We start from the raw sequence: 230686 nt of genomic DNA on the forward strand, positions 1-230686 counted from the left end.
GGTGTCGCGTGCGGAAGCCGTGGACACCGCCGTGCTCGAACTATACAAAAAGCCCGGTCCGGTCGCGGCGAGTTTCGCGCTGAGCCTTCTGGGCTGGATCGTGGGCACCGGTGAGGTGTGGCTGGCGTTGCATTTGATGGGCTCGCCGGTCGGCTGGGCCGAAGCGCTGATGCTGGAAAGTCTCGGGCAGGCCATTCGGGGAGCGGCGTTTGCCATTCCCGGTTCTCTCGGCGTGCAAGAGGGCGGCTACTTGCTGCTCGCGCGCCTGATCGGTCTGCCGCCGGAAGCCGCGCTCGCGCTTTCGTTAGCGAAGCGCGCGCGGGAATTACTGCTCGGCTTGCCGGGTATCGTTTATCTGCATTTCGCTGAAAAGGGCTGGCAGCGCCGTCGTCTCGCGCGCGTGCCGGATATCGAATAAAGCATCACCGATAGGATCAACATGCGCGCAATTATTCTTGCCGCCGGGATGGGTTTGCGCCTGGTTCAGCCGGAAGGACAGCAAAAGCCGAAGTGCCTGCTGCGTTTCGGCGAGTCGTCGCTGCTCGAACGCCATCTTCAACTACTGAAGACAGCCGGCGTTGACGAAATCGTCTTTGTGCTCGGCTTCAAGCATGAACAGGTGGAAGCGGAACTTGCCGCGATCGACTGGAAACCGCATACGGAAGTGGTCGTGAATCGCGAGTTTTCGCTCGGCAGCGCGCTGTCCGTGCACACGGCGGCCGAAGCGCTGACGCGTGGCGGAGACGTGCTGCTGATGGACGCCGACGTGCTCTACGACGAGCGCATTCTCGAGCCGCTGGTGGCGGGCGCAGGACCGGTGAATCGCTTGCTGATCGACCGTGATTTCGAAGCCGGCGATGAACCCGTGAAACTGTGCGTCGCGAATGGCGTGCCGGTGGAACTGCGCAAGCAAGTGCTGGCGGACCTGAAGTTTGACGTGATCGGCGAGTCGGTGGGTTTTTTTCGCTTCGACGAAACGGCGGCGCGGCGTCTGGCCGAACTCGTTGCGGGGTATGTCGCGACGGGCCGTGCCAACTTGCCGCACGAGGAAGCTGTGCGCGATCTGCTGCTGGAACGTAGTCAGGTATTCGATGTGGCCGACGTAACCGGCGCGCCTTGGATAGAAATCGATTTTCAGAACGACGTTAAACGCGCGGCCGACGAAGTCTTGCCGCAACTGCGTCAGCTTGCAGGAGCCCTACGATGAACGCACCGTATCAACTACCCGCTGCCTATGCCCGCAGCCTTCGCCTGCGCGAGATGCTGCAAAGTAACCAGCTCGAATTCCTGATGGAAGCGCATAACGGCCTGTCCGCGCGCATTGTGAAGGAAGCCGGTTTCAAGGCGATCTGGGGCTCGGGTCTCACGATCTCCGCACAGTTCGGCGTACGCGACAACAACGAAGCGAGCTGGACCCAGGTGGTCGACACGCTCGAGTTCATGGCGGATGCGAGCGACCTGCCTATTCTGCTGGATGGCGACACCGGCTACGGCAACTTCAATAACGTGCGCCGGCTGGTGAAAAAGCTGGAGCAGCGCGGCATTGCTGGCGTATGTATCGAAGACAAGCAGTTTCCGAAGACCAATAGCTTCCTGAACGGCGAGCGTCAGCCGCTCGCCGAAATGGACGAGTTCTGCGGCAAGATCAAGGCCGGCAAGGACTCGCAAAGCGATCCGAATTTCTCCATCGTTGCACGCGTGGAAGCGTTGATCGCGGGCTGGGGTATGGAAGAAGCGCTGAAGCGCGCGGAGGCTTATCGTCAGGCCGGTGCGGACGCCATCCTGATTCACAGCAAGCTCTCGAAGCCCGACGAAATCCTCACGTTCGCGCGCGAATGGGCGGGTCGTGGACCGCTTGTGATCGTGCCGACCAAGTACTACAGCACGCCCACCGATGTGTTCCGTCAAGCCGGCATCAGCACGGTGATCTGGGCGAACCATTTGCTGCGCGGCGCGGCGTCGACCATGCAGGCGATCGCGAAGGAAATCCACAGCAGCGAGACGCTCGTGAACGTGGAAGACCGCGTGGCGACGGTGAACGAAATCTTCCGTCTTCAGGACGCCGAGGAATATTCGACCGCTGAAAGCGTGTATCTGTCGTCGGCGAGTGCATCGCGCAATGCCGTCGTGCTCGCGGCAAGCCGGGGCGCAGGGCTGGAAGCCGTTACCGCCGATAAACCCAAGGTCATGCTGCCGATCGCGGGCAAGCCGCTGCTGCGCCGTCTGGTTGAAGCATTCAAGAAAGAAGGTATCAACGACATTACCGTGGTGGGCGGTTATCGCGCCGATGCCATCGATACATCGGGGATCCGGCTGGTTGTGAACGAGAAGCACGAGCAAACGGGCGAACTGGCGTCGCTGGCATGCGCGGCGAAGTCGTTCACCGCCGACACCGTGATCTCCTACGGCGATCTCTTGTTCCGCAGCTACATTCTTCGCGATCTGGTGGAGTCGGACAGCGACTTCTGCGTGGTCGTGGATTCGTCGCAGACGCCGGCAGCCGGCGGGGCATCGACGGACTTTGCGTATTGCTCGACCGCTGACGATCGCGCGTTGTTCGGACAGAAAGTCTGGCTCGAAAGCGTGACGAGCTCGGCGGGTCCTGCGAATGCCAAGACGCCGCAAGGCCGCTGGATGGGTCTGCTCAACGTGCGCGGTGCTGGCCGTGAACGTCTGGTCACCATGCTCGAAAAGCTGCAGCAACGCGATGACTTCGCCAAGCTCGACATGGCCGCGCTGCTCAACGCGCTGGTGGCCGCGGATGAAAAGATCGAAGTGCAGTACGTGCACGGCCACTGGCGCGGTGTGAACGACCTGGACGAGTTGCGGCAAGCCGGCGATTTCGCGCACGGACAAGCGCCGTACGGATCGAACGGCTCGGGCTCCTCGGAGGCCGGCGCGTGATCGAAGCCGCACAATTCGTCGAAGCCGCGCGCGAGCGCGGTTTCGACTGGTACGCGGGCGTGCCGTGCTCGTATCTGACGCCGTTCATCAATTACGTGCTGCAGGATGAGTCGCTGAATTACGTGTCGGCGGCGAATGAAGGTGATGCGGTTGCGTTGATCGCGGGCGTGGCGCTTGGCGCGTCGGGCGTGCATAAGGCGCGTCGCGGCATTTCAATGATGCAGAACTCCGGGCTCGGCAACGCGGTGAGCCCGCTCACATCGCTCACGTGGACGTTCAGGCTGCCGCAATTGTTGATCGTCACGTGGCGCGGTCAGCCGGGTGTCGCCGACGAGCCGCAACACGCGCTGATGGGACCCGTCACGCCGGCCATGCTCGAGACCATGGAAATTCCATGGGAACTGTTCCCGACGGAAGCCGATGCAATCGGACCCGCGCTCGATCGTGCAACTGCGCATATGGACAGCACCGGACGTCCTTATGCGTTGGTGATGCAGAAGGGCAGCGTCGCGCCTTACAAGTTGAACAAGAAAGGCTTGAGCGGTGTGCGTCAGCGCTCATTGAACGAGCGCGCCGAGGTCGAGTCGTTTGAAGTCACTGGCGAACGCGTGTCACGTCATGACGCGTTGCAGCGCGTGATTGCGCGCACGCCGAAAGAGTCGACGGTTGTGCTGGCGTCGACGGGATTTTGCGGGCGGGAACTCTACGCTATCGATGACCGCGAGAACCAGGTGTATCTCGTCGGATCAATGGGTTGTGTGACGCCTATGGCGCTCGGCCTGGCGTTGTCGCGGCCTGACCTGAACGTGGTTGCGCTCGACGGCGACGGCGCCGCGCTGATGCGCATGGGCGTGTTCGCGACCCTCGGCGCTTATGGGCCGGCCAACCTCACCCACTTGCTGCTGGACAACGGCGCGCATGAGTCGACCGGCGGTCAGGCGACGGTGTCGCAGGGCGTAGAGTTCGCGCGGATCGCTTCAGCGTGCGGGTACGCGATGGCGCTCGACGGCGATGACCTTTCGATCATCGACCGGTTGTTCGACGCGAAGGACGTCGATGGCGTGCGTTTCGCGCGGCTGTCGATCAACACCGGTACGCCGAGCGACCTGCCGCGGCCGTCGATCACGCCGGAAGATGTGCGTCGCCGGTTGCAAGCGCATATTGGACGTTAGGCGGGCGCGCGGTTCGATCGCTAAATCTAGCGCCGTTCTTGCTTCAAACGTCTGCTGTTCACCCAAAGGCCGCACCAACCAATGTTGGCGCGGCCTTTTGACGCGTGCTAGTCGTCGATCGAGTGGACCGAGTGGATCACTTGGCTTGCTCGCGACTAATCGCGGTTGCAGAAGATCGCGGTAATAAAGGGCGCGACGTGATGAATAACAGCGTCGCTGCCGGCCGCGCGGACCTTTTCCTTGACTGAGTCTTCCCCGCCAATCACGACAGCGCCATAAGCCGAGTCGGCGATCGGTTCGCCGCTGCCCTGCTTGAAAATCGCGTCATTCTTCTGATACCCAACCACCGCGAATACGCCGAAATCGAACGCCGTGAGGTGGCTGCCGTGCGTCGGTTTGAATGCGTTGATTGAATTGGTTTCCACACGCATAGGCGTGGTTTCTATCGTGTGGTTTTCCTGAAGCGGCGCGATGAACGCGTGCGCGGTCGATTTGCAGTCGAGCTGGGAGTCCAGCGCATAAGCCGAAGCCTGCGTCGACAATGCTCCAATAAATATGAATAAGCCGATGCGGACGGCTTGTACAAGTGGCTTCATGTTTGTTTGTTTCTGTCCACGTGCCCGTGAAGGACGCGACGTGAGTACGCACACGGCGTTGCCAAAAGCCTAGACTTTAGCGGGAAGCGGAAAAGTGTGCTGAAACAAGTGCTTGATGCCCGTCTGGCGGGGCGCTGCGGGGAGCAGGGGCCGTTCGGTTTGCAGAGGATTGCGCAAGTACGCAATCCTCTGCGGAATTAAGGTGAGCTGTGCGAATGGATTCGAAACGTGCCTGAACCCACTCCTTCGATAAAGATAGTTAAGCGAAATTAAGGCGCCCGAGCAGGTTTCAGCGCCGAATTTGCTCGGCACGCTCAACTTGGCATTTAACTAATCAAGGCCGCGTTCGGCGAGCGACCTCATGCTCGGGTTCGCGCGTCAGTGAATAACCCCGACTTCAAGCCGCGGCCAACTCCGGCACAGTCGCGCGCCGCGTCTCTCTCCCATGCACGCATTTCCCCGCCGCGTAGGTTTCGAACACGGCGCGGTCGTCGCCGAGCATCGCGAACGCGAACAGCAGTTCTTCCAGCGATTCCGCGCGCGTCGTCCGGCGCGCGAGCAAAGGCGTGCCGGCGGGGTCCAGCACGACGAAATCCGCCTCGGAACCGGGCTTCAGCGTCCCGACGCGGTCCGCCATGTCGAGCACTTGAGCCGCGCCCGTGGTCGCCAGCCAGAACATACGCGCCGCGGTCAGGTGATGGCCCGTCAGTCGCGCGATCTTGTGCGCTTCGCCCATGGTTTGCAGCATCGAAAACGTCGTGCCGCCGCCTACGTCGGTTGCAAGCGCCACCGGCATCTTCGCGGCGCCGGCCTTTTCAATATCGAACAAACCACTGCCGAGGAACAAATTCGATGTCGGGCAATGCGACGCCACCGCGCCTGTTTCAGCCATGCGCTGGCGGTCGGCATCGTCGAGATAGATGCAATGGCCGTAGACCGCGCGCTGACGCAGCAAGTCATAGTGATCGTAGATATCCAGATAGCTCCGATGCCCCGGAAACAAGCTTTCGACCCACTTGATCTCATCGGTGTTTTCGGCAACGTGGCTCTGGATATACACGTCCTGGTGCTTGCGCGCGATCACCGCGCAGGCTTCGAGTTGTGCCTCCGTCGAGGTTGGCGCAAAACGCGGCGTCAGCGCGTATTCCTGGCGCCCGCGACCATGCCAGCGTGCGATGAGTTCGGCGCTGTCGTCATAGCCCGATTGCGCTGTGTCGCGCAGATACTCCGGGCAGTTGCGATCCATCAGCACCTTGCCCGCGATCATGCGCAGGTTGCGTGATTCGCTCTCGCTAAAGAAGGCATCGGCGGATTGCTTGTGGACCGTGCAATAAACGAGGGCCGTGGTCGTGCCGCAAGCCAGCAGTTCATCGATGAAAAAGGCCGCCGTCTCGCGCGCGTACGCCGGGTCTTCGAATTTGCGTTCGGTCGGAAACGTGTACGTGTTCAACCATGGCAACAGACCCGGCGCAGGCGAGGCGATCATGTCGGTCTGCGGATAGTGAATGTGCGAGTCGATGAAACCCGGCACGATCAATTTGTCCCGCAGATCCTTCACGATTGCATCGGGCGCTATCTCGGCGCGCAACGCCGCATACGCGCCCGCTGCAACCACGCGGCCATCTTCCACCAGCAACAGGCCGTCGGTTTCATACACGGCGTTGTCATCGGAAAAAGCAGGGTCGTCGCGGAAAGTAAGTAGCTGTGCGCGGTAAGCGGTCTGAGTCATGGGTGAAACGTCTCCAGTAAAGCGGGTCAACGCCCTTATAGCTGTGTCAACAACAGCAACGACAGCGCGGCGACAATCCACATCGCCGGCTTGATTTCTTTTCTGCGACCAGTGAACGACTTGATCACGACAAACGCGAGGAAGCCGTACGCGATGCCATCGGTGATCGAATAGGTCAGCGGGATCAGGATCATCGCGAGGAAAGCGGGAATGGCTTCGTCGAAACGGCTCCATTCAATCTTGGTGATCGACTCCATCATGAACACGCCGACCAGCACCAGCGCGGGCGCGGTCGCAATGGCGGGCACCAGCGAGAGCAGCGGCGAGAGGAACAGGAAGGGCAGGAAACACAAGCCGGCGACGACCGCGACGAGCCCCGTGCGACCGCCCGCGGAAATGCCCGCCGCCGATTCTATATACGCATTCGCCGGGCTCGTGCCGAGCGGCGCGGAGACCAGCGCGGCGAATGAATCGACGATCATCGACTGGCGGATGTTGCGCGGGTTGCCGTCTTCATCGTAGAGCTTGCCGGCTTCCGAGATCGCCATGAACGTGGAGAGCGCGTCGAAGAAAGACGTGAACAGCATCACGAAAATAAACGGCCAGTAGATCACCTTCAGTGAGCCGAGCAGGTCCAGTTGGCCGATCGCCGAAAAGTCCGGCGCCGAGAACAGACCGTTCCAGTTCACGAGCGTCTTGGTGGCAATCGCTGCCGGCCAGTAAGCGGTGCCGTCGCCCCAAAAGCGGCCGATGGGAATCGCAATCACGGTCGTGAAAATAATGCCGATCATCAACGCGCCGGTCACCTTTCGTGCAACCAGAATCGTAGTCACCGCGAGGCCGACCAGGAACGTGATCACCACCGGATTCAGCGATGCCGAATGCACGATCGTCACGGGATCGCTGATAACAAACTTCGCGTTGACCAGTCCGATCAGGCTGATAAACAGTCCGATACCGCACGACACCGCATGACGCAGGTTCGCCGGAATAGCATCGACGACCAGCTTGCGCGCGTTGAACGCCGCAAGCACCGCGAAGATCACGCCGGCCCAGAACACGCAGCCGAGCGCGGTCTGCCACGACATCTTGCCGCTGTGAACCATCACGAACGCGAACAGCGCGTTCATGCCCATGCCGGGCGCGACGAGCACCGGGTTGCGCGCGTAGAGGCCCATCGCGCAACTGCCGAGGAAACTGACAACCACGGTGGCTGTCAGCGCTGCGGGAAAGGGGACGCCTGCCTGCGACAAGATTCCGGGATTGACGACGATGATGTACATCGCCGTGAGGAAGGTCGTGATGCCCGCAACAATCTCGGTCTTGGTGCGCGAACCCGCCGCGCGGATGCCGAAGAAACGCTCGAGCGTGGTGGTGTCGTTGGTAATCGTAGCCATGATGTTCTCGCTCAAGCCGCCGCGTACCCGTCGTGCCCGTCGTACCAGTAGGCATCGAGTTTGGCGACCATCGCGAGGCGTTCGGCGTCCGTCACGAATGACGCTTCCAGGCTGTTTTTCAACAGTGTGTAACACTCGGCGTCATTGAGTTTCAATGCGTCGAGGATCGCGAAGTAATTGGCGTTCACGTAGCCGCCGAAATACGCGGGGTCGTCGGAGTTAATCATCACGGCCACACCCTGATCCAGCAGCGCCTTGAGCGTGTGTTTCGCCATGTCGTCGAACAAGCGTAGCTTCAGGTTCGACAGCGGGCAGACGGTGAGTGCAATGCGGGCATCGGCGAGACGGGCGACCAGCGCCGGGTCTTCCATGCTGCGCACGCCGTGATCCACGCGGTCTACTTTCAGCACGTCGAGCGCTTCGTACACGTAGGCGGGCGGCCCTTCCTCGCCTGCGTGCGCCACGAGCTTCAATCCCTTCTCACGCGCCTTCGCGAACACGCGCGCGAACTTCGACGGCGGATGACCGCGTTCGGAAGAATCCAGCCCGACACCAATTAGCCGATGCGCATATTGATCGAACAAGGGCAACGCTTCATCGAAGGTCTTGAGCGCATCTTCTTCCGGCAAATGGCGCAGGAAACACAGGATCAGCTTGCTCGTCAAACCGCGCCGCTCACCTTCAGCCAGCGCGCTTTCGATACCCGCGACCGCCGTGGCGATCGATACGCCACGTTCTGTGTGCGTCTGTGGATCGAAGAAAATTTCGGTGTGCGTGACATGATCGGCGAGCGCGCGTTCAACATACGCGAGGGTCATGTCGTGGAAATCGCGCTCGTGCAGCAGCACGCTCGCGCCCGCGTAGTAGATGTCGAGGAACGATTGCAGGTCGGTGAACGCGTAGGCCGCGCGCAATGTGTCGATAGAGTCGTACGCGAGCGTCACACCGTTGCGCTTCGCGAGTTCGAAGATCAACTCGGGCTCGAGCGAACCTTCAATGTGAATGTGGAGTTCGGCCTTGGGCGCGCGGGCGATCTTGTCAGCGAGAGTGGGATTCATGCTTGTTTTGTGCTTTAAAAGGTCTGGGATCACGCGGTTTGCGGATGCTGCGCGGAATTGTAGCTGTGCGCGGCGCGTTCCTCGACCTTCTGCAGCAACTGAGCTGCCACCGATACTGCAATCATTTCCGGCGCTTTATCAACAATGCCGGGTACGCCGATTGGGCACGTCATGCGGCTGATCAACACGGGATCCAGGCCTCGCGACTCGAGTCGGCGCTCGAACAGCATTTTCTTCGTATGCGAGCCAATCATGCCGAAAAACGCAAAATCTCCGCGCCGGAGAATACGCTCGGCGAGTTCGAGATCGAGCGCGTGGTTGTGCGTCATCACCAGAAAGTAGCTATTGGCAGGCGCTTCGTCCACGGCGGCTTCGGGGATTCCGCTGGCGTCCAGCGTGACATTTGGGGGGATGCCGTCCATGGGCGGGAATGTTTCATCGCGTTCGTCCACCCACACCACCCGGCATGGCAAATTCGCGAGCACCCTGACCAGCGCCGCACCCACGTGGCCCGCACCGAACAGCACCACGGGAAAGTCGCGCACTGCAATGGTTTCGGTGAGCAACGAGCCGCTTTCGTCGAAACCCGCGCCGTCCCAGAGCAGGCAATCCGGGCCAGTCACGCCCGGTTCCGGGTCCGAGATCATCACGCCGTCTGGAATCGGGCCGAACCCGACGCTGCGCACGGTGGACAGTCCCTGCGCCATGCGTTTGTTCAACGACGTGACCCAGGCAAGATCGCCAATATCCAGCCGTTCGAACGCCACCACGACCGCGCCGCCGCAGCATTGACCCAGGCTTGGGCCGAGCGCGAAACGCTCGAGCCGGCGCATGTGAGGACTGCGGGCGCCGTCTTTCAGCACCTGCCGCGCTGTCTCAATCGCCTTCCATTCCAGATGACCGCCGCCGATGGTATGGCGTGCATCGTCGCGCGTGACGATCATCTTCGTGCCTGCTTCGCGCGGCGCCGAGCCTTCCACGCGCGCGACCGTCACCAGCACGACGGCGTCGCCGTGCGCGAGGAGGTGTTGCAGATCGTGTAGCCAGGCTTGCATCGAATGGGCTCCGGGTTAGTTAGTTGACCGGCACAGGCTGGGCGACGTCCTGAGTCGTCGCGGCGAGCATTTTCAATGCCTGCGCGTCCAGTGCATTCAGGATCGATTCGGGTGTGGCCGGCGCGCGCAGTACGGGCGCATCGGTTGAATCGGGTGCGACCGACGCCACCGCGGCGCGGATCGCCAGCAACACCGAGAAACCGAGCAGCAACGGCGGTTCGCCCACGGCTTTCGATCGAAACACGGTCGGCTCGACGTTCTGGTTATCGTAGAGCGCGACGTTCATGGCGGCCGGAATGTCGCTCACCGATGGTATCTTGTACGTCGACGGTGCGTGCGTCATCAGCCTGCCGTCGCGATTCCACCAGAGTTCTTCCGTCGTGAGCCAACCCATGCCCTGGACAAAACCGCCTTCTACCTGGCCGATATCGAGCGCGGGATTGATCGACTGTCCCGCGTCGTGGAGGATGTCCGTGCGCAACAGCCGCCACTCGCCGGTGAGCGTGTCCACGACCACTTCCGAGATCGCCGCGCCATACGCGAAGTAGTAGAAGGGCTGCCCGGTCAGCGTTTTCGAATCCCAGTTGACCTTGGGCGTGGCGTAAAAACCATCCGACCACAACTGCACGCGCGAGAGATAGGCGGCCCCGACCAGTTGATCGAAAGGCATCTGGCCGCCGTTCGACTCGACCACGCCATCGTGAAAACGCACGTCTTCCGCGCGTCCGCCGAGCTGCTTCGCGGCGAGTTCCGCAAGGCGGCCGCGAATGGTGAGCGCGGCGGCTTCGGCCGCCTTGCCGTTCAGGTCGCTGCCGGTGGACGCGGCGGTGGCCGATGTATTCGCGATCTTCGAGGTATCGGTGGCGGTCACGCGCACGCGCGACAACGGCACGCCCAGCGCATTCGCCACGACCTGCGCGACCTTGGTGTTCAGGCCTTGGCCCATCTCGGTGCCGCCGTGATTGACGAGGGCGGAGCCGTCTTTATAGACATGCACGAGCGCACCAGCCTGGTTCAGGAACGGCACGTTGAACGAGATGCCGAACTTGACCGGCGTGAACGCGATGCCGCGCTTGAGCACGGGACTCGTTGCATTGAACGCGGCGATAGCCTTACGCCGCTGCACATACGCACTCGATGCCAACAGTTCGTCGGTCAGCGGCGCGATGATGTTGTCTTCCACGGTCTGGCCGTACGGCGTCACGTTGCGCTCGGTGATGCCGTAGTAGTTCACGCGACGGATATCGACGGGATCGCGTTTTAGCCGGTGCGCGATTTCATCCATCATGATTTCCATCACCAGCGCGCCTTGCGGACCGCCGAAACCGCGAAACGCCGTATTCGACTGCGTGTTGGTACGGCAGCAGAGCGCGGTGATATCGACGTCCTGCAGGTAGTACGCGTTGTCGAAGTGACAGACGGCGCGCGTGGCCACCGCACCCGACAAATCCGCCGAATAACCCGCGCGCAACGCGATTTCTACACGTGCGCCTTGCAAGCGGCCGTCGTCATCGAAGCCGGCTTCGTAGGTGTAGACGGCGTCGTGGCGCTTGCCGGTGATCATGAAGTCGTCGTCACGATCCGCGCGCAATTTCACCGGCCGATGCAGCAAATGCGCCGCCAGCGACGCGATGCACGCAAAGATTCCCGACTGCGATTCCTTGCCGCCGAACCCGCCGCCCATCCGGCGGCATTCGCAGATGACGTTATGCGTCGGCCAGTCGAGCATATGCGCGACCAGGTGCTGCATTTCGCTCGGATGCTGCGTGGAACTGTAGACGAGCATGCCGTCGAGTTCCTTCGGAATGGCATACGCGATCTGCCCTTCGAGATAGAACTGCTCCTGCCCGCCAACCTCGAATTCACCCTGCAGCCGATGCGCTGCCGACGCGATTTTTCCGTCCGGATCGCCGCGTTTCAGATGCAGCGGCGGCAGCACGAACTGCTGTTTCGCTTTTGCGTCGCGCGGCGTCAGGATGGCTTCGAGCGGTTCGTATCGGATCACTTCTTCGCTCTTCGCCAGCGCTGCGGCACGGCGCGCGAGATCGTGCGTTTCCGCGATAACCACGAACACGGGTTGTCCCAGATACAGCACTTCATCTTTCGCGAGGATCGGGTCGTCGTGGAGCACGGGACCGCAATTGTTCTCGCCGGGGATATCGTCGGCAGTGAACACGGCGATCACACCGGGCGCGGCCAGAACCAAGTCGAGATTGATCGACACGATGCGCGCATGTGCATGCCGCGACAGGGCGAGCGCCGCGTGCAGCGTGCCGCGCAGTTCGCCGATGTCATCAACGTAAGTCGCTTCGCCGCTCACATGCAGGGCCGCCGATTCGTGCGGCAAGCCGACGCCAATCGCCGCGCGCTCCGGCTTTTTCGCGTCGATGTGCAGCGTGAGTGCGTCAGCGGCGGCACGGTCGATATGATGTGGATCGGTACGCTTGTTCATGGCGTGGTCCTTGGGGCTTGGTGTGACGCGGCGTGACGTTACGCTGCTCATTGCACGTCAAACGCGAACGCGTTGACGTCGTGGAGTGCGAGCGGCGAGTCCTCACGGGTTTCGAGGAAGAAACGCCACAGCACGTTGCGCGCCACTTTGCTGCGGTACGCGCTCGACGCCCGCATGTCGGTGAGCGGCTGGAAGTCGACGTCCAGCGCGCACATGGCGGCTTTCACGTTGGCCTCGTTCCACTCTTCGTTCACCAACACGGCTTCCGCATTCGATGCCCGTTTGGGCGTGGCGGCCATGCCGCCAAACGCGAACCGCGCGGCTGCCACGCGAGTGCCGTCGAGCGTCACGGCGAACGCGGCGCACACCGCCGAAATGTCCTGGTCGTAGCGCTTGGAGATTTTGTAAGTCCGAAAGCGCAGGTTCGCCGATGGCAAGGGCACGCGAATTCCCGCGACGAATTCGCCAGTTTCCAGCGCGGATTTTTGATAGCCGAGATAGAAGGCATCGAGCGGCATCGTGCGGACTTTAGCGGCTTTTTGCAGCACGATTTGAGCATCGAGCGCGATCAGTGCCGGCATGGAATCGCCGATAGGCGAGCCGTTCGCCACGTTGCCACCGAGCGTGCCGGCGTTGCGAATGGGCAGCGAAGCAAAGCGCGTCCACAATTCCGCGAGTTCCGGATAAACGGCCGAGAGCGCGCCGTATGAATCTTCCAGCGAGGCCGCAGCACCGATAGTCAACCATTGCCCGTCGCGGGTAATCGCCTTGAGTTCGGCCACATTGGCGATATACAGGACGTCGCCCAGATCGCGGAATTGCTTGGTGACCCACAGGCCGACGTCCGTGCTGCCGGCGAGGATGCGCGCGTCCGGATGGTCGGCACGCAAGCGCGCGAATTCGGCGAGCGAGACGGGCGCGAAAAACGTCGGGTGGCCGAATGCAGCGCCGCGCGCGTCGGGCGCCGCGTATTCGAGCGTTTCCTTGCGCCGGATGGTTTCGAGCCGGCGCTTGAGCGTGTCACGATCAAGCAGTGCGCGAGGGTACTCGAACATTTTCTGCGACGCATCCACGATCGGCCGATAGCCCGTACAGCGGCAGAGATTGCCGGAGAGGGCGGCGTTGATTTCGTCGCGGGTGGGCAGGCCGGCGTCGGCGGGCTGATTCTGATAAAGCGCCCACATCGACATCACGAAACCGGGCGTGCAGAAGCCGCATTGCGAGCCGTGGCAATCGACCATGGCTTGCTGGACCGGATGCAGCGTGCCGTCCTTGGCGCGCAGGTCTTCAACTGTAAAGAGCGCTCGACCGTCGAGCGTCGGCATGAACTGGATGCAGGCGTTGACGGCCTTGAGGACGGGTTGGCCTTCCGCATCGAGTTCACCGATCACCACCGTACACGCACCGCAATCGCCTTCCGCGCATCCCTCTTTCGTGCCGGTGCATTGGTCGTGCTCGCGCAAATGCTGGAGCACCGTACGCGAAGCGGGTACGTCGCGCACTTCGCGCAGGGCGTTGTGCTGGAAGAACCGGATGGTTTGCGTTGTCATAAAGAAGTCCGAGACATTGCGGATCGGGCGCGCGTTACGCGAAAATCGGCGTCAGTTTCCAAAGAAAACAGGCCGAAAGAGCGCACGTGGATCGCCATCCAAAGATAACGATATCACCGCAATATCTCAAAAAGATTCCGGCAAACGTATCAAGACTATGCGAACAGCTGGATGAGGGCGGCGAAAAAAACGCCAAGAACGCACACGGAGGGATATTGAGGGGACAGGAGGGGTGCGACGAAACGAGAGAGCGAGGTTTTGGCCGTTGGTGCCCAAGCGCGGCGGCGGGCGGACAACGGCATTGGACATTCATGCGCGGCGACGCCGCAAAACGCATGGCTGGGTAACTGCGTCTTTGGCAAGGCTGAGGCCCGCCACGCATCGCGCCCTCAGCTTTTGCGGAAAGCGGGGCCAGTTCGGCAAAGGTCCGAAGCGCCCGCCACCCGCACTCAACTAGCGCGCAACCTGCGCTTGCCCCACAAGCTGCCGGCGACGGACAGGAAGATCACCCCAAACGCGATAAGACCCCATTGCGGCAACGAGAGTCCAAGAATGGGCGGATAGGGCGTCTCGCAAAGCCCCGCGACCTTGAAGACCTGAGGCAGCCACTGCGCGGGCGGAAGAGAATCCACAACAGGCTGGAGGGCGTCGAACCCGCAGCTGAATCCCGGGTGTGCCTGCACATAAACGTGCCGTGCGGCTGCTACCACGCCCCCGAGAGCGGACAGCGCAACCAGCATTTCGAGCAATGCAATCCCGCGCCATCCGCGGAACGAAGCGCCGAGCAAGGCAAAGACCGCGATCAGCACGAAAAAGTAGCGTTGAATGATGCAAAGCGGGCAGGGATCTTCACCTTTGACGAACTGAAGATAGAGCGCGCCGCCAACGAGCCCCAGACAGATCACAGCGAGCAGAACCAACAATCGGCGTTCGCGGCGAATCCCGCGTTCGTCGTGGTGCATGGTGAAATGATTCAAGGAGTTGTTCATATTTTCCGAATTGTTCGAGAAAAAGGCACCTGAAAGGGCACATCCGCCGACGGAATTCTATCGTGATCGCGGGCGCCAGACGGTTTCAGGCGCGGCGTGAGCGGCTCAGCGCGTGGTTTCGAGTACCGCTTCCACGGCACGGCCGATGGAGAGCAGCGCGTCGTCGCCGAACGGCGCCCCGGCCAGCATGAGGCCGACCGGCGCTTCGCCCCGTGGATGGCATGGCAGCGACAACGCGCAACTATCCAGGAAATTGAAAACGGAGGGGTTGCGCAGGATCAGCGCGTTGGTTCGGCCGAACGCTTCGTCGTCGTGTTCGAGGTCGGCCACGCGCGGCGGCACGACCGGCACGGTCGGGCACACAATGGCGTCGAACCGCTGCCACAGCGCCCGCGCCTGCTCGATCATTGTGGCGCGCGCCTGCAACAAGTCGATGTAATCAGCCGCGCTCGCGGGCTGGCCTTTCAGTATCCGCACGCGGACGCGGGGATCGTATTCATCGGCGTGGGCCTGGAGTAGCGGCCGATGCCATGCGTAAGCCTCGATTGGCGCGAAGCCGAAGCGGTTGATCTCGGCAAGCCGTTCGAGCGGTGCGAAACGCACGTCTTCCACCAGCGCACCGGCTGCCGATAGATGTCCGATCGCCGCGGCGTAGGCACTGGCGACCGTTTCATCGACACCGTCCATGACGTAGTTGGCCAGCACGCCCAGACGCACGCCGTCCAGTGGCCGGGGCCGAGTCGTGGGTACGCCGGAGTCCCGGCCGGAGAGAATGCGGTCTACAAGCGCGCAGCACGCCACAGACAACCCGATAGGCCCGAACGAGTCGAGCGTGGTGGAAAGCGGCACGCCGCCTTGCGTAGGCACGCGGGCAGCGGTCGGCTTGAAGCCGGTGAGCCCGCAGAGCGCCGCCGGGATGCGAATGGAGCCACCGGTGTCTGTGCCGAGCGCGATGGCCGCCATGCCGTCCGCCACCGACGCCGCGGCGCCCGATGACGAGCCTCCGGCAATCCGTTCGTCGCCCGCCACATCGCTTCGATACGGCGAGTGCGGCGTTCCGTAGTGCGGGTTCAGCCCGAGCCCGGAGAACGCGAATTCGCTCATGTTGGTGCGCCCGACGATCACGCCGCCCGCCCGCCGCAGCCGGGCAACGGCGACAGCGTCGGCCTTGGCGGGCAGTGAGTCGGCCAGTACACGCGAGCCGGCGCGTGTCACCTGGCCTTCGATATCGAAGAGATCCTTGATCGACACAGGAATGCCCGCCAACGGTGAGAGGACGGTGCTCGCACGGCGCAATGCGTCATGGGCGTCGGCGGCGGCGCGGGCGCGCTCTGCATCGACGTGCAGGAACGAAACCGCTCCCTGCCCCGAAGGGTTTGCAATGCGTTCGAGCGCCTGCTCCACCAACTCGCGGCTGGTCGTTTTACCGTCACGAAGCGCGGCGGCGAGTTGTGCGAGAGGCGCGAACTGAGGCGAAGTGGTGGGCATGATGTCGAGAGAAACCGGTGGCTTGACGGGCTACAAAACGGAGCTACAAACGGAGCTACAAACAGGCAAGGTCGGGCGTGCTGCGCAGAGCACGAATGCGGCGCGGTAAGCGATCCGTTCGCACCGTGGCGTTGCGGCGTTGCTGTGCTCAAGGCCGCAATGCAACACCTGATGCAACTTGCCCAAAAGTGGCTGTCATTCTAAGCCAGCCCAGTAATAAATACTCGCCGCCGCACACTTGATGCTTGATAAACCGGGCTCCTCTGCCATTCGGCTGATAGCGCCGGTTCCGCTTCCTGCCTAAGCTTGACTGGTCCCCGCACACGGTCTTTTGCGGGGTAAAACAACAGTTCCAAGTAAACCCAAGCGTTTGGGTTTACTTGCCCGCAGCTAACGGATAGAGTGACTGCATGCCAACAATTTTCCGCATCGGCGCTGCCCGCGTCGTGATTTATTTGAACGATCATCAACCTGCTCACGTGCATGTTCTTGACGGCAAGCAACACGCCATCTTCAACTTGCACTGTCCGGTTGGACCGCCGACCTTGCAAAAGAATCACGGCTTTTCGCACGTTGACGCAACTACCTTCGCTCGCCGGATGCAAAACGTGGTCGGCTCGCTATGCACTGAATGGAAGACACTACATGACTGCTTTTGTTGATATCACCGAACACCAGATGCGCGAAGCCGAAGAGCGGATGAACAAACACGTTGCCGCACATCCGATCGCCATGTCCGCCTCGTTTAATCCAGTGGACGGCAGGGTGGCTATCGAACTGTCGAATGGCGCGTTGTTCGCGATTCCCGCGCGGATTATCCAGGGTTTGGAAAATGCTTCGGACAGCGACCTGAAAACAATCGAAATCACGGCATCCGGCACGGGTTTGTATTTCCCCACCGTCGACGCCGACATTCTCGTGGCACCGTTACTTGCCGGTGTACTGGGGTCGCGATCGTTCATGGCCAGACGACTGGGTAAGGCGGGAGGGGCCAGTCGCAGCGAATCCAAAGCGGCCGCGGCGCGCGCGAACGGCGCGCGTGGCGGCCGGCCCCGCAAGGTCAATGTGGAAAGCGAGGAGTATGAGGGAGGTGCTGCGCTCGAGAAAAAGTAGCCGGCGGCTAATGAGGCAACTTCGAACGCAACCTCGTGCGTAAAGCGAGCTTTCGCGCGCCGCGATGCATTCAAGGCACGCGGTCCACCTCGGCGGGAATGTCTCGGGAGCGTTCGGAAGATGCAATAAGCGTCTTTCCCTTTGCACCGCGCCGCCATTTCCTCGTCACCCATGCGCCGAAATCATCAAGGACCGTATAAGCCACTGGCACGACCACCAGCGTTAACAAAGACGAGGTGATCACGCCGCCAATGACCGTCTGGCCGAGCGGCCCCCGTTGCTCGCCGCCTTCGCCCAAGCCCAGCGCGAGCGGCAGCATGCCGAAGATCATCGCGAGCGTGGTCATCAGGATCGGGCGCAGCCTGACGCGTGCCGCTTCCAGCAACGCGTCGGTGCGGGTCATCGGGTGGCCTTTACCCGTCGCGTCGAGCAGGGTGCCGCGCCGTGCCTGATTCGCGAAGTCGACGAGCAGGATCGCGTTCTTCGTGACGAGGCCCATCAGCATGATGAAACCGATGATCGAGAACATGTTCAGCGTGCTGCCGAACAGCAGCAACGCGAGCAGCACGCCCACCAGCGTGAGCGGGAGGGACGTCATGATCGCGAGCGGTTGCAGGAAGCTGCCGAATTGCGACGCGAGGATCATGTAGATGAAGATCACGGCGAGCACCAGCGCCTGGACCGCATAGATGAACGACTCGTTCATGCTTTTTGTGGAGCCGCCGAAACGGTATCGGTAGCCTGCGGGAAGGTGCATCTCGTCGAGGGTTTTCTTCACATCGGCGGCGACTTCGCCCGGCGATCGTCCTATGACGTTTGCCGAAATCTCGACCTCGCGCGACAAATCCCGCCGGCCGATCACATCCGGTCCGGTCGTCTCGGTAATAGCGGCGACCTGTCGCAAGGGCACGAGTACGGGCGCGCCGTTTGCGTCGGTGCGGCTGGTGGCAATCATGAGCTTTGACAGGTCGTCTACGTTGCGGCGTTGTGCCGAGGGCAAACGCACGCTCACGTCGTAATCCTGATCGTCGGGCGCGCGCCACGTGCTGATGGCGTCACCCGACAGCAGCGGGCGCAGCGCCTGACCGACCTCCGCTACGCCTACGCCCAGGTCAGACGCGAGTTCGCGACGGACGTCAATGGCCACAATGGGTTTGTCGTCCTTCAGGCTCGCGTCCAGATCCACGAGGCCGGGAATCTTTCGCAAGCGCTGTTGTGCTTCGGCGGACAGACGCCGGAGCTCGTCCAGGTTGTCGCCTTGCAGGCTGAACTGCACCGCCTTGCTGGAGCCGGCGCCGTCCGGCATGCCGATCTCGGTCACCACGATCCCGGCAATCCTCTGCAGCCGCGTACGGAACACCTGGTTCAATTCCAGCACGCCGCGCGTGCGTTCGCGCCGCTCCTTCAGGCGTACGGTAATCAGCGCGTTGTTCTTGCCCTGCGCGTTACCGGAGTTGATCGTGGCATAGCTATAACGCACCTCAGGGTATGACGCGAGTGCCGCTTCGACCTGGCGGACTTTGTCGGCGGTTGCTTCCAGCGACGTTCCCACGGGCGTGTTCAAGCCAATCTGCGTGGTGGAAAAATCGGCATTCGGGACGAACTCGGTGCCGATCAGCGGCACGAGGAACAGGCTGCCGAAAAAAGTCGCGGCCGCAACCGACAGCGTCGTGATGCGGTGCCTGAGCGACCAGCCGAGCAGCCGCCGATAGAACTGCGCGAGCCGTTCCACGCCGCGCTCGAAGAAGGCGAGCAAACGGGCGAGATGGCGTGTGCCGCGCACGTGCAGCGCGGGATCGGGCCAGATCGACGAGAGCATGGGGTCGAGCGTAAACGAGACGAACATCGAGATCAGCACGGCGGCCGCGACTGTCACGCCGAACTGGTGAAAGAACCGGCCGATGATGCCGCTCATGAATCCCACTGGCAGGAACACGGCGACAATCGAAAACGTTGTGGCGAGCACGGCGAGGGCGATTTCCTTCGTGCCATCGAGTGCGGCCGTGCGGTGGTCCGCGCCAAGCTGAACATGCCGGACAATGTTTTCACGCACCACGATCGCGTCGTCGATCAACAAGCCCACGCATAGCGACAACGCCATCAGCGTGATGACGTTGATCGTGAAACCGGCCGCGAACATGAACGCAAACGTGCCGATCAACGCGATCGGCAGCGTGAGCCCGGTGATCACGGTGCTGCGCCACGAGCCGAGGAACAGGAACACGATCGCGATGGTCAGCAGCGCGCCCTCGAGCAATGTGCCCTTGACTTCGTTCACGCTGTTTTCGATATCGAGTGACGAGTCGTCGGTGATGTCTAGCTTGACGCCCGGCGGCAGCGCCTTTCGCAGTGCTTCGACTTCGGCCCGGATGCCATGCGCCACGTCAACCGTGTTCTCGCCCTGCGCCTTGACCACCGATAAAAACAGCGCGCGATTACCGTTGAGCAGCGCCATGCTGTCCGGCTCTTCCTGCCCGTCGACCACTTGCGCCACCTGATCCAGCGTGACGGCATGCCCAGCATTCGATGCGCCGCGACGCGCGACAATGATGCGTTTGAAGTCATCGGGCGTCTGGAAACGGCCCTTCACCTGCACGGTCTGTTCAATACCCGCCGACGTCAGCGGCCCGGCTGGGATCTCCTGATTCTCGTTCTGCACGGCGCGAATCACCTGATCAACGCCAACGGACAATGCTTGCAGGCGATCCGGACTGACATCAATCCGAACCTGCCGCTTTACGCCGCCCACAATGCTCACCGAGCCCACGCCGCGCACGGTTTCCAGACGCTTGCGCACGATCTGGTCGGCGGTGGTCGTGAGGTCACGCGTGCTCAACGCTGAGCCTGGCGCGTTGGACACGGCAACCGTGACGATCGGCATGTCGGACGGGTCATAGCGCAAAACGCGCGGTTCCTTCACGCCGTCGCGCAGATCGGGCCTGATCAGCGCCACCTTGTCGCGGACGTCCTGCGCGGCCTGCATGACGTTGACCGAGAGATCGAACTGGACGATCACGACCGACAACGCGTCGTAGGAGTGCGATGAAATTTCGTCGATGCCGCTAATCGTGTTGACCGCTTCCTCTATCTTGCGAGTGACGTCGGATTCCACCGATTCCGGCGATGCCCCTGGATACGCCGTCTGGACAACGACCACGGGAAACGTGATATCGGGAAACTGATCGACCTTCAGGCGCTCGTATGAGAACAGGCCGATCACGAGAAACGCCGCCATCATCATGGCGGCGAACACGGGGTTATTGATGCTGACGCGCGTGAACCACATGGCTTGCGGCTCCGCTATTGAACAGCTGGCATGGACGCCGCCGTGGCCGCCGTTGGCAAAGCGGCGGCGGCTAGTCCGACCATGCGCACGGTGCTGCCGATGCGCAGCGCGCCGAGGTTATTCTTCACGACCTGCTGGCCTTCCTTGAGCGGTGGATCGACGAGCTGGGTCCAGCTCGCGCCCTCGGCGGCACCGGTTGCTGCCGTGGTGACAGGAACTTCGACGAGTTTGCCGCCCGAGAGCGCGTAGACGCTTTGGCTCGCGCCATCCGTGCGCACCGCGGATGCTGGCACCACCAGCGCGTTCGGGGTGCTGCCCACCGTCACGCTGCCCGTGCCAAACATGCCGACGCGCAGTGTGGCAGTCGGATTGGGCACCTGGATATAAACCATGATCGAGCGCGAGCCCGGCTGCGCTGCGGGATTGATGCGCGTGACAGTGGACACGACGGGCGGTTCGATGCCATCGAACCGGATGGAAACGGGCTGGCCGATTCGAACGCGGCCGATTTCCCCCACGGGCACGGGGGCTTCGAGTTCAAGCTGGGTCAGGTCGACGACATCGAACAATTTGCTGTCGACGGCCACACGCTCCCCGGGTTCAATGCTTCGCGACGCAATCTGACCGCTGAACGGCGCGCGCACGATGGTGTCCGCCACCGACAAATTCGACGATGCCAGCGCAGCGCGGGCAGCCGCGAGATTGGCGGCAGCGATGGTGTACTGGCTTTGGGCCGTATCGAAGGCATTTTTTGAGATGAAGCCCTTTTCGACGAGCACGCGATTGTTCTCGAGCGTTTGTTTCGCGATATCCAACTGACCGGCCATGGCGGCCATTTGCCCACGCGATTGCTCGGCGCGAGCGGCGTAGTCGCGGGCGTCGATGGAGGCGAGTATTTGTCCTGCCTTGACGGTATCGCCTTCACGCGCCCGCACGTCGAGAGCCGAGCCCGCCACTTTCGCCTTGACGGCAGCTTGCGTGACGGCGCGAAGTGAACCGGTGAGCGGCAGCGTTTCGGACAGCGTGTGACGCGTGAGCGCGGCGAGGTCACCGGGCGTGAATTCGATGACAGACTCGTCGGCGGAGGACGAAGCCGATGTTGCCGGTGCGCCGGCGCTCGCGCGTTTTCTGAGCGTGTGTGTGATGCCGAGCGTCAGTACGATGATGACAACAATTGCCGCGATGAGGATGTTTCGTTTTCTTGATAGATGCATTGCGTGTCTGTGGAGCGTGAAGCACGCCGCACGATAGCGCATTTACGGCTGGCGAGCGTCAAAGTTGCGAAAGGCCGTGGGGAGGGTCGCCCAGACTTTGACGCCAGCGATCAAATCGTCCGTGAAAACCGCTGCGTTGTGTTCCCGGCGAGATACCGATCGAAGATCATGGCCACGTTACGTACGAGCAGGCGCCCGGCGGGAAGCACTTCGATGCCATCGTGGTTCACCTTGACCAGCCCATCGGCCTCAAGCGGTTTCAACCGCTCCAGCTCACTGGCAAAAGCAGTCTCGAACCGAATCCCATAAACCGCTTCCAACGCATCAAAGCGCAGTGAAAACTGACACATGATTTCACTGATGATGTCGCGCCGCAGCCGATCATCGGCGCTTAGCCGCACGCCTCGTGCAATAGCGAGTTCGCCGCGATCGATCGCAGCGGCGTAACCGGCCATGTCCTTGGCGTTCTGCGCGTAGACATCGCCGACCTTGCCAATGGAAGACACCCCCAATCCGATCAGATCGCAATCCGCCTGGGTGCTGTAACCCTGAAAATTTCGATGCAGCGTACCCGCTCGCTGCGCCACGGCTAGTTCATCGTTTGGCAAAGCGAAATGATCCATCCCGATGTACACATAACCTGCGTCAGTCAGTTTCTCGATAACCCGTTCGAGAAGCGCCAGACGCACAGCCGGCGAGGGCAATGTGGCTTCATCCATCTGCCGCTGCATCTTGAAAACAGACGGCATATGCGCATAGCCGAACACCGAAAGCCGGTCGGGCGCGAGCGTGATCATCGTGTCGAGCGTACGGCTGAAGCTCTCCACGCTCTGATGCGGCAAGCCATAGATCAGATCAACGCTGACCGATTTAAACCCTTCGGCCCGTGCCGCCGACATCACCCTTTGCGTCATCTCGAGCGGTTGAACGCGATTGACCGCTTGCTGCACACGCAGATCAAAGTCTTGCACCCCGAAGCTCAGCCGGTTGAAACCCAGCTCGCGCAATACGTTGATTGTTTCTGGCGATGCCTCGCGCGGATCGACTTCGATCGAATATTCGGCCTGCGCGTCGGGCAGAAGGCGAAAAGACTCAGCGGTCGCGATCATCAATTCGGCCATTTCATCGTGCGACAAAAACGTCGGTGTACCGCCGCCCCAATGCAACTGCGACACCGGGCGGGAGGTGTCGAAACATGCCGCCTGCAACAACAGTTCACGTTTCAACAGATCGAGATAGGGACGCGCGTGCGCACGATTTTTTGTAGCGATCTTGTTGCAGCCGCAATAGAAACAGACGGTGTCGCAGAATGGAATATGGAAGTACAGCGAAAGATCCGTCGATGCCGCTCCCGGGTCCGCCGCCGCCCGATGGTAATGGCCGGGATCGAAGGTATCGGTGAATTGAACGGCGGGGGGATACGACGTGTAGCGCGGACCGGCCGCGTCGTATTTCGTGAGCAGATCGGGGCGGAAGAGGGACATTGCGGACGGACTTGAAGAGGGTGCTTCGAGTCTAGCCGACACGTTGTCCCAATTCTTGCGTGATAACGCCGCAGCCGCACGGTGGCACAATGTCGGGTTGCCTCATTTGCCCAAACAGTACGAACCGATGTCTGCCGCCCTCCGTCCGAACTCTGCACACGCGTGCCGCGAAAGCTGCGGCGCATGCTGTATTGCGCCGTCGATTTCGAGCGCGATTCCCGGCATGCCCGACGGCAAGCCGGCCGGCGTGCGCTGCGTCCAGCTCGGGGCGGATCTTCGCTGCGCGATTTTTGGCGATCCGCGCAGACCGGCCTGCTGCTCGGGCCTGCAGCCATCGGAGTCCATGTGCGGCGACACGCGTGCTTACGCGCTGGCGTGGCTCACGCAACTCGAAATCGATACGCAACCTGAGCGCGCGTAACCGGTCGAACGCTCATCCTGCAAGTTCAGATCACGTTCAAGCTCAGGTTCAAGTTCAAGTCACTGGAGAATTTCGCATGACTCAAGCCGTTGCGCCGAAGCGGCGCCGGTTCCTGCTCGCAGCCCTTGGCGGCGCGGGCGCGGTGGCGCTGGGAACCCAGGGATGCGCCGCATCGATATTTCCGTTCATCCCCGATCACTACACGTTCAGCCAGGCGCAGGTCCAGGACGCGTTGCAGCGCAAGTTTCCCTTGGAACGCACGGCCTCGCAGATTTTCGATGTCACGCTGAGCAATCCGCTGGTCGGCCTCGCGCCCGATCGCAACCGGATTACGGTACGGCTGGACGCGCGGCTTGCCACGCCGTTCATCCCGAATCCGGTCACGGGAATATTTACACTTTCCAGTCAGCTTGCTTACGACGCACCCAGTCATTCGGTGATCCTGATGTCGCCGACCGTCGACAACGCCCAGGTCTCCGGCGAGGCTGCGCAATACAACCAGCAGATCAACGCGGTCGGCGCGGTCATGGCAACGCAGTTCCTGGACCGTTACCCCATCTACACATTCAAGCCAGAACAATTGCAGTTTGCCGGTGTTAATTACGAACCCGGTACAATCACCGTCCTTACAAACGGCATACGTGTGCAGATCGTCGAGAAGTAGTTTTTCTGGCGCAATCCAGTACGCGCATGCCTGAACGATTGGCTGGCGACGGCCAAACTATGCCAAAAGGGCGGAGCGATGGACTGGATTCTGTTTTGCAAAGCGCTGATTCTGGGTGTGGTGGAGGGTTTGACTGAGTTTTTGCCGGTATCGAGCACGGGACACTTGATCGTTGCCGGCAGTCTGCTGAATTTCACTGATGCCCAGGCCAAGACGTTCGACGTCGTGATCCAGTTCGGCGCGATTCTCGCGATTGTCTGGGAATACCGGCGCAAGATCGGCTCGGTCGTTGCCGGGTTGCCCACGCAGCCCAAGGCGCGAAGGTTTGCGCTGAACGTGATCATCGCGACCATTCCGGCGGTCGTGCTCGGCCTGCTGTTCGAAAAGCACATCAAGGCCGTTTTGTTCGCGCCGGTGCCGGTGTCCGTGGCGCTGATCGTGGGCGGCATCGTGATCTTGTGGGCGGAAGCGCGGCACCGCGAGCGCAACATCGCGCCGCGGGTGACGTCGGTGGACGATCTCTCTTACGCCGATGCCTTCAAAGTCGGGCTCGCCCAATGCTTCGCGCTGATTCCGGGCACGTCGCGCTCGGGGTCGACGATTATCGGTGGGATGTTGTTCGGGCTGGAACGCAAAGTCGCCACCGAGTTTTCATTCTTTCTCGCGATTCCCATTATTTTCGGCGCCACGCTTTATGAACTCGCGAAGGAGTGGCGCACGCTGTCGGTCGATTCAGTGGGCTTGTTTATCGTCGGGATGGTGGCCGCGTTTGTCAGCGCATTCGTGTGTATTCGATGGCTGTTGCGTTACGTCGCCACACACGATTTCACGGCGTTCGCGTGGTATCGGATCGGCTTCGGGCTGCTGATCCTGATTGTTGGGTATAGCGGTGGGCTGAGTTGGGCGGAATGATGATTCAACGCCGCTTTGCCCTTGGCGAGCAGGCCTGAAAATCTGCAAGCACAGTCGAAACAGGCCGTTCCAACTCACGTTGGAACGGCCTGTTTTTGCGTTGATTTGACGATTATTGAGCCGTGCTTCAGCGGCGCTTGAACACCAGATCCCACACGCCGTGGCCGAGCTTCAATCCGCGGCGCTCGAACTTGGTCACGGGCCGGTAATCGGGACGCTGCGCGTAGTCCGAGCCGGCTGTGTTTTCCAGTGCCGGTTCCGCTGATAACACTTCGAGCATCTGTTCGGCATAGTTCTGCCAGTCAGTGGCGAGATGCAGATACCCGCCCGGCTTGAGCCGTGAAACAAGCAGCGCAACGAACTTCGGCTGGATGAGCCGGCGTTTATGGTGACGCGCCTTGTGCCACGGATCGGGGAAATAGATGTGGACGCCATCTAGGCTGTCCGGCGCAATCATGTGCTCCAGCACTTCCACGGCGTCATGCTGAACGACGCGAATATTAGTCAGTTCCTGTTCGCCGATCAGCTTCAGCAACGCGCCCACGCCCGGTTCATGGACCTCGATACCGAGAAAATCGTCGGCGGGACGTGCCGACGCGATTTCCGCCGTCGTCGCGCCCATGCCGAAGCCGATCTCCAGCACGCGCGGCGCTTTGCGCCCGAACGCGGCGTCCCAGTCGAGCGGCTGCGCTGCGTATGGCACGACAAAACGCGGGCCGAATTCATCGAGTGCGCGGCGCTGTCCCGTGGATACCCGTCCCGCACGCGTGACAAAGCTGCGAATCCGCCGATGACGAAGCGTGCCAGTCACGTCCGCCGCTTTGCTGTCTTTGGCTTCGTCGCGTTCGTCGCTATCGTTGGTTTCGTCTTGGTCGGGGGTGGAATCGTGGATCATCGAAAAAGAATGCGGCTTCTGGGGTTGAGCGGAGCTTGGCGGCAAAGCGAGGCAAACCTGGCGCTGCTGTAAATCAAAAAAGCCGCCTTCGAAGGCGGCTTTTTGTGAACGAAAACTGGAGCGGGCGATGGGAATCGAACCCACGGCTCTAGCTTGGGAAGCTAGGGTATTACCATTATACGACGCCCGCAGAGACCGCGATTTTACGCGGAATACCCCGTCTACCGCAACTTTACCCGGATCGACGAGAATTGAACCCTGAAATCACACGCCGAACATGGTCATGGTAACGGCTAGCCGCGTGACGACCATCAGCAGTACCTGAACGATCACGAACAGCAGGATAGGCGACAAATCGATACCGCCCATGCGCGGCAACACGCGCCGCAGCGGCTCGAGAAACGGCGCCGTGAGCTGATACAGCAGCGGCATGGCGGGGGATTGCGGGTTCAGCCACGACAGCAACGCCATCAGGATCGTCATCCAGATGATGAGATTCAGCGCCCATTTGATGACGGTGATCACCGCGACCAACAGCAATGTAGGCAGCATGGGCACAAGGCCGGCGGGATCGACGCCCGCGACCAGGACCAGCAGGATCACGAATACCACTGCCGCAAGGAACGCCGCGACAATGCTCGCCCAGTCGATGGTCTTTGCCGCCGGCAGGATCTTGCGCAACGGCAAGACGAGCCAGTTCGTGGCTTGCATCACCGCGTTGGACACGGGGTTGTACGGCGGCATGCGGACGACCTGCATCCACGCGCGCAGCAGCAGCGCAGCGCCGAACAGCGTGAAGATTGTGTTGAGTAGAAAACGGGCGATCTCGCCGAACATCTCAAATCCTTTTCAAGGCAAAAGCGCGGCGCACATGGCCGCGCGGGGTGATACGAGGGCAAGTAAAGCCGCAGCGGAAAACCGCCCGGCTTCATCAATCAGCTACCGTCAGTCTTCAGCCAGCCGCCAGTCAGCTACTGGCGCGGATATCGCTGATCTGCACGACCGGCGGAACACCGTCGGGGTAGTAGTTAACGATGTCCGCCGAGAAGGCTTTCGCATGCGGCGAGACCGCGGCCGTGAAGTCATCGACGGAATCGAACAGCAGGTGGCCCGCTGCAATATACGTGGGCGTTGAACCTGGCGCGCCGCCCGCGAGGCCCGCTTCAGCCGACCAGCCCTTCAGTGCGCTGCCAAGCAAGCCGGCCACCCAGGGCATATGGCTCGCGCAGTAGTAGTCGATGTCGAAGGGCGCATTCTCGCGATACGGATAAAAAAAGCTCACCTTGATCATTGTTCGTTCTCGTAGCTGGAATGGGTTGGCGTCGAGGGTGGCGGCCGAAGCTGGAACTTCGCGTGGGTTCAACGCACGCTCCGGGTTCTCAATCAGACCACGAACCGCCGATCAGAGCGCTTGTTCCTCCGCTTCTTCCTCGCCTGCTGCCGGCGTCCGGCTTGGTGGCCGAACCCCTCGGCGGCTTTGCCACACTGGCGTGCCGGGCATCACGATAGCATGGCTTGATGACGCCTTGTGCCGCTTGCCGCACGCCGGTGCACGGGTGCCCCCAAACGGCCGGTCAAGCGTCTCGGATCGGGTAATCAATCGTCGCTCGGCCCGGTCCCGTTCAACACGAGTTCAATGGCGTGTGACATCGCGTCGAGTGCTTCCGCTGGCGGTGGCGAGGCCCGCCGTTTCGCCAGCGCGACCGCGCGGCGCGAGAGCAGTGCATATAGGGCGGCGTGATCTCCGCCGAGGTCTTGCAGCAGGGCCAGCTGCTTGATGACGATACTCGCGTCGCCGCGCGACACCGGGCCGGCAAGCGCACCCGGCAAACCCTTTTCACGCGCGGTTTCGATGGTGCCGGCGAGCATCGGCAAGACTGCGCGCAATGCGTCGTCCTCGGCGAACCCCAACTCTTTCCAGAGCGTCACCGTTTCCGACAGCGAGCACAGCGCAAAGCTGGCCGCGTAGTGCGCGGCGGCGTGGTACAGCAGGCGTCCACCTGGCGGGATGGAAAGCGGATGGCAGCCCAGCGCCTGGACCAACGCGGTCAGTGTGTCGTGCAACGGCCCGCTCGCTTCGATCGTGACTGAACAGCCTGCAATGCGCGTCTGGTCGCTCGGCAGGCCGCCGAACAGGAACAATGGATGGAATCCGCCGATAGCTGCACCCTGCGCCTGGGCCGCAGCGAGGACATCGACGGGCGTGGCGCCACTGCAATGCACGACCGCCTTTGCGTTGCCGAGAGGTTGATCCAGTCGCAAAGCGTTCGCCGTCGCACCAATGGAGTCGTCGGGAACGGTTAAAAATACGATATCGGCGTGCTGCGCGACCGCGCTGGCGTCATCGGCGACCAGACACTCCGGCAATTCACTGGCGAATTCGTATGCCGATGCCGCCGATCGGCTCGCTATCGCGGTGACCGGGTAGCCCGCGCGCGACCAGATTGCTGCCAGACAGCGCGCAAGACGGCCTGCGCCGACGAAGCCCAAACGGGGCGTCGTTGAAAAAGGCATGGTTGTTGCTCCATAGTATTTGTTGCGATGTGCGGATTCGCGTTCGCGGCGCAAAGTGAAGTATCGCGCAACGGCGCTGGCGCCATAAAAACGGTGAGGGGCGCTGCCGCCAACGGTTTTGCGAGGCTCGAGCAACTTGCGTTTCGGGCCTGGACAGTCAGGGTTGGTCTTTTGGCCGATGTGCGCCAGTGCTTGTTTTGCAACGTTTGGGGGTCGCCATGAGTATTTTTGCGTATCGGAAACACCTGCGTTTTCTCAGCCAGACACATCGACGCCAGTGGTGGGATCAGCGCAAGCGGCTGACGCCGAGGGTCAGGATCAGCGGGGCATATGTGCCACCCAGCGTTACCCGCGAATTCGCCTACGTGAAGGTGGGCTGAACCGGTAGGCTGAATCGGCGGATTGAGTGCCGTTGCCTGAAAAAAGCAGCATCGTTTGAAGATGCCCCGTTCGACGCTTCCCGGTCGGCGGGGTTTTCCATTTCTCGGCCACTAAAAGCAAAGTGTAATGAATCATTACTTTGGTGACATTCGGAATAATGCTCGGACAACGTCGGCCAAGCGACGGCTTTCTCAGCAAACCCTTAATCCGCCTCGATAAGTCCTTGCGGCAAGGCCAGCGCGGCTGTGCGCCTGCTTGAAATTCGACAGACAAAACCCACTTTTAGGACTGTAGATATTGCAATTTGCAACAAATGCTTAAGGTGGGATTCAGGGTTTTTAGCTACATTGAATGCATGTCGTTGCGGTGACCGGTCATGTGTACAGGACCGCGGCGGGGAGAATAAAAGTGAAAAAGATAGTACAGGTTCTGGCTGCTGCTGCGCTTGGGGTCGGCCTTGTGAGCGCCGCGCAGGCGCACGTTTCGGTGGGTATCGGCATTGGGGTGCCGGTTGCGCCGGCTTATCCGGTGTACGCAGCTCCGCCGCCGCCCGTGTATTACGCGCCGGGCCCGGTTGTCTATGCGCCGCCGCCTGTGGTCTACGCACCGCCCGTTGTGGTTGGCGGCTATTACGGCGGTCCGTACTGGCGCGGTCATTATCGTGGCGGTTACGGGTACGGATACCATGGCGGATATCGCGGCTACCACGGTGGTTATGGCGGCTGGCGTCATTGAGATTCCAGGCATGACCGGGTCAGCTAACTGACTGTTCGAATATTGGATTTGCTGCAAAACAGCGCAACGCTGGCGTCGAGTCAGGTTGCGCTGTTTCTTTTTGCGTTGGCGCCTCGTTGCGCCTGTTAACCTCGGCGCGGACCAAGCAGGCCGTGTTGGCCATTTGGCCAGCTTTCCAAACGCTCCACGATGCTGGGACAATGGAGGTTCCTCAACCGCCGCCCTTGAGTCTCGATGTCAATCCTTCCCGCACCCACCTACGCCGACGTCGCTGACGCCGCACAACGTATTGCCGGCGCTGCGCATCGCACGCCCGTGATGACTTCCAGCACCGCCGACGCGCTCACTGGCGCAAGCCTGTTCTTCAAGTGCGAGAACTTCCAGCGCATGGGCGCTTTCAAGTTTCGGGGTGCGTTCAACGCAATCTCGCATTTCTCCGAGTCCCAACGCCAGGCCGGCGTTCTGACTTATTCATCGGGTAATCACGCGCAGGCAATCGCGCTGTCAGCGCGCATTGCCGGTATCAAGGCAACAATCATCATGCCGGAGGACGCGCCGGCCGCGAAGATGGAAGCCACGCGTGGTTACGGCGGCGAAGTGATCACGTACGACCGGTACACAGAAAATCGCGAGGAGATTGGTGCGAGGCTCGCGCAAGAGCGCGGCATGACGCTGATTCCGCCTTACGACCATCCGCATGTGATCGCGGGGCAGGGGACGTCGGCGAAAGAGCTCATCGAAGAAACCGGGCCTCTGGATTATCTGTTCGTGTGCCTGGGTGGCGGCGGCTTGCTTGCCGGGTGCGCGCTGGCGGCGGCCGAACTGAGCCCGTCATGTACTGTGATCGGCGTGGAGCCGGAGGCGGGCAACGACGCGCAGCAATCGCTCGAACGCGGCGAGATTGTCCATATAGACGTGCCGCGCACGATAGCCGACGGCGCCGCATCCACGCACGTGGGTGAATACAACTTCCCGATCCTGAAGCGCTACGTGGACCGGGTGGTCACGGTCAGCGACGACCAGCTCGTGCAGACCATGAAGTTCTTTGCGCAGCGCATGAAAATGGTGGTTGAGCCAACGGGTTGTCTGGCTGCGGCCGCCGTGCTGCAGAAGATCGTGGCCGTGAAGGGTAAGCGAGTGGGTGTGCTGATCAGCGGCGGCAATGTCGACCTGGCGCGCTTCGCTCAATTCCTCGCTGGATAGCGCGGCGTCATGGCGTCACAACTGAACGTCATAAGGTCTGCACGTCCTTCAGGATCAGATCGTGATAACCGTTGACGATCACGCTGTACGCGAAGTACGCGAACAGTATCGCCGATAAAACGTGGCAAGCGCGCAGCAACGCTGTCCCTGCGCGTTTGCGGCCGTGGCTGGCGAGCGAGCAGATGAAGAGCGTCCAGCCAAGGCTGCCGCAAAAGAAGCCGATGAGAAACACCGACGCGCTTGCCGGGCCTGTCGCGCCGGCTTTCGCGATCAGCGCGCCCCCCACGGCGGCGAACCAGAGAATCGCGCTTGGTGAAGACACCGCGAGCAAGCTGCCGCGCATGAAGCTGCGCAGGTGCGAGGGCCGCGGCTTGGCGATGAGATCCGGTTCCCCCTCTACCGGCGGCGCGGACGCCGGAATAAGCGCTTCACGTGCCATTTTGAAGGTCAGGAAGAGCAGCACTATTGCGCCGCCTATCCATACGACCCAGCGCACGGCATCGAACTGGAGCAGCGCCGCCATGCCCGCCAGTGCAAGCGCTGCATAGACGAGATCGCCGAAACAGGTGCCAAGCCCTAGCATCATGCCCGGCTTGAAGCCATGGGAAAGCGTCAGTGAGATGATCGCGACGTTTGCGATACCAATATCCAGACACAGCGACAACGACAGAAAAAATCCATCAGACAGCAATGGCAACACGTGCATCCCGGCTTTCCTTTTTGATCTTTTTGTATTGAGCGAAGCGGGTTGTCCGGCTTCGCGTGTTCATTGCTCCTGCGTGTGGGGCAACCGGGCGAACGCCCGCGTACTAAACGCGCTCGAGCGGCACGGTCACCACCAGCCGTCCCGTCTCGATACCCATCGTGTTGCGCATCGGCGGGTTTCCATAAGTGGCGAGTTTTGCGCGCTGCGTTTCGTTGCCAATGTCGAGTTGCGCCAGAACATGAGCCACGATTGCGTAAAGCACGGCCGTGTTACCGTCTTCCACCTTGACCGCGATGCCCAGCGACCCGCGCGTACCGGTAGCACGCACACCAATCGCATAACTCGCATCGGCGCCCACTTTGCCGACCAGACTGCCGTCGAAGGCTTGCATCAACGCGGTACAGAATCGGCCGTCGCCCGCGACGAGTTCCGGATACGTCGTCATCGCGCGATAGATGCGGGCGAGCGCTTTCGAACGAGGCGTGGTTTCGATCTCGACATCAACCTCGGCATTCGCATCCGCCATCTTCATGAACAGCCGGGCGAGCCTATCCAGCGGGAACGCCGGAGTAGGCAGATTGCAGCCATCAATAGCCCATTGCACGCCGTCGTCCGGCAGATCGCAGAGCTCGGCAACGGTGTGTTTCACACGAACCTGCAGCGGATGCTCAGGCAGGTGATAGTCAACAACCGCCGCGCCCAGCGCCTGCGCGCCCGCCAACATGCCCGCATGTTTGCCCGAGCAATTGCTGCATACGCCGCTTGGCGTGAAATCACGCCTGATCCATTCTTTCCAGACCGCGTCCGACAAAGGCGTGTGGCCGCCGCATCGAAGCTCAGCTTCGGTGACGTGCGCCTTCGCCAGCATGGCGCGCGTGCGTTCGATATGGCGCGGCTCGCTGTTGTGCGATGCGCACATGAGCGCGAGATCTGCGTCGTCGAAACCGAAACGATCCAGCGCGCCCGTTTCCAGCACCGCGAGCGCTTGCGCCGGTTTCGCCGCGGAACGAGCAAGCGTCATGCGTGACGGATCGCCGAACGCGTAGATCAACCGGCCTTCGGCATCGACGACCGCCACATGCGCGGCATGCGTGTTTTCAACCAGATTCCCTCGATAAACCGTCGCAGCAACGTTCATGAGCGCGTTCCCCCAGAAAAGCCGATTTCGTCCCACAACGCGTCGACGCGCCGTTTCACCGCGTCGTCCATCGTGATCGGCCGGCCCCATTCGCGGTCCGTTTCGCCTGGCCATTTGTTGGTGGCGTCGAGCCCCATCTTCGATCCCAGCCCCGCCTTCGGCGACGCGAAATCGAGATAGTCGATCGGGGTGTTATCGACCAGCACCGTATCGCGCGACGGATCAATACGCGTGGTGATCGCCCAGATCACTTCCTTCCAGTCGCGGATGTTCACATCGTCGTCCACGACCACGATGAACTTCGTATACATGAACTGCCGCAGGAAGCTCCAGACGCCGAACATCACGCGTTTCGCGTGGCCCGGATAGCTCTTCTTGATCTGCACGATCGCCATTCGATAACTGCAGCCTTCGGGCGGCAGATAGAAGTCGGTGATCTCGGTGAACTGCTTTTGCAGCAGCGGCACGAACACTTCGTTGAGTGCGACCCCGAGCACGGCCGGTTCATCGGGTGGTTTGCCTGTATACGTAGAGTGATAGAGCGCGTCGCGGCGCATGGTGATCTTCTCGACCGTGAAGACCGGAAACCACTCTTGTTCGTTGTAATAGCCGGTGTGGTCGCCGTACGGGCCTTCGAGCGCATGCTCGTATTTCGCCGACGATGAGTTTGTTGGCCGCGGCGGCGCGCCAGCGGGCAGAGCAGGAACAGGACCGTCCTGCGGATAGATGAAACCTTCGAGCACGATTTCCGCGCGTGCCGGTACCTGCAACTTATCGACACCGGGCGTAAGGCATTTCGCCAACTCGGTCCTCGCGCCGCGCAACAAGCCGGCAAATTGATACTCGGAAAGCGAGTCCGGTACCGGCGTCACGGCGCCGAGAATAGTGGCCGGATCGGCACCGAGCACCACCGCCACCGGATACGGTTTGCCCGGATTGGCGAGCGCGAACTCGCGAAAATCCAGCGCGCCGCCCCGGTGGGCGAGCCAGCGCATGATCAATTTATTGCGCCCGATCAGCTGCTGCCGATAGATACCAAGGTTCTGCCGCGTCTTGTTCGGGCCGCGCGTGACCGTGAGTCCCCACGTGATGAGCGGACCGGCGTCGCCCGGCCAGCACGTCTGAATGGGCAAGCGCGCCAGATCAACATCTTGTCCCTCCCACACGATCTCCTGGCAGGGCGGCGAGCTGACGGTTTTCGGCGCCATGTCCCAGACGGCTTTCGCCAGCGACAGCAACTTGCCCGCGTCCTTCAGGCCTTTCGGCGGCTCGGGTTCCTTGAGCGCAGACAACAACCGGCCAACGTCGCGCAACGACTCGAGCGCGGCTTTATCGCTGAGAAGACTGGGATTGGCCGCCTGCGCTTCTGTTTCAGCTTCCGTCTCGATACCCATGCCGAGCGCCACGCGCCTTGGTGTGCCGAACAGGTTGGCCAACACGGGCATGGAGTGTCCGGTCGGTGCCTGGAACAGCAAAGCCGGACCACCCGAACGCAGCACGCGATCCGAGAGTTCAGTCATTTCAAGGACGGGCGAAACCGGCTGGCTGATGCGGCGCAATTCGCCGAGTGTTTCGAGGCGGGCGGTGAAGTCGCGCAGGTCTTTGTATTTCATCGGCTAAGGAAAAGGGGCCTGCGGGAAGCGCGGTCTGCGTAGGGGCACGAGGGCCACGGATAGCAGGCGCGACGGTTGAAATTGCGGCTCAAGCGGCGGTCCAAGTTCTGGCGAGGAACTTTCACGCGCGGGCGATTGTCGATTTTACCTGTGTTGATGTCGGTACGTCAGAGCACACAACGGCACAATTCAGCCGTTTCCGCTGGAAAGTGGCTTGGCAGGCCGCTCTCACCGCCCTGAACAGTGTTCATCATTACTGAAAGTAATAGCTTTTACATTTACCAGCATTGACGGATCATTTGAGCCTGCTAGAATCCTTTGGCATTGACAACACCAATTGAAACTTTTTACCACTGCCTCAGGTCTTTTGAAACGACGCGACGCGTCACCTGCACCGGATTAGTACGGTGAATCAAGGTTTTGGTTTTCTTGCCGGCGCTCTTCTTCGCCGGTTTTTCGCGTGGTGACCTGTGTGCGCGCCCTGGCATGTCGTTCGTGCTGCGCGTACCCGGAAACGAAATGTTCCGGTCAGGTTTCCCCAACGGTTTGTGCCGTTTTCCCGATACCGCTCGTGGCTAACCCAGAGCTGGCGGTGTCGATTTCTGCGTGGTGGACCAGTTTTCCGGTTTTTCATCTGCAGAAATCATGCAATTTGGGAGATCCATCCAATGAATGCTTGGTTGTCGTGGCGTCCCGACGCTCGCCTGGCGCTTCATCTACGCGCTATGCTGCGTCGCGCCAAACACATGAGTCTGACGGTTTTTAGCCTGGTTGGTTGTGTCGCGGTGGTGACTGCGCTGGCGCTCTGGCTGCTTCCAGCCTGGCGCGGCTCCTTCGCCGCCAAACTTATGCCCCTCGTTTCGGCCGCGGTACAAGCCGGTCCGGCCCGGTTGCTCTCCGGACAACCTTTCCCTCCGTTCGCACTCGGTCATCAGCGCGAAGAGGCGCTGCGAAACGGCGAGGGCGAGTCGACATCACTCGGCGCCGCAGCCAGCGACGACGACAGCACTCGTAAGCTTACGGGCGGCCTGAGTCTCGCCGTGTCGCCGAACGGGCTCGATCCGCGCACATTGCCGACTGTTTCGACGCTAGCCAGCGCGATTTCCTCGCAACGTGTTGTCGCCGATGCCCGCGACGACCGTGTGCTTGTGTCGGATCGTGAGCAAAACCTGGTGGCTAACTTCATTGCACGGCGTTATCACGTAGCGCAGGAGCCGGTCGGTGAGCTCGTGAAAGCAGCCTTCGATACCGGCCGCGAGGTTGGTCTCGATCCGCTGTTGCTCCTGTCCGTCATGGCGATCGAATCGGGTTTCAATCCGTATGCTGAAAGCGGCGTGGGCGCGCAAGGGTTGATGCAGGTGATGGCGAAGGTTCATTCCGACAAATTCCAGTACTTTGGCGGCTCGCACGCGGCGCTCGAACCGCTCGCGAACATCAAGGTAGGCGCGCTGGTGCTGAAGGATTGCATCGCGCGCGGTGGTTCGGTGGCGGGTGGATTGCGCTTCTATGTTGGTTCGACGGCACCGGACGACGGCGGTTACGGCGCGAAGGTGCTGGCCGAACGTGCACGCTTGCGCGATGTGGCGCGTGGCCGCAATGTGCCGATCATTACGCCGCAAGCGCCGGTGCAGCCTGCGCCGAAGCAAGTGGTGGCGTCGGCTTCGCCCACCAGCTCGGGAACAGGCGAAAAGCGCGTGCACGTGACGCTCGACGGTGCTCCAGCGATCACGGCGCCCTCCGCCAAGTTGGCCGCTCCGCAAGCCAGCGACCACGAGAATACCGACGACGCAGACGCGCAAACGAAGCACGTAGCTTCGGCAGAGTTCGGCGCCTAAGGCGCTGGGTTAGTAGCAGAAGCAGGCTGTTAATCGCAGTCCAGGCAGCACAAAAAAGCCGTTCCAACTCGCGTTGGAACGGCTTTTTTGCTTCTGCTTTCCTGACTCCGGGCCCGACTCGAATTTGTGGTTTAAACCCGAAACAGCGTTCCCAGCCGTTGCACGGCCTCTTCAAGCTGTGAGTATGCGGTCGCATAAGACAGCCGGATATAGTCCTGCGGCGCATGGAAGCCGAAATCGGTGCCGGGTACCAGCACCACACCTGCGTCATGCAGCATGGAACGCGTCAGCGCGTTGCTATCGCCGGCAGCGGGATGTGCGACGTGCCGGGTATTGGCATAAACGTAAAACGCGCCGTCCGGCACAACAGGCACTTCGAAACCAAGCGAACGCAACGCCGGCACGATGAAATCCCGCCTGCGCCCAAATTCCAGGCGTCGCGACTCGTAAATCGCTAGCGTGGCCGGCTCGAAACACGCCAGCGCCGCATGTTGCGCGAGCGCCGACGCGCAGATAAACAGGTTCTGCGAGAGCTTTTCCATGGTGGCGACCATTGCTGGCGGCACCACGAGCCAGCCCAGCCGCCAGCCTGTCATGTTGAAGTATTTCGAAAAGCTGTTCACCGTGACCACGTCGTCGCCTAGCGAGAGCGCTGACACGGGCTTCGCGTCGTAGCTCAGGCCCTGATAAATCTCGTCGACGATCGTAAAACCGCCGTGCGCACGCACTACGTCGACAATTTTCGCCAATTCGTCGGGTTCAATGGACGTGCCGGTCGGGTTGGACGGCGAGGCGAGCAGGACGCCTCGCGTGGCGGGCGTCCAATGCGCTTCGACCTGAGCGGCCGTCAATTGGAACCGCTCGGCCGGACCGCTTGGGATCAGGACCGGACGGCCTTCGGTGGCGGCCACGAAATGGCGATTGCACGGGTAGCACGGATCGGGCATCAGCACTTCGTTGTCACGATCGACCAGCGCGGTGCACGCCAGCAGCAATGCGGCAGACGCGCCAGCGGTCACCACGATGCGCGCCGGATCGATATGGAGCCCGAACGTGTCGCGATAGTGACCGGAAATGGCCTCGCGCAACGAAGCCAGTCCGAGCGCATTCGTATATTGCGTGACGCCGCGACGCAAGGCGTCGGTGGCCGCCGCTATCACCGGTTCCGGCGCCGTGAAATCCGGTTCGCCAATACCCATGTGAATGATGTTGCGGCCCGCGCGTTCCAGCGCCTGTGCTTCTTTCGCCAGTTCCATTACATAGAACGGCTCGATGGCGTCAACGCGCGCGGCGTACCGGATAGCGTCGCGCGGAATAGCTGCGTTCAACGGCTCTTTTGCGAAGTTCATTAATTGGAACGGCCGCTCGTTCAACTGCGCTGCCCGCGGCCTTGCGCTTCCGTCGGGCGCAATTGAACCGCGAGCTTGTCCAGGACGCCATTCACGTATTTATAACCATCGGAGCCGCCGAACGTCTTCGTCAGTTCGACTGCTTCGTTGATCACCACGCGATACGGAATGTCCAGGTGATGCTTGAACTCAAACGCAGCAACCATCAGCACGGCACGTTCGACCGGCGAAAGCTGCTCGAGCGGACGGTCGAGGCACGGCTGCAATTCAGCGGAAATAGTGTCCGCTTCCTTGATGACCCCGTGCAGAATGGCGTCCAGATGTTCCTGATCGGCCTTGTCGAAGCCTTGCGCGCCGCGCAACTGCGCGTCGATCTCGCCGCCGGGCGCGCCCGACAGCAACCATTGGTAAAGCCCTTGTGTCGCGAGTTCGCGCGAACGGCGTCGAGCGCTTTTCATGCGCGGTCCTCGTCGTCTTCGTCTTCATCGTCACCGCCGAGTTGTTCCAGCGCGACCGACAGATTCGCCATTTCTACCGCCACGCGTGCTGCGTCGCGGCCTTTTTCCGTCATACGGGCAACGGCTTGCTCGTCGTTTTCGGTTGTCAGGACCGCATTGGCAACCGGCGTGCCGAAGTCGAGCGCGATACGGGAAATGCCGGCGCCGCTTTCATTCGACACCAGCTCGAAGTGGTAGGTTTCGCCGCGAATCACCGCGCCGAGTGCGATCAAGGCATCGAACTGACCCGATTCAGCCAGCTTTTGCAGGGCCAGCGGAATTTCGAGTGCGCCCGGCACGGTGACGAGGAGCACGTCTTCACCGATCACGCCGAGTCGTTCGAGTTCTTCCGTGCAGGCGTCCACGAGGCCGTTGCAGACCGGTTCGTTGAAGCGCGATTGCACGATGCCGATACGCAGTCCGTCGCCGTCGAGGTTCGGTTGATATTGTCCGATTTCCATTATTTATCCGTTTTCAGTGTGATGCGGTGTGGTGGTGGGCGCTGGTCAGACCGAGCGTAAATGGGCGATGGAAGCAGGGTCGGCCGAATCTGCCGGGGGCGTGGCGGGACAGCCCGGCATGGGAATGAACCCGGTCACTTCGAGACCATAACCCGACATGCTGCCGAGCTTGCGAGGATTCGACAGCACCTGCATCTTGCCCACGCCCAGTTCGCGCAAGATCTGCGCGCCGATGCCGTAGGTCTTGAAATCGATCGGGCGGCGTTTGAGCTCGGCCGCTTTGTCCTCGCGCTCGAACGCCTGGAATACATCGACGAGATGTTCTTTCGTGTCGCCGCAATTGAGCAGCACGATAGCGCCCAGGTCGCGCGCGGCGATTTCCTTCATCGCGGCGTCGAGGGTCCAGGAGTGCGTGGACAAGTCCACTTCAAGCAGATCAAGCACCGATAGCGGCTCATGCACGCGCACCGGCGTCTCGCGTTCCGGCGACGGCTGGCCGCGCACCAGCGCAATATGCGGCGAACCGCTGGGTTGATCGCGATACAGCACCGCGCGAAAGGCCCCATGCGCCGTCTGCATGGTGCGTTCGGCGACGCGTTCGACAATTGATTCCGTGCGCGAGCGGTAGTGAATCAGGTCGGCGATCGTGCCAATCCGGATGCCGTGCAGCTCGGCGAATTCGATCAGATCGGGCAACCGGGCCATTTCGCCGTCATCGCGGATCACTTCGCAGATCACCGATGCCGGCGTCAGGCCCGCCATTGCCGTCAGGTCGCAGCCCGCTTCCGTATGTCCTGCGCGGACCAGCACGCCGCCCGGTTGCGCCATGATCGGAAACACGTGTCCCGGCTGGACGATGTGCTCGGCTTTCGCGTCGTGCGCGACCGCTGCCTGAATGGTCCGCGACCGATCCGCGGCGGAGATGCCGGTGGTCACACCTTCGGCCGCCTCAATGCTCACCGTGAACGCCGTCCCGTATTGGGTGCCGTTTCGCTGCGTCATGAGGGGCAGGTTCAACTGGCGGCAGCGGTCCTGCGTGAGTGTCAGGCAGATCAGTCCACGGCCGTAGCGCGCCATGAAATTGATCGCTTCCGGCGTCACGAAATCGGCGGCGATGACGAGATCGCCTTCGTTTTCGCGGTCTTCTTCGTCAACGAGGATCACCATCCGGCCAGCCTTCAGCTCGGCGATGATCTCTGGGGTGGAGGCGAGCGTCATTGCGGTGGTCGTCCGGTGCGAGAAAGGGCGTATTTTACGCCACCGCCGATGGCAACGCGGGGGTTTTGCCGGTTTTGGGCTGGCGTTGGCCATCTGGCTGGGTAATAGCAGCACCCAAAGGCGCTGGGCCGCGCCCAGGTCGGGAGGAAAACGAATCCGCGGGAAATACGTTCCCTCCGTAGTTATTGAGTCCTCCGGCTTCGTGGCGAACGCTTGTCCCGTCACAGTATCGTCGGGGCATCAGTGGCTTCTGTTTCCAGATCTCGCGCCTATCAGGGGCTCACGTAGGTATCGCCGACCATCAGGTGCACGATTTCATCGCCATTGGTTTGCTGGACCTGCCGTTCGCCGGCCACCTCGCCGCGCCGCAGCACAACAATGCGATCGGCGATTGCAAAGATGTCGTGCAGATTGTGCGAGATCAGGAGCACGGAGACGCCCTGGGCCTTCAACGCTGTGATCAACTCCATTACCTTGCGCTGCTCGGGCACGCCCAGCGCGGCGGTGGGCTCGTCCATGATGAGCACCCGGGCGTTCCAGTAAATGGCCCGGCCGATTGCGATGGCCTGCCGCTGTCCGCCTGAGAGCATCTTCACCGGACCGCCGAGCTTGCGCTCGGGAATCACGATGTCGAGGCGCTTCAGCACCTCGCGTGCGACTTGCGCCATGCGGGGCCGGTCGATCACCTGGAAGCCTAGCTGCCGACGTGTCGGTTCTCGTCCGAGAAAAATATTGCTGCCAACGTCCAGGTTGTCCGCCAGCGCGAGGTCCTGGTAGATCGTCTCGATCCCTTGGGCGCGTGCGTCTTGCGGATCGCGCAATTGCAACGGCGCGCCGTCGAACAGCAGTTCGCCCTGGTCGGCCCGATAGACGCCTGAAATGATCTTGATCAACGTCGACTTGCCCGCACCGTTGTCGCCGGCAAGCGCCAGCACTTCGCCCGGCAGCAACTGCAACGAAACGTGCTTGAGCGCCTCCACGCCGCCAAAGCGGATCGACACATCGCGCACCTCCAGGATCGGCGTGGTCATTGGGCACCTCCGAGACGGTCCTTGTATTGATCGATCAGTACCGACAGGATGATGACGATGCCCACCACGATGAATTGCCAGAACGCATTGACGTCGACGAACACCAGTCCAAACTGGATCACCGCGATGATCAGCGCGCCGATCAGCGTCCCGATCACATTACCAGTCCCACCGAACAGGCTAGCGCCGCCGATCACCACCGCGGCGATCGAATCTAGCAGCATCGGCTCACCGGCGTTGGCGGCGCCTGCGGCAAACCGCGCGGTATAGATGATCCCGCCGACCGCGGCGAACGCGGCGGCGATCAGGTACACCATCAGCAGGTGCCGTTTGACGTTGATGCCGGCACGCACCGCGGACTGCGGGTTACCGCCGATCGCATAGGTGTACTGGCCGAATCGCGTCTTCGAGAGCAGCAGATGCATGATCACCAGGAGCACCCCGGTCAGCACCACCGGCGTCCAGCCGGCGCCCAGCCAGGCTAGGGCGGCGTTATCCACCGAGACAGTCATGCCGCTGCCGGCCGCGAGAAAGCCCGCACCGCGCGCAACACCGTACATGCCGAGCGTGCCGATAAAGGCTGGCACGCCAAGCCACGCGATCAGCACGCCGTTGACCAAGCCGGGGATCAGGCACACCACGATGGTAAGCGGGATGGACACGATCAGGATCCACGGCGAGCCGCTGCCGAACAGCGTGAACTGCGCGACGCAGACGGCCGCTAGTCCCATCACGAAGCCCGCCGACAGATCGATGCCGGCCGTGATGATCACGAAAGTCTGGCCTATAGCCAGCAGCAGCGGAGCGGCGGCAGCAAGACCAATCGATTGCAGGTTGTAGGCGTTAAAAAGAAACGACCGGTGAGCCGAAATCTGCGCATACACCTCGAAAAAGGCGAGCAGGGCGGCCAGGAACAGCCACGGCCATAGCTTGGTAATCAGCGCGATCTTGTCGAGACGCGAGTTATCCATGGAGTTATCCGCGTTGTCATGAGCAGAGCCCGCGTGCGCGGCGGCGCACGCGGTGGAGGCAATCTATGACTTCAGCCAGACTGCTTTGGCTAGTTCGAATAGATGTATTTCTGCATGTCGGGCCGGTCGATATTGTTTTTATCGAGAACCTCGAAACCCGTGCTCTTGAGGGTGGGAATCTTCTTGCCGTGAATGACGTCAGCGGCGAACTTGACGCCGTAGTAGCCGATTTCGTCGGGGCGCTGCGCAATCGCGATATCGACGAGGCCGCTCTTGATTTGCTTGTCGATGCCCGGCACCGCGTCGAATACGACCACCTTGACGACGCCTTGTTTGCCCGCCGCCTTGACGCCCTGGGCCGCACCGCTGCCGGAGAAGGTGTTGGCGCCGAACACGCCAGCGAGATTCGGATTGCGCGCCAATACCGCAGCTACGTGGGCAGCGGCCTGGTTAGCGTCGTCCTCGTTGTACAGCGTTTGCAGCACGGTGATGTTCGGGTGCTTCTTCATCTCCTCCGCGAAGCCTTCAGCACGCGCGTCCGTGCTCGATATACCCGGCTTGTTGTTCTCGCAATAGACCGTGCCCTTGTCACCTATAGCTTTGGCGAGCGCGCGTGCTGCGACCCGGCCGCCTTCGAGGTTGTCTGAAGCGATATAAGAAAGAGGGAAATCCGCGTCGCCCTTGCCCGTCTGATAATGTCCATCGCCAATATAAGTGTCGACGGTAATGACCTTGATGCCGGCGTCGGCGGCTTCCTTCAGTGGTCCAATGAGTTGTTGCTTGTCGACTGGTGAAATCAGCAGTACGTCAGGATGTTTGGCGATAAACGCCTTGAGGATCGGCACTTGCTCACTGGTGTTCCACTCTTTGGGAACCTGGAACAGCAACTCGACGTGCTCTTCCTTGGCGGCCCTTTCCGCGCCGCGATGCATTGTGAAGTAGAACGGATCAACCACACCGGGAAGGAGTGCGACCACCGGATGGGCGGTATCCGCCTGCGCGAGTCCCGACAGCGAAAAAGCCATGATCGTTGAGGCTGCAACCATACAGCGGGAAACGAAACGCTTCATTTTGTCTTCCTCCAGTTGAGTCCGACTTGCGACGCCCGACTTGTTCTACACGCTCCATGGCGACTGCTATCGGCTGTTGGGCAGTATAGGCGTGAGCGGTGGCACTGACCATTGGAATGACAACGCTGGTTACGGTGCAGCTGATAGCCCGTCGACGGGCCACGTGTTTAGTGATTTCGCGAAAAATTCAGGCTATGCCTACGGCGATCATCGACAACAGTTTTTTGCTGGCCGCGATGAACTGCATAAGGTGATGGCGCATCACGACGGTCACTTGCGTGGTCCGTGTATCGCCCGACAAACAAGGTCGGCTGACGGACGCCATGCTGGAGCGGTCATCCGGCAATACTATGTTCGGCGACCTTGCTCTGCACGCGCCACGAATACACGTCTTCGATCAGCGTGCGGCCTGATGGCTATCCTGAGATGTCGACAAGATCCGCTCCACGTACCGCGCGATCAGATCGATCTCCAGATTGACCTTCGCGCCGGCCTTCAAATGCCGCAGCGTCGTCACTTCCACCGTATGTGGGATAAGGTTGATCGAGAATTCGCAGCCATCCGGTTGGTCGTTCACGGTATTCACCGTCAGGCTCACGCCGTTCACTGTCACCGAGCCCTTATAGGCCAGATACTTGCCGATATCGCTCGACGCGAGAATCCGCAGCTCATGCGACTCGCCAACGGGTGCGAAATGCGTCACTTCGCCCAGCCCATCCACATGTCCCGATACCAGGTGCCCGCCCAGCCGGTCGTGCGCACGCAGCGCCTTCTCCAGGTTTACATCGCCGGGTTCGGACAAGCCTGCCGTCTTGCTAAGGCTTTCGCGCGATACATCCACGGCAAACGACCCAGCCGATTTCTCGATCACCGTCATGCACGCGCCCTGGATCGAGATGCTGTCGCCGAGCTCGACATCCGCGAGATCCAGGCCGCCGGACGCAACCGTGAGGCGCACGCCGGTATCGGCATCGGTGGCTGAACCCAACGGCGTAACGGCTTCAATGCGGCCGACCGCCGCGACAATTCCTGTGAACATCGTCGAGCTTCCTTAGGTTGTGCTTGTTGCGTTGTGCGTTAAATAATCGGTTTCGCGTCCGTGGGCGCGTCGGTCTTCACCACGGCGAAGCGCGCCAGAATGCGCAGGTCATCACCCATCCGGTCAATGCGATGAAACCGCAGATGCGGCCGGGCGTCGAGTGTATCGGGCGGGGTGAAATCGAACATGCCCGGCGCGTTGCCCAGCAAACTCGGTGCGAGATAGATCAGCAATTCATCGACGCATCCCTCGCGCAGCAGCGAGCCATTGAGCTTGTGGCCCGCTTCCACGTGCAGTTCGTTGATGCCACGATCGGCGAGGATGCCCAGCATGGCGGGCAGATCGACCTTGCCTTGCTCGTTCGTCAAAGGCGTGAATTCGATACCGCGTTCACGCAGCGCATCGGCTTTCGCGGGGTCGGGCTCAGCGCCGCAAAACACCCACGGCGGCGCGCCTTCCAGAATCCGGGCCGTGAGCGGCACATCCAGCCGGCTGTCGATCAACACGCGTTGCGGCTGACGCGGCGTCTCGATCGCACGCACGGTGAGTTGCGGATCGTCCTCGCGCACCGTACCAATGCCCGTCAGGATGGCGCATGCGCGAGCACGCCATGCGTGACCATCGGCCCGCGCCGCTTCGCCGGTGATCCACTGGCTTTCGCCGCTCGGCAAACCGGTGCGGCCATCCAGCGTGGCCGCAACCTTCATGCGTACCCATGGCCGGCGGCGCGTCATGCGCGACACAAAGCCGATGTTCATCTCGTACGCTTCATTGGCCAGCAGGCCGCAGCGCACATCAATACCCGCGTCGCGGAGAATCGCCAGTCCGCGTCCGGAGACAGCCGGATTCGGATCTTCCATTGCTGCAATCACCTTGGCGACGCGCGCGTCGATCAGCGCGTGCACGCACGGCGGCGTGCGGCCGAAATGGCTGCACGGCTCCAGCGTGACGTAAGCGGTGGCGCCGCGCGGATCATGCCCGCGCGCCCGCGCGTCCTTCAACGCGCGAATTTCGGCGTGGTCTTGACCGGCGGGCTGCGTGAAACCTTCGCCGATCACATCGCCATCTTTCACCAGCACGCAGCCGACGCGCGGATTCGGCGTCGTCGTGTACATGCCGCGTGCGGCCAGCGCCAGCGCGCGCTCCATGTGCGAAAAATCGGTCTGCGAGAACATGGCGGCGGCTCTTAAGCGGCGAGACGGGCGAAGGCGCCGCGAGCGGCGTCGAGCGTCGCGTCGATCACGGCGTCGTCATGGGCAATCGATACAAACCCCGCTTCATACGCCGAGGGCGCGAAGTACACACCAGCGTCGAGCATTTCGTGGAAAAACGCGTTGAAGCGCTTCGTGTCGCCCTGCGTGACTTCAGCGAAGCTTCCCGGAACGCGCTCGGCGAAATACAGGCCGAACATGCCGCCGATAGCGTCCGCCGAGAAGGGCACCTTCGCTTCCTTTGCAACGGCCGCGAGGCCATCGGCGAGACGACGCGTTTGCTTGGTGAGCGTGTCGTAGAACCCCGGCGCCTGGATCAGTTGCAGCGTTTTCAACCCGGCCGCGACCGCGATCGGATTCCCCGACAACGTGCCCGCCTGATAAACACCGCCGAGCGGCGCGAGATGCGCCATGATGTCCCGGCGTCCGCCGAACGCCGCCGCCGGCATGCCGCCGCCGATCACCTTGCCGAGACACGTCAGGTCTGCCGTGATGCCGTAGACCTGCTGCGCGCCGCCCAGCGCCACGCGAAAACCGCACATTACCTCATCGAAAATCAGCACCGAGCCGTACTCGTCGCAGCGATCACGCAGCGCTTGCAGGAACTCGGGCGTGGCTTTCACGAGGTTCATGTTGCCGGCCACCGGCTCAACAATAATCGACGCGATTTCCGCACCGAACGCGGCAAACGCCTCGTTGAGTTGTTCGACGTTGTTGTATTCGAGCACGGTCGTGTGCTTGGCGATATCGGCGGGAACGCCTGCCGACGTAGGGTTGCCGAACGTAAGCAGACCTGAGCCCGCTTTCACGAGCAGGCTGTCCGCGTGACCGTGATAACACCCTTCAAACTTCACGATCCGGTCCCGCTTCGTGAATCCACGCGCCAGGCGCAACGCGCTCATGGTCGCTTCCGTGCCGCTCGACACCATGCGCACTTGTTCTATCGACGGCACCAGTTTGCAGATCTCTTCCGCGATCTCGATCTCGGATTCGGTCGGCGCGCCGAACGAAAACCCGTTCGCGAGCACGCGTTGCACCGCCTCAAGCACTTCAGGATGGACGTGACCAAGAATCATCGGCCCCCAGGAACCGATGTAGTCGATGTACTGCTTGCCATCGGCGTCCCAGAAATGCGGACCTTGCGCGCGTTCGATGAACCGCGGCGTGCCGCCGACCGAGCGAAACGCGCGCACCGGCGAGTTCACGCCGCCTGGAATGGTTTTCTGGGCGCGTTCAAAGAGAGCTTCATTTCTGGACATGACGGGGCCTGCGCTGAATGACGGGTTCGGCTGGAGAGGGCTGCGGCCGCTGGCTTCGATCAAGCCTGGATCACTGCTGGAATGGCCGCTTGGATCTGATTCGGCGGGGTCCGGCGCGTCGCTCGCGGCTGCAGGAAATCAAGATGAAATTGTACCGGAGTCGCCTGGCTTCAGCCCGCGACGCTCCGTCATGGTGCTGCCTTCAAAACGACGATCGTGAGGCCTTTGAAAGCGGGGCGCGTACAATGCACACTGTTTTAAGGCTCTGTTTAAGCCGTTCGCTTGCACGCCGGACGTGGCCTTTGCGAGGTTTTTCGCACTCGTATCGTGTTTGTTTCGCTACTCGTCAGTTGTTATTTGCCAGTTCCGAAACCCATGCCTTTTCCTCAAGCTCCCCTTCGTCTCTCATGCCCGAAATCATCAAGCGCCGTGCCGATCGCCGACTGATCCTGTTGCTCGGCGCGCTGGCGGCGTGCGGTCCGCTTTCCATCGATATGTATCTGCCGAGCCTGCCGGCGCTCGCCGTCTCGTTCGGCACGACCGCTGCCGCCGCGCAGATCACGCTGACCAGTTTCATGCTGGGTTTCTCGCTCGGCATGCTCGTGTACGGCCCGCTCTCCGACGCCTACGGTCGCCGGCCGGTGCTGCTCGGCGGCATCGTGTTGTACACGCTTGCGAGCGTGGGGTGCGCGCTGTCGTTTTCCATCGATTCACTGGTTTTGCTGCGTTTTCTTCAAGCGCTCGGAGCGGGCTCGGTCTCGGTGCTGGCGCGGGCGATTGCACGCGACGCCCACGCACCGTCGGACGCGGCCCGCGTGCTGTCCATGCTCGCTATTGTCACGTCGATCGGACCGCTGCTCGCGCCGCTGATAGGTGGCCAGTTGCTGCTGCTGGGCGGCTGGCGTGCGGTGTTCGTCACGCTGACGCTGTTCGGCACGGTATGCGCGGTGACCACGTATTTGCGGGTGCCGGAAACCTGGCCACGCGAGAAACGCGCGACATCGGCGCTTGGGCGCTCGTTCGCCGCCTACGGCCGTCTTCTCACCGATCCCGTCACGTGGGGCCACACGTTATGCGGCGGCATGGCGTTCGCTTCGATGTTCGCGTACATCACTGCCACGCCGTTTGTGTATATCGACTACTTTCATGTGAAGCCGCAGCACTACGGGTTTTTCTTCGGGCTGAACATTATCGGGATCATCGGCTGGAATGTGGTGAACACGCGGCTGGTCGGGGCGCTGGGATCGCTGAAACTGATCTCGATCGCGTCGTTCGTCAGCGTGATCGCGGCGTTGGCGACGGCGTTCGTATGCATCACCGGGTTCGGCGGATTGTGGTCAATTGTCGGTTGCCTGTTCTTCGTGGTCGGCGTCGTGGGTTTGTTGTCGGCCAATTGCACGACGGATTTGATGCATCGATATCCGCACAACGCGGGCGCTGCAGCGGCGGTGTTCGGTGCGGTGCAGTTGGCGCTTGGCGCGCTGGCGAGCGTTGCCGTCGGGATGTTCCACGACGGCACGCCGCAAGGGATGGGGATCGTGATCGGGGTGACGGGCGTGCTGACGTTTGTCGGCCGAACGCTGGTGCTGCGCTGGCATGGCACGCCGGTGCGGGCGAGTAGGGCGGGGTGATGTCCTGAAACTTGTTCGGTTGCTGCGGTATATCGCGCTGGGGATTCTGAATAACCCCGTTGAACAACCCCGCTGAACAACCCGGCGTGGACAAAGATATCCGCGCCGGGTTGACGCAAAGGCCCGCTCACAGGCCGAGAACGCGAGCGTATTGCAATCTCGCTTCGCACCCTCGATCAGCAATCAAGCGCCGCCTACCATCTGCTGCAAGAAGGTGAACGCAGTCGCTTCCACCCGCGCGATGCTTTCCGCCTCCACGCCCGCCCCGTGACCGCCGTCGCGGTTCTCCAAATACCACACACGATAATGCCCAAGCGCCTGCATCCGCGCGGCCATCTTGCGGGCGTGACCGGGATGCACGCGGTCATCAGTCGCCGATGACGTGAACAGCGCCGGCGGATAAACCGCATCGGCTTTGACGTTTCGATACGGCGAGTACGTCATCAGGAAGCGCAGGTCGTCTGCCTCCTCGGGGTCGCCGTATTCATCGATCCACGATGCGCCTTGCAGCAGCAAGTGAAACCGCGCCATGTCGAGCAATGGCACTTCGGACAACACCGCGCCGAACAGTTCCGGACGCTGGACGAGCATGACGCCGGTCAGCAAGCCGCCGTTGCTGCCGCCACGAATGGCAAGTTGTTTCGATGTCGTCACGCCCGACGCCACCAGCGCTTCTGCAATGGCGATGAAGTCATCGAAGGCGACTTGGCGCTTTTCACGCTGCGCCGCTTGGTGCCACTCCGGCCCGAACTCGCCGCCGCCCCGAATGTTCGCGACTGCGTACAACCCACCGCTCTCGAGCCATGCAATGCCCGTGGTCGCGTCGTAGTGCGGGTCGAGCGCGACTTCGAAACCGCCGTAGCCGTAGAGCAGGCAGGGCGCGGTTTCATGACCCTTGACGTTCGCCTCACGACCGATCAGCCAATAGGGGATAGCAACGCCATCGGTTGATATTGCATGCCGACGTTCAGCAACGAGTCCGGTCGCATCGAATTGAGCGGGAAGGCGTGCAAGCAGTTGCCATTCGCTTTCCGGCTGTGCGAAATCGGCGTAGTAAAGCGATGGCGGCGTGAGGAAATGTTCGACGTGAACGAGCACGGTGTCGTCGCGTTCGCTGTCGATGGAATCCACGTAAGACTGGCTCGCGGACGGCAGCGCGAAATGGCGGCGGGTCCATTCGCCTTCGTGATCGGCCGGGGGAGCAAGCAATTCCACGCGCGGCGAACCATCGTCCATCTGAGACACCACCAGCCAGTGTTTCGTGAAATCGATATCGGCGAGAACGGTTCGGCCCGACGGCGTGAACAGCACGGTGAAATTGCGTGCGCCTTTCAGGAATGCGTCGCGGCGAATAACGAGCAGCGAACCGCTCGCGTAGGTCGTGGCGCCCGCTTCGTAGGACTCGCGTGGCGTGACGAACAACCAGCCATTCCAATGCTCCAGTTCTGCGTGCAGCGGGACATCGTATTGCTGCCACTCGCCGGTGGTTTCATCGAGCCAGTATTGCAGTGTCTCGAAGAATGAGGTCGCGCGCGAAGCAAGATGCAGCTTTTCGAGTTGATCGTAATCCACGCCCGCCGAGACATCGCGACGCTTGCCTTCGAAGACCACGGGGGCATCGGCCAGCTTGGTGCCGCGCTTCCATTTGCGCGCCTGGCGCGGGAAACCGGACGTGGTCAGTGCGGGCTTTTTGCTGTGCGCGCTATCGTCCCACCCGACATACACCGTGTCGCGATCGATCCACGAGATGCCGTGCTTGCCAACATCGGGAAGCGTGAATCCGTCCTCTACAAAGCGCTGCGTTTCGATGTCGAATTCGCGCACCATGCATGCGTCGGAGCCGCCCGGCGACAGGCTGACCAACGCCCGGTCCCAGGTGGGGTAGAGCATGTCGAAATCGTGCAGCGCCCAGCGGATATCGTCTTTGGCGGCGGTCGTGTTCAAGTCGATCTGGTCGACGTCCAAAATGGTTTGCCATTCGGGCGTGCCTGCGAGCCACGATGACCAGAGGGTTCGTCTGACAATACCGAGCGGATGAACCTCGTCCTGCCATGTGTTGTAACCCCAGTCGTTATAACGAGAGCACGAAACGATTCGTTCCTGCGAGGTATAGGCGGTTTTCAAACGCGCGGTCAGCGCATCGGTTTCCGGCGTTTTACCGAAAGCGGCCGTCGTACGGGCGTTTTGCGCGTCGACCCACGTGTCGACGCGGGCATCGTCGAGAGCTTCGAGTTCGATGAACGGGTCGTCGGAGCTGGGCTTTTTCGGCGCAGATGTCCACGCAAGGTCAGGATGGTCAGCGAGGAAGGTTTGGGTCATGTCGGGAGCGTCTGCTGAGCGGCAAGCGCAGCATGGCGCCGCCGATATTGTCGGTGAACGTGGATTGTGCCTGTTCGACGCACGGGATGTGCGGCGATGTCGGTGACCCGAAGCTGCAACCTGAGCTTTGGCCGACGTCGAGTGCACAGTTTTTCGAGATGAATTTTTCGGCTAGGATGCCGTTCCCACTCGCTCGGTCGCGTAACAAATGGATCGGGATCCGGCGCATGAAGGCCCGGCACGCAGGGCCAACTATTTCACCGTTTCCGGAGCACCCTTGACTACCAACGTAAAAATCCCCGCCAACGTATTTGTGGCCACACCCAGCTACGGAGGGGTAGTGACGACGAGCTATGTCCGCGGGCTGCTTGATCTGTACGACACGGCTGACCAGCACGGGTTTGGGCTCAAGATCAATTTCAATAGTTTTGACAGTCTGATCACGCGCGCCCGCAATACGATGGTGGCGGAGTATCTCGCGGACGACCGCTTCACGCACTTGATGTGGATCGATGGCGATATCGGATTCCAGGGTTCGGACGTCGTTCGTCTTCTTCTGGCTGATCGTCCACTGGTGGCGGGCGTCTATCCGCTGAAAACCGATGGCTGGCCATTGGACGGCTTGCCGGAAGCTTTGCCGGCCGGCACGACGAAAGCCGATTTTCAGGCGAGCTTCGCCCGTTATCCGGCCACCGCGGTCTTGGGCAAACTGGAGCCGGACGAGAACGGGTTTCTAGATGTCATCGACGCGCCGACGGGATTCATGCTGATCAAACGCGAGGTCTTCCTGAAACTCGCGAGCAGTTTTCCCGAACTCCAATATCGCCCCGACCTGGTCGGAAGGCCGGACCACAGCGTCGGGAAAATGGCTGCGTCCCACTATGCGTTCTTCGACACCATGATCGATCCGCAATCCGGGACCTACCTCTCCGAGGACTATGCATTCTGCCGACGGATCGCGGCAATTGGTATTACGCCAGCAATCGATACTCGGTCGAACCTTACCCACCAAGGCTCAGCCATGTTCGAGGGCGATCTGGGCCGGAGCCTTGCGCGCCAACGCGCCGTAGATCATGCACGCGGGTCAGGGCAGTAAGCAATCGGCACGCGCCCACGCTAAGCGCCCAAAAACGAAAAGCCGCGCACCCATTCGGTTGCGCGGCTTTTTAGACTCCGAGCGCTAGCGTTCAAGCCAACCGTTCTTCCGTCTTCGAATCGAACAACACGGCTTTCGATACATCGAACAACAGCGTCATGTTCGTCAGCGGTTGCGGGTTGCTCGCCGGGTGCACGCGGCTCACCACGCGCTTGCCGTTCACTTGCGTGAACACCAGCGTATCCGGGCCCGTAGGTTCGATCACATCGATCTTCACCTCAATCGGCTGCAGCCGAGCATCTTCCACGTTATGCGCGCTACGAGCATCCGTGATCCGCTCCGGACGCAAGCCAAGAATCACGTTCTGGCCGACCTTGCCGCGGACCGCAGCAGCATCGAACGGCAGGTTCAGCACGTTGCGCGCTACGCCCGTATCAATCTCCAGCCCGATGCCCGACCCGTTCTCGACCAGCTTTCCATCGATAAAATTCATCGGCGGCGCGCCAATAAAACCCGCCACGAACAAGTTCGCCGGCGAATCGTAAATATCCTGCGGAGCGCCAAACTGCTGCACCACGCCATCCTTCATCACCGCGATCCGGTCGCCGAGCGTCATGGCTTCAATCTGATCGTGCGTCACATACACAATCGTCGTGCCAAGGCGCTGATGCAGCAGCTTGATCTCAGAGCGCATTTCGATCCGCAGCTTCGCGTCCAGGTTCGACAACGGCTCGTCGAACAGGAACATCACCGGATCGCGCGCCAGCGCACGGCCCATTGCCACTCGCTGACGCTGACCGCCCGACAACTGGCCCGGCTTGCGATCGAGCAAATGCTGGATCTGCAGCGTGTCCGACACGCGCGTCACAATCGCCTTCTGCTCATCCTTCGGCACCTTGCGAATGTTCAGCCCGAACGAGATGTTCTCGCGCACGGTCATGGACGGATACAGCGCATACGACTGGAATACCATCGCAATGTCGCGATCCTTCGGCGAGAGGTTGTTCACCGTCTTGCCGTCGATCATGATGTCGCCCTTGGTGACTGTTTCCAGTCCGGCGATCATATTGAGCAACGTGGACTTGCCGCAGCCCGAACCGCCAACGAGGATCAGGAACTGACCGTCCTCGATGTCGATGTTCACGCCCTTCAGAACGGGGACGCCGTTCGCATAAGTCTTGTATACGTCACGGATTGAAAGGCTTGCCATGCTATGAATCCTTTAATGTCTCTGCGCTGAGTATCTTCGCGCACATTAGTTGATCTTCTACCGGGAGCGCCATTCAGCACCTGAAGGCGCCCCGCCGGAATCAGCCTTCACTGCATCAGCCCTTCACCGCGCCCGCTGTCAGGCCGCGCACGAAGAACCGGCCGGCGACCATGTAGACGAGGAGGGTAGGCAGGGCGGCAATGATCGCAGCAGCCATGTCGACGTTGTATTCCTTCACGCCCGTCGATGTATTCACCAGGTTGTTCAAGGCGACGGTGATCGGCATTGAATCAACGCCGGAGAACACGATACCGAACAGGAAGTCGTTCCAGATCTGCGTGAATTGCCAAATCAGGCACACCATGAAAATAGGCAGCGATACCGGCAGCAGGATCTTCGTGAAGATAGTGAAGAAACCCGCACCGTCAATGCGCGCCGCCTTCACCAGCTCCGCCGGAATGCTCACGTAGAAGTTGCGGAAGAACATGGTGGTGAACGCAATACCGTAGACCACGTGCACAAGCACAAGACCGGTCGTGGTGTTAGCCAGTCCCAACATGCCTTGCAAACGCGCCATCGGCAAAAGGATGGCCTGGAACGGGATGAAACAGCCGACCAGCAACATGGTGAACACGGCATCGGCGCCGCGGAAGCGCCAGTGCGTGAGCACGTAACCGTTGAACGCGCCGACTATCGACGAGATCAGCACGGCCGGGATCACCATGCGCACGGAGTTCATGAAGAAGGGTTCCATGCCGTCGCAACGCACGCCGGTGCACGATTGCGACCACGCCTTGACCCACGGTGCAAACGTGAAGTGGGTCGGAGGAGTAAGCAGGTTGCCAGTGCGCAACTGGTCGAGGTCCTTGAAGGACGTCGAGAGCATCACGTAGATCGGGAACAGGAAGTACAGGGCAAACAGGATCAGCGCCGCATAGATGACGGCGCGGCTGATCGTCATCTTAGATTCCATTGCGCGTGCTCCTCGATTCCAGATACATGAGAGGCACCAGCACGGCGACGACGGTGGCGAGCATCATCATCGACGAAGCGGCGCCCAGGCCCAGTTGCCCGCGATTGAACGAAAACGTGTACATGAACATGGCCGGCAGCGACGACGACGTGCCCGGACCGCCCGCGGTCAACGCAACCACGAGGTCGAAGGTCTTGATGGTGATGTGGCAGAGAATCAGCAGCACGGAGAAGAACACCGGCCGCATGCTCGGGATCACGATACTGCGATAAATCCGCGGCAACGAAGCGCCGTCCATCTGCGCGGCCTTGAAGATTTCTGCATCCACGCCGCGCAAACCGGCGAGGAACAATGCCATGACAAACCCGGTGGATTGCCACACCGCCGCGATCACCACGCAGAAGATCGCCTTGTCGGGGTTACCGAGCCAGTCGAATGAAAAGCTTGTCCAGCCCCAGTCGTGAAAAATCTTTTCCAGCCCAAGGCCCGGATTCAGAATCCACTGCCACGCGGTACCCGTCACGATGAATGACAGCGCCATCGGATAGAGAAAGATCGCGCGCAATGCGCCTTCGTTACGAATTTTCTGGTCAAGCAGGATGGCCAGGAACAGTCCGAGCCCGACACAGATCGCAATGAACGGGATGCCGAACCAGCCGAGATTCGCAGCGGACGTCCACCAGACGTCGTTTGAGAACAGTTCGGTGTAGCGCTGGAAACCAGTGAATTCATAGCGTGGCATCAATCGCGAATTAGTCAGCGAAAGCCAGCCGGTGATAAGGATAAAACCGTACACGAACACCAACGCAATCAGCACGCTTGGCGCGAGTACCAGCTTCGGAATATATGTGTCGGCAAGCGCCGCCAGAGGCGACGTGCGGCGAGGCGGGGTGCGCGAAGTCTTGCTCGCGATACCGCTAGGGGAAGCAGCCACTTCTCGACTCCTGAAAATTTGCCGGCAAGAGTCTCAGGCCGGAACAGGGATACAACAGTTTTTAAGCCAACTCATGCTTGGGGTTTGCCCGGGCGCGCGGCCGGTTAAAAAGCCGCGCGCCCGGTATTACCGAACCAAACGCTTACTTCGCGTTTTACTTCGTCTTGGCGGCATTCGCGAGCGCTTGCACTGCGCTCTTCGAATCTTGCGTCGAGTTCATGAACTTCGTCACGACGTCGGTGATCGCGCCTGCTGTTGCGTCACCTTGAGCCATGCCGTGAGCCAGCGACGGCACATACCCGCCTGCCTTGATGGCTGTTTGTTCATCAGCATACGACTGCTTGCCGCAGGCGTCGAACTTGGCCATCGAGACACCCAAACGAACCGGGATCGAACCCTTGTACAGGCTGAACTGCTCCTGGAACGCAGGTGACATGATGGTCTTGGCGAGCGCCAGTTGTCCCGGCGTTGCTTCCTTCGAACCCTTCTGCTGGAAGAACACGAACGAGTCGACGTTGAACGTGTACTGCTTGGAGGTGCCCGGCACCGGTGCGCAGACATAGTCCGTGCCGGCGGTCTTGTTCGCGCCTGCGAACTCGCCCTTGGCCCAGTCGCCCATGAACTGCATGCCGGCCTTGCCGTTGATGACCATGGCAGTAGCCAGGTTCCAGTCGCGGCCGGTGCGGCCGTTATCGAAATACGTTTCGATCTTGCGCACCGTGTCGAACACGCCAACCATCTGGTCCGACGTCAGCGTCTTCTGGTCCAGATCGACAATCGCCTTCTTGTAGAAGTCCGCGCCCTGCGACAGCACGACGTCTTCCCACAAGGTCAGGTCTTGCCACGGCTGGCCGCCTGCTGCCACCGGAATGATGCCCTGGGCCTTCATCTTGTCAGCCAGTTCGAAGAACTCCGGCCACGTGGTCGGAACCTTGCCGCCTGCCTTGTCTAGTGCTGCCTTGTTGATCCACAGCCAGTTTACGCGGTGCACCGAGAACGGTGCTGCGACGTAGTGGCCATCGGCGTGCATGATCTTGTCGATTTCGGGCGGCAGATTCTTCTTCCAGTCGCCGGCAACCGAATCGATCGGCACGAGCACGCCTTGTTCAGCCCATTCCTGGATCAGCGGACCCTTGATCTGTGCTGCCGACGGTGCGTTGCCCGAGATGACCTGGGTCTTGAGCGCCGTCATGGCCGCTGCACCCGCGCCGCCTGCAACGGCGAAGTCCTTCCAGGTGTAGCCTTGTTTGGTCATGTCGTCTTTCAACACGCCAACGGCCTTCGACTCACCACCGGAAGTCCACCAGTGCAGTACCGACAGGGATTCAGCTGCCTGAACCGCTTGCGCCGACACGCCGCACAACAGACCTGCGGCGCCGAGCGCGCCGATGAGCTTGCGAAATTTCATTGTTTATCTCCTCCGAACACCTGAACAAAAAACGATTGGCCCCTGATGCCGCCAGGAAGCGATGGCTGGAACATGAACAAACTGAAGTGGCCGGTTATCGGCGGTGTCGGCGGGAAAAAGCCAAGCAATGTCCAGGGCAAGGAGCCTTGGGCACGCCAGCCTGGCCGGCAGACCGAACCACGGCCGCACGGCTCTCAAGAGATGAGTGTGTCGAATCGCAACTGTGTCTCCTCTTTTGATTTTTGCCCGTTCACACTGGCGTCGACCAGCGCGGCGTGCGTCCGGGGTTTTGCATCAACGCGGTTTTTGCCCCTTGCCGCGCCGTTGCCTATCTGGCAAAAGCGTCATCGGCTAAGGTCAATTACCATGCAACTAGACGTGAAACTCCGGGAAAACACGCATGTTCTGGTTGACTAAGTGTTTTTTTCCGGGATCACGTTACCCCTTGATTTGAATTGTAGTTAAACTACAATTCAGTGTCAAAAAAAATTTTATCGGACTACGGTCCTCTTGAACCCAAGCGGAGACACATGCAAAACGACTCGAATTTCACCTTTGTTCTGTTCGGCGGAACAGGCGATCTTTCGATGCGCAAGATCCTGCCGGCGCTGTTCGAAGCGCACCGGGGCGGAATGCTCGCTGAAGGCGGCAAGATCGTCGCGGTGGCGCGCGCCGCCGAAGATCGCGAGGCGTATTTGAAATGGGTCGATGAACACGTCAAGCCGCACGTGTCGAAGAATGGCGTCGACGAAACCGTGTGGAAGGGTTTCCTTGCGCGCTTCGTCTACGTTCGTCTCGACCTCGGCAAGCCGGAAGATTTCAAGCTGCTGCGCGACGCGGTGAACGAGCACGGCGGCACACGCGTGTTCTATCTGGCGACGGGACCGTCGCTGTTCGTGCCCATTTGCCGTGCGCTTGCCGATGTCGGCCTGAACGAAAACGCACGCATCGTGCTGGAAAAGCCGCTGGGCTACGACCTGAAGTCGTCGCAGGCCATCAATGACGCGGTTGGCGAAATTTTCGCGGAAGAGCAGATCTACCGGATCGACCACTATCTGGGCAAAGAGCCGGTGCAAAACCTGCTCGCGCTGCGTTTCGGCAATGCGCTGTTCGAACCGCTGTGGCGTCGCGAGTGGGTGGAAAGCATCCAGATCACGATTGCGGAGGAACTCGGCGTAGAAGCGCGCGGCGATTTCTACGACAACACCGGCGCATTGCGTGACATGGTGCAGAACCATCTGCTGCAGTTGCTTTCCATCGTGACGATGGAACCGCCGCATTCCATGGATTCCGATTCCGTACGCGACGAAAAGCTGCGCGTGCTGCGCGCGCTCAAGCCCGTCGATCCGCGCGACATCAGCAAGGTTGCCGTGCGTGGGCAATATCATGCGGGCGTGATCAAGGGAACGTCAGTACCGGCGTACGCTACCGAAAAGGGCGTGCGGCCTGACAGTCATACGGAAACGTTTGTCGCGTTGAAGGTGGAAATCGAAAACTGGCGCTGGGCTGGCGTGCCGTTTTTCCTGCGCACTGGCAAGCGGCTGGCGGACCGGACGGCGGAGATCGTCGTGAATTTCCGCCCCGTGCCGCATTCGGCGCTGGGTGCGAACGCGTTGCGCGCGGGCGCGAACCGGTTGGTGATCCGCTTGCAGCCGAATGAAACCATTCGCCTGTATTGCCTCGCGAAACAGCCGGGCGAAGGGATGAATCTTGCGAGCGTCCATCTCGATCTCGCCTTCGACAAGTTTTTCAAGGAAGGGCAGATGGAGGCATATCAGCGCCTGCTGCTCGACGTGATCAACGGACGTCTTGCGTTGTTCGTGCGGCGTGACGAGCAGGAAGCGGCGTGGCGTTACGTGGAACCGATCCTGGATGAATGGGCGGCGTCGCCGAAGCCGCCGAAGCCTTATGCATCGGGCACCTGGGGACCGGCGGCTGCAAGCGCAATGCTGGCGCAGCACGGCACGTGCTGGCTGGAAGAAGAGAATTAAGATTAGTAGTGAGACTGATGGTGAGACCGTTGTAATGGGTCGGTGGAACGTGTTCTAAGACGTACGTGCTGTAGACATGTTGCAATTAAAGCCGAGACAAATCCCGTTGCGCGACGCGAGAACCGGTTCAAGCAGTGGTTCAAGCGTTGTCGCGACGGGCGAAATGAAACCAAAACAAGGCAGCATGGAGGAGCAGTGATCGAGCTTCATACTTTTGATGAGCCAAGCGCCCAATCCGACGCATTGGCAGAAGCGGTAGGCGACGCGCTTACCGCAACGCTCGCGGCTCGCGGAGCAGCGTCGGCGGATGCCGCTGTGGCTGGCAATTCCACCCAACACGCCACGCTCGCCGTATCCGGCGGCACGAGCCCGAAGCCGTTCTTGCAAACCCTTTCGTCCTATGCGCTCGACTGGGCGCATATCGACGTCACCCTGGTCGATGACCGCTGGGTGCCGGAGACGGACGGCGCAAGCAATGCGCGCCTGGTGCGTGAGACGTTGCTGCAGAACGCCGCGAGCGGCGCATATTTCCTGCCGTTGGTGGATACGGCACGACCGCTGGACGCGCACATTGCGGATCTGAATGCCGATGCACAGCGCCGGGTGCCTGACGTTGCCGTGCTTGGCATGGGTGAGGACGGTCATACGGCGTCCATTTTCGCCGATGCGCCCGAGTGGGACTTCGCTATATCCACGGCTGACCGGTTCATCTCGGTTCATCCGGGCAGCGCACCGCACGCGCGCGTGTCGTTGTCCATGTCCGCGCTGAAGGACGTCAAGCAGCTCTTTCTGTTCATTAGTGGGCAGAAGAAACTGGATGTACTAACTGCCGCGCTTGCCGCACCGCAAAAAAACGCCATCTCCACGTTGGCACATGCTCAGGGAGTCAGGCTCGATGTCTACTGGTGTGCAAAGTAAGGCCGTAACGGTAACGGCCGGAAGTCAGCACGCCGACGGACCCAGGCTTTTGGCCGATGTTGGCGGCACGAACGCGCGATTCGCGCTCGAAAGCGCGCCGGGCGTGATTGGCGAAATCCGCGTGTATCCCGGCCGGGACTATCCGGGCATTGCTGAGGCGATGCAGCAGTATCTGAAGGACATCAAGGTGAGCCGCGTGAACCATGCGGCCGTCGCAATCGCGAATCCGGTGGACGGCGATCACGTCTCCATGACGAATCACGACTGGAGCTTCTCGATCGAGGCCACGCGCCGCGCGCTGGGCTTCGACACGCTTTTGGTCGTCAACGACTTCACCGCTTTGGCGATGGCGTTGCCGGGCCTGACCGATGCCCAGCGAGTGCAAGTGGGCGGTGGTTCGCGTCGGCAGAACAGTGTGATTGGCTTGCTTGGGCCGGGTACGGGCCTGGGCGTGTCCGGCCTGATTCCCGCCGATGACCGCTGGATCGCGCTTGGCAGCGAAGGCGGCCATGCGAGCTTCGCGCCGTCGAATGAACGTGAAGACCTGGTAATGCGTTTTGCGCGCAAGAAATGGCCGCATGTGTCGTTCGAGCGCGTGGCGGCGGGACCGGGTTTGCTGCTGATTTATCAGGCGCTTGCCGAACGCGATGGCGTTAGCGTGGCGGACGATCTCGAGTCGGCCAGCATTACGCAGCGCGCGCATGATGGCGAGGCGATTGCGCTTGAAGCCGTGAACTGTTTCTGCGGCATTCTCGGCACGTTTGCCGGCAACATTGCGGTGACGTTGGGCGCGCTGGGCGGGATATTTATCGGCGGCGGGGTGGTGCTGAAGTTGGGCGAGTTGTTCACGAAGTCGCCGTTTCGCGAGCGGTTCGAAGCGAAGGGGCGGTTTCAACAGTATTTGTCGAGCGTGCCCACGTTCATCATCACGGCGGAATATCCGGCGTTTCTGGGGGTATCGGCCATTCTGTCGGAGCAGTTGTCGAACCGCGCGAATGGAGGGTCGTCCGCGGTGTTCGAGCGGATCCGCCAGATGCGCGATGCGTTGACGCCTGCCGAGCGGCGTGTGGCTGATCTTGCGTTGAACCATCCGCGTTCGATCATCAATGATCCGATCATCGATATTGCGCGCAAGGCCGACGTGAGCCAGCCTACCGTGATTCGCTTCTGCCGGTCGCTGGGTTGCCAGGGCTTGTCTGATTTCAAGCTGAAGCTGGCGACGGGCCTGACCGGTACGATTCCGGTGAGCCACAGCCAGGTGCATCTGGGCGACACTGCCACGGATTTTGGCGCGAAGGTGCTGGACAACACGGTGTCCGCAATCTTGCAACTGCGTGAGCATTTGAACTTCGATCATGTGGAACGCGCGATCGATATCCTCAACGGTGCGCGACGGATCGAGTTCTACGGGTTGGGCAATTCGAACATCGTGGCGCAGGACGCGCACTACAAGTTCTTCCGTTTCGGCATCCCGACCATTGCGTATGGCGACCTGTACATGCAGGCGGCGTCGGCGGCGTTGTTGGGCAAGGGCGATGTGATTGTGGCGGTATCGAAGTCGGGGCGTGCGCCGGAGTTGTTGCGCGTGCTTGAGATTGCGATGCAGCAGGGCGCGACGGTGGTTGCCATCACGTCTAGCAACACGCCGTTGGCCAAGCGCGCGACGGTGGCGTTGGAGACGGATCACATTGAGATTCGTGAATCACAGATGTCGATGATTTCGCGCATTTTGCATCTTGTGATGATCGACATTCTGGCGGTTGGTGTGGCGATCCGTCGTGCGGTGCCGAACGCGGGCGCTGACGTGAGTGAAGCGATGACGAAGGTGAGGGAAGCGGGTGATGACGAGACGGGTGCGGTTCTTGACTGGCTGAGCCACGGCGCGGCGGGCATAGCACGCGATTGAAGGTGCTTGCGATGTGACGCGCCAGATTGACCGCTGCAGTTAAAAGCCGCCGATGCGAGGTTCGCATCGGCGGCTTTTTTGCGTTGTGGGGGATCGCGGCGCCACGCGCGATGTGCCAGGTGCGATACGCCATGAGGGAAGCTGAGCGCCGTGCGGATCTGGGTGCAAACTAGCTTGCCCGAGAGCACTGGTGGCGAAGCGTGTTCGTGTCAGGATTCGCGAGAAGGAGGGGTTCAAACATCTGTGGCTCTGGCGAGCACCGTGCTTTTGGGGCACCTATGAATAGAAACTGCACGCTGTGGACACTTAGGGTAGGGTGGTTTGAAAGCGTTTTCTTTGCTTCGTTTCTTTGTCGCTTTGGACAAAGAAATGACGTGCCGCCACGCACAGTGGCTAATAGTGATAAAGAAATTAGCTAACCTAAATAGACCACCAACCTTGAAAGCAGCAACCCGGCATAGACTCAGACCGCTGGCCCAAGAACCTGGCGACTGGGCACTAAACTCCCCGACCGCTAAGCCCGATCGTTAGCGCCCAGGCAATTGCCTCAATACCCGCCAGTCGAAACCTGCCCAAAGGAGACCTGACGCCCGCCGAGCACGGCCACTAAAAACCTAAAATAATCGGCGTACCTAAGGAATAAACCGACGGCAGAAGCACCAAACAAAACCCGTCCACCGGTGCCAACGAACAAATAAAAAACGGTGCGATGCCCTTTCGGACACCGCACCGATACGCGCCTCTCGCAGCAGCGTGAAAACCTTATGACTCTCTCTCTGTCGTACTTGCTCCGGCTGATTCGTTCGGCTTAGAACGAGTGCTGGATGCCTGCGTACACGCCCGTCTGGCTGTGACCCGGCAGTGGGTTGTCGGTCGAAACCGTGTTACCCGCAGCGTTCGCGTTCAAACCAAAGTTAGCGTTCTTGCTGTTACGTGCCGATGCGACCTGGATGTCCAGCAACGTACGCTTCGACAGGTTGTACGAACCGCCGACCGTGTAGATGTTGCCGTTGCCGCCACCATTGTTCGCATTGACGTGATACACCGCTGCGATCAACGCTGCAGCCGGTGTAGCTTGCCACGTCACACCGCCCCATTCCTGGTCCGTCGTCGTCGGCGTGCCGATCGGTACATTGGTTTCACCCGACGTACGCGAGGCTTGGTACACGGCCTGAAGCTTGAACTGACCGAGGAACACGTTGACGCCGGCGAAGTATTCGCGGCCGTAGCTGAACGGACCGTTCGGCGAACCCGGTTGCGGGTCGCCCAGACCACCGTTCACGTTGTTGCGGATTTCGTCGTACAAGCCGCGCACCTGGAACAGCGAGTTCGTGTAGGTGACCTGCAGGCCGCCTTCACGACCCAGCCCCGGGTTTGCCGCGCTGCCGCCGCTACCGTTGAAGCCTGTCGTGTTCGAGAAAGCGTACTGGCCGTACACGTCAAAGCCAGCAATCTTCGGCGACTGATACGACACGTTGTTGCTTGATTGCGGCCAGTTGCGGCCACGTACCAGCGACGCCGACGACCAGTTCGACTGACCGAACGGATCAAAGTCCCACACGCCGTTCGAGATGAACAGTTCACGACCCAGCAAGAGGGTACCGAACTGGTCGTTGGCGATACCGACTGTCGCCCAACGATTGAAGATGCCGTTGTTGCCCGGGCCTTGACCTGTCATGGTGTTGAAGCTGCCTTCCAACTGGAATACGGCCTTGTTGCCGCCACCCAGATCTTCGACACCCTTCATGCCCCACAGGCTCGTACCCCAGTCGCCGCTTTCCGCACGGAAGCGATTTGCGCTGCCGGTAGACACGCCAGCAGCGTTATTACTTGTAGGATTGCCTGACGTATATTCGAGACCGGCATCAAGCCGGCCGTAGAGCGTCACGCTACTTTGAGCGTGTGCTGCAACGCCGACCGTCAGCAGCGAAGCCGCGAGCAAAGCTTTCTTCATCATCTCCTCCAACCCTGTCAAAAAATAGAAGCCCAAGTGCGGCGGTAGTGGTTCGGCGCCAGCGCACCGAACCGGAAACTATTTAGAGGGGTGACACGCAAAGGGGTGGTCTCCTTGACATCCGGCGGCCCGTTGACTGAGCTCCAATGTCACAACCAACCCTTGGGATTGGTGTCTCCTCAGTTCTTTTTGAAGTAAAACTACTTTTAATGAACTTCGTTTCCGTACTTTGATTACTAATTTAGCAAAATACCTTTGTGCCGCCAAGAAAATTGTTATCAACCCATTTTCTGTCTCGAAAATGCAATGATTGATGTGTTGCGGGTTTGCACGAAGCGTGTAAAAAACAGTGAAAACCCTTTTGGGATAAGGGCTCTGGCGATTTTTACCCTTAACGCTATGGATTGACTCTATTGACGGACGATGCGCGTGGGGTTAATGCACCAAGGGCTTAAAAACGTTTGCTTGTTTAGATATAGAAACTAAAAAAGCGCCCTTCAGGGCGCTTTTGGCTGCGGAACATGGCCGATCTGTAGTTTTACTTCAGGCTGCCCGACAGAAATTGCCGAAGTCGTTCGCTGCGAGCATTGCCGAAAACGTCGTCGGGATGTCCTTCTTCTTCTATCCGGCCCTGATGCAGGAAAACCACGTGATTCGACACATTGCGGGCGAATGCCATTTCGTGCGTTACCACGATCATCGTGCGGCCTTCTTCGGCAAGCGTCTGCATCACCTTCAGCACCTCACCGACCAATTCGGGGTCGAGCGCCGAGGTGGGTTCATCGAAGAGCATGACGTCCGGGTGCATGGCCAGCGCCCGCGCGATAGCCACGCGCTGCTGCTGGCCGCCCGACAGATGCGACGGATACTGCTGTTCCAGCCGCGGCGCGAGTCCCACTTTCTCGAGATAGGTGCGCGCACGGTCCAGCGCTTCCCGTTTCGATAACCCCAGCACTTTCAGCGGCGCCTCCATTACGTTTTCCAGCACGCTCAGGTGCGACCAGAGGTTGAAGTGCTGGAACACCATGGAAAGACGCGTGCGCATGCGCTGCAATTGTTTGGGTTCGACCGCCTTCAGCGCGCCGTACTTATCCCTGAGCGTGCGGATTTCCTCGCCATCGACAAAAATCCGGCCCTGATTCGGCTGCTCCAGGAAGTTGATGCAGCGGAGCATCGTGCTCTTGCCGGACCCGGACGAGCCGATCACGCTGATCACATCGCCGGCTTTCGCCTTTAGCGAGACGCCCTTGAGGACTTCGTTGTCGCCGTACTGTTTATGCAGGTTATCGACGAAAAGCTTGGTTGCCGCTGTGTTCATGAGGTGCCGTTCCTTGAGGCTTATTTACCTTGGGGCCGCAAGTAGGCGAGCCAGCGGTACTCGGCACGGCGAAACAACCACACGAGCGCGAACGAGATGCAGAGATAGAGCAGGGCGGCAATGCCGAACGCCTGGAACGACTGATAGGTAGCGGAATTCACGTCGCGGGCAATCTTGAGAATGTCCGGCACCGTGGCGGTGAACGCGACGGTGGTCGCATGCAGCATCAGGATCACTTCGTTGCTGTAGTAGGGGAGCGCCCGGCGCAGTGCCGACGGCAGGATCACGCGCCGGTAGAGCGTAAACGACGACATCCCGTACGCGCGCGCCGCTTCAATCTCACCGTAAGGCGTCGCCCGGATCGCGCCGGCGAAGATTTCCGTGGTGTACGCGCAGGTATTCAGCGTGAACGCGAGCAGCGTGCAATGCATGCCGTCGCGGAAAAACTCGTTCAGCAGCACGTGGTCGCGGACCACTTGCAGGCTGTAGAGGCCCGTGTAGCAGAGCAACAGTTGCACGTAGAGCGGCGTGCCGCGAAAGATATACGTATAGACCCAGACGCCGCGCGACAGGAACTTGTTCTTCGATACCCGGGCGACCGACAACGGGATCGACAGGCAGAAGCCGAGCCCGATCGATACAACCAGCAGCCACATGGTGATGGCGAGGCCGGTGATGCGATAACCGTCGGTGAACAAATAGTTGCGCCAGTATTCCTGGATGATTTCGAGCATGGATTCCGCCGCGTGGGGTTACCGGGGTTGCTGTGATTTTCTTCAAGCGAGGGCGCTTGGCGCAGATGCGCCGCGTGCCGGCTGCGATTGCCTTCGGCTTCTCATGTTTCTCATGGCTACAGGTCGGCCTTGCGTACGCCCGACGAGTAGCGCCGTTCAAGCCACATCAACACAAGATTCGATATCGTGGTGATCACGAGATAAACCGCGCCCGCGAGCAGCGTGAAAAAGAAGAACCGCAACGTGCCCTTGCCGGCATCTTGCGCGGCCTTGACCACGTCCGCCAAACCGATGATCGATACCAGCGCTGTTGCTTTCACCATCACCTGCCAGTTGTTGCCAATGCCCGGCAGCGCGAAACGCATCATCTGCGGGAACATGATTCGCGAGAAGGTTTGCCACGGTGTCATGCCGTAAGCCGCGCCCGCTTCAAGCTGGCCGCGCGGCACCGAGAGGAATGCGCCGCGGAAAGTCTCGGTGAAATACGCGCCATAGATGAACCCAAGCACGATGACGCCAGCCACGAACGGATCGATATCAATCTGTTCCCAGCCCAGGAAGTCGGTGAGGTGATTCAGCCAGATCTGGATGCTGTAGAAGAGGAGCAGCATCAGCACGAGATCGGGAACGCCACGCACGAGCGTGGTGTAGATCGTGCCGACGCCCGACGAAACGCGGTTTCTTGACAGTTTCGCCGCCGCGCCGAGGAGGCCGATCACGAATGCGAACACGAGCGACAAGACCGCCAGCTTGACGGTTTGCCATGTGCCCGAGAGGATAAGCGGCCCGTAGCCTTGCAGAAACATGGTGAGTCCTTGATGACGTGCGCGTGTGTCGTGGCCTTCGCTGTTTTCGGTGTGGCCAGATTAGCCGCGCTTTTTTTGCCTGAATTTGCCTGAATTTGCGCAATCGCTCGTAACCGCTTTCTGGCGGCGTGCTTCGGGTGTTCGGTGAACCTGGGCCTCCCGCCTTGCGTGTTCCTGGTTTATCGCCACCCGCCGTCAGAAGCCGCGCTGCCGGTGTACTTTTATCTGCTACTCCGCTACTCAATAAACCGCTGGTCGGGCCCGTCCACCGCCTTTCCTGTCGTACCCTGGCGCACTGCTGCCAACCGACCGTCTTCGGCGGTGCTTATTCTAGGTGTCCAAAATTGGTGCGTTTTGTCGACAAACGCCTTTCACCCGAAAAATCGCCCCCGACTGAAGTCCGCGGACGAACTATGCGGCTTTCCCCGAGCGGCTTTCCAGCGAAGCGTCAATATCACCCGCGCCGTTGACCCTTGAAAAGGCCGGTATTCTACCCGAAGCCGACCGGTGCGCCCGGGGACCGGTCGAGGCTTTCCGTTGCCCTGATGCTTCGGCCAAATCTCCCGGTACACCCCGTGCATTGGCGCGATTGCATGCATTTTCAGGACGGTGTGGTGCCCGCGCGGGCGATTGTTTAGCGTGGTGCGTGCCCTTACATTCTCTCCATCGCAATATCACCGGGAGTTCGATATGTTCGAAATTCGACGCGCCAATGAACGCGGCCACGCTAACCACGGCTGGCTCGATTCGTATCACAGCTTTTCTTTCGCCGGCTATGACGACCCGAGGCACGTGCATTTCGGTGCACTGCGGGTGATCAACGAGGATCGCGTTGCGGGCGGGCAGGGTTTCGGGACGCACGGCCATCGCGACATGGAAATCATCAGTTACGTGCTGGAAGGCGCACTGTCGCACAAGGACAGCATGGGCAACGGCTCGACCATCCGTCCCGGCGATGTCCAGCGCATGAGCGCCGGCACGGGCGTGCGGCACAGCGAGTTCAATGGCTCGGCCACTGAAACCGCGCATTTCCTGCAGATCTGGATCATTCCGGACGCAGCGGGCAATGCGCCGGGCTACGAGGAAAAGCGTTTCGACGACGCTGAAAAGCGTGGTCGGCTGCGGGTGATCGCGTCGCCGCAGGGACGGGACGGCGCGGTGAAGCTGGGTGCCGATGCAGAGGTCTACGCGGGTCTTTTCGATGGCGATGAACGCGCGGAATTCGACGTGCCGGCGGGGCGCCGCGTGTATGTTCATGTGGCGCGGGGCACGATTTCGGTAAACGGTGAAGCACTGCTGGCCGGCGATGCCGCGAAGCTGGAAGGGGTGTCGAAGGTCACGCTGGATGAAGGCGCCAGAGCTGAAGTGATCCTGTTCGACCTGGCGTAAATTGGCGTGCATTGGCGTTGAGCCGTTGCAGACTGGTTTTTTCCGGCTTTGAACTGAAGAACGTCAAAAGGCCGCGGAAGCATTTTCCGCGGCCTTTTGTGTTCTCTAGTGCGCTTCGGATTTCCCGGGGAGCCGGGATGACATCGCGTCGCGTGTCTGCTGGATTGCCACGAAACCGTCCGTATCGAACGCCGTTTCAGCCCCCAAACACAATGTGGCATTGACAGTGTTGCATTGAGTCGACGCAAAAAAAGCCGCTCCAATGTTGATTGGAACGGCTTGGCCTTAGCCGCGCGACTGAACCGGCGGGCCTCGCCGATTCAGTCGCGCGGCCCGGATGCCCACCTCAAACAGTGCTCATACGACGCTCAAGGATTAGCGGCGGATGCTCCAGCCGGCGCACCCTGCATGCCGCGATGCTGACCCCAGCGCTCATGCATCTTTTCCCGGCGCGCTTCCATTCTTGCAAAGCGCTGCTTGAGTGCCGTGCTGACCGTGGTCTTCTGCTGGTCGTTCAGCGTGTTATAGAAGTTCAGCCACGCGGCGCTCGTCTGGTCGCGCAACTGGGCATTTTGCTGCTCGATCTTCTGATGCGCCGCGTACATGGCGTTCAGGTCGAGAATGGGCTGCTGCTTCATTGACTCCATTTGTGCATGCATCTGCTTGTGGCTTGCACGCATGGCCTCATGATTCTGCTTCATGGTGCCAAGCGCGGCCTGCCAAGCTTTTTCCTGGTCTGCGTTGAGATTCAGTTGGCTGTGCAACTTGTCCATCTCTTTCTTCATCCGCATTTCCCCATGATGCCCGCCCGGGGCGCCCATCATGCCCGGGCCCCCTGGCGGCGGCGTATCGGGCGCGGCGGCGCTGGCGGCGTTGACCCCGCCGATCGACAGGGCGAGCGCAGCGGCGGTGATGGCGAGGAATCGGGACTGCTTCAACATGGTCTACTCCTTTTTTGATTTCCAAAGCCGATCTGGCGGCGCCGTTTTGATGGTCGCGCCTTCGGTAAGTCACAGCGTAGACAGTCGCCGCAAACCGCGTGTTACGAGCAGGGGCCTCGTTATTACGCCGGTTTACTTTCGCCTTTCGCGGTAACACCCAGTAAACGTTTCTGGTGTGTTTGCAACGTGGAGGCCACGCGCAGGCGTTAAACTGCGTCGCATGGCTACTCAAATACTTGTCGTCGACGACGACGCTGAACTGCGCGACCTTCTGCGCGACTATCTGGTCCGGCAAGGCATCGAGGTATCGGTGCTGCATGACGCGGGCACCCTTGAACGGCGCCTCGAACGCGAGCGCCCGGATCTGATCGTGCTCGACCTGATGATGCCGGGCGTGGACGGACTGACCGCGTTGCGCAAGCTTCGTGCTTCGGGTGACGACATTCCGGTGATCATGCTGACGGCGCGCGCGGACGACGTGGATCGCATTGTCGGATTGGAACTCGGTGCTGACGACTATCTCGGCAAGCCTTTTAATCCGCGCGAGTTGCTGGCGCGCGTGCAGGCTGTGTTGCGCCGGCGCCGCACAATACCGTCGGCGGCCCCCGAGCAACGCGAACCGTTTTCATTCGGGCGTTTCCGGCTCGACTTCCAGTCACGCACGCTTCATCAGGACGAAACGCCGCTTACGCTGTCGGGCAGCGAGTTCGCATTGCTGAAGATTTTCGTCAATCACCCCATGCGCACGCTGACGCGCGAGCGCCTGCTCGAACTGCTGCACGGTCCGGAATACGACGGCACCGACCGCGGTATCGACGTGCAGGTGTGGCGTCTGCGCCGGATCCTCGAAACCGATCCGTCTACGCCGCGGTTTATCCAGACTGTGCGCGGACGCGGTTATGTGTTCGTGCCGGACGGCGAGCAAAATGCGTCGGCCCATTGATTCACTGTTCGGCCGGCTGGTTGTCCTGGTCATTGGCGTGCTCGTGTTGTCGCACGTCGCATGGTTCACGGTCATCCGGCTCGAGCGGGATCAAACGCAAACTCGCTACGCGGTAGAAGAGGCCGCGTTCCTGGTCGACGCCGTGCGCCAGCACATCGCGAATTCGCCGGATCAGCCGCTGCCATCGAGCGTGCGCGTGGTCGACCCCAACAGTCCTGACGTTCCCAAACCCTTCACCGACGCCGATACCAGCCACGCGCCGCCGCAGTTCGGTCGGTTTATCGACGACTTGCGGGATCGTCTGCCGGACGGCACCGACGTTCGCATGGGCGAGCCGGGCGGCCCGCCGCGCCTGTGGGTGCGAGGCGCGAAGGACGCCAACTGGATCGTTGTGCCTGTGCAACCTTTGCGTCCGCCGCGTTCGCGCGACCGGATGCTGCTCTGGCTGGCGATTATATTTTCCACGGCGGTAATGGCTGCGCTCTTTGCCGCGTGGCAATTGCAGACACCGTTGCGTTCGCTGGCGCAGGCTGTCGGGCGCTTTGGCCGGGGAGAACCTACTCCGCCGGTACCGGAACGTGGTCCGCGCGAGCTGCGGCAGTTGACCCACGGGTTCAACCAGATGGTGCGCGAAGTGGAGCAGACGGAAAGCGATCGCGCGGTCATGCTGGCGGGGGTCGCCCATGATCTGAAGACGCCGCTTGCGCGTTTGCGCCTGCGTGCTGAAATGATGGACGAAGCGAAACTGCGGGATGGCGTGGTGCGCGACGTGGATTCCATGGCGCATATCGTCGATCAGTTCCTTGTGTTCGCGCACGACGGCGCCGATCGCAGCGAGCCAGCCGAAGTCGATCAACAATGCGAGCGCATTGCGCGCAGTTATCGCGCGGTCACGGTGGGAGCGCCATCTGTCCAGACCCGGCTCACGGCCGGGCGGGATTTCGCATTGCCCGCTGCCACGCTTGACCGCTTGTTGTCGAACCTGCTCGACAACGCTCACGCGTACGGTGCGCCACCGGTTGTGATCGAAACGTTGCGCGGGACGAATGGCTGGATTTTGCGGGTCATGGACAGCGGCAGCGGGATCGCGGCACATGATCTAGTGAAGGCGAGCCGACCGTTCGTCAGGCTCGATCCGGCGCGCGGCGGCAGTGGCCACAGCGGGCTGGGGCTTGCGATTGTTGAGCGGCTGGTACGGCGGGCGGGCGGTGAATGCGAAATTGGCAATCGCCCCGAAGGCGGCCTGCAGGTCGTAATGACCTTTCCTTTTGATGTGGTGGCGCGCTCGGCCGAGATGTTGCATGGCGACGTGCTGCACGAAGCGCGCATGATGTGATTGACCATCCCGGGGCCTAGGGTGCCCGAGCGGCGGGGTTCGGGCGCGGTGAAAACCCCGCGGCGAAAATCCCACCGCCAGAACCCCGCAGCGCCAGCAAACCCGAGCCTGGCGCCAGGCGACCTCCTAGTCGAACAAGGTATTGAGCGCAGAAGCCGCTTCGCTGTCGACCGTGTTGTACGTCACGGTCGCGGCCTCGAAAATATAGTGTGTGGTGTATTTGCCGAACCGCGCCAGGATTTCCTCCTGGATCACTTCAGGCGCGACATCGAGGCGCAAATACCAGGTAGTCGAAGAGAGCTTCGTCTGGAACGCACCATACTCGGCCAGCAAGTGATCAAACGCTTCAGCGTCCTGATCGCGGCAGACAATGACCAGATTTCCCCTCATGCACCCCTCCTGATAACGGCAGATATCGAACTCGAAGATCGATAATACCTGCTGTCGTGCCGGTGCCGCACCACGCCTTTCAGCCAACGTCTCGCTAAATTGCCGTTTTATCTTCGCTTCTATCTTCGCGTCAGGCCGTTTCGGGGTGCCGCGGCATGGGTGGCCGGGAGTCGGCCGGGCGCACTTCACTGCGATCGCGCCCTCCCGATTTCGCCGCATACAACGCCAGATCTGCGCGCTTGAGCAGGTTCTCAGCGGTGTCGCCGTCGCTCAGTTCCGTGATGCCAATGCTCACGCTCAGCGTGGTGTCGTCGGGGAGATAGGCGCAATGCTCCTGGTTGAAGCGCTTGCGCAGGCGTTCGAGAACCGTGTGGGCATCGGCGAGCGCGGTATGTGGCAGCAGCAGACCAAATTCCTCACCACCCAACCGCCCGACGCCGTCGCTCGCGCGCAGTTGCTCCTCGCACATCCGCACGAAATGTTCGAGCGCGCGGTCGCCGGTTGCATGGCCGAAGCGGTCGTTCACCTGCTTGAAATAGTCAAGATCGGCGATTGCAACTGACAGCGGCCCGCCCGCCGAGCGGGCCAGCTCGACTTCGCGGCGCAGCGTGTCCAGGAAATAACGCCGTGACAGCGCGCCGGTCAACGCGTCGTGCCGGGCTTCGGCGGACAGCAGCGTGTTGGCCGACTGCAACTGGTTGGCCAGATGGCGAGTGGCGCGGTGCAGCCGCCGTTCGCGCAGATATGACACAGTGATCACAATGGCCAGCAGGCTCACGCCGAGCGCCGTCAGGAACACCAGCAGCCGGTCACGACGTTGATTGCTCACAATTTCCGCCCAGTTCGGCAGCGGATGGACAATGTGCGCGGCAAGCCCTGAGTTCAGACCGGTGCGTTCGTCGTAGAGAGAGGGCGTGTTGCTGTCGCCGGAGGAGAAAAAAGAGCGCGCGAGCGAAGGGGGCAGCCAAGGCGCGTCCGCCCGCACGCGTTCGCCGATGTTGGTCAGCTGCAGCGCACGGAAATCGACCCGCCGATACGCGTCCAGCCGCTCCGATCGAGACATCCGCAGCACGGGCGAATCGGGCATGACACGGTTCTCGAGTTGGCTTTCGTGCGCCATGACGATCACGCCGTTGCTGTCGGTAACAAATGTGCCCTCGCGCGCCACCCAGTGGCGCAAGCGGTCGACGCTCACTTTCGCGATCACCGCGCCTACCAGGAGGCCGTCGTGATACACCGGCGTGGCGATGAAAATGCCGGGATCGCCGCTCATCCGGCCGACGCCGTACGTTTCGTTGAACGCGCCGAGCAGCGCTTTCTGGATATAAGCGCGCATGCGCATGTCGGTGCCAACGAAGCTGTTCGAGTCGATGCCATTGCTCGATGCCACGCAAAATCCGTCGCTATTGACGACCCACACATAGTCGAGGCCCGTGAAGCCGCGGGCGTTGCGCAGGAAGTTGTCGAGTTTGGCGAGCGCCGGCACGGCGAGCCACTTTGCTCGCCGCTCAGGCTCGGTTTGCCTGATTTCTTCAGGGGAACTGTGGGATTGGGCGAGCGCCAGCTGGATCATGTCCATTTCGGCGATAGTGGCCGGAATCGCCCGGGACATGGCGAGGTCGCTGGCAATGATCTGCGCGGTGTTGTCGACGATCGACGCAGCCATTTGCTGCTCCACGCGTACCGACGTGGCCAGTTCTTGCTGTACCATTCGGTCCGACACCATCCCGGCGGCAACCCAGCACACGCATGCGAGCAACGCGAAGGCGAGCGTCGCTATGGCGCGGTGAAAGGTTGTCTTGTTCATCGATCCTCTGGCCTGTCTGACTGTGGCGCGAGATTGTGACAACCCGCGCAACGAGCATGTTATGAGTGTTTTACCGGCATGTGAGCATCTTACCGGGCGCAGCCGCGCGCACATCGGTAGTTCGCCCAAGTGCCATTGCTGAAGGCCGGAACCGGCGTCAGCGGCACCTCATGCTTTGCTCGTTCGCGTTGGGGTTGTCCTGCAGTCCTTTTTTGCTCAGGCTCGCTCCGGTTCACTCACTCGGCCCGCGCCCCTGCGCCTTGATTGGACGACGTTTTCTCCCGGCCATCAAGTTCTTATCGGCACGAGTGCGAGTTTCTGAACCGCGTGTTTTCGTTCGCCAGGGTTAGCCGTTTAGGCCGTAGGCGACATTGGGCGTGATGGCTCCAGAAAACAAGCAACAGACACGCTGGCCGAGGTTGTGCGTGAAACAAAGGTTGGTGTAGTGTCGTGCGTTTCTGAAATGGTCAAGTTGTATGGCGGCCGGGGCAATCGAGTGCGCAATGGCACCGGACCATGCGCCGGTGCTTGCCCGAAACGCGCAGAATTCCGCCGCTTGGTGTTGAGAGGGAAGGGAGGCGTGGTCAGGCCGCACCGACGCTTGGCAGGCTTGGCAGAAGCGGACAGAGGGAAGAGCGGCGTAGCCGCTTGAAAATAAGAACACAGGCAAGAACACAGGCGCCGGACGTTGCCTCGCGCGACGAAACGCTTGCTGCAACGAGCCTCAACGGGAAGGGCGTGGAATGGATTTTGGCTTTAACCTGACTCGAACGGCGAACGCTTCGGCGTTGCGTTTGTTGCCTAATCGATGGGACTTCGTCGCGTTCCCGCTGATTATCTGCGTGCTCGCGCTCACCGTGGTCGGCTTTCACGAGACGCTCGCGCCCATCTCGACACTGCAAACCCAGGCTATCTCGCTCGATCCGGCGAACCTTCCCGAATACGCGCTGCGCACCACCTTGCGCATGCTCGCGGCCATGGTCGCCTCACTGGTCTTCACACTGATCTACGGCACGCTTGCGGCGAAGAGCCGGCGGGCGTCCGTCGTGCTCGTGCCGATCCTGGATATTCTCCAGTCGGTGCCCGTGCTCGGTTATATCTCGTTCACGGTCACGTTCTTTCTCGCGTTGTTTCCGGGTCGCGTGTTCGGCGCCGAGCTGGCGGCGATCTTCGCCATTTTTACGAGCCAGGCGTGGAACATGACGTTCAGCTTCTATCAGTCGCTGCGCACCGTGCCGCGCGATCTCGATGAAGTCTCGCGCGGTTTCCACCTGACCAACTGGCAGCGCTTCTGGAAGCTCGAAGTGCCGTTCTCCATGCCCGGCCTCATCTGGAACATGATGATGTCGATGTCAGGCGGCTGGTTCTTCGTGGTCGCCTCCGAAGCTATCGTGGTCGGTAACCGCACCATCGTGCTGCCGGGTATTGGCGCCTATCTGGCAACTGCTATTGGCGAGCGCAATCTTGGCGCGATCGGCTGGGTGATCCTGGCAATGACTGTTGTGATCCTCGCCTACGATCAGCTCATGTTCCGTCCGCTGGTCGCCTGGGCCGACAAATTCCGCATGGAAAACACGAGTTCGGGCAACGTGCCGGAGTCGTGGCTGCTCGACCTGATTCGCCGCACTCGCCTGATTCACCAGTTGCTCGTGCCGGCGGGATGGATGATCGGCAAGATGGCGCGGGTGCCGTTGAAGCTGCCCTCGCTGCAAGGCCGCCTGCCGAAATTCCCGGCATTCCCGATAGGCGCGTTGGGCGGGTCGACGTCCAGGGCGCGCACCCAGTCCCGCAATCCGTCCCGTGTCGGCGATATCGCGTGGGCGATCATCGTTCTCGCGCTGACGGTGTTCCTGGTGTGGAAAGTGACGGTTTTCGTGAGCACCGGCGTGACGTGGGGCGAAGTCTGGCACGTCTTCTGGCTCGGCTTGATCACGTTGTTTCGCGTGATGCTGCTGATCGCGCTTGCTTCGGTGATCTGGGTTCCGGTCGGGGTGTTGATCGGGCTGCGACCCGCATTGGCCAGCAAGATCCAGCCGCTCGCGCAGTTCCTGGCCGCGTTCCCGGCGAACCTGCTGTTCCCGGTGTTTGTCGTGGTGATCGTGAAGTTCAACCTGAACCCGGATATCTGGCTCTCGCCGCTGATCGTGCTCGGCACGCAGTGGTATATCCTCTTCAACGTGATTGCCGGGGCGACGTCGTATCCGAACGATTACCGTGAAGCGGCCACCAATTTCCAGATCAAAGGCTGGCAGTGGTGGCGCCAGGCCATCCTGCCGGGCATTTTCCCGTACTACGTCACTGGTGCGATCACCGCATCGGGCGGGGCGTGGAATGCGAGCATCGTGGCGGAAGCGGTGTCGTGGGGGAATACGAAGATCGTGGCGCACGGGCTTGGCGCGTATATAGCGGAAAGCACGACCAACGGCGACTATCCGAAAATCATTCTCGGTATTGCCGTAATGTCGCTGTTCGTCACACTCTTTAACCGGCTCTTGTGGCGCCCGTTGTTCGCTTATGCCGAAGCGCGGCTGAGGCTGGACTGAGTTTGAAGCCTGAATATGCAGCCGGTCATCGGACCGGCAATTTGCCGCACACCGCCCCTGACTGAACTGCCGCCTCCAGCGGCCGTACTATTAAATTCCTGTAATCAGCAACGCGCGAGCGCCTATGTCAACGCAGACCAATACGACTACCCAAACGCCGCCGATCCCACCGCGTCTCGGCGAGGAAATCCTGCGCGTCGACAACATCAGTCGCGGCTTCAACAAGACGCAGGGTGAACTACTTGTTCTCGAAGACGTGAACCTGACGCTCAACGCAGGCGAGATCGTCGGGTTGCTGGGCCGTTCCGGTTCCGGCAAGTCGACGCTGCTGCGGATCATCGCCGGGCTGATCGAGCCAACAGGCGGTCAGGTCACTTATCTGAACGAGCCGTTGCACGGCCCGGCGAAAGGCGTGGCCATGGTCTTCCAGACCTTCGCGCTGTTTCCATGGCTGACTGTGCTGCAGAACGTGGAAGCGGGACTCGAGGCGCAGGGCGTGCCGGCAAAGGTGCGGCGCGAGCGGGCGCTGGCAGCCATCGATCTGATCGGCCTGGACGGTTTCGAGAACGCGTATCCGCGTGAGTTGTCGGGCGGGATGCGCCAGCGCGTGGGGTTTGCGCGCGCTTTGGTTGTCGACCCCACGCTCTTGCTGATGGACGAGCCCTTCTCCGCGCTCGACGTGCTGACGGCCGAGAACTTGCGTACCGACCTGCTCGATCTCTGGACGCAGGGCAAGATGCCGATCAAGTCCGTGCTGATCGTGACGCACAATATTGAGGAAGCGGTGTTCATGTGCGACCGGATCCTGGTGCTGTCGTCCAATCCGGGGCGAGTGATCGCAGAAATCAAGGTTCCGTTCAAACATCCGCGCAATCGGCTCGACCCCGCGTTCCGCCGCTTGGTCGACGATATCTACGCCAAGATGACCGCGCGTCAACTTGACGAAGGAAAGAAGAAGGGCCTGGAACTGAGCAGCTGGCTGCCGCAGGTCTCGACCAACCTGATGGCCGGTCTGATCGAAACGTTGGCCGCCGATCCATACCACGGCCGCGCCGATATGCCGGAGATCGCGCGTTCGCTGCATCTGGAAGTGGATGATCTGTTTCCGGTGGCCGAAGTGCTGCAGCATCTGGGTTTCGCCGATGTGCGCGAGGGCGACATCTTCCTGACTCCGCCGGCCCGCGTGTTCGCCGAGTTCGGAACGCAGGAACGCAAGATGATGTTCGCGGAGCATTTGCTGCGGCACGTGCCGCTCGCCGCACGGATCAAGAAGGTGCTGAACGAGCGGCCGGGGCATCGTGCGCCGCGCGTGCGCTTCGAGCAGGAGCTGGAGGATTTTCTCTCCGATAAAGCCGCCGAGGAAACACTGGACGCGGTGATCAACTGGGGCCGTTACGGCGAGATTTTCTCGTACAACGACCAGACCGAGATTTTCAGCCTGGAAGACGTCGAGTCCTGATGCGCGGAGAGTGAAGAAAGTGTGAAGGGCGCTGACCGGCGCAAAAAAAACGCGGCTGATCCGGAAACGGACGCCGCGTTTTTTGCATTATGTGCGTGATGTTTTACTCATCGATCGGCGGCTTGATTTTGCTTATCGAGCGTTTTCGAAGCGGAAAGAACTTGATTGCCAACGACCTTGAAAACGTCTGGCGCGGTTATTTCAGGGAAAGCTGAAAGCCCCGCCCATTAAGGCTCCCAGCGATTCAATGAGCCCTTTCCGGAACACTTTTCGCAAGATTGCATCTGCGTAAATCGTGCATTACCCTTCGAGTCCCTCGCCTGGCCACTCGCGTGCAGATAGTTTTGCATGCAGTAAGCGCGACCGGGCAAACGCTTCAGTCAACCTGAAACGTGGAGACAAGAAGATGCGCCGAACGCGCCTGTCGTTGCCGTCCATGCTGGCGTCTCGAACATGTGTGCTATCGCGGCTGTCGATTGGCATGGCGTGCCTGTTGCGCGCTCCGTCCACACTCGCCGTTTGCGACAACCTCGCGCCTGCGAGCGGAGAAACCGCCACGTGCAACGCCAATGCGCCCAATCCTTCTACGCTGCCCGTCGTGGCCGTCGCGGGCAGTACCGGTGTCACGGTCCTCATGCTGCCAGGCGCCGGCATCAGCGTGAACAACAGCAGTGGCATCGTTATCCGCGATTCGAGCACTGTACAGAACTTCGGCACGATCCAAAACACCGCCGACTCATTCGATGGCATCACCTCCGCGGGCAGCGCATCCGGCTTCGGGCATAACTCCGTGACCAATGGAGGTTCGATTCATACGGCCGGCGCGGCGTCGGAAGGCATATACAACGGCTCGGCAGCGGTCACGATGGTGAATACGGCGAGCGGCGTTATTGGCACGAGCGGGACGGGGTCGGCGGCCATGCTCGACTTGTCCGCAGCCGGCGGCGGCAAGCTGACCAACCATGGCTCGCTTACCACGTCCGGAGACGACTCTTATGGCATGGCCGCCGAAACTTCTGGCGACGCGCTCGTCAACGGCGGCACGATTACAACCACAGGCGTTCGGTCGTATGGTCTGTTCGCGAACGGGGGGGCGGCCGGACCAGGCAACACAACGCTGACAAATAACGGTTTCATCGATGTCTCCGGATCGAACGCGCACGGCATTGTGTCCCTCGATGCTTCGGCGGGGCTCGTCACGAACACCGGTTCGATCATCGCGCATGGAGCGAGCGGACTCGGCGCGTTTTTCGCGCAGGGGGTGACCTTGAACAACACCACCGGCGCTCGGATCGTAAGCGAGCAGGACAACGCCATCGACGCCAACGGCGGTGGCACGTTCACCAACGCCGGGACCATATCGGGCGCGAACGAGGGGCTGTCCATCGCCGGCGGCGGCGCACTGATTGTGAACAGCGGGGTGATTCAGGGCGGGACTAATCTCGCCATCTCCACTATCGGCCCGTACGCCATCACCATCACGAATACCGGCCAGATCGCGAGTGCGGGCGGCGTGGCCGTGTGGACCGATACCGGCGTGAACACCTTCAACATGAATGGCGGCACGGTCACCGGACTGATCCGTCAAGGCACCGGCATCAATACGTTTGTCATGCAGGCGGGGCAGGTCGATTCCGTGGATCAGGGCGGCCCCCAGCCACGCTTCACGCTGAATGGCGGGCGCGTGACGGGAGGGCTGACGAACGGCGGTGCGGTCACGATCACGGGCGGGCGCATTGGCAGCGTGGCGCTGACGGCAGCTCAGAACACCTTCACCATGTCAGGCGGGCAGATCGATACGAACCTGACGGCCGGCTCCGGTGATACCAATTTCAAGCTCTCGGGTGGCGCGATAGGCGGCGCGGTCACGCTTGGTAACGGCGCGAACACTATCGCGGTCACGGGGGGATCGATCGCGCAGGGCCTCGCGTCGGGCAATGGCGCCACGACCTTCGGATGGCTGGGGGGCGGTCTCATTGGCGGGACGGTGTCGTTCGGAGCGGGCGGGGTGGTCGCCACTTTGTCGAATTTGAGTGACGCTAACCTCGCTGGGTTATCGGCATTCGATGGGGGTACCGGTCAAAATGCGCTGACGTTTGACCATACGCAAACCGGCGGCATTGGCCGTTTTGTGAGCTGGGACAGCATCGCGTTGACGAACGGCAGCAGGCTTTCGCTCGATAATCACGGCGTGGCACTGGGCAATGCGGCGGCGCAAACGGGCCTATTCGATATCGATTCGACCAGCACGCTTGCTTGGAACGGTGGTGGCGAATCGGCAATCACGACGACCGCGCACGGGGGCCGCGTGATCTTGAGCAACGCGGGCACGATTGATCTGACTGGCGGCGCGGGCCAGCGCAACACGTTGGTGGTCGGCGGCGACTATGTCGGTCATGGGGGGCAATTGCTGGTGCAGAGCGTGCTCGGCACGGATAGCTCGCCGAGCGGAAAACTGGTGATTTCGCAGGGTGCGGCGACGGGCAATACCTCGATCGGGGTAACGAACGCCAGTGGCTCGGGTGCGCTGACTTTGGCAGATGGAATCATGGTCGTGCAGGCAGTTCAGGGCGGGACGACGGCACCGACCGCGTTTTCATTGGCGAATCCGGTCAAGGCAGGGGCGTACACGTACTACCTGTTTCGAGGCGGCGTTGCAGCGGGGACGGAGGATAACTGGTATTTGCGATCGAGCATCACGCCACCACCGCCGCCACCCGTGACACCGCCACCCGTGACACCGCCACCCGTGACACCGCCGCCCGTGACACCACCGCCCGTGACACCACCGCCCGTGTCACCACCGCCCGTGTCACCGCCGCCCGTGACGCCGCCACCCCCCGTGTCGCCACCGCTGCAGGCGGACCCGACGCCACTCTATCGAATTGAGGTACCGATCTATGCAGAGGTTTCATCGCTGACGCGCGAACTCGGCATACAGCAGATCGGCACTTTTCAAGACCGCGCGGGCGACCAATCGCAGTTGAACGAGACGGGTGCGCTGCGTGCGGCGTGGAGCCGTGTCTGGGGCAACCGGACGATCACGAGCAGCGACACAGGCGTCGATCCGCATTTCAACGGCGCGATCGGGGGTATGCAAATTGGTCAGGATGTCTATGCCAACACCACCGCCGACGGGCATCGGGACCACTATGGATTTCTGCTCGGCGTGGCGCGCGCGTCAGGCGATGTGAGCGGTTTCGCGCTCGGCATGCCGGCCGTGCAGGCGGGCAGCCTGAGTATCGATGCCGGGAGCGTAGGCGCTTACTGGACGCATATTGGCGCCGGTGGCTGGTACACCGATACCGTTGTGATCGGGAGCACATTGACGATCAAACCGTCGTCGAACGACGGCGTCAGCACGACCACGCATGGCCGGTCGATAGCGGGATCCATCGAGGCCGGTTTGCCGTTCCCCTTGGCGGCAGGACTGAGCATCGAACCGCAGGCGCAGGTGATCTGGCAGCACACGGGCATCGATGATCTCAACGATGGCATTTCGAGCGTCGCCTTCACTAACCCCAACGCCGTCGCAGCCCGCCTCGGCGTGCGGTTGACCGGGCGGATGCAGGCACTGGGCGCGACCTGGCAACCGTACGCACGCGTGAATCTCTGGCGCTACTTCAGTGCCACGAGCCATGTGACGTTCGACGGTACGACCGACATCCCGGCGCAGTCATCGGCGACGATCGCCGATATTGCAGCCGGCGTCGCCGTGAACCTGAGTGCGCGGGGCAGCGTCTTCCTGAGCGTGCATTACGCGACGAACGCAAGCGGCGCGCGCCGCGAGACGCTAGGTGGCGACGCCACCGTGCGCTGGCGATGGTGAAGCGCCTTTGAGCATCGATGAACAGGCTTCGCACATCGAGCTGAGAATCCTGCGGCGGCTAACGGCTAACGGCTAGCGGCTACCGGACTACTGCAGATTGCCCCAGCGAGCGACCGCCGGTTCTGCCGATGCCCACTTCCAGCCGCTGCTATTGTCATTGCCCTTGCAGGCCTGCGCGAGGAACCATTCCTGATGCGCATCTGGCTTGTCGCTGTCCGCGACTGAGAACGCGAACTCCCGGCAAGTCGCCAGCGCGCTGCTGAACTCACGCAATACGCGCACGTCGCCGTGGCCGTTCTCCACCGGCAGCGTGTGTTTGACCCGCCACGGTTTCGTATCGCCGATAGGGAGATCGCCCGCGGTCGTCGCAATGGCGATCTGCTGATCGCTGTGCAGGCGTTTCATCAGGCGATTGACGGCTTCGTCGGTGGCAGCCTGGACCGCGATGCCCACGCCGAAACCAATCGCCGGGTTGCTGGTGACCGCGCCTGTGGATACACCCGCGACCGCGCCGGCCGCAGCCCCAATGGACGAGCAGCCGCTTACGAGAACGCAGCTCGCGGCAACGCTTGCTGCGAGCATCAAACCGAGACCGGGCTTCATTGCAGCGCACCCCAACGCGGCGTAGCGGGTTCCGCCGACGCCCACTTCCAGACCTGGCCGTCACGGCAGATGGACGCAACGTAGAAACCACTTTCCGCCGGATGATCCTTGGTGGCATCGGTATCGACGGAGAATACGATCTCCTTGCAGTCGAGCGTCCCTGTGCTGATGGTCCGGCTCACTGTCACGCGGCCTTTCTCGTCCGGCTCGATGGGCACGCTATGCACCGCCGCCCAAGAAGCCACGCCGCCGACGGCAAGCGGGCCAGCAGCCCCGGCGATCCTGTCTTGCGTATAGGTGTGCATCACGCGCTCGCTGTACTGCACGCCGGCCTTGGCGGCAGCAACGGCACCAAGGCCAATGCCGGTTGCCACCGCGGCATTCCGGGTCACGCTGCTCGCTATCGCGGCACCGCCAACACCGGCGCCTGCCACGGCGGTTTCGGTATATAAGGAGCTACACCCTGAAAGGGTGGCGCATGCGAGTGCTCCAATCAGGAGCGATGCCAGTGCGACGGCGTGGGGGGGACGCCGGTGAATCGTTTTCTGCATGGTGCTGTACCTTCCTCGCCTTTCTTTATTCTTTCGATAACGTCGACCGGCTTGCTAGTGCGTGCACTGAAGGAACACTAAGCAATCGGAGCGCCCGCGCATTTTGAAGGACGCAGCGAAATGAAGGGCAAAGAAATTTGCAAGAAATTGCAAATGCGGGGAACGTGGTGCAGGAAATGAAAATCTGTCGTGACAATCTACGTCTTGATGAGTCGATGAGTCGCATCAGGACCCATCGACTTCACTGACTTCATCGACATCACGGACGTAGGGCGATCTAGCTTTCCGCGCCTGTCGACGTTGACGATTCCCCGTCACCGCTTTCGTTCTCATAAGTGCCGAGGCGGTTGTACAGCGTCTTGAGGCTCACGCCGAGCGCCTTGGCGGCGCGACGCTTGTCTCCCCCGCAATGCTTGAGCGTGCCGAGGATGATTTGTTTCTGAGCGTCGGCGAGCGGCGTGCCGACCCACACGCTCATGGCGTCGCCTTGCGTAACCGGCTTCTTGACTCGCGACGCCAGGTGCGGATGCGCGATCTCCACTGTCTTCTCAGCCAGGATGAACGCGCGATACACGGTGTTCTTCAACTCGCGCACATTGCCCGGCCATGAGTACGTGCGCAGCATGTCGAGCGCGCGTTTGCTGAAAGACTTGTTCGTCCCTTCTTGCGCGTTCATCTCGGAGAGGAAGTGCTGCGCGAGAAATTCGCGATCGGTATCGCGTTCACGCAGAGGTGGCGCGCGCAGGGGAAACACAGCGAGCCGATACATCAGGTCCTCGCGCAAGCCGTTCTCCTTGACCGCCACAATAGGATCGCGATTGGTCGCCGCGATCACGCGGACATCGGAGTGAATCAGGTCATTGCCGCCCACGCGAAAGAACGTGCCTGTTTCCAGTGCACGCAGCAACTTGACTTGTCGAACCGGTGACATCTCGGTTACTTCGTCGAGGAACAGCGTGCCGCCGTTTGCGTGCTCGAAGTATCCGAGACGTCCCTGCACGGCGCCCGTGAAGCTGCCTTTCTCGTGTCCGAAGAGTTCAGGTTCGATGAGGTTATCGGGGATCGCGCCGCAATTCACGGCGACGAACGGGGCGTTGCGGCGAGCGCTCTGATCGTGGATCGTGCGGGCAATCAGTTCCTTGCCCGTCCCCGATTCACCGATGATCAACGCGGTGGCATCCGTTGCGGCCACGCGTTCGATCTGCGAGTAGAGCTCCATCATCACGGGCGATGAACCGTACAGAAGTCCGTACGATTTCAGACCGGCAATTTCACCTGCGTTGCGTTTTTTTTGCGATGGCGTGTCGCCGGAGGCGACCGCCGGCGAGTCCAGATCGATTGACGCCATGAGTCTTTTGTCCTGCAAATGTTATTCGGGCGACAGCTCGGCCATTGGGGAACGACGAGGCGACGCCGGAGGCCGAGGCGGTCACCGCCAGTCAGATGGCAGGCCCGTTGTGACTGCCGCTCGGGTGGGCGAAGCATCGTTCGACGGGCACCGGCTCCATCATTTACGGAACCCGTGCTTGCATGCGGCTTATCTCATAAACCGTATTTAACCATCCGTAACGACCTAGGGGCAATGTGCTTTGCATGGGCTTTGTCCTTTGCAACGCAATTAGCTACATCAATCTCCACATGAATTGAAAACGCTGGACGCGAGCCGGAAAGCTTCACCGGCATCAGCTGAAAATTGCCGGTGCCTGACGTAATTGTTACGCGTTTGACGCGGCCACGAGCTGTCGGGCCTGCACGCAATCGACGATCATTGCCATAACGGCATGCACCTTGACCGGGATGGCACGAAATCTGCGGCTACGGTGGCATCTGCAATTGAAAGGCCGGTTTCCGGCACGACGCCATGGAAGATTCCCTTCATTTCGACATTCCCGCGCAACCGCGCGTGCGCCCTGTCCGCCGGGCTCGCGCGCCGCAGCGCGCGGCCGAGCGTCCGGAACTACTGGCGGCGGAACCGATCAACCTTTATCACTGGGCCGCCGTCGCGCTGGTGACTGCGCTGATGTGCGTGGTCATGGCTTGCGCTGCCGGCACGCCGACGCTCGCGCGGGCAGCGAGCGTCACGAGTGTGGTGTTTGCCGCACTCGGTGGCATGCTTGTGCTTGGCGCCATGCTGCGCGCAATGCGACTGCGGCGTTCGACATACCAGGCGCCGCTCAATACGCGAGCGTCGTGATGCGAACGCAGAAGTCACCACGTTCAGCGGCACATTTATCAGACGTATCAGTCGCATCAGATACTAATGGCAAGGGGTTTCATAACATGAGTCAAACCACAGTCCAGATGTCCTTGGGCAAGCAAAAGATCATCGAAGACATCAAGGTCTTGCTGAACGATTCGGAAGAACTCGTGCGGCTGAGCGCGTCGTTGCCCGCAGAAGGCGTGGACGCTCTGCGCACGCGTTTGCGGGACCACGTCGATGCAGCGCGCAACGCGCTTGAATCAGCGCAATCCAGTGCGCAGGAGCGGTATCGCGCCAGTCTGGAAGGCACGGTGCAATACACGCGCGACAACCCGTGGCAGGCGCTGGGCATTGCGGCGGGGATCGGCTTTTTGGCAGGCATCCTGGTTTCGCGATAACCGATCACCAATGATCATCACTCACCGCTCTATCTCTATATAACCGCGACAAACGGAGGAATCACAATGGCACGACCCAAACTCGGCCTGTTCGGTGCGTTGTTCGCGATAGGCAGTGTCCTGGCCTGGCGATGGGCGCAAGCACAACGCGACGCTTCAAAACGGGGTGTGCGTGAACTCCACCGTTGGGAAGACGAGGGCGGCAAAGTCGTCACGCCTGCGAGCGCCTCAAGCGTCACGCCCACGGCGCCGGTGAAGCCAGCGAACGGCCTGGGCAACGGTGCGCTTGGCGGCACGCCGGAAGCATGGAATTTCCCTCATAGCTGATATAGAGGTTAGTTTGCCGGATCAATTGCGTCGGCTTAACCGAGTCGGCTTAACACCCGGCCCACTCGGCCACTCGGCCACTCGGCCGGCGCGACAGATCCATGTGGTCAGCGGACTATTCGAAACGCACGCCCCCGGCGTGCGTTTCATCTTGATAAAGCCTTATAATCGGCTGACCCACAGTAATAAGTTCGCTATATGGCAATAATTGCGCGATGCAGTCAGGCGCCATCGGCGAAACCGGAAAGACTTTCATCTTTCGGCGTACTTGAGTTTCTCTCGGTGCGCAATCGGCCTGGCGGCGGACTGCTCTCATAGCACCGTCCCAGAGACCTCCACGACGCTTTCTGCGCCGTGTGACCCTCAACGCTTTGGATAAATTCGAGACGCATGCCACACGTATTGATTGTCGATGACGATCCCAGTACCCGCGAGGCGCTAGCCGCGATCATCGGCGAAGATGGACTGACGACAGCAACAGCGGGCGATCTGCGCGAAGCGCGGATTCAGCTTGTGCGCCAGACGCCGGACGTCATATTTACTGACCTCAAGTTGCCCGATGGTTTGGGGGTCGATCTGTTCGAGGATCTCGATCCCCGATCCGGCGTGGAAATCATCGTCATCACCGGGCACGCAACGGTGGAGTCGGCGGTCAGTGCGCTCAAGATGGGCGCAACCGATTACCTCGTCAAACCAATCAACATGCAGCGCGTCAAGGCGATCTTGAGCCGCCTGCCGCGTCCTGGCGACCTCAAGGCCGAGATTGGCACGTTGCGTGGCGAATTGCGCCGCATGGGCCGCTTTGGCCTGATGCTCGGCAATTCGCCCGCGATGCAAACGGTCTACGACCAGATCGGCCGGGTGGCGCCTACGGCGGCGTCGGTGTTGCTGATCGGTGAATCGGGTACCGGCAAGGAAGTCGCCGCGCAGACGCTTCACGAGTTGAGCCTGCGCCGCAAACATTCTTTCATCGCGGTGAACTGCGGCGCGATCTCGCCGAACCTGATCGAATCCGAGATGTTCGGGCATGAGCGCGGTTCGTTCACGGGTGCGGATCGTCAGCACAAGGGTTACTTCGAACGCGCGAACGGCGGGACGCTGTTCCTCGATGAAATCACCGAGATGCCGATCGAATTGCAGGTGAAGCTCCTGCGCGTGCTCGAGACCGGCATGTTCATGCGGGTAGGTACAACGAAAGAACTCGAGACCGACGTACGCCTGATTGCTGCCACCAATCGTGATCCGGAACAGGCAGTTCTCGAAGGCAAGCTGCGGCTCGACTTGTATCACCGGCTCAACGTGTTCCCGATCAACCTGCCGCCCTTGCGTGATCGCGGTACGGACGTGGACTTGCTCGGCCAGGCGTTCCTCGACGAGCTCAATTCACGCTACAACACCAAGAAGACGTTTCCGGCTGCCGTGCGCGACATGCTTGCGTCGTATCCGTGGCCGGGTAATGTGCGCGAGCTGAAGAACTACGTGCAGCGCGCGTACATCATGTCAGGCGCCGAGTCGGATAGCACCGCGACTGTGCCGCTGCAGATCTCGCTGGCGAAGCCATCGGCGGGAACGGCTGTCACAATTCCATTCGGCACCTCGCTTGCCGAAGCGGATCGCCAGTTGATCCTCGCCACGCTCGACCAATGCGGCGGCGTGAAGACACGTGCAGCGGAGATTCTTGGCATCAGCCTGAAGACGCTCTACAACCGGCTGGTTGAATATGGCGACGACGCCGCGAACAAAGCGGCAATAAGCGAAGCCAGCGAAGTAGGTGATGCCGACGCGGGCCGCCGCTAGGTTTCAGCCGTCATTGTTTCAGCGGTCATCGCCAGCGAAGTGGCTGGCAACGGCCTTGTAGTGGCCCGGTAACGCGCGTTGAATGGCGCGTTGACTGAGTCAAACGCCCGTCTCATTGGGACTTCGAAAGATGTCCGCTTTGGACGGGCGATTTTCGTTGGTGCATGCGAACGCTGCGCCGATAATGTCAGAGAAGCCTCGTGGGTTGAATGCGCAAGGCACTTGAACCCGGGGCATGGCCCTTGCTGCGACTAAATGGCTTGGCTCATGAGCGGTCCGGTACCTTTGGCCGCAAGAGTCCGAGCTCGAGAGTCCTTGGCCGGATCGGCCGCTGCGCGCGATCCGAACGAGTGTCATCATCACAAGATCCAGGGAGTCCGCCATGACCGATCTCGCCTCGCTTCAACGCCAATCCCGGAGTTTGCTGCACACATGGCAGGTGTTGCGTGTCTCACGATCGACGCAGTTGATGCCGGTCCACGCTCAGACACCGCAGCCGCCTGACCCGCCGTTTAATCCCGACACGCCGCCGTCGCCATCGCCGCAAGAACCCCCGGACACGATTCCCGATCCCACGCGCGAGCCGCCGTCACCGCCGAGTCAGCCGATCGGCGATCCGCCTCCGGGACCGAACGAAACGCCGCATGTCTCGGACACGCTGCATTGAAACCGCTGGTTAGCAGAGGCAGTGAACATATTTCATCGTCGCTGTAGGCATTACAACGCGTTAGGCAAGAATGACCGGATATGAGTATTGAGTCTGGTTGTTCTTGCTGGATTTGGTTGGTATTTGGTTGGTAATGCGCCGCCGAACACTTCTCCGACGGCCTTCTTTCTGGAGGCACCCATGAGACACCCCGCACTCCGGCGTTCAGCACGCCATTCATCGAAGCGTGACGCGCGGCCCGATCCAGCCAAAATCATTCAACCTGAAGCCAGTGCTGTTCCGGGCGATCCGGCCAACCTGCAACCGTCGCATGATCCTGCCTCGCAGAACCGCCCGGCACCGGGTGTACCGCCAGACGGCGATCATAACCAGGGCGGTATTCGGAAGGAGGGACTCGATTACCAGCGGGATCTTGGGTCGGAACAAGACGCCTGAATCGGGCTTGATGCAGTCGGATTGTGCAAGCGCGCCACCATGGAAATCTTCTGCGCGGCGCGTGATGGCCGCGTGTTTTTGTTCGTCTGTCACATTTATACACAATTTTTATTTTCCAAATTGTAAAAAGGGCACGTGTCTTGCATTGCTATATCGATCATTTCGAACGAGCAACGAGACAACTGATGAGGTGAAGCAGTAATGAGCAGATTGATCGTGGTATCGAATCGTGTCGCGCCGATCCAGGAGGGCAAACCTGCCGCAGGCGGTTTGGCGATCGGTGTCCTGGACGCGCTGAAGGAGACAGGCGGTGTGTGGTTCGGCTGGAGCGGCGAGATTGTGGGTGAGGCCTCGGCGCCGGTCATCGAGAAGCGTGGCAACGTGACGTATGCAACCGTTGGACTGACCCGGCGGGATTACGACCAGTACTACCGAGGCTTTTCCAATGCCACGTTGTGGCCGACATTTCATTACCGCAACGACCTGTCGCGATTTGACCGTGAGGAATATGCCGGTTACGCGCGGGTGAACGAGGCGCTGGCTAAACAGCTCAAGCCGCTGCTCGAACCCGACGACATCATCTGGGTGCATGACTATCATTTGCTTCCGTTCGCGCAGGAATGCCGGGCGGCGGGCATCAAGAATCCTATCGGGTTTTTCCTGCATATCCCGTTTCCCGTGCCTGAGATCCTGCGCACGGTGCCCCCGCACGAAGAACTGATCAAGGCGATGTGCAGCTACGACATCGTCGGTTTCCAGACCGAGGCGGACAAGCAGTCGTTTGTCGATTACATCGAGCGCGGGCAGTTGGGGCATCTCAGTGAAGACGGGATGCTGCAGGCACATGGGCGCATGTTGAAGGTCGGGGCCTATCCCATCGGCATTTATCCGGACGCCATTGCCAAGGCCGCCGAGCAATTTTCGAATCGCAAGCCGGTAAAGAGCCTGCGCGACAGTCTGCGCGGCCGCAAGTTGATCATGAGCGTGGACCGGCTCGATTATTCGAAAGGGCTTGCCGAGCGTTTCCAGGCATTCGAACGTTTGTTGCTGCACGCGCCGGGGTGGCATGGGCGGGTATCGATGGTGCAGATTGCCCCGCCAACCCGTTCGGACGTCCAGACGTACCAGCGCATCCGCCAGAACCTGGAAGGCGAGGCCGGGCGCATCAACGGCCGTTTTGCGCAACTCGACTGGACGCCGATCCAGTATCTCAACCGCAAGTACGATCGTAGTTTGCTGATGGCGCTGTTCCGGTTGTCGCAGGTTGGGTATGTGACGCCGTTGCGCGATGGGATGAATCTCGTGGCGAAGGAATATGTGGCGTCGCAGGACCCGGCCGACCCGGGCGCGCTCGTGCTGTCGCAGTTTGCTGGCGCGGCGGATCAGCTGCCGGGCGCGCTGGTCGTCAATCCGTTCGACCTGTCACAGATGTCCGAGGCATTGGAGCGGGCGTTGTCGATGCCCCTCGCCGAGCGGCAGGCACGCCATACGGACATGATGGCGCCGTTGCGCGAGAACAATCTATCGGTGTGGCGCGACTCGTTCCTGACCGATTTGCGCAGCGTGGCAACCGCTGCGTCGGCTACAAAGAAAGCGGTGCGGCAAGTGACGGAGGCGAAACGCCCGGCGCGCGTAGCGAGCTAGGTGCAGCGTTAAGTATCGAGTTAAAGACGTAAGACAGTTCCAGCCCCGCGCCGATAAAACCGTCGCGGGGCTTTTTGTTGGTGAAGTCGGTCAGGGCGGAACGGGACTTGCGGCGCAGAGGAGACGTTCATCAGGAGGTGATCATGAGTGGAAGCACATTGGACCCGGATGAAGAGGGTGGCGTGGAGGTAGGTAAGGGACATGGGACTGGCGCGTTGGGGCCGAGCGATTCATCGGATAGCGGCTCGGATGTGCAGGGCGAGAAGCGTTATCCGGGCGATATCGAGGACGAGCTCGACGCGCACGCCGTGGGCCAGTCCGCAGCCGAGCTGAACAGCGACACGGACCGGTATGGAACGGGGGAGATGGCGTCTGCCGATGGTGACAACAATCTCGAACCCGACTCGGACATCCTGCCGGACGGCGTGGAAGACGAGGCGCGCGCGATAGACGACGAAACCGCCGACCCGGCCAACAACGAAGAACTTTAGCGAGCGCTGCGAAACGGCGCGCCCGTCCGGGCGCGCCGTTTTATGCTCAAGAAAAATAATAAGAAATACTAAGCAAATAAACAAAAGCGCCAGCACCGATTTTGGCGGCAGCAGCTAAATTTCAAATCCGCGCTACCATCGCAAAAAGCAAAACTTGCGGGAGCGCCCAGCCTTGAACACAGCAGCAAAAGACCAAAGACTCAAGTCTTTCTGGTCCTGGATCCAGGATCCGATCGTCCAATGGTCACAAGATCACGGCCTGATGTTTTCGGCGGCGATCGCGTTTTTTGCGGCTTTCTCGCTGGCGCCGACGCTGGTGATCATCATCGCGGTGGCGAGCATCTTCTTCGGCGCCGATGCGGTCCAGGGTCGTCTGTTCGGCGAAATCGCCGGGATAGTGGGCGCCGACGCCGCGCACGGCCTGGAAGCCATTGTCGCCAACGCCTGGCATGCGGACATTGCGACGCGCACGGCAATTGTGTCGGGGGTGGGCGTGCTGGTCGGAGCCTCGGCGACCTTTTCGTCGCTTTACACAGCGCTCAATGTGATCTGGCCCGCGCCCGTCGCGGGCACTCGGGCCAGCATCATCGCCATTTTGCGGGTCCGCGCGATTTCCTTCGCGTTCGTCCTGGGCGCAGCCTTGCTGATTGTTGCGTTGCTCGTACTCGACGCCCTCGTCGTCCTGGTCGGTCAATGGGTGCTGGGCACGAGCGGGCCGTCCTTCCTGATCGCGGCGGTAGCGCAGCGAGCCCTGTCCCTGCTGATGATGGTGCTGGCGTTCGCCGTCCTGCTCAAATTCCTGCCCAGCGCGCGCATGCAGTGGCGCGACGCCGCGCTCGGCGCGTTGACCGCCGCCGTGTTGTTCGAGTGCGGCAAACGGCTATTTGCTTTCTATCTGCAGCACGCGGGCATGGCGAATACGTTCGGTGCGGCGGGCTCACTCGCGATCATCCTGATGTGGCTTTATTACTCGGCGGCGGTGTTCCTGCTCGGCGCTGAGGTGTCGGCAATGGTCGCGCGCAGACGCACGCAACGAGCCTCCGGCTGGCGATAAAAAACGCCCCTTGAAATATTCGAGGGGCGTTTTTTTCAACCTGTTTTCCAGCCTGCAAGCCGGATCGTCTACTTCAACCGCGACGCAACTCCGCTGGTGGCACCTTCATCAAATGGCGATACTTCGCCACGGTCCGGCGCGCCACGATCACGCCCTGATCTGCAAGCATTTTGGCGAGGCTGACATCGGATAGCGGATCGCTGCTGCTCTCCTTCGCAATCATTTCCTTCAGGAGTGCACGGACCGCCGCAGCCGAGCAGGTACCACCACTTTCTGTGCTGAGTTCGCGCGGGAAGAAGTGCTTGAACTCGAAGATGCCGCGCGGCGTGGACATGTACTTGTTGCCCGTCGCGCGCGAGATGGTCGACTCGTGGAGTTCGAGTTCGTCGGCGACATCGCGCAGCACCAGCGGTTTCAACGCGATTTCCCCGTAGTCGAAGAACGCCTTCTGATGCGTCACGATGCATTCCGCCACGCGCTGGATCGTCGTGAAGCGTTGCTGGGCGTTGCGAATCAGCCAGCGTGCTTCCTGCAATTGTTGGGCGAGCGGCGAGCGGCTCGCTCCGGCCGACTGCGCGAACAGCTCGGCATACATGCGATGTATGCGCGCGCGGGGCAACACGGCGGGGTTGATCGTCACGACCCAGTTCTTCTTTACCTGGCGCACGATCACGTCGGGCACCACATAGTTGTCTTCCGCCGCGCCATAGTTCGCGCCTGGCTTGGGGTCGAGCTTGCGTACAAGAGCACACGCAATGCGCAGTTCTTCCGCGCTGCAGCCAATTTTCTTCTGCAACTCGGCTTGCTCGCGGCGCGCGAGCCGCTCGAGGTGATGCGTGACAATGGCAAGTGCGACTTCGCGTCCCGGCGTTTCCGGCTCAAGCGCGTCGAGTTGCAGCGACAAACATTCGGACAAGTTACGCGCGCCCAGACCAGGTTTGTCGAGCGATTGCACGAGTTTCAAAGCGATATTCAGCTCACCCTCCGACAACGGCGGCTCTATATCCACAAGCTCCGACAGCTCCTGCAGATCCTGACGCAGATACCCGTCATCATCGAGTGCTTCGATGATGAGCTGCGCCACTGCGCGGTCACGATCGTTGATGGGATAGAGCCGCAGCGTGTCGTGCAGGGTTTCATGCAGCGAGGGTTCTATGCGGACCCAGTCGGCCGGGTCGGAGCCTTCGCCATCGCCGTTATTACGCGTCGATGTCCGGCCGAACGGATCGGATGAAAACTCGTTCATCGAATCTTCATGCGACTGAGAGTCGTTGCTGTCCGATGTGTCGGCGTTGCTCTCGGCGCTCATGGGGGCATCGACGGGCGTGTTGTGATCGGTGGCCGCAGGCGTGTCACCCATGGAGTTGCCGTTGTCGGTCGACAGCGCATTGTCTTCTGCTTGCGTCTCGTCGTACTCGAGGAACGGGTTCGTATCGAGCGCGTTGCGCAATTCCTGTTGAAACTCGAGCGACGAAAGTTGCAGCAGACGAACCGATTGCTGAAGGCGCGGTGTGAGCGCAAGACTTTGCTTGGTGCGTAGTTCGAGGGAAGGCGGCATTGCGTGTTGTTCCTCAATGTTTGGACTTTCGTGGGTCCTTAAGAGCAACAGTCGTGCCATGCGCATTGCAGAGCGCGTTAGCGCTAGGTTTTAATGCGATTTTCATTCGCTGGGGGCATACCCGGGCGTTCGATCGGCCGGCAAATGCGCGCACTTTTTACACGCGCACGGGCAAAAGCACTGCGGATGCGAAGAGGCGCCTCAGGTCTCGCGTCGCAGGTAAACATCGCATGGACAAAACAGCGGACAAGCGGTGCGGCGCATGGTTTCAACGAGAGATCAACGTTACAAGTGCGATTGTCGCGGACGGGTCCGGCACGTTCTTTGCGAATGAGCTGGTACTACTCGCGGGGTCTTGGCGCCGCGGGTATGAAAAGGGGTATGAAAGCGAGCAGGGCTTTGCAGCAAAGATGCTGCGGCCGTACGAGGCGGCCTACGCTCAAATAACACAGCGGCAACGCCGCAGTTTTTTTAAACCAACTAGAAGGAGAGTTACGATGAAATCGACCCAATTCCTGAAGGCAGCCGGCGGTATCGCGTGTGTCGTGTTTGCGCTTAACGTCAGCGCACAAACCGCTACGACGTCGACAGGCGCCTCCACGTCGATTGGTACAAAGGTCGATGACTCGGCAATTACGACCAAGGTCAAGGCGGAATTGCTGGGTGCAAAGAACGTGAAGTCCATGCATATCCACGTGAAGACGCGTGCTGGCGTTGTGTCGCTGACGGGTACGGTGCCCTCGGCTGAAGACAAGAGCGGCGCGGAAGATGTGGTGTCGAAGGTGGACGGCGTGGCGTCAGTGCGCAACCACCTGAAGATTGTAGAGTAAGAGCGGGTAAGCGTTGTAGCAAAACGGGCGGCGTGCTCGCTGCTCGTTTTGTTTTTATCTGGCTGGTAGTTGTGCGGTCGTATGAAGTAATTAATAAGAAGTCCGAATAAGAAGTCCGAATATATTTAATCTGGATGTATCCCATCACTCATAACGGAGCTGGTCTTCGCCCAATCGCGATGAACCAGTTCCTCAGGGAAAGGAGATTTTCATGAACCACACGAAAAAATTTGCTTTGCTCGGCGCGCTGGCTCTTACGCTCTCAGGACCGGTATTGGCGCAATCCGCCGGAGGCTCGTCAGGCGGACCGACGGCCGGCGCAGGCGCGAGCGAAGTAGGTGGGCACGCTGCTGCTACCGCAGCACCCACGGAAGGCGGCATGGCAGCTTCCGGGAGCATGGGCATGAGCAAGAAGGGTACGCACGCGACCACTATGCACAAGCAAAACAAGGCAATGCATGCCCGGGGCGCGTCGGCTGCGGCGGCGGCATCGGCGATGGGCACCAACGACAAGGGTTCACCGCAGTAAAACGTCGCAGTAAAACGCGTTACCTATTTGCGAGTAGATGTGACAAGAACCCGCCGGCTGCGGCAGCCGGCGGGTTTTTTCTGGTTTCTGTCGATGCTTTCATAGCCGCGAAAATCAATATGGATAACGAATCGTTTTGGAATTCATAGGCGCGAATGTAAAAAAAGCCGGCGAGCCTTTCGGCGTGCCGGCTTGATTTTGGCATACGACCAGTGATTACGGTTTGGCAGCCGCGTATTGGTCGCGCAGATCGCGAATGCGGTCGTGATTTTCGATTACGCCCTGGTATTGGCGCTCTACCACGGCACGCACATCTGCCGGCAATTCCTTGTCTAGCGCGTTACGATAGTTTTTCTTCGCAACGTCTTCGCCGCGCTCGCATTCTTCGAGGATCGCGTGATCGCTACGATGAGTCACGGCCGACTTGATATCCACCCAGCCGCGGTGTATCGCTCCACCCACCGTGCCGCCGGTTTCCGGCTTTCCACCCAGCCGCTGGACGACGTCCTGCAACTCGTGCGCACCGCGTGCACAGTCCTCGGCACGGCCTGTAAACAGTTGCTTCAGGGTCGCGTCCTTGGTGTCTTCAGCGGCCTTCCGGAAGCCCTTCTCGCCGTCCTTCGACGTTTCAACCAGATCGTTCAGTACCGATACGATATTAGTGCTCATATGAACCTCCTTTGAGTAATCGAAGATGGCCCGCGGTCCTCTGCTTCCCCGGATCGCGGTCCAAGGGATAGACGCAACGGCTGTGCCCGATACTCGCGGTTCGATGCCGGGATGCGGGTAGTTTTGGGTTAGCGGCCGGTCATCAATATTCCCAACCGCCCCTTAGAAACAGAGCCAATGCGTGGCACGCGCTTTGCTCTAAGAGTTTTGCTCTAAGAATTGCCAAAAATCGAATGTCGGAGAAGCAATGGCCATTAGTACCCGCGAGTTTCTTGTGTTCGTTGCAATCGTCACATCCGCGATCGTGCTGGAAGTACGCCAGCATGGTACCGATGAAAATCTCGCGGCCGTGCATACGCAATCGACCCACGAAGGGCTGTGCAACCCAGAGGCGTCAGCATTGAAGAACGGCCCCCCGCACCCGAGTTGCGAACCGGCGAACGACGTGCAAAGCACCGGTGCCCAGCCGAGAGCGCGGGTTCAATTGTGGGTGTAAGGGTGGATGCAATTCGCGGCGTTCCGCAGCACATACAGAGTAAATCAGGTCGCTTGAGAAGCGACCTGATTTACCCTAAGCGCTAGAAATTCCCGATCTTACGCACGCGGTGCCGCGAATTCACGAACGGGCTCAGGTGGCTTGACCGGATCGAAGTCGGCCCAGCGGCCATTGCGCCATTGGCCCGATGCACGCTCGACCTCAATACCGCCTGCATCGCGAAGAATGGCGGCTACTTGCGCCTGCAATTCCGGGCCAACATGAACCGCGACCACAACGCCGGAATGCCTCGCGTCGAGGGCGTTAGCCGAGCCATGATTTTCGGAGCTGATTGAATCCGCGGCCGGGCGTTTGCCGGACTTTGCATGCGACATGGCGCCAATCAGCGACCCGACATAGGCGCCTGCTCCGGCAGCAAGAACGGCGGCCAGCCAAGGCGCCTTGGTCAATACGAAGATGCCCGCTCCGACAATAGCGCCGATCACCGCACCGATCGTGGCACCTTTGCCCGCTCCCTTGCCAGCCTCCTTCGCACCGGCGTCCGCGTAGTGGTCGCCGCCCGTCTCGAGCCGTGCGTGCTGTCCGCTCGGCGCAACGTAGAAGAGCGTGACATCTTCTTCGAGAAATCCGTTCGAAAAAAGACGTTGGGCTGCGGCTTCGGCTTTAGGAAAGGTTTGAAACCGTCCTGCAATGATCAGAGACATGAGGACCTCCGGGAAGCGTTTTATTTCAATGAACCGCGTCAATGAAACGATGACGGATGGAACACGCCGGTCATTCCGGCTCCATGCCCGCCACGCGGAACAGTCCGCTACGTAATACAACGCTCTCTCCGCCATTGCTGTCAAGCGCTTCGGCGCACACGGAGCGGATCCTCGCGCGCCCTCGCTCGAACGCCGGGAGCAGGTCGTCCTCCCGGATGGACGCAGCACCGAAATGATCCTCGAGCGCTTCGGCAGAAATGGAACACACCACCGGTTGGCCATCGATCAGCGCGACGAAGTGAAGCGCGAGATCGTCGCCGTCGTAGGTGGGCGTAGCGTCGGAAAACTGGATATGCATGGTCGAGTCCTCATAGGCTGGCCGAGGTTGCGGAAAGGTTGAGGCGAGCGAAGCGGAGGCGGCCGTCATGATGTCACGCCCTTCAGTTTGGCGAGTTCCTGCCCCATTGCATAGTGATGCTTGATAATGGGCAGCGCGCGGGCGGCAACGTTCTTAAGCTGAGTGTTGCCGCCGTTCTTGCTCTCGGTGCTAAAGACGGCGACTGCTTTGCGATGCCCGTCCACAGCCACTTGTGCGATGTAAGCCCTGTCGAAATCCGCGCCATGCAATGACTCCAGGCTTCCCGTTACCGACGCATCCGCGCTTGGCGCCGCCGTGATGCCTTGCCGCTTCGCAACAATATCGAGGTTGCGCGCAAGCCGCGTGTGATCCGCGATCATCCGTTGCGCGAAGCTCTTGACCTGCACATCCGACGAATTCGTCAATGCCAGCTTGCTGGCCGCAATTTCGGTTGCGCCCGCAGTGCCTGCGTCCTGCACGAATTGCTGATCCGCCGGCGACAATTTGGATTGGGAAGGGGCGGCGGCTGTCAACGGCGCGTCCGAGCCCGAATTTGCAGGCGCCATCGTATTGGCGTTTTGCGCGCTTGCGTTCATCGAAGCAAAACTTGCACTGAGTAAGAGCGCAGCGATCGCGCCTGCGCTGCGCCGCGACAATCGTAGCGTCCTCCCTGGATGCAAAGCGTTCAAGCCCAGGCAAGTATTCGTCGGCATCGATTTTTTCATTCGGTTCTCCGTGGCCTATCGGCAGCAATCCGGAACATTCGGGAGCAATCTGGAATCCGGCACTCAAGCCCCTTTCTTTCGCTCGCTGAGCGCTTCAATGATGGCTTTGCTGAACGCAGGGAGATCGTCGGGCTTGCGGCTCGTGATGAGATTTCGATCGCGGTGCACCTCTTCATCGACCCATGTACCTCCGGCGTTGCGGATATCGTCCTGCAGCGTCGGCCAGCTCGTCAGCGTGCGGCCAGACACAATGCCGGCTGAGATTGGCAGCCAGCCGCCGTGGCAGATCACGGCGATGGGTTTGCCGTCCTTATCGAACTGCTTCACGATGTTTTGCGCGTTCACATCGACGCGGATGGCATCGCCGTTGACCACTCCGCCCGGCAATACGACTGCGTCGTAATCGGATGCGCGCGTCTGGTCGAAGGTGGCGTCGACGTTGACCCTGTCGCCCTTGTCGGTGTGCACGAAACCCTGGATCTGTCCCGGCTTTTGCGAGATCACATGGACTTGGGCGCCGGCTGCCGTCAGCGCCTTTTGCGGTTCGACTAGTTCGGCTTGTTCAAATCCATCAACAGCGAGAATCGCGACCTTGTAACCATTGAGGGAATCAGCCATGAAATAAGCTCCTTGGTGCATTGAACGAACCGGCTCTGGTGTACGGAGCCACGTTTGTTCAATTCAGCAAAGGGTGTGCCTACAAGACTGTAATGCGAGGCTATACGACAGGACCGGATGGGCTGGCGGATCGGCTAATGTCAGGCGGTCGCGGGCGTCTTGCTGCGCGAAATGCGCATCAGGCTGACCATGGTCGCTGCGGCTCCAAAGCCCGCCGCGACGACCAGCGTAATGGTCGTGCCGTGCTGCGGCGCAATGCCGAAGATTAGTGCGACGAGCGCCGCACCGAGCGTTTGTCCGGAGAGTCGCGCGGTGCCGAGCATGCCGCTTGCGCCACCACTGCGATGACGCGGCGCCGACGACAGCATCTGGCGATTGTTGGGCGACTGGAACAGACCGAAGCCCAGGCCGCACAGCGCCATGCGCCACGCAATATCGAAGGGCGCGGGATGCGCTCCAGTCGTCGCGAGCAGGAGCAGGCCGAGCGTCATGATCGCCAGCCCGATGCCGCCGAGCGCCCCCGCTGAATATCGGTCGGAGAGCATGCCGGCGAGTGGCGCGATGAATACGATCACCAGCGGCCACGGCGTCATCAGGAATCCAGTCTGTACCTGGCTCATGCCAAAGGTGTTCTGCAGCAGGAACGGCAGCGAGACGAAGGTCAGCATCTGCGCGGTGAACGAGCAGAAGGACGTGACAATGGAGAGCGCGAACACCGGGATTCGCAGCAGATCGATAGGCAAAAGCGGCGCGGTTTGCGTCAGTTGCCGTCGCACGAAAAAGTATCCGATCAAGCCGGCACCGAGAAACTCGGCGAGCACGTACAGAAGATGTTCGCCGTGGCCGAGCCCATCGACGGCGGTAATCGCGAGGCCGAACACCGCCGCGTTCATCAGCGCGCTGAGGTAGTCGTAGGGTTGCCGGTGTCCCGGCGTGCGCGGCAACGCTTTCCAGCCGACGGCGTACGCGGCGATGCCAATCGGCACGTTGATCGCAAAGAGCCACGGCCAGGGTGCAATCGAGAGAACGCCGGAAGCAACCGTAGGTCCGATAACCGACGAGATCGCCACCACGGAGGCGTTGATGCTGACGCCGCGGCCCAGATGCTCGTTGGGATAGATCATGCGCACCAGGGCCGTGTTGACGCTCATGATGCCCGCTGCGCCGAACCCTTGTATCACCCGTGCAATGGCGAGCGACGTCAGCGATCCGGAAAGCGCGCAGCCGAACGACGCGATGGTGAACAGCGCGAGTCCCGACATGTACACCCGCCGGTAGCCGATCCGGTCGCCGAGCGAGGCGAGCGGCAGCAGCGAGACCGTGATGGCAAGCTGATACGCGTTGACCACCCAGATCGAGTCGGCGGGACTGGCGTTCAGGTTGCGGGCGATGGTGGGAAGTGCGACGTTGGCGATGGCGCCGTCGAGTACTGCGAGCGTAATGCCGAGCGCCACGACCAGGATGGCCCAATAGCGCTGGGGAATAGGAAGGCCTTGTTCTGCGTCCATCGGTCGGGGAAAGGAGGGGAGCGGGAGGGGAGCGGCGAAGTGTAAGGCTCGCGCCTTTCAGACGGTTTACTTCAAGACGCTCAAGGCCGCGCGACGACGTGCAAGCCGACGCGCGCGACCCAGGTCCGGCGCTTATTTCACCTGCTTACTTCAACTGATACAGCCCCGTATAGGTAGCCGAATCGATTTCATTCAGATGCACCATGAAACGGGCGACTGCGTTGGTCGCCGAGACATCGAGCGACAGGTGATCCGCCTTCAGCGCGTGAATCCGGAAAATGTACCGGTGAGGTTTGTCGCCGCGCGGTGGCGCTGCGCCGCCGAAACCAACCGTGCCGTAGTCATTGCGCATTTGTAGCGCGCCGGCAGGCAGCAGGCTGCCGTCGGCCTTGCCGGCATTCTGCGGCAGCGAGCGGGTATCGACCGGAATGTTCACCACGATCCAGTGCCAGAAGCCGCTGCCAGTGGGCGCGTCGGGGTCGTAGACGGTGAGCGCGAGGCTCTTGGCTTCGGACGGCACGCCGTCCCATTGCAGCGCGGGCGAGATGTTTTCGCCGTCAACGCCGAATGCTTGCTGATCGAACTCATGATGCTTAGAAAGATGTCCGTTGGCCGCGAATTCATCGGACCAGATGCGAAAGTCAGCCATGGGAACGTGTCTCCTTTGACGGGGTTTAAAGAGGTTTGATATCCCGGCGCCTGGCCGGCGTTCAGCCATTCGCCCGGGCGTGTGGAGGCCGCAACGCGTGCGGCCGCTCAACGCCTTCGTGCAGCAACCGTACCTGAAGTCCCTCATTGTTGCTCAAGGCCGCGGCGTGTGCGTCCCTTTGGTTTATTTCCTTCCAGCTTTCTTCCGCCACGTCTGCGCATAAAATGGCGGAACCGGACCATATCAAGCTCGATCATCGGAAAAGGATGGACATGCCGAACAACCAGGGGCGCGTTTTGCAGAGTGTGGCGACGGCATCGACGGCTGCATCGACGGCTGGATTGAACCCGCTAACGGACGATGCCGATATGTTCGACCTCGCGCCCGTTTCGCTGTGGCTCGAAGACTTTAGCGCCGTGCGCGAGGTGTTCGAAGGCTGGCGCGCGCAGGGCATTGTCGACCTGCGCACTTTTCTGCTTGAGGACCTGATGCGGATTGCCGAATGCTCGTCGCGCATCCGGCTGATCAAGGTCAACCGGCGCACGCTGACGCTGTTCGGCGCGAAGGATATCGACCATCTTGTGCTTAACCTGGGCGCCGTTTTCCGCGACGACATGCTGCTCACCCACGCAGACGAACTCGAACAGCTATGGTCCGGCAAATCGACGTTCGTGAGCAAGACCGTGAACTACTCACTCGACGGCAAGCGGCTCGACGTATTGCTGAAAGCCGTGATCCTGCCCGGCCATGAAGCCACCTGGGACCGCGTGCTGGTGACCGTGGAAGACATTACGGAGCTGGAAGATGTGCGCCGCAAGGCCGCGCTGAGCGAGCTTTATGCGCGCGGCCTGTTCGAGCATTCGCCCGTTTCGTTGTGGGTCGAAAACTTCAGCTCAGTGAAGGCGCTGCTGGACGATATACGTGAACGCGGAATTGTCGACTTCCGGACGTTCACGAATGTTCATCCGGAATTCATCGAGCGCTGCATGCAGGAAATTCACGTGCTCGACGTGAATCAGCACACGCTGACCATGTTCGGCGCACAGGACAAAGCCGCCTTGCTCTCGCGTCTGGGCGATGTTTTTCGTGACGAGATGGTGAGCCATTTCCAGGAACAGCTTATCGATCTATGGGAGAACCGCCTGTTCCATCAGCGCGAGGTCGTCAACTATTCGCTGGAAGGGCAGCAGTTGCATGTGCATCTGCAATTCTCGGTGTTTCCCGGCCACGAAGCCGACTGGGATCTCGTTCTCGTCGCGCTCACCGACATCACCGCGCGCAAGAAAGCGGAGGCGTACCTGGAGTTTCTCGGCAAGCACGACGCGCTGACGAAACTCAAGAACCGCTCGTTTTACATCGATGAAATGAATCGGCTGGAGCGCAAAGGCCCGTTCCCGGTGACAGCCGTGGCGGTCGACGTGAACGGTCTTAAGGCCGTCAACGATCAACTCGGCCACGCTGCCGGCGACGCGTTACTGCGCCGCGCGGGCGAAGTGCTCGGCAAGGCAGTGGAAAAGCCGAGCCACGCTGCGCGCATTGGCGGCGACGAGTTCGTGCTGCTCCTGCCCGGCGTGGATGAACGCGGCGGCGCCGCGGTGATCGACAGCATCCGGCAACTGCTCGAGGTCAACAACCAGTTCTATTCAGGCATGCCCCTGAGTTTTGCGATGGGCGCGGCCACCGCGCAGGACGGCGAGCGGCTGGAAGTCATGCTGCAACGTGCCGACGCCTCCATGTACGCCGAAAAGCGTGCGCATTACGGCACGCCCGGCTAAGCGCTGATCAACTTCATCACTTCGTCACTTCGTCGATACCTTGGGTCAGCGCCGGGCAAGCCTCGCCGGTCTCCTTTGCGTACTCGGTGGGGTTATTGATTTTCATCGCCGCGAAGCGATCGACCGTGGCCTGCGCTTCCTTGTAGCCAAGATTCCACTCGCCGTCGAAATCGGGCGCGGCAGGGAAGCTCTTGCGCGTCATCACCTTGAACCGGTCGATCTTCAGGCGGTCGATGTGGCAGATGTCGGCGGCTCCCCGTGCGATGTTGGCGCTCGTGCGCACGCCTTCGGCCGCGAGACTTTGCGGTGACGGCGGTTGCACGGCGGGATGGCCAGGCGGCAGTGTCTGATCGGGAAACGGCTGCTGGGCGGCCGCGTTTTGTGCGCTGGCGTTCAGTGGCAAGACGCACGCGCCACCTGCAATGACGCATGCAATCAGCGTTGGCTTCACCATGGAGTTGAAGGCCGACGCAACGCGGGCCAGGGCTTGCTTGTGAGTCATTCGATTCCTTGTGGGGCGCGCAACAGGAGTCTGCAAAAATCTTGCGGAAGTATAGCGAAACCCCGGCGAAACCCAGGCGAAACCCCGCCGGGACCCCTTGATACAAGGGTTTTTGTGACGAATCCCCTTGCGATTTACGCCCGAAAGCCCATGCTAAATCTTTTCACCCTAGGGCGCTCTGCACAACAAACGATGAAAAAGGCAAGCAAGGTTGCAGCGCCGGTTCGGTCGCTTCGTTCGGTTGGGGCATCAGGCATCAAACGAAAGTACGACCCGGAACAAACCAAACGAAACATTATCGACATCGCCACCGAGGAGTTCGCGGCGATGGGTTTAAGCGGCGCGCGGGTCGACGCCATCGCGCAGCGCACGAATACAACGAAGCGCATGTTGTATTACTACTTCGGCAGCAAGGAAGGGTTGTACGAAGCGGTCATCGAGGAGGCTTACGGCAAGATCCGCGCGCTTGAGCAGTCGTTGCATCTCGATACCATGGACCCGCGTGAAGGCTTGCGCGAACTCGTCGAGTTCACGTTCGACTTCCACGACAAACACCGCGATTTCGTCCGCCTCGTGACGATCGAGAACATTCACGGCGCGAAACATGTGAGCCAGTTGAAGGCGTTCAGGGCGCGCAACGCCAGCGTGGTGAAGACGATGGCCGACCTGATCGCGCGCGGCGTCGCGGCGCGGCAATTTCGTGGCGACGTCGACCCTGTCGACCTGCATCTGTTCATCAGTTCGCTGTGTTTTCATCGCGTCGCGAACCGCCATACGTTCACTGTCGCTTTCGGGCGCGATCCATCCGGCGCGAGATCGCGGGCCCGGCATCGCGAGATGATTGTCGACGCCGTCATGCGGTTCATGCAACGCTCAAGTTGAGCGCCGGTGGTTCGGCGCCCCGTATCGATTTGTCGACTCGTTGATCCATGGGCCCATTGAGCCGGCCGTCGAAGCGGAAAAATTTTGACCGCGCTGTTCGAGCGGATTAAATCCGCGTCCGCGCCCCGATTCCGGGCGCTTGACCTATGCTTGAATCATGGCAGTCGACCGGAATGGAGGGCGCCATGGAGGGTTTAGTGAATATCCTCGTTGGTCTCGCGGCGCTTGCCGCGCTCGCGATTGCGGTGCTGGCGCACGAATGGCGCGACGAATTCCGCGATCGCATGCTGCGCCGCCGTAGCCATGCAAGCTACGGCACGTTACGCGACTGGTGGCTTCGGCACCGGCACTGAGCGTCTGCGCGAGCTCCGGGCGACTTCTTTACGAGCGGTCTTTCCCGAGCGGATAGGCCTGGGCCAGTTGCGGGACCATGCGCGACATGGGCGGAATCAGCGACGTTGGGTCGGGGGTGAGTTCGGGCGCGGTGTGGAGCGTCCGGCTGCCGGCTTCGTAGGCGTCAATCTGCAGATACAGCCGATGAACCGTCTGGATCTGCGTGTGAGACAGATGCGAGCTTCGCGCGACCAGCGCAAGCCGTTCGCGCCAGTAGGTGGGCGGCATGATGGGGCACAACGCGTCGTCGATCAGTGAACGGCGCAGCACCAGTTCGAGGTGCGTCAGTTCCTGGTCTGCCAACAGCGCGGAGGGCGCACCTTGGAGTTTCATGTCTATGAGCGAGTCCATGAATGTCTAACGGCAGCGGTGAAAAAAACTTCAGCGAATTTCAGGTCGGTACAAACCCTTAGTCAACACAAACCCTCAATAAGCGGTTCACTGGATGGGTCTCGCCACCGCCCGGTCCAGGTCGGTGCGCGCCCGGTTCACCTTGCGCTGCCAGGCCGCTATGTTCAGCTGATCCGTGCCCTTTTTCTGGGCGCGCGCCAACTCCGCTTCCCAGTCACGCAAACGATTCTTGGCTTCGGCCACGGCACTCTCGTGGCGTCTCAATGCGTCTGCGCGTTTTTGCGCGATCGCGTCGGGCGTGCATTCGGCGTTGGTCTTGTCGAGTTCGGCTTGCAAGGCGTCGAGTTGCGCCGAGTTGTCCTGGTTCAGCGCGGTAGCCATCTGCCTTTCGAGGGTCTGGCGATGGGCATCGCAGGCATCGGTTTCCTGTGAGGCGTGAGCGGTCGACAAACACAGGCTTAAGGCGACGGCGGCAAGCAATTTCATAGCGGAATCCGTGGCAGACGAGATTGAGCAGGGGCAAACGGTATCTAAAACGGTATTTAACCCAGTACGAGATATCTTCTCGTTCGATCGGGACGGGGCGGGTATTGAGGGTATTGAATTACGCTTGCTTATCCGTTCGTCCCGACAAAGGTCGGCGTATTTTAACGAGTTTGTGGGGACCGATGGGGCCAATACGAGGCCATGCGTCCTCCCAGTAACGCTTGGGCAGCATGCGCACGCGGAACGCGTCTTGCGCGAACCTGCCGGTACTGGTCAAACGTTCACATTTTTGCGAGGAATACGCCGATGCGTTTCGATTACAAGGGTTTTCACATCGACTGTCGCTCACGACACGATCAAGATGGCTTGTACTACGCGCAGGCTCGCATGATCCGCATGCCGGCAGCGGACGCCGCGCATGCGGAAAAGCACGAGTCAGGCGACATCGACGCGTTCGATAACGACGGCGATGCCATCGCGTGCGCGCGGGCATGGGCGCTCGACTGGTGCGACCAGCACGAAGCCTCAGGGCGAGCGTGACGGCGAGCCGTGCCGCGCGCCATGCTAGGATCGCGTCCTGCCAACGGGAGAAGCCATGCGTTATATGCACAATGAACATGTCATCGACGTGTTCGTCGAACAACGCGGCACTCGCTGGGACTGGTCCGTGCAGGCGGGCAGCTTGCCGCTCAAGACGAACGCTGGCGAGATGGCGCCAACCAGCAATGTCGCCGAAAACGAAGCGCTTCATTGGGCGAAGCGTGAGTTGAACCGACGCTTTCCGGTTGAGCCTGAGTGACAGGTTACTGGTTCGACATTGTTCACGAGCGTGCCTGGCGTTGCTGCTTAACGCACGGGTAATGCGCGCTTAAAGTTCCTTGTATCGGCGCCGTTAGTGTTGGCATGGACACCAAAGAACCCACCCCCGAAGCCTCCCGCGCCCTCATCCGGGCTGCGGGCGAAACGCTCGAACTGATCTGCCGCCTGCGCGGGGTTGATATTGAAGAGCTCTCCGATGATGAGCTTGGCGAGTTCTTTTCCAATGCACTTGGCGATGACATCGTCGGCCCCTGGTGATTGGGACGGACTGCGGGAACAGAATGTCCCGCTGCGAATTTGTCATGGATGGCAGGGTGTGGTTTTTCAGCTTGTCAGCGCGGCATTAAAGCCCGCTTGACCCGTGCCGTTATTGCGCTCATGAAACTCGACAAACTTGGTTATACCGATACCCGTAGCGCATTAAATGCCGCCGACGAAGCGTTGGAATTGCTTTGCCGCTTGAGGCATATTCCACTCGACAGTTTGTCGGATGCGCAATTGGGTGAGTTCTTTTTCAATGCGCTTGAAGACGAACTCGGCGGCGGCGCCTATCTTGGCGGGTGAATTCAAGGATCGTATTGGTGCCGGTGTAACGGCGACTGCAACAGACGTCAGGTGTTTTTTTGGGCGAGGCGGTTAGGCGAAGATTGCTTACGACGTATTACCTCGGCGTGCCATGGTCCGGCTTGAAGCGGTTAGTCGAAAATACCGTGCATGTGGATCTAAAGTTTCGCTCGTAGGGGCCGTTAGCGAATGCATGAACACGACCAACCCCACTGCCGCCGCATTCAGGAATCTCGTCATTGCTGCCGATGAGACACTCCACGTGCTTTGCCGCTTGCGCGGCATTACGATCGATGATTTGTCGGAGGACGCACTGGAAACGTTTTTCTTCCAGGCACTCGATGACGAATTCTGGACCGGTGCACTTTAAGTCGCGGTAAGCAGCAGAGCGCACTGATATCCGACAGCATCGAACGGCGGCTTCTTCTTTTCTTCCCTGTCTACACCAGCAGGTCTGGCCGTGCTGTAAAGCGCGGATCGGCTAGCCACGCGACAAACTCGTCGCGCCACTGCTCGAAAGCGTTCTCGTCCAGGTCGAACACTTCATCGACATGGCCAGCATCGCGCAAGTAGGCGCCCACCACTTGACGTCCGTCCCAATAGGCAACTGCGAAATCGGTCAGGTCCGCGGTCATGCCGCGCGGCTGATCGCGAAGCAGCATGTTGAGCTGAGCCTTGAAAACGGTGAAGGTCGTGGCCATGGTGGGGTCCCGGAGAAGAATCGACACGCGGCGAAGCGAAACAGGGCTCGCTAAGAGTAGCGCTTTCCGGGGCGTTCGTGCATTGGGAAGAGTGGTCTACGTCGCTTATGCGTGCAGGTTGGCGGCGTTGTTGTTGTCAAAACGAATGTCGGAATGCCACGAAACGATAACGACACAAAAAAGCCCCGCAGCGCAAGGCTTACGGGGCTTTTAGTATTCGATGGGAACTGAGATGGTCCCCCCGGCAGGAATCGAACCTGCATCTAGCGCTTAGGAGGCACTTGTTCTATCCATTGAACTACGGGGAGATGGATATTTTCAATGGGTGGAATGAGGCCTTGTAGATCAAGGCTCTATCCTCACCCAGCTTGCGTTTTCGGCCGATTCGCTTCTTCCTAAATGAAGCGCCGTGACGCACTGTGAACCCTAACTTTCTCGATCTTGCTATTCACCGATTTCCAGGCAAAGACTACGGCTCCAATCTTACCCATCGATGAACGCTGGCGAGCATGGATCCGGCGCAGCGGGCAGAGTATATCAAAGACGTTTAAAACGAAAGGTGCAACCCGGGCATGGGCTCGTGAAGAGGAAAGCGCGATCGGCAAGGGGCGCAATGCAGTCAACATGCTTAGCCCGCAGCCCTGAGCGCTTTGGCGAGTTCTGCCAGGAGGTACGGTTTAACGACGAAGGCGAAATCGTCGATACGTCCGTACTGCTCGCGCAAAGCGGGAAGCGGATACCCCGACGCCAGCACCACCTTGAGATCGGGACGAAGTTCGCGCGCCAGGCGCGCTAGTTGAATACCACTCATGCCCTTCGGCATGACTACGTCGGTGAACAGGATGTCGATGTCGGAACGGCGCTCCAGGATCGCCATCGCGTCGATGCCGTTGGTCGCCGTCGCAACCTCGTAGCCTATGCTGCGAAAAAGCTGCCCCGCCGCGTCCAGCACGTCCGGCTCATCTTCCACAATAAGAACTGTATCCACGCCATTGCTGGTCGTGCCAATCCTCTCGTCTGGCGCGCCAACAACTGCAGGCAAGTACATGCTGACGGTTGTACCTTTACCCTCTTCGCTGTCGATCACGACGTCGCCGCCGGATTGCGCGATGAATCCGTAAACCTGGCTCAGGCCCAGCCCCGTGCCCTTGCCAACGTCCTTGGTCGTAAAGAACGGCTCGAACGCACGTGCCACAACCGCCGGCGGCATGCCGGAGCCAGTATCGGAGACAGAAACGCGGACATAAGAGCCCGGCGCCAGATTCCCGACCTCCCCAGCACCGAGCAGGGCGTTTTCGACGCTGACCTTCAGTTTTCCGCCATCGGGCATCGCATCGCGAGCGTTGACCACCAGGTTCAGCAACGCTGCTTCGAAGCGGGCTGCATCCAGCAAAACGGTCTTGGCATCATGCGCTGGCTGTATCTCCATCTCGATAGCGGAATTTCCCGCGCGGCGCAGTACGGGTTCGAAACTGCTGATTACAGCGTTCAGGTCATATTTTTCGACCATGAGCGGTTGCTGACGGGCGAACGAAAGCAGTTGCTGGGTCATGAGCGCACCACGCTCGACGGCGCGCCGCATGGCATCCAGCAGCTTGGTATCGGCATAATTCTGCGCTCGTGTGGTCAGCACATCCACACTCTCGAGATGACCGCCAGCAGGTTATTGAAGTCATGGGCGATCCCTCCGGTGAGCTGGCCGATGGCCTCCAGCTTTTGCGATTGGAAAAGTGCCGCATTGGCTCGCTCAAGCGCTTCCGCTGCCAGCTTTCGTTCCGTGATATCGCGCGTGACCTTGGCGAATCCCAGCAGTTTTCCCGCTTCGTCGCGGATTGCGTCGACAACGACGTGCGCCCAGAATCGCGTTCCGTCTTTGCGCACACGCCAGCTTTCCTGTTCAAACCGCCCGTCGGCTTCTGCCGTTGCCAGCGTCCTGGCAGGCATGCCTTTCGCCCGGTCTTCTTCAGTGTAGAAGACCGCGAAATTCAAACCGACTATCTCCTCTCGCTTGTAGCCCTTGATGCGCTCCGCGCCAGCGTTCCAGTTCGTGATCACCCCCGTCGGGGAGATCATGTAGATCGCGTAGTCGGTCACGCTCTGGATGAGCAGGCGGAACCTGTCCTCACTCTCGCGCAATGCCTCCTCGGCCGCTTTGCGCTCGGTAATGTCGCGCGTGATCTTGGCGAAGCCGATCAACTCGCCGGAGGGATCCCGGATGGGATCGACCACGACGCTCGCCCAAAACCGCGTGCCGTCTCTTCGCACCCGCCAACCCTCGTCTTCGAACTTTCCGTGTTCGCGAGCGGTTTGTAACGCCCGGGTCGGTTTGCCCGAGCGCCGGTCCTCTTCCGTGTAGAACACGGAGAAGTGCTGGCCGATGATCTCGTGCGCAGCATAACCCTTGAACCGTTCCGCCCCGGCGTTCCAGCTGCTGACAAACCCTTCTGGGTCCAGCATGTAGATGGCGTAATCGGTGATACTCGTGACGAGCAGTTGGAAACGCTGTCCCTCGCTCAGATCACGGATGTGTCCGCACTCTTCAGATTTCATTGTGTCAGGTCCACATGCAGGTCCACATGCCGTAGTGGAAATGTAATCAAAAGGTGCTACGTCGCAAAAACCGGCGCAGGCTATTAGCCTTGAATTCGTGGTCAGTCGAAAATTTGATAGTAACCTTAAAGACCTCACGATCTCAGCTACTGTCTCAGCTACTGCGAAGGGCGAAGCCTCGCACTGCTCCTTCGCTCAAGTCGGTTTCGGTGCGTCTTTCGTGGCGCCGACTGCCTCGTCGCCAGTCGAGACCGCGGAGACGACGCGATTTCGGCCCATGGCCTTGGCCGAGTAGAGCGCTGCGTCGGCTCGCGCCATCAGGTTTGCCAGCATTTCGTTGGCTTGATATTCATCTACGCCAGCACTGAACGTGCATGTCACTTCTCCGCAAGGGACGGTGAGCGAAGAGGCGGCCAGATGCAGACGCAAACTGTTCACCAACGTGAGCGCGTCCGCCCTGGTTGTTTCAGGGAACAATATTGCAAACTCTTCCCCGCCAAGCCGTCCGAAAATATCGCCTCGCCGGATGCCCTGCGACACAATCGAAGAAAAGTGAGCGAGCGCGCGGTCGCCTGCCGCGTGGCCGTGAGCATCATTGACTGCTTTGAAGTTGTCGATGTCCAGGATTGCAACCGCAAACCGGGATCTCGCACGGTTGGCACACTCCAGCTGCAACTCGGCCTGAGCCATGAACTCGCGCCGCACGAGGGCACCGGTCAACTCGTCGATAGCCGCGAGGCGCTCCATTTTCTCCGCCATGCGGTCATAGGTAAGCATGAGCGCGCCGATCGAGAGACATGGCAGGGTGATGATGCCAAGCCCGAGAAACGCGATAGTCAATGGCGTTGGATCGAGAAACCGTGTGTGATGTTCCCAGCCGAGGCCAGCGGCGAGCCCACGAGCAATATGAACGAGGCCGCCGAGCGCAGCGACAATCGCGACGAATTGATAGCTATACCCCGGTCGATGCGGCGGCCTCTTGGTATAGGTGGTCCAGGCCACCATCAGGCGAACATAGGCGAGGAAGCTGGACATCAGAACAATCCGAGCACCCGCGTTCGGCGAGAAATAGCTCCAGTGAACAATGCCCACCACCAGCAGCACGAATGCCACGACCTCATGAAGCCGCGAAGGTTGAAGGCCGAAGAATAATCGGCAACCTTGCAGTACAAGAAATGCACCACCGGCGAATAGGGAACTTACGATCACGACGGCGAGCGGTGCCGGTGAAGTGCCACTGAAAGCCAATGCGACAAGTGCAACCACAATCAGGACGTTTGCACTGATCCAGCGAAACAGTCCGGGTGTCCCGGACCGCACCAGCGAGCCAAATACGACTACGCTGATCGCGCCGGACATAATTCCGACAACGTAGAGTGCGACAGGACTGAACATAGGTTTTCAGTGGGCAATGTGACTGAAAAGATTCGCGCGAGCCAAATAGGTTGAGCGCCTGGCACTCTCGTTCCCGCGTTGCACGAAGGTGCTCAACGACAACCCCCGCGGTTGAGATAATACGCTCTGGCACCAAATATTGATAAAAATGCGTAGCGATGCCGTATTCTCGCGCGCTGTATGTAGTGGTCACGAGTTGCTCGCAAGGCTGGCGGCAGCCGGGACTAGGTTACCCATGACGCGGTCGTTCGCAGGCGCTGCGCTTCGGATGACGTTATCGGCGACGACATTGGCCAACGCGCAACTGCTGGCCGTCAGGGCAAACGCAGCCACCCGGTATTTCGTCTTTTCCATGATCTCTGACCCGTCGATTAACAAGCACAACTGCGGATTATGGTCGCCCCTCCATCAAGGGGGCGACTTGATCGCGCGAATCACCGCTGCAGAAACCTTCTCGTCTGGAATAACCCGCCACTTCATCCGATAATACAAATGTCCTCCAGCCCTCGCCATGACCGAACTCGAAACCTCTGTCGTCGTGTTCTTGTGCCTGCTCGCGGCCACCGGGCTTGGCGTGTTCGTGCGCCCGCTGCTGCCTGAGGAACACAAGGCGCATGAGACCGTGCAATTGCTGAAACTGGTGGTCGGCATGCTGGTCACGTTCGCGGCGCTCGTGCTGGGTTTGCTGACGGCATCGTCGAAAACGGTATTCGATAACACCACTAACGACATCCGTACCTATGCCGCTGCGCTGATCCAGCTCGACAACAGCTTGCGCGAGTACGGCCCGGATGCCGACGCTCCCCGCCGGCTCCTGCGGGCCTACACGGCGGCCGCGATCGCGTCCACCTGGGCGCAGGAACGACCGCCTCCCGGCGACTACTATCAGAAAACTCTGCCGAGCTACGGCACCGATAATCTTGACAGCCGCATACTGGGCGCCATGCTTGAACGGGCGCAACGGTACACACGCGAGCTACAGCCGCCTGATCAGTTCCACCAGAAGCTCGCTGAAGAAGCGCTTGGCCGGTTTGACCGGCTGATCCAGCAACGCTGGAAAATAGTGGAGGAAGCGCGTGGTTCAGCTTCGTCGCCGTTCGACCGGATTCTCGTCTTCTGGCTGCTGATCATCTTCCTTTGCTTTGGCCTGATCGCACCGCGTAACGCACTGGCACTGGTTACCATCACGCTCGGCGCGTTATCGATAGCGTCCACGGTGCTCGTGATCCTCGACCTCGACACGCCGTTCACGGGTTCGATCCTCGTGCCGAGCCAGCCCATGCGCGACGCCCTTGCTTACCTCAGCCGCTGAAACGCAAAGCGACTGACGTTTAACCGCCTACCCAATTTCTCCGATGCCATCCACGCTCTACACGGACCCGCGCCTCGTCGCGCTGTACGACACCCTGAATCCCTTCGCCACCGATACCGGCTTCTACCTGACGCTGGCCGCAGGCATGCAGCGCGTCATCGATCTCGGTTGCGGAACGGGGTTGCTCGCGTGTGAACTGGCGTCGCGGGGGCATCGCGTGATTGCGGTCGATCCCGCGCCTGAGATGTTGCATGTGGCGCGGCATAGGCCGAACGGCGATCGCGTTCAGTGGATTGAAGGCGATGCTCGCGCGCTCGCCTTGCTGCCGCCCGCCGATCTGCTGGTGATGACGGGCCACGTCGCGCAGGTTTTCCTCGACGACACCGCGTTCTTCAATACGCTCAAAGCCGCCCGCTACGCGCTGCGCGACGGCGGGACCCTGGCGTTCGAGAGCCGCAACCCGACCGCGCGGGCGTGGGAATCCTGGACGCCCGCGCGATCACTCAGGCTGATCGACGTGGAGCGGATCGGCGAGGTGGAGGTGTGGCAGGACGATGTGATCGGCAGCCCGGAGTCGGGCATTCGCTTCAACACGTATTATCGATTCAAGGCGATAGACGAGACGCTGACGTCCACGAGCGAACTGCGCTTTCGCACTCGGGACGAACTCACCGGGCAGCTCGAGGCCGCAGGGTTCCGCCACCTCACGTGGCAGGGCGACTGGGATGGGCAGGCGGTGTCGGCCGCGAGCAGGGAGCTGATTGTGGTCGCGCGCTGAACGGCGCGCAATCGGGCTGAAACGACGATTCCTGCAGCCGGATCAGAACTCGACTGCCACGAAATCGTCTTTGCCGACGTCGCACAATGGACAACGCCACGTGTCCGGGATATCGGCGAAACGGGTTCCAGCCGCAATGCCGTCTTCTGGCAGGCCGTCTTCTTCATTGTATATCCAGCCACAAATCAGGCAAACCCAGCTTTTATATTCTAAAACTTCACTCACGACAGACTCTTTCTTCTCGTTCGACAAAACATCGTTAAATATTTCACGCGGCGGCGTGTGCCCGCAAATTCGTATTCCGGGTGGTGCCGCGCGCGGCTGCCGAAACATTCGGCGACCCGCATAGTACCGGAATGTCACAATCTGTTCATCGAAGTGGAGTAGCCCCGGGGCAGGGCAGAAGCACGGATCTGCGTGATTTCTTATGCTCGGTGTATCCTCTCCCCGGCGGTTTTTGAGTCCCTTGCGTGTCGTCCGGTAGGTCATGCTGCGTCGATCACGCCACGCGTGTCGCACGAAACCGTTTTGGCCTGCCTGGATCGTTGGTCCGGCAGCCGCATTCTTCTGGGAGCAAAAAAATGATGTTCAAGAAACTGTTGTCGGGAGCGGTGTTGTCGAGCGTTTTCCTTCTGGCCGTTGCCGTACACGCGCAACAAGCCCGGGTGTTTTTCGTCGAACCGAAAGACGGCGCAACCGTCACAAGCCCGGTGCATATGGTCTTCGGCCTGGAAGGCATGGAGCTCGCGCCGGCCGGCGACAAAGACCCGCAAAAGGGCCACCACCATTTGCTGATCGACGCAGGCCCGATGCAAAGGGGTCTCGTGATTCCAATGAACGATAAATCGCTGCATTTCGGCAAGATGCAGACGGAAGCGGACGTGGCACTGCCCCCGGGCGATCACACGCTGACCCTGCAATTCGGCGACGGTGCACATCAGTCGTTTGGACCGGAAATGAGCCAGACGATCAAAATCCATGTGAAATAACGCTTGGGTGCCGGTTTCACCGGTCGGCGCCGGGCCGCTCTGGTCATGGCGCTAATCTCAAAAACGCGGCGTGGCCGCGTTTTTTTTGTACCTTATCAGGCACTTCGCCTTGTCCTGATGGCATAGGGCCTCCAAGCGCGCCGGTCAAGACCGGTACAATGGCCGCTTCCAGTATCTGCACTTTTCCGGCTGCCTCCCATGTCGCTTTATTCCATTTCGAACGCCCAACTCGCGTTCGGCCATGTTGCGTTGCTCGATCACGCTGACTTTTCACTCGAAGCGGGCGAACGCGTCGGCCTGATCGGCCGTAACGGCGCGGGCAAGTCGTCGCTGCTGAAGATCATCGCCGGGCTCACCAAGCCTGACGACGGCCTCATCACGCGCCAAAACGAACTCACCACCGTGTACGTGCCGCAGGAACCCGAGTTCGATCTGGAGGCGTCGGTGTTCGACGTCGTCGCGTCGGGCTTGTCCCATGAACGGGAATTGCTCGACGAATATGACGTCGTGGCGCACAAACTCGCCGATACCCCCGAAGGTCCCGAGCACGACGCGCTGCTGCACAGCATGAACGCGCTGCAGTCCTCGCTCGACCTGCACGATGCCTGGAACTGGCAAACCCGCGTGGCGACCACGCTGCAGCAGATCGGGCTGGACGGCGACATTCGTTCGGGCGCGCTCTCGGGTGGCATGAAAAAGCGCGTGGCGCTGGCTCGTGCGCTGGTTGTGCAACCGGACGTGCTGCTTCTGGACGAGCCGACCAACCACCTCGACTTCGACGGTATTCGCTGGCTGGAAGAGATGCTGGTCACGTTGCGCACCGGTTTGCTGTTCATTACCCATGACCGGGCCTTCCTCGACAAGGTGGCTACCCGCATCGTGGATCTGGATCGCGGACGCTTGCTGTCGTATCCGGGTAACTACACGGCGTACCAGACGCGCAAGGCGCAGCAGCTTGAGATTGAACAGGTCGAAGCGGCCAAGTTCGACAAGCTGCTGGCGCAGGAAGAAGTGTGGATTCGCAAGGGCGTGGAGGCGCGGCGTACACGCAGCGTTGGACGTATCGCGCGGCTGGTGGAAATGCGCAACGAGCGCGCCGAACGCCGCAACGTACAGGGCAACGTGAAGCTTGATGTCGGGCAGGGCGAGCGCTCGGGCAAGATCGTCTCGGAACTGACCGACGTGACGAAGAAATACGGCGATCGAACGATTGTCGACAACTTCACCGCGACCGTCATGCGCGGCGACAAGTTCGGGTTCATCGGTCCGAACGGCGCGGGCAAGACCACGCTGCTCAAGATGATCCTGGGCGAACTCGCACCGGATGAAGGCACGGTGCGCACCGGCACGAATACGCAGGTGGCGTATTTCGACCAGATGCGCGCGCAGCTCGACCTCGACAAGACACTCGCCGACACCATCAGCCCAGGCAGTGAATGGGTCGAAGTGAACGGCGTGAAGAAGCACGTCATGAGTTATCTCGGTGACTTCCTGTTCGCACCGGAGCGCGCGCGTTCGCCTGTGCGTTCGCTGTCGGGCGGGGAACGCAACCGGCTGCTGCTCGCGCGTTTGTTCGCGCGACCCGCGAACGTGCTGGTCCTGGACGAGCCGACCAACGACCTGGATATCCAGACGCTCGAACTGCTGGAAGAACTGCTTACCGATTACGACGGCACCGTGCTGCTGGTGAGCCACGACCGCCAGTTCCTGGACAACGTCGTGACTTCGGTGTTTGCGTCGGAAGGCGGCGGCATGTGGCGCGAGTATGTGGGCGGGTTCACCGACTGGCAGATCCAGCGCGAACGTTCCGAGCGAATCGCTCTCGACGCCGCCCGTGACACGGCCAAGCAAGCGAAGAAGGAAGACGGCCCGAAAGACAGCGGTGCCGGTCGCAATTCGCAGCGCTCGAACAAGCTGCCGTACAAGGAAGTGCGGGAGCTGGAAGCGCTGCCCGCGCAGATCGCCGCACTAGAAGCCGAGCAAAAGTCGATTGCGGCAAAGCTCGAAGACGGTTCAGTGTTCGCGAAAGATCCGAAAGAAGGCACGCGGCTGAGTGAACGGCATGCAGCTATCGACGAGGAATTGCTGGTCGCGCTCGAGCGCTGGGAAGAACTGGAAGCCAAGCGCAAGTAGGTCGGCCCTCAGGACCGGCGTCTTCCCCATATCGAAAAAATTGTCGGAAACAGTAAAATACGTCGCGTTTTCGGGCGCACGGCCTAGCGGAGGGATCGCTGCGGTTACACCGTGGTGACACCTTGAAGTGAAACGCTACAGTCAAGCGAGAGGCCGTCGCGGTTTCGAGTTAATAACGCGCAATCCGGCGCGGCCGGCTCAGGCGCGGTTGGCCGGGTTGGCCCGCTATGTTCACGCATTCGCCGGTTGTCCGGGCGACCGCTGCCGTCAGGCTGTGGCTGCCCAGACAACCGGACCCACGTCCAGACATGTCCACGAAAAAACCCAGCGCCGCCGACAGCGGCAAGAACAGCGGATACAGCGAAGCATCGATCAAGGTGCTCAAGGGTCTCGAGCCGGTCAAGCAACGGCCCGGCATGTACACCCGCACCGAAAATCCGCTGCACATCATTCAGGAAGTCATCGACAACGCCTCCGACGAGGCGCTCGGCGGCTACGGCAAGCAGATCACGGTCACGCTGCACGTTGATCATTCGGTGTCTGTCGAAGACGATGGACGCGGCATCCCGTTCGGCATGCATCCGGAAGAAGGCGTGCCGGTCGTCGAGATCGTGTTCACGCGCCTGCACGCGGGCGGCAAGTTCGACAAGGCCGCCGGTGGTGCGTATACCTTTTCGGGTGGCCTGCACGGCGTGGGTGTCTCGGTCACGAACGCGCTGTCTACACGGATGGATGTGACCGTGTGGCGTGACGGCAAGGTCGCGGATCTCGGTTTTTCGAATGGCGACGTGGTGAAGCCGCTCGAAACCCGGGCAATGAATCGCGGTGAAAAGAAGTCAGGGACGCGTGTCACTGCCTGGGCCAATCCGAAATATTTCGATTCACCGAACCTGCCGGTGGGTGAATTGCAGCGGCTCTTGCGCTCGAAGGCGGTGTTGCTGCCGGGCGTGGAAGTCGTGCTCATCAACGAAAAGACCGGCGAACGCCAAAGCTGGAAATACGAAGACGGGTTGCGCGGTTACCTGCTCGAAGGCATGGGCGGCAGCGACTTGCTTATCCCCTTGTTCGAAGGCGAGCGGTTCGCGGGCAATGCGAAGTCGAATGAGGAAACCTTCGCCGAAGGCGAGGGCGCAACGTGGGTTGTTGCATGGAGCGAAGAAGGCCCGTTGTTGCGCGAGTCGTACGTCAACCTGATCCCGACGCCCGCGGGCGGCACGCATGAATCGGGCTTGCGCGACGGACTGTTTCAGGCGGTCAAGAGCTTTGTCGAACTGCATAACCTTCAGCCCAAGGGCGTGAAGCTGCTTGCGGAAGACGTGTTCGCCCGGGTGTCGTTCGTGTTGTCGGCGAAGGTGCTGGATCCGCAGTTTCAAGGGCAGATCAAGGAGCGCCTCAATAGCCGTGACGCGGTGAAACTCGTGTCGTCGTTTACGCGGCCCGCGCTTGAGCTGTGGTTGAACCAGCACGTGGAGTATGGCAAGAAACTCGCGGAACTGGTGATCCGGCAAGCCCAGGCGCGTACGCGCGCCGGGCAGAAGATCGAAAAGCGCAAGAGCTCGGGCGTGGCCGTGCTGCCCGGCAAGCTGACCGATTGTGAATCGACGGATGTCTCGCGCAACGAACTCTTCCTGGTCGAGGGCGATTCGGCAGGCGGCTCGGCGAAGATGGGCCGCGACAAGGAATTCCAGGCCATCCTGCCGTTGCGCGGCAAAGTGCTGAACACGTGGGAAACCGAGCGCGACAGGTTGTTCGCGAACAACGAAGTGCACGACATCGCGGTGGCGATCGGCGTGGACCCGCACGGTCCGGACAGCCTTGACCAGAAGGCCGATCTCTCGAATCTGCGTTACGGCAAGATCTGCATCTTGTCGGACGCGGACGTGGACGGCTCGCACATCCAGGTTCTGCTGCTCACGCTGTTCTTCAAGCATTTCCCGCAACTGATCGAGCAGGGCAATGTTTGCATCGCGCGGCCGCCGCTGTTTCGCGTCGATGCCCCCGCGCGTGGAAAGAAGCCGGCGCAAAAGCTCTACGCACTCGATGAAGGTGAGCTCGAGGCGATTCTGGACAAGCTGAGGAAGGACGGCGTGCGCGAGACGCAATGGTCGATCAGCCGTTTCAAGGGGCTGGGCGAGATGAGCGCGGAGCAGTTGTGGGACACCACGATGAACCCGGACACGCGCCGCCTGCTGCCGGTTCAAGTCGGTGATCTCGGGTTTGACGACACGGTCACACGTATGACAATGCTGATGGGCAAGGGCGAAGCGGCGTCGCGGCGCAGTTGGCTGGAGGAGAAGGGCAACGAAGTTGAAGCCGACATTTGACGCTTTCACGCTTCGGCGAATGCCGATCTGACGCTGTATGCACACTCTGAACCTCGTCAACGCATAACACTGGAAATCTGATGGACGATCTCTTCGCGGACCAAGAAGCCGCGCCCGAAGGCGAAAAACTGACGCTCGGCGACTACGCCGAGCGCGCGTATCTCGACTATGCGGTGAGCGTGGTCAAAGGCCGGGCGCTGCCCGACGTTTCCGATGGCCAGAAGCCGGTGCAACGCCGCATCCTGTTCGCGATGAACGAGATGGGCCTTGCCAACACCGCCAAGCCGGTGAAGTCGGCTCGCGTGGTGGGCGACGTGCTGGGTAAATACCATCCGCACGGAGACCAGTCGGCCTACGACGCACTCGTGCGTCTCGCACAGGCGTTTTCGATGCGCTATCCGTTGATCGACGGGCAGGGCAACTTCGGCTCGCGCGACGGCGATGGCGCGGCCGCCATGCGTTACACGGAAGCGCGTCTCACCCCGATCGCGAAATTGCTGCTGGATGAAATCGACATGGGTACCGTCGATTTCATGCCGAACTACGACGGTTCATTCCAGGAGCCGAAGCTTTTACCCGCGCGCCTGCCGTTCGTGCTGCTGAACGGCGCGTCGGGTATTGCCGTGGGGATGGCGACCGAGGTTCCTTCGCACAATCTGCGTGAAGTCGCGGCGGCGGCGGTTGCAATGATCCGAGATCCGAAGATCGATCACGCGCGGCTGGTCGAGCTGATTCCTGGTCCGGATTTTCCGGGCGGCGGGCAGATTATTTCGAGTCAGACCGAGATCGCTGCGGCTTATGAAACCGGCCGCGGCAGCCTGAAGGTGCGGGCGCGCTGGAAGATCGAGGAGATGGCGCGCGGTCAGTGGCAACTGATCATCACGGAATTGCCGCCGAGCACGTCGGGTCAGAGAGTGCTCGAGGAGATCGAGGAACTGACGAACCCGAAGATCAAGCTCGGCAAGAAAGCACTGAGCCCCGATCAGTTGCAGACCAAGCAGACGCTGCTCGCCTTGCTCGACACGGTCCGCGACGAATCCGGCCGTGACGCGCCGGTGCGGCTGGTGTTCGAGCCGAAGTCGAGCCGTATCGACCAGACCGAGTTCGTGAATTCGCTGCTCGCGCACACGAGCCTGGAGTCGAACGCATCGATCAACCTGGTGATGATCGGCGCGGACGGCCGGCCGCGCCAGAAAAGCATTGGCGAGATCCTGCATGAATGGGTCGGCTTCCGGTTCACGACGGTCACGCGCCGCACGCAACATCGGTTGGGGAAGGTGAACGACCGGATTCATATTCTTGAAGGGCGGATGATCGTCTTCCTGAATATCGATGAAGTGATTCGTGTCATCCGCGAAGCCGACGATCCGAAGCAGGCGCTGATGGAGAGGTTCACCCTCAGCGAGCGTCAGGCCGACGACATCCTCGAAATCCGTTTGCGGCAACTGGCGCGGCTCGAAGCAATCAAGATCGAGCAGGAACTGAAGGAATTGCGCAGCGAAAAGGAAAAACTCGAAGAGTTGCTCAACAGCGACGCCGCCATGAAACGGCTGCTGATCAAGGAGATCGAAGCCGACGCCAAGCAATATGGCGACGATCGCCGCACGCTGATCCAGCCGGAAAAGCGGGCGACGTTCGAGGCGCGCGTGGTCGATGATCCAGTGACGGTGGTGGTATCGCAGAAGGGCTGGGTGCGGGCGTTGAAGGGGCATGGTCTCGATCCGGCCAGCTTCCAGTTCAAGGCCGGCGACGGCATTTACGCCGCGTTCCAGGCGCGTACGCCGGACATGCTGATCGCGTGGGGCAGCAACGGGCGCGTGTACTCCGTGCCGGTTGCAATCCTGCCGGGCGGCCGGGGCGACGGTGTTCCTGTCACGTCGCTGATCGAACTCGAGTCGGGGTCGCACCTGCTGCATTACTTCGCCGCTTCGGTTGAGCAACCCTTGCTGCTGGCATCGAGTAACGGCTTTGGTTTCATGGCCAAGCTGGGTGACATGGTGAGCCGTGTGAAGGCGGGCAAGTCGTTCATGACTATCGATGAAGGCGCGGCGCCGCTTACGCCCATGCCAGTCCTGCCCGGCGCGACGCGGGTCGTGTGCTTGTCGAGCAACGGGCGCCTCCTGGTATTTGATATGGACGAGATGAAGACCTTGTCGGGCGGCGGCAGGGGTGTCATTTTGATGGCGCTCGATCCGAAGGAGACGTTGCGGCAAGCGCTGGCTATTGACGCACGCGGTTTGGTGCTGATCGGCACGGGCCGGGGCGGCAAGGCGCGTGACGAGAAACTCGCGGGTGCGGCCCTGGAAGCGCACGTAGGCAAGCGGGCGCGCAAGGGCCGTGCGCCCGATTCCACTATCAAGGTGACGGAGTTGCGGCCGGTGTTCGAAGGCTGATAGTCCACGCACAATAACGCGTGATAACGCGCCTCGGGTTGGCTAGGCCGGCCCGGGGCGTTTGTTTATCTTGAAAATACTTGAACTGGCTCCGTCTGACTGAGTCGAACGCCCGAACCTTGTGAAAAAAGGCGGCGGGCGAAGTGGCGGATAAGTGCTTGGGTGATTAAGCGCTTGGCTCGACAGTGGGAACCGGTGATTCACCTGCATTTAGGAACGTTAATGAATAAAGCGATTGAAGTGGCGCTGTTCCTGCATTTGTTGGGAGTGGCGGTCTGGATTGGCGGGATGATTTTTGCTCACTTCTGTCTGCGGCCGGCAATAGCGGATTTATCGCCGCAATTGAGGTTGCCGTTATGGGAGTCGGTATTCGCTCGATTTTTTAACTGGGTGGCGGCATCGGTGCTGGTGATTTTGCTGACAGGCGGCTTTTTGCTGACGCAATTCGGCGGTGCGCACGCGCCGTTGCCGTTACACATCATGGCGGGTCTCGGCATTGTGATGATGCTGATTTTTGGCCATATCCGCTTTGGCGTATTCCCGAAAATCCGCCGCGCAGTGCAATCGCAAAACTGGCCGGATGGTGCGAGAGCGGTAGGTACGATCAGAAGGCTCGTGCTGGTCAATATCGTGTTGGGTGTGGTGACAATCGGCGCAGCGGTGTTGTCGCGGGGAATGTAGCGCGTTATTGCACAAATCGTCGCGGAAATGAGTGACGAAGTGCAGCGGTCAGTCTCAGCATTTCATTCCACGTTTGAAGGTATTCCGGGTGATGGTCAATCCCTTCGCGACGGTCTAGAGTGCTGGGATTCATCGTTTGGGAAATGGCCAATGCGTGCTTCGATCGTGTCAGCAAGGGAATGCCCTGGTGGTGCGTTGTCCGGATCTAAAGCGGGGCATGGCTGGCTGGACGTTCCAATCGATCGAATAGTTCGAGTAAGCATTCTGATCCTGGTCAATTGCATTGCTCAGAAAGCGCGTGCAACGGATCTCGACAGTTCTCAGACCGGCTATATATTGACTCCGGCTGGCAACCCGTACAACGTCATTGCCGGCGCAAATATTGATACAACTGCGCAGGGCAGCATTGGGATCTACGGGAGCTCCAATCACTCAGCCACATGGGCTTTGACCAATAACGGGACCGTTACTGGGGGTTACTACGCCGTCGAGTTCGATAGTCCCGTCGTGCTTGTCAATAATGGATCAATGATTAGCCGGGCCACCTCGTCCATCGCTTTGTACAGCGGCGGCAACGTGACCAATTCCGCCGACGCTACGATTGTTGGCCGGCTTGATGGCATCTTCGCTAATAGTGCGACCAGCTCGGTCACTAATGCGGGTGACATTGGAGGCTCGGCATCGGATATTACGCAAACTCAGTCGGGGGTTCATTTGCCGAGTGGGGGAGCGGTGACCAATCTCGGCACGGGAAGAATTGCGGCTTTTGGTCCGGGCATTCTCGGTAATTCGGCGACCACGGTTCAGAACGCCGGGCTGATTATCTCTTTCAACAACACGGCTATCGATTTGTCCGCCGATAAGGCAGGCGTTGGCAGCGTGGTTTCCAATAGCGGCACCATCACCGGGCAAGGGGGCACGGCAATTCTCTTCGGCCCGGAAGACAATAGCTTGATTCTGGCGGGTACCTCGGTGATTACCGGAATTGTCGATGCGAGTGCGCATGGCGTATCCACAACCAATACGCTGGTTCTCGGCGGGACCAGTTTGGGCCGATTCGATATATCGAGTCTCGGTGCGTCCGCGCAATATCGCGGCTTCGATATCCTGCAGAAGAACGATTCAGGCACCTGGACCTTGACTGGCGCCAATGGCGCCGCGCAGACATGGCTCGTTAGCGGAGGCGGCGTTGCGATGGCGGGGCAGTTGAACGGTAGTCTCGTTGCAACGCCGGGGGCAACAGGGCTCGACATCGAGGTAGCGTCCGGCGGCTCGATTTCCGCTTCGTCGGGAAGCGGCGTGTCGGTCAATGACGCGAGCCGTGTCGTCAACAGTGGATTAATAAATAGTAGTGCAGATGGTGCCGCCGCGGTCGTCGCGAATGGTGCGGGAACGAGCGTTTTCAATTCGGGGTCCATTACGGCGACGGGTGGCAACGCATCCGGGATTACGATCGATGCGTCAACGGGCACAGCGAGCTTGACGAACGAGCAGGGCGGATCGATTACAAGTGCAGCGGGCGATGCTGTGCAGGCGGGTTCGAACGTTTCGATCGTCAACGCGGGGTCCATCGCAACCACGGGCGGGAATGGCGCGGGGATTAGGATCGATGCGTCCACGGGCCCGACGACCCTTCTGAACAAACAAGGGGGATCGATCAAGAGCGCAGCGGGCGTCGCTGTCCAGGCCGGTTCGAATGTGTCGATCACCAACGCGGGGACCATCGCAGCAGAAGGCGCAAACGCAACGGGCGTTGTGATCGATGCATCAACAGGCTCAGCGAGTCTGACGAACGCGCAAGGGGGATCGATTACAAGCGTAGGAGCTGCCGCCGTACGGGTCGGTTCGAATGTTTCGATCATCAACGCGGGGTCCATTGCAACCACGGGCGGAAATGGCGCGGGGATTACGATTGATGCGTCCATGGGTCCCACGACCCTTCTGAACAAACAAGGTGGATCGATCACGAGCGCGGGAGGCGCCGCCGTCCAGGCTGGCTCGAATACGTCAATCACGAACGCAGGGACCATCGCAGCGGAAGGCGCAAACGGAACGGGCGTCGCGATCGATGCATCAACAGGTTCAGCGAGTTTGACGAACGCACAAGGGGGATCGATTACAAGCGTAGGAGCTGCCGCCGTACGGGCCGGTTCGAATGTTTCGATCATCAACGCGGCCTCCATCGCAATGACGGGCGGGAATGGCGCGGGAATTACGATCGATGCGTCCATGGGTCCCACGACCCTTCTGAACAAACAAGGTGGATCGATCACGAGCGCGGGAGGCGCCGCCGTCCAGGCTGGTCCGAATGTGTCGATCACCAACGCAGGGACCATCACAGCGGAAGGCGCAAACGGAACGGGCGTCGCGATCGATGCATCAACAGGCTCAGCGAGTCTGACGAACGCACAAGGCGGATCCATCACAAGCGCACCAGGCGCCGCCGTACAGGCCGGTTCGAACGTCTCGATCTATAACGCCGGAACCTTGATCGGAAATAGTGCCGCGGTTCGTTTTACTGGGTCAAACAATCGCCTGACGCTCGACAGTGGCAGTCAGGTATCAGGCGACCTTGATGGCGGAAACGGTTCGGCGAATGCGTTGGTCCTACAGGGTTCGGGGACACTATCCAGTCGTACCTACGGTTTTTCCACGTTCGCGATGCAAGGCATTGACTGGACAGTGTCCAGCTCCGTTCAGACAGGAGGCTCGAGCGCAATTGAAAGTGGCACCTTGAGCCTGACAGGCGCCTTGACCAGTCCGGTGATAACCGTCGCTCCGGGCGCCACCCTCACCGGAACGGGGACCTTGAATGGTGCACTCACGTTACAAGGCGTCATTGCACCGGGCGTGACGAGCACCGCAGCGACAACGGGTCTTCAGCCTTTGGCGATCGGCACACTGTCAGTAGTCGGCTCATACATCCAGACTGCCGGCAGCCGCTACGACGCCAATGTCTCGCCACAAGGAATCGATCTCATTAGCGTCGATGGCACCGCAACGCTGCAAGGCGGCACAGTACAAGCGCGTTTGCGCACCGGATTATTCACGCCAACTGACACGTACGAGATAATTAGTACAACTGCTGGTTTAAACGGCGCTTTCTCGGGCATCACAACGTTTAACCCATTCGTCCTGCCCACATTAGTCTACGACGCGAACAATGCCTACATTCACGTACAGCGCGGCTTCCAGTTCGCTGGTGGCACGCCGAACCAGATAGCGGTCGAGGCGGCACTCGATCACGGCGTCGCAGGTATCGGCACGGGGGCTCTGCCCACTCGCGATTTTCTGGCCGTCACGGGCGATCTGGTGAGCCTCGAAGGTTCATCGGCTTACGCCGCACTCGACCAACTGAGCGCGGAAGCCTATACCGCGTTCCCAAACGCTCACTTCGAAGCCGTGCGGCTGGGCATGGACGCAATCGATTCAAGATTGACCGCAGCACGCACCACGGGTGCATGTGCTGCAGGCGATGTGGCTGCATTGTCTGCAAACGGGGAGCGGGCATGCTCGTGGATCAGCGTGCTCGGCAGCACCGGCAGGGCAGCCGGGTATGACACGTGGCTTGGCCAGCAAACAAGTCTGGCTGGCGTGATATCCGGCGTCGACTATCGCATTGCGCCTCAGTTGACGCTGGGCGCCGCGTTGGTCGCTGTGCACGGTAATACGTCAACGGACACGCTGCCTGTTCACGGCCAATTCGATAGTTATCAGGCGGCGCTTTACGGCAGTTACGAGCCGGGAGCTTATTGGCTCCAGGGCACGATTGGCTATGCGCGCAATGACGATCAAATGAAACGCTCCCTCTTTTTCACCGATACCCCGCGCACGGCGTTTGGAAACGTCGATGGAAACCAGTACTTCGCATCGCTACGTAACGGCGTGGATCTGCCTATAGAGAAACTTGGTGTATTCACACCGTTCGTGGCGCTTGAAATGCAGAGTGTAGAGAGTCCGGGATTCACTGAAACCGGAGCAGATTCGGTGAATCTGGCCGTCTCCGGGAATACGGCGAATTCAATGCGCTCGCTACTGGGTGCGCAATGGCGTAAGGACGTCGATTTGCTCGGCCGCGGCTGGAGCTTTAACGGGCAACTGGCCTGGGCTCATCAATATGGCACGCAGACCCAATCGATTGACGCGCGCTTCGAAGGCGCAGCAGATAGTGGTTTTACGGTTCACGGCAGCGGACCGGCGCGAGATATGGCACAAGTCGGTCTTGGAGCACGAGTGGAGTTGGGCCGGCAAATTCATGCTTTCTTTCGCTATGACGGTGAATTCGGCGGTGGTGGTCACACGCATGCGGGAACCGCAGGCATCGATTACCGGTGGTGACACTGTACTCGAGCGCTCCTTGCGTCGCGCACACTTGAATTGAGTCCAAATCCAAACGCAGCAAACGCAGCCCCGCTTGTCTTCACGAGCTGATCGACCCACATGATCAATCAACCGTATTAGACGGGGCTTCCCCCAACGGCAGGGCCGCGACGTCAGCCATGAGCCTCAGGCCGCAGACCCCGAACCGGTCAAGCAGCGCTTGCACCCCGTCCGCCGGAACCGCGCGGGAAAAGAGAAAACCTTGGGCCTCGATCGGGCCAAGCCGGGACAACCATGCAACCTGTTCCTCGGTTTCGGTCCCTTCAACCACAACCGTCAATCCTAACGACCGAGCGAGATTAACAATGGCGGAAACCATCACGCAGACGCTCCGATCCTGCGGAATCGCCTGAATAAACGAGCGATCAACCTTGAGCGTATCGACGGCAAAACGGTTCAGATAAGACAGCGACGAATATCCGGTGCCGAAATCATCCAGTGCGATCCTGACACCGAGCCGCTTCAACGCAGAAATCTTTTCCGCGACAATATCCGGAAACTCCATCATCACGGTTTCAGTAATCTCGAGTTCGAGTTTCCCCGGCGCAATACCGCTTTCGCGAATCGCAGCCGCTACTGTCTCAAGCAAATCGCCGCGCCAGAACTGCACCGCCGAGATATTCACCGCGAGTGACAACCCGTCGTACCCTTGATGCTGCCAGATGGCCAATTGCCGGCAAGCCGTATGAATCACAAAATCGCCGATAGGCACGATCAGTCCCGTCGACTCCGCGACCGGAATGAACTCGTTAGCCGGAATCAGGCCGTGCTGCGGATGATTCCATCGCGCCAACGCTTCAAAACCGGTGATACACCGCCGGGTCAGATCGATCTTTGGCTGATAAGCGAGAAACAACTGATTCTGGGCCAGCGCAACCCGCAACTGCTGCTCCCACTTCATCAAATGATCCGCGCGATGCGATAACTGCGGCGAATAGAACTGATAGCAATTCTTGCCCGAGTCCTTTGCGCTGTACATGGCCAGATCGGCCTTTTTCAGCAAGTCGATTTCGCTTTCGCTCGACACCGAATACAGCGCAATGCCAATACTCGCGTGCAACACGAAGGCGCTGCCGCGCACGTCGAAAGGCGTCGCGAACATATGCGAAACCGCTTCCGCCAGCTCAACCGCTTGCCGCTCGACGTCAGCGCCCTTGACCACCACGACGAATTCGTCGCCGCCAATACGCGACAGCGTGCCGTTGTCGCTGACCGTTTCCGCCAGCCGCGACGCTGTCATCTGCAGGACGATGTCACCGGCGTTGTGGCCGAGGGTGTCGTTGACGGTCTTGAAGTTGTCGAGATCGATGAAAAGTAGCGCAAGATGGCCGACGTTCTCCGGCTTGGCAACGTCGTGACGCAGCATTTGCAGCGTGGAATAGCGGTTTCGCAGGCCCGTCAGCAGATCGTATTCAACAAGATGCGTCATCTCGCGCTCGCGCCCGAGCAGCTTGCCGATCAGCCCGGTCGCCACCGCGAAAAAGCCGAGCATGGCGAGCGAGATGAAAGTCGCCATCAGCAGATAAACGCGCCGCGTGTGATTGAAGTCGGTGAATTCCTCTGCTTGCGACAGTCCGACGAGCACACCGAGCGGATAGCCATCTATGTGCCGATACGAAACGATGCGCGTGACGCTGTCGATTGGATCAACATAGATGCCGGACGCGTGCTCGGAGGTCGGGTACACACCGCTTGCTGTGAACGCGCCTGGTCGGTCAACACTGCCGTCGACCTTTTTCATCGGGTGGCCGTCCGGTTGGGCGGCCGCCGGGCCTGCACCTACACCCGTGCTGCGCGCGAGCACCGAGCCGTTGTCCGAAATCACGGCAACCACGCCGTCGCGTCCGATCGACGCCACGTTGTAGAAGTCGCTCGTGAAGTAGCTGGGGTCCTCCGACACCACCACGACGCCCGCGAACGAGCCGTCGGGATGATTCAGACGGCGCGTGATCTGCAGCGTCCATTGTCGGGAGACGCGGCCGAGGACGGGCTTGCTGATGTAAAGCAGGTCATCGTTGGAAAGTGCGTGAATCCGGAAATGTTCTCGATCAGAAAGGTCGATGGGTTTCGGCGTCGCGCCCGAGGTCGAGGCGATCAGCATGCCGTGTTCGTCGATTAACGAAACCTGCACGAGTGTGTCGCTCTGCACCACGCCTTTTTCAACCGTGCTTGCGAGGTTGAACTGTCCAGGCGTCTTCTCGAACTCGTATTTGACGAACCGCGTGATCTGGTCGACCTGGTGAATGGCCTTGATCGTGTGCTGCTCAAGCGCGGACGAAAGAATGGCCGCCGAGGCCATAGACGCGTGCGTGGCGGCGTCGCGCTCCACCGACAGGCGCGCGAAGATTACCGTCCACAGCAGAACGAGCACGAGCGCACCCAGCGCCGGAATGGCGAACAATGCGCGGCGCCGTCGCGGAAAATCCGCTTGTTTCATGTCGCGTGGCGCTTTGGGCCGTGATCGATTCATGGGTTTGGTCAGTCCATGGACCCTGTGACGGGTTGCGCCGATAGTGCGTCCGGAACAACACAAATGAGTGTCGGCATTACTGCAGCGTTCAATGCCGGTGAGGCGGGGCATTATTGCCGTTTTCCGGTGAATCCGGGCCATCGTTCGCGTTTGTTTGCAGACCCTCTTTGCAGGCTGGGGCCTACGTGCACGTTAAACATGCTTTCATTTAACTTGCGATCGTTTCGGTAATACTGCTTTTAGAACTTCATCGGGCGTTGACCCGGTTGACCGACAGCCGCTGGTTATCAGTCTCCCCCGCGTGAGACTGATTTCCATAATGGCGGCTGAGACAGATAATACCAATGACAACCGGCTTAGATATTACTGAAGGCAACTCATTTAAGGAAGCGCGGCGGCGAGGCGTTGTATCGAGGTATACACGGATAGGCTGAAGCGCTTGTCTGAAGGGGCTTCGGCCGAGCGGGGCTTGTTTCGCTAATGTGAATTTAAGCGAACGAAAATGCGGTATTTTGAATCCCGATGCCGGGCGGCATCGGGATTAAGAACAAGACTAAAATTCGTTGCAACGATTTATGCGTCTTAAGCGTTTAAAGCAAGGATTTTCAGCTAACCTCGGCAATCAATTCGATTTCGACGCAAGCGCCTAGTGGAATCTGCGCCACGCCAAATGCCGAGCGTGCATGTTTACCGCGCTCACCGAAAATATCGGCGATCAACTCGGACGCACCGTTAGTCACCAAATGCTGCTCGGTGAACTCGAATGTGGAGTTGACGAGACTCATCACCTTCACGATCCGCGTCACTCGGTTCAGGTCGCCAACGTGCGCATGCAGCGTCGCGATCAGGTCGATGGCAATGGAACGTGCAGCGGCACGGCCTTCCTCGGTCGTGAGCGTCGCGCCCAGTTTGCCCGCCCACACCTTGCCGTCCTTCTTCGCGATGTGGCCTGACAGATAAACCGTGTTGCCGCTTTGTGCGCTCATCACGTAGGCGGCGGCGGGGGCGCCGGCCGTCGGCAATTCGATGCCGAGTTCCTTCAGCTTGTCGTAAACGTTCAGTTGGGCCATGGGGTATTCCCTAAAAATGGAAAGGATGACGCGAGAGCGCGCCCAGGCGGTCGTCCCGCCCCGGCACGCTTGCAATGCGACGAGATCAGAGCAGCGCGCGGATCAGCGCGCCGAGCTTGGCGACACCTTCGTCGATTTTCGCCGGCGGCACGGTCACGAACGACAGGCGCAGCGTATTGTGTTCCGCTTCATTCGCGAAGAACGGGCCGCCGGGCACGAACGCGACGTGCTGCTCGATTGACTGCTCGAGCAGCTTCATTGTATCGATCTGCTTATCGGCGTGTTTCGGCAGCTTTACCCACACGAACATGCCGCCTTCCGGACGATTCCATTCGACGCCCGCTGGCATGTGCTGTTCAAGCGACGCCAGCATGGCCGCGCATTGGTCGCGATACAGCGCGCGGATCTTCGGGATATGCGTCTCGAGGAAGCCGTCCTTGACGACCTCGTGCACGATGCGCTGCGTGAGGCTAGGTGTATGCAGGTCGGTTGCCTGCTTCGCCTGCACCAGCTTGAAGTGCAATTCCTCGGGCGCAATGATGTAGCCCACGCGCATGCCGGGCGACAGGACCTTCGAGAACGAACCCAGGTGCACGATGTGATCGGGCGCCATGGACAGCATGGTTGGCAGGGGTGCGCCCGCGTAGTCCAGAGCGCCGTACGGATCGTCCTCGATCACCGGGAAGCCAGCGCGCTGCGCGAACGCGGCGAGCGCGGTGCGGCGTTCCAGCGACAGGCGACGACCCGTCGGGTTCTGGAAATTCGGCTGCGCGTACAAGAGGCGCGCACCGGCCGTCAGCGTGGCGTCAAGCGAGGACACGATCAGGCCATGTTCGTCCGTGGGAACTTGCACGTAATTCGGCTCATACATCGAAAACGACTGCAGCGCGCCGAGATACGTGGGCGTTTCAACCAGTACGCGGCTGGCGGGATCGATCAGCACCTTGCCGAGCAGGTCGAGCGCTTGCTGCGAGCCCGTTGTGATCAGCACTTGCGATGGCCGGATCGACGCACCGTTGACCGAGTAGCGCTGCGCGACCCATTCGCGCAGCGGCAGATAGCCTTCGGTGGCGCTGTATTGCAGCGCGGCGGCGGGGCTGTCACGCAGGATACGGTCGCACGCCGCCCGCATTTCCTCGACAGGAAACGTAGCCGGCGACGGCAATCCGCCCGCAAATGAAATGACCTCGGGCCGCTCGGTGACCTTCAGGATTTCGCGAATCGCCGAACTGGTGAGCTTTCTCGCACGTTCGGAAAGTTGCCACGGCTGGGCTTGAAGGTCGGCTTGATTCATGGGGTCCTCGGTTGGTCTCGGTGAGCGGTTCTAATGCGCATACGGGTTGAAAAAATGCTGCACGGTGCTTCGAATAAGGTCCTGCGTACTGCAAATCCAGCGCAATCGGTGAACAGCGGCGGACGCTTATTATGGCGTTCCTGATGTTCGGGTAGTCGGGGTCAATGGTCGAAACCCAGTACCAGCGCGAAGCACGAACGCCCGCCGCCGGATGTTCTAGCGCTCGTTTTCCTGCACGGTTTTTTCGTCCTTCTCGTCTTGCGCTGGCTCGGCCGTGTCCTCATGCGGGTCCACATCATTTGCTGCGGTAGCGTCCCCGGTCTTCTTGCTCTTCACGCGCTTGCGGGCCGGCTTGGCCGCCGCGGCTTCGGCTTGTTTCGCCGCTTCGATCGATTCCGCCGATTCGCCCAGCGTAACGATGGAACCGTCCGCCAACTCGAACTCCGCGACGAGTACCGGCGCACCCGCCGTCACCTCGACCTGCATCAGATCCGACACCCCGAGCCATGCCAGTTGCTCGGAGATCAGGTGCGCACGCGGATGGAACCCCGTCAGCGACTTCAGCGCGATACCGGTCTCCGGTAACGATTCGCTCGGATGTCGCGGCGTGTCCCACTGGATCAGCGAAGGCAGGAGCCCGTCGCCGGCACCTTGCCACGCTGGAAAAGTGCCATCGACGGGAATGGTGAGATCCCACGCGTTCCCCCCGCGTGTCATGGGTACCACCGCCGGGATGCGCTCCGGGTATTGCCCCTGCCAGCGCGTCAGCAGCTTCGGCCGGCTTACCCGCACGACCCAGTGCACGAGTTGCGGGCCGGCTTCGAGACGCTTGCGCTGCGCGGGGTCGTCGAGTGCAAACAGTCGAGGACGCGGTGTTTCGGCTGGCTCCGCGTTCGGGTCGATCGCGATTACCTCGAGATACGCGCCGCCCCACAGGTTCAGCAGGCGGTTATGTGTGCGCATCAGCGGATGCGCACCGCCTCCGGTCATCTCGACTCCGAGTTTCGCGGCGATAAAGTCCGCGCCTTCTTCCAGTGTGCCGGCGGCGATAACGAGGTGGTCGAGTTGCAGCGGATGAGCGGTCATAGTGCACGAATAACTTGAAGGAAAATTGCCCGGACAACGCCGGCTAAGCTCGTCAGCATACCCGTTCCGTCGGGCGGTGCTGGTGCGTCAGCTCTGCGTTAGCCATCTGGCCGGGTAATCGACGCATCAGGCAATCGACGCATGGCTCGAAGCGGCCGAAAACCGATCCGGAACCGTCCGTGCGGCAGTGAAAACGCATAGACCGCGTACAAAGACCGCCCAGTTTACCTATCGTCCCAGTCTTAAATGTATCGGCAACGACCGTAACAGTAACGGTACAATCTATCCGATACCCTACGGTACAGTCATCGAACGCATTTAACCCCGATGGAACCTGACATGTCCGTCCCGCTCGACCAGATCCCCGCGCCGCACGGCGCGCCGCAACTGACGCTCGTCGACCAGTTGGTCCAATGGGGCCGGCGCCGTATTGACGAACGGGTGTTCCGTCCGGGCATGCGCATGCCGTCAATCCGCAAACTCGCGGTGGACAAGGGCGTGTCGCGTTTCACGGTGGTCGAGGCGTATGAACGGCTGGTCGCGCACGGTTATCTCGACTCGCGGCGCGGATCCGGGTTTTTCGTGCGCGACCGGACCAGTTCCAACGATTCCCACGTCCACCCGACATTGGCCACTGAGCGCGCACCGGTGCCCAGCACCATCGACGTGGTCTGGCTGCTGCGCAACATGTTGCACACATCGAATCCGGCGAAAGGGCCGGGCATCGGCTATCTCCCGGCTAGCTGGCTGAATGGCGAGTTGCTGACCAGCGCATTTCGCTCCATGAGCCGGCAAAGCGGCGCGCAAATGCTGGGCTTCGGCACGCCACAGGGCTTCCTGCCGCTGCGTCAGCAAATCCAGACGCGGCTGGAGGAGCTGGAGATAGGCGCGTCGACGGAGCAAATCGTGATGGTGTCCGGTGTGACGCAGGCTATCGACCTGATTGCGCGGGTCTTTGTGCAACCTGGCGACACTGTGATAGTAGGAGACCCCGCCTGGTTCCAGATGTTCGGCCGTTTCGTGGCGCAGGGCGCGCGCCTTGTCGGCATGCCTTACACGCCGGATGGGCCCGATCTCGACGCGCTCGAAGCCATGGTCCAGACCTGGCGCCCGAAGATGCTCGTGATCAATTCCGTGCTGCAGAATCCCACGGGCACTTCGCTGACCGCGGCGCAGGCGTTTCGCATCCTGCAACTCGCGGAAACCTACGATTTCATCGTCGTGGAAGACGATATCTACGGCGATCTTTGCCCGACCAATTTCCCCGCAACACGCCTCGCGAGCCTCGACCAGCTGAAGCGGGTGATTTTCCTCAACAGCTATTCAAAGACGCTCGCGCCGAACTTGCGCGTGGGTTATGTCGCGGCGGCGCCTGAAGTGGCGAACGCTATTGCCGATCAGAAAATGCTGGTCGGCATGACGAGCCCCGAGCTCAACGAACGCGTGTTGTACAAGGTGCTCACCGACGGCCACTACCGGCGTCACGTCGAACGGCTGCGTGCAAAGCTGGACGGAGTTCGGGAGAAAACCGTCCGGATGTTCGAAAAAGTCGGCTACAAGCCGTATCTGGTGCCATCGGCGGGTATGTTTTTGTGGGCCGATACCGGCGTGGACTCCGAGGGGCTTGCCGCCGCCGGACACGAAGCCGGCTTTTTGCTGACGCCCGGCAGCCTGTTTTCACCGCATCAACTGCCCAGCACGTGGATGCGCTTCAACATCGCGAATTGCGGCGATCCGGGCCTGCCCGCGATGCTCTCCGCTTACTCGGATCGCGTGGGATAAGGCGCCCGCAGGTTCGGCCTGAGCAACATCATGGTCCCACGACACGCCTCTTGAAATTATCGAGGGGCGACCTCACTTGTCGCAGAATTCGCGCGATGCTTTTCCGGCTGCAGGCTGCATCGTGACCGCTTAAAAATCCGTCAACACCAGACACAACCAGAGGAACCGACCATGGCACAAGAAACCATGAGCTTTCAGGCAGAAGTAAAACAACTTCTGCATCTGATGATCCATTCGCTCTACAGCAACAAGGAAATTTTCCTTCGCGAGCTGATTTCGAACGCATCGGACGCGGCGGACAAGCTGCGTTTTGAAGGTATCGAAAATAGCGGGCTGTACGAGAACGATGCGGATCTGCGCATCCGCATCTCGTACGATAAAGCCGCTCGCACCGTGACTATCGACGACAACGGCATTGGCATGAGCCGCGACGAAGCGATCTCGCATCTCGGCACGATCGCGCGCTCGGGGACGAAGGAATTCTTCTCGAAACTCTCCGGCGATCAGCAGAAAGACGCTGCGCTCATCGGCCAGTTTGGCGTGGGCTTTTACTCGGGTTTTATTGTCGCCGACAAGATCACGGTCGAAACGCGTCGCGCCGGTTTGCCGGCAAGCGAAGGCGTGCGCTGGGAAAGCGCGGGCGAAGGCGATTTCGTGGTTGAACAGATCGAGCGCGCGCAACGCGGTTCGAGCATCACGTTGCATCTGCGTCCGGAAGAAGACGAATTCCTCTCCACGCACAAGCTGAAGTCGATCATCCAGAAGTATTCGGACCATGTCGCGCTGCCCATCCTGATGAAGAAGGAAGAGTGGGATGCAGAGAAGTCCGAGATGGTCACGAAGGACGAAGACGAGACGGTAAATCAGGCGAGTGCGCTCTGGACGCGTCCGAAAAGCGATATCACAGACGAGCAATACAAGCAGTTCTATCAGCACCTTTCCCACGATCACGACGATCCGCTCACGTGGACGCACAACCGCGTTGAAGGACGTAGCGAATACACGCAGTTGCTGTACGTGCCGAAGCACGCGCCGTTCGATATGTGGAACCGCGACCATAAAGGCGGGTTGAAGCTGTACGTGAAGCGCGTGTTCATCATGGACGACGCTGAACAACTCGTGCCGGTGTACCTGCGGTTCGTGAAGGGCGTGGTTGATTCCGCTGATCTGCCGCTGAATGTATCGCGTGAAATCCTGCAGGAAAGCCGCGATGTGAAGGCCATTCGCGAAGGGGTGACCAAGCGCGTTTTGTCGATGCTGGAAGAAGTGGCGTCGTCGTCGGCAGAAGCCACGGATGACGCCGAGAAAGCCAAATACGACACCTTCTGGAAAGAGTTCGGCCAGGTGTTCAAGGAAGGTATTGGCGAGGACTACGGCAATCGCGAACGGATTGCGAAGCTGGTGCGTTTTGCATCGACGCATACCGATTCCTCGGAGCAGACCGTGGCGCTCGCCGACTACGTGTCGCGCATGAAGCCGGAGCAAACGAAGATCTATTACGTCACGGCTGACACGTGGCAAGCGGCGAAGAACAGCCCGCATCTCGAAGTGTTCCGCAAGAAGGGCGTGGAAGTGCTGCTGCTGACGGACCGTGTCGATGAATGGATGCTCTCGTTCCTGAACGAATTCGATGGCAAGCCACTGCAAAGCGTCGCGCGCGGCGACCTGGATCTGGGCGCGCTGAACGACGAAGAAAAGCAGGCTCAGGAGAAGGTCGGCGAAGAACTGAAGCCGCTGGTGGAAAGCATGAAAGTTGCGCTGGAAGGCAAGGCCAAGGATGTGCGGCTCACGTTCCGCCTGACCGATTCACCAACGTGCCTCGTTGCCGATGACGGCGACATGAGCGGTTACCTGCAGCGCATGTTGAAGCAAGCGGGTCAGGCCGCGCCGCAGATGCAGCCGATCCTGGAAGTGAATCCGGAGCATCCGCTGGTCAAGAAGCTTCACGCCGATGACGCCAACTTCAGTGACTGGTGCCATCTGCTGTTCGATCAGGCAATGCTGGCGGAAGGTGGATCGCTGGAAGATCCGGCGAGTTTTGTGAAGCGCACGAACGCGTTGTTGCTGGCGCGTTGAGTTAAAGAAGTTCACGTTGCGCATGCGCCCTTCGGGGCGCATTTTTTTACGTTGAAAGCGTGGATCGGAGGTTCAAACACTGTCAAAGCGGAGATAGGGCGCTTCTAACGAACAGAATAGGAATCCTCTGGTGTATATAAGTTGACTAACTAAAGACAATGCGCTCTGCAATGGCGATCGCATAAACGGCGGAACGCCGCCGCTTTTCGATTGTTCATGGCAATTAAATTCTGCTGCGTTGGTCATTCATCTTAGAAGGTCTCAAATATGTCTACCGTTCTTTCCGCTTCAACCGCTCCGGCAGCGCCCTGGCATCTCGATCTGATCGACCATTCGATGAGCAACTATGCCGACTACGGCAATGGCTCAACTTTGCACGACGCGACTCCCGGCCTCGTCTTCCCTACGGAAGTGGGCATTATCTACAGCCTTTACGACAATGGCGCGTTGATCGGTACGATGGTTGCGACGGGGACCATCACCAACTGGACCGTTCCCACGCAACTGTTCAACGGCGTGCATGACCTCGCCATCATGGGGACAAACGCGGCGGGCCAGAACAGCCCTCAGGTCCACATCAGCTTTACCGTCGACGCCGGCCCGGTTGCTCCGCGCTTTACGGGCATGGTCGATCACACGATCAGCAATTACGCGGAAGCCGACATCACGAAGGTAACGCACGACGTGAACCCGTCCATTGTGCTCCGAGGTACGGCCGGCGATACGCTCAACGTGTTCGAAGGCGGCCACCTGCTTGGAACGGTGGTGATGACCGAGGGTGTGGCGCTGTTCACGTTGCCGACCATGTCCACCGGTGTTCATAACCTGAGCATCACTGAGTCGAACGCATCAGGCACGAGCGTCCCGACGCATCTGACCCTGACAGTTCAGGCGCCTGTTGCCCCGACGTCGCCTTCGCTGCTTGGCATGATCGATCACACGGTCGACAACAACTTCAATTTCAACCCGGGTGAGCTTTCGAACGATCCGAACCCGACCGTCGTCCTGACGGCCAAGGTCGGCGATGTGCTGACCGTGACCGACAACAACGTGGTTATCGGCTCGATCGTCGCGACCGCTGAGCAAATGTCGTGGACCTTGCCGACGTTGTCCAACGGCGTGCATACCCTGAAGATTACCGAGTCGAACAGCGTAGGCACGAGCGACCCGTTGACCCTGAAGCTTACAGTCTACGCCGACGGCGCTCTGGTTCCGGCCGATACCACGCCGGACACTCCGCAGCCGGCTGCTGATACCAGCGTTCATACGGCCGTTGGCCTGCACGACGCGTTTGTCGCAACGGGCGATCATCAGACCGTCGACCTGAACGTGGATCCGGCTGCTTATTTCAAGCAATCGACCGCGCACATTGCAGGCGGCGAAGCGGGCGTTCATACGCTGCATCTGACCGGCAGCCACGAAGTTCTGGACCTGACTTCGTTGACCGGCAAAACCGCTGCCGCCAAAATTTCGGGTATCGAAGTCATCGATCTGGGCGGCCACGCAAATTCAGTTAGCCTCTCTATTGTCGACGTGCTGAACCTCGGCCAGACCGATCTGTTCCAGTACGACGGCAACAAGCAAATGATCGTGAACGGCTCGGCCGCCGATACCGTCGACCTGCTGCACGCCAAGGTCGCGCGCGTGCAAGACACCGACTGGGAAAACCACGGCACGGCTAACGTAGGTGGTGTGGAATACAACGTCTATCAGCATGAAGGCGCGCAGACCGAATTGCTGATCCAGCAAGGCGTGCACGTCGTTGTTCATTGATAGTTCAATGATCCGCGTCTGAGGTTAGGTGCACGCGGATCATCGAAGATCGACAAGTCGTTCCGGGAGTGATTCCGGAGCGGCTTTTCTTATTTGGCCTTGCGTTCCTTGTTGGCTTGCGCGACGACCGACGCCGCCAGCGTCTTGGTGTCCTTTGAATATTTGTCGCTGTGAAGAACCTGCCCGGCCTTATGTTCCATCTCGGCGCCTGTTTGATTTTTCGTATGCGTCTGCGATAACGCCGACGCAGCGAGGCTCTTGGCAATCACCGACGCCTTCGGATCGTGCAGCGTATGCGATGCGAGCGTGGCAACGACCTTCGACGTCTGTTTGGTATTGACCGACATGTCTTTCCTCTCATGCTTTATAGATGACACGCAACAAGATTGCCGCGAGTGCCGGTCATATCCCGACCGGTTCATCAGTCTCACGTGAGCGCCCGCCGACATCTATACGAATCCTCCTATATACGCGTCTGGTTTTATAATCTCGCGCATGCCAAAAGTTCCTCTTGCCGGTACGCATGCCTGGCGTGACCGTCCGCTTCCCACTTTCACCGCCGATCAGAAGGACTGGCTCACGCGCGGAGGCTCCTTGACCGCACATTTGCGTGAACTAGGCGATGTCACGGTTGTTGTCACTCGTGAGGTCGTCGGCCAGCCGTGGCGGGACGAAGCCGCAGCGCTGGATATCACGCCGCGCACCCCGGTGTGGATTCGCGAAGTCGTGCTCAATGTGAACCGTGTGCCGTTCGTCGCAGCGCACAGCGTGGTGCCGCTCTATGCCAGTTCGGGCGTGTGGCAGGCTATGCGTCGATTGCGCACGCGGCCGCTCGCCGAGTTGTTATATAGCGATAGCAGCGTGTGGCGCTCGCCGCTGACAAGCCGAAGGATCGACGCGCGCGATCCGCTTTATAGACTTGCCGCCAGACAACTGCCGCATGAAAAACCACATACGTTCGTTGCCCGCCGTTCGGTGTTCTTGCGACAAGACGCGCCGTTGATGGTGACCGAATGCTTCCTGCCTGCGCTCTGGGCGTTCCTCGAGCGCCGCGAAAAATGTTGAAAGGCTTCCCACCCGTCGCCGATGTCAACACGCATACGCTGATTCTCGGCAGCTTTCCCGGCGTGGCATCGCTCGATGCCGCGCAGTATTACGCCCATCCGCGCAATCAATTTTGGCGCCTGGTGGGAACGGTGATTGGCGAGCCTTTGAACGAACTCCCCTACGATCAGCGTGTCCTTAAGCTTCTTGAACATGGCATCGGACTATGGGACGTGCTCGCGGCCTGCGAGCGCGAGGGCAGTCTCGACACCGCGATCCGCCATGCCAATCCTAACGATTTCGCATCATTCCGCCTTCATGCACCGCGACTGAAAAAGCTCTGCTTCAACGGCAAGACGTCAGGCCGTTTCGAGCCCGTGATCCGCGCGGCAGGCTATGAAACCCTGGTCCTGCCGTCGTCGAGTCCGGCGAATGCTATCCTCTCGTTCGATCAAAAATTGCGCATCTGGCGCGACATCCTTAAATGACCCAATTAATCAAACGCGCGTCGGCGGAAGCTCGCGCGTTCGGCAGCAAGCGCCAAGACAAGCTCGACAAGCAAGACAAGACCAACGGCAAGCACGGCAAGCGCTCGAAGCGCGAGCGCGACGACGATCTTGACGACGCGCCGCGCATCGATGTCCCGCGCAAACCGCGTTTCGCGCCAGTGACGTTCTCGGAAGAGGGCGGTGTGCGTTTCCTGCATTTCGGCACCGAATGGGTGCAGGGCGCGATGCGCCTGAAAAAGCCGAACCACATCGAGCTTGAATACGCTCAGCAGATGATGGCGTGGCTGTTGTTCATCGAAACGCCGAAGCGCATCGTGCAACTCGGACTGGGCTCTGCCGCGCTGACCAAGTTCGCCCATGCGTTCCTCAAGCGCGCGAAGGTGGAAGCGGTCGAGCTGAACCCATCCGTCGTGATAGCAGCGCGCACGATGTTCGAACTGCCGAACGACGACGCCCGCCTCACCGTCCACGAGCAGGACGCGTGGGACTTCGTCAACGACCGGTCGAATCACGGCACCGTCGGCGCATTGCAGATCGATGTCTACGACGCCACCGCGCGCGGTCCCGTGCTGGACAGCGTGGCGTTCTATCGTGCGTGCCGGGCTTGCCTGACGGCACCGGCGGGCGTGGTGACGGTCAACCTGTTTGGCGATCATCCGAGTTTCGTGCGCAACATGAAGCGCCTGAACGAAGCGTTCGATGGCCGCGTGATCGCGCTGCCCGAAGTCCACGACGGCAATCGCATTGCCATCGCGTTCGCCGGTCCGCAACTCGACGTACCGTACGCGCAGCTTGAACAGCGCGCGAAGCTGATCGAGAAGGAATTGAAGCTGCCGGCCCGTCAATGGGTGAAGGGGCTGGCAATCAGCGCCAGCGCGGACGACGCAACAAGCTTCTCCATCTAACGTCTAGTAAAGCCACGAGAAAGCCACGAGAAAGCCAAGACGAAGCCCCGACGAAGCCCCGACGAAGCCGCGGGCCGGACCACGAAAGCACAAGTAAACATTACATAGTACTTTCCGTGCTCATTACGGTTCGGGTTCGCCCTGCTTGACCCACTTTTATGCGTCCATATACTCCACGTGTTATTTCGGGGCGCTATTAGACTGAGACTGAGCTTTGCTGCGAGACCCGCTCAGAGCCTTGGTTGAGCAGCACATTTCAAAAGAAAAGAGGAGAGCGTCATGGCTCAAGAGGCGGTGACCGCCAGTGGTCAAGTTCGCAACAAACGGTGGCTCTGGCTGCTGGTTCTTCCGTGGATCGGCGTGGTCTGGGTGCCGTTCTACAACAAGATCGAGCCTGTGCTCATGGGCTTTCCGTTTTTCTATTGGTATCAGTTGCTCTGGGTGCTGATCAGCGCGGTGATTACGGCCGTGGTCTATGTGAAGACCAAACCCATCCACGATGTTCCCAAGCTCACACCCGGGAGCCCGCGATGATGAACTCCACAGCAACCTTCGTCTTCGTCCTGTTTTTTATCGGCGTGACGATCCTGGGTTTTGTCGCTGCTCACTGGCGCAAGGCCGATCTCGGACAACTCGATGAATGGGGCCTGGGCGGCCGTCGTTTCGGCACGATCGTCACATGGTTCCTGCTCGGCGGCGACCTTTATACGGCGTATACGTTTGTCGCGGTTCCCGCGCTCGTGTTCGGTGCTGGAGCTACCGGCTTCTTCGCGTTGCCGTACACCATCCTGATCTATCCGTTCGCTTTCGTGGTGTTCCCGAAGCTCTGGGCGATCTCGAAGAAGTTTGGCTATGTAACCGCTGCCGACTTCGTGCACGCTCGCTACAACAGCCGCATGCTGGCGTTGGCCATTGCCGTGACGGGGATTGTCGCGACCATGCCGTACATCGCGTTGCAGCTTGTCGGTATTGAAGTGGTCATCGGCGCGCTCGGTTTCGATACAACCGGCTTCGTTGGCGATCTGCCGCTGATCATCGCGTTCGCGATTCTCGCGGCCTACACGTACACGTCAGGCCTGCGCGCGCCGGCCATGATCGCGGTGGTGAAGGACGTGCTGATCTACATCACGATCATCGCTGCCATGATCATCATCCCGGCGCAGCTCGGCGGGTTCGGCGCGATCTTCGCCCATGTCGATCCTGCGAAGATCCTGCTGAAGGCACCGGATGCGTCGAGCCTGAATGGCTACAGCGCATATGCCACGTTGGCGGTCGGATCAGCGCTTGCGCTGTTCCTGTATCCGCACTCGGTGACGGCGGTGCTCTCGTCGAAGTCGGGTAACACGATCCGCCGCAATATGGCGCTCCTGCCGGCGTATTCGCTGGTGCTCGGTTTGCTTGCGTTGCTGGGTTACATGGCGCTGGCATCGGGTGTGAAGGACATGCCGGAATTCGCTCCGTACTTCAAGGCGTACGGTTCGAACTTCGCTGTCCCGGCACTGTTCCTGCACTTCTTCCCGTCGTGGTTCGTGGGCGTGGCGTTTGCAGCAATCGGTATTGGCGCGCTGGTTCCGGCGGCAATCATGTCGATCGCAGCCGCCAACCTGTACACGCGCAACGTGCACAAAGAGTTCGTGAACACGAACATGACGCCGGAGCAGGAAACCAATGTCGCCAAGCTGGTGTCGCTGCTGGTGAAGGTGGGCGCAGTTGTGTTCATTCTTGCGCTGCCGCTGACCTACGCCATCCAGTTGCAACTGCTCGGCGGGATCTGGATCATCCAGACGCTGCCGGCGCTGGTGCTTGGGCTTTATACGCGGGTCCTGGATCACCGTGGCCTGCTGCTCGGCTGGGCTGCCGGCATTGTGACGGGGACGTGGATGGCGGTGTCGCTGAAACTGGCTGGCTCCATTTTCACGATCCACCTGTTTGGCTATGCGATCCCCGGTTACGCCGCAGTCTGGGCGCTGGTCGTGAATCTGGTGGTATCGATCGTGGTGAGTATCCTGGTGCGCGTGATCGGTCTGAAGCGTTCGCATGACCATACGAGTCCCGAGGATTACCTGGACGTCGCGGAAACCTGATCCAAAGGGGAAAAGGCGGGGATCCAACCCGTTCTGTCCCGAAAGCTGGTAAAACGCCCGTAACGGATGTTGCGGGCGTTTTGTATTTCTGCGCCCGATTTTCATCAGCATTTTGCACGGATTTTGCTCGTCAACTCATCGGAACCGTATGTCTTCGACCGATACGACCAAGCCCCATCGCAGCCACGCACGGCGCTTAATGCATGTGCTGGCCTCGCCGTATTTTCGATATCGTTACGCCAAATACCTGCACGGGGCGCGCGTGGCGCTGGCCATGCTTACCTCGATTGCGCTGACCTCGGGTATCGATATTCCGCACGGCGAATGGTCTTCGGTGACCTTGCTGGTGGTGATCGGCGGGTTGCAACATCACGGCAATATCCGCAAGAAAGCCGCGGAGCGCGCGTTGGGCACGCTACTTGGTGCGTCGCTCGGGCTCGGGCTGATCCTGGTGCAGTCGGCCACCCATTCGACCATGATCACGTACGTGCTGCTGGCGGGGATTGCCGGCGTGTGCGCGTATCACGCCATCGGCAAGCCGGGATATATCGCGTTGCTGACGGCCATTACCACGATCATCGTCGCAGGGCATGGCGACCTGTCTATTGAAGTTGGGCTGTGGCGCACCTTGACGGTGCTGATCGGGATTGTGATCGCGCTTGGGTTTTCGTTCGTACTGCCCCAATACGCCACCTACTCATGGCGCTACCGGCTCGCCGACAACATGCGTGAAAGCGCGCAGATCTACAGCGCGATCATGGAAGGGCGGCCAATTCCCGCCGACACCCTGACCAAGCACTTCCTCACGATGAACTCGCGGCTGGTGAGTTCACGCTCCTTGCTGGCGTCGGTGGCAAAGGAAATCAATGTGCCGGCTGCCGTACTCGACGACATCCAGCGCCAGCACCGCTCACTCCTCACCGCGCTCGAAATGATGGCGGCGGCCATGCCGGCCGGCGCGCCCGGATTCACCGGGAGCGCTCACCCGGATGAGCGCGCGGTGCGGCACACGTTGCTGCTGATTGCACGCGCATTGCGTTTTGGGCGCGTGGGTTTGCTGCACGCCGCGACTGGGTCCGCTGCAGCGGCGGCGCGTCTGGAACAGACGGCGAATGTCGCCGCAGGCCTCGCGCCCGAACTGCAGGGACCGTATTGGCTCGCGCAACGGCTGGCGGAACAGGTCGACAGATTGCGTTTGCGGCTGATCGAGATCGAGCGGCAATGGAATATCGAGGGTGCGCAGCCGTTTCATCGATGAGCGGGTGGGGGGTGACGGGTGACTACGCCGGTCCGTTCCGCTCCGAGGGTTCGCTATTCTTCGAGGTCGTCCATCACGGTCACCATCCACGGGATGCCGAATCGATCGGAAACCATGCCGAACCCGCTTGTCCAGAACGTCCGTTGCCACGCCATGCGAACGTCGCCGCCGTCGCTGAGTGCCGCGAACATTTTCTGGCCGGATTCGACGTCGTCGGCGGCTATCGAAATACTGAAACCCGAGAAAACCTGTGGCGCGGCGTTCACGCCATCGGACGCCATGATCAGGCTTGACCCTATCCTGAACGTCGCATGCATGACCTTGTCCAGCCATTCCGGCGTGGCATTTACGCCATCGGGAGAATCCTTGAAGTGCAGGACGGACAATGTTTCCGCGCCGAGCGCTTTCTGGTAGAACGCGAGCGCTTCTTCTGTGCGGCCGTTGAAGAACAAATAGGGTTCGAGACGCATTGGCAACTCCTGGTGAGTCGGGCAGCTTCGCCGCCCGTGCCAAAAGTCTAGCCCACGCCGGAGGGCTAAAAACGCACCGCGCAGCCTCGATCCGCATAAAAAAAGGCGCCGGCGCAATAGCGCCGACGCCCGTTTTCAGACGCGAAATACAGGTGTTGTAATCGCGAAATTATTTCAGCGCTTCGATCAGTTTTTCGAGCTTGACTGCGTCAGCGGCGAATGCGCGGATGCCTTCCGCGAGCTTTTCGGTTGCCATTGCGTCGTCGTTGACGAGGAAGCGGAAGCTCGATTCATCGATCGCGATCTTGCTCACCGGATCGTTTGCGACCGCTTCCGGCGACAGCTTGCGTTCGACTTTGTCGTTGCTGTCAGCGAGCTTTTTCAGCAGGTCCGGGCTGATAGTGAGCAGGTCGCAGCCGGCCAGTTCGGTGATCTGGTTGACGGTGCGAAAGCTCGCACCCATCACTTCGGTCTTGTAGCCGAACTTCTTGTAGTACGCGTAGATCTTGCGCACCGATTGCACGCCCGGATCATTCGCGCCGCCCATTTTGACTTCGTCCCAATCCGCGCCTGCCGACTTCTTGTACCAGTCGTAGATGCGGCCAACGAACGGCGAGATCAGTTGCGCACCGGCGTCCGCCGCGGCTGCAGCTTGAGCGGTCGAGAACAGCAGCGTCATGTTGCAGTGGATGCCGTCCTTCTGCAGCGTTTCCATGGCGCGGATGCCTTCCCATGTGGAAGCCAGCTTGATCAGGATGCGCTTGCGGTCAATGCCCGAGTCTTCGTACAGCTTGATGAGCTCGTGGCCCTTCGCGATTGATCCCTTGATGTCGAACGACAGGCGGGCGTCGACTTCTGTTGAGACACGACCCGGAACGATCTTCAGGATTTCCTTGCCGAAAGCGATCAGCAACTGGTCGATGATCTGGGCCATCGGCTTGCTTGCGTGGTCCTTGACGGTTTTCTCGAGCAGCGGCTTGTACGCGTCGTTCTGGACGGCCTTGAGGATCAACGACGGGTTCGTGGTCGCGTCTTGCGGCTTGAATTCGCCGAGTTGCTGGAAGTTGCCGGTATCGGCGACAACCGTGGTGTATTGCTTGAGCTGGTCGAGAGCGGAGGTCATATCTGGTCTTCGGCGCGTTGTGCCGTTGTCAAAGATGCGGAATGCCCGCGGTTGAAAGGGTTCTGCGAGGCCGCCGGTGCTGGTGTACTGCGCCAAACCTGCTGGCGGGCGGCTCGCCCCAAATTGCCATTCTATTCCTGCTGCGCCATTTAACGCAGAGAACGCCACGAATCGCAGTCATGCTTCCTGCGGTTGGCCGTTCAACTGCCGGCGCATTGCATGCTGATACGGTGCTCAACTCTCTTCGACGGCGGGTGGCTTCGAGAGTTCACCCGCTGCACCAGTCGCCGCGATTGCTGACCTTCGAGTCCAAGATGGCGGGGTGTCGTGCAAGAGGCATATGCATGTCTCCTGTGCAATTCCAATGCCAGAGCCAGCATCGGCTCACGTCCTATTACACGTTGTTCGCGTGAACATTTCGCGTCGGCACGATCAATCTACGCCCGGCGCGCGTTGAGCACAATCTGCGTGACGACGCCCGCTACCAGGCCCCAGAACGCCGAGCCGATCGACAGCAGCGTCAGTCCCGACGCGGTGACCATGAACGTGACAAGGGCGGCTTCGCGTTGCCGTGGATCGTTCATCGCATTGGTCAGGCCGCTCATGATCGAGCCAAACAAGGCCAGCGCGGCGACTGACACGACCAATGCTTTCGGCATCGACGCGAACAAGGCAGCAATGGTTGCACCGAACACACCGGCCAGGAGATAGAAAATCCCGCACCAGACGGCGGCCATATAGCGCTTCGACGGGTCTTCGTTGGCTTCGGGGCCGGTGCAGATGGCAGCGGTGATGGCGGCCAGGTTGATGCCGTGAGAACCGAACGGCGCGAGCACCAGAGAGGCGAGGCCGGTTGTCGCAATCAGCGGCGCCGACGGGGTGTGATAGCCGTCCGCGCGCAGCACGGCGATGCCCGGAACGTTCTGGGAGGCCACCGCGACCACGAACAGTGGTATGCCAATACTGATGACCGCCGCGAGCGAGAAGTGCGGCATGGTGAAAACGGGGTGGGCGAGCGCGACGTGGAATTGGCTGAAGTCGAGCAAACCGAGCGCCCCTGCGGCCACGATGCCGACCACGAGCGTCATGAGAATGGCATAGCGGGGCGCGAGGCGTTTCACGACCAGGTAGGTGAAGAACATCGCCAGGACGAGGGCGGTCTGGAACTGTGCGGCCTTGAATATCTCGATGCCGATCTCGAACAGGATGCCGGCCAGCAACGCGGCGGCAATGCTGGCGGGGATTTTCCGCATGAGCGTATCAAACCAGCCGGTGAGGCCCACGATGGTGAGCAATACCGCACAGACCACGAAAGCGCCGATTGCGTCGGGATACGCCACGTTCGGGAGCGATGTTACGAGCAGGGCGGCGCCGGGCGTCGACCAGGCGGCAACTATCGGTGCGCGAAACTTGAGCGAAAGGCCGATCGTGCAAAGCGCCATGCCAATGGAGAGGGCCCAGATCCAGGAGGAGATCTGGGCATCCGAGAGATGGGCGGCGCGCCCGGCCTGGAACATGAGGACGAGCGAACTGGTATAGCCCGTCATCATGGCGACGAATCCCGCAACAAGCGCGGAGAGGGAGGAGTCGGCGAGGGGGCGGAAGGTCGTGGCGAGCGGATTCATGCGAAGCCTTGGAGGACAATCGCAGATCCTACTGGCCGAATGCAATTAAGGGCAGTGACAGTCTGAAAAAAAATTGCCGTGCCACTTCAAAGCGACGTGAATAAAATTCGCAAAGCCGGCGGAAAAAGTGCTCGAATGTGTATTGAACCGCGCGCGAGGCAAGAGAGCCGCTCGATCAGCACCGCTTATTTGGACAGCGCCCGCATTGCACTTTCAAGTCCGCCAAGCGTCAACCCAAACATTCGACCGCCAAGTATTTGCCGAATAATCGATACCGATTGCCGATATTCCCACAGCCTTTCCGGTTCAGGATTGAGCCAGGCGAAATGGGGAAACTGATCGGCAAGTCGTCTCAGCCAAACGGCGCCGGCTTCGGCATTGTTATATTCAACCGATCCGCCGGGTTGCACGACCTCGTATGGACTCATGGTTGCATCGCCGACGAAAATCAGCTTTGTATCCGGCGAAAATTTGTGCAGCACATCAAACGTGGCCGTGCGCTCTCCATGCCGTCTCCGGTTATTTTTCCAGAGATAGTCATAAACGCAGTTGTGGAAGTAATAAAACTCCAGATGCTTGAACTCTGATTTCGCTGCGGAAAAGAGTTCTTCAACGCGCTTGATATGGTCGTCCATCGACCCGCCTACATCCAGCAGCATCAGAACCTTCACATTATTGTGGCGCTCCGGCACCATCTTCAGATCGAGCCAGCCGGCATTGGCGGCGGTACTCCGAATGGTGTCGGGGAGGTCGAGTTCATCGGCGGCGCCTTCGCGCGCGAAACGCCGCAGGCGCCGCAACGCCACTTTGATATTGCGCGTGCCTATTTCGACCTGATCGTCGTAATCCTTGTACGCGCGTTCATCCCAGACCTTGACCGCCGTGCGGTTGCCCGCGGAATCGCCGCCAATCCGAATTCCCTCTGGATTAAACCCGCCGTTGCCGAACGGCGACGTTCCGCCTGAACCAATCCACTTGCTGCCGCCTTCGTGCCGTTCATGCTGCTCTTCGAGAAGTTGCTTCAGCCGGTCCATCAACTTGTCGATACCGCCAAGCGCTTCTATCTGGCGTTTTTCCTCGGGCGTGAAATCCCGTTCCAGTCGCTTTTTGAGCCATTCGAGCGGCACATTGAACGAATCTTCATCGAGCATCGCGATGCCGTTGAAATAGGCGCCGAACGCCTGATCGAACTTATCGAAGTATTTCTCGTCCTTGATCAGCGTCATGCGCGCGAGAAAATAGAACTCGTCAATAGACGGCCCGATGACCTTGGCCTTGAGCGCTTCAAGCAGCGTCAGGTATTCCTTGACCGAAACTGGTAGCTTGGCGCCGCGCAGAGAATAGAAAAAGTCGATCAGCATGCCGGGCTCCTTGCCCCAATCTGTCGCAGTACGAGTCGCGCTATGAGTCGAGCGGCAAGTCGAACCGCGCTTCGAGTTTCGCGCTCAGATTCGCGCGCACGGCCGGCCACTCGGACTCGATAATCGAAAATACCACCGTATCGCGGTAAATGCCGTCCCGGCCGATCTGGTGATTGCGCAGAATTCCGTCTTCCTTCGCCCCCAGCCGCGCAATAGCCGCGCGCGATTGACGGTTCATGAAGTGAGTCCGGAATTCGACGGCGATAGCCTTCAGCGTATCGAACGCATACGAGAGCAGGAGCAGCTTGGCTTCGGTGTTTATCGCCGTGCGCTGCACGCGTTTTGCGTACCACGTGCTGCCGATCTCAAGCCGCCGATGGGCCGCTTCAACATTCATATAACGCGTGCTGCCGACCACGTCGCCTGTCCGCACGTCGATGATGGTGAACGGTTGCGCGCCGCCGGAATCGCGCAGGGCAAGCGCCGTGTCCATCCATGCGCCGATTGTCTCGGGCGAGGGGACGCTTGTGTACCAGAGCTTCCACAACTCGCCGTCCGTGGCGGCGTTGGCAAGCGCGTCCTGGTGCTCGCGCTCGAGCGGCACGAGTTTCACATACCTGCCTTCCAGCGTAACCGGATCGATCCAGCGGCTCATACGTGCAGCCCTTTCAACGGTTGTTGCGGTTCATGAACAGCAGGCGCTCGAACAGGCTCACGTCCTGTTCGTTCTTGAGCAACGCGCCATGCAGCGGCGGGATGACTTGTTTCTGATCGGTGGAACGCAGCGCTTCCGGGCCAATGTCCTCGGCCAGCAGCAGCTTCAGCCAGTCGAGCAATTCCGATGTCGACGGTTTTTTCTTCAGCCCGGACACATTGCGCAGCTCGAAGAAACTTTGCATCGCGGCGGCGAGCAGATCCTGCTTGATGCCTGGAAAATGCACCTCGACGATCTGCTTCATCGTCGTGGGTTCGGGGAATTTGATGTAGTGGAAAAAGCAGCGGCGCAGGAACGCGTCGGGCAGTTCTTTTTCGTTGTTCGACGTGATGATCACCAGCGGCCGGTGTTTTGCTTTCACCAGTTCGTGGGTTTCGTAGACGTAGAACTCCATCCGGTCGAGCTCGCGCAACAGGTCGTTTGGGAATTCGATGTCCGCTTTATCGATTTCGTCGATCAGCAGCACGCCGGTTTCATCGGCGTCGAAAGCCTGCCACAGCACGCCCTTGACGATGTAATTGCGGATGTCCTTCACGCGTTCGTCGCCGAGCTGGGAATCGCGCAGGCGCGACACCGCGTCGTACTCGTAGAGGCCCTGCTGGGCCTTGGTGGTCGACTTGATGTGCCATTGCAGCAGCGGCATGCCGAGTGCGGCGGCGACTTCCTCGGCCAGCATGGTCTTGCCGGTGCCGGGCTCGCCCTTGATCAGGAGCGGGCGCTGCAGGGTGATGGCGGCGTTGACGGCCAGCTTGAGATCGTCGGTGGCGACGTATTGCGATGAACCTTCAAAACGCATGACGCGTCCCTCGGAGAAGGAAAAATTGCAGTATAAGTCAGAAGGGTTTTGGCTGAGCCGCCCCCCGGAGCGCCCGGTCGGGCTCAACCGCGCCTCAATCGCGCCGTTGTTGCCGAAGGAGAACCCGATGTCCATCGGACAGATTGTCGCAGTTCCCCGGAACCCCAGGCGCTGCGGCCTTGCGCGATGGGGGCGACCCCACTGCGGCCGGTGGACGCAGGGTAGGTCGCGCGGTACAATTAGCGCGATTTTTTTGGCCCGCGTGGCTGGAAAGAACGGATCCGCGCGGATCTGCGGCAAGGTACGATTCAGTGCCGTTGTTCAGCGCGGGCTTTAGCAAGGGCTTTAGTACAGGCTTCAGCGCGCGTCCGTTTGACCAGTCCCGAGAAAGTCCCGGAACGCCAGGCGTCCAAGGTGCCGGATTTCCCCTCATGCCAGGTTAGAAGCTATGAATAAATTCGTCGGCAAATGTGCCGTGATCGCAGCGCTGTCGGGGCTTGCCGGCTTCGCGACACAGGCATCCGCCGATGTCGTGGGCAACGCGAAAGCAGCCCAGGGCAAAGTTGCGATGTGTATTGGGTGCCACGGCATTCCCGGTTACCGCACCGCGTATCCCGAGGTGTACCGGGTTCCCATGCTCGGCGGCCAGAGCGCCCGTTATATTGAGAACGCGCTGCATGAGTACAAGAAAGGCGACCGCCATTTCGAGACGATGCATGGCATAACGGCCAACTTGTCCGATCAGGATATCGCCGACATCGCTGCGTATTACGCCGCGCAAACCCCCTCTTCGAAGAACAATCCCGACAAGTGATCCGCGTTGCGCCCGCATCTGATTGTCAGATCCAGGGCGCCCGTCACCCGGTAATCACTAATCGCGGATAGGAGAATTCATGAAGGCACTCGACACAGTGTTGAAGACAGCATGCACGGCAGCCGCGCTGATCGGCGCGATCGGCGTTCTGGCCATGCAGCCGGCGCACGCAGCCGATGCAAGCAATGGCAAGGTGCTCACCGAGGCCCACAATTGCGCGGCCTGCCACGGCCCGAACCTGAACAAGCCGGTGAGCGCGGAGTATCCGAAGCTCGCAGGCCAGCACGCCGACTATCTCTACTGGGCGCTGCGCCAGTACCAGATGGGCAACGGCAATCCGAACTTCGGGCGTAACAACCCGATCATGGCCGCGCAGGTGCAAAGCTTGTCGCAAAGCGATCTGAAAGACATTTCGGCGTATATCGAATCGTTGGACGGCGATCTGGTCGTGAAGAAGTAAACATCGCCCGATTGTCGTTGTTATTGTGATGCGCGCATAAACAAACACCCCGCCGGTGAATTACCCGCGGGGTGTTTTCGTTTTGATTCAACCTTCAGTCTCGCGACGCCCGCTGTTCGATCAGCGCAAGATAGGCGTCGGTGTCCGGTGGCGTGTTGTTGCGCTGTGATTCCCAGATGATCTGCCCAAGGCATTCCATGATGGCGTGCTGAGCGTCGTGCGTCGAACCCATCCGGCTGACCAGCCGCTCATGCGCGCGCCGGATGCCGGGCGGTTGATCGATGGACAGTTGCTCGGTAATGGCGAGATGCATCGATAAATGCAGGAAGGGATTGCTCTTGCCCTGATCCGGCGAGTAGTTTGCGTGGGTTACGTCGGGATCGGCGAGTTCTTTCTGGTATTCAGGATGCTCGCCGATCCAGTCTGCCGCAATGCTCTCAAGCGGTGTCAGGACGCCGCCCTCGCGCTGCTTGCGCCAGGTATCGGTAAAAAATTGGCGAACTTCGTCGCGGCTAGGGTTGAACATGTTGTGGGGGTGCTTGCGGGTGTCGTTTTCAGGGGCTCATTTTAAGCTGCATCGCCGCTTCTCGCCTGTCTCTCGCCCGTCTCTTGGCCGACCCTCGCCCGCTCGGCTCGTGCCGGATTTCCCGCCGCTTATTCTGCTTATTCGATAGGCGCCGGCGTTTTCGGCCGAAACTCGCACAGCGGCTCGATCGCGCAATGCCAGCATTCCGGCACGCGGGCCCGGCATACATAACGACCGTGCAGAATCAGCCAGTGATGGGCGTCCTGTTTGAATTCATCGGGGACGAATTTCTCAAGCGCAGCCTCCACGGTGCGCACGTCTTTCCCCGGCGCGAGGCCGGTGCGATTTGAGACACGAAAGATATGCGTGTCCACTGCGATGGTCGGATGGCCAAACGCCGTGTTCAGGATTACGTTGGCAGTCTTCCGTCCTACGCCTGGCAGCGCTTCGAGCGCCTCGCGATCGTCCGGGACCTCGCCACCGTATTGCTCCACCAGGATCTTGCACGTGGCGATCACGTTCTTCGCTTTCGTCCGAAACAGCCCGATGGTCTTGATGTACTCCGTCACGCCTTCTTCGCCGAGCTCCAGCACCTTGGCCGGCGTATTGGCAACCGGATACATGCGCCGCATGGCCTTGTTCACGGAGACATCGGTGGCTTGTGCCGACAGCAGCACCGAGATCAGCAACTCGAACGGCGATTCATGCTCGAGTTCGGTCGTCGGATGCGGATTCAGGCTTTGCAGCGTTTCAAAGATCGCGCGGCGTTTTGTGGGGTTCATCGTGTTCAGGTGTTGTTATCGTTACCAGGGTTGCCGGGTTCACCGAGTTCACGATCGGGGTCGATGGCAGGTGCCGAGCTTTTGTCGTCATCGGCGCGGATCATGCCAAGCCGGCGTCGCCGCGCCTCCGCTGCGTCGATCTGCGCCTGAACCTCCGGGCTGACCGCATCGATGTTTTTCGGCCCCGCGCCGAGTCTGGCCAGCTCTTCTTTCTTCTGGCGTGCACGGTCCATCGCGGCCTGGATGATGGCGCGCTTTTTCGCTTGCGCGTCGTCGTCGGGCGTGGCGGCGGGTTGCACCGCCTTTGATTCAACCGATCCGTCCGGCCCAGCATCTGGCTGAGCAGCCGGTTGCGTACGCGGCTCAGTGCCCGACTCAGTGCGCAACGACGCGACCACGCGCGCCGCCTTGCGCGCTTCGGCCGCGTCGCGTTCACGTGCGAGGCGTGCCAGGCGCCAATCGTGCCGCTCGCGCGCCGCGTCGGCTTCCTGCTGGCTCCATGCGTCCCAGCCAGTTTTCTCGCCCGTGACCGGAACCATGGCGATGCAATCGACCGGGCAGGGCGGCACGCACAGGTCGCAGCCGGTGCACAGTTCAGGGATGATCGTGTGCATCTGCTTCGCCGCACCCACGATTGCATCGACCGGACACGCTTGCAGACATAGCGTGCAGCCGATGCAAAGATTTTCATCGATGATCGCTTGCGGCCGTGGCCGTTCCACGCCGTTGTCCGGATTCAGCGGGATGACAGGCTTGCCGAGTAGGCTGGCCAGGCGGACCACGCCTTCCTGGCCCCCCGGCGGGCACTGGTTATAGTTAGCCTCGCCTGCTGCAATGGCCTCTGCATATGGCCGGCAAGCGGGATACCCGCATTTGGTGCATTGCGTCTGGGGCAGCCGGTCTTCGATCTGGTCGGCGAGAGTCTTGGGGGAGGTTGCAGTCACTACAGTCACATTAACGGCTTGCTAACAGCGTGGGGAGGGCAGCGCGCACGGGCTCGTGACCCTGGCGCGAAGTCGTTGCAACACGAACGGCACGTTCGTCTGGCATTGCCCGGGCCGGTGGGTCATACAAAACAGACGTTCGGCCATGGGCGCGACCTGGTCGATCCGCATTCGCGGGCATTCGACAACATTAGTGACGGCACGTGAGGACATGTCGACCGCTCAGGTTCGCGCTCATTTTTGACGTCATGTTCGAGCGTTTCCGGCCGTTGCACGGGAAGCGGCATTATCGCCGAATTTCAAGCTGTTCCCAATCATTCCCAATTGCCAACACGCCAACGATGTGCACATAATCAAATCGCTTTCGATTGACTGCAGGACGGTATTCCCCACTCACGTTGGCGTAACCGATCCATCGCATGCTTCCTGAGGACACGGGAACGCGTGACGCTATTTCGATAACGCGGTTTGTCGATCACAAAGCCACCATGAACCAGCCAAAAATCAAAAGAGATCCCGAGGGTACACGCCGTCGCATCCTGCTGGCCGCCGCAGAGGAATTTGCTGCGGGCGGCTTGTTCGGCGCGCGTGTCGACCAGATTGCGCGCCGTGCCGAAACCAACGAGCGAATGCTCTACTATTATTTCGGCAGCAAAGAGCAGTTGTTCACGGCCGTGCTCGAACATGCATTCGCCGCACTCACGGACGCTGAAAAGACGCTGGATCTCGATGGCGTTGCACCCGTTGAAGCCATCACGCAACTGGCGCATTTCATCTGGAATTATTATCGTGAGCATCCCGAACTCTTGCGGCTCATCAATAACGAAAATCTGCACGAAGCCCGCTATATAAAGGGTTCCACGCGCATTCGAGAGTTGATATCGCCGGTGGTCGCGACGCTCGCGAAGATTCTCGAACGTGGTCAGCATGCCGGACTATTTCGCAATAACGTCGACCCGCTGCGCTTTTACGTGACTTTGTCGGGTCTTGGCTATTACATCGTATCGAACCGATTCACGCTCGAAGCCACGTTCGGACTCGACTTCAGCCGCGACGCCGAACGCGATGAAATCATCAAGATGAATACGGAATTGCTGCTGGCGTATTTGCTGCGACGCTGACGCATTGGCTTCCTCGCCGCAGAGGGGCCGCAAATGAAACACGCCGCGTAAAACGCGGCGTGTTTTGTCATGCCAATTAATTTCAAACTGCTTTTCCGTCAGACCGCGATCAAGCCGGCACAGCTTCCTTTTTCGGCGCCTTGTCGTGCGAGAGAATGAATTCGCGCAGTTGCGGATACACCATTGTGCGCCAGCGGCGTCCCGAGAAAATGCCGTAGTGGCCGGCTTTCTCCGCCATGTAATGGCGTTTGTTCTTCGCCGGAATGCCGGTGCACAGGTCATGTGCCGCGCGTGTCTGGCCGCTGCCGGAAATGTCGTCGAGTTCGCCTTCGATGGTCAGCAGTGCCGTGTTCTTGATGTCCTGCGGACGCACGAGTTCGCCATTGACGTCCCACGTACCTTCGGCCAGGCGGAACTCCTGAAACACAATGCGAATGGTGTCGAGGTAGTAGTCGGCGTCCATGTCGAGCACGGCGTTGTATTCGTCGTAGAAACGGCGATGTTGCTCCGCATCTTCGTCGTCGCCGCGCATCAGGTTCTGATAGAAGTCCCAATGAGCCGTCACGTGCCGCTCCGGGTTCATGGCAACAAAACCGGCATGCTGCAGAAAGCCCGGATACACCTTGCGGCCTACACCTGGATAGTTCGCCGGCACCGTGTAGATCACGTTGTTCTCGAACCATTCGTATGAATGTTCGCTCGCGAGCGAGTTGACCGACGTCGGGCTGCGACGCGCATCAATAGGACCGCCCATCATGGTCATGGTGCGCGGAGTGTCTTCACCGCGGCTCGCCATCAGCGAGATCGCGGCGAGCACCGGCACGGTCGGCTGGCATACCGAGATCACGTGAAGATCTTTCGCGCCAATTTGCCGGATGAAATCCTGGATGTACTCCACGTAGTCGTCGAGATGGAACGACCCGTCTTCGAGCGGCACCATGCGGGCGTCGAGCCAGTCCGTCAGGTAGACCTTGTGATCGTGCAGCAGCGTCTTCACCGTGTCGCGCAACAGCGTGGAGTGGTGACCCGACAACGGGGCGCAGACCAGCACAATAGGTTCGGTCTTAAGTTCGGTGACGGTGGCGCTGTCGTCGGAGAAACGCTTGAAGCGGATCAGCCTGCAGAAGGGTTTTTCCATCACGATCTGCTCGACGATAGGAATGGCATGGCCGTTCTTCTCGATCTGATGCAGTTCGAACTCTGGCTTTTCGTAATCCTTGCCCAGGCGGTACAGCAATTCGTAGCCGGCTGCGAGCCGCGTGGAACCGGGTACGTACGCGAGCGGGCTGGAAGGATTCGTGAACGACTTCGATGCCGCTTCCGCCCATGCCGTAAGGGGGCTCAACATGGCCCGCTGAAATTCGTGGAATTGATAGAGCATGGTTAACCTGTATAAAACCGGCTGCGCGCATGTCCGTGAGCATAGCCGGCGGTTGGCCTCTATCGGCGGTGGCGTCATGCCGGAGTCAGGCTTGCGCTGGTTCCCGGCTCGGCGTGCAGGTCGTCGATTGCACCGCATTGCTGGTGCTGGCAGTTATTCGTTGCTTCTTTTTTGCTGAACGAGGGGTCACGGGGAATGGGGCAGAGACTGAGCAAAAGCCGGGCGTTGCGCCTTCTGAGCTGAACATGGAACAGCACACGAAACACGCCAGCCAAGCCGCAGTCCAGACCCTATTTAAACTGTTTCATTCGCCGAACGACCGGTCGGAAAAGCCTCTTCGATCATAGCCAAGAATAGGCTTTTGTGCAATGCAACATACGTGGTCTTTGCCGCTATTCGCCACGAATTAGCGTTGAATTTGTCAATTTCCGTCAATTATTCGAATAAAATTACAATTAGCTTTCTTTTGTGGATGTCGCGTCCGAGGGTTTGTCCTGACGCGACGTGGGCTGGCCCGTAGCCTTCGCCATGCCTTGTTCGTGGCGCATCAGGTTCATGCCGGTATGCACGAGCGCGACGTGCGAGAACGCCTGCGGAAAGTTACCAACCAGACGTTTCGCGACTGTGTCATATTCCTCGGCGAGCAGGCCGACGTCGTTGGCGAGTCCGAGCAAACGCTCGAACATCGCATACGCTTCCTCGTGGCGGCCCTGCAACGCAAGATTGTCGACGAGCCAGAAGCTGCAGGCCAGGAACGTACCTTCGCCGGGCGGCAGGCCATCCGATACTTCCGCTGTGTGGTACCGCTTGACCAGCCCGTCGTGGGTGAGATCACGCTCGATGGCGTGGACAGTGGAGATCACACGAGGATCTTCCGGTGGCAGAAAACCGAGCAGCGGAATCAGCAGCAAACTGGCGTCGAGATCGTCGCCGCCGTACGTCTGGACGAACGAGTTCATTGACGGATTCCAGCTTTTCTCGCACACGTCCGCGTGAACGGTGTCGCGCATGGTGCGCCAATGGTCGATCGGGCCTTCCAGATTGAACTGTTCCGCCGATTTGACCGCGCGGTCGTAGGCGACCCAGGCCATGACCTTCGAAAACGTGAATTGCTGACGACCGCCGCGCGTTTCCCAGATGCCTTCGTCCGCTTCCTGCCAGATGGTGTCGAGATGATTGAGCATCGCGCGCTGGATCGACCATACGGTGTCGTCGCCCTGGAGGCCGCCCACGCGCGCGAGATGCAGCGCATTCATCACCTCGCCGTAGACATCGAGTTGCAACTGGTTGACCGCGCCGTTGCCAATGCGCACGGGCTTCGAGTCCTCGTAACCCGCCAGCCAGTCGACTTCCCATTCCGGCAAGCGCCGCTCTCCCGCAATGCCGTACATGATCTGCACCTGATCCGGCGACCCAGCCATCACGCGGCCCAGCCATGCCCGCCAGGCGCGCGCTTCGTCGTAGTAGCCACTGCGCATCATCGCGAGGAGGGTGATGGTGGCGTCGCGTAACCAGCAGTATCGATAATCCCAGTTGCGCGTGCCGCCCAGTTGCTCCGGCAACGACGTGGTCGGAGCCGCGACAATGCCGCCGGTGGGTTCGTAGGCGAGCGCCTTGAGCGTGATCAACGAGCGGCGGATGGCCGGACCCCAGCGGCCGTCCAGGTTGCTGCGTCCCGACCATTCCAGCCAGAAGTTCTCGGTGCGTGCGAACTGCGTATGGGGATCCAGCGCGCGAGGCAGGCGCAGGTGCGATTGCGAATACACGAGCGAGAAGGGGACGCGCTCGCCCTCGCTCACGGTGAATTCGCCGACTGTGCGCATGTTCTCGCCAGTGAGTTCGATGGGCGTGCGCAACACACACAGATCGGGACCGGCAATCGCGCGAATACCGCTTTCGTCGGGGAGCCGGCTGACCCATGGAATGGAGGAGCCGTAGTCGAAGCGCAGCACCAGTTCCATTTTCATCTTCACGGTGCCGCGCCGGCCGACCACGATCCGCACGAGGTCGGAAGCGCCGTCGCGGACCGGCATGAAGTCGATGAGCGATACCTTCCCGTCGGGCGTCTCGAAATCGGTTTCCAGGATCAGCGTATCGCCGCGATACCGGCGGGTGATGAGCGGCGGTGGGGCGCCGTCGGGCAGGTCGGGCGTGATCAGCCAGCGGCCGTTTTCCGGTGTGCCCAACAGGGCCGCAAAACACGCGCCGGAGTCGAAGCGCGGCCAGCACAGCCAGTCTATGGAGCCCTCTTTTGAAATCAGGGCGGCGGTGTGGCCATCGCCGACCAGGGCGTAGTCCTCAATCAATGCGGGCATAGGCTAGGGAAATGAGGTCGATGCGGCCGCAGTTCAGGTGCCGCGCGGTTGGGGGAGGCCAAGCTGTTCCAGCCCTTCGAGCGTTCGATTATGAAGCGCATTCGTGTTTCGCGTTTTTGGTGCACGTCTTTGCATCTTGTCTTTGCATCTTGTCTTTGTATTTGTCCGCCAGCCGCCTCAGTCCCACGTTGCAACCCGTCACGCTGAGCCCCAAGCTTCCTTACAAAAACCGCAATTGCAGGAAGGTTGAAAAAACGTGTGACAAATGCATAGAATGAATCTTCGCGCATGACGGTTTGGCCGGAGGGTGTTACGCGGGTTCATGGCACAGGACTCGTTGATGCACGTCACGCGCTCCCTGCTTGCTTAACGTTTTCGAGGACATCGAAAGTGAAAGCCATGCTGAATCCGTCGAGAGCCGATTGCATCGCCATCCTGTCGGCTGCGAGCCGTATCGCCGATCAAAACACGCTCCTGGATCTCAATTACAAGAATCTTGGCCTTTCCCGCAACGGGATGGAAACCGCTGCGTCGTTCCTGATCGAACGCGCGTGCTTCACGCGGCATCGCGAGGTCGACGGACAAACCGCCGTGGGCGGTTTGTCACTGCAGGGCCGCATGCGGCTCGACCAGTTGGCCAACAACTGATACTGATTGCGCCGCAACACGCAGCGCCTTCGTTCGACTTCAGAACATTCCTAGCGCGGGATCGCTGCTTGCGACCCCGCGGTCAGCATTTGCTCGCCCGTTTGTTCGTCTTTCGGAACCTCACCCCAGTAACCGCGTCTTATGGAGCGCATTGGGGACAGCACGCGATCGCGGTGTTCGGGCCGGGGCCGTCAGAAATGGGTCGCGCTAAGCCCGAACACGCCAATCAGTCCAATGATGATGAGGTAAATCGCGACGATGAAGTTGAGCAGGCGCGGCACGATCAGGATCAGAATGCCTGCTATCAGCGCGACCAGCGGTCCGAGACTCAGATGGATATCCATGGTGACTCCTTGTTGATTTTGTGATGGGAATTGGTCTGCATCATGCGCCGAAGCAGTGACCGGTGACAATCGGGACAATTGGGCGATTTCCTTGGCTCACATATCCTGAAACAAGCCTGAACAAGCCGTAATAACGAACGATCAGGAGGCTGTATGCAATTGGTGGATTTCACTCATTTCCCCCGTTTGACGCTTTTTACGCGTCGTGTTGGTTCTACGCCCCGTGTCCAGGGCTTGGCTTCCACGCAAACATCGTGCCGCGACGCCGGGCCGGCGCGTTTGTCTCCGTCCGGACATCAGCCCGGGCGGCCGCGATTGATGTTGAAAGGGGCCGCGGCGAGTGTTGCCGCCGTGTTGTCGCTCGCTGCTGCCCAAGTCTTTGCACAAGGGGCCGGGACGGCGGCCAGCACGTCAACGACGGCTTCCGGGGGTTCCGATAACGGCGTGTTCGACCTGCTCGTGGGCACGTACACCGGCAGCGGCAAGAGCGAGGGTATCTATGTGTACCGGTTCGACGCGGGCACGGGTGCGATCACGCGCCTTGCATCCGCGCAGGCGGTGAATCCCTCGTATCTCGTGGTAAGCAAAGACCGCCAGCATGTCTACGCGGTCAACGAGCTTCCCGGCGATAACGGTCCCGCTTCGCAACGCGGCGGTATCAGCGCATTCCGCTTCGATCCGCCGAGCGGGCAGCTCACTTTCGTGAATCGTGTCTCCTCCGATGGCAACGATCCCGCGTATCTCGCTTTATCGCCGGATGGCCGTTATCTGCTGACCGCCAACTATTCGGTGGCATCGAATCCGGGCGGCAGCTTTGCCGTGTTTCCGCTGGAAGGTGACCGGGTCGATCCGTCCGTGCTTACCGTGCATCACGACGGCAGCGGTCCCGTGAAAGGGCGTCAGGACAATTCGCACGTGCACTCCACGGTGTTTTCGCCCGACGGCCATTATCTGTTCGCGCAGGACCTGGGCGCGGACAAGATCTATTCGTACCGATACACACCGGACGGCAGCCGCGGTTTGTTCGGGCCGACCGAGTCGCGTTATACGCTCGTGAAACCCGGTTCCGGGCCGCGTCACCTGATCTTCGATCAGGCCGGCAAACATGCGTACCTCACGACGGAAATGAATGCGTCGGTGTCGGTGTACGACTATGACGACGGCAAGCTCACGTTGAGGCAAACCCTGCCGATGACCGCGCCCGGCTTCAAGGGCAAGGTGGGCGGCGGCGCGATCCATATGTCGCCGGATGGCCGCTTTCTGTACGCTACCAATCGCGGCGACGCGAACGAAATCCTGACCTACGCCGTGAATCCGTCCGATGGTCACCTCAAGCTGCTCGGCCGCCGCTCGACGCTCGGCAAGACGCCGCGCGAATTTGCTATCGATCCGACCGGACGCTGGCTGATCGTCGGCAACCAGGACAGCGACAGTGTTTACTTTTTCCGGCGCAATCCGGACACGGGCGAACTTGCGTCCGATCCTAAGCGCCTGGAGATCGGTTCACCGGTCGATTTCAAGTTCGTTTCGCCATCCTGAAGATTTATTTATTCAAAGGTGCGGGTCGCGGGTCGTCAGTGGCTCGCGGCCCGCACAGTTTTCTTGATTCTCAAGTAACGTGGTTTTGGTTTAACCAGTAAGGCCGGGAATGTCCAGCGGGGTGATCCTGCCGCGGGGCCGTCCTGGCATGGAAGGAATTCAACGTTGAACATTTTGTCATCACTTGGCACGGAGTCTGGTCCGTCCGCTCGCCGCACCGCCCGGAGTCCGGAGCAGGACGCGCCCACACCGCCAGGTTTCATCTGCGCGTTCCGGTTTTCCGGCGCGGAGGCTTTGCGGCTTTCCTGGGATGAAGCGCGTCACGACATAGCGGGCGAAGGCACGACGTGGCTGCATTTAAGCGCAAACGACGACACCGTCGAAAGTTGGCTGACCGGCGTGACCGCAATGCCCGATGTCGCGCGCGAATTCCTGAACGGTGAGGACAAGCGTCCACGGGTCCACATGGGCGGGACGTTCATGTACGGCGTCGTGGCGGATCTGGAGCGCGTCGCGGAAACACCCGACGCCGATCCGAACGAGCAAGCCACGCGCCGGGCGACGGGCGCGCTGCGCTTTTACGTCGATAAGAACCGAATGATCACGGTGCGCGCGCAGCCGCTGCAATCCACCGACCGCTTGCGTCACGCCGTGCTCGAAGGCGCTACGTTTCGCGATACCGTCGATCTTTTCGCCGGCCTGATCCGTGCGTTGAACGAGACGTTTGCCGATCGTATCGATGAAATTGGCGACCGGCTCGACGACGTGGAGGAGGGCGTGCTTGACGGTCGTCACTCGAACTGGCGCGCGGAGCTGGGGGCCGTGCGCAGGCGGCTGGTGGAGGTCAAGCGGTTTGTGGACCCTGAACGCAACGCGCTCACGCAGCTGGTCATGCGGCGGCTGGAGTGGGCGGAGCCCCGGTCGATGGAAACGCTGATCCAGGCAATTCAGGTGCTCAACGGGCTGGCCGCCGGGCTCGAGGTGCAATACGAACGCTCGAAGCTGCTGCAGGAGGAGATCGCTGCGTTGCTCTCGGAGGACATCAACCGCAAGCTGCTGTGGCTCGCAATCATGTCGGCGTTGCTGATGCCCGCAACGCTGGTGTCCGGTATCTTCGGCATGAACGTGGCCGGGCTACCCGGCACGCACAATAACCATTCGTTCTTGATCGTGATGGGTGTGATGGCCATTTGCGCCGTCTTTACGCTGTATTTGTTGCGGCGCTTGCGGTTGTGGTGAGTTGATATAGCCGACGCCCAGGATTGGGTTCTCCAACCTTGCCTGGGCATCGTCGTCCGCTAATGGCTTATTCCGCCGGCCCCGGTGCGAGCACTTCGCGGTTCCCATTCGTGCCCATCGGCGAAACAAGGCCCGCTGTTTCCATCTGTTCGACCAGCCGCGCCGCGCGGTTATAGCCAATGCGCAATTGCCGCTGCACAGACGAAATCGATGCCCGGCGCGTACGCAACACGAACGATACGGCTTCGTCGTAGAGCGGATCGGCTTCGGCATCTGGCGTATCGCCGAACAGGTCGGGCGTGCCGCCTTCGGGCGTCGGTCCCGACAAGATCCCTTCCTCGTACTCCGGTTCGCCGAACTGCTTCAAATACTCCACGACGCTATGCACTTCCTCGTCCGCGACAAACGCGCCATGCACGCGTTGCGGGTAACCCGTGCCGGGCGGCAGGAACAACATGTCGCCGGCGCCGAGCAGGGATTCCGCGCCCATCTGGTCGAGGATCGTGCGCGAATCGATTTTCGATGACACCTGAAACGCCACCCGCGTCGGAATGTTCGCCTTGATCAGCCCGGTGATCACATCCACCGACGGCCGCTGCGTCGCGAGAATCAGGTGAATGCCGGCGGCGCGCGCCTTCTGCGCCAGCCGCGCGATCAGCTGCTCGATCTGCTTGCCCGCGACCATCATCAGGTCGGCGAGCTCGTCGATCACGACCACGATCATCGGCAGTTTGGCGAGCGGCTCGGGCGCATCGGGCGTGAGCGAGAACGGGTTCGTCAGCTTTTTGCCTGCAGCTTCGGCATTGCGGATTTTCTGGTTGAAACCCTGCAGATTACGCACGCCCACCGCTGACATCAGCTTGTAGCGCTTCTCCATTTCCCCCACACACCAGTTCAGCGCGTTCGCGGCCAGCTTCATGTCGGTGACCACCGGCGCGAGCAGATGCGGAATGCCTTCGTACACCGACAACTCGAGCATTTTCGGGTCGATCATGATCAGGCGCACGTCCTCGGGTTTCGCCTTGTATAGCAGCGACAGGATCATCGCGTTGATCGCCACGGATTTGCCGGAACCCGTCGTGCCCGCGACCAGCATGTGCGGCGCGCGCGCGAGGTCGGTCACGACCGGGTTGCCGACGATGTCCTTGCCCATCGCGATCGTGAGGAACGACTTCGAGTCGCGATAAACATCGGCTTCCAGGATTTCGGAGAGCCGGATCATCTGCCGTTTGGCGTTCGGCAGTTCGAGTCCCATGCAGGTCTTGCCGGGAATTGTTTCAACGACGCGGATGGACGTGAGCCCAAGCCCGCGCGACAGGTCCTTCATCAAGCCGACGATCTGGCTGCCGCGCACGCCTAGCGCCGGTTCGACTTCGAAGCGCGTGATGACCGGTCCCGCCGACGCACCAACCACGGTCACCGGTACTTTGAATTCCTGCAGGCGCTGCTCGATCAACTGGCCCGTTTCGGCGAGGTGTTGTTCGGAGACGGGTTCGACTTCGTCGGATGCAGGTTCCAGGAGATCGAGGCCGGGGAGATCGACGGCCGACGCCGCGGGGGCGTGGAACTCGAATTCCGTCGCGATGAAACCGCGGACCGGCGGGCGGGATTCGGGTTGGGGCGAGGTTGTTTCAAGCGCGGGAACCACGCTAGTGCTCGCATTCGCATTCACACTGGCACGCGGGAAGTGGACGACGTTCGAAGCGTGGTCGTGGTTCGGGTCTGCTTGTGCTTCGGTCGCGGTTTCCCATTCCGTTTGCGCCGTTTGGTCGGTTGGAGTTTGCGCCGCGTATCCGTTCGGGGCGAGGGGGGCGGGCGGGGTGCCGGTGCTGGTTTCAACGTTTGCGTTGGTTACGTCCGGCGTGGCGCGGGGTATATCGACGACTGTGAACGGCGGACGTGTCGCGCCCGCATCTGCTTGCCAAGGGGGTGTGTGCACCTGGCCCGTGGATGTGGTTGCGGAGCTTCCCGGTAGCGGCGGCGACATCGGCGTCAACGGGACGATGTCACGCGTCGTCTGCACGGGGTGCGTTTGACCGGCGCGGACAGCCCACGGCGGGAGATCGGCGAGCTGCACCGGCAAGTTCGACAACGGGTTCGAGCGTGCATCGACGGATTGCGTCATGACCGGAGCGGTTGCCGGCGTTTCTTCGATACCGTTATTGCGCGGTGCAGGCGATGCGGGATAGGGCAGGGCGCCGTTGTTACGGATGTCCGCGTTGCTCGTGCTTGCGGTCGCGCCGGCGTTCGTACTGGTCTCCGGCTGCGTTGGCTCGCGCACGATAGTCTGGGCGCCCGGGGCGAAGGTGTAGCCGTCGCGTAACGATGCGCTCGACGAATACGTGCCCGCAACACTCGATGCCGCCATTGATGGAACGCCCTCCGTCGTTCCCGGCTGGTCGGCCTGGTTCGCGGGTAAGTTGCTTATTGGCGATGCCGGGCTGGCCGGGGCCGTTGCCGTGATCGTTTGCTGATAGGTATCGACAGCGTGGTTAGGCAATCCGGTCGTCGACGGAGCTTGTGAGGGCGCTGTCGGGTTATGCGTTGTGTATGCCGGGACCGTAGGCTGGTTTGGCGTTATGGGCGATGGAGTATTCGTGCCCGACGTCGGCGGTGAATTGGATGTGGCCGAAGCCTGCGCAGGAGCCGTCGCGTTCAGTGTCGGCGCGCTGGGGGTTGCCTGACTCGCGAGACCAGCATTTGCCAACGATGCAGAAACGGCCGAGGGCACAAACGCCGACGCGAGAGAAGCTGCGGGCGTAGGGATAGCTGAGGACGCTGATGGAACAGAACTCGTGGAACTAGCGGAATGAGCCGAAGCGGCCAGCGGATCGGAGAAACCCGAAGTACCCGAAGTACCCGAAGCGTTCAACGCCGCTGCATCGCGTCCCGTATCCGAGCGACTCGTATCTGGCAACGCTTCAGCTTCCCGCGCGGCATGGACGCCACCTGCAAGCGTGGTCCATTGCGCCGTACTTTGCTCGATGGAGCGCAACGCTTCCTTGATACGTTCAGGTGCGGGCGGCGGCCCGGCGGGTTTGGCGGGAACACCAGCAGACGCTGTTGTCGCATCAAAAAAGGAGTCGATCGACACGACCGGAGGAACCGACTGGCCGCGGGCCGGATTCATCGCTGTGTTGCGCGAAGCGGCGTGAGAAACGCTGGAGGAACCCGACGTACGACTTGCGCCCGGTGCACTCCTGTTCAGTGACGAACGCGATATGTCTGGGCGCCGTGATGCGGCAGTATCCACAGAGCGGTCGGTTCCCCGCATTGTCGATGTCTGGGTAGCATTCGACGGCGCGGCACCCGCCGTTCCCCCGGTACCTGTACCCGCCGCATTCCCGACCCGCGTGATTCCAGCCGATCCAGCGCCTGCAGTCGCCGCCGCGGACGCATTCGCGCCCGCTGATCTTTCCCGCGTTCCCGAAGACGTTCCCGTGGCCGTTCCCGACGCCGCGCCGGTCTTCAGCCAGCCAGCTGGCGCGATGGGTTCGATCGGCTCCCGAGCTCCCGCTCCACGACCGCTGTGCGAAGTGGCGGTGTGGGCATCGGGGAATCGGTCCGAGTAACTATCCTTGCCCGCACCCGGCTCACGACGCATCGGCGATAAGGGTTCGATCGGACGCGCAGCCTCGGGGCCGCGCAGCGGCCGCTCGGCGTCGCTACGCCGCGCCGGCTGCGGGCGCCAGACGGTCGGCCGCTGATAGCGTCCGCCCTGGCGTTGCGTTGCAGTCGGCAAGCCGAGTGCCGGAGCATCGTGCGAGGTTCTACCCGAAGTCGTGACACCGCTCCCAACCGCGCTCCCCGCCTTGAAACTGCCGAGACCCGTGCTTGCCCCCCGCGTTTCCGTCTTGTCGCGAGATGCCCGGGCACGCGCCGGTTTCTCGCGGACCGTCCGTTCCCGTGGCGTGAACCATTCGGGTTCGAGGCCCAGGCCGAACGCGCCGTTTGCCCAGCCAAGGGTCTCGCGCCATTGGAACCCGCAGAGCCACGGCAAGCTGATGAGAAACACGACGGCCGCACCGGCCCCCACGCTCAGCGCAGCCGGCGTGCTGACGACACCGGCATGTCCGCCCAGGCCGAGCAGCAGCGCGTGGCCGAGATGGTCGACATTGGCTGCGAATGCGAACGAATGAAACAGCGCGGCTTCGAGCGCGCAGCTCGCGAGGAGCACGCAGAAGAAACCGAGCCAAAGCCGGATCGTGCCCGGACCGCGCAGGCCGCCGCCGTTGGGGAGAACGGACTTGACGATGCGCCAGAGAAGGGGGATGAACCAGACGGCCGAAGCACCGAACCAGCCGAAAACTACCGTGTGCATGCAAGGAACCAGGAATGATGTAAGCGATGTGAGCAGCGAACCCAGGCTCAGACAAAGATGAATCGATACCGCCGAGTTTAACCGCCATGAACGCGGCGAGGGCGGGCGATGGTCAAGCGATCAAGCATTCGGCTGCGGGTGTGGGATTGATGCATCGAGACGATGTGACCGGGTCAGGCGGAGGTTCATCGGATGTAGACGTTCCGTTTCGCAGACGAACAGCCAAACAAAAAACCAACGCGTTTAACGACGTCAAACGCCTGAATGCCGAATGCGCTGACAAGATCAGGCTAGACCTAGCCTCAGCCCCAGCGTCTAACGTCCATCAGACTGCGGGACGACAGCCTGAAACTCAACGGCCGCCCCTCGACCTGCACCCTCAAGCACCTCAACCCTCCAAACCGGCCTTCATCGATCTCAAGGTTTTGCGGCTTGTGTGAACGTCATTACGTCGCCGTTCTTGAGCGTGATTTGCAATTGCTGGGGCGGCTGCATTTGCACGCCGGTCTTTTCGATATCCGCGAGGCCCTGGAGGAACGGTTGTTCGAGCGCGCTGCCCGGTCCCGGCGCGCAGGCCATCCGAGTGCTGGCAAGGGGGCCGAAGGAGAGCTTGCCGCCGGCCAGATCGTAGGTACCGGTGAAGCGGTTGCATCCGGAAAAGCCATTGGTTTTTCGTTGGCCGCCTTGCGTCGAAAAATTCAGGGTGATCGGCGCTCCGCTAGCGCCACTGCCAGCGGCACCGGCCGGACTGGACGGGACCGGGCGCGTCTTGCCGTCGGCATTAGCCCAACTGGTGAGTTGCCATTGGGTATCGTCGAGAAGCTGGGTTGCGGCCGGATTGTAAGGATCGGTCGGAGGCGCGGCGCTGTCGGGATGCGTCGGCATTGTGCAACCAGCTAACGCAACACCGAAAGCGAGGGTCACGATTGACGCCACGGCGGCAAATGTGGGCCTGGAACGCGGGAACGCAGCATGGACCCGGCTGCGCGCCGAAACACGCGCAGGTTGCGAACGGGAAGGCTGCATAGACATGGAATTTCCTTGGGGCTGGCAAAACCGTAAGGGTATCGCACTCGTCCTAAGATTGACCAAGGCAGATTGCGGCAAAGTCATTGCAACATGTAATGAAAAGTTAACCGAACCTCCCGTTCGATGAAGTGAAAGCCGTCGCGCAGATGGCTGGCGGCCAAACTCATCGCTATTCTGGATCTGGCACCTAGCGCCCCGAAACACAACACCGATCGCCTTCGAAAAAGAGTGCGCGTGTTAACATCGCGGGCTTAACAGGCCTCTTTTTCTGGAGCATCCATGCCGAGCGCGAAGTCCGCTGCGTCCGCCGTTTCTTCCCCTCAATCCGGCGCGCGGCCGTTGAAGCAGCCGGCGACAATCGGCACGCCGCTCACGCCCGGCGCGACGCGCGTGATGCTGCTCGGCGCAGGCGAACTCGGCAAGGAAGTGATCATCGCGTTGCAGCGGCTCGGCGTGGAGACAATCGCGGTCGACCGTTACGCCGATGCCCCCGGTCATCAGGTCGCGCATCGCTCGCATGTGATTGACATGACCGACGGCGCGGCGTTGCGCGCGTTGATCGTTGCTGAACGGCCACATTTGATCGTGCCGGAGATCGAGGCCATTGCAACCGATACCCTCGCCGAGATCGAAGCCGAGCAACTCGCCGTCGTGATCCCGACTGCGCGCGCGACGCAACTTACGATGAACCGCGAAGGCATTCGCCGTCTCGCCGCGGAAACGCTTGGTCTGCCGACGTCACCGTATGCGTTCGCCGAGTCGCTGGACGAGATGACGGCAGCCATCGGCAAGATCGGTTTTCCGTGCGTGGTGAAACCGGTAATGTCGTCGTCGGGCAAGGGACAGTCGGTGCTCAAAAGCGCCGCGGATATCGAACCGGCCTGGCAACACGCCATGGCTGGCGGACGCGTCAATCACGGGCGCGTGATCGTGGAAGGGTTTGTCGACTTCGAGTACGAGATCACGCAGCTCACCGTGCGCGCGGTCAGCCCGGAAACGGGCGACCTGCAGACGTATTTCTGCGAGCCGATCGGCCATGTCCAGGTGGCGGGCGACTATGTGGAATCGTGGCAACCGCAGGCAATGAGCGCTGCGGCGCTTGCAAAATCGCGCGATGTTGCCGCGAAAGTCACTACGGCGCTCGGCGGCCGCGGATTGTTCGGGGTTGAATTGTTCGTGCGCGGCGACGACGTCTGGTTTTCCGAAGTCAGCCCGCGACCGCATGACACGGGCCTGGTCACGCTCGCCACGCAGCGTTTCTCGGAATTCGACCTGCACGCGCGCGCGATCCTCGGCCTTCCCGTCGATACAACGCTACGCGCGCCGGGTGCATCGGCGGTGATTTATGGCGGGCTGGACGAAGTGGGCGTTGCGTTCGAAGGCGTCGCCGACGCGCTCGCCGTGCCCGATTCGGATCTGCGCCTGTTCGGCAAACCGGAAAGTTTTGCGAAGCGCCGCATGGGCGTTGCGCTTGCAACCGGACGCGATACCAACGAAGCGCGGGAACGCGCGAAGCTGGCCGCGTCTAATGTAAGACCCGTCTCCACTCGATGACGGCAACACGCCGCTCGCGGCGAGCTTTTCGCGAGCGGCACGGAGGTTTTAAGTGAAATGGTGTGCAATGGTTGCGCTGTGCGCGACGGTGGTTGGTTTGGCCGGGTGTGGCGTGGCGGCGGCGCCGTGCCGGGTGGCATCGGCGGGATTGAAGATGGTGCCGCTCGTCGGGCATGTGGCGGCCGCGCCTACCGATGCGTGCGCGGGCGTAATCGATCCTTGATGGATGTTGGGGTGAGTGCCCTGAAAAGGCGTCGGCTATTCCGGCAGACCGGATTCGACGCTGCGCCGCGCTTGCGAAGCTTCGCTGTTGCGCGGCAGGTTCACTGAGAAAGAGGTAACGAAAGGATAGAAAGATGAAGGATGGAAAGACGAAACAGCTGTTTGAACGGATCGAACGAGTAGCACGAACGATCAGATCGATCGCTTTGACGGCGGGTACGCTGTGCTTGATGTCCGTGACGCATTCGGCGATCGCGATGCCGCTGACCGTGCCGCAGATTCAGACAGCGACGACCAACACGCTGCGTTACGAATGCCACGGCGGCAGCACGCTAACCGTGCAATACATGAACACGAAGAACAAGCAGAGTTTTGCGCTGCTGACCGTCGATGGCCGGAAGATGCTGTTTGTGAATGTTCTGGCGGCATCGGGGGTGAAATACGTTGGCGATCACTACACGTGGTGGACCAAAGGCCCTGAAGGTTCGCTAACCGACGAGACCGCCGATCCGAAGGCCCCGCCAATGCTTGCCGACTGCAAGACGGGAAGCTAAAGCCCCATTCCTGCCGGCGTGATGAAAAAAGAGCCCGTTCCGATTCACGCCGGAACGGGCTCTTTGCATTCGACGTTCGTTCCTTCAAGGACCTCAACTCCAGCCTACGTAAGGTTTGAAGGCTAACGCGCCCGCCAACTTCAACCCGCGCCGTCGTTCGCGACATCGAATGGCTATCGGGAGTATGGTTGTATTCGCGCGCGGAAACCGCGTGCGGGTCAATTGACCATAAACGGACGGGCGGGTGCCGCGCGGCCTTACTTTGCAGCACCCGGTCCATTTCATTTCCGTCTTTTGCACGACATTCACCGTGCACGCGTCCCCAAGCGAGACTCTTCATGAAAGCATCGGATCTGTTCGTCAAAGCGCTGGAAGCAGAAAAAGTCGAATACGTGTTTGGCATTCCTGGCGAGGAAAATCTCGATCTCCTCGAGTCGCTGCGCCGCTCCAAAATCAAGCTCGTCCTGACTCGCCACGAACAAGCCGCGGGTTTCATGGCCGCGACCTACGGCCGCCTGACGGGCAAGACCGGCGTGTGCCTCGCCACGCTTGGGCCCGGCGCGACCAATTTCGTGACCGCCGCCGCCTACGCGCAACTCGGCGGGATGCCCATGCTGATGGTCACCGGCCAGAAGCCGATCAAATCGAGCAAGCAGGGCAGTTTCCAGATCGTCGATGTCGTGCGGATGATGGAGCCGCTCACCAAATACACGCGTTCGATGGTGTCTATCGGCAATATTCCGGCCTCGGTGCGCGAGGCGTTCCGGCGCGCGGAAGAGGAGCGCCCGGGTGCGGTGCACCTGGAACTGCCGGAAGACGTGGCGCACGAAGAGGGCGACGGCGCGCCAATCCCGGCGAGTTTCAGCCGTCGTCCGATCGCGGAGGAAAAGGCGGTCGAGCGTGCCGTCGAAGCGATCCGCGAGGCGAAATATCCGCTGCTCATGATCGGCGCGGGCGCCAATCGCAAGACGACGACGAAGATGCTGCGCGAATTTGTCGACCAGATCGGCATTCCGTTCTTCACCACGCAGATGGGCAAGGGCGTGATTGATGAATCGCATCCCATGTGGCTCGGCAACGCCACGCTCTCCGACGGCGACTTCGTGCATCGCGCGATCGATCACGCCGATTGCATCATCAATATCGGCCATGACGTGATCGAAAAGCCGCCGTTTTTCATGCGTAGCGGCGACGGCGACGAAAAGACCGTGATCCACGTGAATTTCCTGGGCGCACAGGTCGATCCGGTGTATTTCCCGCAGATTGAAGTGGTGGGGGACATCGCGAACGCGGTATGGCAGATGAAGGAATTGCTGAAAAAGAGCGAGCAAGACTGGGATTTTTCGCGCTTCAAGATGATCAAGGAACATTTCGACGCGCAGTTGGCAAAGGGCCAGCACGACGACCGGTTTCCGCTTTATCCGGTGCGGATCGTGAAGGACGTGTACGACACCATGCCGAAGGACGGCATCATTTGCCTCGATAACGGCATGTACAAGATCTGGTTCGCCCGTTATTACCGCGCCCACGAGCCGAATTCCATTCTTCTGGACAACGCGCTTGCATCGATGGGAGCGGGCCTGCCGTCTGCTATCGCAAGCAAGATCGTGCATCCGGACCGCAACGTGATGGCGGTCTGCGGTGACGGTGGTTTCATGATGAATTCGCAGGAACTGGAAACGGCCGTGCGGCTCAAGCTGAATCTGGTCATCCTGCTTCTGCGCGACGACGCGTTCGGCATGATCCGCTGGAAGCAGGAAAACATGAATTTCCCGGATTACGGCATGACGCTGCAGAACCCCGACTTTGTCGCGTATGCGCAAAGTTACGGGGCGATCGGGCATCGGGTGGACTCGGCGGGCGCGTTAGCGCCTTTGATTCGTGAATGTTTTGCGACGCCGGGCGTGCATCTGGTCGATGTGCCTATCGACTATTCGGATAACGAGCGCGTGTTGAACCGCGAAATCAAACGGCTTAGCGCGCAACTTTAGACTCATGCAGAGGCTGACATGCTGAAGAAAACCTATCCGTATTACCTGGCAAACGAAGCCGTCGCGGCGAACACAGACCTGGAAGTCACCGATAAATTCAGCGGCGAAGTGGCCACGCGCGTGGCAATGGCCGACGCGAAGGCTATCGATGCGGCTATTGGCCACGCCGTTGCCGCTCAGCGCGCGATGCGCGAATTCAAGCCGTATCAGCGCCAAGCGGTCCTCGATCATTGCGCGAAGCGTTTCCGCGAGCGTTTCGACGAACTCGCCGAGGCGCTGTGCATTGAAGCGGGCAAGCCGATCAACGATTCGAAAGGTGAGGTCACGCGGCTTATTGATACCTTCCGGGTCGCGGCAGAGGAGTCGGTGCGTATTGACGGCGGCATGATCAACCTGGAGATTGCGCCACGCGCGGCCGGGTACCATGGCTATTACAAACGCGTGCCGATTGGCCCGTGTTCGTTCATCTCGCCGTTCAATTTCCCGCTGAACCTGACGGCGCACAAGGTTGCGCCGGCGATCGCGGCGGGTTGCCCGTTTGTGCTGAAACCCGCGAGCCGCACGCCGGTCGGCGCGCTCATCATGGGTGAAATTCTCGCCGAAACCGATCTGCCGAAGGGCGCGTTTTCGATCCTTCCGGCTCATCGCGACGGCGCTGATCTTTTCACCACCGATGATCGATTCCGTCTCCTGTCGTTCACCGGATCGCCGGCGGTCGGCTGGGAGCTGAAGAAGAAGGCGGGCAAGAAGAAGGTGATCCTGGAACTGGGCGGCAATGCGGCGGCGATTGTCGATCGCGATCAGGGCGACCGGCTGGATTACGTTGTGGACCGTCTGGCGTTTGGCGCGTTTTATCAGTCGGGGCAAAGTTGCATCGGCGTGCAGCGCATATTGATTCACGCCGATATCTACGACGCCTTGCGCGAAAAGCTCATCGCCAAAACGAAGTCGCTGAAAATGGGCGATCCGAAGGATGAAAAGACCTTCGTTGGCCCGATGATCTCGGAGTCCGAGTCGAAGCGGCTGTCCGGCTGGATGGAAGCCGCCGTGGCGAGCGGCGCGAAAATAATTGCGGGCGGCAAGGTTGAGGGCGCAATGTTCGAAGCGACGCTGCTGGAAGGCGTGAAGCGCGATCAGGATCTGTACCGGAAGGAAGCGTTCGGGCCGGTCGCGATCCTGGAAAAGTTCACGGACTTCGGACAGGCGCTCGAAACGGTCAATGACAGCGATTTCGGTCTTCAAGCCGGCGTGTTTACGGACAGTCTCACGAACGTGAATCTTGCGTGGGACGAACTGGAAGTAGGCGGCGTGGTGGTCAACGACGTTCCGTCATTTCGCGTTGATAACATGCCCTATGGTGGCGTCAAGGATTCCGGGCTGGGCCGGGAAGGCGTGAAATACGCGATCGAGGACATGACGGAATTGCGTCTGATGGTCGTCAGGGATGTGCCGAAAGCCGCGCCGAAACCAGTGCAGAAACCGAAATAGGCTGTTATAGCAATCGAGGCCACGGCGCCGAGGTCCGTCTGGACGGGCTTCGCGGCCGTGGCGCCGCGTGAAGGCAAGTCGCTGATCAACGTGCTGGCGGGCGGGGGAGTGCTACAATAGCGGGCTTTCCCGTAGTCCGAAAGCCAAGTCCGAAGACCACACCCGGCCGGACTGGAAGCGGGACGTTGGGCCGGCAGGTTGATGTCCTTTCGTATCGATTGATATCGATTGGTATCGATTGCCGAGGTTTTCCATGCCCGCGCTGGTTGCCGTCATGGTCACGCAGCACCAGTACTTGCCACCTGTACTTAGCCGTTTGCACCGCTTTGTGCCGCGCTTTGTACCGCTATAAGCACTGCGCCATCCGGTTGCTTCAGACCGGATCAAGCGAGGATTCGCAGTGACCGAAACCCTGCGGATCTGAAGTCCGCGCGTTGATCGTCGTTTGCCGGTTGCATCGACGAAACACGCGGTTCTTCTTCATCCGATGTCCATGAGCGGTGGAATGACCGCTCGCGCGCCGCTCCGGCGCATTTTTAGCGAAAGCGAAAGCCACCAAAGTCACCATGTCCGATTCCGTCGCCACGAACCCGTCCGCCGCTTCATCCGACGCTGCACCCGGGGCTGATTCCAGCACTGAAGTTCAAGCGATTTCAGCCGCTCCCGCGCTCGAGTTGGGAGCCACTGAATCCGCGGTTCCCGGTCCGGTGCCCACGTTCGACCAGTTCGGCCTGTCGCCCGACATCCTGCGTGCGGTGGTCGATTCCGGCTACACGATCCCCACGCCGATCCAGGCACAAGCTATCCCCGTGGTGCTGGCCGGCCGCGACATGATGGGCGCCGCGCAAACGGGCACGGGCAAGACGGCGAGTTTTTCGCTGCCGATCATCCAGCGCCTGTTGCCTATGGCGAGCACGAGCGCATCGCCCGCACGCCATCCGGTGCGGGCGCTGATTCTCACGCCAACGCGTGAGCTCGCCGACCAGGTTGCAGCGAACGTGCAGGCGTATTCCAAGCACACGCCGTTGCGCAGCACGGTTGTGTTCGGTGGTGTCGACATGAACCCGCAATCGGAAGCGCTGCGGCGCGGTGTTGAAATTCTGATCGCCACGCCCGGGCGCTTGCTCGATCACGTTCAGCAGAAGACGCTGAATCTAGGTCAGGTGCAGATTCTCGTTCTCGACGAAGCCGACCGGATGCTCGACATGGGCTTCCTGCCGGATCTGCAACGCATCTTGAATTTGCTGCCGAAGGAACGTCAGACGCTCTTGTTCTCGGCCACGTTCTCGGGCGAAATCAAGAAGCTTGCAGCAACCTATCTGCGCAATCCGCAAACCATTGAAGTCGCGCGTAGCAATTCCACGAACGCGAACGTGCGGCAGATCGTTTTCGAAGTCGCGGAAAGCGATAAATCCGGCGCAGTGACCCAACTGATTCGTGAGCGCGGCCTGAAGCAGGTGCTGGTGTTCTGTAACAGCAAGATCGGCGCGAGCCGGCTGTCGCGCGTGCTGGAGAAGGACGGAATTGTTGCGACCGCGATTCACGGCGACCGTACTCAGGGCGAGCGCATGCAAGCGCTCGAGGCATTCAAGAAGGGCGAGATCGAGGCGCTGGTCGCAACCGATGTGGCCGCCCGGGGTCTCGACATCACCGACTTGCCCGCAGTGATCAACTTCGATCTGCCGTTCAGCGCGGAAGATTACGTTCACCGGATTGGCCGTACGGGTCGCGCGGGCGCGTCGGGCGACGCTTTGTCGTTGTGCAGCCCGAACGAGCGCAAGCAACTCGCGGATATCGAAAAGCTGATCAAGCGACCGCTGGAAGTGATGGTGCTGAAGGTTGATGTGCCGGTGCGGCGCGAATCGTCTTCTGCTCCTCGTCGTGAAGAGCGCTCGGGCCGGCCGGAGCGCGGTGAGCATCGACATGCGCGTAGCGAGGAGCCGCGCCGTCGTTCGACGTCGTTCGAGCGTTCGCATACGCGTCAACAACCTATCGACGATTTCTTCCTGAAGCCGTACGAGCCGTCGGCGGCATCGACGAGAAAAACGCAGGACGACGCCGCTGCGGAAGCCGAACGCAAGAACACGCCGCGTCAGCCGCTGGCTGCGCTGCTCGGTGGCCTCGGTATGCCGCGGAGAACGCCTTCGGGGTCTTGAAGTTATCGGCTGGTTGATATGGCCGGTGAAAGAGAACCGGTGCAACAGGTCAGTAAAAAACGATGAAGCGGCAGCGATGCCGCTTTTTTGTTTTTCAACGCTCTATTTTCAACGTCCTGAGATCAACGCCCTAAATCGCGAACCGCTTTGCCCACTGCGCCGTTACATCGGAGAAAAACGCTTCGAGCGAACTGGCTGGTGAAGGGCGCAGACCGAGATGTTTCGCTGCTTGGGTCAACTCCACCAATGGGGCTCCGGTATCAAGCGCCGTTGCGCCCGTTTGCTTGCTGAGTTTCTCACCTTGCTCGTTCACTATGACAGGCACGTGCAGATAAGCGGGCGTTGAAACTCCCAGGCAGCGCTGCAAATAAATCTGGCGCGCGGTCGAGTCCAGCAGATCGGCGCCGCGCACGATATGCGTAATGCCAGCATCCGCGTCGTCGACGACTACCGCCAGTTGATATGCCCACTCTCCATCCGCTCGCTTGAGCACGAAGTCACCGACTTCGCTTGCCAGATCCTGCGTCTGCATTCCCTGCCAGCGGTCCTTGAAGCTCAGAACAGCGTCGTCGCCGTCTGGAACGCGCATCCGCCACGCGCGCGGTTGTTTGCCATGCAGCCCGTCACGACACGTTCCCGGATAAGCCAGCGTGGCGTGTCGAGCGTGGTGGGTGTGACGGGGGTGACCGTTAGCGAGCGAATCAGCTATTTCGCGACGCGTGCAACCGCATGCAAAAACAAAGCCGGCGGTTAGCAATTGCCCGAAGGCCTGCTGGTAGGCAACTTCACGTTGACTTTGCCACACGGGCTGTTCGGCGGAAAACATGCCGAACCTGCCCAGCGTGTCCAGGATTTCCGCGGCCGCGCCCGGCACCGTGCGCGGACCGTCGACATCTTCGATCCTGACCAGCCACGTTCCGCGATGAGCCCGTGCATCGAGAAAACTCGCCAACGCGCTCACCAACGAGCCGAAATGCAGTGGCCCCGTGGGTGAGGGCGCAAAACGACCCCGATAGCCCGGCGCTGGGCTCATCCCGCCCGCCGACCCATGAGTTTGGGTTCCAACGCGGCCGTCAGATGAGCGCGGGACGCACAACGAAAGGTCATGCACTGCCGGCGTGCGGGAAGCGTCTGCATGCTATTCGTGCCGGCTGTTGTGGTTCGGGCTGGGGAACGATGCCTGGCCGTCCGCCGTGATCGCTGCGTGCGCCTCGTCGGTATCGGTTGCATCGTCGTCCGTGCTTGCCGTGGCCGACGTTCGATCCTCGCCGTTCTGCGCAATTGCCGCTGGTTCGAGCGCGGCATTCAACGCCGTCCGGTGATCGAATACAAAACACTCACCGTGGTAGTGCGCGCCGCCCACTTCCTCGAAGTACTTGAGAATGCCGCCCTCGAGTTGATAGACGTGGTCAATGCCCACTTCCTTCATGTGGATCGCCGCTTTCTCACAGCGAATCCCGCCCGTACAGAATGACACCACCGTCTTGCCTTCGAGATCCGCGCGACGCTCCTCAATTACGGCCGGAAACTCGCTGAATTTCGCGATGCGGTAATCGAGCGCCTGATCAAATGTGCCGACGTCGACCTCGAACGCATTGCGCGTGTCCAGCATGACAACAGGACGGCCCTCGTCGTCATGTCCCCGGTCCAGCCACGACTTCAGCGTGGTCGCGCCGACGGACGGCGCGCGGCCCAGTTCAGGTCGAATTGCCGGCTTTTTCATGGTGATGATTTCGCGCTTCAGCTTGACGAGCATCTTGCCGAACGGCTGGCTGGCCGACACGCTTTCCTTGAACTCGAGATCGGCGAATTTGCCCTCGAAAAGCGTGTCCGTACGAAGGTAGTCCATGAACGTGCCAATCTGCTCCGGCTCGCCCGCAACAAACAGGTTGATGCCCTCCGGCGCGAGCAGGATGGTGCCGCGCAAGCCGAGTGCGGTGCATCGGTCAACAATCTGCGGACGCCATTCGGCGCCGCTCTCGATGGTCACGAACTTATAGGAGGAAAGATTGACGATGCTCATGACGCAAATGCTCTTAAAGTGCTGGAAAACGGGCGTTGCCGGAGGAAAAAGCGGTTTCGACGAGCGCCTGGGGCATTCACCGAATCCGTATTATCCCGCAAACGGCGTGCGCTTCCGACTCGACCGATCGGCCGATGACCCCAAGCCGATGCGGCACTTTTTTCACGCTGCTTTTTATCCAACTTATTGACCGAATTAATTAGCCTTGTCCGAACGGCTAACGCGTGCTGCCGGGCGAATTTCGCGAATAGGCGCATGTACAATAACGCTCATGTCAGATCCCCGCTTTGTTCATCTTCGTGTTCACTCCGAATTCTCGATTGCCGACGGCATCGTGCGCCTTGACGACGTTGTTAAAGCCGCTGCCAAAGACGGTCAGGGCGCGCTCGCGCTGACCGATCTCGGCAACGCTTTCGGCCTCGTCCGTTTCTACAAGGAAGCGCGCGGCAAGGGTGTCAAGCCCATTGCCGGCTGCGACGTCTGGATTACCAATCCTGCAGATCGCGACAAGCCCGCGCGCTTGCTGTTGCTGGTGAAAAACCAGCGCGGTTATCTCAACCTGTGCGAGTTGCTTTCAAAAGCCTGGTTGACGAACCAATACCGCGGCCGCGCGGAAGTCGAATACGAGTGGCTGGAAAGCGGGTTGTCGGAAGGCTTGCTGGCGCTCTCGGGCGCGCAGTATGGCGATATTGGCATGGCGTTCGCCGCCGGTAATGATCAGGCCGCGGAACGTCACGCGGAGCGCTGGGCCAAGCTTTTTCCGGGCGCGTTTTACATCGAGTTGCAGCGCGCGGCGCTACCGGGCGGCGAGACCTATATTCAACAGGCCGTCGCGCTGGCCGCGAAGCTCAAGCTGCCGGTAGTCGCTACGCACCCGATGCAGTTCATGACCCCCGACGACTTTACGGCGCACGAAGCCCGCGTGTGTATTTCCGAGGGCGATATCCTCGCGAATCCGCGGCGTCAGAAGCGCTTCACGACTGAACAATATTTCCGCACGCAAGAAGAAATGTGCGCGCTGTTCGCGGATATTCCGTCGGCACTGGCTAACACGGTCGAAATTGCGAAGCGCTGCAACCTGAAGCTCGAACTCGGCAAGCCGAAACTGCCGCTGTTCCCCACGCCCGATGGCATGTCGCTTGACGACTACCTGGTGCATTTGTCGAAGGAAGGTCTCGAGAAACGGCTGGTCCAGCTTTATCCCACTGAAGCCGCCCGCGAAGCGCAGCGCGAGACGTATTACGCGCGCCTGGAATTCGAGTGCAAGACCATCATTGGCATGGGATTTCCGGGCTACTTCCTGATCGTCGCCGACTTCATCATGTGGGCGAAAAACAATGGCGTGCCGGTCGGTCCGGGCCGTGGCTCGGGCGCGGGTTCGCTGGTCGCGTACGCATTGTTCATTACTGATCTCGATCCGCTCAAATACAACCTGCTGTTCGAACGTTTCCTGAACCCGGACCGTGTGTCCATGCCTGACTTCGACATCGACTTCTGTCAGGAAGGGCGCGACCGCGTCATTCAGTACGTGAAGCAGAAATACGGCGCTGACGCCGTGTCGCAGATCGCAACCTTCGGCACGATGGCGGCGAAGGCGGCCGTGCGTGACATTGGCCGGGTGCTCGACCTGGGCTACATGTTCACTGATGGCATCGCCAAGCTGATCCCGTTCAAGCCGGGCAAGCACGTGACCATCGCGGACGCGTTGAAGGAAGAGCCCACGCTGCAGGAACGCTTTGACAACGAAGACGAAGTGCATCAGTTGATCGAACTTGCGCAGCGCGTGGAAGGGCTGACGCGTAACGTCGGCATGCACGCGGGCGGCGTGTTGATCGCACCGGGCAAGCTCACGGATTTCTGCCCGCTTTATACGCAGGGCGAAGACGGCGGCGTGGTCAGCCAGTACGACAAGGACGACGTGGAAGCGGTCGGGCTGGTGAAGTTCGACTTCTTGGGCCTGACCACGCTCACTATTCTCGACTGGGCTGAACGGTATATCCGCCGTCTGGATCCGTCGAAGAAAGACTGGAATTTGTCGCAGGTTCCGCTCGACGACCCCGCTTCGTTCCAGATTCTCAAGAAAGCGAACACAGTCGCCGTGTTTCAGCTGGAAAGCCGCGGCATGCAGGGCATGCTGAAGGACGCACAGCCTGACCGCTTCGAGGACATCATCGCGCTGGTGGCGTTGTACCGGCCGGGTCCAATGGACCTGATCCCGAGCTTCTGCGCGCGTAAGCACGGCCGCGAGATCGTCGAGTACCCCGATCCGCGTGTTGAGTCCGTCCTGAAAGAGACCTACGGCATCATGGTCTATCAGGAGCAGGTGATGCAGATGGCGCAGATTATCGGCGGATACTCGCTGGGTGGCGCCGACTTGCTGCGTCGCGCGATGGGTAAGAAGAAGGCCGAGGAAATGGCCGAGCATCGCGAACTGTTCCGGCAGGGCGCGGCGAAGAATGGACTGACGGCGGTAAAAGCCGACGAAATCTTCGACTTGATGGAGAAGTTCGCCGGCTACGGTTTCAACAAGTCGCACGCGGCCGCTTATGCGCTGCTCGCGTATTTCACTGCATGGCTCAAGGCGCATCATCCGGCCGAATTCATGGCGGCGAATATGTCGCTCGCCATGGACGACACGGACAAGGTCAAGATCTTGTTCGAGGATTGTCTAGTCAACAAGATGGCCGTGTTGCCGCCGGACATCAATCAGTCGGCGTACCGGTTCGAGCCGGTGGCCGAAGCGGACGGCAAGCGATCGAAGACCATTCGATACGGCCTCGGCGCGGTGAAGGGCAGCGGGCAGAGTGCTATCGAAGAAATCTTGCGCGCGCGGGAAGAAGCGCCGTTCACTGATCTCTTTGATTTCTGCATGCGGGTGGACCGGCGCATGGTGAACCGGCGCACGGTGGAAGCGCTGATCCGTGCCGGCGCATTCGATTCGCTGCACAATAATCGTGCGCAATTGATTGCATCGGTGTCTCTTGCAATGGAAGCGGCCGATCAAGCGGCGGCCAACGCCATGCAGTCCGGTCTCTTCGACATGGGCGACGAACCGCAGCAAGGCCACGACCTTCTCGACGAACCCATGTGGTCGGACAAGAAGCGTTTGCAGGAAGAGAAGAGCGCGCTGGGCTTCTACCTTTCGGGCCATCTCTTCGACGCCTACAAGACCGAAGTGCGGCGCTTCGTGCGGCAGAAGATCGGCGAGTTGAAGGAAGGGCGCGACAAGCTTGTCGCGGGCGTGATCACCACCATGCGCACCCAGATGACCCAGCGCGGCAAGATGCTGATCGTGAATCTGGACGACGGCACCGGCCAATGCGAAGTGACCGTGTACAGCGAGCAATTCGAAGCGAACAAGGCACTCTACAAGGAAGACGAGTTGCTGGTCGTGCAGGGTCAGGCGCGCAATGACGCGTTCACTGGCGGCATTCGCTTCACGGTGGAAGCGGCAATGGATCTCGAACGCTCACGCAGCCGTTATGCGCAGGCGGTGAAGGTGGAAATGAACGGCAACGCCGACGCGCTGCGGCTTAAGAAGGTGCTGGAAGCGCATAGCGCGCCGCCTGAACAAGCCGCTGCGCCAGCGGCAGCACCGGCGCCATCGCGCGGAGGTTCGCGTGGAGGCGGTGATCGTGACGGCGGCCGTGGACAAAGACAGCCCGTGCATATCCCGAATGGCCTGAATGTGAGCGTTGTGTATCGCACCGAGCATGCCGAGGGCGAAGTGCGGCTCGGCGACGCGTGGCGTGTCAAGCCGACCGACGATCTCATCACGGCATTGCGCGGCGAATTCGCGGGAAGCTCAATCGAAATTGTGTATTGATGCGCGCCGGGACGAAAGTCGCCATCTCCGCCAACGCGCTGAAACTGAGCGGCGGACTTGAACGTTACGCGCTGGACCTGATCCGGGGGCTCAACGCGGCCGGCTTCACCGGCGAGCGCAAACCAGTGTTTTTCGCGCGCAAGATTGATACGTCGCAGCCGGAAAGCCAGATGGTCGATGCGCGCCGGATCAACGTGTCGTTTCTGCCGTCCAAGCTGCGCGATACGTACTACAACTGGGTGCTCAAACGGGCACGCAAGAAAGCGCGGGTGGATCTGCTGATTGGCTGCAACCGTGTGGAGTCCTCCGAGATAGCGATCTGCGGCGGGACGCATATCGGCTTTCTCACCGCGACCGGCCGGCGCGAGCGCCGCTCGGACAGCCGCCAGATTGTGCTGGAGCGTTTGCAATACCAGCAAGCCAAGGTGATCGTCGCGCACTCGGAAATGATGCGCAACGAATTGCGCTCGTTGTACAACGTGCCGGATGCAAAAATCCATGTCCTTTATCCGCCCGTGGACGGTACGCGGTTTTCCCCGGCGCCGCCCAACAAACGTGCTGAATTGCGCAAGCAGTTTGGTTTCGCCGATCAAGAGATCGTGCTGCTGTTTCCGTCGAGCAGCCACGAGCGCAAGGGGTTGCCGCTGATCGAGGCGGCGTTGCGTGACAGCGGCCTGCAAGTGGTTGTCGCGGTGGCCGGACGGCCGCCTGCGCAGACCTCGGCGCAGGTGCGCTACATGGGTTATGCAAAGAATATCGAGGATGCTTATCGGGCGGCCGATTTCACCGTGCTTGCCTCGAAGTACGAGCCGTTCGGGCTGGTCGGTATCGAATCCGTGATGTGCGGCACGCCGGTGATTTTTCCAACCAGCGTAGGCTGTTGCAGCGCGATTGCGGACAACGCGAAATTTACCTTTCAGCCGGGTGATGCAGATGGCCTGCGGCACGCCGTCCAGCGCGCAGTGGATGCAAAAAGCACAAACGTGACGGCGGCATCCATTCTCTACGACACCAGCATTGCCGCGCATATTGCGTCGTTGCTGGCGCTCGCCGAGGGCATTACTGCCAACATGCCGGTCAGCGCATCCGGTTCAGTTCAGAGAGCTTGAGAAACCGGTAATACACGGTCTGCGCATTGAACACGGCAATCATGAAACCCGCGCGGCCGTCGAGAAAACCGCGTCGCAGAAAGTAGGTACGAACGAAGGCCCACGCCCCGCGCAGCACCGCAGTGGCCAAGCTGCCGCGCTTGCCCGCCGCGTGGCGTTGACGCGCCCCGGCCGTGGAATAGTTATCCAGCTTGCGCAGGACGGTCTCGAAGTCCTCGTAGGAGTAGTGCATCAGCTTGCCCTGCAGGCGCGCGACCTTGGTTGCATCCGGGTCCGTCAGCACCAGCCGCTCGTGCACGAGGTCATCGGAGAAACGGGCTGTGCCTCGTTTGAACAGACGCGGAATCCAGTCTGGATACCAGCCGCTGTGCCGCACCCATTGCCCGCAAAAATTCGACAGCCGGTCGACCGCGTAGACCTCGGCTTGCGGCTTCGAGAGCGCGGCACGGATAGCCGCGCCCAATTCCGGCGAGACCACTTCGTCCGCGTCAATGGACAACACCCAGTCGGTCGCGAGCGCATCGAGCGCGCGATTTTTCTGCGGCCCGAACCCCGGCCAGTCGCGCGCCTCAATCACGCGCGCGCGGTGCGCCTCCGCTATGCCAACAGTCGCGTCGGTACTGCCGCCGTCGATCACGACGATTTCATCGGCGAAGGAAACAGCTTCGAGACACTGCGCGAGGCGTGCGGCTGCATTGAAGGTGATGAGGGCAATACCGAGCGTTGGACGAGTCATGGGGCTTAAGCGTGGGATATGCGAATTGCGATAATTTGATGCGAAAAGTTCCAGCGATGAATGCTGCGTTTATAGTCGCTGTCTCGTTGCATTGTCTCGTCCATGACAGGGCCTGCCGGGCTTGGCGAGGCCGGGTGAATTCACACCATACGCATCGCGCATCAATCCTGGCCGCCCGGCCACTGTTATACCAGACCAGCGGCAACATGCCACGGTCGGCAGGGCCATGGGCCTGAACGACCGTAGACGGCGGTGAGACCGAATACATCGCCGCAAAAAGACGCAAATGCGATCGACTTGGCGCGTGAAATTCAGCGTATTGACACAGCGCATGAAATACGCGAATCGAAGGGTCCGCAAACTGGAATCCAGTGCTCGGCGCCATTCAATTTGAAACTATCAAGATTCACTCGGAGTTCACCATAGTAATGAAACCGCTGAGAATTCTGCACAGCGAATCGTCCAACGGGTGGGGCGGTCAGGAACATCGGACGTTCAAGGAAATGCTCGCACTGCGCGAACGCGGTCATACGCTCGAACTAGTGTGCGTGCCGGGCGCGCGGCTCGGCGAACGTCTTGGGGCGGAAGGCTTTACGGTTCACACCACGGCCATGCGTTCAGGCGCCGACGTCAGCGCGGTTGCTCGCATTCGGCATATTCTCAAGCAAGGCCGTTTCGATGTGCTAAATACCCATAGTGGTCGCGACAGCCTGCTCGGCGGCGCTGCCGCACGGCTCTCGGGAACGCCGCTGATCGTGCGGACCCGGCATCTTGCGCTCGCCATCACGTCGCGGGCGACCTACACCTGGCTGCCGCACAAGGTGGTGGCCGTGAGTCAGTCGGTGATGCGTTACCTGGTGTCCGCGGGCGTGCCGCAGCAGGATATCGTCACCATTTATACAGGCATCGTCAAGCCGCAGCCGGTGAGCCGCGCGAGCTCCACCTTGCGCGCGGAACTGGGTCTCGGCGAGGACGCCGTGATCGCGGGCACCGTGGCAATCCTGCGCGACAAGAAGGGACATCCAGACCTGATCCGTGTCGCGAAACGGTTGATCGAACAGCGGCCGAACCTGCATTTCGTCTTCGCTGGCGACGGTCCGCTCTTCGACGAGACCCGCGCGTACGTGCACGCACAAGGTCTTGTCGATCACATTCATTTACTCGGCTTGCGCCGCGATATTCCGAACGTATTGGCGGGCTTCGACTTGTTCGTGCTGCCGACTCATCAGGAGGCGCTGGGCACGTCGTTCATCGAGGCGATGGCAGCCGGCCTTCCGGTGATCGGGACGGCGGTGGACGGCGTGCCAGAAGTGATCGATGACGGCGTGAACGGCCTGCTCGTGCCCCCGCACGACGACCAGGCGCTGGCCGCGGCGCTGCTGCGTCTGGTCGATTCTCCGGACGAACGGCGCCGCATGGGCGCGGCCGGTTTGCAGACCACGCAGACGCGCTTTTCGGTGGATACCATGGCTAGCGAGATGGCCGCGTTTTACCGAAGCAGCCTGAGCGAGCGGGGCGTTGCATGAGCTCGGCGCTGAGCACGGCGCGTGCCGTGCCCGTGCTGATGTACCACCACGTGAGTCCGTCGGCGGGTGCGGTGACGGTGTCGCCGGTGCATTTCGCGGATCAAATGGCCATGCTCGCGCGCGAGGGTTACACCACGCTCGGCGCGCGGGCGTTCAGCGAGTATCTGGCGGGCAAGCCCGTGCCGTCGAAGTCAGTCGTGCTCACCTTCGACGACGGTTATCTCGATAACTGGGTTCACGCGCATCCGGTCCTCGCCGAACACGGTTTTACCGCACTCGGATTCCTTGTGTCGGGCTGGGTGAACAGTGGCCCGGTGCGCCCGAACGCGCTGGACTCTACATCCACGCTCGACCTGCTGGGCCACTCAGCAGCAAAGGCCGCGATCGAGGCCGGCGAGCCCGACCAGGCCATCTTGCGCTGGTCGGAAATCGACGCAATGCGTCAAGCCGGGACCTTCGAGTTTCACAGCCACACGCACACCCATACACGCTGGGACCGCGTGAGCGCCAACGCAGACACCAAACGCGCGCGCCTGCGCGACGATCTGCTGCAGGCAAGGGCGGCGCTCGCCCAGCACCTTGGCGACGTATCGGATCATCTGTGCTGGCCGCAAGGCTATTTCGATACCGACTACGTTGAAGAAGCGCACGCGGCGGGTTTTCGTCATCTGTACACCGTTGAGCCTGGCACTAACCCGCGTCACGACAATCCTGCGCGCATCTTGCGGCTGGACGTGCGCGACAAGCCGGCCACGTGGCTGAAAAGACGTCTGTGGGTGCATAGCCGGCCGCTTCTCAGCCGGCTTTACCTGAAAATCAAATGATGGCCTGCCCGTGGGTCGCGCGTCCCTTGCTGACACGGCGGGAGCGGCCTTCAGGCCTACCTGTTTTAATAATTCAGAGTACTTATTACCATGCATGATCGCCACGTCTCTGTCATTGGCCTGGGCTATGTGGGTTTGCCCGTCGCCATTGCATTCGGCCTGCAACGCCGCACGATCGGTTTCGACACGAGCCCCGCCCGGCTCGCCGATCTGCGTGCGGGCCTTGATCGCAATGGCGAAACCAGCCGCGAGGAATTGGCCGCTGCTCGCCTCGAGCTGACCGATAGCATCGAGGTGCTCCGGCAAGCCAATTTTCATATTGTCGCGGTGCCCACGCCGATCAGCGCGGGCGCCCAGCCGGACCTGATGCCGGTGAAACAGGCGTCCGAAACGGTCGGCCAGGCGCTCAAACGCGGCGACGTGGTGGTGTACGAATCGACCGTCTATCCTGGCGTCACCGAGGAAATCTGCATCCCGATCCTCGAGCGTGAGTCGGGCCTCAAGCTGGGTATGGATTTCACGGTTGGCTACAGTCCGGAGCGCATCAACCCCGGCGACAAGCAGCACACGTTTCGCAATATTATGAAGATCGTGTCCGGGTCGGATGCCGCGACGCTTGATCTGGTGGCGCAGGTCTATAGCTCGGTGGTGACGGCCGGGGTGTACCGTGCCGGTTCGATCAAGGTGGCCGAGGCCGCGAAGGTGATTGAGAATACGCAGCGCGACCTGAATATTGCGCTGATGAACGAGGCGGCCATCATCTTCGATTACCTCGATATCGACACACGCGAAGTCCTGGACGCCGCCGGCACCAAGTGGAACTTCCTCAATTTCACGCCGGGGCTGGTGGGCGGACACTGCATTGGCGTGGATCCGTACTACCTGACGCACAAGGCGCAGGTCTCCGGTTATACGCCCCAGGTGATCCTCGCCGGCCGGCGCGTGAACGACGGCATGGGTCGTTTCGTGGCCGATCGGGCCGTGAAGACGCTGATCCGGACTGGCCGCGCGCCGCTGCGTGCAAGGGCGATCGTGCTCGGGCTGACGTTTAAGGAAAATTGTCCGGATTTGCGTAATTCGAAAGTCATCGATATCGTGCATCACCTGCAAGACTACGGGCTTGAGGTTCAGCTTCACGATCCGCTCGCGGACGCGGTGCAAGCCTTCGATGAATACGGCGTGACGCTGACCGGTTTCGACGCGCTGGAACCCGCCGATCTGATCGTGCTGGCGGTTCCGCATCGCGATTTTTTGGCGAAGACGGACGCGTTGCTGGCGCTGGCGAACCCAGGCGCCGTGTTCGCCGATGTCAAGTCAAGCCTGCCGCTGGACGTCATCAGCGGGGCCGGTCTCGTAGTATGGCGGTTATGAAAATCCGGGCTCGCCGCGACCAACCGGCATAATCTCGATTTCACGTAGGAAACGCCACTCGATGAGCCGACTTTCCGGACGCGTGCGCATTTTCGCCCGCGCGTTGCCCCGGCTGGCGTTGAAGCCGCTGCGTCGCAAGCCTCAAGTCTTGAAGCGCATCCTGATTGCGCATCATTTGCTGCTCGGCGACACGCTGCTGCTGACGCCGCTCGTCGCGAAACTTCGCGCACAATATCCTGACGCGCAGATCGTGCTGACCTGTCCCAAGCCGATCGTGCCGCTCTATGCGGGCAGGCCGTTTGGCCTCGACGTCATTCCGTTCGACCCGCGCGACTTCCGCTCGGTCAATGCGGTGTTGCGCTCGGGACCGTACGATCTTGGCATCGTGGCCGGGGATAATCGGCATACGTGGCTCGCGCTGGCGGCGGGGTGCCGCTGGATCGTCGGACATGCTGCGGACACGCCGGCCTGGAAAAACGTGCCGCTCGACGAAGCCGTGCCGTATCCCGACGCGCCCGCAGCATGGGCCGATCTCGCCGCCGAACTGGTGGCCGGGCCGCCGCCGCGGCCGTATCGGCTGAGCGACTGGCCGGCGCCTGCGCCTGCCGCGTTTTCAGAATCTGACGCGCGCGCGTTGCGAGGTCCTTACGTAGTGTTACATCCGGGGGCGAGCACGGAGGTCAAACGCTGGCCCGATGAACGCTGGAAAGCACTGGCGGCGTTTGTCGAAGCACGGGGTTTCACGCCCGTGTGGAGCGGCGGACCGAGCGAGACGGCGCTGATCGACACAATCGATCCCGATGGCCGTTATCCGAACTTTGCTGGCCGGATTGATCTGGGACAGGTGTGGCATTTGTTCTCCGGCGCTCGGGCCATCGTCTGTCCGGACACGGGCGTGGCGCACCTCGGGCGTCTGACCGGTGTGCCCACGGTTACATTGTTCGGCCCCGGTAATGCGTTGATACACGGCGCGGGAAATTACTGGCGCGATGCGCCGTTCATGCCGGTTACTATCGCGGACATGCCGTGCCGCAATGAACCGGATATCTTCAGACGGCACGTGGCTTGGGCTCGCCGCTGTGACCGCAATACGACGACTTGCGTAGCGTGGCGCGGTGACCATGCGGCCTGCATGGGTTTTATTTCGCTTGAGGTCGTCTGCAACAGCTTGCAGACGGTCCTTCCGGGAGTGCAATGACGAAGACGTGCAAGCAGGTGGAACGCGTCCTGTGGGTGGCGTGTCCAGTGATTATGTTTGTCGCGATGTTCGCCCATATGACCGCGTTCGAGAACATGGCGCTGGGGCTGGTGGGTATCGGTACGATAGCGGCGGCTTGTTCTTCGGAACGGCCGTCGCCGCTGCACTGGCCGCTGCTGTGGCCTATTGTTGTCTGGAGTGCGTGGGCGCTGGCGTCGATCGCGTGGTCGCCGTATCCGCGCGACAGCATGCATGCCTGGCTCGATGAAGTGTTGTATCCGCTGGTGTCGTTCTTCGCGTTCTGGCTGATGGGCACGCGCACGACCAGGCCCGAGCGCATGGTGTTGATCAACTGGGTGGCCTGCGTCCTGCTGGCCGCCGGCAGCTTGTATTACTGGGGCCGTTTGCAGCCACCCACGGATCCCGCTGATCTCCTTCTCCACTATTACAACCGTGTCGGCCATACGAGCACACTCGTCATCTTTTCGATGACGCTCTTCACCGGCCTGATGCTGAACCGCCGCTGGTGGCCAATCGGCCTGAGCGGGCTGGTGCTTGCTCTTGTCATCGGGTTGGCAACGTTCAACCGTTTCTTCTGGCCGGCCGCGGGCGTGACGCTCGTGATTGCGTGCTACCCGTTGTACCGGAAACACATGCTGATCGCGGGCGTGTGCGTTGCAGTGATCTGCGTAGCGGTGGTCGGCACGCTCGAAATGAGCGTACGGCTTCGTTACGGTCACGCCATGCCGAAACCCGCTGCACGGGAGTTGAAGGTGGGCCGCGACCAGGTGTACGTTCCCGAGGCGCTGGCCGGAATTGGTGACGCCATGTCTGCCGATACGCGTCCCAAACTGTGGGCGTTCTACGGCCGGGAAGGTGAGTCGCATACGTGGACGGGCATTGGTTTCGGCAAGCCGTTGCCGGGGCGGGTATTTCAAAACGAAATACCCCCTGCTTTGCTGGAGAAGGAACCGCAGGCTCTGACGCATGCGCACAACCTGTTTTTGAATACCTGGCTTGAGACGGGAATAGTGGGCGTGGTGCTGGAGGCCGCGTTGCTGCTTGCGCTGATCTGGCGCTTCTGGAGGCTGCGGCACGTGGTGCCCTGGCTAAGCGCGGCGGGCATGGCGCTGGTCATCGGAATGATTGCAAAGAATTTCACCGACGACTTCATGTGGCAGACCACCGCGCTCGCCTTCTGGTCGTTTTCAGGGTTGCTGCTCGGTCGCGGCGAGCGTCTGGCGGGGCGGGTTGCGCCGGCGCGACGGGCTGTGTCGCAGCAGCAGTAGCGGCGGAACTTCAACCTTGCTGCGGCCCCTCGCCTGGACGAGCCTCTTAATGAGACAAAGAGGGCCGGCGCATTACAATAGCGGTTTGCCGTGTCGGCGGGTTCAGCGCGCTTAGAGCCGCCCGGGCGCAGGTTCAGTCCTGCTCCGCCCGCCGTCCGACCTACGGATCCACGGATCCACGGATTCACGACTAAGGACACCTTTTGAGTCAGAAGCCAACCTTGAGCAAGACGATCGGCAGCGGGCAGACCACGTCGCCGGCCGCCGTGATGAGCCGGCTCTGGCCGTATATCCGCCCCCTGATCTGGATTGTCGCGCTCGGCCTGATCGCCATGGGCTTCGTCGCCGCGAGCGAGGCAGGAATTCCCATGCTGCTCAAGCCGCTGCTCGACCACGGCTTTGGCGCGAAAGGCAGCGCCAGCGCCAAGTGGATCGTGCCGGCCGCCGTGGTCGGCCTTGCCGTCGTGCGGGGCGGCGCGCAATACGCGTCGGGCTACTTGCTCGCCTATGTCACCAACAAGATCCTGCTCGAACTGCGCCTGAAAATGTTCGACCGGATGATCCACACCAGCGCCGGTTTCTTCCAGCGGGAAACGGCCAGCACGATCATCAACGCGATCGTGTTCGAGGTGAATCAGATCCTCAACGTGCTGCAAAGCGTGGTCGTCACGCTCGTGCGCGACTCGCTGACGGTCGTATTCCTGTTGGGATACCTGTTCATCCTGAACTGGCGGCTGACGCTGGTGATCGCGGTCATCCTGCCTGCTATCGGCTGGCTGGTGAGCAAGATCAATCGCCGGTTGCGACGGCTCAATCGCGAGTCGCAGTTGCTGACGAACGAACTGTCGTACATCGTGGAAGAGACCGTTGGCGGTTATAAAGTCGTCAAGGTGCACAACGGCCAGCGCTACGAAAACGACCGGTTCACCGAAATGAGCAATCGCCTGCGCGGCTACCAGATGCGCATGACGGTGTCCGGTGGTCTCGCGCAGCCGCTCACGCAGTTTTTGGCATCTATTGCGCTTGCCATTGTGATCACCATCGCCGTGGTGCAGTCGGCGAACGACCAGACAACTGTCGGCGGTTTCGTGGCGTTCGTCACGTCCATGCTGCTGGTGATCTCGCCGCTCAAGCACCTGATCGATATCAACCAGCCGCTGCAGCGCGGCATGACGGCGGCGGAACTGATCTTCGGTCTTATCGATGAACCGGCCGAGCCCGAAGGCGGCGGCCGGCCGCTCGAGCGCGCGAGCGGCGAGGTGGAGTTCCGCGAAGTGTCGTTCAGTTATGGCGTGACCGGACAGCCCACGCTCGACGCGATCTCGTTCAAGATCGCGCCCGGTGAAATGGTCGCGCTGGCCGGTGCGTCGGGAAGCGGCAAGACCACGCTGGTCAACCTGTTGCCGCGTTTCTTCGATCCCGCCAGCGGTGCGGTGCTGGTCGACGGCGTGCCGCTCACCGAGTACAGCCTGCACGATCTGCGCGGACAAATGGCCATGGTGAGCCAGGACGTGGTGCTCTTCAACGACACGATCGCCGCCAACGTGGCGTACGGCCAGACGCCGGACCGCGAGCGGGTGATGGCGGCGCTGGCTGCCGCGAATCTCGCCGATGTCGTCGCAGCCATGCCCGACGGCGTGGATACGCGTGTGGGCGGCAATGGCATGCGCTTGTCGGGCGGACAGCGGCAGCGACTGGCTATTGCTCGGGCAATCTACAAGGACGCGCCTATTCTGATTCTCGACGAAGCGACGTCCGCGCTCGATTCTGAGTCCGAACGGCACGTGCAGGAAGCCTTGGAAACGCTGATGAAGGGACGCACGACGCTGGTGATTGCGCACCGCCTTTCGACCATTGAACGTGCCGACCGGATTCTGGTGATGGAAGGCGGGAAAATCGCCGAGCAGGGCAGCCACTCCGAATTGTTGCGCCACAACGGGCTGTACGCGAACCTTCACCGGATCCAGTATCAGCAGCAAGCAGCCTGACGCTTTTTCGATTTAATCGATGCGCGCCCATGGTCCAAACGGCCAGGGGCGCGTTTTTGTTTTCGGGAACGCGGATTGGGGGCGTTTGTGTACCGTGCGGCGGACGGTGTTTCAGTGGTGCCTGGGATGGAAGGCCGTGCGTAACGAAGTGCTGAGAAGCGCTGAAACCTGACGTACTCGGGAATTGACCGTGCATTTGCGGACCCCTTTCCGCTATGGACGCACGGGCTTGCGGATCAACCGCCGCATTTGTACAGCCCTTGCAGGCCAGGCAACCCTTTTCGTCACGGACGAAGCGCCGCCGTCGGCGCGGCCGTAGCACGCCTTTGCAGCTTCTTGCGATACATCAGCGTCCATACCGTGAGCGCGCCATAGATGGCGTAACCGATGAACGGCGAAACGACCAGGAAACGTTCGATCGGCCAGTGCCAAGCCAGCCAGCTTCGAAGCGCATTCTCGCCCGTCAGGCCGAGACCCCACACGCCCGTCATCAGACGAACCGATCTACGCAGCGCGGGCCGCTCGTTCCAGAGCGCTTCGAAGCGTGCCGCGCCGCCTTCGCCTTCACGCGCGACGGTTGCCCGAGCGAGATAAAACGTGAGCGGACGCCGCATCGCGAGGGACAGCAGGAACACTACGCCGATAGCACCAGACGCCATCGATTCACGCATCAGTAGAAGCCGTGGACTGCCGCCGAGCGCCATGAGCACGACGGACAGTGCGATCCCGAGCAAGACCAGCACGCTGAGGGCATCGACGCGGCGGCTTCTCGCGAATTCCACCAGGCTCCAGACGACAGGCGGCACCGCCGACGCATACAGCGCGCCGAGCTCGCCCCAATGCGGCAACGCGAGCCGATACGCAAGCCACGGCAGTACAAGATTGACTCCGAGTTCAACGACAAGACCTGCTCGTATCTTCATGGCGAAATGGCGCTGAGGAAGAGAAAGCCGACTGCTGAAACCACGGCGGGAGCGATTTTCATCACGATCCTTATTACGTGAACACCGACACCACGATCGCCAGCCACAGCGCGCCTACGCCACCCAAAAAGGCATGACGTGCGATACGCACGCGGGATTCATCGTCGGGGCGCTCTGTGGGAGACGTGGCGAGCCACGGCACTGAGCCGAGGCACGCGAAACCGGCGAGCGCCAGGAGGGCGACGGATACATCGATGGAACGCCAATGCGCCCCCTCGTGGATGCCCCAGTAACCGAGGAACACGATACCGATGGAAAACACCGTCGATGCAGCCGAGCTGAGCGCCTGGACTGATCCCGCTGGAAATTGCATGACCTTCCTCCTGATACGCGTGAAAGCACGCAAGATGTTGCCATCATAGGGGAATCGGATTTGAGGGAACGCGGACGCCGCAAGTCGAGCGCGAGCCCAGGCGCCTGGAAGCGGCGCATCCGGTCAGGCTCAGCCATTGTCTGCAAGTGGCGTGTTCTCGTTCGTGACTTTTGTTCGCGCCACGGCTAGAACCCACTTCTGAAGCGCACGGCCTATCCGCTATCCCTCTTGTGAGCCTTGAACGTCGCCACCCGGCGCCTCGGACTCGACGTTCGCCGTGACCTTCTCCCGTGTCATCGACTTCACCCGGCTTTGAATGAACCGCTGCCCCGACACGACGATATAAAACGCCAGCGGCGTGAACACCAGCCCCAGCACGGTCGCCGTAATAGCGCCGCCGAATACGCCGGTCCCGATTGATCGCCGGCTCTCCGCCCCGGCGCCGCTCGACACGAGCAAGGGCACGACGCCCAGCAAAAACGCCGCCGATGTCATCACGATCGGGCGGAAGCGCGCACTCGCCGCTGCGACAATTGCGTCCGGTAACGGCGCGCCATCGGCGTAGAGCGTGCGCGCGAACTGCACGATCAGGATCGCGTTTTTCGCCGATAACCCAATCACCGTGATCATCCCGACCTTGAAATAAACGTCGTTCGGCATGCCGCGCAGAAGCATTGCGATTACTGCGCCAATCACGCCCAGCGGTACGATCGTCAGCACCGCGAGCGGGATGGTCCAGCTCTCGTAAAGCGCCGCGAGCGCCATGAACACGGCCAGCAGCGACAAGCCAATCAGTATTGGCGTCAGGCGAGCGGCACGAGTTTCTTCAAGCGCCGAGTCCGTCCAGTCGTAACCCACGCCCACCGGCAGCGCTTGCGCGAGCCGCTCCATTTCGGCCATCGCCGCGCCGGAACTCGTGCCGTTGGCCGGACGGCCGCTGACATCGAGTGAAGGCGAACCGTTGTAGCGCGTAAGGACCGTCGGGCCGGTCGTCCAGTGCAGCGCCGCCACCGACGACAACGGCACCATCTGCCCCGCGGCGTTACGCACCGAGAGGTTCATCAGACTGTCTTCGGTCATGCGCGAGGGCGCGTCGGCGGCGACCATTACCCGGCGCATACGGCCGCCTGACGGGAAGTCGTCGATATACGACGAGCCAAAGGTGTTCCCCAGCGCGTCGCCAATTTTGTCGAACGAAACGCCCAGCGCATAAGCCTTCGCGCGGTCAACGTCCAGCACGATGCGCGGCGCGTCCGGCAACGCTTCCGAGTGGACATCGGCGAAAGCGGGATTGTTGCGAGCCTGCTCGAAGAGTTGTTCGCGCGCGGCGCTCAAAGCCGCAATGCCAATTCCGCCGCGATCCTCCAGCCGCATCACAAACCCTTCCGAATGGCCCATGCCGGGCACCGACGGCGGCATCTGGGCAGCCACGTCGCCATCCATGATCTTCGAGAGCGAGCGGTTCAGCGTGTCACGCAGCGTGGCCGCGTCGGTATCGCGCGCTGCCCAGTCTTTCAAATCGACAAAACACATGGCCACGTTCTGGCCGCTGCCCTGAAAACTCCAGCCGACCACCGTCGTCACATTCGCCACCGCTGGCTCGCGTTTCAGGATCGCTTCCGCCTGCTCGACGACCGCGAGCGTGCGCGCCTGCGTGGCGCCCGCCGGCAACTGCACCATCACCTGAAGCTGCGCCTGGTCTTCCTGGGGCAAAAAGCCGCCCGGCATATGCAGATAAAGCGCCGCGCACGCGCCGGCCAGCACGAGATACACCGCGAACATGGGACCTGCGCGGCGCAGCACGCGCGCAACGAGCCCGCGATATCCCCGCGAGGTCCAGTCGAAGGCCGCCGTGAAGCCGAACGAACGGCCACTGGCCGCGTGTGAACCGTGTGATGCCCCGTGAGCGCCGTGCCGCACGGCGCTCCGCGGCGGCGCTTTCAGCAGGTTCGCGCACAGCGCCGGCGTCAGTGAAAGCGCCGTGAACGCGGACACGAGAATTGACGCGATCATCGCGACCGTGAACTGCCGGTAGATTCCGCCGACGCTGCCGGGGAAAAACGCCATCGGCACGAACACGGCCGTCAGCACGGCGGTAATACCGACGATCGCGCTGCCCATCTGCTGCATCGCCCGGCGCGTGGCCGCGCGTGGCGCGAGACCCTCTTCGCGCATCACGCGATCGACGTTCTCGACCACGACAATGGCATCGTCAACCAGGATCCCGATCGCCAGCACCATCGCGAACATGGTGAACACGTTAATCGACATGCCGAGCACATAAAGCGCCAGCAGCGCGCCGGTCAACGCGACCGGAATGACCACGGTGGGCACCAATGCATAACGCAAGTCGCGCAGGAACAGCCACATGACCAGGAACACCAGCAGCACGGCTTCGAACAGCGTCAGCGCCACTTCGTGCAGCGCGACGTGGACGAACTTGGAACTGTCGAACGGAATCTCCACGGCCACGCCCGGCGGCAGGCTTCGCGACAGTTCCGCAAGCTTCGCGCGGATCGCAGCGGAGGTTTCCATCGCGTTGCCTTGCGGGGAGAGCCGGATGCCGACCGTTGCCGCCGGCTTGCCGTTCAGCCGCGAAAACGACGCGTAGCTGTCGCGGCCCAGCTCGACCCGCGCGACATCCTTCAGCCGAACGGCGGATCCATCCGTGCGCGCTTTCAGCACGATCTCGCCGAATTCGGCCGGCGAGATCAATTGCCCCCTGACAGTAACTGACGCCGTCAATTGCTGACCGGTGACGAAGGGCACGTCGCCGAGCGTGCCGGCCGTAACCGTTGCGTTTTGCGCCGCGATGGCTTGCGTCACATCGGCGGCGGCCAGATTGAATTCGCGCAGTTTCATCGGATCGATCCAGACCCGCAGCGCTTCTCCAGCGTCCCACAATTCGGCTGAGCCAACGCCCGGTGCGCGCTTCAGATCGCGCAGCAAAGTGCGGTTGACGTAGTCACTTAATTCCACGGAATCGCGCTGGCCGTCAGTGGACGTGAGCGCGACGAGCATCAGGAACGTGCCGGTCGACTTGAAGACGCTGATGCCTTGCTGCACGACTTGCTGCGGCAGGCGCGACTCGATCTGCTTCATCCGGTTCTGGACATCGACCATGGCGATGTCCGGGTTGGTGCCCGCCGAAAACGTGGCTGCGATCTCGAGTTCGCCCAGGCTGTCGCTGGTGGTTTCGTAGTATTGCAAGCCTTCGGCGCCGTCCAGGCTTTCTTCGATCACGCTCGCGACGGTGTTATCCACGCTTTCCGGCGATGCACCCGGATACATCGCGTCAATCACAATGCGCGGCGGTGTCAGCCGCGGATATTGCGCGACCGGCAGAAAGGGGGTGACCAGTCCACCTGCCACAAAAATGGCCAGGGCAACAATCCACGCAAAAACCGGACGATCGATGAAAAAAGACGGCACGCGGGTCCTGACGATTCAATGAGGTTTATTGAAGGCTACCGGGATTTACCGATCGTGATCGGGAGTCGTTGCGGCAGGGATGCCACGCCATTCGCGCCGCGACCGCCAGCCACAAATTATTCGGAATTGCGCCAATCGCGTGCGCGAAACGTTGCGTCAAGATCGTTACGCCGCATAAGCGAGCTTTGAAACTTGGAGACGATGGCTTTCGTGTTGGCTTTTCGTCCAAGCCTCAGCGGAGTGATCTTAAAAACATAAAATAATTGTGTCCAGTTTTATTAAGCAGCGGCTTTTTTTAGAACACGTTTTTCAATGAAAATCTCGCTGGACGCGGTAATTTTCATCGTTATCTAATATTGCAAGAGGATGGGATTATGCTTTTAAGGCATGGGCTATTATTAAATGTGATATTCAACAACGCCCTTTACGGACGATCGGATTCAGAGCGAATCAATCTGGAAAATTGAGCGTTGACAGGCCGTTCGGGCGGCCTGTCGACGCTTGCCCGGTCATCGGTCAGTCATCAACCAAAGCGGGAGGTCTTGCTCGAAGCGGTTTGTTCAAGCATCGAGATGGCCGCATCTATATGGCCTATGCGTTTGCGTTGCGCCGGCATGAGGCTCATCGACAATACAGAATCAACACGTTTTCGCCAATAGGATAAAGACAACCCGTGACTTGATGCAATCCGGTTGATTATCTGTTCCAGATGCGCAATGTCGGTCTCTATGAGTACATGATTCATGGTGTTCCCCGCTAGCGCCGTCATTTTTGCGGTCGCTGGTTATTGCCATCCGGTTCAACGCGGTTATATGCATTGTAAAAGGCAGTACGGCATGGCATTTTCATCAAAATCCGGCCCTGACAAGTTGAGCAAGGCCGCTTCGCCGTTGCACTGGTCAATGCCCGGCTTGCAGGGCTCTCAGCATAAGTCGTGCCACACTCCGTTGCGCTCCGGGGAAACGCTACCGGTCCTTCACTGGCAACGTTTGGCAGGCGACAGGAAGTAGCCGCAAAGCGATGAGGGGCGGCGATGCACACGATCGCTGTTACGACGTAACGCGTGCGGCGTTATGTTCCTTCGTGTCGATGAACGGGAATTGATCTGACGCAAGCGATAAACTGACCGAGCGTTCTGATCGGTATTGATGCGCGAGTTACGAATATAATCGTCGTGGCATTTTTCGATAAAATCTACCGAATTTGTCATTGATCGTTCGATATCAATAATCGTTGGTGCCGAATTGAGCGGCGGCGTTTTGCAATGCTTGGTAAATGCCTGCAGAATTAAAACAAACTGATTAATCAAGAATTTTCCTCCGCAGGGACCGATAAGGATTAACATCGTTGAAACAAAGTGGAAAAGGATAACGTCGTTGTTACCTGTTTCTATCTAGCGAGGCGGAAGGATACGCGGCGCGGATGGCTGAGGAAGCAGGCTTGCAAAGTGCTTTTAACCGGGCGGTTTGCAAGTGCCAGGGAGGAGCCTCCAATGGCCAATAAAAGGCGGCCCGGCGCCAGGATCGTTTCGTCGTCGGACCCCTCGCCGAGTCCCCATTCCGTCGACTTCCCGATTGTCGGAATCGGTGCGTCGGCGGGCGGAATCCAGGCGCTGATGCGTCTGCTCCAGGGCATGCCGGCGGACGGCGGCATGGCGTTCGTCGCCGTGCTGCATATATCTCCGAATCACGCGAGCCATGTCGACGAAGTGCTGCAACGCTCGGTCTCCATGCCGGTCGTGCAGGTCTTCGGTACTACGCCGATCGAAAAGAACACGGTCTACCTGATTTCACCGTCGAACGATTTATCGATCGCGGATGGTTGTCTTCATGTCGCCCCGAGCGATCCGTCGCGACGCCGGCCGGTCGCGATCGACCTGTTCTTCCGGAGTCTGGCGGACGCCCACCGGGCACGCTCGATCAGCATCATTCTCTCGGGAATGGGCAGCGACGGGGCAATGGGCATTGCGCGGATCAAGGAGCAGAACGGCATAAACATCGTGCAGGACCCGACCGACGCGGAGTTCGATGAGATGCCGCGCAATGCGCTGGCAACCGGGTTCGTCGATATCGTGCTGTCCGTCGAGCGGATGCCCGCCCGCCTGATCGAGCTGCGCGACAACGCCCGTGCGATGAAAATGCTGCATGCCGTCGATGACCCTCCGCGAGCCGAATCTGGCATTGAATCCGGCATCGCGCCGTCCGTTTCGAACATCGACGCCGACGCGGACGTGCTCAACGCATTGCTGACCATCCTGCGCATCCGCACCGGCCATGACTTCCGGCACTACACACGCGGCACGGTGATGCGGCGCATTGAACGGCGGCTGCAGGTGAATGGCGTAGCCGATCTGGCCGGGTATAAGCGGTTTATCGAAGCGCATCCTGAAGAGACGACCGCGCTCCTGAAGGACATGCTGATCGGCGTGACGAATTTTTTCCGCGACCGCAAATCGTTCGATGCTTTCGAACAACTCGTGGTGGCGAACCTGTTCAAAAGACGCTCGCTCGACGAACCCGTGCGCGCGTGGTCGGCGGGGTGCTCGACGGGGGAAGAAGCGTATTCGCTGGCGATGCTGCTGATCGAGCATGGGCCGGCCGAAGGCAAGTTTCCACTGATCCAGGTGTTTGCTACGGATGTCGACGCGAGTGCGATCGATACGGCGCGCGCGGGCGTTTATGCGGGATCGATCGTGGCAGACGTCTCGCCGGAGCGGCTGAGCCGGTTTTTTGTGAAGCCGGGCGGCCGTTACCAGGTGAGCAAGGAGCTGCGCCAGAAGGTGGTGTTTGCTGTCCACAATATGCTGAGCGATCCGCCATTTTCGGGGATGGACCTGATCTCATGTCGCAACCTGCTCGTCTACCTCGACAGAACGGTGCAGCGCCAGGTGCTTGAGATGTTTCACTTTGCGCTGCGGCCGGGCGGGTTCCTGTTTCTCGGCGCCGCGGAATCGACCGAGATTGCGAGCGACCTGTTCGGGCAAGTGGACAAGCGCAACTGCATTTACCAGTCGAAGCGCCTTGGCACGCGCGCTGTACCGCCGCTGCCGCTGATCCGCTCCGTGCCTTTCGATGTCCCCAGACGACCCGGTCTGGGGCACGATGCGCCCGTTTCACTAGCGACGCTGCGTCAGCGCGTGTTCGAACGTTATGCGCCGGCTAACGTCACCGTGGATCGTGATGGCGTGATCCTGCATATGTCCGATCGCGCCGGGCGTTTCCTGCAGTATGTCAGCGGCGAGCCTTCGCGCAATCTGCTCACACTCGTCAACCCGGAGCTGCGCGCGGAGTTGCGGACCGCGCTGCATGGCGTGTTGCGCGGCGGTGAGAGTGTTGTGTCGCAGCGCGTGCGCTTTTCTCGGGGTGAAAAGCAGTCGTTCGTCAATATCTCGGTTCGGCCGTTCAAGGACGACGCCAGCGGGCACGACGTGATCGTCGTATTCTTCGACGAAATCGAGGACGAGACAGCCGTGCAGCAGGGTGCACCCGTGCGGGACTTTTCCACTGATTCTGTGAAACTCGTCGATCTGGAACAGGACCTGTATCGCACGCAGACGCAGATGGACACGTTGACGGAAGACGCGAACGTGTTCTCCGAGGAGTTGATGGCGTCGAATGAAGAATTGCAGGCGATCAACGAAGAGCTGCGCTCGACCAGCGAGGAACTGGAAGCGGGCAAGGCAGAGTTGCAGTCGGTTAATGCAGAGCTGGTGACGGTGAATCTTGAACTCACGGATACCGTCGCCGAAACGACCAAGGCGAACGATGACCTGCGCAACCTGATCTCGTCCACCGGCATTCCGACGGTGTTCGTCGACCGCGAGATGCGCATCAAGCGATACACGCCGCCGGCGGTCGCGCTCTTCAAGCTGATCCCGTCGGACATCGGGCGGCCGTTGCTGGATCTGACGCATCGGCTCGACTATCCGCAAATGGCTGCCGATGCGCGCGCGGCCTTCGACACGCTCACGCTCACCGAGCGCGAGATCCGCACGGATCGCGGCGACTGGTTCCTTGCGCGGGTGCTGCCGTATCGCACGGCAGACGATCAGATTGACGGCGCGGTCATCACGCTGATCGACATCACGGCTCGCCGGACGGCCGAAGCGGCGGCCCGCAGCAGTGAAGAACGCCTGCGGCTGGCGGTCGCCACCACGAACGACTACGCGATCATCGTGCTGGACATGGACGGATTGATTGTCACGTGGAACGGCGGTGCGCAACGCATCTTTGGCTATACCGAACGCGAAGTGCAAGGCCAGCCGCTTGATCTCATCTTTCTTCCCGATGATCGTAAAGCGCATGTGCCCTTGCTTGAACGGCAACGCGCCACTCAGGCCGGCCGTGCCGAAGACGAGCGCTGGCACGTGCGCGCCGACGGCACCGAAATCTATTGCAGCGGTGTCACTACGCCGATCGAATCCGATCAGTTCCGCGGTTACGCGAAGATTGCTCGCGATGTCACCAACAAGGCCAGCATCGAGAGCCAGAAGCAACTCGCACTCGCGCTCGAACGTGCAATCCGTGCGCAGTCCGAAGCGGCGGACCGGGTGAAGGACGAGTTCTTTTCCGTGCTGTCGCATGAGCTCAAGAATCCGCTCAACCTGATTCACGTGAAGGCCGAATTGCTCACGCGCATACCCGATGTGCGAGACATATCAAGCGTTCAGGACGCTGCGGATGCTATCCAGCGCGCGGTCGTGGGACAGGCCAGGATCATTGATGACTCGCTCGACCTGTCGCGTGTGCGCACCGGCAGGCTCGCGCTCAGGTTCGCGCCGGTTGAGGTCGCGTCCTTGCTGCAGGCGGTCGCGGCTGCGAGCGCGGCGGATGCGCAGGCGGGGGATATCGAGTTGTCCATAGCGGGCACCAATGCCGCGGTGATGATTCATGCCGATGCCGAGCGCGTCGAGCAGATGGTCTGGAATCTCGTGCGCAACGCGCTGAAATTCACGCCGTGTGGGGGGCGGGTGCGGATCGCGTTATCGCGGCAAGACGGGTTTGTTTGTGTCGAGGTGGCGGACACGGGGCAGGGCATCGCTCCCGCTTTCCTGCCCCGTATCTTCGAAATGTTCAGCCAGGCCGATGGCGGTGGCTGGCGTGATCGAGGCGGCCTTGGGATCGGGCTGTCGCTTGTGAAGCAATTTGCGGAGTTGCACGGCGGGCGAATTGAAGCCGAGTCGGCGGGGCCGGGGCAAGGGGCGACCTTCCGGCTGTGGCTGCCGGAAAACGCGCCGTCGGCGCCGGTGGAAACACCACGTGAATGCGTCGATCGGAGCATCTTGAAGGGGTTGCGCGTGTTGCTTGTCGATGACTCTATCGACGCGCTAGAGGCGTTTCGTACGCTGCTTGAAATGGAGGGCGCGCAGGTGCGTGCCGAGCCGAGCGCCGAGCAGGCACTTGAAGCGGCGACGCAGCAGGAGTTCGATGTGGTGCTGTCCGATATCGGCATGCCGGCCATGACCGGCTACGAGATGATCCGGCAGATGCGAAAGACGCCGCGGACCGCGCGATTGCCTGCGCTGGCGCTCACCGGGTTTGGCCGTGAACAGGATGTCACCCGGGCGCTCGATGCCGGGTTTAATGGTCATTTGAGCAAGCCGGTATCGCTGAAGGGGTTGGTCGCGGCGATTGACCGGAGTTTGCGGAGGTGAGGGGATAGGCGAAGATAGGTGCTACACGCCGAGTCCCTACATCAGGACGATATCGTATTGCTCCTGACTCAGATTCGACTCGACCTGCAACGAAACCGGCTTGCCAATAAAGTCCATCAACATCGCCAGATGCTGTGACTCTTCCTCGAGAAACAAATCGATAACCTGCTGCGACGCCACCACGCGAAACTCGCGCGGATTGAACTGCCGCGACTCGCGCATGATCTCGCGCAGCACGTCGTAACACACGGTGCGCGGCGTCTTCACCTGGCCTTTGCCATCGCAGGTCGGGCACGGTTCGCACAACACATGCGCGAGCGACTCACGCGTGCGCTTGCGTGTCATTTCAACCAGCCCTAACTGCGAAAACCCGTTCACCGTCACCCGCGTCCGATCTCGCGACAACGCCTTTTTCAATTCGCCAAGCACCTGATCGCGATGCTCGACGTTCTCCATATCGATGAAATCGATAATGATGATTCCGCCCAGATTCCTCAACCGCAATTGCCGTGCAATAGTGTGGGCTGCTTCGAGATTGGTTTTGAAGATCGTATCGTCGAAATTACGGGCACCTACATAACCGCCCGTATTCACGTCGATAGTGGTCATTGCTTCGGTCTGGTCGATCATCAGATAACCACCCGACTTCAAGTCGACCCGGCGTGACAACGCCCGCTGAATCTCGGCTTCGATGTTGTACAGATCGTACAGCGGCCGCTCGCCCGCGTAGTGATGCACGCGGGAAGCCACAGCCGGCGTGAACTCGATCGCGAAGTCGGCCAGCATTTGGTACGTCTCGCGCGAATCGACCTGAATACGCGAAGTGTCGTCGTTGACGAAATCGCGTAACACTCGCTGTGCAAGATTGAGATCCTGATGCAGCAGCGAGGTTGGCGCGACCCGCGTTGACTGCGCGACAATGGTTGCCCACGTCTTGCGCAAATAAGCGACGTCAGCCGCGAGCTCTTCACTCGAGGCATCTTCCGCGATCGTCCTGACGATGTACCCGCCTTTTTCGTCAACAGGAAGAACGGCCGTGAGCCGTGCCCGGATGGCTTCGCGTTCGGCCTCGCTGGCAATCTTTTGCGAGATCCCGATATGCGGCTCCTGCGGCAGATAGACCAGCGTTCGTCCCGCGATACTCACCTGCGTGGAAAGCCGCGCACCCTTGGTGCCGATCGGATCCTTGACCACTTGCACCATCAGCGCCTGGCCTTCGAACACGATCTTCTCGATGGGCGTATGCGGCGCATTCGAATGCGTTTCGCCAGCAATACGCGGATGCCAGATATCCGCTACGTGCAGGAACGCTGCGCGCTCGAGCCCGATATCGATAAACGCCGATTGCATGCCCGGCAGCACGCGCACGACCTTGCCGAGATACACATTTCCTACCCGTCCGCGCGACAACGTGCGCTCGACGTGAAGCTCTTGCACCGCGCCTTGCTGAACGAGGGCAACGCGGGTTTCCTGCGGTGTGACGTTGATCAGGATTTCTTCGTTCATGGACGGTTTAGAAGTCGACGCGCGCCACGCGCAGGAGTGCTGCTGTTTCGAAAAGAGGCAGGCCCATGATACCCGAATAGGACCCTTCGATCCGTTCGATAAACGCCGCAGCGCGTCCCTGAACGCCATATGCACCGGCCTTTCCGAGCGGTTCGCCGGTGGCCGCGTAACGCTGCAGTGCAGCACGCTCGACGGCCGCGAACTGCACAAGCGAACGCGACAGAACCGGCGTGAGCACAACGCCGTCGGCGTCGACCACGGCGAGCGCTGTCAGCACCTCGTGATCGCGCCCGCATAGCCGTTCGAGCATCGCGACGGCATGGTCCGCGTTGTCCGGTTTGCCCATGATCGCGCCATCGAGGGTGACGGTCGTATCGGCAACCAGAATAGGTGCTGCAGCATGTCCGCCCTTCAAGCGGCGAGCGTACGCCGCCTCGGCCTTTGCCGCACAGACGCGCAACACGTATGCATCGGCCGCCTCGCCGGGCAGCTCCGTTTCGAGCGCTTCGGCGTCTTCATCGGGACGCGGCAGCAACAGCTCGAAATGCACGCCGAGTTGCTGCAACAGCTCTTGTCGCCGGGGACTTTGCGACGCGAGATAAACAAAAGGGAAGCTGGAAGATGAGGTGGACGATGGCATGTTCGTGGATATTGAAGGTCACGCGCCGTAGCCCCAAGCGTGGTCGTTCAACGCCCCGATGCCACACCTCATACGTTACGCGCGATGATAGGGATGATTCTGCGTGATGCTCCACGCGCGATAAAGCTGTTCAGCCAGCAGCACGCGGACCATGCCGTGCGGCAGCGTGAGACTTGAAACACGCAGCAGGACTTCGGCACGCCCCTTGACCTGCGGGTCGAGACCGTCGGCGCCGCCGATCACGAACGCCACATCGCGGCCTTCCTGCTGCCAGTCCGGCAATGCGCCGGCAAGCTGCATGGTGGTCCAGTCACGGCCGCGTTCGTCGAGCGCGACCAGCCGCGCATTCTTGGGCAGCGCCGCCTCAATTCGCAGGCGTTCGGCAGCCATCACGCTCTCGGCGTTACGTCCCGATGAGCGCTGTTCGGGTTTGATCTCGCGCAACTCGACGCGCAGCTCAGGCGGCATGCGTTTCGCATACTCGTCGAAGCCGGTCGCAATCCAGTCGGGCATCTTGTGGCCGACCGCAAGAATATGAAGTTTCATGGCGACATTGCAAAGCGCTTCACCTGCGTCCCGCCCGCGCTTTTGCCGTGATGGACAGCGCGTCGGACAGCGCGATGTGCGCGTTCGGCTAGCGTCAGCGGCGCGTGGTCTTGCGAGCCGGCTTGGCGGCTGGCTCGTCGTCTTCGTCGTCCGACACGCTGACCTGGGCGCCGCTGAAACCACCTGAGCTTTGCAGCTTTACGCGCACGGGTTTGTCGCCCCAGACCTCTTCGAGGTTGTAGTACTGGCGCAGCGCCGGTTGGAGGATATGGACGACTGCGTCGCCGCAATCGACCAGCACCCACTCGCCGACCTCTTCGCCTTCGGTGCTGATGACGTCGCCGCCCAGCCCCTTGACCTTGTCACGCACGCTGTTGGCGAGCGCCTTGGTCTGACGATTCGACGTGCCGCTCGCGACGATGACACGGTCGAAGAGGGCGGTCAGGTGGGTGGTGTTGAACACCTTGATGTCCTGCGCCTTGACGTCTTCGAGACCGTCGATGATCGCGCGTTGAAGCTTTGTGATTTCCATATTTTTACCGATGGTTTTACCGATGATACAAATGGTGTTGAACAATATAGTCCCATACGGCGGACGGCACATGACTCTCGGCGTTTATCTCGCCTGCCGCCTGCGCCCGCAGGCGTTCTCTCAACTGCTCGCGGATCCCGGTCGCCGACACTTCCAGCTCCAGCGCGGAATCGATCAGCAGATGACCATGCGGCGTGGCTTGCAGCACCTCAGCCGGGGCGCTGCGCACGGCAATTTCCGCGGCTACAGCGGGAGAAACCGTCGAGACATCAAAACCCGCGCGAGTTTCCACGCACACGTGCGCAAATTCGAACAGGCGTTTCCATTCGCGCCATGAATCCAGGTGCACGAGCTGGTCAGCGCCGATCAAAAGTGACAGCGACGCGTCCGCGCCTTCTCGCGCGCGCCAGCGAGCCAGCGTCTCCACGGTATAGGTCGGACCGTCGTGATCGATTTCATCGGTGGCGACGATGACTTTTAACCCTTCCGCATGCAGTGAGTCCGCCGCCGCGCGGGTCATCGCAAGCCGGTGGTGCGCCGCGGTGACATCCTTTTTCTGCCACGGCTGGCCGGCCGGCAACAGCACGAGTTCGGTCAGGTCGAGCAACTCGGCGAAACGGCGAGCAAGGGCCAGATGAGCGTCGTGAATCGGGTCGAACGTGCCGCCCAGCAAACCAACGCGTCGAGCACAAGGGAGATTCGATTTCAGTGGACGATCCTCTTCGGGGACAGATTGCAACAGGTGCGGCGATCCGGTCTCATAGTCTGCAGCTTTCTTGCGGCCTGCTTTGTAGTTCTTTTGAAGGCAGTTCTTTTATAACCACTCTCGTGCCACCAGGAAATCCGAGTAAAGCCGCGCTTCGGGCGTGCCAGGCTCCGGTTTCCAGTCGTAGCGCCATGAAACTGCCGGCGGCATCGACATCAGGATGGATTCCGTACGGCCGCCGCTTTGCAGCCCGAACAGCGTGCCGCGGTCGAAGACGAGGTTGAATTCCACGTAGCGGCCGCGCCGGTACGTCTGGAATTCACGCTGCGCTTCGTTGTAAGGCGTGTTGCGCCGGCGTTCGATGATCGGCAGATATGCGGCGAGGAAGCTGTCGCCGACGCTGCGCACCATGGCGAACGATTCGTCGAAACCGGGTTCCGAGACGTCATCGAAGAAAATCCCGCCGACCCCGCGCGCTTCATTGCGGTGCTTGAGATAAAAATACTCGTCGCACCATTTCTTGAAACGCGGGTACAGATCCGTGCCGAAGGGTGCCAGCGCGTCCCGGCACACGCCGTGAAAATGCCGCGCGTCTTCCTCGTAGCCATAATAAGGCGTGAGGTCCATGCCGCCGCCGAACCAGAACAGGGGGGGCTCACCCGCTTTTGTCGCGATCAGCAGGCGCACGTTCATGTGCACGGTAGGGCAGTGCGGATTGCGCGGATGCATGACGAGCGACACACCCATGGCCTCGAAGCCACGCCCGGCAAGTTGCGGACGCGCGGCGCTCGCCGAGGCTGGCAAAGCGTCGCCGGCTACATCGGAGAAACCGATGCCGCCGCGTTCGAAAAACTGGCCGCCTTCGAGAATCCGCGTGCTGCCGCCTCCGCGCAACCGTTCTTCCGGGCCACGCTGCCAGGAATCGATGAGGAATTCGTTGCCGTCGAACGCGCCAAGCGTCTGCGCGATCTGCTCTTGCAAACCGGTCAGATAAGTGCGGACAGCTTGTACGTCGTAGGTTGGAGCGGTCATCGTGGACTGTTTTTACTGCTTGCCGGAGAAGGACCCGGAGTTGGGTGAACGTTGGTTTTGCCCAATGTTGCCTGGTCCCGTGCGCGTTCCTTCTAAAACGCACTGCCGGACGCGAAGGTCCGGCAGTGCGTTGCTCAATTTGTTGCGTTGCTGCGGTGTTGCGTTTGCGGCGGCTTCTGGCGCCAGTTTCGCGTCACGTTAGCCGGTCACGTTGCCAGCGGCCCTGCTTCAGCTGTGGCGATCTGCCGCTTTACGATTCAGCGCGCGATAACCAATGTCCCGCCGATACTGCATGCCGTCGAACGCGATCTGATTGATCGTATCGTAGACGATGGACTGCGCGCCGCGTACCGAGTCGGACAAACCCACGACGCACAGCACGCGTCCGCCCGACGTGCTGAGCTTGCCGTTTTCCAGCGTCGTGCCGGCATGGAAAGTCACGGCTTCCGGCGTCTCCGGGGGAATGCCATTGATCCGGTCGCCCTTGCGCGGCGTGTCCGGGTAATTGTGCGCGGCCAGCACCACGCCGAGCGCTGTGCGCCGATCCCATTCGATCTCCGCCGTCGCTAGCGTCCCGGCGATCGCCAGTTCCACTACCTTCGAGAAATCGCCCTTCAGGCGTGCCATGATCGGTTGCGTTTCCGGATCACCCATCCGGCAATTGAATTCGAGCGTTTTCGGATTGCCGTGCGCGTCGATCATCAGGCCGGCATACAGGAAGCCGGTGTAGCGGATGCCTTCCTGCTCCATGCCACGCACCGTCGGCAGGATGATTTCGCGCATCACGCGGGCGTGCAGTTGCGGCGTGACGATAGGCGCGGGTGAATAAGCACCCATGCCGCCGGTGTTCGGGCCCTTGTCACCGTCGAGCAGACGCTTGTGGTCCTGGCTCGACGCCAGTGCCAGCACGTGTTTGCCGTCCACCATCACGATAAAGCTCGCTTCCTCGCCGTCCAGGAATTCTTCGATCACCACGCGCGCACCGGCGTCGCCCAGTTTGTTGTCGGCGAGCATGGAGTCGACGGCCGCGTGCGCTTCTTCAAGCGTCGTTGCCACGACCACGCCCTTGCCGGCCGCGAGTCCGTCGGCCTTGATGACAATGGGCGCGCCCTTCGTGTCCAGATACGCGTGGGCCGCAGCGATCTCCGTGAACGTTTCATATTCCGCAGTCGGAATGGCGTGGCGCTTCATGAACGCTTTCGCGAAGTCCTTCGAGCTTTCCAGCTGCGCCGCTTCTCTGGTAGGGCCGAAAATTTTCAGGCCACGTGAGCGGAACAGATTGACGATACCCGCCGCGAGCGGACCTTCAGGGCCAACCACGGTCAGCGCAATCTGCTCGTTCTCGGCGAAATCGGCGAGTGCAGCGGGATCGGTGATGTCGACATTGAGCAGACGCTCGTCCTGAGCCGTGCCGCCGTTACCCGGCGCGACATAAACCATCTGCACGCGCGGCGACTGCGCGAGTTTCCAAGCGAGCGCATGTTCGCGACCGCCGGAACCGACGACGAGTAACTTCATTTAAATCCTCGAAGATCTTAAGAAATTCATGGCGGCAGGAGGGCGGACCCGTTTGAATCGATTTTTACCAATTCGAGTCGGTTTAAACTAGTCCACCGCGCCTGATCCGCGGATATCTGCTTTGCCGCGCGCCGGATCTTTGCCGGACGTCTGCCGAATCCTGTGCGGGCGCTTTGACACGGGGAAGTGGCTCGCGCCATCGCGCGGCTGCGTCACGCAACTTCCCTGCTGTCAAACGCGGCTTCCGGCCAGGTTCGACCCACCTCAACAACACTATTCAGCCAGTATTTCAGGCCTATATTTCGGCGGACATACCCGGTGTGATCTGCCGCCGGTCTTTCACATAACGTACTCGCCGGCGGATTTATTCACCCATGGCCACCGTATTCGCCTGCGCACGCGTCCAGGTTCCGTTGTTCAAACAAACGACTGAAACGCACAGCGACACATGCACCAATCGAGCCAGAAATGGGCACCGGCGTCTGCCGCCCCGCCGCGTACATGCCTGGCGCACCGGTGTCCAGGCAAGCCGATGCGGCGCGACTCGGTGGCCGGTCGGCTCACGGCGGCTCCTCATTACCCGATGATCATTCCTGGTCGATAGCAGCGTTCGTGTACACCTCTTGCACGTCGTCCAGATTTTCCAGCGCGTCGAGCAATTTCTGCATTTTCGCTGCGTCTTCGCCGGTGAACTCGACTTCGGTCTGCGGTTTCATGATGACTTCCGCCACTTCGGCCTTGAAACCGGCAGCTTGCAGCGCGTCTTTCACCTTCTGGAAGTCGTTGGCCGGGCAAACGACTTCAATGCTGCCATCGTCATTCGTGACCACGTCGTCCGCGCCCGCTTCGAGCGCCGCTTCCATCAGCTTGTCTTCGGACGTGCCGGGAGCGAACAGGAACTGGCCGACGTGATCGAACATGAACGCCACCGAGCCGTCCGTGCCCATGTTGCCGCCGAACTTCGAGAACGCGTGGCGGACTTCCGCAACGGTCCGGGTACGGTTGTCCGTCATGGTGTCCACGATGATCGCCGCGCCACCGATTCCGTAGCCTTCGTAGCGAATTTCTTCATACGTAGCGCCGTCGACACCGCCCACGCCGCGCTGGATCGCGCGGTTGATGTTGTCCTTGGGCATGTTGGCGTCGTAGGCCTTCTCGACGGAGAGCCGCAGGCGCGGGTTCGTGTCCATTTCTCCGCCGCCCATGCGTGCTGCGACCTGGATTTCCTTGATAAGACGCGTCCAGACCTTGCCACGCTTGGCATCGGTCGCCGCTTTCTTATGCTTGATGTTGGCCCATTTTGAATGACCCGCCATACCTTTCTCCATAGCGCGCGAGCTTCTCTCGCACGCCTGTATGTCAATGATGCCGCCTTATCCCGAAAAGGCGCTTTTCGCCAGCCGGCATTTTTATGTTCGCGCTGCATGGTTGCAGGGCCTAAATGCCCGAGCGTGGCACGGCGCACGCCCTGTTTTTGCGGTTCCGTGGGACAGGACCGGTTGCTGATAAGCCGCAAATCCACTATTGCGCGAACTAACACCCCCGCCGAGAACTTGCCGCTGGCCGAATGACGCCAGACAATTCCGAATGACGCCGGCCAACCCCTTCAGCCAACTCATTCAGCCAGCCCAATGCACGAACCGCCTATTTGGCGGACCCGAATTTTATCATGGCGCGCCGTTTCGGCAGGCGTTGGCCTTGCTGACACGGCGCGCACGTCCTCTCATGTTGCCGGGTTGAAGCTCGGTTCTGTACTAGTTTTTCGTGCCAAATAGCCGGTCACCGGCGTCGCCCAGACCAGGCACGATATACGCGTGCTCGTTCAGATGAGAGTCGAGAGAGGCCACGTACAGCTTCACGTCCGGGTGGGCGTCCGAGAAGACCTTCACGCCTTCTGGCGCCGCAACCAGTGCCACGAAGATGATGTTTTCACCGAGCACCTTGCGCCGTTTCATTACGTCCACGGCATGGACCGCTGAATAGCCGGTTGCCACCATTGGATCGCACAGGATAAACACGCGCTCTTCCAGGTCGGGTGGCAGACGCACAAGATACTCGACCGGCCGGTGGTCTTCCGCGCGATACACGCCAATATGGCCGACCCGCGCCGACGGAATCAGGTCCAGCAGCCCGTCCGACATGCCGATCCCGGCCCGAAGCACTGGCACGATAGCCAGCTTCTTGCCGGCGATCACAGGCGAGTCCACGGTGACCAACGGGGTTTCGACACGCTTGGTGGTCAGCGGCAGGTTGCGCGTGATTTCATAACCCATCAGCAGCGTGATTTCGCGCAGCAACTCGCGAAACGTTCGCGTGGACGTGTCCTTGTCCCGCATGTGCGTCAGCTTGTGCTGAATCAGCGGGTGGCTGAGGATGAAGAGATTGGGGAAGCGGCTGTCCTGTTTCATGGAATTCGCGCGGTTGCCGCGGCATTAAGTGTGGATTCGGGTGATTCGTTCGGTTCTGAAGCCGCGTTGGTTTTGCATGGCTGTGCTCAAGCAATGACGCCAGTTTACCCAAATTACGCGTGCCGAAAGCGGAGATTGCGGGCGATAGGCCGTCCGGCTTATTGCGCGGCCGACGTCCGATCCCTCATTCTTCTAGAATTGCATCAAGCGGTCCGCACGTACGGAAGGCGGACCAGGATTCGGCGCAAGACTTCACTACCCCGGTTTTAATCGTTTCCACCGGTTTCAACGCGGACAACCAGAAAGGGACAGCAATGGACATGGGAATCAAGGGGCGCACGGCGCTCGTGTGCGCGGCCAGCAAGGGTTTGGGACGCGGTTGCGCCGAGGCGCTGGCGGCCGAGGGCGTCAACCTCGTAATCGTGGCGCGTACGCCCGGTCCGCTCGAAGCCACGGCCGAGCATCTTCGTGCAAGCTTTGGCGTGACTGTGACGGCGGTAGCGTGCGACATCACCACGGAAGAAGGCCACGCCGCGGCTCTGGCCGCGTGCCCTGCGCCGGACATTCTCGTGAACAATGCCGGCGGGCCGCCGCCGGGGGATTTCCGGCAATTCTCGCGCGACGACTGGATCAAGGCGCTTGATTCGAACATGCTGACGCCGATCGAGCTGATCAAGAAGACGCTCGACGGCATGATCGAGCGTGGCTTTGGACGTATCGTGAATATAACGAGCTCGTCGGTGAAGGCGCCTATTGACGTGCTGGGTCTGTCCAACGGTGCGCGTTCAGGGTTGACGGGTTTTGTCGCGGGTTTGTCGCGCAAGGTCGCGGCGACCGGTGTCACCATCAACAACCTGCTGCCGGGCTCTTTCGATACCGACCGGCTCGTCACCACGTTCGAGGCGGACGCGAAGGCGAACAACATCTCGGTGGAAGAGGCCAAGAAGCGCCGCATGAGCCGGCTGCCGGCGGGCCGCTTCGGTACGTCGGAGGAGTTCGGTAAGGCGTGCGCGTATTTGTGCAGCGTCCACGCCGGCTATATCACGGGGCAAAATCTGCTGATCGACGGCGGTGCTTATCCGGGCACATATTGAACGTATTGATCGTCGAATCCCACAAAACATCACAACCGGGAGGCATTTCATGACCCCACGCGTCGCGCTGATTGCGCACGACATGAAGAAAGATGACATCGTGGCGCTAGCCGGCGAATTCGCGGCCACACTGGCACAGTGCCGGTTGGTGGCGACCGGTACGACCGGTGCGCGGATTGCGGCGGCCCATGGTTTGGAGGTCGAGCGCAAGCTCTCCGGACCGTTTGGCGGCGATCTGCAGATTGGCGCTGAACTGGCCGAGGGGAGGGTCGACGTGGTGGTTTTCCTGCGCGACCCCATGACGCCGCAACCGCACGAGCCGGACATCAATGCGCTGGTGCGCGCGTGCGACGTCCACAACGTGGCGTGCGCAACGAATCTCGCGACAGCACGCATGATTCTCGACGACCTGAAGCTACGGCTGGGTCGAGCTTAGACCGCGCTGAATAGTAACAATTGGTTAGTGACCGGCAGACGCCGGCAAAGGGAGACAAGGGTGACAAAGGCGATTCGATTCGATAAAACCGGTGGCCCGGAAGTGATGAAATGGGTCGACGTCGAAGTGGGCGAGCCGGGCAAGGGCGAGATTCGCGTGAAACATCATGCGGTCGGCTTGAACTTCATCGACGTGTACTTTCGTACCGGGCTATATCCCATGCCGCTGCCCGCCGGACTGGGCATGGAAGCCGCAGGCGAGGTAACCGCGGTCGGCGAAGGCGTGACAGGTTTCAAGGTAGGTGACCGGGTGGCTTACGCCTCACGGCCGCCGGGCGCTTATGCGCAAGAACGGGTCATGTCGGCGCAGTATGTCGTGCGTCTGCCTGACGCAATAGCGTATGAGGACGCGGCGTCGGTGATGTTGCAGGGACTGACTGCGCAATATCTGCTGCGACGGACGTATCGCGTGAAAGCAGGCGACACGATCCTGATCCACGCGGCGGCCGGCGGCGTGGGCATGCTCGCGTGCCAGTGGGCGAAGGCGCTCGGCGCGACGGTGATTGGTACGGTTGGATCGGACGAGAAGGCCGAGCTCGCGAAGGCGCACGGCTGCGATCATCCGATCGTCTATACCCGTGAGGATTTCACGAAGCGGGTACGCGAGATTACGAATGGCGCGGGCGTGCCTGTGGTCTACGATTCGATCGGCAAGGACACCTACACGGCATCGCTCGACTGCCTTGCACCGTTGGGCATGTTCGTGAGTTTCGGCAATACATCAGGGCCGTTGCCACCCATCGATTCTTCCGAGTTCGCCGGGCGTGGATCGCTGTATTTCACGCGGCCCACGTTGTTCAGCTATATCGCCAAACGCAGCGATCTTGAGGAGATGACGGGCGAACTGTTCAATGTGTTGAGCACAGGCCAGGTTAAGACGAGCGTGCGGCAGCGGTATCCGCTGGCCGAAGCGGCAAGGGCACACGAAGATCTGGAGGCGCGCCGAACCACGGGGTCGACAATTTTCCTGCCTTGATCAGAGCGTAAGAGCGTAAGAGCGCAAGAGCGCAAGAGCGCAAGAGCGTAAAGGGGGCGGACGCGGCGCTTTCGTGCCGCGCCGTCCATTGCGGGCAGCGAGATGAACGCGATTAGAAATATTCGGCGGATAACGCATCGGACGGGGCCGCCTTGCGATCCGCGTTACTGGAATGTCCGCTGTAAGACCACCGCAACAGAGCCTCGCCGGGAAGGTCTGTCGCAGTGCCATTTACACATTCTTTACGTCCGCATCCCGATCTTTGACCTGCCTTTTACGTCGGCGCGCTTAATGTTCGGGCCAGCGTTCAATACTTGGGGAAAATGCCTGGCAGCAAAACCTACATCGGACCCTGCGCCGGAGACACGACACGTACCGGCCCGCCATACGGGGAAAGCCGCGTGTCAGTATGTTGATGTTGAAACAAAGAAATCGAACCTCGCCTCGGATGCGACCGTTCTAAATAGCTAAAAAATGAATCGCCCAAACCCAGACGAGCTGCTCGGAAGACTGCAAAGAGAGGAAGAGAAGCGTCATCGCGGACGGCTGAAGATATTTTTTGGCGCATCGGCGGGGGTGGGCAAGACCTACGCCATGCTGCTTGCGGCGCGGGGAAGGAAACAGCAGGGGGACGACGTAGTTATCGGCGTCGTGGAAACGCATGGCAGAAGCGAAACCGCCGCGTTACTGGAAGACCTCGAACAACTGCCGTTGGCGAACATCACGTATCGAGGCCATGCGCTCCAGGAATTCGATCTCGACTCAGCGCTTCAGCGCCACCCGCAACTTGTCCTCGTCGACGAACTCGCCCACTCCAACGTCCCCGGCGCGCGTCATCTGAAACGCTGGCAGGACGTGCATGAACTGCTGGACGCAGGCATTGACGTCTACACCACGGTCAATGTCCAGCATCTGGAAAGCTTGAACGACATTGTTGGCCAGATCACGCAGATCCGCGTGTTCGAGACGGTTCCGGATCGCGTGCTGGATCAGGCCGATGAAGTCACGCTGGTCGATCTTCCGCCCGAGGAACTGCTGGAACGGCTGCGCCATGGCAAGGTCTACCTGCCGCAGCAGGCGGAACATGCCGTCCGCAATTTCTTTCGCAAAGGCAACCTGATCGCGCTGCGTGAACTGGCGTTGCGGCGCACGGCGGATCGCGTCGATGCCCAGATGCGCGAATACCGCGCGGATCGTTCTATCGAGAGAATCTGGCAGGCGCGCGACCGGCTGGTGGTGTGCATTGGGCCGGGACCGGAAGCCCCTACGCTCGCGCGCGCTGCGGCAAGGCTCGCGGCAAGCCTGCGCTCGGACTGGATCGCGGTCTATGTCGAAACGCCGCAACTGCAAAAACTTTCTGATGCTCGTCGCGAACGCACGCTCGCCGCGCTCAAGCTCGCCGCTGAACTGGGAGCCGAGACGGTGACGCTGGCCGGTGACGATGCAGTTGCGACGTTGATTGGGTACGCGCAGGCGCGCAACGCGTCGAAACTGGTGGCAGGCGCGTCGAAACATCGCGGTTTCGCACGATGGCTACAACGGCCGTTCGGCGAGCGCTTGGCAGAGCACGCTGGCGACCTCGACCTCACGCTGATTCGAGCGCGGGAGAGCGACCGAAGCGAAGCAAGCGACTCGGGCGATCGGAGCGGATCGTCGTCGCAAGAAGAGGGGCTCGCCCCCGACTGGCACGACGCGCTGAGCGCCGCGCGCGAGCAGCGCTCGGCGCCGCGGGGCTACGCGTACGCCATTGCGATCTGCGCGGTCATCACGCTGCTCGCGAGCCAGATCCGCAATCATTTCGATCTCACGAACCTCGTGATGTTTTATCTGATCGGCGTGATTTACACAGCGGCGCGTATTGGCCGCGGTCCGGGCGTGCTGCTGTCGTTCCTGAGCGTCGCGGCCTTCGACTTCTTCTTCGTGCCGCCGCGCATGTCGCTGTCCGTCTCCGATACCCAATACCTGCTGACCTTCGCCGGCATGCTGCTGACGTCGCTGGTGATCAGCCACCTCACATCGAGCTTGCGACGCGAGGCGCGCGTTGCGTCCAAGCGCGAGCGTCGCACCGGGGCGATGTATGCAATGGCTGGCGAACTCGGCGCGGCGCTTGGCGTCGAGCAGATCGTGGGTATTGGCATGCGGCACGTAAGCGAAGTATTTCGCGCGAAAGTGGCCCTGCTGCTGCCCGATTCCAGCGACAAAGTCCGCCAGAAACTCGATCCATCGGATATGTCGGTGGCTGCGCTGCTGCTTGATGCAAGCGCGCTGGATCTCGATGTTGGCCAATGGGTCTACGACCAGCAGAAGCCGGCCGGTCACGGAACCGACACGCTGCCTGCTGCCGCCGCGCTTTATCTGCCGCTCAAGGCACCAATGCGCACGCGCGGCGTGCTCGCGGTGCTCACGCGCAACGCTGGCGAACTCGATGTCCCTGAACAAAAGCGCATGCTCGACGCATTCGCCGCGCAGATCGCGCTGGCGCTCGAACGGGTGCATTACGTCGAGATTGCACGCGACGCGCTGGTGAGCATGGAGTCCGAGCGCCTGCGCAATTCTCTGCTGTCCGCCATCTCGCACGATTTGCGCACGCCGCTTACGACCATTGTCGGTTTTGCATCCATGCTCGCCGAAGCGCACGGTGATGCCCGTTCGCCGGCCAACGCTGAGTTGATCGCGGCAATCCACGATGAATCGTTGCGCATGACCGGCATTGTCACGAACTTGCTGGACATGGCGCGCTTGCAGGCGGGCGGTCTGCGGCTGAACCGGCAATGGTCGCTCCTTGAAGAGACGGTCGGCGCGGCGCTGCGGGCGTGCCGGCGCGTTTTGAACGGCCGCCCGGTCGAGGTGCGTCTGCCCGCGGACCTTCCGTTCCTGCAACTCGATGCCGTGCTGATGGAGCGCCTCTTCTCGAATCTGCTCGAGAACGCTGCGAAATATACGCCGCCGGGCTCGAAGCTCGTCATTGGCGCGGAGAGCCTGAGTATGGATGGCAAGCCGTTCGCGCGTGTCTATATTGACGATAACGGTCCGGGTTTGCCCGCGAACATGGGAGACCGCGTGTTCGAGAAATTTACGCGCGGCGAGAAGGAGTCGGCGAAGCCTGGCATTGGGCTCGGGCTCTCGATTTGCCGCGCAATCGTGCAGGCGCACGGCGGTACAATCGGCGCGAATAACCGGCTGGACGGCAGTCTTCCGGACCCGCAGGTCCAGGGCGCGCGCTTCTGGTTCACCTTGCCCGTGGATGCACCGCCGCCTGTGCCCAGTTTCTCCGACGAAGCCGAACAGGATTTCGTCGATTTTTCCCCGTCGGACCTTAAGCCCCATGAAGCCCCATGAGCGAACCTAACCTCACTGTCGTGTTGATCGAGGACGAAAAGCAGATTCGCCGCTTTGTGCGCGCGTCGCTCGAGGCCGAGGGCATTACCGTGCACGAAGCGGAAACGGGCAAGCAGGGGCTGGTGGAGGCGGCAACCCGCAAGCCGGATCTCGTGATTGTCGATCTCGGTCTGCCCGATACCGACGGTCTCGATGTGATCCGCGAACTGCGAAGCTGGACCGAATTGCCGGTGATCGTGTTGTCGGCGCGTACGCAAGAAGAGGAGAAGGTCGCGGCGCTGGATGCCGGCGCTGACGATTACCTGACCAAGCCGTTCGGCGTATCGGAACTGATGGCGCGGATTCGCGCGCATTTGCGGCGTCGCAATCAGGCGGCGTCGAGTGAATCGCCCCTGGTGAAATTCGGCGATGTAGTCATCGACCTCGGCCTGCGCCAGGTCACGCGTGCAGGCGCCCCCGTGCATCTGACGCCGATTGAATACCGGCTGCTTTCAACGTTGGTTCGGCACGCCGGCCGCGTGTTGACGCATCGCCAGTTGCTGCGCGAAGTGTGGGGGCCGTCGCATGTGGAAAGCCACCACTACCTGCGCATTTACATGGCGCACCTGCGTCAAAAACTGGAACGCGATGCCGCGCAGCCGGAGCATATTGTCACGGAAACGGGCGTGGGTTATCGGCTGATCGGAGCGGTCTGAATTGCATCGAGCACATCGTCTATTGGCACGTCGCCGCCGACAAACCCGATCACCTCGTTGCGTATATCGCGTTTGATGCATTCCACCGTGACGCGTGCAACGTCGTCGCGTGAAACGAGCGCCGCATCTGCGCTGCGTTGGATGGAGAGTGCAATCGTGCCACGGCCAATTTCGTCGGAGAGCGGTCCTGGTCGCAAGATCACGTGTGGAACGCCGCTTGCTTGGACGTAGTCATCGGCTTCGCGCTTCATTTTCGAGTAGTGCTTGAGCGCAAGCGGGCTGGATTGCGGCCAGTATGCGGAGATCGCGCTGATGACCACCAGCTGTTTTGTCCGGCGGCGTTTCGCGTAGTCGGCGGTGCGTAGGACGGCGTCGCGATCGATTGCACGTTCCTCGTTCACGCCTTCGCTTTCCGCCGATCCTGCTGCGTAGATTACGTGGGTGACGTCGTCAAAGGCGTGGGAGAAATCGTATGTCAGATCACCGAGCACGATTTCGGCGCCGAGTGCGGCGAACTCACCGCGGTGCGCGGATTTGCGCAGCAAGACTTTGAAGGGGAGGGATGCAGCGCGTAGTTGCCGGGCAATGTGGCGACCGGTCCGGCCGTGCGCGCCGATGAGCAGGACTTTCATTGCTGGTTCGCTCCTTCTGTTTGTGGGCAGGAGCTAAAACGGTAAGCGATTTTTGGAATCCATGCACTGGGGGCGGGCACCTACCAGTCGCCGTAACCCGCCCACGCCTACCCACGCCGCCCGTCCCCTGACAAGCAAAACCGTCACTCAATGACTTGAGCCGGACCTGCCTGACCCCTGCGCGCGCGCCGTTCCTCAGACCAAATCCGGATCCGGTCCATATAAAGATAAACCACCGGTGTTGTATAAAGCGTCAGTAACTGACTCACGATCAACCCGCCCACAATCGCGATCCCGAGCGGTGCGCGCATCTCCGATCCCTCGCCAGTCCCGAACGCCAACGGCAACGCACCCAGCAGCGCCGCAGCCGTTGTCATCATGATCGGCCGGAAACGAAGTAAACACGCCTGCTCGATCGCCTCGCGCGACGTTGCAGCGCCATGCCGCTGCGCCTGGATCGCGAAGTCGACCATCATGATCGCGTTCTTCTTCACAATGCCAATCAGCAAGATCACCCCGATCAACGCAATGATGCTGAACTCCGTCCTGAACAGCAGCAGCGCGAGCAACGCGCCAATACCCGCCGAGGGTAATGTCGAGAGGATCGTGATCGGATGAATGTAACTCTCGTACAAAATTCCAAGCACGATATACACCGCGGCAAGTGCAGCCAGGATCAGGATCGGCTGATCTTTGGTCGAATCCTGAAACTGCTGCGCCGTACCCGCAAAACTGCCGTGAATCGTGCTCGGCATGCCAATGGTCGCCATGGTCTCGTAGATGGCAGCGGTGGCGTCGGAAAGTGACTTGCCGGGCGGCAGGTTGAACGAGATCGTGGACGCCACGAACTGGCTCTGGTGATTCACCGACAACGGCGTGTTACCCGGCCCGAACTTGGCAATGGTCGAGAGCGGGATCATCGTCTCCTTCGACGTTGACACAGCCGCTCCCGACGACGAACTGGACTTGCCGCTCGCCGCAATGGCGTTGGTCGCGGCATTGCGGATGGACGCCAACGCCAGCGAACTGGTCGTGTCAGTTGACGAAGCGCTGCTGCTCGAACTCGTGGACGTTGACGTTGAAGTAGTCGTGGTCGCGTTCGTCGATGCCGACCCGCTCGCGGTCCCACCCGACGTGCTCACATAAATCTGCTTGAGCATTTCCGGGTCTTGCCAGTATTTCGGCGCGACTTCCATCACCACGTGGTACTGGCTCAACTCGTTGTAGATGGTGGACACCTGACGCTGGCCGAACGCGTCGTAGAGCGTGTTGTCGATCTGCGCCGGCTGAATGCCCAGGCGCGCGGACGTCGCCCGATCGATCGTCACGAACGATTCCAGACCGCCTTGCTGCTGGTCCGAATTGACATCAGCGAGTTCGGGACGGTTGAGCAGGGCGTCAGTGAGCTTCGGTCCCCACGTGTAGAGATCGGTGGTGGAATCAGCCAGCAGCGTGAACTGGTATTGCGCATTCGATTGCCGCCCGCCCGCGCGAATGTCCTGCACCGCTTGCAGGAAGGTCCGAACGCCCGCGACATCGGAAAGAGGTGCGCGCAGGCGCTGGATCACCTGTTCAGCCGATACCTTGCGGTCCTTCTTGGGTTTCAGCGAAATGAACATGAAGCCCGAGTTGGTTTGCCGTCCACCCGTGAAACCGGCGACGCTTTCCACAGCCGGATCGGCTTGCACGATCTTCATCATCTCGGAAAACTTGCCTTTCATCGCCTGGAAAGACGTGCTCTGGTCAGCCTGAATGCCACCAACGAGCCGCCCGGTATCCTGCTGCGGGAAAAATCCCTTCGGCACGATGATGTACAGATACACATTCAACCCGATGGTCGCGAGCAACACCAGCAAGACGATCCTCGGATGTGCGAGCGCCACGCCGAGCGTGCGCGCGTAGCCGTTCTGCATCCGCACGAACTGGCGTTCAAGCCAGCGCGAAAACCGTCCCGGGGGTTTCTGGTTGTGCGGTTCGTGCAGCAAACGCGCGCACATCATGGGCGTGACCGTCAGCGAGACAACCAGCGAAACCGCAATCGCCAACGACAACGTCAACGCGAATTCGCGGAACAACCGGCCAACAATGCCGCCCATCAACAGGATAGGAATAAACACGGCGACCAGCGAAATGCTCATCGATAGCACCGTGAAACCCACTTCCTGCGCGCCAAGAATGGCGGCTTTCATGCGCGGCACGCCGTTCTCTATGTGCCGCGAGATGTTTTCAAGCACGACAATGGCGTCGTCGACCACGAACCCCGTCGCAATCGTCAACGCCATCAGCGAGAGGTTATCGAGCGAGAACCCAAGCAGGTACATTGCGGCGAAGGTGCCGATGATCGAGATCGGCACGGCCACGCTTGGAATCAGCGTCGCGCGCCAGTTGCGCAGAAACAGGAACACGACCATCACGACCAGCGCCACCGCAACAATCAGCGTGAATTCCGTATCGTGCAGCGACGCGCGGATCGTGGTCGAGCGATCGGAGGTCGGCGTGATCTCGACGTCGGCGGGGAGCGCGGCCTGGAGTTGTGGCACCATGGCCTTCACGCGATCGATGGTGTCGATAATGTTCGCGCCCGGCTGGCGGTAAATGATCACGAGCACGGCGCGCTTGCCGTTGATCAGGCCCAGGTTGCGCAGATCCTCGACCGAATCGACTACTTCACCGACATCGCGCAGATGCACCGGGGCGCCGTTCCGGTAAGCGACCACCAGGTCGCGATACTGCTCGGCCTTGCTCGCCTGGTCATTCGTATAGAGCTGAAAGTGGGTGCCGTTGAACTCGATGGCGCCCTTCGGGCTGTTCGCATTCGCCGACGCCAGCGCCGCACGGACATCTTCCAGGCCGATGCCGTAGTGGAACAGCGCGTTCGGTTCCAATTCCACACGCACCGCAGGATTCGCCGAGCCGCTCACATCCACCTCGCCCACACCGGGCACAGTGGATAGCGTTTGCTGCAGCACGGTCGCGGCCGAATCGTATAGCGAACCAGCCGTTCGAGTCGGGGAGGAGAGCGCGAGGATCAGGATTGGCGCGTCGGCCGGGTTGACCTTGTGGTAAGTCGGATTGCTTTTCAGCGCCGTGGGAAGATCGGCGCGCGACGCGTTGATGGCGGCCTGCACGTCGCGCGCGGCGCCGTCAATGTCCCGGTTCAAACCAAACTGCAACGTGATACGGGCTGAGCCGACCGAGCTTTGCGACGTCATTTCGGTGACGTCCGCGATCGAGCCAAGATGGCGCTCCAGCGGACTCGCCACGCTGGTCGCGACGGTTTCCGGACTCGCGCCGGGCAAGCTCGCCTGGACCGAAATGGTCGGGAAATCGACTTGCGGCAACGGCGCGACCGGCAGCTTCGTGAACGCGAACAGGCCGGCGAGCGCAATGCCGATAGCGAGCAACGTGGTAGCGACCGGGCGCGCGATGAACGGTTGCGACAGGTTCATGCGCTTACTCCGTTCCGCTTGCCGGGCTCGCCGGGTGGGGCGGCGCGTTCCGGTGGAAACGCGAACGCACGCGGCGCGCGAGCGAATCGAAGCCGAGATAGATCACCGGCGTGGTAAAGAGCGTCAGCGCTTGCGACACGATCAAGCCGCCCACAATCGCAATCCCGAGCGGTCGACGCAGTTCGGAGCCCGCGCCCCAGCCCAGCATCAGCGGCAACGCGCCCAAGAGCGCGGCCATGGTGGTCATCAGGATTGGCCTGAAGCGCAGCAAACACGCCTGATAGATTGCATCGCGCGGACTCTTGCCTTGCTCGCGTTCGGCTTCCAGCGCGAAGTCGATCATCATGATGGCGTTCTTTTTCACAATGCCGATCAGCAACACGATGCCGATGATCCCGATGATGTCGAGATCGTGTCCTGTAATCATCAGTGAAAGCAGCGCGCCGACACCCGCCGAGGGCAGCGTGGACAAAATCGTGATCGGGTGGATAAAGCTCTCATACAGCACGCCGAGCACGATATACATGGTGACGATCGCGGCCAGGATCAGGAACAGTTCGTTCGATAGCGACGCCTGGAAAGCCAGCGCCGCGCCCTGGAAACGGATCTGGAACGAGGCGGGCAAGCCGATGTCCTTCTGCGCCTGACCGATCGCCTTCACGGCCGCGCCCAGCGACGCGCCGGGCGCGAGGTTGAACGAAACGGTGGTCGCGGGGAACTGCCCGAGGTGCGTCACCAGCAGCGGCGCCGCGCGTTCATGGAAGGTCGCGATAGCCGACAGCGGCACCTGACCGGAGCTTGCCGTGGAGGACGGCAGATAGATGCCGTTCAGCGTCTCGCTGTAATGCTCCTCGGTCGGCTGGGACTCCAGGATCACGCGATACTGGTTCGACTGCGTGAAGATGGTCGAGATGATGCGTTGACCGAATGCGTCGTAGAGGGCGTTGTCGACGGTAGCCGGCGTGATGCCGAAGCGCGCAGCCGTCGAACGGTCGATCTCCACGTACACCGACTGGCCGTTCTGCTGCAGGTCGGTCGCGACATCCGCCAGTTCTGGCGATTGCTGCAGCCGCGCAGTCAGTTTAGGCACCCATTCCGCGAACTCCGCCGAATTCGGGTCCGTCAGCATGAACTGATATTGGGTCGGGCTGACGGTGGAGTCGATGGTCAAATCCTGCACCGGCTGCATGTAGAGCCGGATGCCGGGAATGTTCGCCACGTCTTTCTGCAGCGTGCGGATCACGTCACTCGATGTATTGCTGCGGTCGTCGCGAGGCTTCAGGTTGATCAGCATCCGGCCGCTGTTCAGCGTGATATTGGTTCCGTCCACGCCAATGAACGAGGTCAGGCTTTCAACATCTGGGTTCTTCAGAACCTGCGCGGCGAGTGCTTGCTGCTGTTCAGCCACCGCTTGGTAAGACGCGGCTTGCGGCGCCTGCGTAATCGCCTGGATCACGCCGGTATCCTGGATCGGGAAGAAGCCCTTCGGAATCCAGATGTAGAGCAGAGCGGTGAGCACGAGCGTGAGCAGCGCGACCACCAGCGTCGAGCGCTGCCGGTCGAGCACCCATGTCAGCGCGACGCCATAACGCCCGATCACATAGTCAATGAACTGATGCGCACGTGCTTCGAACTGGTGACTTTCCTTCGGCGGCGTATGACGCAACAGCTTCGCGCACAGCATGGGCACGAGTGTGAGCGAGACGATTGCGGAGATCACGATGGTCACGGCCAGCGTGATCGCGAATTCGTGGAACAGGCGACCGACCACATCGCCCATGAACAGCAGTGGGATCAGCACCGCGATCAGCGAAACGGTCAGCGAAATGATGGTGAAGCCAATCTGCTTCGAGCCCTTGAGCGCCGCTTCGAGCGGTGGCTCGCCTTCCTCCACATAACGCGCGATGTTCTCGATCATCACGATGGCGTCATCGACGACAAAACCCGTCGCAATGGTCAACGCCATCAGCGAAAGGTTGTCGAGCGAGAAGCCGCACAGATACATAACGGCGAGCGTACCGATTAGCGAGACCGGTACGGACAAGCTCGGAATCAGCGTGGCCCAGACGTTCGCGAGGAACAGGTAGATCACGAGCACGACCAGCACTACGGAGAGCGCCAGTTCGAACTGCACGTCACGCACCGAGGCGCGAATGGTCGTGGTGCGGTCGGTGACGATGCGCACGTCGAGCGCGGCCGGCAGCGCCGACTGCAATTGCGGCAGGATCTTCTTGATGCCGTCGACCACCGCAATCACGTTCGCGCCCGGCTGGCGCTGCACGTTCAGGATGATGGCCGGCGTGTTGTCCACCCACGCGCCGAGCTTGGTGTTTTCCGCACCCTGGATGACCGTCGCGACATCCGTCAGCATCACCGGCCGGCCGTTCTTGTATGCGATGACCGCGCTCTGGTAGGCGCTCGCGTCGGTGAGCTGGTCGTTCGCGTTGATCGTGTAGGCCCGCGACGGACCGTCGAAATTGCCCTTCGGCGTGTTGACGTTGAGGTTCGAAATCGTGGTGCGCAAGTCGTCGATGTTCAGGCCATACGACGCCAGCGCGCGCGTGTTCGCCTGAATACGCACAGCCGGCCGGTTGCCGCCGCTGACCGACACCAGTCCCACGCCGCCGACCTGCGAGATCTTCTGCGCGAGGCGGGTGTCGGCGAGATCCTGGACCTGCGTGAGCGGCAAGGTCTTCGAGCTGATCGCGAGCGTGATGATGGGCGCGTCAGCGGGGTTCACCTTCGCGTAGATTGGCGGAGCGGGCAGGTCGGACGGCAGCAGGTTGCCTGCTGCGTTGATCGCCGCTTGTACTTCCTGCTCGGCAATGTCGAGCGGCAAGTCGAGACTGAATTGCAGCGTAATGACGGAGGCGCCCGCCGAACTTTGCGACGACATCTGGTTCAGGCTGGCCATCTGCCCGAACTGCTTTTCGAGCGGCGCGGTGACGGAAGTGGTCATCACATCCGGCGACGCGCCCGGGTAGAACGTCTGCACCTGGATGGTCGGATAGTCGACGGCGGGCAACGCGGACAGCGGCAAAAAGCGCAGCGCGACGAGGCCGACCAGCATGATTGCAGCCATCAGCAGCGCCGTGCCGACCGGACGCAGAATAAAAGGACGCGATGGATTCATGCGGGTGCAGTGCGGTTATGGATCATGAGTACATCATTGTTGCTGTTGCTTGCGATGGTGACCGTGATGCGCGCCCGAAGCAGCCGATGCCGCCGATGCCGTCGCGGCTCCGGAAGCGCCGGAAGCAGCCTTGGGCTTGTCTGCCGGGATCGTGATCTTCGCGCCTTCCTTCAGGCGGTCGGAGCCGTCGATCACCACACGTTCGCCCACTTCCAGACCTGTCTTGATGCTGGTGCGTTCTCCATCGACCGGACCGATCTTCACATTGCGCACAGTCACTGTATTGTCCGGCTTCACCACATAGACAAACGCGCCCGATGAACCGTTGAGCACCGCCGGCGTGGGCACGATGGTCGCGTCCTTGATGACATCGACCAGTAGTTTCGTGTTCACGAACTGGTTCGGAAACAGCATGCTTTCCTGGTTGTCGAAGGTCGCGCGCAGCTTGACGGTGCCCGTGGTGGTGTCGATCTGGTTATCGATTGTTTCCAGATAACCGCTTTCGAGCGACTTGGTGTTGGCCCGGTCGTAAGCGGTCACCGACATCTTCGTGCCCGCATGCAGCGGCTTCAGGATGGCGGTGAGGTTGTCTTCGGAGGTCGTGAAAATGACGCTGATGGGCTGCAGTTGCGTAATGACCACCACGCCGTTCGTGTCGCCGGTTGTCACGTAGTTGCCCGGATCGACTTGCCGCAAGCCGACACGGCCCGACACCGGCGCCGTGATGCGCGCGTACGTCAGGTCGAGCTTGTAGGTATCCACATTAGCCTGGTCCGACTTTACCGTCCCTTCGTATTGCTGCACGAGCGACGCCTGTGTATCCACTTGCTGGCTCGCGATCGAGTCTTGCGAAAGCAGCATTTGATAGCGCTTCAGGTCGAGGCGGGCAGTCTGCAGCAGCGCCTGGTCTTTCGCGAGCGTGCCTTGCGCATTGCGCAGCGAGATCTCGTAGGGGCGGGGGTCGATCTGCGCCAGGACGTCCCCCTTCTTGACCATCTGCCCTTCCTGGAAGGCGACGTCCTGCAGCGTGCCGTTGAGCTGCGTCTTGACCGTGACCGACGCCAGCGGCGTCACTGTCCCGAGCGAGTTGATCACCACCGGCATTTCACCTTGCGTGACCGTTGCGACATGCACCGGTTGCGGCGGAGCCGCCATGCCTGGACCGCCGCCACCGTGCCGGCCGCCGCCTGCCTGCCGCGCTTGCTGCGAGTTATCAGCACCACCGCGGTTCCACGGATGCCATGCGATCAAGCCTGCCACGATCAGGACCGCGACGACGATCCAAACGAGCCGGCGCCGGCGGGGCCGGGAGGCGGGCACAGGAGGAGTCGAGGCTTGGGAGGTAGGCGAACGGGCTTCAGAGTAAGGCGGTGGTGCTGGGTGTTTTTTTTGTTCGTCCATCGTTTCAGTGGCTCGGTGAGTCGGTGGGCTCGGAAACTGTCTTGAGGTGCTGGCGGGGTGGTTTGCCGGCGTTCGCGTGGACGGGTTCTGAAGCGTACTGGGAACGCCGTCGATTTACGTCACGCACTTTACGCGACGCATTGGTCAGCCACGCGGCGAGCACGCCATTGGCGCCCGATGTACTCGCGAAATGTTCATTTGAGTGAAAGCTTCGAAAGGTGGCCCGGGCGCGCGAAGCATGATGCTACGTCCCGTGCTTCGTTGCAGTCCAGCTATCTTTCTTTCGATTGATTACGAACGTTACGAATCCCGATGAGATAGCAGGCAATTCGAAAACAACGCGCGGAAGGACGTCAACGCCGACCGACATCGTATCGTCTTGCGCATTCACGAGTGACGCGAAGCCATGAAAAGGCGTGATCCATGAGTCTGGACTCGAAGCAGGGGGGGCGTGCGGCGGGCGCATGCGCGAGGAAGCGCAACGATGGGCGGCAAAACGTCCCGATTTGCCGATGCGGGCGCACAACGGTACATCGGGTGTTTTGCCGCCCATCAGGCGCATGGGGCGAAGCGAAGCGTAATGTGGCGAGACGTCGCGGGCGTTATTCGGCGCGTTATTCGCTCAGGCGCGCGGACGGTGTTCCGCCGATCTCGTGCGTGATCTTCGCGACGCATTCGAGCAACGCAGGCGCCACCTTGTTCAGCAGCACGTCCCGTGGGGCCTGATATTCAGCGCCGCCGCAATTGACCGCGTAGCGTTGTCCCGACGGCCCCACAAACCCCGCTGCCACGGCGTTGAGCCCCTGATGCCAATCACCGGTGGAGATGGCGAAGCCACGGCGCACCGCGTCTTCCAGGCCCGGCTTCAAGCTGCTGTCGATGCTCGGCCAGTCGTCACCCGAGGCGGTCCGCAGACTGTCGAGCAGGCCGGCCCTGTCGGGCTCGCCGAGCGCCGCCAGATAAGCACGGCCGACCGCCGTGCGGCCGAGGTCCATCCGCGAGCCGACTTCGAGCCGCGATACAAGCACGGCCGAGCGCGGCCGGATGGTATCGATGACGACCATGTCCAGCCTGTCGCGTACGGCGAGATGTACGCTTAGCGTGGTCCGGTCCGCCAGTTCTATAAGAAACGGCCGCGCCCGCGCCCGGATGTCGAAGTTGCGCAGGAAACCGTTGCTCAATTCCAGGACTGAAGCCGTCAGTACGAAACGCTCACTGTCGGGTAATTGAAACAGCAAGTTGGCGCTCACCAGGGTCGCCGTTAATCGCGAGATGGTCGGTTTTGGAATGCCCGTCCATTCGGCTAGCTCGCGATTGCTGACCGGAGCGTTGGCGGCGGCGATACGACGGAGTACGTCGAGGCCCCGCGACAACGCGACAACTTCTTCCCCATCACGCCCTTTTTCCTTTTCCCGGCTCGTAGGCCGGCTCTCAGTGATTTGCATTATTTTTTTCGGAACTTGGTTTCGTTGGAAAGGCCGGAGACGCCATTCGTCGAAGTTGACTGAGCACGCGCGCCACCGCTCACCGGAATCGTATTATCCAGCAGTGAAAACGTGTATCTGCCGGACCCGTTTTTGTCATCAAACCCGCGTACCTACAGTCAGATAGTCGCTCAAACCTCGAAATTTCGCTTGACTAGGTTTCGCATAACGTAAAAAATGGAACCCGATTTCGAAAGCACTCCGGAAGCGCTAGTTGCGCGCGTCGAATTGCGATCGATAACCAGCTCTCAGGTTCTAGCACGGCCCTCGGAATGGCTAGAACTTTTAAGGCGCTACGGCAACGTAGCGCCTTTTTTTTGCTTGCGGAAGAGGGCGCTCCCGAACGTGTTCGGACAGCGCTGTCCTTATAGCGTGTTTGCGTTCGCGCATGCAAAGGCGTTGTTGCCCGGTGCCGACCTCGCTCCAATACAAACAATGATGGACGCAGGATACGGTGCGCGCGATCGAAAGCCGAGCTAGGGCCTTAGGCTACCTTATCTCAGGTTTTCCAATGCATTCCCCGCGCATGTTTAGTATTTCGGGTGAACTAAAGATTTTGATGCTTTCGCCAATAAGCCGATGCCCTTCCGAAATGAAAGGGCATCGTGAGAAGCGCTGATATGCGCACGGCGGTTAACCCGGCGCAGGGCTCACGCCGTCGTCAATACCTCGTCAATACCACTAACGGTGCGCAGCAAACATCTTGCCGGGTTTCAGCAAGTGCCGGCCGCGTAGCGCCCAGTAAATGCCCGCCACTCCTAGTACTGCTGCGCTGCCGAACACGAACATAGGAGAAACCTGCTGCGGCGAGGGATTGCTGGTAACTACAATCATTGCGGCGACGAGTGCCACGCCTGCCTGCACAAAAGCGCGCATGGCTCGGCTGCGATGGTCTGAAAAACGCACTGAACGCGACATGGGCGTGCGCGTGAATGGCTCAAAAAGGATCAGGCCGGCGACGAGGGCAACTAGCAAGTTCATCAGGATCATGACAACACTTCAATATCTAATTCAGGGATGGCCGCACTATAAGAAGCGGCGTCGGTGAAATGAATCAGAAGCGTCTTAAAGCAGGTCGAATTTTGATTGTTTCGAGACTGGGCGGGTGGGGTTACTGCGAGTTACTGCCGTTTATCCGGGGATACGCCCGAAACCCGGCCGAATGGCCAGCATCGTTTGGTTGTAAGGAGATGGGCTGGCGTGCACGGTTATCATGGGGTTCGGATGACCCGTTCAAGCGGTGAATGTAACAATCGGGTGGGCAGCATTTTGCTCGCCCAAGAGGACAATGACGATGCAAAAGAACTGGATGAACCGGCTGGCCGGCGCCATGGTTGCGCTTGGACTTCTCGCCGCGTGTGAGAAGCACGACGCCGCGGCGGGGCAGGCCGCCGGTGCGCTGAGCAACGTAGCCAGCCAGGCTGGCCAGAAATTCGATCAGGCAGAGAACTATGTCGGCCAGCAGGTCGACTCGGTCAAGCAGTCCGCGCAGCAGAACCTGCAGTCGGCGGGCACCTTGCCGGATATGTCGGCGAGCGGCGTGGCTGCAGCCGCGCGCGCCAATCTGGAGGGCGCGGCAAGCGCGACAAACGCGGCTATCATCAACGCCGCAAGCGATACCGGTGCGGGCCTGCAGTCCGCCGGGCACAAATTGCAGGACTGGTCGGCAAGCTCAGCTATGAGTCAAAGCGGGGCGAGCGGAGCATCGGCAACAGGTTCGGGCAGTTCTTCGAGCGGTGCATCGAGTGGTTCGGCCGCCACCTCAGCAGACCCAGGCAACGCCCGCTCGGACATGGACAAATAGGTGACAACCCCGTGGAGTCTCGGAACCTGTCGCGCTTTCCAACGCGGTAAACACGGCCTTTGCGGGCTAACATCTCGTTACCTGCGTGACCGTATTGTCTAAAGATTATTTCAGCGCAGCGGCTAAACTGGCGGTCTTTTACCTCTTTTGCCTATTGCGCACCGCCATGAAACCAAGCCGCATCCGGGCGCTTGCTAGCGCGCTGGTATTCGCCGCGTTGGTCAGCTCGGCGCTCACTGTTTTCGCCCTGAACGCTAGCGCCGCGCCTCCTGCGCTCACGTTGCCGTCGTTTCAGGAACTGATCAACAAACCCGCGGCATCAGACCCGGGATCGGGGGCCGCTGCCGCTTCCGGCACGGCGGACGCCACGGCAAGTCCGGCCAGCGACGCGGATCTGACGCGCTCGCTCGACACAGTCATTTCCACGCTGGACAACGACCGGGAACGCACGACGCTGGTCGCGCAGTTGAAAAAGCTTCGCGATGCCAAGCGTGACGCCGAAGCTGCCGCGCAAGCCGCGGGCACAGCCGCTGCGTCCGACGGTTCCGGCGCGGCAGTGCTGCCGGAGGTAGCCGCGGCCTCGTCCGCAAGTTCAACGACGGCAGCGTCGGCGGTCGTCGCCGCTATCACGCCTAAAACGGGGCTGCTCGGGGCGATCGCGTCGGGGCTGTCGAGCGTAGAAGCCGACTTCAGCCGCGGTCGTACGCCGCTCAATTATTGGGGCGGTCGCCTGAACGCCGCGGGCAATGAGCTTTTCACCATTGTCTCGGGACAGAGCCGCGAGAGTTTCGGCCACACGCTGCTCAACTATTGCCTGATGTTGACTGGCTGGGGCGTCTGCGCGTTCCTGCTGGTCTACCTCCAGCGGTACTTGCACGCGCGTTACAAAGTCCATTTCGGGCTGCGTGCCAATCCCACCACCAGCGAGCTTTTGATCTTCGCGCTGCGGCGGGTCGGGCCTTACCTGTTCGCGTTCATCGCGGCGCTGACTTTTGTGCGGCTGATGCCGGTGTCGCTCGGCCGCACGCTCGCGATGGTGACGGCGTACGCGATTGTCGCGGGCGCCGTGTTTTCATCGATCTGCCTGATCATGTTCTCGTTGTTCGGCTCGGCGCATCGCCGGGTGGCGGTGCATCTGCTGATTCTGCATGCACGTCGCCTGCTATTTCTCATTGGCACGCTCGGCGCACTGGGCGACGCCGCATCGAACTACGACGTGGCACAACAGCTCGGCACGAATCTGTCCGGGCTCCTCTCAACGGTCGCGAACATGGGCGCGGCGATCCTGACCGGCTATTTCACGCTGGCGTTCCAGCGGCCGGTGTCCCATCTGATCCGCAGCCGTTCGTATGAGCAGCGCAGCCAGCACAAGGCCGCGACTGAAACGTTCGAGGTGGTCGGTTCGCTCTGGCAGGTGCCAATGCTGCTGCTCGCATCCGCTTCGGTGATCGCGACGCTTGCAGGGATTGGCACCTCCGAGAACGTCCTGCAAATGGCGATCGCAACCGCCGGCTTGCTGGTGGTCGGACTGTTTCTCAGTGCTGTTGTGTTGCGGGTCACGCGATTGCCGCAACGCAAGACGCGCCGGCAATCGGCGTATGTACGACGGCTTTTCAAGTTCTTTGGCCGTATGGTCGTGCTGATGATCTGGTTAGCCTTCCTCGAACTTGCCTCGCGTTTCTGGGGGTTTTCGCTCACCAAACTTGCGGAGGAAAGCGTGGCCGCACGCGGCATCACGCATGCGGTGAGCGCGATCCTGCTGACCATTCTTATCGCTTGGCTAGTGTGGATCCTGATCGATACGGGGATTCAGGAGGCACTCAACCCGAACACGTCGCGCGGCAAAGGGCGCGGTCCAAGCATGCGCGCTCGCACCATGCTGCCGCTGATCCGCAACGTGGTGTTCGTGGGACTGCTGAGTGTTGCCGCGATCATTACCGCCGCCAATCTGGGGCTGAATGTGACGCCGTTGCTGGCTGGCGCCGGCGTGATCGGGCTGGCGGTCGGCTTTGGTGCGCAGTCGCTGGTGGCGGATCTGATAACGGGACTTTTCATCATCATCGAGGACACCATTTCTGTCGGCGATTCGATCGAGGTCGACGGCGGCCATGCGGGCGTAGTGGAAACGCTCACCATTCGTACCGTGCGACTGCGCGACGGGCAGGGCGCCATTCACGCCATCCCGTTTTCGCAGATCAAGGTCGTGAAGAATCTGTCGCGCGATTTTGCTTATGCGGTGTTCGAAGTGCGGGTGCCGTTTTCCGCCGATGTCGACCAGATCACGCAGATGATTCGGGAAGTCGGTGCGGAATTGATGGCCGATTTCCGATACCGGCGCGAGATGCTTGGGCCGATCGAAGTGTGGGGGCTCGACCGTTTCGATCCCAACTGGATGGTCGTGAAAGGGCAGATCAAGACCCTGCCGCTCAAGCAATGGAGTGTTGCGCGGGCATTTAACGTCAGGGTCAAGCGCAAGATGGACGAAATCGGCATGGACGTTCCGGTGCCGCAAATGCAACTACGGGTATCGCGGGAATCCGGGGGCATGGACGCCGACTTGAACGATCTGGAGGAGTTGACGGAAGCGGTTCCGCTGTCGCCGGTGGAGCGCAGCGCGGCCGCGATGGCCCGCGATGTTTCACACAAATCCCAGCCCGCACCGCCGCCGACAGATCAATCAGCGCAAGTGCCACCGCAGATTCCAACGGCGTCGGAGCCGGGGAAAGGGTAGTGCGGGTCTCGCTGCTGTTTCGCTATCGGCGTGTGCCAACCAATCCGACGCCCGCTAAGCGGCAACCATGACGAGATCATTGACGTGCGTCGAGATGTGCGCGCCAGGCACGCCATAGACATGGAGCGAGACCGCGGTGCGTCCCGTGAGCGATGTGTTGCCCAACTGGTGAATCGCCCCGCGCCCCGCGCCGACAAACGACACCGCGCCGTGCGCCCGTTCGTGGCGGCGCGTTTGAACTGCCCGATTCGTCTCGGCATCCCATGCGAACAGTGTCTCAGACAGCGTTCCTTCGAGCACCGTATAGGCGCACCAGGTGTGATGTCCATGTACCGGACTCGCCTGACCCGCTTGCCAGACGAGTGCGGCGACGGCATAGCGGCCGAGCGGATCGGCAACCAGCAAATGCCGCCGATAACAATCCAGCCCGCCTTCACGCTGGGCATCGGACAAAAAGCCGACTTCCCCGGACAGTCCATTGAGAGCCGACCGTACGACAAGTGCGAATCCCGCCGACGACGGATCAAGGCAACAGGCTCGATCGAGTGCATCGGACAATCGCGCGAGTGGCGATTTTGTATCAGGGGCAGAGGTCATGGCGAGGCTCGTCAGGATGGCGGAATCAGGTAGAAAGGAGCGGAAAGCCGAGCCTCTTTTATACCGGTTTGCATGTGGAAAAAGTTTCCATATAATTTCGCCAAGGCACGGAAAAGTAGAATAATTTCCTATCAGGGGCGGGCTGTGGGCATGGACCTTATCGA

General features: G+C 60.7%; 192 protein-coding genes, 2 tRNA genes and 2 pseudogenes (2 of these 196 cut by a window edge). 91 read left to right on the forward strand and 105 right to left on the reverse strand.

Annotation, left to right across the window (positions count from 1 at the left end; translation table 11 throughout):
- The 4 genes in view from SBC1_RS04545 to aepY are tightly spaced (at most 21 nt apart) and all read left to right on the forward strand, a layout consistent with a single transcriptional unit that may run on beyond the window.
- Positions 1-418, forward strand: the 3' portion of a protein-coding gene (locus tag SBC1_RS04545; RefSeq protein WP_165987469.1) for a flippase-like domain-containing protein. Its footprint begins 590 nt before the window's first position; 418 of the gene's 1008 nt are visible here — the last part of the coding sequence; its start codon lies beyond the left edge, outside the window; its stop codon occupies positions 416-418.
- A gap of 21 nt (positions 419-439) precedes the next feature.
- Complete coding sequence (locus SBC1_RS04550) at positions 440-1207, forward strand: NTP transferase domain-containing protein (RefSeq protein ID WP_165987471.1); 768 nt, start codon at positions 440-442, stop codon at positions 1205-1207.
- A complete protein-coding gene (gene aepX / locus SBC1_RS04555; protein ID WP_165987473.1) occupies positions 1204-2904 on the forward strand; it encodes a phosphoenolpyruvate mutase in 1701 nt (566 codons plus the stop codon). The genes SBC1_RS04550 and aepX overlap by 4 nt, the downstream gene beginning before the upstream one ends.
- Entirely contained in the window at positions 2901-4076 is a 1176-nt protein-coding gene (gene aepY, locus SBC1_RS04560; protein WP_165987475.1) for a phosphonopyruvate decarboxylase, read from the forward strand. The genes aepX and aepY overlap by 4 nt, the downstream gene beginning before the upstream one ends.
- Positions 4077-4231: 155 nt before the next feature.
- On the opposite strand, the gene SBC1_RS04565 is transcribed toward aepY, so the two are convergent.
- From SBC1_RS04565 to SBC1_RS04605, 9 genes are all read right to left on the reverse strand, one after another.
- Positions 4232-4672 carry a hypothetical protein gene (locus SBC1_RS04565; protein WP_165087683.1) on the reverse strand — a complete coding sequence of 147 codons (441 nt, stop codon included), beginning with the start codon at positions 4670-4672 and terminating at the stop codon, positions 4232-4234.
- A gap of 397 nt (positions 4673-5069) precedes the next feature.
- Positions 5070-6401 carry a guanine deaminase gene (gene guaD, locus SBC1_RS04570; RefSeq protein ID WP_165987477.1) on the reverse strand — a complete coding sequence of 444 codons (1332 nt, stop codon included), beginning with the start codon at positions 6399-6401 and terminating at the stop codon, positions 5070-5072.
- 35 nt (positions 6402-6436) lie between these two features.
- On the reverse strand, positions 6437-7798 hold the full coding sequence (locus SBC1_RS04575) for an NCS2 family permease (RefSeq protein ID WP_165087692.1): 1362 nt from the start codon (positions 7796-7798) through the stop codon (positions 6437-6439).
- Between the two features lie 11 nt (positions 7799-7809).
- Positions 7810-8856: an adenosine deaminase gene (locus SBC1_RS04580; RefSeq protein WP_165987479.1), complete on the reverse strand. Its 1047-nt coding sequence runs from the start codon at positions 8854-8856 to the stop codon at positions 7810-7812.
- Positions 8857-8885: 29 nt separating this feature from the next.
- Positions 8886-9911, reverse strand: coding sequence for a xanthine dehydrogenase accessory protein XdhC (xdhC, locus tag SBC1_RS04585; protein WP_165087700.1), 1026 nt, complete (start codon positions 9909-9911; stop codon positions 8886-8888).
- A gap of 19 nt (positions 9912-9930) precedes the next feature.
- Complete coding sequence (gene xdhB / locus SBC1_RS04590) at positions 9931-12363, reverse strand: xanthine dehydrogenase molybdopterin binding subunit (RefSeq protein WP_165087704.1); 2433 nt, start codon at positions 12361-12363, stop codon at positions 9931-9933.
- Between the two features lie 47 nt (positions 12364-12410).
- Positions 12411-13913, reverse strand: a complete 1503-nt coding sequence (gene xdhA / locus SBC1_RS04595; RefSeq protein ID WP_165087707.1) for a xanthine dehydrogenase small subunit — start codon at positions 13911-13913, stop codon at positions 12411-12413.
- Positions 13914-14362: 449 nt separating this feature from the next.
- Positions 14363-14875 (reverse strand): disulfide bond formation protein B, encoded by a 513-nt coding sequence (locus SBC1_RS04600; protein ID WP_165093062.1) that lies wholly within the window; start codon positions 14873-14875, stop codon positions 14363-14365.
- 132 nt (positions 14876-15007) lie between these two features.
- Positions 15008-16390: an amidase gene (locus SBC1_RS04605; protein WP_165087710.1), complete on the reverse strand. Its 1383-nt coding sequence runs from the start codon at positions 16388-16390 to the stop codon at positions 15008-15010.
- A gap of 410 nt (positions 16391-16800) precedes the next feature.
- On the opposite strand from SBC1_RS04605, the gene SBC1_RS40480 reads away from it, so the two are divergent.
- A complete protein-coding gene (locus tag SBC1_RS40480) occupies positions 16801-17052 on the forward strand; it encodes a DUF4160 domain-containing protein (RefSeq protein ID WP_165087713.1) in 252 nt (83 codons plus the stop codon).
- Complete coding sequence (locus SBC1_RS04615) at positions 17036-17503, forward strand: DUF2442 domain-containing protein (RefSeq protein WP_165087716.1); 468 nt, start codon at positions 17036-17038, stop codon at positions 17501-17503. The genes SBC1_RS40480 and SBC1_RS04615 overlap by 17 nt, the downstream gene beginning before the upstream one ends.
- Positions 17504-17573: 70 nt before the next feature.
- Here SBC1_RS04615 and SBC1_RS04620 read toward each other — a convergent pair whose 3' ends face one another.
- From SBC1_RS04620 to hemN, 3 genes are all read right to left on the reverse strand, one after another.
- Positions 17574-20789, reverse strand: coding sequence for an efflux RND transporter permease subunit (locus SBC1_RS04620; RefSeq protein WP_165087719.1), 3216 nt, complete (start codon positions 20787-20789; stop codon positions 17574-17576).
- A 14-nt stretch (positions 20790-20803) separates the two neighbouring features.
- Positions 20804-22003, reverse strand: a complete 1200-nt coding sequence (locus tag SBC1_RS04625) for an efflux RND transporter periplasmic adaptor subunit (protein ID WP_165087724.1) — start codon at positions 22001-22003, stop codon at positions 20804-20806.
- 110 nt (positions 22004-22113) lie between these two features.
- Positions 22114-23487, reverse strand: a complete 1374-nt coding sequence (hemN, locus tag SBC1_RS04630; protein WP_165987480.1) for an oxygen-independent coproporphyrinogen III oxidase — start codon at positions 23485-23487, stop codon at positions 22114-22116.
- A gap of 127 nt (positions 23488-23614) precedes the next feature.
- Between hemN and SBC1_RS04635 the strand changes: the two genes are divergently transcribed.
- The 3 genes from SBC1_RS04635 (at position 23615) to SBC1_RS04645 (ending at position 25484) form a co-directional block, all read left to right on the forward strand.
- Complete coding sequence (locus tag SBC1_RS04635; RefSeq protein ID WP_165087730.1) at positions 23615-23908, forward strand: YkgJ family cysteine cluster protein; 294 nt, start codon at positions 23615-23617, stop codon at positions 23906-23908.
- 76 nt (positions 23909-23984) lie between these two features.
- Positions 23985-24572: a DUF1439 domain-containing protein gene (locus SBC1_RS04640; RefSeq protein ID WP_165087733.1), complete on the forward strand. Its 588-nt coding sequence runs from the start codon at positions 23985-23987 to the stop codon at positions 24570-24572.
- 78 nt (positions 24573-24650) lie between these two features.
- Positions 24651-25484 (forward strand): undecaprenyl-diphosphate phosphatase, encoded by an 834-nt coding sequence (locus tag SBC1_RS04645; protein WP_165087736.1) that lies wholly within the window; start codon positions 24651-24653, stop codon positions 25482-25484.
- Positions 25485-25611: 127 nt separating this feature from the next.
- On the opposite strand, the gene trmB is transcribed toward SBC1_RS04645, so the two are convergent.
- The 5 genes from trmB to SBC1_RS04670 form a co-directional block, all read right to left on the reverse strand.
- Positions 25612-26379, reverse strand: coding sequence for a tRNA (guanosine(46)-N7)-methyltransferase TrmB (trmB, locus tag SBC1_RS04650; RefSeq protein ID WP_165087739.1), 768 nt, complete (start codon positions 26377-26379; stop codon positions 25612-25614).
- 116 nt (positions 26380-26495) lie between these two features.
- Positions 26496-26569 (reverse strand) — tRNA-Gly (locus SBC1_RS04655).
- A 74-nt stretch (positions 26570-26643) separates the two neighbouring features.
- Positions 26644-27216: a YggT family protein gene (locus SBC1_RS04660; protein WP_089166214.1), complete on the reverse strand. Its 573-nt coding sequence runs from the start codon at positions 27214-27216 to the stop codon at positions 26644-26646.
- Positions 27217-27346: 130 nt separating this feature from the next.
- The gene (locus tag SBC1_RS04665; RefSeq protein ID WP_165087742.1) at positions 27347-27670 is read right to left on the reverse strand and encodes an EthD family reductase; all 324 of its coding nucleotides are present in this window, start codon (positions 27668-27670) and stop codon (positions 27347-27349) included.
- Between the two features lie 305 nt (positions 27671-27975).
- Positions 27976-28893: a Rossmann-like and DUF2520 domain-containing protein gene (locus SBC1_RS04670; RefSeq protein WP_165087748.1), complete on the reverse strand. Its 918-nt coding sequence runs from the start codon at positions 28891-28893 to the stop codon at positions 27976-27978.
- Between the two features lie 218 nt (positions 28894-29111).
- Between SBC1_RS04670 and SBC1_RS04675 the strand changes: the two genes are divergently transcribed.
- From SBC1_RS04675 to SBC1_RS04685, 3 genes are all read left to right on the forward strand, one after another.
- Positions 29112-29273 carry a hypothetical protein gene (locus SBC1_RS04675; RefSeq protein ID WP_165087753.1) on the forward strand — a complete coding sequence of 54 codons (162 nt, stop codon included), beginning with the start codon at positions 29112-29114 and terminating at the stop codon, positions 29271-29273.
- A gap of 409 nt (positions 29274-29682) precedes the next feature.
- Positions 29683-30009 (forward strand): hypothetical protein, encoded by a 327-nt coding sequence (locus SBC1_RS04680; RefSeq protein WP_165087756.1) that lies wholly within the window; start codon positions 29683-29685, stop codon positions 30007-30009.
- Positions 30010-30243: 234 nt separating this feature from the next.
- The gene (locus SBC1_RS04685; RefSeq protein ID WP_165087758.1) at positions 30244-31212 is read left to right on the forward strand and encodes a threo-3-hydroxy-L-aspartate ammonia-lyase; all 969 of its coding nucleotides are present in this window, start codon (positions 30244-30246) and stop codon (positions 31210-31212) included.
- 28 nt (positions 31213-31240) lie between these two features.
- Here the strand turns inward: SBC1_RS04685 and SBC1_RS04690 are convergent, their stop codons facing one another.
- From SBC1_RS04690 to SBC1_RS04700, 3 genes are all read right to left on the reverse strand, one after another.
- Positions 31241-31918, reverse strand: a complete 678-nt coding sequence (locus tag SBC1_RS04690; RefSeq protein WP_165087761.1) for a LysE family translocator — start codon at positions 31916-31918, stop codon at positions 31241-31243.
- Positions 31919-32021: 103 nt separating this feature from the next.
- A complete protein-coding gene (locus SBC1_RS04695; RefSeq protein WP_165087764.1) occupies positions 32022-33056 on the reverse strand; it encodes an asparaginase in 1035 nt (344 codons plus the stop codon).
- A complete protein-coding gene (locus SBC1_RS04700; protein ID WP_165087767.1) occupies positions 33053-34669 on the reverse strand; it encodes a UbiD family decarboxylase in 1617 nt (538 codons plus the stop codon). Before SBC1_RS04700 ends, SBC1_RS04695 begins: the two co-directional genes overlap by 4 nt.
- 668 nt (positions 34670-35337) lie before the next feature.
- On the opposite strand from SBC1_RS04700, the gene SBC1_RS04705 reads away from it, so the two are divergent.
- On the forward strand, positions 35338-36504 hold the full coding sequence (locus tag SBC1_RS04705; protein WP_165087770.1) for a lytic transglycosylase domain-containing protein: 1167 nt from the start codon (positions 35338-35340) through the stop codon (positions 36502-36504).
- Positions 36505-36635: 131 nt separating this feature from the next.
- Here the strand turns inward: SBC1_RS04705 and SBC1_RS04710 are convergent, their stop codons facing one another.
- The 10 genes from SBC1_RS04710 to hemL all read right to left on the reverse strand — a co-directional run bounded on the left by SBC1_RS04710 (position 36636) and on the right by hemL (position 46610).
- On the reverse strand, positions 36636-37853 hold the full coding sequence (locus SBC1_RS04710) for a pyridoxal phosphate-dependent aminotransferase (RefSeq protein WP_165087773.1): 1218 nt from the start codon (positions 37851-37853) through the stop codon (positions 36636-36638).
- 20 nt (positions 37854-37873) lie between these two features.
- Entirely contained in the window at positions 37874-38311 is a 438-nt protein-coding gene (gene nusB, locus SBC1_RS04715) for a transcription antitermination factor NusB (RefSeq protein ID WP_097261694.1), read from the reverse strand.
- A complete protein-coding gene (ribH, locus tag SBC1_RS04720) occupies positions 38308-38811 on the reverse strand; it encodes a 6,7-dimethyl-8-ribityllumazine synthase (RefSeq protein WP_047896193.1) in 504 nt (167 codons plus the stop codon). Before ribH ends, nusB begins: the two co-directional genes overlap by 4 nt.
- A gap of 45 nt (positions 38812-38856) precedes the next feature.
- The gene (gene ribBA, locus SBC1_RS04725; protein WP_165087776.1) at positions 38857-40029 is read right to left on the reverse strand and encodes a bifunctional 3,4-dihydroxy-2-butanone-4-phosphate synthase/GTP cyclohydrolase II; all 1173 of its coding nucleotides are present in this window, start codon (positions 40027-40029) and stop codon (positions 38857-38859) included.
- Between the two features lie 272 nt (positions 40030-40301).
- On the reverse strand, positions 40302-41060 hold the full coding sequence (locus SBC1_RS04730) for an ATP-binding cassette domain-containing protein (protein WP_165087779.1): 759 nt from the start codon (positions 41058-41060) through the stop codon (positions 40302-40304).
- A complete protein-coding gene (locus SBC1_RS04735) occupies positions 41057-42031 on the reverse strand; it encodes a ribose ABC transporter (RefSeq protein WP_165087784.1) in 975 nt (324 codons plus the stop codon). The genes SBC1_RS04730 and SBC1_RS04735 overlap by 4 nt, the downstream gene beginning before the upstream one ends.
- A gap of 89 nt (positions 42032-42120) precedes the next feature.
- Positions 42121-43056, reverse strand: a complete 936-nt coding sequence (locus tag SBC1_RS04740) for an ABC transporter substrate-binding protein (RefSeq protein ID WP_207958426.1) — start codon at positions 43054-43056, stop codon at positions 42121-42123.
- 442 nt (positions 43057-43498) lie between these two features.
- On the reverse strand, positions 43499-44140 hold the full coding sequence (locus tag SBC1_RS04745) for a riboflavin synthase (RefSeq protein WP_165087791.1): 642 nt from the start codon (positions 44138-44140) through the stop codon (positions 43499-43501).
- A gap of 38 nt (positions 44141-44178) precedes the next feature.
- Complete coding sequence (gene ribD, locus SBC1_RS04750) at positions 44179-45315, reverse strand: bifunctional diaminohydroxyphosphoribosylaminopyrimidine deaminase/5-amino-6-(5-phosphoribosylamino)uracil reductase RibD (RefSeq protein ID WP_165087795.1); 1137 nt, start codon at positions 45313-45315, stop codon at positions 44179-44181.
- An 11-nt stretch (positions 45316-45326) separates the two neighbouring features.
- On the reverse strand, positions 45327-46610 hold the full coding sequence (gene hemL, locus SBC1_RS04755) for a glutamate-1-semialdehyde 2,1-aminomutase (RefSeq protein WP_165087799.1): 1284 nt from the start codon (positions 46608-46610) through the stop codon (positions 45327-45329).
- Between the two features lie 407 nt (positions 46611-47017).
- On the opposite strand from hemL, the gene SBC1_RS04760 reads away from it, so the two are divergent.
- Complete coding sequence (locus SBC1_RS04760; protein WP_165087804.1) at positions 47018-48241, forward strand: Bcr/CflA family multidrug efflux MFS transporter; 1224 nt, start codon at positions 47018-47020, stop codon at positions 48239-48241.
- 183 nt (positions 48242-48424) lie between these two features.
- Here the strand turns inward: SBC1_RS04760 and SBC1_RS04765 are convergent, their stop codons facing one another.
- Positions 48425-50560, reverse strand: coding sequence for a prolyl oligopeptidase family protein (locus SBC1_RS04765; protein WP_165087808.1), 2136 nt, complete (start codon positions 50558-50560; stop codon positions 48425-48427).
- Positions 50561-50837: 277 nt separating this feature from the next.
- On the opposite strand from SBC1_RS04765, the gene SBC1_RS04770 reads away from it, so the two are divergent.
- Complete coding sequence (locus SBC1_RS04770) at positions 50838-51656, forward strand: hypothetical protein (RefSeq protein WP_165093063.1); 819 nt, start codon at positions 50838-50840, stop codon at positions 51654-51656.
- A 91-nt stretch (positions 51657-51747) separates the two neighbouring features.
- Here SBC1_RS04770 and SBC1_RS04775 read toward each other — a convergent pair whose 3' ends face one another.
- The 4 genes from SBC1_RS04775 to SBC1_RS04790 all read right to left on the reverse strand — a co-directional run bounded on the left by SBC1_RS04775 (position 51748) and on the right by SBC1_RS04790 (position 56181).
- On the reverse strand, positions 51748-52866 hold the full coding sequence (locus tag SBC1_RS04775; RefSeq protein ID WP_165087811.1) for an ABC transporter ATP-binding protein: 1119 nt from the start codon (positions 52864-52866) through the stop codon (positions 51748-51750).
- 115 nt (positions 52867-52981) lie between these two features.
- Positions 52982-53839, reverse strand: coding sequence for a carbohydrate ABC transporter permease (locus SBC1_RS04780; protein ID WP_165087815.1), 858 nt, complete (start codon positions 53837-53839; stop codon positions 52982-52984).
- Positions 53829-54752, reverse strand: coding sequence for a carbohydrate ABC transporter permease (locus SBC1_RS04785; RefSeq protein ID WP_306427183.1), 924 nt, complete (start codon positions 54750-54752; stop codon positions 53829-53831). The genes SBC1_RS04780 and SBC1_RS04785 overlap by 11 nt, the downstream gene beginning before the upstream one ends.
- Positions 54753-54927: 175 nt before the next feature.
- The gene (locus SBC1_RS04790) at positions 54928-56181 is read right to left on the reverse strand and encodes an ABC transporter substrate-binding protein (RefSeq protein WP_165087819.1); all 1254 of its coding nucleotides are present in this window, start codon (positions 56179-56181) and stop codon (positions 54928-54930) included.
- Positions 56182-56711: 530 nt separating this feature from the next.
- Between SBC1_RS04790 and zwf the strand changes: the two genes are divergently transcribed.
- From zwf to SBC1_RS04805, 3 genes are all read left to right on the forward strand, one after another.
- The gene (zwf, locus tag SBC1_RS04795; RefSeq protein ID WP_165087823.1) at positions 56712-58172 is read left to right on the forward strand and encodes a glucose-6-phosphate dehydrogenase; all 1461 of its coding nucleotides are present in this window, start codon (positions 56712-56714) and stop codon (positions 58170-58172) included.
- A 195-nt stretch (positions 58173-58367) separates the two neighbouring features.
- Entirely contained in the window at positions 58368-59090 is a 723-nt protein-coding gene (gene pgl, locus SBC1_RS04800; protein WP_165087836.1) for a 6-phosphogluconolactonase, read from the forward strand.
- Positions 59068-60996 (forward strand): bifunctional transcriptional regulator/glucokinase, encoded by a 1929-nt coding sequence (locus SBC1_RS04805; protein ID WP_165087841.1) that lies wholly within the window; start codon positions 59068-59070, stop codon positions 60994-60996. Before pgl ends, SBC1_RS04805 begins: the two co-directional genes overlap by 23 nt.
- A gap of 808 nt (positions 60997-61804) precedes the next feature.
- Here the strand turns inward: SBC1_RS04805 and SBC1_RS04810 are convergent.
- The 4 genes from SBC1_RS04810 to SBC1_RS04825 form a co-directional block, all read right to left on the reverse strand.
- A complete protein-coding gene (locus SBC1_RS04810; protein WP_165093064.1) occupies positions 61805-62950 on the reverse strand; it encodes a porin in 1146 nt (381 codons plus the stop codon).
- A 538-nt stretch (positions 62951-63488) separates the two neighbouring features.
- Complete coding sequence (locus SBC1_RS04815; protein WP_165087844.1) at positions 63489-64268, reverse strand: ABC transporter ATP-binding protein; 780 nt, start codon at positions 64266-64268, stop codon at positions 63489-63491.
- Between the two features lie 20 nt (positions 64269-64288).
- The gene (locus SBC1_RS04820) at positions 64289-65002 is read right to left on the reverse strand and encodes an ABC transporter permease (protein ID WP_165087847.1); all 714 of its coding nucleotides are present in this window, start codon (positions 65000-65002) and stop codon (positions 64289-64291) included.
- Between the two features lie 116 nt (positions 65003-65118).
- Positions 65119-65808, reverse strand: coding sequence for an ABC transporter permease (locus SBC1_RS04825; RefSeq protein WP_165087851.1), 690 nt, complete (start codon positions 65806-65808; stop codon positions 65119-65121).
- A 690-nt stretch (positions 65809-66498) separates the two neighbouring features.
- Between SBC1_RS04825 and SBC1_RS04830 the strand changes: the two genes are divergently transcribed.
- Positions 66499-67197 carry a pirin family protein gene (locus SBC1_RS04830; RefSeq protein WP_165087854.1) on the forward strand — a complete coding sequence of 233 codons (699 nt, stop codon included), beginning with the start codon at positions 66499-66501 and terminating at the stop codon, positions 67195-67197.
- 368 nt (positions 67198-67565) lie between these two features.
- Here SBC1_RS04830 and SBC1_RS04835 read toward each other — a convergent pair whose 3' ends face one another.
- Entirely contained in the window at positions 67566-68138 is a 573-nt protein-coding gene (locus tag SBC1_RS04835; RefSeq protein WP_165087857.1) for a periplasmic heavy metal sensor, read from the reverse strand.
- A gap of 220 nt (positions 68139-68358) precedes the next feature.
- On the opposite strand from SBC1_RS04835, the gene SBC1_RS04840 reads away from it, so the two are divergent.
- Together SBC1_RS04840 and SBC1_RS04845 are read left to right on the forward strand one after the other, a co-directional pair.
- Positions 68359-69081 (forward strand): response regulator, encoded by a 723-nt coding sequence (locus SBC1_RS04840; protein ID WP_047896230.1) that lies wholly within the window; start codon positions 68359-68361, stop codon positions 69079-69081.
- Entirely contained in the window at positions 69065-70417 is a 1353-nt protein-coding gene (locus SBC1_RS04845; protein ID WP_165087861.1) for an ATP-binding protein, read from the forward strand. Before SBC1_RS04840 ends, SBC1_RS04845 begins: the two co-directional genes overlap by 17 nt.
- A 126-nt stretch (positions 70418-70543) precedes the next feature.
- On the opposite strand, the gene SBC1_RS04850 is transcribed toward SBC1_RS04845, so the two are convergent.
- Together SBC1_RS04850 and SBC1_RS04855 are read right to left on the reverse strand one after the other, a co-directional pair.
- Positions 70544-70807 (reverse strand): hypothetical protein, encoded by a 264-nt coding sequence (locus tag SBC1_RS04850; RefSeq protein ID WP_165087864.1) that lies wholly within the window; start codon positions 70805-70807, stop codon positions 70544-70546.
- Positions 70808-70937: 130 nt separating this feature from the next.
- A complete protein-coding gene (locus SBC1_RS04855) occupies positions 70938-72614 on the reverse strand; it encodes a sensor domain-containing diguanylate cyclase (RefSeq protein ID WP_165087869.1) in 1677 nt (558 codons plus the stop codon).
- Between the two features lie 743 nt (positions 72615-73357).
- On the opposite strand from SBC1_RS04855, the gene SBC1_RS04860 reads away from it, so the two are divergent.
- The 3 genes from SBC1_RS04860 to SBC1_RS04870 all read left to right on the forward strand — a co-directional run bounded on the left by SBC1_RS04860 (position 73358) and on the right by SBC1_RS04870 (position 80445).
- Positions 73358-75157 (forward strand): ABC transporter permease subunit, encoded by a 1800-nt coding sequence (locus SBC1_RS04860; RefSeq protein WP_165087872.1) that lies wholly within the window; start codon positions 73358-73360, stop codon positions 75155-75157.
- A 124-nt stretch (positions 75158-75281) separates the two neighbouring features.
- Positions 75282-76616 carry an AAA-associated domain-containing protein gene (locus tag SBC1_RS04865; protein WP_165087875.1) on the forward strand — a complete coding sequence of 445 codons (1335 nt, stop codon included), beginning with the start codon at positions 75282-75284 and terminating at the stop codon, positions 76614-76616.
- Between the two features lie 406 nt (positions 76617-77022).
- A complete protein-coding gene (locus SBC1_RS04870) occupies positions 77023-80445 on the forward strand; it encodes an autotransporter outer membrane beta-barrel domain-containing protein (protein WP_165087878.1) in 3423 nt (1140 codons plus the stop codon).
- Positions 80446-80532: 87 nt separating this feature from the next.
- Here the strand turns inward: SBC1_RS04870 and SBC1_RS04875 are convergent, their stop codons facing one another.
- The 3 genes from SBC1_RS04875 to SBC1_RS04885 all read right to left on the reverse strand — a co-directional run bounded on the left by SBC1_RS04875 (position 80533) and on the right by SBC1_RS04885 (position 82947).
- Complete coding sequence (locus tag SBC1_RS04875) at positions 80533-81048, reverse strand: hypothetical protein (RefSeq protein WP_165087882.1); 516 nt, start codon at positions 81046-81048, stop codon at positions 80533-80535.
- On the reverse strand, positions 81045-81599 hold the full coding sequence (locus tag SBC1_RS04880) for a hypothetical protein (protein ID WP_165087885.1): 555 nt from the start codon (positions 81597-81599) through the stop codon (positions 81045-81047). Before SBC1_RS04880 ends, SBC1_RS04875 begins: the two co-directional genes overlap by 4 nt.
- Before the next feature lie 277 nt (positions 81600-81876).
- Entirely contained in the window at positions 81877-82947 is a 1071-nt protein-coding gene (locus SBC1_RS04885) for a sigma-54-dependent Fis family transcriptional regulator (RefSeq protein ID WP_165087887.1), read from the reverse strand.
- Positions 82948-83460: 513 nt separating this feature from the next.
- On the opposite strand from SBC1_RS04885, the gene SBC1_RS04890 reads away from it, so the two are divergent.
- From SBC1_RS04890 to SBC1_RS04930, 9 genes are all read left to right on the forward strand, one after another.
- Complete coding sequence (locus SBC1_RS04890) at positions 83461-83793, forward strand: hypothetical protein (protein ID WP_165087890.1); 333 nt, start codon at positions 83461-83463, stop codon at positions 83791-83793.
- An 86-nt stretch (positions 83794-83879) separates the two neighbouring features.
- On the forward strand, positions 83880-84197 hold the full coding sequence (locus SBC1_RS04895; RefSeq protein WP_165087893.1) for a YqjD family protein: 318 nt from the start codon (positions 83880-83882) through the stop codon (positions 84195-84197).
- Between the two features lie 66 nt (positions 84198-84263).
- The gene (locus SBC1_RS04900) at positions 84264-84524 is read left to right on the forward strand and encodes a hypothetical protein (protein ID WP_165087896.1); all 261 of its coding nucleotides are present in this window, start codon (positions 84264-84266) and stop codon (positions 84522-84524) included.
- Positions 84525-84914: 390 nt separating this feature from the next.
- On the forward strand, positions 84915-86321 hold the full coding sequence (locus tag SBC1_RS04905; protein WP_165087899.1) for a sigma-54 dependent transcriptional regulator: 1407 nt from the start codon (positions 84915-84917) through the stop codon (positions 86319-86321).
- A gap of 382 nt (positions 86322-86703) precedes the next feature.
- Positions 86704-86988: a hypothetical protein gene (locus SBC1_RS04910; RefSeq protein ID WP_370469583.1), complete on the forward strand. Its 285-nt coding sequence runs from the start codon at positions 86704-86706 to the stop codon at positions 86986-86988.
- A 180-nt stretch (positions 86989-87168) separates the two neighbouring features.
- The gene (locus SBC1_RS04915; RefSeq protein ID WP_165087902.1) at positions 87169-87423 is read left to right on the forward strand and encodes a hypothetical protein; all 255 of its coding nucleotides are present in this window, start codon (positions 87169-87171) and stop codon (positions 87421-87423) included.
- A 201-nt stretch (positions 87424-87624) separates the two neighbouring features.
- Positions 87625-89067, forward strand: coding sequence for an alpha,alpha-trehalose-phosphate synthase (UDP-forming) (otsA, locus tag SBC1_RS04920; protein WP_165087906.1), 1443 nt, complete (start codon positions 87625-87627; stop codon positions 89065-89067).
- Positions 89068-89207: 140 nt separating this feature from the next.
- Positions 89208-89558, forward strand: coding sequence for a chemotaxis protein (locus SBC1_RS04925; protein WP_165093066.1), 351 nt, complete (start codon positions 89208-89210; stop codon positions 89556-89558).
- A gap of 172 nt (positions 89559-89730) precedes the next feature.
- Positions 89731-90612: a YihY/virulence factor BrkB family protein gene (locus SBC1_RS04930; RefSeq protein WP_241202022.1), complete on the forward strand. Its 882-nt coding sequence runs from the start codon at positions 89731-89733 to the stop codon at positions 90610-90612.
- A 73-nt stretch (positions 90613-90685) separates the two neighbouring features.
- Here SBC1_RS04930 and SBC1_RS04935 read toward each other — a convergent pair whose 3' ends face one another.
- Positions 90686-92170: an RNA polymerase factor sigma-54 gene (locus tag SBC1_RS04935; RefSeq protein ID WP_165087910.1), complete on the reverse strand. Its 1485-nt coding sequence runs from the start codon at positions 92168-92170 to the stop codon at positions 90686-90688.
- A 497-nt stretch (positions 92171-92667) separates the two neighbouring features.
- Here SBC1_RS04935 and SBC1_RS04940 point away from each other — a divergent pair, with 497 nt between their 5' ends.
- Positions 92668-93000, forward strand: coding sequence for a BON domain-containing protein (locus SBC1_RS04940; RefSeq protein WP_165087913.1), 333 nt, complete (start codon positions 92668-92670; stop codon positions 92998-93000).
- Between the two features lie 211 nt (positions 93001-93211).
- On the forward strand, positions 93212-93529 hold the full coding sequence (locus tag SBC1_RS04945; protein WP_165085166.1) for a hypothetical protein: 318 nt from the start codon (positions 93212-93214) through the stop codon (positions 93527-93529).
- A gap of 216 nt (positions 93530-93745) precedes the next feature.
- Here the strand turns inward: SBC1_RS04945 and SBC1_RS04950 are convergent, their stop codons facing one another.
- Positions 93746-94198 carry a PA2169 family four-helix-bundle protein gene (locus tag SBC1_RS04950; RefSeq protein WP_165087918.1) on the reverse strand — a complete coding sequence of 151 codons (453 nt, stop codon included), beginning with the start codon at positions 94196-94198 and terminating at the stop codon, positions 93746-93748.
- A 247-nt stretch (positions 94199-94445) separates the two neighbouring features.
- Between SBC1_RS04950 and SBC1_RS04955 the strand changes: the two genes are divergently transcribed.
- A complete protein-coding gene (locus SBC1_RS04955) occupies positions 94446-94694 on the forward strand; it encodes a hypothetical protein (RefSeq protein WP_165087921.1) in 249 nt (82 codons plus the stop codon).
- 98 nt (positions 94695-94792) lie between these two features.
- Here the strand turns inward: SBC1_RS04955 and SBC1_RS04960 are convergent, their stop codons facing one another.
- The 6 genes from SBC1_RS04960 to SBC1_RS04985 all read right to left on the reverse strand — a co-directional run bounded on the left by SBC1_RS04960 (position 94793) and on the right by SBC1_RS04985 (position 99256).
- On the reverse strand, positions 94793-95398 hold the full coding sequence (locus SBC1_RS04960; RefSeq protein WP_165087924.1) for a hypothetical protein: 606 nt from the start codon (positions 95396-95398) through the stop codon (positions 94793-94795).
- A gap of 70 nt (positions 95399-95468) precedes the next feature.
- Complete coding sequence (locus SBC1_RS04965) at positions 95469-95756, reverse strand: DUF1488 domain-containing protein (RefSeq protein WP_206366044.1); 288 nt, start codon at positions 95754-95756, stop codon at positions 95469-95471.
- Between the two features lie 65 nt (positions 95757-95821).
- Entirely contained in the window at positions 95822-96481 is a 660-nt protein-coding gene (locus tag SBC1_RS04970) for a DUF4142 domain-containing protein (protein WP_241202023.1), read from the reverse strand.
- A 63-nt stretch (positions 96482-96544) separates the two neighbouring features.
- On the reverse strand, positions 96545-97099 hold the full coding sequence (locus tag SBC1_RS04975) for a type 1 glutamine amidotransferase domain-containing protein (protein WP_165087930.1): 555 nt from the start codon (positions 97097-97099) through the stop codon (positions 96545-96547).
- Between the two features lie 140 nt (positions 97100-97239).
- Positions 97240-98607, reverse strand: a complete 1368-nt coding sequence (locus SBC1_RS04980; RefSeq protein ID WP_165087934.1) for an MFS transporter — start codon at positions 98605-98607, stop codon at positions 97240-97242.
- Positions 98608-98752: 145 nt separating this feature from the next.
- Positions 98753-99256 carry a YbhB/YbcL family Raf kinase inhibitor-like protein gene (locus SBC1_RS04985; RefSeq protein ID WP_165087939.1) on the reverse strand — a complete coding sequence of 168 codons (504 nt, stop codon included), beginning with the start codon at positions 99254-99256 and terminating at the stop codon, positions 98753-98755.
- Positions 99257-99624: 368 nt separating this feature from the next.
- On the opposite strand from SBC1_RS04985, the gene SBC1_RS04990 reads away from it, so the two are divergent.
- A complete protein-coding gene (locus SBC1_RS04990) occupies positions 99625-101031 on the forward strand; it encodes a sensor domain-containing diguanylate cyclase (protein ID WP_243830279.1) in 1407 nt (468 codons plus the stop codon).
- Between the two features lie 16 nt (positions 101032-101047).
- On the opposite strand, the gene SBC1_RS04995 is transcribed toward SBC1_RS04990, so the two are convergent.
- The gene (locus SBC1_RS04995) at positions 101048-101533 is read right to left on the reverse strand and encodes a hypothetical protein (protein WP_241202024.1); all 486 of its coding nucleotides are present in this window, start codon (positions 101531-101533) and stop codon (positions 101048-101050) included.
- 192 nt (positions 101534-101725) lie between these two features.
- Between SBC1_RS04995 and SBC1_RS05000 the strand changes: the two genes are divergently transcribed.
- Positions 101726-102415 carry a TetR/AcrR family transcriptional regulator gene (locus SBC1_RS05000; RefSeq protein ID WP_165087947.1) on the forward strand — a complete coding sequence of 230 codons (690 nt, stop codon included), beginning with the start codon at positions 101726-101728 and terminating at the stop codon, positions 102413-102415.
- 197 nt (positions 102416-102612) lie between these two features.
- Positions 102613-102768: a hypothetical protein gene (locus SBC1_RS05005; RefSeq protein WP_165087951.1), complete on the forward strand. Its 156-nt coding sequence runs from the start codon at positions 102613-102615 to the stop codon at positions 102766-102768.
- Between the two features lie 28 nt (positions 102769-102796).
- On the opposite strand, the gene SBC1_RS39750 is transcribed toward SBC1_RS05005, so the two are convergent.
- Both SBC1_RS39750 and SBC1_RS05015 read right to left on the reverse strand, forming a co-directional pair.
- Entirely contained in the window at positions 102797-103141 is a 345-nt protein-coding gene (locus SBC1_RS39750; protein WP_241202025.1) for a hypothetical protein, read from the reverse strand.
- Between the two features lie 105 nt (positions 103142-103246).
- Entirely contained in the window at positions 103247-103645 is a 399-nt protein-coding gene (locus SBC1_RS05015) for a DUF1090 family protein (protein ID WP_165087954.1), read from the reverse strand.
- A 306-nt stretch (positions 103646-103951) separates the two neighbouring features.
- On the opposite strand from SBC1_RS05015, the gene SBC1_RS05020 reads away from it, so the two are divergent.
- The 5 genes from SBC1_RS05020 (at position 103952) to SBC1_RS05040 (ending at position 105398) form a co-directional block, all read left to right on the forward strand.
- Positions 103952-104185: a hypothetical protein gene (locus tag SBC1_RS05020; protein WP_165087958.1), complete on the forward strand. Its 234-nt coding sequence runs from the start codon at positions 103952-103954 to the stop codon at positions 104183-104185.
- Between the two features lie 55 nt (positions 104186-104240).
- Positions 104241-104444, forward strand: a complete 204-nt coding sequence (locus SBC1_RS05025; RefSeq protein WP_031361269.1) for a hypothetical protein — start codon at positions 104241-104243, stop codon at positions 104442-104444.
- Between the two features lie 104 nt (positions 104445-104548).
- Positions 104549-104722, forward strand: coding sequence for a hypothetical protein (locus SBC1_RS05030; RefSeq protein WP_165087962.1), 174 nt, complete (start codon positions 104549-104551; stop codon positions 104720-104722).
- A 39-nt stretch (positions 104723-104761) separates the two neighbouring features.
- Positions 104762-105028: a hypothetical protein gene (locus tag SBC1_RS05035; protein ID WP_165987482.1), complete on the forward strand. Its 267-nt coding sequence runs from the start codon at positions 104762-104764 to the stop codon at positions 105026-105028.
- 193 nt (positions 105029-105221) lie between these two features.
- Complete coding sequence (locus SBC1_RS05040) at positions 105222-105398, forward strand: hypothetical protein (RefSeq protein WP_165087968.1); 177 nt, start codon at positions 105222-105224, stop codon at positions 105396-105398.
- 70 nt (positions 105399-105468) lie between these two features.
- Here the strand turns inward: SBC1_RS05040 and SBC1_RS05045 are convergent, their stop codons facing one another.
- The 5 genes and pseudogenes from SBC1_RS05045 to SBC1_RS05065 all read right to left on the reverse strand — a co-directional run bounded on the left by SBC1_RS05045 (position 105469) and on the right by SBC1_RS05065 (position 110028).
- Positions 105469-105729, reverse strand: a complete 261-nt coding sequence (locus SBC1_RS05045) for a hypothetical protein (protein ID WP_165087972.1) — start codon at positions 105727-105729, stop codon at positions 105469-105471.
- A gap of 233 nt (positions 105730-105962) precedes the next feature.
- Positions 105963-106037: transfer RNA gene (locus SBC1_RS05050), tRNA-Arg, on the reverse strand.
- Between the two features lie 320 nt (positions 106038-106357).
- Positions 106358-108279 (reverse strand): annotated as a pseudogene (locus SBC1_RS05055) (PAS domain S-box protein).
- A gap of 195 nt (positions 108280-108474) precedes the next feature.
- Positions 108475-109674, reverse strand: a complete 1200-nt coding sequence (locus SBC1_RS05060) for a GGDEF domain-containing protein (RefSeq protein WP_165087975.1) — start codon at positions 109672-109674, stop codon at positions 108475-108477.
- Positions 109675-109863: 189 nt separating this feature from the next.
- Positions 109864-110028 carry a hypothetical protein gene (locus tag SBC1_RS05065; RefSeq protein WP_165087979.1) on the reverse strand — a complete coding sequence of 55 codons (165 nt, stop codon included), beginning with the start codon at positions 110026-110028 and terminating at the stop codon, positions 109864-109866.
- Positions 110029-110185: 157 nt separating this feature from the next.
- Here SBC1_RS05065 and SBC1_RS05070 point away from each other — a divergent pair, with 157 nt between their 5' ends.
- Positions 110186-110986, forward strand: a complete 801-nt coding sequence (locus tag SBC1_RS05070) for a hypothetical protein (RefSeq protein WP_165087982.1) — start codon at positions 110186-110188, stop codon at positions 110984-110986.
- A 43-nt stretch (positions 110987-111029) separates the two neighbouring features.
- The gene (locus tag SBC1_RS05075) at positions 111030-111764 is read left to right on the forward strand and encodes a bifunctional 2-polyprenyl-6-hydroxyphenol methylase/3-demethylubiquinol 3-O-methyltransferase UbiG (protein WP_165087984.1); all 735 of its coding nucleotides are present in this window, start codon (positions 111030-111032) and stop codon (positions 111762-111764) included.
- 42 nt (positions 111765-111806) lie between these two features.
- Here the strand turns inward: SBC1_RS05075 and SBC1_RS05080 are convergent, their stop codons facing one another.
- On the reverse strand, positions 111807-111989 hold the full coding sequence (locus SBC1_RS05080; protein WP_158936543.1) for a rubredoxin: 183 nt from the start codon (positions 111987-111989) through the stop codon (positions 111807-111809).
- A 359-nt stretch (positions 111990-112348) separates the two neighbouring features.
- On the opposite strand from SBC1_RS05080, the gene SBC1_RS05085 reads away from it, so the two are divergent.
- From SBC1_RS05085 to SBC1_RS05110, 6 genes are all read left to right on the forward strand, one after another.
- Complete coding sequence (locus tag SBC1_RS05085) at positions 112349-112753, forward strand: DUF4399 domain-containing protein (RefSeq protein ID WP_165093070.1); 405 nt, start codon at positions 112349-112351, stop codon at positions 112751-112753.
- Positions 112754-112951: 198 nt separating this feature from the next.
- Positions 112952-114886, forward strand: a complete 1935-nt coding sequence (locus SBC1_RS05090) for an ATP-binding cassette domain-containing protein (RefSeq protein ID WP_165087988.1) — start codon at positions 112952-112954, stop codon at positions 114884-114886.
- A gap of 308 nt (positions 114887-115194) precedes the next feature.
- Entirely contained in the window at positions 115195-117210 is a 2016-nt protein-coding gene (locus SBC1_RS05095; RefSeq protein WP_165087992.1) for a DNA topoisomerase IV subunit B, read from the forward strand.
- A gap of 80 nt (positions 117211-117290) precedes the next feature.
- On the forward strand, positions 117291-119603 hold the full coding sequence (parC, locus tag SBC1_RS05100; RefSeq protein WP_165087995.1) for a DNA topoisomerase IV subunit A: 2313 nt from the start codon (positions 117291-117293) through the stop codon (positions 119601-119603).
- A gap of 222 nt (positions 119604-119825) precedes the next feature.
- Complete coding sequence (locus SBC1_RS05105; RefSeq protein ID WP_165087998.1) at positions 119826-120284, forward strand: CopD family protein; 459 nt, start codon at positions 119826-119828, stop codon at positions 120282-120284.
- A gap of 150 nt (positions 120285-120434) precedes the next feature.
- The gene (locus SBC1_RS05110) at positions 120435-124622 is read left to right on the forward strand and encodes an autotransporter domain-containing protein (RefSeq protein WP_165088001.1); all 4188 of its coding nucleotides are present in this window, start codon (positions 120435-120437) and stop codon (positions 124620-124622) included.
- Between the two features lie 106 nt (positions 124623-124728).
- Here the strand turns inward: SBC1_RS05110 and SBC1_RS05115 are convergent, their stop codons facing one another.
- The 4 genes and pseudogenes from SBC1_RS05115 to SBC1_RS05130 all read right to left on the reverse strand — a co-directional run.
- Complete coding sequence (locus SBC1_RS05115) at positions 124729-127134, reverse strand: bifunctional diguanylate cyclase/phosphodiesterase (RefSeq protein ID WP_165088005.1); 2406 nt, start codon at positions 127132-127134, stop codon at positions 124729-124731.
- A gap of 605 nt (positions 127135-127739) precedes the next feature.
- Positions 127740-128204, reverse strand: coding sequence for a RidA family protein (locus SBC1_RS05120; protein ID WP_165088009.1), 465 nt, complete (start codon positions 128202-128204; stop codon positions 127740-127742).
- 85 nt (positions 128205-128289) lie between these two features.
- Positions 128290-129498, reverse strand: a complete 1209-nt coding sequence (locus tag SBC1_RS05125) for a PLP-dependent aminotransferase family protein (RefSeq protein WP_165088012.1) — start codon at positions 129496-129498, stop codon at positions 128290-128292.
- Between the two features lie 423 nt (positions 129499-129921).
- Positions 129922-130584 (reverse strand): annotated as a pseudogene (locus tag SBC1_RS05130) (VOC family protein); the annotation flags it as partial.
- A gap of 339 nt (positions 130585-130923) precedes the next feature.
- Here SBC1_RS05130 and SBC1_RS05135 point away from each other — a divergent pair.
- The 3 genes from SBC1_RS05135 to SBC1_RS05145 all read left to right on the forward strand — a co-directional run bounded on the left by SBC1_RS05135 (position 130924) and on the right by SBC1_RS05145 (position 136215).
- Positions 130924-132366 (forward strand): PLP-dependent aminotransferase family protein, encoded by a 1443-nt coding sequence (locus SBC1_RS05135; protein ID WP_165088019.1) that lies wholly within the window; start codon positions 130924-130926, stop codon positions 132364-132366.
- Between the two features lie 171 nt (positions 132367-132537).
- Positions 132538-134442 carry a molecular chaperone HtpG gene (gene htpG / locus SBC1_RS05140; protein WP_165088023.1) on the forward strand — a complete coding sequence of 635 codons (1905 nt, stop codon included), beginning with the start codon at positions 132538-132540 and terminating at the stop codon, positions 134440-134442.
- Between the two features lie 267 nt (positions 134443-134709).
- On the forward strand, positions 134710-136215 hold the full coding sequence (locus SBC1_RS05145; RefSeq protein WP_165088027.1) for a hypothetical protein: 1506 nt from the start codon (positions 134710-134712) through the stop codon (positions 136213-136215).
- An 89-nt stretch (positions 136216-136304) separates the two neighbouring features.
- Here the strand turns inward: SBC1_RS05145 and SBC1_RS05150 are convergent, their stop codons facing one another.
- Entirely contained in the window at positions 136305-136562 is a 258-nt protein-coding gene (locus tag SBC1_RS05150; RefSeq protein ID WP_158936556.1) for a hypothetical protein, read from the reverse strand.
- 148 nt (positions 136563-136710) lie between these two features.
- Here SBC1_RS05150 and SBC1_RS05155 point away from each other — a divergent pair, with 148 nt between their 5' ends.
- The 6 genes from SBC1_RS05155 (at position 136711) to SBC1_RS05180 (ending at position 142015) form a co-directional block, all read left to right on the forward strand.
- Complete coding sequence (locus SBC1_RS05155; RefSeq protein WP_165088030.1) at positions 136711-137280, forward strand: chorismate lyase; 570 nt, start codon at positions 136711-136713, stop codon at positions 137278-137280.
- Positions 137274-137747 carry a DNA-deoxyinosine glycosylase gene (locus SBC1_RS05160; protein WP_165088033.1) on the forward strand — a complete coding sequence of 158 codons (474 nt, stop codon included), beginning with the start codon at positions 137274-137276 and terminating at the stop codon, positions 137745-137747. Before SBC1_RS05155 ends, SBC1_RS05160 begins: the two co-directional genes overlap by 7 nt.
- Positions 137744-138673, forward strand: a complete 930-nt coding sequence (locus SBC1_RS05165) for a spermidine synthase (RefSeq protein ID WP_165088037.1) — start codon at positions 137744-137746, stop codon at positions 138671-138673. Before SBC1_RS05160 ends, SBC1_RS05165 begins: the two co-directional genes overlap by 4 nt.
- Before the next feature lie 279 nt (positions 138674-138952).
- Positions 138953-139207, forward strand: a complete 255-nt coding sequence (locus SBC1_RS05170; RefSeq protein ID WP_051888568.1) for a DUF3311 domain-containing protein — start codon at positions 138953-138955, stop codon at positions 139205-139207.
- Entirely contained in the window at positions 139207-140757 is a 1551-nt protein-coding gene (gene mctP / locus SBC1_RS05175) for a monocarboxylate uptake permease MctP (protein ID WP_165093071.1), read from the forward strand. Before SBC1_RS05170 ends, mctP begins: the two co-directional genes overlap by 1 nt.
- Before the next feature lie 148 nt (positions 140758-140905).
- Positions 140906-142015 carry an FUSC family protein gene (locus SBC1_RS05180; protein WP_165088041.1) on the forward strand — a complete coding sequence of 370 codons (1110 nt, stop codon included), beginning with the start codon at positions 140906-140908 and terminating at the stop codon, positions 142013-142015.
- A 53-nt stretch (positions 142016-142068) separates the two neighbouring features.
- Here the strand turns inward: SBC1_RS05180 and SBC1_RS05185 are convergent, their stop codons facing one another.
- From SBC1_RS05185 to SBC1_RS05210, 6 genes are all read right to left on the reverse strand, one after another.
- Positions 142069-142485 carry a VOC family protein gene (locus tag SBC1_RS05185; protein WP_165088045.1) on the reverse strand — a complete coding sequence of 139 codons (417 nt, stop codon included), beginning with the start codon at positions 142483-142485 and terminating at the stop codon, positions 142069-142071.
- Between the two features lie 169 nt (positions 142486-142654).
- A complete protein-coding gene (tal, locus tag SBC1_RS05190; RefSeq protein WP_165088049.1) occupies positions 142655-143608 on the reverse strand; it encodes a transaldolase in 954 nt (317 codons plus the stop codon).
- Between the two features lie 437 nt (positions 143609-144045).
- The gene (locus SBC1_RS05195) at positions 144046-145233 is read right to left on the reverse strand and encodes a benzoate/H(+) symporter BenE family transporter (protein ID WP_165088053.1); all 1188 of its coding nucleotides are present in this window, start codon (positions 145231-145233) and stop codon (positions 144046-144048) included.
- A gap of 185 nt (positions 145234-145418) precedes the next feature.
- Positions 145419-146594: a VWA domain-containing protein gene (locus tag SBC1_RS05200; RefSeq protein WP_165088057.1), complete on the reverse strand. Its 1176-nt coding sequence runs from the start codon at positions 146592-146594 to the stop codon at positions 145419-145421.
- A 40-nt stretch (positions 146595-146634) separates the two neighbouring features.
- Positions 146635-147249 carry a GNAT family N-acetyltransferase gene (locus SBC1_RS05205; RefSeq protein WP_165088061.1) on the reverse strand — a complete coding sequence of 205 codons (615 nt, stop codon included), beginning with the start codon at positions 147247-147249 and terminating at the stop codon, positions 146635-146637.
- Between the two features lie 13 nt (positions 147250-147262).
- Positions 147263-148105 (reverse strand): MoxR family ATPase, encoded by an 843-nt coding sequence (locus SBC1_RS05210; protein WP_165093072.1) that lies wholly within the window; start codon positions 148103-148105, stop codon positions 147263-147265.
- A 448-nt stretch (positions 148106-148553) separates the two neighbouring features.
- Between SBC1_RS05210 and SBC1_RS05215 the strand changes: the two genes are divergently transcribed.
- Both SBC1_RS05215 and SBC1_RS05220 read left to right on the forward strand, forming a co-directional pair.
- Entirely contained in the window at positions 148554-148919 is a 366-nt protein-coding gene (locus SBC1_RS05215; protein WP_165088065.1) for a c-type cytochrome, read from the forward strand.
- A gap of 79 nt (positions 148920-148998) precedes the next feature.
- Positions 148999-149379: a c-type cytochrome gene (locus SBC1_RS05220; protein ID WP_165088068.1), complete on the forward strand. Its 381-nt coding sequence runs from the start codon at positions 148999-149001 to the stop codon at positions 149377-149379.
- A gap of 94 nt (positions 149380-149473) precedes the next feature.
- Here the strand turns inward: SBC1_RS05220 and SBC1_RS05225 are convergent, their stop codons facing one another.
- From SBC1_RS05225 to rsxB, 3 genes are all read right to left on the reverse strand, one after another.
- A complete protein-coding gene (locus SBC1_RS05225; RefSeq protein ID WP_165088072.1) occupies positions 149474-149905 on the reverse strand; it encodes a DUF1841 family protein in 432 nt (143 codons plus the stop codon).
- Positions 149906-150042: 137 nt separating this feature from the next.
- Positions 150043-150687: an endonuclease III gene (gene nth / locus SBC1_RS05230; RefSeq protein WP_165088076.1), complete on the reverse strand. Its 645-nt coding sequence runs from the start codon at positions 150685-150687 to the stop codon at positions 150043-150045.
- Positions 150688-150692: 5 nt separating this feature from the next.
- Complete coding sequence (rsxB, locus tag SBC1_RS05235) at positions 150693-151640, reverse strand: electron transport complex subunit RsxB (protein ID WP_241202026.1); 948 nt, start codon at positions 151638-151640, stop codon at positions 150693-150695.
- 479 nt (positions 151641-152119) lie between these two features.
- On the opposite strand from rsxB, the gene SBC1_RS05240 reads away from it, so the two are divergent.
- On the forward strand, positions 152120-152752 hold the full coding sequence (locus tag SBC1_RS05240) for a TetR/AcrR family transcriptional regulator (RefSeq protein ID WP_165088084.1): 633 nt from the start codon (positions 152120-152122) through the stop codon (positions 152750-152752).
- Positions 152753-152861: 109 nt separating this feature from the next.
- Here the strand turns inward: SBC1_RS05240 and SBC1_RS05245 are convergent, their stop codons facing one another.
- Positions 152862-154133, reverse strand: coding sequence for a polyhydroxyalkanoate depolymerase (locus tag SBC1_RS05245; protein WP_165088087.1), 1272 nt, complete (start codon positions 154131-154133; stop codon positions 152862-152864).
- A gap of 455 nt (positions 154134-154588) precedes the next feature.
- A complete protein-coding gene (locus SBC1_RS05250) occupies positions 154589-156448 on the reverse strand; it encodes a glycoside hydrolase family 15 protein (RefSeq protein ID WP_165088111.1) in 1860 nt (619 codons plus the stop codon).
- A 399-nt stretch (positions 156449-156847) separates the two neighbouring features.
- On the opposite strand from SBC1_RS05250, the gene SBC1_RS05255 reads away from it, so the two are divergent.
- Complete coding sequence (locus SBC1_RS05255; RefSeq protein WP_165093073.1) at positions 156848-157096, forward strand: hypothetical protein; 249 nt, start codon at positions 156848-156850, stop codon at positions 157094-157096.
- Positions 157097-157287: 191 nt separating this feature from the next.
- Here the strand turns inward: SBC1_RS05255 and SBC1_RS05260 are convergent, their stop codons facing one another.
- A complete protein-coding gene (locus SBC1_RS05260; RefSeq protein ID WP_158936575.1) occupies positions 157288-157440 on the reverse strand; it encodes a DUF3096 domain-containing protein in 153 nt (50 codons plus the stop codon).
- A 318-nt stretch (positions 157441-157758) separates the two neighbouring features.
- Between SBC1_RS05260 and SBC1_RS05265 the strand changes: the two genes are divergently transcribed.
- Complete coding sequence (locus tag SBC1_RS05265) at positions 157759-158979, forward strand: lactonase family protein (RefSeq protein WP_165088114.1); 1221 nt, start codon at positions 157759-157761, stop codon at positions 158977-158979.
- A 165-nt stretch (positions 158980-159144) separates the two neighbouring features.
- On the forward strand, positions 159145-160218 hold the full coding sequence (locus SBC1_RS05270) for a transporter (protein ID WP_241202027.1): 1074 nt from the start codon (positions 159145-159147) through the stop codon (positions 160216-160218).
- A gap of 67 nt (positions 160219-160285) precedes the next feature.
- Here the strand turns inward: SBC1_RS05270 and SBC1_RS05275 are convergent, their stop codons facing one another.
- Together SBC1_RS05275 and SBC1_RS05280 are read right to left on the reverse strand one after the other, a co-directional pair.
- A complete protein-coding gene (locus SBC1_RS05275; RefSeq protein WP_165088117.1) occupies positions 160286-164539 on the reverse strand; it encodes a DNA translocase FtsK in 4254 nt (1417 codons plus the stop codon).
- Positions 164540-164956: 417 nt separating this feature from the next.
- On the reverse strand, positions 164957-165565 hold the full coding sequence (locus SBC1_RS05280) for an META domain-containing protein (protein WP_165093075.1): 609 nt from the start codon (positions 165563-165565) through the stop codon (positions 164957-164959).
- A gap of 396 nt (positions 165566-165961) precedes the next feature.
- On the opposite strand from SBC1_RS05280, the gene purT reads away from it, so the two are divergent.
- The 6 genes from purT to SBC1_RS05310 all read left to right on the forward strand — a co-directional run bounded on the left by purT (position 165962) and on the right by SBC1_RS05310 (position 173533).
- The gene (gene purT / locus SBC1_RS05285; RefSeq protein ID WP_241202079.1) at positions 165962-167122 is read left to right on the forward strand and encodes a formate-dependent phosphoribosylglycinamide formyltransferase; all 1161 of its coding nucleotides are present in this window, start codon (positions 165962-165964) and stop codon (positions 167120-167122) included.
- Positions 167123-167189: 67 nt separating this feature from the next.
- On the forward strand, positions 167190-167345 hold the full coding sequence (locus SBC1_RS05290; protein WP_370469611.1) for a DUF6726 family protein: 156 nt from the start codon (positions 167190-167192) through the stop codon (positions 167343-167345).
- Positions 167346-167478: 133 nt separating this feature from the next.
- A complete protein-coding gene (locus tag SBC1_RS05295; RefSeq protein WP_241202028.1) occupies positions 167479-167898 on the forward strand; it encodes an MliC family protein in 420 nt (139 codons plus the stop codon).
- A 338-nt stretch (positions 167899-168236) separates the two neighbouring features.
- Positions 168237-169889 carry an acetolactate synthase large subunit gene (locus SBC1_RS05300; protein WP_165088139.1) on the forward strand — a complete coding sequence of 551 codons (1653 nt, stop codon included), beginning with the start codon at positions 168237-168239 and terminating at the stop codon, positions 169887-169889.
- A gap of 18 nt (positions 169890-169907) precedes the next feature.
- A complete protein-coding gene (locus SBC1_RS05305; RefSeq protein WP_165088143.1) occupies positions 169908-171377 on the forward strand; it encodes an aldehyde dehydrogenase family protein in 1470 nt (489 codons plus the stop codon).
- 566 nt (positions 171378-171943) lie between these two features.
- Positions 171944-173533: a DEAD/DEAH box helicase gene (locus tag SBC1_RS05310; RefSeq protein WP_165088148.1), complete on the forward strand. Its 1590-nt coding sequence runs from the start codon at positions 171944-171946 to the stop codon at positions 173531-173533.
- A 130-nt stretch (positions 173534-173663) separates the two neighbouring features.
- Here SBC1_RS05310 and gluQRS read toward each other — a convergent pair whose 3' ends face one another.
- Positions 173664-174566, reverse strand: a complete 903-nt coding sequence (gluQRS, locus tag SBC1_RS05315; protein WP_165088154.1) for a tRNA glutamyl-Q(34) synthetase GluQRS — start codon at positions 174564-174566, stop codon at positions 173664-173666.
- 105 nt (positions 174567-174671) lie between these two features.
- Positions 174672-175556, reverse strand: coding sequence for a sulfurtransferase (locus tag SBC1_RS05320; RefSeq protein WP_165088158.1), 885 nt, complete (start codon positions 175554-175556; stop codon positions 174672-174674).
- Here SBC1_RS05320 and SBC1_RS39595 point away from each other — a divergent pair.
- From SBC1_RS39595 to SBC1_RS05330, 3 genes are all read left to right on the forward strand, one after another.
- Positions 175549-175746: a hypothetical protein gene (locus SBC1_RS39595; RefSeq protein ID WP_207958427.1), complete on the forward strand. Its 198-nt coding sequence runs from the start codon at positions 175549-175551 to the stop codon at positions 175744-175746. The two genes, SBC1_RS05320 and SBC1_RS39595, sit on opposite strands and share 8 nt — an antisense overlap.
- A gap of 72 nt (positions 175747-175818) precedes the next feature.
- Entirely contained in the window at positions 175819-179382 is a 3564-nt protein-coding gene (gene dnaE, locus SBC1_RS05325; RefSeq protein ID WP_207958433.1) for a DNA polymerase III subunit alpha, read from the forward strand.
- Positions 179382-180491: a glycosyltransferase family 4 protein gene (locus SBC1_RS05330; RefSeq protein ID WP_165088166.1), complete on the forward strand. Its 1110-nt coding sequence runs from the start codon at positions 179382-179384 to the stop codon at positions 180489-180491. The genes dnaE and SBC1_RS05330 overlap by 1 nt, the downstream gene beginning before the upstream one ends.
- Here SBC1_RS05330 and SBC1_RS05335 read toward each other — a convergent pair.
- The gene (locus SBC1_RS05335) at positions 180460-181227 is read right to left on the reverse strand and encodes a glycosyltransferase family 2 protein (RefSeq protein ID WP_165088170.1); all 768 of its coding nucleotides are present in this window, start codon (positions 181225-181227) and stop codon (positions 180460-180462) included. The genes SBC1_RS05330 and SBC1_RS05335 overlap by 32 nt on opposite strands.
- 428 nt (positions 181228-181655) lie before the next feature.
- Here SBC1_RS05335 and SBC1_RS05340 point away from each other — a divergent pair, with 428 nt between their 5' ends.
- From SBC1_RS05340 to msbA, 6 genes are all read left to right on the forward strand, one after another.
- A complete protein-coding gene (locus SBC1_RS05340) occupies positions 181656-182753 on the forward strand; it encodes a glycosyltransferase (protein WP_165088174.1) in 1098 nt (365 codons plus the stop codon).
- Complete coding sequence (locus SBC1_RS05345; RefSeq protein ID WP_165088179.1) at positions 182750-183577, forward strand: polysaccharide deacetylase family protein; 828 nt, start codon at positions 182750-182752, stop codon at positions 183575-183577. Before SBC1_RS05340 ends, SBC1_RS05345 begins: the two co-directional genes overlap by 4 nt.
- A gap of 90 nt (positions 183578-183667) precedes the next feature.
- Entirely contained in the window at positions 183668-184948 is a 1281-nt protein-coding gene (locus SBC1_RS05350; RefSeq protein ID WP_165088184.1) for a nucleotide sugar dehydrogenase, read from the forward strand.
- A 61-nt stretch (positions 184949-185009) separates the two neighbouring features.
- On the forward strand, positions 185010-186146 hold the full coding sequence (locus SBC1_RS05355; RefSeq protein ID WP_165088188.1) for a glycosyltransferase family 9 protein: 1137 nt from the start codon (positions 185010-185012) through the stop codon (positions 186144-186146).
- Positions 186143-187435 (forward strand): O-antigen ligase, encoded by a 1293-nt coding sequence (locus tag SBC1_RS05360; protein WP_165088192.1) that lies wholly within the window; start codon positions 186143-186145, stop codon positions 187433-187435. The genes SBC1_RS05355 and SBC1_RS05360 overlap by 4 nt, the downstream gene beginning before the upstream one ends.
- A 269-nt stretch (positions 187436-187704) precedes the next feature.
- Entirely contained in the window at positions 187705-189423 is a 1719-nt protein-coding gene (msbA, locus tag SBC1_RS05365; RefSeq protein ID WP_206366046.1) for a lipid A export permease/ATP-binding protein MsbA, read from the forward strand.
- Between the two features lie 284 nt (positions 189424-189707).
- On the opposite strand, the gene SBC1_RS05370 is transcribed toward msbA, so the two are convergent.
- The 5 genes from SBC1_RS05370 to SBC1_RS05390 all read right to left on the reverse strand — a co-directional run bounded on the left by SBC1_RS05370 (position 189708) and on the right by SBC1_RS05390 (position 195460).
- Entirely contained in the window at positions 189708-190346 is a 639-nt protein-coding gene (locus tag SBC1_RS05370) for a VC0807 family protein (protein WP_165088200.1), read from the reverse strand.
- Positions 190347-190419: 73 nt separating this feature from the next.
- Positions 190420-190719, reverse strand: coding sequence for a hypothetical protein (locus tag SBC1_RS05375; RefSeq protein ID WP_165088204.1), 300 nt, complete (start codon positions 190717-190719; stop codon positions 190420-190422).
- 219 nt (positions 190720-190938) lie between these two features.
- Positions 190939-194151 carry a multidrug efflux RND transporter permease subunit gene (locus SBC1_RS05380; RefSeq protein WP_165088208.1) on the reverse strand — a complete coding sequence of 1071 codons (3213 nt, stop codon included), beginning with the start codon at positions 194149-194151 and terminating at the stop codon, positions 190939-190941.
- A gap of 523 nt (positions 194152-194674) precedes the next feature.
- Complete coding sequence (locus SBC1_RS05385) at positions 194675-194896, reverse strand: hypothetical protein (protein ID WP_165088212.1); 222 nt, start codon at positions 194894-194896, stop codon at positions 194675-194677.
- A 231-nt stretch (positions 194897-195127) separates the two neighbouring features.
- The gene (locus SBC1_RS05390) at positions 195128-195460 is read right to left on the reverse strand and encodes a hypothetical protein (protein WP_165088215.1); all 333 of its coding nucleotides are present in this window, start codon (positions 195458-195460) and stop codon (positions 195128-195130) included.
- Between the two features lie 183 nt (positions 195461-195643).
- On the opposite strand from SBC1_RS05390, the gene SBC1_RS05395 reads away from it, so the two are divergent.
- On the forward strand, positions 195644-199804 hold the full coding sequence (locus SBC1_RS05395) for a CheR family methyltransferase (RefSeq protein ID WP_165088220.1): 4161 nt from the start codon (positions 195644-195646) through the stop codon (positions 199802-199804).
- A gap of 36 nt (positions 199805-199840) precedes the next feature.
- Here the strand turns inward: SBC1_RS05395 and rng are convergent, their stop codons facing one another.
- From rng to upp, 9 genes are all read right to left on the reverse strand, one after another.
- Positions 199841-201310, reverse strand: a complete 1470-nt coding sequence (gene rng / locus SBC1_RS05400; RefSeq protein WP_165088222.1) for a ribonuclease G — start codon at positions 201308-201310, stop codon at positions 199841-199843.
- 7 nt (positions 201311-201317) lie between these two features.
- Positions 201318-201950, reverse strand: a complete 633-nt coding sequence (locus SBC1_RS05405; protein ID WP_165088226.1) for a nucleoside triphosphate pyrophosphatase — start codon at positions 201948-201950, stop codon at positions 201318-201320.
- 75 nt (positions 201951-202025) lie between these two features.
- Positions 202026-202496, reverse strand: coding sequence for a 23S rRNA (pseudouridine(1915)-N(3))-methyltransferase RlmH (gene rlmH, locus SBC1_RS05410; protein WP_165088230.1), 471 nt, complete (start codon positions 202494-202496; stop codon positions 202026-202028).
- Positions 202497-202590: 94 nt separating this feature from the next.
- Positions 202591-203028 (reverse strand): ribosome silencing factor, encoded by a 438-nt coding sequence (rsfS, locus tag SBC1_RS05415; RefSeq protein ID WP_165088234.1) that lies wholly within the window; start codon positions 203026-203028, stop codon positions 202591-202593.
- A gap of 16 nt (positions 203029-203044) precedes the next feature.
- The gene (locus tag SBC1_RS05420) at positions 203045-203770 is read right to left on the reverse strand and encodes a nicotinate-nucleotide adenylyltransferase (RefSeq protein ID WP_165093077.1); all 726 of its coding nucleotides are present in this window, start codon (positions 203768-203770) and stop codon (positions 203045-203047) included.
- Between the two features lie 72 nt (positions 203771-203842).
- The gene (hemF, locus tag SBC1_RS05425) at positions 203843-204766 is read right to left on the reverse strand and encodes an oxygen-dependent coproporphyrinogen oxidase (protein ID WP_165088237.1); all 924 of its coding nucleotides are present in this window, start codon (positions 204764-204766) and stop codon (positions 203843-203845) included.
- 228 nt (positions 204767-204994) lie between these two features.
- Complete coding sequence (purD, locus tag SBC1_RS05430) at positions 204995-206284, reverse strand: phosphoribosylamine--glycine ligase (protein ID WP_165088241.1); 1290 nt, start codon at positions 206282-206284, stop codon at positions 204995-204997.
- 587 nt (positions 206285-206871) lie between these two features.
- Positions 206872-207600, reverse strand: a complete 729-nt coding sequence (locus SBC1_RS05435; RefSeq protein ID WP_165088245.1) for a YebC/PmpR family DNA-binding transcriptional regulator — start codon at positions 207598-207600, stop codon at positions 206872-206874.
- Positions 207601-208038: 438 nt separating this feature from the next.
- The gene (upp, locus tag SBC1_RS05440) at positions 208039-208692 is read right to left on the reverse strand and encodes a uracil phosphoribosyltransferase (protein WP_062087891.1); all 654 of its coding nucleotides are present in this window, start codon (positions 208690-208692) and stop codon (positions 208039-208041) included.
- A gap of 314 nt (positions 208693-209006) precedes the next feature.
- On the opposite strand from upp, the gene SBC1_RS05445 reads away from it, so the two are divergent.
- From SBC1_RS05445 to kdpE, 5 genes are all read left to right on the forward strand, one after another.
- On the forward strand, positions 209007-209786 hold the full coding sequence (locus SBC1_RS05445) for an SDR family oxidoreductase (RefSeq protein WP_165088248.1): 780 nt from the start codon (positions 209007-209009) through the stop codon (positions 209784-209786).
- 49 nt (positions 209787-209835) lie between these two features.
- A complete protein-coding gene (locus SBC1_RS05450) occupies positions 209836-210222 on the forward strand; it encodes a methylglyoxal synthase (protein ID WP_165088252.1) in 387 nt (128 codons plus the stop codon).
- Between the two features lie 60 nt (positions 210223-210282).
- A complete protein-coding gene (locus tag SBC1_RS05455; protein WP_165088255.1) occupies positions 210283-211257 on the forward strand; it encodes a quinone oxidoreductase in 975 nt (324 codons plus the stop codon).
- Positions 211258-211731: 474 nt separating this feature from the next.
- On the forward strand, positions 211732-214596 hold the full coding sequence (locus tag SBC1_RS05460) for a sensor histidine kinase KdpD (protein WP_165088258.1): 2865 nt from the start codon (positions 211732-211734) through the stop codon (positions 214594-214596).
- On the forward strand, positions 214593-215291 hold the full coding sequence (gene kdpE, locus SBC1_RS05465) for a two-component system response regulator KdpE (RefSeq protein ID WP_165088263.1): 699 nt from the start codon (positions 214593-214595) through the stop codon (positions 215289-215291). Before SBC1_RS05460 ends, kdpE begins: the two co-directional genes overlap by 4 nt.
- Here kdpE and SBC1_RS05470 read toward each other — a convergent pair.
- From SBC1_RS05470 to SBC1_RS05495, 6 genes are all read right to left on the reverse strand, one after another.
- On the reverse strand, positions 215267-215923 hold the full coding sequence (locus SBC1_RS05470) for an SDR family oxidoreductase (protein WP_165088268.1): 657 nt from the start codon (positions 215921-215923) through the stop codon (positions 215267-215269). The two genes, kdpE and SBC1_RS05470, sit on opposite strands and share 25 nt — an antisense overlap.
- 143 nt (positions 215924-216066) lie before the next feature.
- Entirely contained in the window at positions 216067-219372 is a 3306-nt protein-coding gene (locus SBC1_RS05475; RefSeq protein ID WP_165088272.1) for an efflux RND transporter permease subunit, read from the reverse strand.
- A 4-nt stretch (positions 219373-219376) separates the two neighbouring features.
- A complete protein-coding gene (locus tag SBC1_RS05480) occupies positions 219377-222505 on the reverse strand; it encodes an MdtB/MuxB family multidrug efflux RND transporter permease subunit (RefSeq protein ID WP_165088275.1) in 3129 nt (1042 codons plus the stop codon).
- Between the two features lie 33 nt (positions 222506-222538).
- The gene (locus SBC1_RS05485; protein ID WP_165088280.1) at positions 222539-223906 is read right to left on the reverse strand and encodes an MdtA/MuxA family multidrug efflux RND transporter periplasmic adaptor subunit; all 1368 of its coding nucleotides are present in this window, start codon (positions 223904-223906) and stop codon (positions 222539-222541) included.
- Positions 223907-224520: 614 nt separating this feature from the next.
- Entirely contained in the window at positions 224521-225351 is an 831-nt protein-coding gene (locus SBC1_RS05490; RefSeq protein ID WP_165088283.1) for an IclR family transcriptional regulator, read from the reverse strand.
- A 720-nt stretch (positions 225352-226071) separates the two neighbouring features.
- Positions 226072-226380 (reverse strand): hypothetical protein, encoded by a 309-nt coding sequence (locus tag SBC1_RS05495; protein WP_165088286.1) that lies wholly within the window; start codon positions 226378-226380, stop codon positions 226072-226074.
- 304 nt (positions 226381-226684) lie between these two features.
- Between SBC1_RS05495 and SBC1_RS05500 the strand changes: the two genes are divergently transcribed.
- Both SBC1_RS05500 and SBC1_RS05505 read left to right on the forward strand, forming a co-directional pair.
- Complete coding sequence (locus tag SBC1_RS05500; RefSeq protein ID WP_206366016.1) at positions 226685-227194, forward strand: hypothetical protein; 510 nt, start codon at positions 226685-226687, stop codon at positions 227192-227194.
- Positions 227195-227360: 166 nt separating this feature from the next.
- Positions 227361-229925, forward strand: a complete 2565-nt coding sequence (locus tag SBC1_RS05505) for a mechanosensitive ion channel family protein (protein ID WP_165088291.1) — start codon at positions 227361-227363, stop codon at positions 229923-229925.
- Between the two features lie 54 nt (positions 229926-229979).
- Here SBC1_RS05505 and SBC1_RS05510 read toward each other — a convergent pair whose 3' ends face one another.
- Positions 229980-230522 (reverse strand): cysteine dioxygenase family protein, encoded by a 543-nt coding sequence (locus tag SBC1_RS05510; protein WP_165088294.1) that lies wholly within the window; start codon positions 230520-230522, stop codon positions 229980-229982.
- A gap of 144 nt (positions 230523-230666) precedes the next feature.
- Here SBC1_RS05510 and SBC1_RS05515 point away from each other — a divergent pair, with 144 nt between their 5' ends.
- Positions 230667-230686, forward strand: the 5' portion of a protein-coding gene (locus SBC1_RS05515) for an Lrp/AsnC family transcriptional regulator (protein ID WP_089160731.1). Its footprint extends 463 nt past the window's final position; 20 of the gene's 483 nt are visible here — the first part of the coding sequence; the start codon lies at positions 230667-230669; its stop codon lies off the right edge, out of view.

This window comes from Caballeronia sp. SBC1, assembly GCF_011493005.1.
Taxonomy (GTDB): domain Bacteria; phylum Pseudomonadota; class Gammaproteobacteria; order Burkholderiales; family Burkholderiaceae; genus Caballeronia.

What these genes read in the sequence shown, in the direction of transcription:
- SBC1_RS05160 (WP_165088033.1), top strand. Translation starts at nt 137,274, where the DNA reads ATGTTGAAAGGCTTCCCACCCGTCGCCGATGTCAACACGCATACGCTG.
- SBC1_RS05095 (WP_165087992.1), top strand. Translation starts at nt 115,195, where the DNA reads ATGTCCACGAAAAAACCCAGCGCCGCCGACAGCGGCAAGAACAGCGGA.
- SBC1_RS04690 (WP_165087761.1), bottom strand. Translation starts at nt 31,918, where the DNA reads ATGCACGTGTTGCCATTGCTGTCTGATGGATTTTTTCTGTCGTTGTCG.
- SBC1_RS05105 (WP_165087998.1), top strand. Translation starts at nt 119,826, where the DNA reads ATGAATAAAGCGATTGAAGTGGCGCTGTTCCTGCATTTGTTGGGAGTG.
- SBC1_RS04955 (WP_165087921.1), top strand. Translation starts at nt 94,446, where the DNA reads ATGGCCATTAGTACCCGCGAGTTTCTTGTGTTCGTTGCAATCGTCACA.
- SBC1_RS04640 (WP_165087733.1), top strand. Translation starts at nt 23,985, where the DNA reads ATGACTCAAGCCGTTGCGCCGAAGCGGCGCCGGTTCCTGCTCGCAGCC.
- SBC1_RS04870 (WP_165087878.1), top strand. Translation starts at nt 77,023, where the DNA reads ATGCGCCGAACGCGCCTGTCGTTGCCGTCCATGCTGGCGTCTCGAACA.
- SBC1_RS04915 (WP_165087902.1), top strand. Translation starts at nt 87,169, where the DNA reads ATGAGACACCCCGCACTCCGGCGTTCAGCACGCCATTCATCGAAGCGT.
- SBC1_RS05185 (WP_165088045.1), bottom strand. Translation starts at nt 142,485, where the DNA reads ATGCGTCTCGAACCCTATTTGTTCTTCAACGGCCGCACAGAAGAAGCG.
- SBC1_RS05445 (WP_165088248.1), top strand. Translation starts at nt 209,007, where the DNA reads ATGGACATGGGAATCAAGGGGCGCACGGCGCTCGTGTGCGCGGCCAGC.
- SBC1_RS04665 (WP_165087742.1), bottom strand. Translation starts at nt 27,670, where the DNA reads ATGATCAAGGTGAGCTTTTTTTATCCGTATCGCGAGAATGCGCCCTTC.
- SBC1_RS05500 (WP_206366016.1), top strand. Translation starts at nt 226,685, where the DNA reads ATGCAAAAGAACTGGATGAACCGGCTGGCCGGCGCCATGGTTGCGCTT.
- SBC1_RS05360 (WP_165088192.1), top strand. Translation starts at nt 186,143, where the DNA reads ATGACGAAGACGTGCAAGCAGGTGGAACGCGTCCTGTGGGTGGCGTGT.
- SBC1_RS05470 (WP_165088268.1), bottom strand. Translation starts at nt 215,923, where the DNA reads ATGAAAGTCCTGCTCATCGGCGCGCACGGCCGGACCGGTCGCCACATT.
- SBC1_RS05300 (WP_165088139.1), top strand. Translation starts at nt 168,237, where the DNA reads ATGAAAGCATCGGATCTGTTCGTCAAAGCGCTGGAAGCAGAAAAAGTC.
- ribBA (WP_165087776.1), bottom strand. Translation starts at nt 40,029, where the DNA reads ATGACGCTCGCCTCCACCCCAGAGATCATCGCCGAGCTGAAGGCTGGC.
- SBC1_RS05480 (WP_165088275.1), bottom strand. Translation starts at nt 222,505, where the DNA reads ATGAATCCATCGCGTCCTTTTATTCTGCGTCCGGTCGGCACGGCGCTG.
- SBC1_RS04805 (WP_165087841.1), top strand. Translation starts at nt 59,068, where the DNA reads ATGTCTACTGGTGTGCAAAGTAAGGCCGTAACGGTAACGGCCGGAAGT.
- tal (WP_165088049.1), bottom strand. Translation starts at nt 143,608, where the DNA reads ATGACCTCCGCTCTCGACCAGCTCAAGCAATACACCACGGTTGTCGCC.
- SBC1_RS05350 (WP_165088184.1), top strand. Translation starts at nt 183,668, where the DNA reads ATGCATGATCGCCACGTCTCTGTCATTGGCCTGGGCTATGTGGGTTTG.
- purD (WP_165088241.1), bottom strand. Translation starts at nt 206,284, where the DNA reads ATGAAGTTACTCGTCGTCGGTTCCGGCGGTCGCGAACATGCGCTCGCT.
- SBC1_RS04895 (WP_165087893.1), top strand. Translation starts at nt 83,880, where the DNA reads ATGAGTCAAACCACAGTCCAGATGTCCTTGGGCAAGCAAAAGATCATC.
- SBC1_RS05245 (WP_165088087.1), bottom strand. Translation starts at nt 154,133, where the DNA reads ATGCTCTATCAATTCCACGAATTTCAGCGGGCCATGTTGAGCCCCCTT.
- SBC1_RS04745 (WP_165087791.1), bottom strand. Translation starts at nt 44,140, where the DNA reads ATGTTCACAGGAATTGTCGCGGCGGTCGGCCGCATTGAAGCCGTTACG.
- SBC1_RS04730 (WP_165087779.1), bottom strand. Translation starts at nt 41,060, where the DNA reads ATGACCACGCCGATCCTGGAGGTGCGCGATGTGTCGATCCGCTTTGGC.
- SBC1_RS05215 (WP_165088065.1), top strand. Translation starts at nt 148,554, where the DNA reads ATGAATAAATTCGTCGGCAAATGTGCCGTGATCGCAGCGCTGTCGGGG.
- SBC1_RS04695 (WP_165087764.1), bottom strand. Translation starts at nt 33,056, where the DNA reads ATGAACGTTGCTGCGACGGTTTATCGAGGGAATCTGGTTGAAAACACG.
- rng (WP_165088222.1), bottom strand. Translation starts at nt 201,310, where the DNA reads ATGAACGAAGAAATCCTGATCAACGTCACACCGCAGGAAACCCGCGTT.
- SBC1_RS04635 (WP_165087730.1), top strand. Translation starts at nt 23,615, where the DNA reads ATGTCTGCCGCCCTCCGTCCGAACTCTGCACACGCGTGCCGCGAAAGC.
- SBC1_RS05145 (WP_165088027.1), top strand. Translation starts at nt 134,710, where the DNA reads ATGTCTACCGTTCTTTCCGCTTCAACCGCTCCGGCAGCGCCCTGGCAT.
- SBC1_RS05335 (WP_165088170.1), bottom strand. Translation starts at nt 181,227, where the DNA reads ATGACTCGTCCAACGCTCGGTATTGCCCTCATCACCTTCAATGCAGCC.
- SBC1_RS04855 (WP_165087869.1), bottom strand. Translation starts at nt 72,614, where the DNA reads ATGAACAAGACAACCTTTCACCGCGCCATAGCGACGCTCGCCTTCGCG.
- SBC1_RS04580 (WP_165987479.1), bottom strand. Translation starts at nt 8,856, where the DNA reads ATGAATCCCACTCTCGCTGACAAGATCGCCCGCGCGCCCAAGGCCGAA.
- SBC1_RS04615 (WP_165087716.1), top strand. Translation starts at nt 17,036, where the DNA reads ATGACTGCTTTTGTTGATATCACCGAACACCAGATGCGCGAAGCCGAA.
- SBC1_RS04985 (WP_165087939.1), bottom strand. Translation starts at nt 99,256, where the DNA reads ATGGCTGACTTTCGCATCTGGTCCGATGAATTCGCGGCCAACGGACAT.
- SBC1_RS05260 (WP_158936575.1), bottom strand. Translation starts at nt 157,440, where the DNA reads ATGGATATCCATCTGAGTCTCGGACCGCTGGTCGCGCTGATAGCAGGC.
- xdhA (WP_165087707.1), bottom strand. Translation starts at nt 13,913, where the DNA reads ATGACAACGCAAACCATCCGGTTCTTCCAGCACAACGCCCTGCGCGAA.
- SBC1_RS04910 (WP_370469583.1), top strand. Translation starts at nt 86,704, where the DNA reads ATGACCGATCTCGCCTCGCTTCAACGCCAATCCCGGAGTTTGCTGCAC.
- SBC1_RS05205 (WP_165088061.1), bottom strand. Translation starts at nt 147,249, where the DNA reads ATGAGCCGCTGGATCGATCCGGTTACGCTGGAAGGCAGGTATGTGAAA.
- nth (WP_165088076.1), bottom strand. Translation starts at nt 150,687, where the DNA reads ATGAACCCCACAAAACGCCGCGCGATCTTTGAAACGCTGCAAAGCCTG.
- SBC1_RS05405 (WP_165088226.1), bottom strand. Translation starts at nt 201,950, where the DNA reads ATGCCATCGTCCACCTCATCTTCCAGCTTCCCTTTTGTTTATCTCGCG.
- SBC1_RS05125 (WP_165088012.1), bottom strand. Translation starts at nt 129,498, where the DNA reads ATGAATCAAGCCGACCTTCAAGCCCAGCCGTGGCAACTTTCCGAACGT.
- SBC1_RS39750 (WP_241202025.1), bottom strand. Translation starts at nt 103,141, where the DNA reads ATGAAACTCCAAGGTGCGCCCTCCGCGCTGTTGGCAGACCAGGAACTG.
- SBC1_RS04875 (WP_165087882.1), bottom strand. Translation starts at nt 81,048, where the DNA reads ATGAAGCCCGGTCTCGGTTTGATGCTCGCAGCAAGCGTTGCCGCGAGC.
- SBC1_RS05045 (WP_165087972.1), bottom strand. Translation starts at nt 105,729, where the DNA reads ATGGCCACGACCTTCACCGTTTTCAAGGCTCAGCTCAACATGCTGCTT.
- SBC1_RS04710 (WP_165087773.1), bottom strand. Translation starts at nt 37,853, where the DNA reads ATGAACTTCGCAAAAGAGCCGTTGAACGCAGCTATTCCGCGCGACGCT.
- SBC1_RS05395 (WP_165088220.1), top strand. Translation starts at nt 195,644, where the DNA reads ATGGCCAATAAAAGGCGGCCCGGCGCCAGGATCGTTTCGTCGTCGGAC.
- SBC1_RS05090 (WP_165087988.1), top strand. Translation starts at nt 112,952, where the DNA reads ATGTCGCTTTATTCCATTTCGAACGCCCAACTCGCGTTCGGCCATGTT.
- SBC1_RS05305 (WP_165088143.1), top strand. Translation starts at nt 169,908, where the DNA reads ATGCTGAAGAAAACCTATCCGTATTACCTGGCAAACGAAGCCGTCGCG.
- SBC1_RS05505 (WP_165088291.1), top strand. Translation starts at nt 227,361, where the DNA reads ATGAAACCAAGCCGCATCCGGGCGCTTGCTAGCGCGCTGGTATTCGCC.
- SBC1_RS40480 (WP_165087713.1), top strand. Translation starts at nt 16,801, where the DNA reads ATGCCAACAATTTTCCGCATCGGCGCTGCCCGCGTCGTGATTTATTTG.
- kdpE (WP_165088263.1), top strand. Translation starts at nt 214,593, where the DNA reads ATGAGCGAACCTAACCTCACTGTCGTGTTGATCGAGGACGAAAAGCAG.
- SBC1_RS05180 (WP_165088041.1), top strand. Translation starts at nt 140,906, where the DNA reads ATGTCTTCGACCGATACGACCAAGCCCCATCGCAGCCACGCACGGCGC.
- msbA (WP_206366046.1), top strand. Translation starts at nt 187,705, where the DNA reads ATGAGCCGGCTCTGGCCGTATATCCGCCCCCTGATCTGGATTGTCGCG.
- SBC1_RS04820 (WP_165087847.1), bottom strand. Translation starts at nt 65,002, where the DNA reads ATGCTCGAAATCATCCAGGAATACTGGCGCAACTATTTGTTCACCGAC.
- SBC1_RS04850 (WP_165087864.1), bottom strand. Translation starts at nt 70,807, where the DNA reads ATGAGGGGAAATCTGGTCATTGTCTGCCGCGATCAGGACGCTGAAGCG.
- SBC1_RS04670 (WP_165087748.1), bottom strand. Translation starts at nt 28,893, where the DNA reads ATGCCTTTTTCAACGACGCCCCGTTTGGGCTTCGTCGGCGCAGGCCGT.
- SBC1_RS04685 (WP_165087758.1), top strand. Translation starts at nt 30,244, where the DNA reads ATGTCAATCCTTCCCGCACCCACCTACGCCGACGTCGCTGACGCCGCA.
- zwf (WP_165087823.1), top strand. Translation starts at nt 56,712, where the DNA reads ATGCAAAACGACTCGAATTTCACCTTTGTTCTGTTCGGCGGAACAGGC.
- hemF (WP_165088237.1), bottom strand. Translation starts at nt 204,766, where the DNA reads ATGACCGCTCCAACCTACGACGTACAAGCTGTCCGCACTTATCTGACC.
- purT (WP_241202079.1), top strand. Translation starts at nt 165,962, where the DNA reads ATGCTGCTCGGCGCAGGCGAACTCGGCAAGGAAGTGATCATCGCGTTG.
- SBC1_RS05295 (WP_241202028.1), top strand. Translation starts at nt 167,479, where the DNA reads ATGAAGGATGGAAAGACGAAACAGCTGTTTGAACGGATCGAACGAGTA.
- ribD (WP_165087795.1), bottom strand. Translation starts at nt 45,315, where the DNA reads ATGTTCTCGCAGACCGATTTTTCGCACATGGAGCGCGCGCTGGCGCTG.
- SBC1_RS04765 (WP_165087808.1), bottom strand. Translation starts at nt 50,560, where the DNA reads ATGACCCAAACCTTCCTCGCTGACCATCCTGACCTTGCGTGGACATCT.
- htpG (WP_165088023.1), top strand. Translation starts at nt 132,538, where the DNA reads ATGGCACAAGAAACCATGAGCTTTCAGGCAGAAGTAAAACAACTTCTG.
- hemN (WP_165987480.1), bottom strand. Translation starts at nt 23,487, where the DNA reads ATGTCCCTCTTCCGCCCCGATCTGCTCACGAAATACGACGCGGCCGGT.
- SBC1_RS04810 (WP_165093064.1), bottom strand. Translation starts at nt 62,950, where the DNA reads ATGAAGAAAGCTTTGCTCGCGGCTTCGCTGCTGACGGTCGGCGTTGCA.
- SBC1_RS04890 (WP_165087890.1), top strand. Translation starts at nt 83,461, where the DNA reads ATGGAAGATTCCCTTCATTTCGACATTCCCGCGCAACCGCGCGTGCGC.
- SBC1_RS05085 (WP_165093070.1), top strand. Translation starts at nt 112,349, where the DNA reads ATGTTCAAGAAACTGTTGTCGGGAGCGGTGTTGTCGAGCGTTTTCCTT.
- SBC1_RS05250 (WP_165088111.1), bottom strand. Translation starts at nt 156,448, where the DNA reads ATGCCCGCATTGATTGAGGACTACGCCCTGGTCGGCGATGGCCACACC.
- SBC1_RS05070 (WP_165087982.1), top strand. Translation starts at nt 110,186, where the DNA reads ATGACCGAACTCGAAACCTCTGTCGTCGTGTTCTTGTGCCTGCTCGCG.
- SBC1_RS04700 (WP_165087767.1), bottom strand. Translation starts at nt 34,669, where the DNA reads ATGAAATACAAAGACCTGCGCGACTTCACCGCCCGCCTCGAAACACTC.
- SBC1_RS04980 (WP_165087934.1), bottom strand. Translation starts at nt 98,607, where the DNA reads ATGGACGCAGAACAAGGCCTTCCTATTCCCCAGCGCTATTGGGCCATC.
- SBC1_RS04550 (WP_165987471.1), top strand. Translation starts at nt 440, where the DNA reads ATGCGCGCAATTATTCTTGCCGCCGGGATGGGTTTGCGCCTGGTTCAG.
- SBC1_RS05320 (WP_165088158.1), bottom strand. Translation starts at nt 175,556, where the DNA reads ATGAGCATCGTCAATCTTTCCTCCTATAAGTTCGTGACCATCGAGAGC.
- SBC1_RS05200 (WP_165088057.1), bottom strand. Translation starts at nt 146,594, where the DNA reads ATGCTGATCGACTTTTTCTATTCTCTGCGCGGCGCCAAGCTACCAGTT.
- SBC1_RS04935 (WP_165087910.1), bottom strand. Translation starts at nt 92,170, where the DNA reads ATGCCGCCTTCCCTCGAACTACGCACCAAGCAAAGTCTTGCGCTCACA.
- SBC1_RS04965 (WP_206366044.1), bottom strand. Translation starts at nt 95,756, where the DNA reads ATGCATATCCAGTTTTCCGACGCTACGCCCACCTACGACGGCGACGAT.
- SBC1_RS05510 (WP_165088294.1), bottom strand. Translation starts at nt 230,522, where the DNA reads ATGACCTCTGCCCCTGATACAAAATCGCCACTCGCGCGATTGTCCGAT.
- SBC1_RS05110 (WP_165088001.1), top strand. Translation starts at nt 120,435, where the DNA reads ATGCGTGCTTCGATCGTGTCAGCAAGGGAATGCCCTGGTGGTGCGTTG.
- SBC1_RS04575 (WP_165087692.1), bottom strand. Translation starts at nt 7,798, where the DNA reads ATGGCTACGATTACCAACGACACCACCACGCTCGAGCGTTTCTTCGGC.
- SBC1_RS05135 (WP_165088019.1), top strand. Translation starts at nt 130,924, where the DNA reads ATGTCCGTCCCGCTCGACCAGATCCCCGCGCCGCACGGCGCGCCGCAA.
- SBC1_RS05345 (WP_165088179.1), top strand. Translation starts at nt 182,750, where the DNA reads ATGAGCTCGGCGCTGAGCACGGCGCGTGCCGTGCCCGTGCTGATGTAC.
- SBC1_RS05060 (WP_165087975.1), bottom strand. Translation starts at nt 109,674, where the DNA reads ATGTTCAGTCCTGTCGCACTCTACGTTGTCGGAATTATGTCCGGCGCG.
- SBC1_RS05020 (WP_165087958.1), top strand. Translation starts at nt 103,952, where the DNA reads ATGCGTTTCGATTACAAGGGTTTTCACATCGACTGTCGCTCACGACAC.
- SBC1_RS05210 (WP_165093072.1), bottom strand. Translation starts at nt 148,105, where the DNA reads ATGCGTTTTGAAGGTTCATCGCAATACGTCGCCACCGACGATCTCAAG.
- aepX (WP_165987473.1), top strand. Translation starts at nt 1,204, where the DNA reads ATGAACGCACCGTATCAACTACCCGCTGCCTATGCCCGCAGCCTTCGC.
- SBC1_RS04760 (WP_165087804.1), top strand. Translation starts at nt 47,018, where the DNA reads ATGCCCGAAATCATCAAGCGCCGTGCCGATCGCCGACTGATCCTGTTG.
- SBC1_RS05435 (WP_165088245.1), bottom strand. Translation starts at nt 207,600, where the DNA reads ATGGCGGGTCATTCAAAATGGGCCAACATCAAGCATAAGAAAGCGGCG.
- SBC1_RS05000 (WP_165087947.1), top strand. Translation starts at nt 101,726, where the DNA reads ATGAAAAAGGCAAGCAAGGTTGCAGCGCCGGTTCGGTCGCTTCGTTCG.
- SBC1_RS04740 (WP_207958426.1), bottom strand. Translation starts at nt 43,056, where the DNA reads ATGGCTTTTTCGCTGTCGGGACTCGCGCAGGCGGATACCGCCCATCCG.
- SBC1_RS05075 (WP_165087984.1), top strand. Translation starts at nt 111,030, where the DNA reads ATGCCATCCACGCTCTACACGGACCCGCGCCTCGTCGCGCTGTACGAC.
- SBC1_RS04945 (WP_165085166.1), top strand. Translation starts at nt 93,212, where the DNA reads ATGAACCACACGAAAAAATTTGCTTTGCTCGGCGCGCTGGCTCTTACG.
- xdhB (WP_165087704.1), bottom strand. Translation starts at nt 12,363, where the DNA reads ATGAACAAGCGTACCGATCCACATCATATCGACCGTGCCGCCGCTGAC.
- SBC1_RS05460 (WP_165088258.1), top strand. Translation starts at nt 211,732, where the DNA reads ATGAATCGCCCAAACCCAGACGAGCTGCTCGGAAGACTGCAAAGAGAG.
- SBC1_RS05495 (WP_165088286.1), bottom strand. Translation starts at nt 226,380, where the DNA reads ATGATCCTGATGAACTTGCTAGTTGCCCTCGTCGCCGGCCTGATCCTT.
- ribH (WP_047896193.1), bottom strand. Translation starts at nt 38,811, where the DNA reads ATGGAAATCGGACAATATCAACCGAACCTCGACGGCGACGGACTGCGT.
- SBC1_RS05490 (WP_165088283.1), bottom strand. Translation starts at nt 225,351, where the DNA reads ATGCAAATCACTGAGAGCCGGCCTACGAGCCGGGAAAAGGAAAAAGGG.
- SBC1_RS04860 (WP_165087872.1), top strand. Translation starts at nt 73,358, where the DNA reads ATGGATTTTGGCTTTAACCTGACTCGAACGGCGAACGCTTCGGCGTTG.
- SBC1_RS04960 (WP_165087924.1), bottom strand. Translation starts at nt 95,398, where the DNA reads ATGTCTCTGATCATTGCAGGACGGTTTCAAACCTTTCCTAAAGCCGAA.
- hemL (WP_165087799.1), bottom strand. Translation starts at nt 46,610, where the DNA reads ATGTCCAGAAATGAAGCTCTCTTTGAACGCGCCCAGAAAACCATTCCA.
- SBC1_RS05275 (WP_165088117.1), bottom strand. Translation starts at nt 164,539, where the DNA reads ATGCACACGGTAGTTTTCGGCTGGTTCGGTGCTTCGGCCGTCTGGTTC.
- SBC1_RS05280 (WP_165093075.1), bottom strand. Translation starts at nt 165,565, where the DNA reads ATGCAGCCTTCCCGTTCGCAACCTGCGCGTGTTTCGGCGCGCAGCCGG.
- SBC1_RS05375 (WP_165088204.1), bottom strand. Translation starts at nt 190,719, where the DNA reads ATGCAATTTCCAGCGGGATCAGTCCAGGCGCTCAGCTCGGCTGCATCG.
- rsfS (WP_165088234.1), bottom strand. Translation starts at nt 203,028, where the DNA reads ATGGAAATCACAAAGCTTCAACGCGCGATCATCGACGGTCTCGAAGAC.
- SBC1_RS05290 (WP_370469611.1), top strand. Translation starts at nt 167,190, where the DNA reads ATGGTTGCGCTGTGCGCGACGGTGGTTGGTTTGGCCGGGTGTGGCGTG.
- SBC1_RS05265 (WP_165088114.1), top strand. Translation starts at nt 157,759, where the DNA reads ATGTTGAAAGGGGCCGCGGCGAGTGTTGCCGCCGTGTTGTCGCTCGCT.
- SBC1_RS04940 (WP_165087913.1), top strand. Translation starts at nt 92,668, where the DNA reads ATGAAATCGACCCAATTCCTGAAGGCAGCCGGCGGTATCGCGTGTGTC.
- SBC1_RS05310 (WP_165088148.1), top strand. Translation starts at nt 171,944, where the DNA reads ATGTCCGATTCCGTCGCCACGAACCCGTCCGCCGCTTCATCCGACGCT.
- SBC1_RS39595 (WP_207958427.1), top strand. Translation starts at nt 175,549, where the DNA reads ATGCTCATGACGCAAATGCTCTTAAAGTGCTGGAAAACGGGCGTTGCC.
- SBC1_RS05475 (WP_165088272.1), bottom strand. Translation starts at nt 219,372, where the DNA reads ATGAACCTGTCGCAACCGTTCATCGCGCGCCCGGTCGCTACCACGTTG.
- SBC1_RS04775 (WP_165087811.1), bottom strand. Translation starts at nt 52,866, where the DNA reads ATGGCAAGCCTTTCAATCCGTGACGTATACAAGACTTATGCGAACGGC.
- SBC1_RS04975 (WP_165087930.1), bottom strand. Translation starts at nt 97,099, where the DNA reads ATGGCTGATTCCCTCAATGGTTACAAGGTCGCGATTCTCGCTGTTGAT.
- SBC1_RS04565 (WP_165087683.1), bottom strand. Translation starts at nt 4,672, where the DNA reads ATGAAGCCACTTGTACAAGCCGTCCGCATCGGCTTATTCATATTTATT.
- SBC1_RS05485 (WP_165088280.1), bottom strand. Translation starts at nt 223,906, where the DNA reads ATGGACGAACAAAAAAAACACCCAGCACCACCGCCTTACTCTGAAGCC.
- SBC1_RS04660 (WP_089166214.1), bottom strand. Translation starts at nt 27,216, where the DNA reads ATGTTCGGCGAGATCGCCCGTTTTCTACTCAACACAATCTTCACGCTG.
- SBC1_RS04600 (WP_165093062.1), bottom strand. Translation starts at nt 14,875, where the DNA reads ATGCACCACGACGAACGCGGGATTCGCCGCGAACGCCGATTGTTGGTT.
- SBC1_RS04885 (WP_165087887.1), bottom strand. Translation starts at nt 82,947, where the DNA reads ATGGCGTCAATCGATCTGGACTCGCCGGCGGTCGCCTCCGGCGACACG.
- xdhC (WP_165087700.1), bottom strand. Translation starts at nt 9,911, where the DNA reads ATGCAAGCCTGGCTACACGATCTGCAACACCTCCTCGCGCACGGCGAC.
- SBC1_RS04825 (WP_165087851.1), bottom strand. Translation starts at nt 65,808, where the DNA reads ATGTTTCTGCAAGGCTACGGGCCGCTTATCCTCTCGGGCACATGGCAA.
- SBC1_RS05155 (WP_165088030.1), top strand. Translation starts at nt 136,711, where the DNA reads ATGCCAAAAGTTCCTCTTGCCGGTACGCATGCCTGGCGTGACCGTCCG.
- nusB (WP_097261694.1), bottom strand. Translation starts at nt 38,311, where the DNA reads ATGAAAAGCGCTCGACGCCGTTCGCGCGAACTCGCGACACAAGGGCTT.
- SBC1_RS04970 (WP_241202023.1), bottom strand. Translation starts at nt 96,481, where the DNA reads ATGAAAAAATCGATGCCGACGAATACTTGCCTGGGCTTGAACGCTTTG.
- guaD (WP_165987477.1), bottom strand. Translation starts at nt 6,401, where the DNA reads ATGACTCAGACCGCTTACCGCGCACAGCTACTTACTTTCCGCGACGAC.
- SBC1_RS05165 (WP_165088037.1), top strand. Translation starts at nt 137,744, where the DNA reads ATGACCCAATTAATCAAACGCGCGTCGGCGGAAGCTCGCGCGTTCGGC.
- SBC1_RS04880 (WP_165087885.1), bottom strand. Translation starts at nt 81,599, where the DNA reads ATGCAGAAAACGATTCACCGGCGTCCCCCCCACGCCGTCGCACTGGCA.
- SBC1_RS05220 (WP_165088068.1), top strand. Translation starts at nt 148,999, where the DNA reads ATGAAGGCACTCGACACAGTGTTGAAGACAGCATGCACGGCAGCCGCG.
- SBC1_RS04735 (WP_165087784.1), bottom strand. Translation starts at nt 42,031, where the DNA reads ATGGATAACTCGCGTCTCGACAAGATCGCGCTGATTACCAAGCTATGG.
- SBC1_RS05385 (WP_165088212.1), bottom strand. Translation starts at nt 194,896, where the DNA reads ATGAATCATGTACTCATAGAGACCGACATTGCGCATCTGGAACAGATA.
- SBC1_RS05015 (WP_165087954.1), bottom strand. Translation starts at nt 103,645, where the DNA reads ATGAAATTGCTTGCCGCCGTCGCCTTAAGCCTGTGTTTGTCGACCGCT.
- mctP (WP_165093071.1), top strand. Translation starts at nt 139,207, where the DNA reads ATGAACTCCACAGCAACCTTCGTCTTCGTCCTGTTTTTTATCGGCGTG.
- SBC1_RS04900 (WP_165087896.1), top strand. Translation starts at nt 84,264, where the DNA reads ATGGCACGACCCAAACTCGGCCTGTTCGGTGCGTTGTTCGCGATAGGC.
- SBC1_RS04645 (WP_165087736.1), top strand. Translation starts at nt 24,651, where the DNA reads ATGGACTGGATTCTGTTTTGCAAAGCGCTGATTCTGGGTGTGGTGGAG.
- upp (WP_062087891.1), bottom strand. Translation starts at nt 208,692, where the DNA reads ATGAAACAGGACAGCCGCTTCCCCAATCTCTTCATCCTCAGCCACCCG.
- SBC1_RS05195 (WP_165088053.1), bottom strand. Translation starts at nt 145,233, where the DNA reads ATGAATCCGCTCGCCACGACCTTCCGCCCCCTCGCCGACTCCTCCCTC.
- SBC1_RS04835 (WP_165087857.1), bottom strand. Translation starts at nt 68,138, where the DNA reads ATGTTGAAGCAGTCCCGATTCCTCGCCATCACCGCCGCTGCGCTCGCC.
- SBC1_RS05330 (WP_165088166.1), top strand. Translation starts at nt 179,382, where the DNA reads ATGCGCGCCGGGACGAAAGTCGCCATCTCCGCCAACGCGCTGAAACTG.
- SBC1_RS05355 (WP_165088188.1), top strand. Translation starts at nt 185,010, where the DNA reads ATGAGCCGACTTTCCGGACGCGTGCGCATTTTCGCCCGCGCGTTGCCC.
- SBC1_RS05150 (WP_158936556.1), bottom strand. Translation starts at nt 136,562, where the DNA reads ATGTCGGTCAATACCAAACAGACGTCGAAGGTCGTTGCCACGCTCGCA.
- SBC1_RS04995 (WP_241202024.1), bottom strand. Translation starts at nt 101,533, where the DNA reads ATGACTCACAAGCAAGCCCTGGCCCGCGTTGCGTCGGCCTTCAACTCC.
- SBC1_RS04605 (WP_165087710.1), bottom strand. Translation starts at nt 16,390, where the DNA reads ATGCCCACCACTTCGCCTCAGTTCGCGCCTCTCGCACAACTCGCCGCC.
- SBC1_RS04840 (WP_047896230.1), top strand. Translation starts at nt 68,359, where the DNA reads ATGGCTACTCAAATACTTGTCGTCGACGACGACGCTGAACTGCGCGAC.
- SBC1_RS04990 (WP_243830279.1), top strand. Translation starts at nt 99,625, where the DNA reads ATGTTCGACCTCGCGCCCGTTTCGCTGTGGCTCGAAGACTTTAGCGCC.
- SBC1_RS04905 (WP_165087899.1), top strand. Translation starts at nt 84,915, where the DNA reads ATGCCACACGTATTGATTGTCGATGACGATCCCAGTACCCGCGAGGCG.
- SBC1_RS05040 (WP_165087968.1), top strand. Translation starts at nt 105,222, where the DNA reads ATGAACACGACCAACCCCACTGCCGCCGCATTCAGGAATCTCGTCATT.
- otsA (WP_165087906.1), top strand. Translation starts at nt 87,625, where the DNA reads ATGAGCAGATTGATCGTGGTATCGAATCGTGTCGCGCCGATCCAGGAG.
- parC (WP_165087995.1), top strand. Translation starts at nt 117,291, where the DNA reads ATGGACGATCTCTTCGCGGACCAAGAAGCCGCGCCCGAAGGCGAAAAA.
- SBC1_RS05065 (WP_165087979.1), bottom strand. Translation starts at nt 110,028, where the DNA reads ATGGAAAAGACGAAATACCGGGTGGCTGCGTTTGCCCTGACGGCCAGC.
- SBC1_RS04675 (WP_165087753.1), top strand. Translation starts at nt 29,112, where the DNA reads ATGAGTATTTTTGCGTATCGGAAACACCTGCGTTTTCTCAGCCAGACA.
- SBC1_RS04815 (WP_165087844.1), bottom strand. Translation starts at nt 64,268, where the DNA reads ATGAACACAGCGGCAACCAAGCTTTTCGTCGATAACCTGCATAAACAG.
- SBC1_RS05120 (WP_165088009.1), bottom strand. Translation starts at nt 128,204, where the DNA reads ATGGCCCAACTGAACGTTTACGACAAGCTGAAGGAACTCGGCATCGAA.
- SBC1_RS04620 (WP_165087719.1), bottom strand. Translation starts at nt 20,789, where the DNA reads ATGTGGTTCACGCGCGTCAGCATCAATAACCCCGTGTTCGCCGCCATG.
- SBC1_RS04625 (WP_165087724.1), bottom strand. Translation starts at nt 22,003, where the DNA reads ATGCATCTATCAAGAAAACGAAACATCCTCATCGCGGCAATTGTTGTC.
- SBC1_RS04830 (WP_165087854.1), top strand. Translation starts at nt 66,499, where the DNA reads ATGTTCGAAATTCGACGCGCCAATGAACGCGGCCACGCTAACCACGGC.
- rlmH (WP_165088230.1), bottom strand. Translation starts at nt 202,496, where the DNA reads ATGAAACTTCATATTCTTGCGGTCGGCCACAAGATGCCCGACTGGATT.
- SBC1_RS04790 (WP_165087819.1), bottom strand. Translation starts at nt 56,181, where the DNA reads ATGAAATTTCGCAAGCTCATCGGCGCGCTCGGCGCCGCAGGTCTGTTG.
- SBC1_RS04865 (WP_165087875.1), top strand. Translation starts at nt 75,282, where the DNA reads ATGTCAACGCAGACCAATACGACTACCCAAACGCCGCCGATCCCACCG.
- SBC1_RS04780 (WP_165087815.1), bottom strand. Translation starts at nt 53,839, where the DNA reads ATGGAATCTAAGATGACGATCAGCCGCGCCGTCATCTATGCGGCGCTG.
- SBC1_RS05225 (WP_165088072.1), bottom strand. Translation starts at nt 149,905, where the DNA reads ATGTTCAACCCTAGCCGCGACGAAGTTCGCCAATTTTTTACCGATACC.
- SBC1_RS05370 (WP_165088200.1), bottom strand. Translation starts at nt 190,346, where the DNA reads ATGAAGATACGAGCAGGTCTTGTCGTTGAACTCGGAGTCAATCTTGTA.
- gluQRS (WP_165088154.1), bottom strand. Translation starts at nt 174,566, where the DNA reads ATGAGCCCAGCGCCGGGCTATCGGGGTCGTTTTGCGCCCTCACCCACG.
- SBC1_RS05340 (WP_165088174.1), top strand. Translation starts at nt 181,656, where the DNA reads ATGAAACCGCTGAGAATTCTGCACAGCGAATCGTCCAACGGGTGGGGC.
- SBC1_RS05450 (WP_165088252.1), top strand. Translation starts at nt 209,836, where the DNA reads ATGACCCCACGCGTCGCGCTGATTGCGCACGACATGAAGAAAGATGAC.
- SBC1_RS05115 (WP_165088005.1), bottom strand. Translation starts at nt 127,134, where the DNA reads ATGAATCGATCACGGCCCAAAGCGCCACGCGACATGAAACAAGCGGAT.
- SBC1_RS05025 (WP_031361269.1), top strand. Translation starts at nt 104,241, where the DNA reads ATGCGTTATATGCACAATGAACATGTCATCGACGTGTTCGTCGAACAA.
- SBC1_RS05240 (WP_165088084.1), top strand. Translation starts at nt 152,120, where the DNA reads ATGAACCAGCCAAAAATCAAAAGAGATCCCGAGGGTACACGCCGTCGC.
- SBC1_RS05170 (WP_051888568.1), top strand. Translation starts at nt 138,953, where the DNA reads ATGGCTCAAGAGGCGGTGACCGCCAGTGGTCAAGTTCGCAACAAACGG.
- SBC1_RS04950 (WP_165087918.1), bottom strand. Translation starts at nt 94,198, where the DNA reads ATGAGCACTAATATCGTATCGGTACTGAACGATCTGGTTGAAACGTCG.
- trmB (WP_165087739.1), bottom strand. Translation starts at nt 26,379, where the DNA reads ATGATCCACGATTCCACCCCCGACCAAGACGAAACCAACGATAGCGAC.
- SBC1_RS05255 (WP_165093073.1), top strand. Translation starts at nt 156,848, where the DNA reads ATGCTGAATCCGTCGAGAGCCGATTGCATCGCCATCCTGTCGGCTGCG.
- SBC1_RS04705 (WP_165087770.1), top strand. Translation starts at nt 35,338, where the DNA reads ATGAATGCTTGGTTGTCGTGGCGTCCCGACGCTCGCCTGGCGCTTCAT.
- SBC1_RS04845 (WP_165087861.1), top strand. Translation starts at nt 69,065, where the DNA reads ATGCGTCGGCCCATTGATTCACTGTTCGGCCGGCTGGTTGTCCTGGTC.
- SBC1_RS05030 (WP_165087962.1), top strand. Translation starts at nt 104,549, where the DNA reads ATGGACACCAAAGAACCCACCCCCGAAGCCTCCCGCGCCCTCATCCGG.